General features: G+C 72.0%; 193 protein-coding genes, 3 pseudogenes and 1 riboswitch (1 of these 197 cut by a window edge). Of the genes and pseudogenes, 101 read left to right on the forward strand and 95 right to left on the reverse strand.

The features are described from left to right. Positions 1–324: the 5' portion of an ABC transporter permease gene (locus tag Dsi01nite_RS25650; RefSeq protein WP_203848808.1), read on the reverse strand. It extends 714 nt beyond the left edge of the window; the window shows 324 of its 1038 coding nt (coding positions 1–324); the start codon lies at positions 322–324; its stop codon lies off the left edge, out of view. 209 nt (positions 325–533) lie between these two features. Here Dsi01nite_RS25650 and Dsi01nite_RS25655 point away from each other — a divergent pair, with 209 nt between their 5' ends. Continuing rightward, the gene (locus Dsi01nite_RS25655; RefSeq protein WP_203848809.1) at positions 534–1400 is read left to right on the forward strand and encodes an amidohydrolase family protein; all 867 of its coding nucleotides are present in this window, start codon (positions 534–536) and stop codon (positions 1398–1400) included. 13 nt (positions 1401–1413) lie between these two features. On the opposite strand, the gene Dsi01nite_RS25660 is transcribed toward Dsi01nite_RS25655, so the two are convergent. The 4 genes from Dsi01nite_RS25660 to Dsi01nite_RS25675 form a co-directional block, all read right to left on the reverse strand. Next, positions 1414–2118 (reverse strand): FadR/GntR family transcriptional regulator, encoded by a 705-nt coding sequence (locus Dsi01nite_RS25660; protein ID WP_203848810.1) that lies wholly within the window; start codon positions 2116–2118, stop codon positions 1414–1416. A 40-nt stretch (positions 2119–2158) separates the two neighbouring features. Further along, on the reverse strand, positions 2159–3463 hold the full coding sequence (locus Dsi01nite_RS25665; protein WP_203848811.1) for an MFS transporter: 1305 nt from the start codon (positions 3461–3463) through the stop codon (positions 2159–2161). Between the two features lie 287 nt (positions 3464–3750). After that, positions 3751–4107, reverse strand: a complete 357-nt coding sequence (locus Dsi01nite_RS25670; protein ID WP_203848812.1) for a hypothetical protein — start codon at positions 4105–4107, stop codon at positions 3751–3753. A gap of 5 nt (positions 4108–4112) precedes the next feature. After that, on the reverse strand, positions 4113–4658 hold the full coding sequence (locus tag Dsi01nite_RS25675) for a PadR family transcriptional regulator (protein ID WP_203848813.1): 546 nt from the start codon (positions 4656–4658) through the stop codon (positions 4113–4115). Between the two features lie 92 nt (positions 4659–4750). Between Dsi01nite_RS25675 and Dsi01nite_RS25680 the strand changes: the two genes are divergently transcribed. Then, entirely contained in the window at positions 4751–6160 is a 1410-nt protein-coding gene (locus Dsi01nite_RS25680; protein WP_203848814.1) for an MATE family efflux transporter, read from the forward strand. Here Dsi01nite_RS25680 and Dsi01nite_RS25685 read toward each other — a convergent pair. Continuing rightward, positions 6081–6284 (reverse strand): hypothetical protein, encoded by a 204-nt coding sequence (locus tag Dsi01nite_RS25685; RefSeq protein WP_203848815.1) that lies wholly within the window; start codon positions 6282–6284, stop codon positions 6081–6083. The genes Dsi01nite_RS25680 and Dsi01nite_RS25685 overlap by 80 nt on opposite strands. A 97-nt stretch (positions 6285–6381) precedes the next feature. On the opposite strand from Dsi01nite_RS25685, the gene Dsi01nite_RS25690 reads away from it, so the two are divergent. Further along, the gene (locus Dsi01nite_RS25690; RefSeq protein ID WP_203848816.1) at positions 6382–6828 is read left to right on the forward strand and encodes a hypothetical protein; all 447 of its coding nucleotides are present in this window, start codon (positions 6382–6384) and stop codon (positions 6826–6828) included. Positions 6829–6832: 4 nt separating this feature from the next. On the opposite strand, the gene Dsi01nite_RS25695 is transcribed toward Dsi01nite_RS25690, so the two are convergent. The 3 genes from Dsi01nite_RS25695 to Dsi01nite_RS25705 form a co-directional block, all read right to left on the reverse strand. Next, on the reverse strand, positions 6833–7810 hold the full coding sequence (locus tag Dsi01nite_RS25695; protein ID WP_203848984.1) for a ribonucleotide-diphosphate reductase subunit beta: 978 nt from the start codon (positions 7808–7810) through the stop codon (positions 6833–6835). Positions 7811–7827: 17 nt separating this feature from the next. Further along, positions 7828–10143 carry a ribonucleoside-diphosphate reductase subunit alpha gene (locus Dsi01nite_RS25700; protein WP_203848817.1) on the reverse strand — a complete coding sequence of 772 codons (2316 nt, stop codon included), beginning with the start codon at positions 10141–10143 and terminating at the stop codon, positions 7828–7830. 114 nt (positions 10144–10257) lie between these two features. Then, positions 10258–10468, reverse strand: a riboswitch (cobalamin riboswitch). 58 nt (positions 10469–10526) lie between these two features. After that, positions 10527–11420, reverse strand: coding sequence for a DUF4437 domain-containing protein (locus Dsi01nite_RS25705; protein ID WP_203848818.1), 894 nt, complete (start codon positions 11418–11420; stop codon positions 10527–10529). A gap of 85 nt (positions 11421–11505) precedes the next feature. Between Dsi01nite_RS25705 and Dsi01nite_RS25710 the strand changes: the two genes are divergently transcribed. The 3 genes and pseudogenes from Dsi01nite_RS25710 to Dsi01nite_RS25720 all read left to right on the forward strand — a co-directional run. Beyond that, positions 11506–12063 carry a TetR/AcrR family transcriptional regulator gene (locus Dsi01nite_RS25710; protein ID WP_239136167.1) on the forward strand — a complete coding sequence of 186 codons (558 nt, stop codon included), beginning with the start codon at positions 11506–11508 and terminating at the stop codon, positions 12061–12063. Next, positions 12060–12803 carry a maleate cis-trans isomerase family protein gene (locus Dsi01nite_RS25715; protein WP_203848820.1) on the forward strand — a complete coding sequence of 248 codons (744 nt, stop codon included), beginning with the start codon at positions 12060–12062 and terminating at the stop codon, positions 12801–12803. The genes Dsi01nite_RS25710 and Dsi01nite_RS25715 overlap by 4 nt, the downstream gene beginning before the upstream one ends. A 174-nt stretch (positions 12804–12977) precedes the next feature. Further along, positions 12978–13073, forward strand: a pseudogene (locus tag Dsi01nite_RS25720) (oxidoreductase); the annotation flags it as partial. Positions 13074–13083: 10 nt separating this feature from the next. Here the strand turns inward: Dsi01nite_RS25720 and Dsi01nite_RS25725 are convergent. After that, on the reverse strand, positions 13084–14664 hold the full coding sequence (locus Dsi01nite_RS25725) for a Na+/H+ antiporter (RefSeq protein WP_239136168.1): 1581 nt from the start codon (positions 14662–14664) through the stop codon (positions 13084–13086). Between the two features lie 261 nt (positions 14665–14925). Between Dsi01nite_RS25725 and Dsi01nite_RS25730 the strand changes: the two genes are divergently transcribed. Both Dsi01nite_RS25730 and Dsi01nite_RS25735 read left to right on the forward strand, forming a co-directional pair. Continuing rightward, positions 14926–15132, forward strand: coding sequence for a sortase domain-containing protein (locus tag Dsi01nite_RS25730; protein WP_203848821.1), 207 nt, complete (start codon positions 14926–14928; stop codon positions 15130–15132). A 16-nt stretch (positions 15133–15148) separates the two neighbouring features. Further along, positions 15149–15658, forward strand: coding sequence for a hypothetical protein (locus Dsi01nite_RS25735; protein WP_203848822.1), 510 nt, complete (start codon positions 15149–15151; stop codon positions 15656–15658). Between the two features lie 12 nt (positions 15659–15670). On the opposite strand, the gene Dsi01nite_RS25740 is transcribed toward Dsi01nite_RS25735, so the two are convergent. Together Dsi01nite_RS25740 and Dsi01nite_RS25745 are read right to left on the reverse strand one after the other, a co-directional pair. Beyond that, positions 15671–17095: an MFS transporter gene (locus tag Dsi01nite_RS25740; RefSeq protein WP_203848823.1), complete on the reverse strand. Its 1425-nt coding sequence runs from the start codon at positions 17093–17095 to the stop codon at positions 15671–15673. After that, a complete protein-coding gene (locus Dsi01nite_RS25745) occupies positions 17096–17947 on the reverse strand; it encodes an alpha/beta fold hydrolase (protein ID WP_203848824.1) in 852 nt (283 codons plus the stop codon). It lies immediately after the preceding gene. 189 nt (positions 17948–18136) lie between these two features. Here Dsi01nite_RS25745 and Dsi01nite_RS25750 point away from each other — a divergent pair, with 189 nt between their 5' ends. Genes Dsi01nite_RS25750 through Dsi01nite_RS25775 form a run of 6 tightly spaced genes read left to right on the forward strand, consistent with a single transcriptional unit; the run spans position 18137 to position 23400 of the window. Continuing rightward, positions 18137–19060, forward strand: a complete 924-nt coding sequence (locus tag Dsi01nite_RS25750; protein ID WP_203848825.1) for a VOC family protein — start codon at positions 18137–18139, stop codon at positions 19058–19060. Beyond that, entirely contained in the window at positions 19060–20415 is a 1356-nt protein-coding gene (locus tag Dsi01nite_RS25755) for an aromatic ring-hydroxylating dioxygenase subunit alpha (protein ID WP_203848826.1), read from the forward strand. The genes Dsi01nite_RS25750 and Dsi01nite_RS25755 overlap by 1 nt, the downstream gene beginning before the upstream one ends. Then, complete coding sequence (locus Dsi01nite_RS25760; protein WP_203848827.1) at positions 20412–20975, forward strand: aromatic-ring-hydroxylating dioxygenase subunit beta; 564 nt, start codon at positions 20412–20414, stop codon at positions 20973–20975. Before Dsi01nite_RS25755 ends, Dsi01nite_RS25760 begins: the two co-directional genes overlap by 4 nt. Beyond that, positions 20972–21373 carry a non-heme iron oxygenase ferredoxin subunit gene (locus Dsi01nite_RS58415; protein WP_275423416.1) on the forward strand — a complete coding sequence of 134 codons (402 nt, stop codon included), beginning with the start codon at positions 20972–20974 and terminating at the stop codon, positions 21371–21373. Before Dsi01nite_RS25760 ends, Dsi01nite_RS58415 begins: the two co-directional genes overlap by 4 nt. Beyond that, entirely contained in the window at positions 21360–22163 is an 804-nt protein-coding gene (gene hcaB / locus Dsi01nite_RS25770; RefSeq protein ID WP_203848828.1) for a 3-(cis-5,6-dihydroxycyclohexa-1,3-dien-1-yl)propanoate dehydrogenase, read from the forward strand. The genes Dsi01nite_RS58415 and hcaB overlap by 14 nt, the downstream gene beginning before the upstream one ends. 1 nt (position 22164) lies before the next feature. Then, positions 22165–23400, forward strand: coding sequence for an NAD(P)/FAD-dependent oxidoreductase (locus tag Dsi01nite_RS25775; RefSeq protein WP_203848829.1), 1236 nt, complete (start codon positions 22165–22167; stop codon positions 23398–23400). A gap of 7 nt (positions 23401–23407) precedes the next feature. On the opposite strand, the gene Dsi01nite_RS25780 is transcribed toward Dsi01nite_RS25775, so the two are convergent. From Dsi01nite_RS25780 to Dsi01nite_RS25805, 6 genes are all read right to left on the reverse strand, one after another. Next, complete coding sequence (locus Dsi01nite_RS25780; RefSeq protein WP_203848830.1) at positions 23408–24052, reverse strand: TetR/AcrR family transcriptional regulator; 645 nt, start codon at positions 24050–24052, stop codon at positions 23408–23410. Next, complete coding sequence (locus tag Dsi01nite_RS25785; RefSeq protein ID WP_203848831.1) at positions 24049–24765, reverse strand: IclR family transcriptional regulator; 717 nt, start codon at positions 24763–24765, stop codon at positions 24049–24051. Before Dsi01nite_RS25785 ends, Dsi01nite_RS25780 begins: the two co-directional genes overlap by 4 nt. 40 nt (positions 24766–24805) lie before the next feature. Then, positions 24806–25837, reverse strand: a complete 1032-nt coding sequence (dmpG, locus tag Dsi01nite_RS25790; RefSeq protein ID WP_203848832.1) for a 4-hydroxy-2-oxovalerate aldolase — start codon at positions 25835–25837, stop codon at positions 24806–24808. Continuing rightward, on the reverse strand, positions 25834–26769 hold the full coding sequence (locus tag Dsi01nite_RS25795; protein ID WP_203848833.1) for an acetaldehyde dehydrogenase (acetylating): 936 nt from the start codon (positions 26767–26769) through the stop codon (positions 25834–25836). Before Dsi01nite_RS25795 ends, dmpG begins: the two co-directional genes overlap by 4 nt. Further along, a complete protein-coding gene (locus tag Dsi01nite_RS25800; protein ID WP_203848834.1) occupies positions 26766–27566 on the reverse strand; it encodes a 2-keto-4-pentenoate hydratase in 801 nt (266 codons plus the stop codon). The genes Dsi01nite_RS25795 and Dsi01nite_RS25800 overlap by 4 nt, the downstream gene beginning before the upstream one ends. 112 nt (positions 27567–27678) lie before the next feature. Next, positions 27679–27843, reverse strand: a complete 165-nt coding sequence (locus tag Dsi01nite_RS25805; protein WP_203848835.1) for a hypothetical protein — start codon at positions 27841–27843, stop codon at positions 27679–27681. 185 nt (positions 27844–28028) lie between these two features. On the opposite strand from Dsi01nite_RS25805, the gene Dsi01nite_RS25810 reads away from it, so the two are divergent. Further along, entirely contained in the window at positions 28029–28967 is a 939-nt protein-coding gene (locus Dsi01nite_RS25810; RefSeq protein WP_203848836.1) for an NADP-dependent oxidoreductase, read from the forward strand. Positions 28968–28989: 22 nt separating this feature from the next. Here Dsi01nite_RS25810 and Dsi01nite_RS25815 read toward each other — a convergent pair whose 3' ends face one another. The 8 genes and pseudogenes from Dsi01nite_RS25815 to Dsi01nite_RS25850 all read right to left on the reverse strand — a co-directional run bounded on the left by Dsi01nite_RS25815 (position 28990) and on the right by Dsi01nite_RS25850 (position 35795). Beyond that, entirely contained in the window at positions 28990–29418 is a 429-nt protein-coding gene (locus Dsi01nite_RS25815) for a PPOX class F420-dependent oxidoreductase (protein ID WP_203848837.1), read from the reverse strand. Positions 29419–29491: 73 nt separating this feature from the next. Continuing rightward, positions 29492–29641 (reverse strand): hypothetical protein, encoded by a 150-nt coding sequence (locus Dsi01nite_RS25820; RefSeq protein WP_203848838.1) that lies wholly within the window; start codon positions 29639–29641, stop codon positions 29492–29494. 31 nt (positions 29642–29672) lie between these two features. After that, positions 29673–30341, reverse strand: coding sequence for a Type 1 glutamine amidotransferase-like domain-containing protein (locus Dsi01nite_RS25825; protein WP_203848839.1), 669 nt, complete (start codon positions 30339–30341; stop codon positions 29673–29675). Between the two features lie 36 nt (positions 30342–30377). Next, positions 30378–31175, reverse strand: coding sequence for a class I SAM-dependent methyltransferase (locus tag Dsi01nite_RS25830; protein WP_203848840.1), 798 nt, complete (start codon positions 31173–31175; stop codon positions 30378–30380). 42 nt (positions 31176–31217) lie between these two features. Then, the gene (locus Dsi01nite_RS25835; RefSeq protein ID WP_203848841.1) at positions 31218–32516 is read right to left on the reverse strand and encodes an aminotransferase class I/II-fold pyridoxal phosphate-dependent enzyme; all 1299 of its coding nucleotides are present in this window, start codon (positions 32514–32516) and stop codon (positions 31218–31220) included. 97 nt (positions 32517–32613) lie between these two features. Further along, a pseudogene (locus Dsi01nite_RS25840) lies at positions 32614–33240 on the reverse strand (class I SAM-dependent methyltransferase); the annotation flags it as partial. Positions 33241–33501: 261 nt separating this feature from the next. Further along, positions 33502–34821: a hypothetical protein gene (locus tag Dsi01nite_RS25845; protein WP_203848843.1), complete on the reverse strand. Its 1320-nt coding sequence runs from the start codon at positions 34819–34821 to the stop codon at positions 33502–33504. A gap of 317 nt (positions 34822–35138) precedes the next feature. Beyond that, entirely contained in the window at positions 35139–35795 is a 657-nt protein-coding gene (locus Dsi01nite_RS25850) for a TetR/AcrR family transcriptional regulator (protein WP_203848844.1), read from the reverse strand. A gap of 50 nt (positions 35796–35845) precedes the next feature. Here Dsi01nite_RS25850 and Dsi01nite_RS25855 point away from each other — a divergent pair, with 50 nt between their 5' ends. From Dsi01nite_RS25855 to Dsi01nite_RS25865, 3 genes are all read left to right on the forward strand, one after another. Further along, positions 35846–36670 carry an ABC transporter ATP-binding protein gene (locus Dsi01nite_RS25855; protein WP_203848845.1) on the forward strand — a complete coding sequence of 275 codons (825 nt, stop codon included), beginning with the start codon at positions 35846–35848 and terminating at the stop codon, positions 36668–36670. A gap of 14 nt (positions 36671–36684) precedes the next feature. Next, positions 36685–37431: an ABC transporter permease gene (locus Dsi01nite_RS25860; RefSeq protein WP_203848846.1), complete on the forward strand. Its 747-nt coding sequence runs from the start codon at positions 36685–36687 to the stop codon at positions 37429–37431. A gap of 136 nt (positions 37432–37567) precedes the next feature. Further along, a complete protein-coding gene (locus Dsi01nite_RS25865) occupies positions 37568–38395 on the forward strand; it encodes a class I SAM-dependent methyltransferase (protein ID WP_203848847.1) in 828 nt (275 codons plus the stop codon). A gap of 825 nt (positions 38396–39220) precedes the next feature. On the opposite strand, the gene Dsi01nite_RS25870 is transcribed toward Dsi01nite_RS25865, so the two are convergent. Continuing rightward, positions 39221–39727: a hypothetical protein gene (locus tag Dsi01nite_RS25870; RefSeq protein WP_203848848.1), complete on the reverse strand. Its 507-nt coding sequence runs from the start codon at positions 39725–39727 to the stop codon at positions 39221–39223. Between the two features lie 130 nt (positions 39728–39857). Here Dsi01nite_RS25870 and Dsi01nite_RS25875 point away from each other — a divergent pair, with 130 nt between their 5' ends. Continuing rightward, the gene (locus tag Dsi01nite_RS25875) at positions 39858–40610 is read left to right on the forward strand and encodes a class I SAM-dependent methyltransferase (protein WP_203848849.1); all 753 of its coding nucleotides are present in this window, start codon (positions 39858–39860) and stop codon (positions 40608–40610) included. 266 nt (positions 40611–40876) lie between these two features. On the opposite strand, the gene Dsi01nite_RS25880 is transcribed toward Dsi01nite_RS25875, so the two are convergent. The 4 genes from Dsi01nite_RS25880 to Dsi01nite_RS25895 are packed head-to-tail and all read right to left on the reverse strand — an operon-like array spanning position 40877 to position 43491. Beyond that, positions 40877–41470: a transglutaminase-like domain-containing protein gene (locus Dsi01nite_RS25880; protein WP_203848850.1), complete on the reverse strand. Its 594-nt coding sequence runs from the start codon at positions 41468–41470 to the stop codon at positions 40877–40879. Between the two features lie 16 nt (positions 41471–41486). Beyond that, on the reverse strand, positions 41487–42011 hold the full coding sequence (locus Dsi01nite_RS25885) for a GNAT family N-acetyltransferase (protein ID WP_203848851.1): 525 nt from the start codon (positions 42009–42011) through the stop codon (positions 41487–41489). Between the two features lie 24 nt (positions 42012–42035). Then, positions 42036–42449: an NUDIX domain-containing protein gene (locus tag Dsi01nite_RS25890; RefSeq protein WP_203848852.1), complete on the reverse strand. Its 414-nt coding sequence runs from the start codon at positions 42447–42449 to the stop codon at positions 42036–42038. A gap of 13 nt (positions 42450–42462) precedes the next feature. Then, on the reverse strand, positions 42463–43491 hold the full coding sequence (locus Dsi01nite_RS25895) for an aminoglycoside phosphotransferase family protein (RefSeq protein WP_203848853.1): 1029 nt from the start codon (positions 43489–43491) through the stop codon (positions 42463–42465). 68 nt (positions 43492–43559) lie between these two features. On the opposite strand from Dsi01nite_RS25895, the gene Dsi01nite_RS25900 reads away from it, so the two are divergent. Together Dsi01nite_RS25900 and Dsi01nite_RS25905 are read left to right on the forward strand one after the other, a co-directional pair. After that, positions 43560–44141, forward strand: a complete 582-nt coding sequence (locus Dsi01nite_RS25900; RefSeq protein WP_203848854.1) for a hypothetical protein — start codon at positions 43560–43562, stop codon at positions 44139–44141. Between the two features lie 30 nt (positions 44142–44171). Next, positions 44172–44780, forward strand: a complete 609-nt coding sequence (locus Dsi01nite_RS25905; RefSeq protein ID WP_203848855.1) for a class I SAM-dependent methyltransferase — start codon at positions 44172–44174, stop codon at positions 44778–44780. Positions 44781–44830: 50 nt separating this feature from the next. Here the strand turns inward: Dsi01nite_RS25905 and Dsi01nite_RS25910 are convergent, their stop codons facing one another. Then, a complete protein-coding gene (locus Dsi01nite_RS25910) occupies positions 44831–45742 on the reverse strand; it encodes an aminoglycoside phosphotransferase family protein (protein ID WP_203848856.1) in 912 nt (303 codons plus the stop codon). A gap of 76 nt (positions 45743–45818) precedes the next feature. Here Dsi01nite_RS25910 and Dsi01nite_RS57505 point away from each other — a divergent pair, with 76 nt between their 5' ends. From Dsi01nite_RS57505 to Dsi01nite_RS25935, 5 genes are all read left to right on the forward strand, one after another. Then, the gene (locus tag Dsi01nite_RS57505) at positions 45819–47312 is read left to right on the forward strand and encodes a sialidase family protein (RefSeq protein ID WP_239136169.1); all 1494 of its coding nucleotides are present in this window, start codon (positions 45819–45821) and stop codon (positions 47310–47312) included. A gap of 209 nt (positions 47313–47521) precedes the next feature. Beyond that, a complete protein-coding gene (locus tag Dsi01nite_RS25920; protein WP_239136170.1) occupies positions 47522–47893 on the forward strand; it encodes a nuclear transport factor 2 family protein in 372 nt (123 codons plus the stop codon). Positions 47894–47917: 24 nt separating this feature from the next. Beyond that, positions 47918–48373 (forward strand): MarR family winged helix-turn-helix transcriptional regulator, encoded by a 456-nt coding sequence (locus tag Dsi01nite_RS25925; protein WP_203848858.1) that lies wholly within the window; start codon positions 47918–47920, stop codon positions 48371–48373. Positions 48374–48460: 87 nt separating this feature from the next. Then, positions 48461–49546 (forward strand): epoxide hydrolase family protein, encoded by a 1086-nt coding sequence (locus Dsi01nite_RS25930; protein WP_203848859.1) that lies wholly within the window; start codon positions 48461–48463, stop codon positions 49544–49546. A gap of 115 nt (positions 49547–49661) precedes the next feature. Further along, the gene (locus Dsi01nite_RS25935) at positions 49662–50828 is read left to right on the forward strand and encodes a DUF1996 domain-containing protein (protein ID WP_203848860.1); all 1167 of its coding nucleotides are present in this window, start codon (positions 49662–49664) and stop codon (positions 50826–50828) included. A 1-nt stretch (position 50829) separates the two neighbouring features. Here the strand turns inward: Dsi01nite_RS25935 and Dsi01nite_RS25940 are convergent, their stop codons facing one another. After that, entirely contained in the window at positions 50830–51162 is a 333-nt protein-coding gene (locus Dsi01nite_RS25940; RefSeq protein ID WP_239136171.1) for a transcriptional regulator, read from the reverse strand. Then, positions 51159–51914: a hypothetical protein gene (locus Dsi01nite_RS25945; protein ID WP_203848861.1), complete on the reverse strand. Its 756-nt coding sequence runs from the start codon at positions 51912–51914 to the stop codon at positions 51159–51161. Before Dsi01nite_RS25945 ends, Dsi01nite_RS25940 begins: the two co-directional genes overlap by 4 nt. A 251-nt stretch (positions 51915–52165) precedes the next feature. On the opposite strand from Dsi01nite_RS25945, the gene Dsi01nite_RS25950 reads away from it, so the two are divergent. The 3 genes from Dsi01nite_RS25950 to Dsi01nite_RS25960 are packed head-to-tail and all read left to right on the forward strand — an operon-like array spanning position 52166 to position 56137. Continuing rightward, positions 52166–54811: an ABC transporter permease gene (locus tag Dsi01nite_RS25950; RefSeq protein WP_203848862.1), complete on the forward strand. Its 2646-nt coding sequence runs from the start codon at positions 52166–52168 to the stop codon at positions 54809–54811. Next, the gene (locus Dsi01nite_RS25955; protein WP_203848863.1) at positions 54798–55481 is read left to right on the forward strand and encodes an ABC transporter ATP-binding protein; all 684 of its coding nucleotides are present in this window, start codon (positions 54798–54800) and stop codon (positions 55479–55481) included. Before Dsi01nite_RS25950 ends, Dsi01nite_RS25955 begins: the two co-directional genes overlap by 14 nt. Next, positions 55478–56137: an ABC transporter ATP-binding protein gene (locus Dsi01nite_RS25960; protein WP_203848864.1), complete on the forward strand. Its 660-nt coding sequence runs from the start codon at positions 55478–55480 to the stop codon at positions 56135–56137. Before Dsi01nite_RS25955 ends, Dsi01nite_RS25960 begins: the two co-directional genes overlap by 4 nt. A gap of 68 nt (positions 56138–56205) precedes the next feature. Here Dsi01nite_RS25960 and Dsi01nite_RS25965 read toward each other — a convergent pair whose 3' ends face one another. After that, the gene (locus tag Dsi01nite_RS25965; protein ID WP_203848865.1) at positions 56206–56922 is read right to left on the reverse strand and encodes a TetR/AcrR family transcriptional regulator; all 717 of its coding nucleotides are present in this window, start codon (positions 56920–56922) and stop codon (positions 56206–56208) included. A gap of 92 nt (positions 56923–57014) precedes the next feature. Between Dsi01nite_RS25965 and Dsi01nite_RS25970 the strand changes: the two genes are divergently transcribed. The 5 genes from Dsi01nite_RS25970 (at position 57015) to Dsi01nite_RS25990 (ending at position 61439) form a co-directional block, all read left to right on the forward strand. Further along, positions 57015–58193, forward strand: coding sequence for an FAD-dependent monooxygenase (locus Dsi01nite_RS25970; protein WP_203848866.1), 1179 nt, complete (start codon positions 57015–57017; stop codon positions 58191–58193). A gap of 238 nt (positions 58194–58431) precedes the next feature. Then, positions 58432–59328 carry a glycosyltransferase gene (locus Dsi01nite_RS25975; protein ID WP_203848867.1) on the forward strand — a complete coding sequence of 299 codons (897 nt, stop codon included), beginning with the start codon at positions 58432–58434 and terminating at the stop codon, positions 59326–59328. Between the two features lie 5 nt (positions 59329–59333). Further along, complete coding sequence (locus Dsi01nite_RS25980) at positions 59334–59537, forward strand: hypothetical protein (protein ID WP_203848868.1); 204 nt, start codon at positions 59334–59336, stop codon at positions 59535–59537. Positions 59538–59688: 151 nt separating this feature from the next. After that, entirely contained in the window at positions 59689–60261 is a 573-nt protein-coding gene (locus Dsi01nite_RS25985; RefSeq protein ID WP_203848869.1) for a hypothetical protein, read from the forward strand. Between the two features lie 110 nt (positions 60262–60371). Beyond that, the gene (locus Dsi01nite_RS25990) at positions 60372–61439 is read left to right on the forward strand and encodes a HupE/UreJ family protein (RefSeq protein ID WP_203848870.1); all 1068 of its coding nucleotides are present in this window, start codon (positions 60372–60374) and stop codon (positions 61437–61439) included. A gap of 147 nt (positions 61440–61586) precedes the next feature. Here Dsi01nite_RS25990 and Dsi01nite_RS58420 read toward each other — a convergent pair whose 3' ends face one another. The 4 genes from Dsi01nite_RS58420 to Dsi01nite_RS26005 all read right to left on the reverse strand — a co-directional run bounded on the left by Dsi01nite_RS58420 (position 61587) and on the right by Dsi01nite_RS26005 (position 64556). Further along, positions 61587–61712, reverse strand: a complete 126-nt coding sequence (locus Dsi01nite_RS58420; RefSeq protein WP_275423417.1) for a hypothetical protein — start codon at positions 61710–61712, stop codon at positions 61587–61589. 146 nt (positions 61713–61858) lie between these two features. Beyond that, positions 61859–62434, reverse strand: a complete 576-nt coding sequence (locus tag Dsi01nite_RS25995) for a hypothetical protein (RefSeq protein WP_203848871.1) — start codon at positions 62432–62434, stop codon at positions 61859–61861. Positions 62435–62502: 68 nt separating this feature from the next. After that, positions 62503–63765: an acyltransferase family protein gene (locus tag Dsi01nite_RS26000; RefSeq protein WP_203848872.1), complete on the reverse strand. Its 1263-nt coding sequence runs from the start codon at positions 63763–63765 to the stop codon at positions 62503–62505. A gap of 182 nt (positions 63766–63947) precedes the next feature. Beyond that, positions 63948–64556, reverse strand: a complete 609-nt coding sequence (locus tag Dsi01nite_RS26005) for a hypothetical protein (protein ID WP_203848873.1) — start codon at positions 64554–64556, stop codon at positions 63948–63950. Positions 64557–64657: 101 nt separating this feature from the next. Between Dsi01nite_RS26005 and Dsi01nite_RS26010 the strand changes: the two genes are divergently transcribed. After that, positions 64658–65887, forward strand: a complete 1230-nt coding sequence (locus Dsi01nite_RS26010; protein WP_203848874.1) for a M48 family metallopeptidase — start codon at positions 64658–64660, stop codon at positions 65885–65887. 125 nt (positions 65888–66012) lie between these two features. Here the strand turns inward: Dsi01nite_RS26010 and Dsi01nite_RS26015 are convergent, their stop codons facing one another. Next, complete coding sequence (locus tag Dsi01nite_RS26015; protein ID WP_239136172.1) at positions 66013–66438, reverse strand: DUF6086 family protein; 426 nt, start codon at positions 66436–66438, stop codon at positions 66013–66015. Positions 66439–66529: 91 nt separating this feature from the next. Here Dsi01nite_RS26015 and Dsi01nite_RS26020 point away from each other — a divergent pair, with 91 nt between their 5' ends. After that, the gene (locus Dsi01nite_RS26020) at positions 66530–67291 is read left to right on the forward strand and encodes a formylglycine-generating enzyme family protein (RefSeq protein WP_203848875.1); all 762 of its coding nucleotides are present in this window, start codon (positions 66530–66532) and stop codon (positions 67289–67291) included. After that, a complete protein-coding gene (locus Dsi01nite_RS26025; RefSeq protein ID WP_203848876.1) occupies positions 67288–67440 on the forward strand; it encodes a hypothetical protein in 153 nt (50 codons plus the stop codon). Before Dsi01nite_RS26020 ends, Dsi01nite_RS26025 begins: the two co-directional genes overlap by 4 nt. Here the strand turns inward: Dsi01nite_RS26025 and Dsi01nite_RS26030 are convergent. Next, a complete protein-coding gene (locus Dsi01nite_RS26030; protein WP_203848877.1) occupies positions 67428–68378 on the reverse strand; it encodes a TIGR01777 family oxidoreductase in 951 nt (316 codons plus the stop codon). The genes Dsi01nite_RS26025 and Dsi01nite_RS26030 overlap by 13 nt on opposite strands. Positions 68379–68472: 94 nt before the next feature. Beyond that, a complete protein-coding gene (locus tag Dsi01nite_RS26035; protein WP_203848878.1) occupies positions 68473–69111 on the reverse strand; it encodes a TetR/AcrR family transcriptional regulator in 639 nt (212 codons plus the stop codon). 101 nt (positions 69112–69212) lie between these two features. Between Dsi01nite_RS26035 and Dsi01nite_RS26040 the strand changes: the two genes are divergently transcribed. Beyond that, positions 69213–70352, forward strand: coding sequence for an erythromycin esterase family protein (locus Dsi01nite_RS26040; RefSeq protein WP_203848879.1), 1140 nt, complete (start codon positions 69213–69215; stop codon positions 70350–70352). Here Dsi01nite_RS26040 and Dsi01nite_RS26045 read toward each other — a convergent pair. The 4 genes from Dsi01nite_RS26045 to Dsi01nite_RS26060 form a co-directional block, all read right to left on the reverse strand. Next, positions 70329–70847: a DUF2199 domain-containing protein gene (locus Dsi01nite_RS26045; RefSeq protein ID WP_203848880.1), complete on the reverse strand. Its 519-nt coding sequence runs from the start codon at positions 70845–70847 to the stop codon at positions 70329–70331. The genes Dsi01nite_RS26040 and Dsi01nite_RS26045 overlap by 24 nt on opposite strands. Before the next feature lie 168 nt (positions 70848–71015). Beyond that, positions 71016–71819 carry a TIGR03084 family metal-binding protein gene (locus Dsi01nite_RS26050; RefSeq protein WP_239136174.1) on the reverse strand — a complete coding sequence of 268 codons (804 nt, stop codon included), beginning with the start codon at positions 71817–71819 and terminating at the stop codon, positions 71016–71018. Between the two features lie 156 nt (positions 71820–71975). Continuing rightward, on the reverse strand, positions 71976–72989 hold the full coding sequence (locus Dsi01nite_RS26055; RefSeq protein WP_203848881.1) for a DUF1702 family protein: 1014 nt from the start codon (positions 72987–72989) through the stop codon (positions 71976–71978). Positions 72990–73051: 62 nt separating this feature from the next. After that, positions 73052–74164, reverse strand: a complete 1113-nt coding sequence (locus Dsi01nite_RS26060; RefSeq protein ID WP_203848882.1) for a carboxymuconolactone decarboxylase family protein — start codon at positions 74162–74164, stop codon at positions 73052–73054. A gap of 176 nt (positions 74165–74340) precedes the next feature. Here Dsi01nite_RS26060 and Dsi01nite_RS26065 point away from each other — a divergent pair, with 176 nt between their 5' ends. After that, positions 74341–75390, forward strand: coding sequence for a carboxymuconolactone decarboxylase family protein (locus tag Dsi01nite_RS26065; protein WP_203848883.1), 1050 nt, complete (start codon positions 74341–74343; stop codon positions 75388–75390). Between the two features lie 51 nt (positions 75391–75441). Here the strand turns inward: Dsi01nite_RS26065 and Dsi01nite_RS26070 are convergent, their stop codons facing one another. The 3 genes from Dsi01nite_RS26070 to Dsi01nite_RS26080 are packed head-to-tail and all read right to left on the reverse strand — an operon-like array spanning position 75442 to position 77635. After that, a complete protein-coding gene (locus Dsi01nite_RS26070) occupies positions 75442–76002 on the reverse strand; it encodes a copper resistance CopC family protein (RefSeq protein WP_203848884.1) in 561 nt (186 codons plus the stop codon). A 46-nt stretch (positions 76003–76048) separates the two neighbouring features. Continuing rightward, entirely contained in the window at positions 76049–76612 is a 564-nt protein-coding gene (locus tag Dsi01nite_RS26075; RefSeq protein ID WP_203848885.1) for a carboxymuconolactone decarboxylase family protein, read from the reverse strand. A gap of 30 nt (positions 76613–76642) precedes the next feature. Next, on the reverse strand, positions 76643–77635 hold the full coding sequence (locus tag Dsi01nite_RS26080) for a hypothetical protein (RefSeq protein WP_239136175.1): 993 nt from the start codon (positions 77633–77635) through the stop codon (positions 76643–76645). A gap of 185 nt (positions 77636–77820) precedes the next feature. On the opposite strand from Dsi01nite_RS26080, the gene Dsi01nite_RS26085 reads away from it, so the two are divergent. Further along, entirely contained in the window at positions 77821–78390 is a 570-nt protein-coding gene (locus Dsi01nite_RS26085) for a hypothetical protein (RefSeq protein WP_203848886.1), read from the forward strand. Positions 78391–78514: 124 nt separating this feature from the next. Then, positions 78515–78904: a VOC family protein gene (locus Dsi01nite_RS26090; protein ID WP_239136176.1), complete on the forward strand. Its 390-nt coding sequence runs from the start codon at positions 78515–78517 to the stop codon at positions 78902–78904. 45 nt (positions 78905–78949) lie between these two features. On the opposite strand, the gene Dsi01nite_RS26095 is transcribed toward Dsi01nite_RS26090, so the two are convergent. Next, positions 78950–79846, reverse strand: a complete 897-nt coding sequence (locus Dsi01nite_RS26095) for an aldo/keto reductase (protein ID WP_203848887.1) — start codon at positions 79844–79846, stop codon at positions 78950–78952. 178 nt (positions 79847–80024) lie between these two features. Here Dsi01nite_RS26095 and Dsi01nite_RS26100 point away from each other — a divergent pair, with 178 nt between their 5' ends. Continuing rightward, a complete protein-coding gene (locus Dsi01nite_RS26100) occupies positions 80025–80480 on the forward strand; it encodes an HIT family protein (RefSeq protein ID WP_203848888.1) in 456 nt (151 codons plus the stop codon). 33 nt (positions 80481–80513) lie between these two features. Here the strand turns inward: Dsi01nite_RS26100 and Dsi01nite_RS26105 are convergent, their stop codons facing one another. From Dsi01nite_RS26105 to Dsi01nite_RS26120, 4 genes are all read right to left on the reverse strand, one after another. After that, positions 80514–81194, reverse strand: coding sequence for a MerR family transcriptional regulator (locus Dsi01nite_RS26105; protein WP_203848889.1), 681 nt, complete (start codon positions 81192–81194; stop codon positions 80514–80516). A gap of 26 nt (positions 81195–81220) precedes the next feature. After that, the gene (locus Dsi01nite_RS26110; RefSeq protein ID WP_373318837.1) at positions 81221–82033 is read right to left on the reverse strand and encodes a helix-turn-helix domain-containing protein; all 813 of its coding nucleotides are present in this window, start codon (positions 82031–82033) and stop codon (positions 81221–81223) included. Between the two features lie 201 nt (positions 82034–82234). Then, entirely contained in the window at positions 82235–83872 is a 1638-nt protein-coding gene (locus Dsi01nite_RS26115; protein WP_203848890.1) for a GMC family oxidoreductase N-terminal domain-containing protein, read from the reverse strand. Then, positions 83869–84438 carry a DUF5987 family protein gene (locus tag Dsi01nite_RS26120; protein WP_203848891.1) on the reverse strand — a complete coding sequence of 190 codons (570 nt, stop codon included), beginning with the start codon at positions 84436–84438 and terminating at the stop codon, positions 83869–83871. Before Dsi01nite_RS26120 ends, Dsi01nite_RS26115 begins: the two co-directional genes overlap by 4 nt. A gap of 280 nt (positions 84439–84718) precedes the next feature. Between Dsi01nite_RS26120 and Dsi01nite_RS26125 the strand changes: the two genes are divergently transcribed. Genes Dsi01nite_RS26125 through Dsi01nite_RS26145 form a run of 5 tightly spaced genes read left to right on the forward strand, consistent with a single transcriptional unit; the run spans position 84719 to position 93906 of the window. Then, entirely contained in the window at positions 84719–85696 is a 978-nt protein-coding gene (locus Dsi01nite_RS26125) for a DUF1702 family protein (protein ID WP_203848892.1), read from the forward strand. Beyond that, a complete protein-coding gene (locus tag Dsi01nite_RS26130; protein ID WP_203848893.1) occupies positions 85693–91551 on the forward strand; it encodes a type I polyketide synthase in 5859 nt (1952 codons plus the stop codon). Before Dsi01nite_RS26125 ends, Dsi01nite_RS26130 begins: the two co-directional genes overlap by 4 nt. 5 nt (positions 91552–91556) lie before the next feature. Next, positions 91557–91982, forward strand: coding sequence for an acyl-CoA thioesterase (locus tag Dsi01nite_RS26135; protein ID WP_203848894.1), 426 nt, complete (start codon positions 91557–91559; stop codon positions 91980–91982). Between the two features lie 29 nt (positions 91983–92011). Then, positions 92012–92527, forward strand: coding sequence for a flavin reductase family protein (locus tag Dsi01nite_RS26140; RefSeq protein ID WP_203848895.1), 516 nt, complete (start codon positions 92012–92014; stop codon positions 92525–92527). A 5-nt stretch (positions 92528–92532) separates the two neighbouring features. Further along, the gene (locus Dsi01nite_RS26145; RefSeq protein ID WP_203848896.1) at positions 92533–93906 is read left to right on the forward strand and encodes a cytochrome P450; all 1374 of its coding nucleotides are present in this window, start codon (positions 92533–92535) and stop codon (positions 93904–93906) included. Between the two features lie 59 nt (positions 93907–93965). Here Dsi01nite_RS26145 and Dsi01nite_RS26150 read toward each other — a convergent pair whose 3' ends face one another. After that, the gene (locus Dsi01nite_RS26150; RefSeq protein ID WP_239136177.1) at positions 93966–94706 is read right to left on the reverse strand and encodes a helix-turn-helix transcriptional regulator; all 741 of its coding nucleotides are present in this window, start codon (positions 94704–94706) and stop codon (positions 93966–93968) included. A 328-nt stretch (positions 94707–95034) separates the two neighbouring features. On the opposite strand from Dsi01nite_RS26150, the gene Dsi01nite_RS26155 reads away from it, so the two are divergent. Together Dsi01nite_RS26155 and Dsi01nite_RS26160 are read left to right on the forward strand one after the other, a co-directional pair. After that, a complete protein-coding gene (locus Dsi01nite_RS26155; protein WP_373318838.1) occupies positions 95035–97122 on the forward strand; it encodes a CRTAC1 family protein in 2088 nt (695 codons plus the stop codon). A 146-nt stretch (positions 97123–97268) separates the two neighbouring features. Beyond that, positions 97269–98165: an enediyne biosynthesis protein gene (locus tag Dsi01nite_RS26160; protein WP_373318839.1), complete on the forward strand. Its 897-nt coding sequence runs from the start codon at positions 97269–97271 to the stop codon at positions 98163–98165. A 164-nt stretch (positions 98166–98329) separates the two neighbouring features. Here the strand turns inward: Dsi01nite_RS26160 and Dsi01nite_RS26165 are convergent, their stop codons facing one another. The 3 genes and pseudogenes from Dsi01nite_RS26165 to Dsi01nite_RS26175 form a co-directional block, all read right to left on the reverse strand. Continuing rightward, a complete protein-coding gene (locus tag Dsi01nite_RS26165; protein ID WP_203848900.1) occupies positions 98330–99469 on the reverse strand; it encodes an alpha/beta hydrolase family protein in 1140 nt (379 codons plus the stop codon). 165 nt (positions 99470–99634) lie between these two features. Then, a pseudogene (locus Dsi01nite_RS57510) lies at positions 99635–99862 on the reverse strand (response regulator transcription factor); the annotation flags it as partial. 182 nt (positions 99863–100044) lie between these two features. Beyond that, a complete protein-coding gene (locus Dsi01nite_RS26175) occupies positions 100045–100494 on the reverse strand; it encodes an SCP2 sterol-binding domain-containing protein (protein WP_203848995.1) in 450 nt (149 codons plus the stop codon). A 159-nt stretch (positions 100495–100653) separates the two neighbouring features. Between Dsi01nite_RS26175 and Dsi01nite_RS26180 the strand changes: the two genes are divergently transcribed. From Dsi01nite_RS26180 to Dsi01nite_RS26200, 5 genes are read left to right on the forward strand one after another with little or no spacing between them, the layout of a single operon-like run. After that, positions 100654–101061, forward strand: coding sequence for an SgcJ/EcaC family oxidoreductase (locus Dsi01nite_RS26180; protein WP_203848901.1), 408 nt, complete (start codon positions 100654–100656; stop codon positions 101059–101061). A gap of 10 nt (positions 101062–101071) precedes the next feature. Beyond that, positions 101072–102454 (forward strand): NDP-hexose 2,3-dehydratase family protein, encoded by a 1383-nt coding sequence (locus Dsi01nite_RS26185; protein WP_203848902.1) that lies wholly within the window; start codon positions 101072–101074, stop codon positions 102452–102454. 23 nt (positions 102455–102477) lie between these two features. Next, positions 102478–103707: an acyl-CoA dehydrogenase family protein gene (locus Dsi01nite_RS26190; protein ID WP_203848903.1), complete on the forward strand. Its 1230-nt coding sequence runs from the start codon at positions 102478–102480 to the stop codon at positions 103705–103707. Positions 103708–103715: 8 nt separating this feature from the next. After that, complete coding sequence (locus Dsi01nite_RS26195; RefSeq protein WP_203848904.1) at positions 103716–104936, forward strand: class I SAM-dependent methyltransferase; 1221 nt, start codon at positions 103716–103718, stop codon at positions 104934–104936. 11 nt (positions 104937–104947) lie between these two features. Further along, positions 104948–105550 (forward strand): dTDP-4-dehydrorhamnose 3,5-epimerase family protein, encoded by a 603-nt coding sequence (locus Dsi01nite_RS26200; protein ID WP_203848905.1) that lies wholly within the window; start codon positions 104948–104950, stop codon positions 105548–105550. Positions 105551–105574: 24 nt separating this feature from the next. On the opposite strand, the gene Dsi01nite_RS26205 is transcribed toward Dsi01nite_RS26200, so the two are convergent. Continuing rightward, complete coding sequence (locus Dsi01nite_RS26205; RefSeq protein WP_203848906.1) at positions 105575–106507, reverse strand: NAD-dependent epimerase/dehydratase family protein; 933 nt, start codon at positions 106505–106507, stop codon at positions 105575–105577. Positions 106508–106654: 147 nt separating this feature from the next. Between Dsi01nite_RS26205 and rfbA the strand changes: the two genes are divergently transcribed. From rfbA to Dsi01nite_RS26230, 5 genes are all read left to right on the forward strand, one after another. Further along, positions 106655–107527, forward strand: coding sequence for a glucose-1-phosphate thymidylyltransferase RfbA (gene rfbA / locus Dsi01nite_RS26210; RefSeq protein ID WP_203848907.1), 873 nt, complete (start codon positions 106655–106657; stop codon positions 107525–107527). 14 nt (positions 107528–107541) lie between these two features. Then, positions 107542–108474, forward strand: coding sequence for a putative sugar O-methyltransferase (locus Dsi01nite_RS26215; protein ID WP_203848908.1), 933 nt, complete (start codon positions 107542–107544; stop codon positions 108472–108474). 37 nt (positions 108475–108511) lie between these two features. After that, the gene (locus Dsi01nite_RS26220) at positions 108512–109633 is read left to right on the forward strand and encodes a DegT/DnrJ/EryC1/StrS family aminotransferase (protein WP_203848909.1); all 1122 of its coding nucleotides are present in this window, start codon (positions 108512–108514) and stop codon (positions 109631–109633) included. A 77-nt stretch (positions 109634–109710) separates the two neighbouring features. Then, positions 109711–110895: an acyl-CoA dehydrogenase family protein gene (locus Dsi01nite_RS26225; protein ID WP_203848910.1), complete on the forward strand. Its 1185-nt coding sequence runs from the start codon at positions 109711–109713 to the stop codon at positions 110893–110895. A gap of 11 nt (positions 110896–110906) precedes the next feature. Continuing rightward, positions 110907–112067, forward strand: a complete 1161-nt coding sequence (locus tag Dsi01nite_RS26230) for an epoxide hydrolase family protein (protein ID WP_203848911.1) — start codon at positions 110907–110909, stop codon at positions 112065–112067. Between the two features lie 59 nt (positions 112068–112126). Here the strand turns inward: Dsi01nite_RS26230 and Dsi01nite_RS26235 are convergent, their stop codons facing one another. From Dsi01nite_RS26235 to Dsi01nite_RS26245, 3 genes are read right to left on the reverse strand one after another with little or no spacing between them, the layout of a single operon-like run. Next, entirely contained in the window at positions 112127–113515 is a 1389-nt protein-coding gene (locus Dsi01nite_RS26235; protein WP_203848912.1) for an FAD-dependent oxidoreductase, read from the reverse strand. Further along, positions 113496–114635: an epoxide hydrolase family protein gene (locus Dsi01nite_RS26240; protein ID WP_203848913.1), complete on the reverse strand. Its 1140-nt coding sequence runs from the start codon at positions 114633–114635 to the stop codon at positions 113496–113498. Before Dsi01nite_RS26240 ends, Dsi01nite_RS26235 begins: the two co-directional genes overlap by 20 nt. After that, complete coding sequence (locus Dsi01nite_RS26245; protein ID WP_203848914.1) at positions 114635–116227, reverse strand: FAD-binding oxidoreductase; 1593 nt, start codon at positions 116225–116227, stop codon at positions 114635–114637. Before Dsi01nite_RS26245 ends, Dsi01nite_RS26240 begins: the two co-directional genes overlap by 1 nt. Positions 116228–116405: 178 nt before the next feature. Here Dsi01nite_RS26245 and Dsi01nite_RS26250 point away from each other — a divergent pair, with 178 nt between their 5' ends. Beyond that, positions 116406–117620: a cytochrome P450 family protein gene (locus Dsi01nite_RS26250; RefSeq protein ID WP_203848915.1), complete on the forward strand. Its 1215-nt coding sequence runs from the start codon at positions 116406–116408 to the stop codon at positions 117618–117620. Positions 117621–117674: 54 nt separating this feature from the next. Here the strand turns inward: Dsi01nite_RS26250 and Dsi01nite_RS26255 are convergent, their stop codons facing one another. Continuing rightward, entirely contained in the window at positions 117675–118949 is a 1275-nt protein-coding gene (locus Dsi01nite_RS26255) for a glycosyltransferase (protein ID WP_203848916.1), read from the reverse strand. A 9-nt stretch (positions 118950–118958) separates the two neighbouring features. Next, a complete protein-coding gene (locus Dsi01nite_RS26260) occupies positions 118959–119729 on the reverse strand; it encodes a DUF2306 domain-containing protein (protein WP_203848917.1) in 771 nt (256 codons plus the stop codon). A 278-nt stretch (positions 119730–120007) separates the two neighbouring features. On the opposite strand from Dsi01nite_RS26260, the gene Dsi01nite_RS26265 reads away from it, so the two are divergent. From Dsi01nite_RS26265 to Dsi01nite_RS26280, 4 genes are all read left to right on the forward strand, one after another. Further along, the gene (locus tag Dsi01nite_RS26265; protein WP_203848918.1) at positions 120008–121237 is read left to right on the forward strand and encodes an acyltransferase family protein; all 1230 of its coding nucleotides are present in this window, start codon (positions 120008–120010) and stop codon (positions 121235–121237) included. Further along, on the forward strand, positions 121230–123329 hold the full coding sequence (locus Dsi01nite_RS26270) for an AMP-binding protein (protein WP_203848919.1): 2100 nt from the start codon (positions 121230–121232) through the stop codon (positions 123327–123329). Before Dsi01nite_RS26265 ends, Dsi01nite_RS26270 begins: the two co-directional genes overlap by 8 nt. A gap of 117 nt (positions 123330–123446) precedes the next feature. Next, on the forward strand, positions 123447–124004 hold the full coding sequence (locus tag Dsi01nite_RS26275) for a cupin domain-containing protein (RefSeq protein WP_203848920.1): 558 nt from the start codon (positions 123447–123449) through the stop codon (positions 124002–124004). Continuing rightward, positions 124001–125347, forward strand: coding sequence for an aldehyde dehydrogenase family protein (locus Dsi01nite_RS26280; RefSeq protein WP_203848921.1), 1347 nt, complete (start codon positions 124001–124003; stop codon positions 125345–125347). Before Dsi01nite_RS26275 ends, Dsi01nite_RS26280 begins: the two co-directional genes overlap by 4 nt. On the opposite strand, the gene Dsi01nite_RS26285 is transcribed toward Dsi01nite_RS26280, so the two are convergent. Beyond that, positions 125337–126152 carry a metalloregulator ArsR/SmtB family transcription factor gene (locus Dsi01nite_RS26285; protein ID WP_203848922.1) on the reverse strand — a complete coding sequence of 272 codons (816 nt, stop codon included), beginning with the start codon at positions 126150–126152 and terminating at the stop codon, positions 125337–125339. The two genes, Dsi01nite_RS26280 and Dsi01nite_RS26285, sit on opposite strands and share 11 nt — an antisense overlap. A gap of 105 nt (positions 126153–126257) precedes the next feature. On the opposite strand from Dsi01nite_RS26285, the gene Dsi01nite_RS26290 reads away from it, so the two are divergent. Both Dsi01nite_RS26290 and Dsi01nite_RS26295 read left to right on the forward strand, forming a co-directional pair. Further along, entirely contained in the window at positions 126258–127805 is a 1548-nt protein-coding gene (locus tag Dsi01nite_RS26290) for an MFS transporter (RefSeq protein ID WP_203848923.1), read from the forward strand. Between the two features lie 64 nt (positions 127806–127869). Continuing rightward, positions 127870–128250 carry a VOC family protein gene (locus tag Dsi01nite_RS26295; protein WP_203848924.1) on the forward strand — a complete coding sequence of 127 codons (381 nt, stop codon included), beginning with the start codon at positions 127870–127872 and terminating at the stop codon, positions 128248–128250. A 296-nt stretch (positions 128251–128546) separates the two neighbouring features. On the opposite strand, the gene Dsi01nite_RS26300 is transcribed toward Dsi01nite_RS26295, so the two are convergent. After that, a complete protein-coding gene (locus Dsi01nite_RS26300) occupies positions 128547–129752 on the reverse strand; it encodes a hypothetical protein (RefSeq protein ID WP_203848925.1) in 1206 nt (401 codons plus the stop codon). A gap of 88 nt (positions 129753–129840) precedes the next feature. Here Dsi01nite_RS26300 and Dsi01nite_RS26305 point away from each other — a divergent pair, with 88 nt between their 5' ends. Beyond that, on the forward strand, positions 129841–130401 hold the full coding sequence (locus Dsi01nite_RS26305) for a GrpB family protein (RefSeq protein ID WP_203848926.1): 561 nt from the start codon (positions 129841–129843) through the stop codon (positions 130399–130401). An 8-nt stretch (positions 130402–130409) separates the two neighbouring features. Here Dsi01nite_RS26305 and Dsi01nite_RS26310 read toward each other — a convergent pair whose 3' ends face one another. After that, on the reverse strand, positions 130410–130700 hold the full coding sequence (locus tag Dsi01nite_RS26310) for a hypothetical protein (RefSeq protein ID WP_203848927.1): 291 nt from the start codon (positions 130698–130700) through the stop codon (positions 130410–130412). Positions 130701–130757: 57 nt separating this feature from the next. On the opposite strand from Dsi01nite_RS26310, the gene Dsi01nite_RS26315 reads away from it, so the two are divergent. Next, positions 130758–131174: a hypothetical protein gene (locus Dsi01nite_RS26315; protein WP_203848928.1), complete on the forward strand. Its 417-nt coding sequence runs from the start codon at positions 130758–130760 to the stop codon at positions 131172–131174. 150 nt (positions 131175–131324) lie between these two features. Continuing rightward, positions 131325–132569, forward strand: a complete 1245-nt coding sequence (locus tag Dsi01nite_RS26320) for an acyltransferase family protein (RefSeq protein WP_203848929.1) — start codon at positions 131325–131327, stop codon at positions 132567–132569. Between the two features lie 58 nt (positions 132570–132627). Here the strand turns inward: Dsi01nite_RS26320 and Dsi01nite_RS26325 are convergent, their stop codons facing one another. The 8 genes from Dsi01nite_RS26325 to Dsi01nite_RS26360 all read right to left on the reverse strand — a co-directional run bounded on the left by Dsi01nite_RS26325 (position 132628) and on the right by Dsi01nite_RS26360 (position 139971). Continuing rightward, positions 132628–132840, reverse strand: a complete 213-nt coding sequence (locus Dsi01nite_RS26325; protein ID WP_239136179.1) for a pyridoxamine 5'-phosphate oxidase family protein — start codon at positions 132838–132840, stop codon at positions 132628–132630. Between the two features lie 9 nt (positions 132841–132849). After that, the gene (locus tag Dsi01nite_RS26330) at positions 132850–134226 is read right to left on the reverse strand and encodes an MFS transporter (RefSeq protein ID WP_203848930.1); all 1377 of its coding nucleotides are present in this window, start codon (positions 134224–134226) and stop codon (positions 132850–132852) included. Between the two features lie 91 nt (positions 134227–134317). Continuing rightward, entirely contained in the window at positions 134318–135592 is a 1275-nt protein-coding gene (locus Dsi01nite_RS26335) for an FtsX-like permease family protein (RefSeq protein ID WP_203848931.1), read from the reverse strand. Then, positions 135592–136305, reverse strand: a complete 714-nt coding sequence (locus tag Dsi01nite_RS26340; RefSeq protein ID WP_203848932.1) for an ABC transporter ATP-binding protein — start codon at positions 136303–136305, stop codon at positions 135592–135594. The genes Dsi01nite_RS26335 and Dsi01nite_RS26340 overlap by 1 nt, the downstream gene beginning before the upstream one ends. Then, positions 136295–137206: an efflux RND transporter periplasmic adaptor subunit gene (locus Dsi01nite_RS26345; RefSeq protein WP_203848933.1), complete on the reverse strand. Its 912-nt coding sequence runs from the start codon at positions 137204–137206 to the stop codon at positions 136295–136297. The genes Dsi01nite_RS26340 and Dsi01nite_RS26345 overlap by 11 nt, the downstream gene beginning before the upstream one ends. Continuing rightward, entirely contained in the window at positions 137203–137763 is a 561-nt protein-coding gene (locus Dsi01nite_RS26350) for a hypothetical protein (protein ID WP_203848934.1), read from the reverse strand. The genes Dsi01nite_RS26345 and Dsi01nite_RS26350 overlap by 4 nt, the downstream gene beginning before the upstream one ends. Before the next feature lie 94 nt (positions 137764–137857). Further along, complete coding sequence (locus Dsi01nite_RS26355; RefSeq protein ID WP_203848935.1) at positions 137858–138265, reverse strand: hypothetical protein; 408 nt, start codon at positions 138263–138265, stop codon at positions 137858–137860. Between the two features lie 125 nt (positions 138266–138390). Next, entirely contained in the window at positions 138391–139971 is a 1581-nt protein-coding gene (locus tag Dsi01nite_RS26360; protein WP_203848936.1) for a sigma-70 family RNA polymerase sigma factor, read from the reverse strand. A gap of 964 nt (positions 139972–140935) precedes the next feature. On the opposite strand from Dsi01nite_RS26360, the gene Dsi01nite_RS26365 reads away from it, so the two are divergent. The 6 genes from Dsi01nite_RS26365 to arfA all read left to right on the forward strand — a co-directional run bounded on the left by Dsi01nite_RS26365 (position 140936) and on the right by arfA (position 151660). Further along, positions 140936–143038: a family 43 glycosylhydrolase gene (locus Dsi01nite_RS26365; protein WP_203848937.1), complete on the forward strand. Its 2103-nt coding sequence runs from the start codon at positions 140936–140938 to the stop codon at positions 143036–143038. Beyond that, entirely contained in the window at positions 143035–145455 is a 2421-nt protein-coding gene (locus tag Dsi01nite_RS26370) for a non-reducing end alpha-L-arabinofuranosidase family hydrolase (protein ID WP_203848938.1), read from the forward strand. The genes Dsi01nite_RS26365 and Dsi01nite_RS26370 overlap by 4 nt, the downstream gene beginning before the upstream one ends. A gap of 84 nt (positions 145456–145539) precedes the next feature. Further along, positions 145540–146655: a ricin-type beta-trefoil lectin domain protein gene (locus Dsi01nite_RS26375; protein WP_203848939.1), complete on the forward strand. Its 1116-nt coding sequence runs from the start codon at positions 145540–145542 to the stop codon at positions 146653–146655. Positions 146656–146657: 2 nt separating this feature from the next. Beyond that, a complete protein-coding gene (locus tag Dsi01nite_RS26380; protein WP_203848940.1) occupies positions 146658–148283 on the forward strand; it encodes a glycoside hydrolase family 27 protein in 1626 nt (541 codons plus the stop codon). A 2-nt stretch (positions 148284–148285) separates the two neighbouring features. Further along, positions 148286–150091, forward strand: a complete 1806-nt coding sequence (locus Dsi01nite_RS26385) for a family 43 glycosylhydrolase (RefSeq protein ID WP_203848997.1) — start codon at positions 148286–148288, stop codon at positions 150089–150091. A gap of 54 nt (positions 150092–150145) precedes the next feature. Next, positions 150146–151660, forward strand: coding sequence for an arabinosylfuranosidase ArfA (gene arfA / locus Dsi01nite_RS26390; protein ID WP_203848941.1), 1515 nt, complete (start codon positions 150146–150148; stop codon positions 151658–151660). 36 nt (positions 151661–151696) lie between these two features. Here arfA and Dsi01nite_RS26395 read toward each other — a convergent pair whose 3' ends face one another. Beyond that, the gene (locus Dsi01nite_RS26395; RefSeq protein ID WP_275423418.1) at positions 151697–153172 is read right to left on the reverse strand and encodes an endo-1,4-beta-xylanase; all 1476 of its coding nucleotides are present in this window, start codon (positions 153170–153172) and stop codon (positions 151697–151699) included. Between the two features lie 460 nt (positions 153173–153632). Next, on the reverse strand, positions 153633–154658 hold the full coding sequence (locus Dsi01nite_RS26400) for a LacI family DNA-binding transcriptional regulator (RefSeq protein WP_203848942.1): 1026 nt from the start codon (positions 154656–154658) through the stop codon (positions 153633–153635). A gap of 267 nt (positions 154659–154925) precedes the next feature. Between Dsi01nite_RS26400 and Dsi01nite_RS26405 the strand changes: the two genes are divergently transcribed. After that, positions 154926–155597, forward strand: coding sequence for a hypothetical protein (locus Dsi01nite_RS26405; RefSeq protein ID WP_203848943.1), 672 nt, complete (start codon positions 154926–154928; stop codon positions 155595–155597). A gap of 2 nt (positions 155598–155599) precedes the next feature. Here Dsi01nite_RS26405 and Dsi01nite_RS26410 read toward each other — a convergent pair whose 3' ends face one another. After that, complete coding sequence (locus Dsi01nite_RS26410; protein ID WP_203848944.1) at positions 155600–157237, reverse strand: sigma-70 family RNA polymerase sigma factor; 1638 nt, start codon at positions 157235–157237, stop codon at positions 155600–155602. A 153-nt stretch (positions 157238–157390) separates the two neighbouring features. Here Dsi01nite_RS26410 and Dsi01nite_RS26415 point away from each other — a divergent pair, with 153 nt between their 5' ends. Both Dsi01nite_RS26415 and Dsi01nite_RS26420 read left to right on the forward strand, forming a co-directional pair. Beyond that, positions 157391–159229, forward strand: coding sequence for a serine hydrolase (locus tag Dsi01nite_RS26415; protein ID WP_203848945.1), 1839 nt, complete (start codon positions 157391–157393; stop codon positions 159227–159229). A 20-nt stretch (positions 159230–159249) separates the two neighbouring features. After that, the gene (locus Dsi01nite_RS26420) at positions 159250–160584 is read left to right on the forward strand and encodes an SMI1/KNR4 family protein (RefSeq protein WP_203848946.1); all 1335 of its coding nucleotides are present in this window, start codon (positions 159250–159252) and stop codon (positions 160582–160584) included. Here Dsi01nite_RS26420 and Dsi01nite_RS26425 read toward each other — a convergent pair. The 3 genes from Dsi01nite_RS26425 to Dsi01nite_RS26435 all read right to left on the reverse strand — a co-directional run bounded on the left by Dsi01nite_RS26425 (position 160571) and on the right by Dsi01nite_RS26435 (position 163063). Further along, entirely contained in the window at positions 160571–161659 is a 1089-nt protein-coding gene (locus tag Dsi01nite_RS26425; protein ID WP_203848947.1) for a hypothetical protein, read from the reverse strand. The genes Dsi01nite_RS26420 and Dsi01nite_RS26425 overlap by 14 nt on opposite strands. An 81-nt stretch (positions 161660–161740) precedes the next feature. Further along, positions 161741–162721: a hypothetical protein gene (locus Dsi01nite_RS26430; protein ID WP_203849004.1), complete on the reverse strand. Its 981-nt coding sequence runs from the start codon at positions 162719–162721 to the stop codon at positions 161741–161743. 90 nt (positions 162722–162811) lie between these two features. Then, entirely contained in the window at positions 162812–163063 is a 252-nt protein-coding gene (locus Dsi01nite_RS26435; protein ID WP_203848948.1) for a PspC domain-containing protein, read from the reverse strand. A 132-nt stretch (positions 163064–163195) separates the two neighbouring features. Between Dsi01nite_RS26435 and Dsi01nite_RS26440 the strand changes: the two genes are divergently transcribed. Further along, on the forward strand, positions 163196–163867 hold the full coding sequence (locus Dsi01nite_RS26440; protein WP_203848949.1) for a hypothetical protein: 672 nt from the start codon (positions 163196–163198) through the stop codon (positions 163865–163867). Here Dsi01nite_RS26440 and Dsi01nite_RS26445 read toward each other — a convergent pair. Further along, complete coding sequence (locus Dsi01nite_RS26445; RefSeq protein WP_203848950.1) at positions 163846–164481, reverse strand: TetR/AcrR family transcriptional regulator; 636 nt, start codon at positions 164479–164481, stop codon at positions 163846–163848. The genes Dsi01nite_RS26440 and Dsi01nite_RS26445 overlap by 22 nt on opposite strands. Positions 164482–164587: 106 nt before the next feature. Here Dsi01nite_RS26445 and Dsi01nite_RS26450 point away from each other — a divergent pair, with 106 nt between their 5' ends. Continuing rightward, positions 164588–165568 carry a zinc-binding dehydrogenase gene (locus Dsi01nite_RS26450; protein ID WP_203848951.1) on the forward strand — a complete coding sequence of 327 codons (981 nt, stop codon included), beginning with the start codon at positions 164588–164590 and terminating at the stop codon, positions 165566–165568. A gap of 39 nt (positions 165569–165607) precedes the next feature. Beyond that, positions 165608–165838, forward strand: a complete 231-nt coding sequence (locus Dsi01nite_RS26455) for a hypothetical protein (protein WP_203848952.1) — start codon at positions 165608–165610, stop codon at positions 165836–165838. Between the two features lie 13 nt (positions 165839–165851). Here the strand turns inward: Dsi01nite_RS26455 and Dsi01nite_RS26460 are convergent, their stop codons facing one another. The 3 genes from Dsi01nite_RS26460 to Dsi01nite_RS26470 all read right to left on the reverse strand — a co-directional run bounded on the left by Dsi01nite_RS26460 (position 165852) and on the right by Dsi01nite_RS26470 (position 167133). Further along, on the reverse strand, positions 165852–166235 hold the full coding sequence (locus Dsi01nite_RS26460) for a RidA family protein (RefSeq protein ID WP_203848953.1): 384 nt from the start codon (positions 166233–166235) through the stop codon (positions 165852–165854). Then, the gene (locus tag Dsi01nite_RS26465; RefSeq protein ID WP_203848954.1) at positions 166232–166825 is read right to left on the reverse strand and encodes a helix-turn-helix domain-containing protein; all 594 of its coding nucleotides are present in this window, start codon (positions 166823–166825) and stop codon (positions 166232–166234) included. The genes Dsi01nite_RS26460 and Dsi01nite_RS26465 overlap by 4 nt, the downstream gene beginning before the upstream one ends. Positions 166826–166899: 74 nt before the next feature. Continuing rightward, complete coding sequence (locus Dsi01nite_RS26470; RefSeq protein WP_203848955.1) at positions 166900–167133, reverse strand: ricin-type beta-trefoil lectin domain protein; 234 nt, start codon at positions 167131–167133, stop codon at positions 166900–166902. Between the two features lie 14 nt (positions 167134–167147). Between Dsi01nite_RS26470 and Dsi01nite_RS26475 the strand changes: the two genes are divergently transcribed. Further along, positions 167148–169226: a sigma-70 family RNA polymerase sigma factor gene (locus Dsi01nite_RS26475; protein WP_203848956.1), complete on the forward strand. Its 2079-nt coding sequence runs from the start codon at positions 167148–167150 to the stop codon at positions 169224–169226. A gap of 4 nt (positions 169227–169230) precedes the next feature. On the opposite strand, the gene Dsi01nite_RS26480 is transcribed toward Dsi01nite_RS26475, so the two are convergent. Continuing rightward, complete coding sequence (locus tag Dsi01nite_RS26480) at positions 169231–170691, reverse strand: RICIN domain-containing protein (protein WP_239136180.1); 1461 nt, start codon at positions 170689–170691, stop codon at positions 169231–169233. A gap of 21 nt (positions 170692–170712) precedes the next feature. Between Dsi01nite_RS26480 and Dsi01nite_RS26485 the strand changes: the two genes are divergently transcribed. Beyond that, entirely contained in the window at positions 170713–170961 is a 249-nt protein-coding gene (locus Dsi01nite_RS26485; RefSeq protein WP_203848957.1) for a hypothetical protein, read from the forward strand. Positions 170962–170973: 12 nt separating this feature from the next. Here Dsi01nite_RS26485 and Dsi01nite_RS26490 read toward each other — a convergent pair whose 3' ends face one another. Continuing rightward, entirely contained in the window at positions 170974–172038 is a 1065-nt protein-coding gene (locus Dsi01nite_RS26490; RefSeq protein WP_203848958.1) for a hypothetical protein, read from the reverse strand. A gap of 324 nt (positions 172039–172362) precedes the next feature. Here Dsi01nite_RS26490 and Dsi01nite_RS26495 point away from each other — a divergent pair, with 324 nt between their 5' ends. Next, entirely contained in the window at positions 172363–173991 is a 1629-nt protein-coding gene (locus Dsi01nite_RS26495; RefSeq protein ID WP_203848959.1) for a cellulose binding domain-containing protein, read from the forward strand. Positions 173992–174006: 15 nt separating this feature from the next. Here Dsi01nite_RS26495 and Dsi01nite_RS26500 read toward each other — a convergent pair whose 3' ends face one another. Next, a complete protein-coding gene (locus Dsi01nite_RS26500) occupies positions 174007–175203 on the reverse strand; it encodes an amidohydrolase (RefSeq protein WP_203848960.1) in 1197 nt (398 codons plus the stop codon). Between the two features lie 171 nt (positions 175204–175374). Here Dsi01nite_RS26500 and Dsi01nite_RS26505 point away from each other — a divergent pair, with 171 nt between their 5' ends. The 11 genes from Dsi01nite_RS26505 to Dsi01nite_RS26555 all read left to right on the forward strand — a co-directional run bounded on the left by Dsi01nite_RS26505 (position 175375) and on the right by Dsi01nite_RS26555 (position 191673). Next, the gene (locus tag Dsi01nite_RS26505) at positions 175375–175569 is read left to right on the forward strand and encodes a thiazolylpeptide-type bacteriocin (RefSeq protein ID WP_203849000.1); all 195 of its coding nucleotides are present in this window, start codon (positions 175375–175377) and stop codon (positions 175567–175569) included. Positions 175570–175770: 201 nt separating this feature from the next. Next, on the forward strand, positions 175771–177504 hold the full coding sequence (locus tag Dsi01nite_RS26510; protein WP_203848961.1) for an AfsR/SARP family transcriptional regulator: 1734 nt from the start codon (positions 175771–175773) through the stop codon (positions 177502–177504). A gap of 13 nt (positions 177505–177517) precedes the next feature. Further along, a complete protein-coding gene (locus tag Dsi01nite_RS26515) occupies positions 177518–179608 on the forward strand; it encodes a TOMM precursor leader peptide-binding protein (RefSeq protein ID WP_203848962.1) in 2091 nt (696 codons plus the stop codon). A 1-nt stretch (position 179609) separates the two neighbouring features. Then, the gene (locus tag Dsi01nite_RS26520) at positions 179610–181469 is read left to right on the forward strand and encodes a TOMM precursor leader peptide-binding protein (protein WP_203848963.1); all 1860 of its coding nucleotides are present in this window, start codon (positions 179610–179612) and stop codon (positions 181467–181469) included. Between the two features lie 24 nt (positions 181470–181493). Beyond that, on the forward strand, positions 181494–183101 hold the full coding sequence (locus Dsi01nite_RS26525) for a nitroreductase family protein (protein WP_203849001.1): 1608 nt from the start codon (positions 181494–181496) through the stop codon (positions 183099–183101). A gap of 7 nt (positions 183102–183108) precedes the next feature. Then, positions 183109–185826 carry a lantibiotic dehydratase gene (locus Dsi01nite_RS26530; RefSeq protein WP_203848964.1) on the forward strand — a complete coding sequence of 906 codons (2718 nt, stop codon included), beginning with the start codon at positions 183109–183111 and terminating at the stop codon, positions 185824–185826. Next, positions 185819–186859 (forward strand): lantibiotic dehydratase C-terminal domain-containing protein, encoded by a 1041-nt coding sequence (locus Dsi01nite_RS26535; RefSeq protein ID WP_203848965.1) that lies wholly within the window; start codon positions 185819–185821, stop codon positions 186857–186859. The genes Dsi01nite_RS26530 and Dsi01nite_RS26535 overlap by 8 nt, the downstream gene beginning before the upstream one ends. Next, complete coding sequence (locus Dsi01nite_RS26540; protein ID WP_203848966.1) at positions 186856–188031, forward strand: zinc metalloprotease; 1176 nt, start codon at positions 186856–186858, stop codon at positions 188029–188031. Before Dsi01nite_RS26535 ends, Dsi01nite_RS26540 begins: the two co-directional genes overlap by 4 nt. A gap of 26 nt (positions 188032–188057) precedes the next feature. Next, on the forward strand, positions 188058–188981 hold the full coding sequence (locus tag Dsi01nite_RS26545) for an ABC transporter ATP-binding protein (RefSeq protein ID WP_203848967.1): 924 nt from the start codon (positions 188058–188060) through the stop codon (positions 188979–188981). Further along, positions 188978–189733 (forward strand): ABC transporter permease, encoded by a 756-nt coding sequence (locus tag Dsi01nite_RS26550; RefSeq protein WP_203848968.1) that lies wholly within the window; start codon positions 188978–188980, stop codon positions 189731–189733. The genes Dsi01nite_RS26545 and Dsi01nite_RS26550 overlap by 4 nt, the downstream gene beginning before the upstream one ends. Further along, the gene (locus Dsi01nite_RS26555) at positions 189730–191673 is read left to right on the forward strand and encodes a TOMM precursor leader peptide-binding protein (protein ID WP_203848969.1); all 1944 of its coding nucleotides are present in this window, start codon (positions 189730–189732) and stop codon (positions 191671–191673) included. Before Dsi01nite_RS26550 ends, Dsi01nite_RS26555 begins: the two co-directional genes overlap by 4 nt. Before the next feature lie 6 nt (positions 191674–191679). Here Dsi01nite_RS26555 and Dsi01nite_RS26560 read toward each other — a convergent pair whose 3' ends face one another. The 4 genes from Dsi01nite_RS26560 to Dsi01nite_RS26575 form a co-directional block, all read right to left on the reverse strand. Continuing rightward, positions 191680–192351, reverse strand: a complete 672-nt coding sequence (locus Dsi01nite_RS26560) for a LuxR C-terminal-related transcriptional regulator (protein ID WP_239136183.1) — start codon at positions 192349–192351, stop codon at positions 191680–191682. Continuing rightward, positions 192339–193508, reverse strand: a complete 1170-nt coding sequence (locus tag Dsi01nite_RS26565; protein ID WP_203848970.1) for a sensor histidine kinase — start codon at positions 193506–193508, stop codon at positions 192339–192341. The genes Dsi01nite_RS26560 and Dsi01nite_RS26565 overlap by 13 nt, the downstream gene beginning before the upstream one ends. 75 nt (positions 193509–193583) lie before the next feature. After that, a complete protein-coding gene (locus Dsi01nite_RS26570) occupies positions 193584–194237 on the reverse strand; it encodes a hypothetical protein (RefSeq protein WP_203848971.1) in 654 nt (217 codons plus the stop codon). Positions 194238–194241: 4 nt separating this feature from the next. Beyond that, complete coding sequence (locus tag Dsi01nite_RS26575; protein WP_203848972.1) at positions 194242–195330, reverse strand: hypothetical protein; 1089 nt, start codon at positions 195328–195330, stop codon at positions 194242–194244. Positions 195331–195457: 127 nt separating this feature from the next. On the opposite strand from Dsi01nite_RS26575, the gene Dsi01nite_RS26580 reads away from it, so the two are divergent. From Dsi01nite_RS26580 to Dsi01nite_RS26590, 3 genes are all read left to right on the forward strand, one after another. After that, positions 195458–196528 carry a sensor histidine kinase gene (locus Dsi01nite_RS26580; RefSeq protein WP_203848973.1) on the forward strand — a complete coding sequence of 357 codons (1071 nt, stop codon included), beginning with the start codon at positions 195458–195460 and terminating at the stop codon, positions 196526–196528. Next, positions 196525–197154 (forward strand): response regulator, encoded by a 630-nt coding sequence (locus Dsi01nite_RS26585; RefSeq protein WP_203848974.1) that lies wholly within the window; start codon positions 196525–196527, stop codon positions 197152–197154. Before Dsi01nite_RS26580 ends, Dsi01nite_RS26585 begins: the two co-directional genes overlap by 4 nt. A 99-nt stretch (positions 197155–197253) precedes the next feature. Next, complete coding sequence (locus tag Dsi01nite_RS26590; RefSeq protein WP_203848975.1) at positions 197254–198318, forward strand: Dyp-type peroxidase; 1065 nt, start codon at positions 197254–197256, stop codon at positions 198316–198318. Position 198319: 1 nt separating this feature from the next. Here Dsi01nite_RS26590 and Dsi01nite_RS26595 read toward each other — a convergent pair whose 3' ends face one another. After that, positions 198320–198769, reverse strand: coding sequence for a hypothetical protein (locus Dsi01nite_RS26595; RefSeq protein WP_203848976.1), 450 nt, complete (start codon positions 198767–198769; stop codon positions 198320–198322). A 411-nt stretch (positions 198770–199180) separates the two neighbouring features. On the opposite strand from Dsi01nite_RS26595, the gene Dsi01nite_RS26600 reads away from it, so the two are divergent. From Dsi01nite_RS26600 to Dsi01nite_RS26610, 3 genes are all read left to right on the forward strand, one after another. Beyond that, positions 199181–199552 carry a BlaI/MecI/CopY family transcriptional regulator gene (locus tag Dsi01nite_RS26600; RefSeq protein ID WP_239136184.1) on the forward strand — a complete coding sequence of 124 codons (372 nt, stop codon included), beginning with the start codon at positions 199181–199183 and terminating at the stop codon, positions 199550–199552. Next, the gene (locus tag Dsi01nite_RS26605) at positions 199549–200490 is read left to right on the forward strand and encodes a M56 family metallopeptidase (RefSeq protein ID WP_203848977.1); all 942 of its coding nucleotides are present in this window, start codon (positions 199549–199551) and stop codon (positions 200488–200490) included. Before Dsi01nite_RS26600 ends, Dsi01nite_RS26605 begins: the two co-directional genes overlap by 4 nt. Positions 200491–200654: 164 nt before the next feature. Then, complete coding sequence (locus tag Dsi01nite_RS26610; RefSeq protein ID WP_203848978.1) at positions 200655–200909, forward strand: DUF4229 domain-containing protein; 255 nt, start codon at positions 200655–200657, stop codon at positions 200907–200909. A gap of 108 nt (positions 200910–201017) precedes the next feature. On the opposite strand, the gene Dsi01nite_RS26615 is transcribed toward Dsi01nite_RS26610, so the two are convergent. Both Dsi01nite_RS26615 and Dsi01nite_RS26620 read right to left on the reverse strand, forming a co-directional pair. Then, entirely contained in the window at positions 201018–201404 is a 387-nt protein-coding gene (locus Dsi01nite_RS26615; RefSeq protein ID WP_203848979.1) for a hypothetical protein, read from the reverse strand. Positions 201405–201657: 253 nt separating this feature from the next. Then, on the reverse strand, positions 201658–201876 hold a 219-nt coding region (locus tag Dsi01nite_RS26620), incomplete at its 5' end, for a hypothetical protein (RefSeq protein WP_203848980.1).

Genomic DNA, 201876 nt, shown 5'->3' on the forward strand with positions numbered 1-201876 from the left:
CGGCACCGCCTCGTAGGTGAGCGCGCCGACCACCGCGGCGAGCGCGACCGTCGAGCCGACCGAGAGGTCGATGCCACGGGTGATGATCACCAGCAGCTGGGCCATGGCGAGGATCGCGATGACCGCGGTCTGCGCGAGGACGTTGCCGAGGTTGCGGGTGGTGAAGAAGACCGGGGAGAGCGCGCTGGCGGTCACGACGACCGCGACGAGCATCAGGAGAGGGCCGGTGCGGATCAGCGCCAGCGCGAGCCGGGGGCCGCGGGCGCGGGTGGTGGGTGGTGGACCGGTCGCGGCGGTGCGCGGCCGAGCGGTGCTGAGCGCCATCGCCTCCTCCTTCGTCCTGGCGGGAAACGGGTGACGGGATTTGCAAAGAAGTGATGAGATGTTTTGATACGCCTGCCGGTGGGGGCCGTCAAGATTGGTCGACAAACTCGCGTTGTAAACACCCATAAAGCAGACATAAAGGCATTCAGATTTCCATATTGATGTGCTAGACATCAGATGAATGGCAACTTTTGACGCAAGGAGCACCGGTGATCGTTGACGCACACCACCACCTGTGGCGGCCCGAGCGCGGGTACACGTGGCTGGACGACCCGGACCTGGCCGCGATCCGCCGGCCCTTCACGCCGCAGGACCTGGGCGTCGAGCTGGCCCGCGCCGGGGTCCGGCACAGCGTCCTGGTGGAGGGCGGGCGGTGCCACGCCGATGAGGCGGCGGAGCACCTCGGCCACGCCGCCGACTCCGCGGCGAACGGCGGCCCGATCGCCGGGGTGGTGGCCTGGGCCGACGTCGCCGACCCGGACCTCGCCGCGACCCTGCGGGCCTACCGCGGGCTGCGCGGCGGGGAGCTCCTGGTCGGCGTCCGGTCGCAGGTGCAGGGCGAGGTGGACCCGGACTACCTGGACCGCGCGGACGTCCGCCATGGCCTGGCGACCGTCGCCGCGGCCGGGCTCGCCTTCGACCTGGTCGTGCGGGTCGACCAGCTGGCCGCCGCGGCCCGGGCCGCGCAGGCGGTGCCGGAGCTGCGGCTCGTGCTCGACCACCTGGGCAAGCCGCGCATCGACGCCGGCGAGCCGGGGCTGCGCGCGTGGCTCGGGCCGTTCACCGAGCTTGCCGCGCGGCCCAACGTGACCTGCAAGCTGTCCGGCATGGTCACCGAGGCGGGTGCACAGTGGACGGTCGAGGGCCTGCGGCCGTTCGTGGCGGCCGCCGTGGCGGCGTTCGGGACGGACCGGCTGATGTTCGGCTCCGACTGGCCGGTGTGCCTGCTCGTCGCCGACTACGCCGGCGTGCTCGACGCGCTGCGGCAGGCGCTGCCGCCGCTGGACCCGGCCGCGGTCGCGGCGGTCTTCGGCGCCACGGCGGTGCGGACCTACGGCCTCGCCGCGCCGTCGTGAGCCGCGCCGGGTTTCACCCGGTGGGTGGGGCGTCCGAGGACGTCGACAGGACGGTGCGCAGCCACGCCTCGGACGTGTTGACGTGCAGCAGCGCGCTCGCGTGGGCCAGCAGCTGATCCCGGGCGCACAGGGCCCGGTAGATCGCCTCGTGCTCGCTGAGCGTGATGTGGGCCGAGTTGCCCTCGATCAGCCCACGCCAGACCCGGGCCCGCACCGTGCGGCTGGACAGGCCGTCGAGCAGCGAGGTGAGGGTCTCGTTGCCCGTCGCGGCGATGACGGTGCGGTGGAAGGCGGTGTCGTACTGGATGAGCAGCTCGGCGTCGTCGGCCGCGTCGTGCATGTCGTCGAGGATCTTCTCCAGCTCGTCCAGGTCGCTGTCGCTCATGCGCAGCGCCGCCAGCCCGGTCGCGACCGGCTCGAGCATCCGCCGGACCTCCATCACCTCCAGCAGCGTGTCGTCGCGGAGCAGCTCGACGGCGAACCCGAGGCCCTCCAGCAGGAGCCGCGGCGCGAGGCTGGTGACGTACGTGCCGTCACCCCGGCGCACGTCCAGGACGCGGGCCGCCTCGAGGACCTTCACCGCCTCCCGCACGCCGCTGCGGGAGATGCCCATCTGCGCGGACAGCTGCTGCTCCGTGGGCAGGCGCGTGCCCGGCGGCAGCTCACCCGACTGGATCATGCTGCGGATCCTTGCGATGGCGTCGTCGGTCAGTGCCACGGACTTCTCCCTCGAACCGGTGCTGAGCCCGTCATGGTAGTCATTCCCGCCGGCTGGGCGGTTCCGGCCGGGCCGGTCGGGTGGACCTCGAGCCGCTGTCCTCGCCGTCGACGCGCCCGTCGTCGGCGACCGGCGGGCGGTCGTTCAGCCGGCGCCAGGACGGGAAGACGAACGGCGCGAGGGTGGTGACGAAATAGGCGCCGCCGAACACCCACAGCGCCGGGTAGAGGCCCCACGCCTCGGTGAGGTAACCGCCGGCCAGCGCGCCGAACGGCAGGCCGAGCCAAGCGGTCGAGCGGGCCACGCCCAACACCCGGGCCCGCAGGTCGGGCGGGATCCGCTCGTACATCACCGCGCTCATGATCGGGTTCAGCGTGCCGCTGAACACCTCGGAGACGAACCAGACGGCGAGGATCAGCGGCAGCGAGTCCGACAGGGCCAGGACGGCGAACCGGGGCACCCCGCTGATCACGTAGGACACGCTGAACACCGACCACCGGGGCAGCCGCGGGCCGAGCCAGGCGCCGAGCAGGCTGCCGAGCACCGCCGCGCCACCGGCGACCCCGCTGATCAGGCCGAGCACGGCGGGGGTGCCGACCTCGTCGCGGATCCACACCGGCAGCATGACCTCGGCGAGGCCCTGGTCGAGCAGGTTGGTGACGGCGACCATGGTCATCATGCCGAGGATCAGCCGGTGCCCGCGGACGAACCGTAGCCCTTCGCCGAGGTCGCGGAGGTATCGGCGGACGCCCAGTCCCGGCACCGGGGTGGGCTCGGGGACCCGGATCCAGATCGTGGCGATGACCGCCGCCGCCGCGAACGTGCCCGCGTCGATGGCCACCACCGCCGGCGATCCGAACATCGCCACCAGGACGCCCGCGAGCGGTGCGCCCAGGAGCAGTGCCGTGCGGTTGGCCCCGGCGTTGACGCCGGCGGCCCGCTCCAGCGGGATCCCGCCGGCCTCGGCGGTCACGGGCACCAGGGGGCCGTTGGCGCAGTCCGCGACGCCGCGGCACACGCCGACGACCACGACCAACCCGATGAGCACCGGCAGCGTCAGGACGTCGAGCGCGTGGCAGAGGGGGATCACCGCGATCGCGGCGGCGGCCGCCGCGTTGCCCCACACGAACGAGCGGCGCAGCCCGAGCCGGTCGACCACCGGTCCGGCCAGCAGCTGCGTGGCGACGTAGGGCAGCAGCTGGGCGAAGACCACGACACCGGTCTGCGCGGCGCTGCCGGTCGTGGTGAGCACCAGCCACGGGATGGCGATCGCCGACATCGAGGTGCCGGTCACCGACACCACGTACGCGCTGATCAGCGCGACGAACGGGCCTCGGCGCGGCACGGCGTCAGGAATGGGACAGCACGGTCGCGGCGGCGCGGGGCTCCCGCGGAGCGGTCGGGGTCACCGGCCGAGCCTAAGGCCTGTTTCATGATCCGGTTGGTGTCCGGGTACGAAGCGGTCCGGGGGTGTGCGTCGCGTCGTTCCGGCACGGTCCCTTGCCCGCGTGGCGGTGAGCGGGGGTCTCGTCCGGGGTTGTCGGGGGCACCTGTCCGGTAGTGCGCCGAGCACGCCGGCATCCACTGGCTCGGGCGCGGGCGCCGGGTCGCGGGTCAGCTGCGCGGCCCGGCTCAGCTGCGCGGCCCGGCCCAGCGGCGGACTTCCGCGTCGACCTCGCGTTGGTCGGCCGTCGCGTCCCGCCGGTCGGCGGCGCGGTCCCGCACGTCGGCGATCCGCTCCCGCTCGTCGGCGAGCGCATGGCGGGTGGCGGCGGCCAGGTCGCGCTCATCGGCGATCTGCTCGCGCTCGTCGGCGTCGGCGTCGCGGCGCTCGGCGGCGCTGAGCCTGGACTCGAAGTCGATGTCCCGTTGGTCCGCGGCGGCGTCGCGCTCGTCGGCCAGCAGGTCGCGCTCGCGGGCGAGCTGCTCCCAGATCGCCACCCGCCGCTCGTGGCCGGCAATGTCAGCGGCGTCCTCACCCCGGCTCATACTCTTCATCTTAGGCCGGGTTCGGGGAGTAATCCCAGCTCGGTGATCGTCCGGGTGAGCCAGGCGCGCTCCGCGTCGCGGGTGGCCCTGGCCACCTCGATCATGCCCTTGCGGAACGGGTCCGGCACATCGGCCGAGGTCAGCCTCCGGCCGCCCCGGGTGAAGAACGTGGCCGGCGCGTCCAGGAAGGCCAGCCGGCGGCGCAGCACCTCGGCCTGCGCGGCCGGCGACGGCAGGTGGCGCAGGAAGGCCAGGACGGTGAAGTAGCGGTTCCGGTCGGTGATGTCGACCTCGGACGGCTCGCGCAGGCGCCGCTGCAGCTCCGCCTCGCCGGCCTCCGTCAGCGACAGCGTCTGCCGCGGTGCGGCGGCGACGCCGGGCTCGACCCGGCGCTCCAGCTGGCCCGCTGCCTCCAGCCGGGCGATCGCCGGGTAGAGCGCGCCGTCGCTGACCGCCCGCACGTGGCCGGTCAGCGCCTTGATCCGCTCCTTGAGCTCGTAGCCGTGCAGCGGCTCCTCATGCAGGAATCCCAGGATCGCCAGCGCGAGCATGCCCGGCCTCCCGTCCGTCATTGCCGTCCGCTGGCCCAGCCTATATCGTTTCGCGATACCTCGATTCGAGGTATTACGAAACGAGGTACGTCGTGGGTCATCTCCGTCCACTGCTGCGGCTCGCACTGCCGAACTACGTCGCCCTGCTCTCCGCGGTCGTGGCCGGCATCGTCGACGTGGCCTGGGTGGCCCGGCTCGGCCCCGCCGCGGTCGCCGCGGTCGCCGTCGCGACGAACGTCGAGAACGCCCTGCTCGGCGTGATCCTGCTGGTCAACGGCGGGGTCGTGGTGGTGCTCGCGGGCCGGATCGCGGCCGGCGACCGCCCCGGCGCGCGGGCCGCGATCCGCGCGGCCTGGCGAATCTTCGCGGCGCTGACGCCGGTCGTCGTGCTCGCCGGCTGGGCGTTGCGCCGTCCCCTCGCGGCCCTCTTCCTGCCCGGACCCGGCGCGGCGAGCCTGGCCGTGGAGTACTTCGCGGTGTCGCTGCCGGCCGTCGCGATCTTCTACGCCCAGCAGGTCGTCGACGGCATCTTCGCCGGGCACGGCGACACCCGCACGCCCATGCGCCTGGCGCTGGTCGCCAATGCCCTGCTGGTGACGCTCGACCCCGTGGTGATCTACGGGTGGGGTCCAGCACCGGCATGTGGCGTCGTGGGTGCCGCCGTCGCGACCGCCTTCGGACGCGCGGTGGCGCTGGCGATCGGCCTGCTGCTCCTGCGCCGCCGTCGAGCGTTCACCGAGCCGGCGGGGCCGACCGGATCCGCGGTGCGGGCACTGGTGGCGACCGGGGCGCCGATCGCCGGGGACTTCCTGGTGCGGATGGCGGGCGCCCTTGCGGTCGTCGCACTGGTCGGCCGGTTCGGCGTGACGGCGGTCGCCGCGTACGGCATCGGCATGAAGGCGCTGTACTTCGCAACGATGGCCTTCTACGCGATCCGCAACGCCGCGACGATCCACACGCCGCGCGTCCTCGGCTCGGTCGGTGGCGAGGCCGGCGGCGCGGTCGGCGGCGAGGCGTCGGAGGCACGGCGGCAGGCGGTCGGGCGGCAGGTCCTGCGACTCGCCCTCGGCGCCGGCGTGCTGGCGGGCGTGGTGTTCGCCGGGTCGGCCGCGCCGCTCATGCGGCTCTTCACCGGCGACGCCCAAGTGATCGCCGCCGGCACGGTGTTCCTGCGCTGCGTCGGCGGCTACCTCGTGCCGATCGCCGGGGTGATCGCGCTCGGCGGCTTCCTCGTGGCGTCCGGGCGGGGCGCACGGCTGTTCGCGGTGACCGTCGTCGGGATCACCGCGCAGACCGTGCTCGGCTGGTCCCTCGCCACCGCGATCGGCCTGCCCGGCGTCTGGCTGGCCATGGGGCTGAGCGCGCTGCTGCAGCTCGGGCTCGTGCTGCGCCTGGCCCGGCTGGGCCCGCGCCGCCCGGCGGTCAGGAGCGCTGCCAGCCGAGCGCCGGTGCCACCGGGTGGACCACGTCGTGCAGGATCTGCTCATACCCGGTCCGGTTGAACTCGTACGGCAGCTCGAGGCGCAGCTCCTGCACGGCCGCGTCGGCGCAGAGCCGGTCCACGATCTCGGCGCCGGTGCCGACGACGGCGCGGTGCTCGCGGAGGTGCGCGAGCCGCGCGGTCACGAAGTCGTCGATGCCCTCGCCGGAGACGAAGTCGCGGCCGGCCGACGCCGCCCAGCGGACCGACCGGAGGCTGGCGCACGGGCCTTAGTGTCGAACGATGCGGAGACGGGCGCTGACGGCAAGTGCGGTCGTGGTGGCGGTCGCGGTGGCGCTGGTCGTGACGCTCAACCGCGGCGCCGACGGGCGCGACGCCACGCCGCTGGCGACGGTCACCAGCTACCTGCGGGCCCTGTCGGGCAACGACCGGGACGCCCTGGCCGCGCTGGCGGAGCCATCCGGCCGCGGCAGGACGGCCGGTGAGCAGGCCATGATCGACGACCAGCTCGCGCGCTACGGCGGGAAACCGCTGGTCGTCGCGTCGGTCGCGTTCGTCAACGCGTTGTGGGCGACGGTCGGCGGCGCCTGCCAGGCCGTGTTCCGCGGCACCATCGGCGGGCAGGCGTCGGCGTTCGTCATCGGCATGCAGGTGAAGCCCGAGGGTGGCTGGCAGGTCACGTTCGTCGACGAGCGTTTCCCCGCGCCGGACACCCCCGGGTGCACCTGAGGACTCAGAAGTCGTCGTCGAAGGTGACCGTGCCGCTGACGCCGACCTGGTACGCCGACACGCGCCGCTCGAAGAAGTTCGACAGCTCCTGCACGTCCTGCAACTCCATGAAGGCGAACGGGTTGCGGCTGCCGTACATCGGCGCAATGCCGAGGGTGGCGAGCCGCCGGTCGGCGACGTGCTGCAGGTACAGCCGCATGTCGGGCAGCGACATCCCGGAGACGCCCTGGTCGAGGAGGTCCGCGGCGAACTGCACCTCGCACTCGACGGCCTCGGCGAGCATCTGCCGGACCTGCTCCCGCAGGCCGGCGTCGAACAGGTCGGGCTCCTCGGCACGGACGGTCTCCACGACGTCGAACGCAAACGCCATGTGCATCGACTCGTCGCGGAAGACCCAGTTGGTCCCGGAGGCGAGCCCGTGCAGCAGGCCGCGGGAGCGCAGGAAGTACACGTAGGCGAAGGCGCCGTAGAAGAACAGGCCCTCGATGCACGCGGCGAAGCAGATCAGGTTGAGCAGGAACGCCCGCCGGTCGTCCTTGTCGCGAAGCTCGCGCAGGTCGGCGAGGGAGTCGATCCAGCGGAAGCAGAACTCGGCCTTGCGGGCGATCGACGGGATGTTCTCCACCGCCGCGAACGCCGCGGAGCGCTCGGCGTCGTCGGTGACGTAGGTGTCGAGGAGGTTCAGGTAGAACTGGACGTGCACGGCCTCCTCGAACAGCTGCCGGGACAGGTAGAGCCGGCCTTCTGGGCTGTTGATGTGGTGGTACAGGTTGAGCACGAGGTTGTTGGCCACGATCGTGTCGCCGGTGGCGAAGAACGCGACCAGCCGCGACACCAGATGCCGTTCCGCGGCGGACAGGCGGGCCAGGTCGGCGAGGTCGGTGTGCAGGTCGACCTCCTCGACGGTCCAGGTGTTCTTGATGGCGTCCCGGAACCGGTCGAAGAAGTGCGGGTAGCGCATCGGCCGCAGGGTCAGGTCCATGCCGGGGTCGAGGAGGGTCACTGGCACGCCTCGCACGACTCGGGGTTCTCCAGCGAGCAGGCGACCGCGTCGGGGACCGTGAGCACGGGCACGGTGGCCTGCTGGATCCTTGTCGCGGGCCGGGAGCGCAGGTAGTACGTCGTCTTCAGGCCCGCCTGCCAGGCGTACAGATACATCGAGGACAGCTTGCCGATGGTCGGCGTGCTCAGGAACAGGTTCAGCGACTGCGACTGGTCGATGTACGGCGCCCGGGCCGCGGCCAGGTCGATCAGCGCCCGTTGTGGCAGCTCCCAGGCGGTGCGGTACAGCTCCCGCAGGTCCGCGGGCAGCTCGGCGACGGCCTGCACCGAACCCTCGGCCCGCTTGATCTGCTCCCGGATCGCCGCCGTCCACAGCCCGCGCCCCTTGAGCTCGCCGACCAGGTGCGTGTTGACCTGGAGGAACTCACCCGACATGGTCTCGCGCTTGAACAGGTTGGACACCTGCGGCTCGATGCACTCGTAGCAGCCGGCGATCGACGCGATCGTGGCCGTCGGCGCGATGGCGATGAGCAGCGAGTTGCGCAGCCCGGTCGCCGCGACCCGGGCCCGCAGCGCGTCCCAGCGCGGGCCCTCGGTCGGCGCGCCCCACAGGTCGGGGTGCAGCTCGCCGCGGGCGGCGCGGGTCTCGGCGAACGCCGGGTGCGGCCCGAACCGCTCCGCGAGCCCCGCCGACGTTTCGAGAGCGGTCAGGAAGATCTCCTCCTGGACGCGGGTCGACAGCTCCCGCGCGCCGGGCGAGTCGAACGGCAGCCGCAGCGTGAAGCACGCGTCCTGCAGGCCCATCAGCCCGAGGCCGACCGGACGCCACCGCGGGTTCGACGCCGCGGCCTGCGGCGACGGGTAGTAGTTGACGTCGATGACCCGGTCGAGGAACAGCACCGCGGTGCGGACGGTCCCGCGCAGCTTCTCCCAGTCGACGCCGCCGGCGGTGACGTGCGCACCGAGGTTGATCGAGCCGAGGTTGCACACCGCGGTCTCGTCGTCGCTGTTGACCTCGAGGATCTCGGTGCACAGGTTCGACAGGTGGATGGTGTTGCCGGGCTCGCCGGTCTGGTTCGACAGCGCGTTGGCGCGGTCCTTGAACGTCATCCACCCGTTGCCGGTCTGTGCCAGGGTGCGCATCATCCGCCCGTACAGGTCGCGCGCCTTGACCGTCTTCACCGCGTGCTTCTCGGCCGCCCGGTAGGCCTCGTCGAACTCGGCCCCGAACAGGTCGGGCAACGACGGCGCGTCGGACGGGTCGACCAGCGACCAGTCGGCGTCGGCCTCCACCCGGCGCATGAACTCGTCCGGGATCCAGTTGGCGAGGTTGAGGTTGTGGGTGCGGCGGGCGTCCTCACCGGTGTTGTCCCGCAGCTCCAGGAACTCCTCGACGTCCGGGTGCCACGGCTCCAGGTAGACGCACGCGGCGCCCTTGCGCCGGCCGCCCTGGTTGACGGCGGCGACCCCCGCGTCGAGCGTCTTCAGGAACGGCACGATGCCGTTGGATTTTCCGTTGGTACCGCGGATCAACGCCCCCCGCCCACGCACCCGCGACCACGAGATGCCGATCCCGCCCGAGAACTTCGACAGCTTCGCGACCTGGTGGTACCGCTCGTAGATCGAGTCCAGCTCGTCGCGGGGCGAGTCGACCAGGAAGCACGAGGACATCTGGGTGTGCACGGTGCCGGAGTTGAACAGCGTCGGCGAGCTCGGCAGATACGCCAGGCTCGACATGAGCCGGTAGAACCCGATCGCCTCTCCGGGTGTCGTGCTCAGTCCGCACGCCACCCGCAGCAGCCAGTACTGCGGCGTCTCCACCACCAACCTCGACGAAGGGTGGCGCAGCAGGTACCGGTCGGCGACGGTGCGCAGCCCGAAGTACTCGAACCGCAGGTCGCCGTCCGGGTCGACGGCGTCGTCGAGCTTCCTCGCGTGGCGGGCCACGAACCCGGCCGTGTCGTCGCCGATCAGCCCCTGCTGGTGCGCATGCCGGATCGCCTGGCTGAAGCTCGCCACGCCCTGGCCGCGGACCTCCTTGTCGACGTACGCGGCCAGGAGCCGCGCCGCGAGCCGCGAGTACTGCGGCTCCTCGCCGATCAGCTCGGCCGCGGTCTGGATCGACAGCTTGTCCAGCTCGGCCGTCGTGGCCCCGTCGTAGAGGCCGCTGATCGTCTTCGTGGCGACCCGCAGCGGGTCGACGTCGGCCAGGTCACCGCCCCACCGCTCGACCGCCTTGACGATCTTGTTGACGTCGACCGGCTCCAGGTCGCCGTCGCGCTTGCGCACCCGCATCATGTTTCCCCTCGTCATCCGGGCACCAGAGGCCGGACGGACGCACGGGGGAGCCGCCACTGAAAGACGCGCGAACGCGCGCCCGGCGATGGCGTCAGCCGACCCGCGCGGCGTCCGACCGCCGCACACCGGTCGGCGTGCGGCGCGCTGGCAGGTCTTCGGACTCGCGGGCGTGACCTTCCGGTCGCCTACTGGCCGTCGCTTCCCAGACCTCGCGGTCCAGTGCTCGATGACGGCGGTCGTTCCCACTCACCGCTGCGGGGCAGTCCCGGATTCACACCGGGTTCCCTGTTGCCACGACCGACCCCGGAGGCCCGGCCGAACCAGCTGCGTGCACCACCATATATGGGAGGGGTACAGAATGTGCAACACCAGATCCTGTGCCGGCGTGTCGTCTGCGGCTATTGGTACGTCGGGTCGCTCCAGCGGCCGACGCTGCGGGAGCGGACCGGTTCGATGAAGCGGGGCGCGGCGCTGTGCGGGTGGCCGGGGCCCCAGTTGGTGGCGTCGCCGTGCATCTGCACCCGGGCGTTGTCGGTGTACCAGTCGACGAGGTCCGCGTCGGAGCGCACGATCCAGGTGCAGCCGGTCTCCGCGTCGGCGGTGAAGTCGCCGTGGCGGATCAGCGGCGGCCGCCAGAAGTACGTGCCGGGCCACATCTGGCCGAAGTTGTAGTCGAAGCCGCCGTCGAGGCAGTACGCCTCCTCGGAGCACGGGTGGTGGGCGAGGGGCACTTCGCGCCAGCCGGGTTTGGCCTTGATCAGGCGGGTGTAGAAGCCGGTCTTCTCGTCGCGGTGCAGCAGCTTGATGTACAGCCCGGGCACGGGGGTGCCGCCGAGGTCGAAGCGCATCGGGCTGCCGTCCTTCACGTCGATCCACGGCATGTCCGCGGTGTTCAGGACGACGAGGTGCTGGTCGGGCCGCACGGTGTCGCGGCCGGTGTCGGCGAGGTCGAAGTGCCAGTCGCCGTACTCGCGGAACAGCAGGATCTCCGTGCCGGCCGTGGCGGTGACCGGCGGTGTCCAGACGCCGGCGGGTGCGGTCCAGTAGCCCTGCGGGCCGAGTGTGGTGCCGCCGATGACGACCTGCCCCGACAGGACGTACCACTCGGTGTCGGCGTGGTGCACCCCGGCGGGCCGGGACCAGTCGCCGGTGAACCGGACCTTCAGCGAGGCGGAGCCGTCCTCCTCGTCGTAGCTGAGGTTGCGCTGCTCGGCGGGGCCGGTCGCGTGCTGGAACTCGGCGACGTGCCAGATGAGGTCGCGCTCATCGATGATCTCCACGTGCGGGCGCATGCGGCCTCCAGACTCGACTTCTCGGGTTTCCGGTGCGGAATGTATCGCTTACGAGTTTCGAGTACAAGGTGTACCGTCAACCCTCGTGACCCGACCAGGCCGCCCCGCCGGCCCCACCACCGACACCGAGGCCGTGGTGCTCACCGCGGCCCTGGAGCTGCTGCTGGCCGAGGGGGCCGCGGCGCTGACCGCGCAGCGCCTGCACCAGGTCACCGGTGTGTCCCGCTCGACCGTCTACCGGCACTGGCCCACCCCGGCCGCCGTCCTCGCGGCCCTGATCGACGTCGCGCCGCTGCCGCCCGGCGAGGCGTCCGGCGACCTCGCCCGCGACCTGCACGCCGCCGTCGACCAGCTCTGCGACCGGCTCCGCGACCGGCCCGTCGGCGCGTTCCTGCAGGCGCTGATCGTGGCCGCGGCGACGGACCCGGCCGCCGCGCAGCTGCGCCACCGCTATGTCGGCGACCTGCTCGCGCCGTTCCACGCGGTGCTGCGCGCCGCCGGCGTGGCCGCCACCGACCGGGACGACGCGGTCGCCGCGATCGTCTCCCCGCTGCTGCTGGACGCGCTGCTGCTGGACCGGCCCGCGGCACGCACCAGGGCGCACCGCATCGTCGACAGCACCGCCCGGAGGCTGACCCCGTGACCAACACCGTCGGACCACGCGCCGTCTTCGGCGTCGTCGTGCCCAGCACCAACACCGTCGTCGAGCACGACTACTGGACCGCCCGGGTGCCCGGTGTGGCCTACCGCGCCGGCTCCATGTACATCCCGGACCCGGCGATGCGCGACGACGCCGGCTTCGAGGCCCTGCTCGGCCAGATCCGCGCCTCGATCGACACGGCGGTCCGGGACGTGCTCACCGCCGAGCCCGACCGCATGGTCATGGGCATGTCCGCGGAGACGTTCTGGGGCGGAGTCGAGGGCAACGCCGCGTTCGAACGCCGCCTGCGCGAGCGCACCGGCCTGCCGGTGACCACCGGGGCGAGCGCCTGCCGGGCCGCGCTGCGCGAGCTGGGGTGCCGGCGCATCGCGGTGTTCTCGCCGTACCAGCCGATCGCCGACCGCGAAGTCGGCCGCTTCTTCGCCGAGGCCGGCTTCGACGTCGCCGCGATCACGGGCCTGCGCTGCCCGACGGCCATGGACATCGCCCGCGTCCCCGACGACCGGCTGCGCGACGTGGTCGGGCAGCTCGACGGCCCGGACGTCGACGCGGTCGTGCAGGTCGGCACCAACCTGTCGTTCGTCGCCCTCGCCGACCGCCTGGAGCAGGAGTTGGGCAAGCCGGTCGTGGCCATCAACGCCGCCACGCTCTGGCACGCGCTGCGCGAGCACGGCATCGCCGACCGGGTCCCCGGCGCCGGCCGCCTGCTCCGCGAGCACTGAGTGCGGTCGCCGGTGCTACGACGCGGATCGCGTGTCGACCACGCTGTCCCAGGCTGATCGGGCGCGGGAGATGACCGCCTGCAACTGGGCCCGGGTCGCACCGTCGCGTGACTGGATGGCCATGCCGTGCAGGACGGTCGTGTAGAAGGCGGCCACCGCCTCGAGGTCCGTCCCGCCGACGTCGCTGCCACGGTGGCGCACCTGGCCGGTGACAGCGGCCGGTACATCACCGGCACCGCCATCGCCGTCGACGGTGGTTTCGCCGTCTGAACCATCTCGCTCAATCGGGTGTCGCCGGTCCGAGCAGGCGCAGCTCCTCGATGTCCATCGCGGCCTGCAGGTCCCGCAGGACGATGTCGTCGATGGTGTTCGCGTCCCGCATCGCGGTGACCGCGTGGCGCTTGTGGTGCAGCACCTGCAGGCGCAGGCGGCGTTCGAGCTGCTCCATGCGGCGGGCCTCGCGGTCGTCGCCGGACCTGGCGCGGATCTCCTGCAGGTGGTCCTCGTAGTCGGCGCGGAGCCGGTCGACGATCTCCTGCGGCGCGCCGAGCTCCCGGCCGACTGCGTCCAGGGCTTCCAGGCCGGCCTCGGTGGCGGCGATCTGGGCCCGCAGCGTCTCCTCGTCGCGTCCGTCGTCCGCGGTCAGGCCCGCCCAGCGGATCACCCGCGGCAGCGTCAGACCCTGGACCAGCGTCGTCACGACGATCACCACGATGGTCGTGAAGACGATGAGGTCCCGGTCGGCGAAGGGGGTCTTGTCGGGCAGCACGGTCGGCACGGCCAGCGCGGCCGCGAGCGAGACGGCACCCCGGAACCCGGCCCAGCCGTTGACGGTGCGCACCTTCCAGCCGAGCCGGCGGGTCCGCTGGACCGCGCGCCGGTCCACGGCCCGGATCAGGCCCGTCATGGCGTGCACCCAGACCAGCCGGGTGAGGATCACGGTGCCCGCCGCCAGCAGCGCGATGCCGAGCGTCCGCGGGATCGCGGGCCCCTCGATCGCCCGCACCGCCTGCGGGATCTGCATGCCCACCAGGACGAACAGGCTGCCGTTGAGCATGAAGGTGGCGAGGTCCCAGAACGCGAAGGCCTGCACCCGGGACCGGGCCCGGACCACCCGCGGGCTCGCCTGGGTCAGGACCAGCCCGGCCACGACGACGGACACGACGCCGCTGGCGTGCACGACCTCGGCGAGCACGAACGCGCCGAACGGCGTCAGGATGCTCAGACCGCCCTCGCGCAGCGGATCGTCGAGCCGGCGCCGGATGAGGATGACCACCCCGGCGGTGACCACCCCGGCCAGCACACCGCCAACGGACGACCAGGCCAGCCGCCCGGCGACGCCGAGCGGGCCGGGCGTCGCCGCGCCGCCGAGCACGCCGACCGCGACGGCGAACAGCACGAGGGCCGTGCCGTCGTTGATGAGACTCTCCGCGCGCAGGGTCGTCAGGATGCGTCGCGGCATCCGCTTGGCCAGCCCGGCCACGGCCGTCGCGTCCGTCGGGGCGAGCACGGCACCGAGAATCCAGGCCGCCGCCGCGGCCACCCCGACCGCCTGCAGCGTGTAGGAGACGGCGGCCATCGTCGCCAGCACCAGGACCACCGCCGCCAGGACGATCACCCGCAGATTCGCCCGGATCTCCCGCCAGCTGGTGTTGAGGCTCTCCCAGTACAACACCGCGGGCAGGAACAGCCCGAGCACGGCTTCGGGTGGCAGCTCCACCTCGGCCAGCGGCGGGGCCAGCGCCAACAGCCCGCCGAACAAGATGAGCAGCACCGGCGGCGCCACGCTGTAACGCCGGCCCACGGTCGTGCCGACCAACACCGTCACCCCGAGCACGATGACGAGCAGCAACGCCTCCACCCGGCCATCCTCCACGATCGACGGCCGCCGGGTTCGTCACTCCGCATCGTGCCGGTCGCGACTCGACGCGTTGTGCGCGGGTGACCCATCCGGACGGCCGCCGGCTCCGAACCGCGGTCATGGCGGTGGACAGTGGCGTCGAGGGCGTGGTTACCGGCTGCTGCGGGTGGTCGGCCACGGCGGCATGGGCAGGGTGTGGCTGGCTCGGGATGAGGTGCTCGCCCGGGACGTCGCGGTGAAGTCGCTGGCGATGAGGTCACCGTGGACCGTGAGGACGGCAGCCGCGCGGTCTTCACGGTGCGCCGCGTCGAGCGGCACCCGAAGGACGCGTTCCCGACCGACGCCGTGTACGGCCCCGTCAACCACGCGGGCCTGCGCCTCATCACCTGCGGCGGCGAGTTCGACCGCGCCACCGGCCACTACCGCGACAACGTCGTGGTGTTCGCCGACCTCAGCCGGGCGGCGTGACACCTACGATGTGCGCGTGACGGATCTCCTCGCGCGGATCAGAGCGACGCCGCGCCTCGCCGAGCAGCTGGCGCTCCACTTCGACTTCGACCTCACCCGCTTGGACCCGGTCGAGGACGTCCACCTCGCCGGTGGGGTGCGGCTGACCCCGATCGCGGGTGACGCCGCCGGTGGCTCGTTCCTGCTGACGCCGGCCGGTGCGGTGGTCTACGCCGGGTCGGAGGGCGAGGGCGGCCTGATCGCCCACGACCTGCGCGACGCGCTCGCCCTCGTGGTCGGCCTGCCGAGCCTGCACGACGCGCTGTCCCGGCCGTTCGACGCCGACCTGGCGGCGTGGCTCGCCGAGTGCGACGCCGAGATCCGCGCCGACTTCCCGGAGCTGGACGAGACCCGCGCCGAGGTCCGCGGGGAGCTGGACCTGCCACCCGCGGACGGGCTGCTCGCCGCCCTGCACGCGGCGGCCGCCGACGACACCCACCGCCCGATCAGCGAACACGGCCCGTACGACTCGATGCTCGGCGACTGAGGCGCCCGCCGGTCATCGGATCGGGGCGAGCGTCCGTGGTGCGCGCGCCGGGCGGACGGCGGACGGGCCGGGAATGGCCAGCGCCACCGCCGCGGCGCCCAGCATCGCCACGGTGAGCGCGAGGAAGCCGATAACGTAGCCCGACTCGGCCGGCGTGCCGGCCCGCCCCGGGTTCGCGGCGAGGACACCGGCGAGCACCGCCGAGCCGATGGCGCCGCCGATCGTGCGGATGTTGGCGTTCATGCCGGTGGCGACCCCGGTCTGGGGCTGCGGCACGGCCGCGATCACCAGGTTGGCGAGCAGGGCCAGGGTGAGCCCGATACCGAGCCCGGAGAGCCCGGATCCGAGGTAGATCTGCCACCGCTCCTCGTGCGCCAGCGCGATCAGCGCCATGCCACCCGCTCCGGCGAGGCAGCCGAGCACCACGAGGACCCTGCCGCCGATCCGCGCGGCCGCGGGCGCCGCGGCCAGACCGGCGAGGAAGCTCGCCAGGCAGGACGGCAGCATCATCAATCCGGACTCGGTCACGCTGACGCCGAGCCCGTAGCCGGCGGCGGGCGGTGTGGTCTGGGCGAGCTGGGGGATGAGGGTGCTCGAGGCGTACAGGCCGAATCCGACGAGGAACGCCACCGCGTTGGCGGTCCACACGCCGCGCCGGCGCATCAACGCCAGGTCGACCAGGGGAGCCCGGGCGGTGGCCTCGGCCCGGATCCATAGCGCCAGCACGACGCAGGCGCCGGTGAGCAGCCCGATCGTCGGCCACGACAGCCAGCCCCACCGCGGTGCCTGGCTGATACCGAGGATCAGCGGCACGAGCCAGCCGGTGAGCGCCAGCACCGGGCCGACGCTGATGCGCCGCGGACGCCGCGGCCGGGACTTCGGCACGAACCAGTGGGCCGCGGCCGCGGCCAGGGCGCCGGCGGCGCAGGGCAGCCAGGACAGCGCCGGGTAGCCGAGGTGGTCGGCCACCGGCCCGGCGGCGACGATGCCGCCGCCGACCCCCACCGCCAGCAGCGACGAGACGAGGCTGATGGCGGCCGGCACCCGGTGCGGCGGGAGCCGCTCGCGGATGATGCCGAACGTCACGGGCAGGATGCCACCGCCGGCGCCCTGGATCACCCGCCCGGCGATCATCCAGCCGAGGCTCGGCGCGACGGCCGAGACGGCGCAGCCCACCGCGAGGGCGGCGAGGCATCCCACCAGCACCTGCTGCATGCCCCACGCGTCGCCTAGGCGGCCCAGGACGGGCGTGCAGACCGACGCCGACAGCAGGTAGGCGGTGAGCAGCCAGGCGATCGTCGGCCGGTCCGTGTCGAACCGGCCGGCCAGGCCGTCCAGCACCGGCAGGAGCAGCGACTGGATGAGGGAGAACGCGGCGACGGCGGCGATCAGGACCGCGAACGTCGCACGGTAGGACGCGCGCGCGGGCGGGGCCACCTAGTGGGCGCCGACGAAGGACGTCACCAGGCGGTTGAACTCCTCCGCGTGCTCGATCTGCGCCCAGTGCCCGCACCGGTTGAGCAGGACCAGCCGGCTGTCCGCGATCCGGCTGGACAGGACCAGACCGTTCTCGTAGTGCACGACCCGGTCGTCGCGGCCGTGGATCACCAGCGTGGGAGCGGTGATCTCGCGGAGCCGGTCGCCGAGCGAGAAGTACGGCGGTGGCGTCGGCGGGCCGGTGAACTGCGCGTTCCAGCTGTCGAGGTGGTCGGGCCGGCGCAGCGCCGCGGCGGACCGGGCGGCGGCGAGCTCGTCGGTGGCCATCGCCGGGTTGAAGCACATGACCTCCACCAGACGGCGCATGTTCGGCGGGGTCGGCTCGCGGTACGCGTGCAGCAGCACCCGCATGCCCTCGGAGGGGCCGTTGGCCGCGGAGAACAGCAGCGGCACCGGTGCCGGGGCGCCCATCGTGACCAGGTGCGACACCCGCTGCGGGTGGTGGATGGCGGTCGCGACGGACGTCATCCCGCCCATCGAGTTGCCCACCAGTGCCGCCCGCTCGATCCCGAGCGCGTCAAGGACTCCGACGAGGGCGGCGACGTGGTCGCGGCCGGTCTCGTCGGTCTGTGTGTCGCTCTCACCCCACCCCGGCATGTCGATGCCGATCACCCGGAAGTGCGCGGCCAGCGGTGCGATGTTGGCCGTGAAGTTGGTGCGGCTGGTGGCGCCGGGACCGCTGCCGTGCAGCAGCACGAGGGGATGTCCCTGACCGGCCTCGACGTAGTGGATCCGGAATCCGGGGACGTTGACGAAGCGGTCCTGCGCGTCGAGGGTCTCTGTGATGGTCATGGGTCCGGTGTACGCCGGTCGCGGGCGGGCCGGACCGGGGTGTTCCAGCCGCCGGAACGGGTGCCGCCGGCCCTGCCGAGGCGGCGAGAAAAGCGTTCCGACGGCCGGAACGAGGCCCGGCCGGCGGCGTGACCTGCGGCACAGACTCGGTCAGCCGGGGGAGCACCCCGACCGAGTGCAGGAGAACCGATGAGCAAAATCGCAGCCTTGGGTTATCTGGTGGTACGCGGGCCGTTGGAGGAGTGGAAGCGCTTCGGCACGCAGGTGCTGGGCGCTCAGCTGATCGACGGGCCCGACGCGGCCACGGCGATGTTCCGCACCGACGACCGGGCGTTCAGGATCGTCGTCCAGGACGGGCCGCCCGGGCCGGACGCCCTGGTGGCGCTGGGGTTCGAGGTGGCCGACGACGCGGCCCTGAACGCGCTCGTCGCCGAGCTGACGGCGGCCGCGGTCCCGGTCGAGGAGGATCCGCGGCTCGCGCAGTTGCGCCGGGTCCGCCGCCTGGTCCGCTTCGCCGACCTGGACGGCAACGTGATCGAGGCGCACGTCGGCCAGGAGTCCAGCAACGCTCCGTTCGTGTCCCCGCGGGGCATCCGCTTCGTCTGCGGCGACCTCGGCCTCGGCCACGTCTTCCTGTTCACCGGCGACGGGCAGAAGGCCGCCGGCTTCTACACCTCGGTGCTCGGCTTCCGGATCTCCGACACCATCGCGTTCGGCCCGGAGAACGGCATCTTCCTGCGCTGCAACCCGCGCCACCACACGGTCGCGTTCGCGGCGATCCCCGGCCCGCCGCCCGGCATCGGGCACCTGATGGTGGAGGTCGACTCCCTCGAGGCGGTCGGCCGGGCCCTCGACCTCGTCGAGCGCGACCATCAGGTGCAGATGTCGCTCGGCGAGCACACCAACGACCGGATGACGTCGTTTTACGTGCTCACGCCGTCGGGTTTCGCGGTGGAGTACGGCTGGAACGGCAAGCTGGTCGAGGACGACGCGACCTGGAAGGTCGGGCACTACGACTCGCCGAGCGTCTGGGGCCACCACTTCACGGCACCTCCGCCGCCCCCGCCGGGCGCGGGCGTGGCGGCGGCGGCCGGTGCCGGAGGTGAGGGCTGATGTCGGGCGGCGCGCACGGCACCGGAGACGAGCTCTTCGACGCCACCACCGGTTACCTCAACCCCGCGATCTACACAGATCCCGCCGTCTACGAGCGGGAGCTCGAGCAGGTGTTCGGTCGGAGCTGGCTCTTCCTGGCGCACGAGTCGCAGCTGCCGAAGCCGGGCAGCTTCCTGCAGACCTACATGGGTGAGGACCCGGTCCTCGTGGTGCGCCAGCGGGACGGCTCGGTCAAGGCGTTCCTCAACCAGTGCCGCCACCGCGGCATGCGGATCTGCCGCAGCGACCAGGGCACCAGCAAGACGTTCACGTGCAGCTACCACGGCTGGGCGTACGACCTCGAGGGCAACCTGATCAACGTGCCGAAGGAGGAGCGCGGCTACCGCAACGAGCTCGACAAGGGCCGGTGGGGCGCCCTGAGGGTGCCGCGGATCGCAGACCACAAGGGCTTCTACTTCGGGACCTGGTCGGAAGAGGTGCCGGAGTTCGAGGAGTACCTCGGCGACATGGCGTACTACTTCGACGCGGTCGTCGGCCGCTGGGACAACGGGCTCGAGCTCGTTCCCGGCACGTCGAAGTGGGTGATCGACTGCAACTGGAAGTTCGCTTCCGAACAGTTCGCCAGCGACATGTACCACGCGCCGGTGTCGCACGCCTCCGCCATGATGGCGCTCACCGACAACCCCGAGCTCTGGTCGATGAGCCCGCCCGACGAGGCCCCGGGCCGTCAGTTCGCCGGCAACGGGCACGGGTCCGGCAGCTTCTGGCTGCCGTCGCTCGCGATGCCCGACGCGGGCGCCGGGCAGGACTACGTGGACTGGCTGGTCGCCAACCAGGACGAGGTGTTCCGCAACATCGGCGCCGAGCGGGCGCACAAGGTGTTCGCCCACAACACGATCTTCCCGAACTTCTCGTGGCTGGGGCAGAACTCGACGATGCGCGTCTGGCACCCGCGCGGGCCCGGTCAGATCGAGGTCTGGGCGTGGACCTACCTGCCGAAGGACGCGCCCGCGCACATCAAGGCGGACCTGCGGCGGGGGGTCCAGCGCACGTTCAGCCCGGCCGGTGCGTTCGAGACCGACGACGGTGAGAACTGGACGGAGATCCAGCAGGTGCTCAAGGGCTGGAAGGCCCGGCAGCAGCCGTTCAACGCGCAGATGGGTCTCGGGCATGAGCAGCGCGACGCCCACGGCCTGCCCGGCCTGTCCAACGACGTCTTCAGCGAGACCGCGGCCCGCGGCTTCTACCAGCGGTGGAGCGACCTGATGTCCGGGCTGTCCTGGGCCGGCATCACGGTGCTCGACGCCGCTCGGCGCGCGAACGAGCCGGCCCCGAGAGAGGTGCAGGGAGCATGACCGCCACCGTCAACGCCGCCACCGGGACGGTCTTCCGCCAGGTCGACGTGCAGACGCAGCACACCGTCGAGCAGTTCCTGTACGCCGAGGCGCAACTGCTCGACGAGCACCGCTACCTCGAGTGGGTCGAGCTGTTCGCCGAGGACGTGCACTACTGGGCGCCGACCCGGACCACCCGGACGCACCGGGAGCGGGCCAGGGAGGTCGCCGCCGAGGACGAGAGCGCCTTCATCGACGACACCCTGTACTACCTCAAGGGGCGGGTCCGCCGGCTCACCTCGGGGATCTCCTGGTCGGAGGAGCCGCCGTCCCGGACCCGCCGCCTGATCACCAACGTGCGGGTGAGCCCGCGCGACGACGGGGCGCTGGACGTCACCTCGAACTTCTACGTGTACCGGAGCCGGCTGGAACGACACCAGGACTGGTTCGTCGGTGAGCGGTTCGACGTCCTGCGACCGGCCGGCCCCGCCGCCACCGGCTACCCCTTCGAGATCGCCGCCCGCAAGATCGTTCTGGAGCAGACGACCCTGCTCGCGCCCAGTATCAGCATCCTGTTGTGAGCGCGCTGCCCGGGCCCGGGATCGAGCCGGTGAAGGGCCGCACCTGGCACCGTGCCGGCCCGCTCGACCGGATTCCGCAGGACGAGGGGCTGGTGCTCGGCACCGTCCCCAGGACCTCGGTGTTCAACTGCGACGGCGAGGTCCTCTGCATCGACGACACCTGCACCCACGAGGACTACTCCCTCGCCGAGGGCTGGGTCGAGGGATGCGTCGTGGAGTGCACCCTGCACCTGGCCAAGTTCAATCTGAAGACCGGAGCGCCGGTCTCGCCGCCGGCCACCCGTGCGGTCGCCACCCACCCGGTGGCGACCGTCGGCGGCGACGTGTACGTGGCGCTTCCGGTGTCGTACCTGGTGAAGTCGGATCTGATGAAGGAGAACAGCGATGGGCTGGCTTGAGGGGCAGGCGGTGCTCGTCACGGGAGCGGGTTCCGGGCTCGGCCGGGCCATCGTGGACCGGTTCGTCGCCGAGGGCGCCCGGGTGCTGGCCTTCGACCGGTCGGCGGAGAAGCTCACGGCGGTCAAGGCCGAGCACGCCGCCGCGGTCGAGGTGGTCGCCGGTGACGTGCGCAGCCCGCACGACAACCAGCACGCGGTGGAGACGGCCGTCGAGGCGTTCGGCCGGCTGGACACCTTCATCGGCAACGCCGGCCTCTGGGACTTCAACGGATCGTTGCTGGACACCCCGGCCGATCGGCTGGACCAGGGGTTCGACGAACTGTTCGGGGTCAACGTGAAGGGCTATCTGCTGGGTGCGAAGGCGGCGGCGCCGGCACTGCGCGAGTCCGGCGGCTCGGTGGTCCTGACGCTGTCCAACGCCGCGTTCTTCCCGGCCGGCGGTGGCCCGCTCTACGTCGCCTCCAAGCACGCCGGCGTCGGCCTGGTCCGCCAGCTGGCCTACGAGCTGGCACCCGAGGTGCGGGTCAACGCGGTCGCGCCCGGGGGCATGGACACCGACCTGCGCGGGCCGGAGTCGCTGGGCCTGGCGACGACCCGCATCGGGCAGGCGTTCCCGATCAACGACGTGATGCGGCAGGCGTCGGCGCTGCACATCGCGCCCGGCGCCGAGGACTACGTGGGCGCGTACGTGCTGCTCGCCGCGAAGGCGCAGTCCTCGACCATCACCGGTGCCGTCATCGACGCCAGCGGCTTCGGGACCCCGGCCCGTCCCGCGACCCCGGGAGCCTGACGTGGCACCGGCACCGCCGCACCACGTCGTCGTCGGCGGCAGCGCGGCGGGCGTCGCCGCCGCCTTCGGCCTGCGCGAGCACGGCTTCACCGGCCGCGTCACGCTCGTGGACGCGGGCACCGACCTGCCCTACGAGCGGCCGCCGCTGTCGAAACCGTCCGGCGGGCACCCCGCGCCGCGGCCGATCATGCCGTCGTCGGCCTACCGGGAGCAGGGGATCGAGCTGCGGCTGGGCGTCGCCGTGCGCGACCTGGACACCGGCACGCGCACCGTGACCCTCGACGACGGTGACCGCATCGCCGCCGACGCGGTCCTGCTGGCGACCGGGGTGTCGCCGCGGCGGCTGGACATCCCCGGCCGCGGCCTGGACAACGTCCTGGTCCTGCGCGACATCGACGACGCCCGGGCGTGGGCGGCCCGGCTGGCTGCCGCCGGGCCGGTCGTCCTGCTCGGCGGGGGTTTCATCGGCCTGGAGGCCGCGGCGGTCGCCCGCCGGCGCGGCCTGCCGGTCACCGTGGTCGAAGCGACGGCGCTGCCGCTCGGCGCCGCGCTCGGCCCCGAACTCGCCCGGCTCGTCGTCCAGCAGCACGTTGCGCACGGCGTGCGGTTCCACACCGGTCGGCACGCGACCGCCCTGCACGGTGCTGGCGCGGTCGAGCAGGTGGAGCTGGACGACGGCACCCGGCTGCCGGCGGCCACGGTCCTCGTCGGCTGCGGGGTCGTGCCCAACGACGCACTGGCCCGCCGGGCCGGCGCCGACACCGGCGACGGGATCCGGGTGGACGGGCACGGCCGCACGAGCGTGCCCTGGGTCTGGGCGGCCGGGGACGTCGCCGCCTACTTCAGCCCGTATACGGGCCGGGTCCAGCGCATCGAGCACTGGGACGTGGCGTCGCGGCACGGCAGGGCCGTGGGTGCCAGCATGGCCGGCGTCCACACCGTCAGCGCGGAGGCACCCTACTTCTGGTCGGATCAGTACGACCGGCGGCTGCAGATGTTCGGCCGGGCCCGGCCGGGCGACCGGATGGTGCTGCGGCCGGACGCGGGCCCGGAACACTTCCTGGGCTTCTGGGTCCGCGACGGGTGCCTGGTCGCCGCCGCCGGTCTGGACGCGGCCAGGCAGCTGCGGGCGGCGAAACCGCTGATCGAACGCCGCATCCCGGTCGACCCCGCCGCACTCGCGGATCCGTCCGTGGACCTCAGATCGCTGGTCCGGGCCGGCACCGCGGCCGCCTGACCGCGGTTCAGTCCCGCGCGGCCGCGATCACGGAGGCCCGGACGGCCTGGAAGAGGTCGTCCATCGACCGGCGCAGCGCGTCGAGGTCCGGACCGCAGGTCAGGATCAGCCCCCGGGTCGCGGCCTCGGTCAGGACGGCGAGCCGCCGGGCCAGCCCGGCGGCGTCGGCGGCGCCGTGATCCCGGGCGAACGCCAGGAACGTCGGCTCCAGCTCCCGCTGCGTGGTCGTGCGCAGCTGCGCCATCACCTTGCGCAGCTCGGGGTCGCTGTGGCTGAGCCGCATGAGATCGGCGTCGAGCAGGAACGCCGCGTGCTCCTTGATGATCGCCGCGATCGCACCGGACCAGTAGGCCCGGAACCGGGCGTCCGGGTCGCCGGTGCCGGCGGTGTAGCCGGGGATGTCCGCGAAGAATCGGGCCGACCAGCGCTCCATGACCGCGGCGAGGATGCCGGCCTTGCCGGTGAAATGGTGGTAGATCGATCCCACCGGCAGCCCGGACTCCCGGCGGATGGCGGCGATCGAGGTTTTGTCGTAGCCCTGGCCGGTCATGAGCCGTTCGGCGACGTCCAGGATGACGTCGCGGGAGTGCCGGACCTGCTCGTCCGGGGCCGCCGCCGGGGCCGCCTGGGCGGGTCGCGCCGTCGGGCTCATGCGGCGAGGTCGGGCGAGGTCGCCATCACGCGGCTCAGCCCGGTGACGGTCTCGCGGAGCGGGTTGACGAACAGGTCGCCGCTGCCGTTGGCGGCGGCGAACGCCACGGAGACGGCGGCGACCGCCCTGCCGTTGTTGAGGACCGGGACCGCGACGCAGGCCAGGCCGGGCGCCGCCTCCTCCCGATCGGTTGCGACGCCCCGTCGGCGGACCTCCTGCAGGTGCTCCGTGGCCAACTCGGTGCTGAGGCGGTCGCCGAAGGCGAGCATCGCCTTGCCGACGCCGGTGCGGCCGGCGGGCAGCCGGCCGCCGATGAGCGCCGGGGTGTTGGGCGACTGCGGGCTGGTCAGCTTCTCCAGGTAGATGACGTCGGCGCCGTGCAGCATCGCGAGGTGCACGGTCTGGCCGGTCACGCGGCGCAGCCGCTCGAGGTAGGGCAGCGCGGTCTCGCGCAGCCTGACGTCCAGTGACAGGGCGCCCATGGTGAACATCCTGAGCCCGATCTTGTACCCGGTGCCGACCCGCTCGACGGCCCCGACGTCCAGGAGCATGCCGAGCAGGCGGTGGACCGTCGACTTCGGCAGGCCGCTGCGCCGCGCGATGTCACTGAGCGTCAGGATCCGATGGCCCTGGTTGAAGGCGGCGAGGACGTCGAACGCCTTCCACAGCACGGACGGCGCGGCGCCGTCCGTCGAGGATGCGTGGGTCGCCATATCTGTCCTCCCTCACTAGAACGTCGTTCTAGTGAGGATGTTACGTCCGTGTTTCGCCTCCTGCCAAGAGGGCCGCCCGGAGGTCCAGGGCGATGTCGACGATCATGTCCTCCTGCCCGCCGACCAGCTGACGCGCGCCGACCTGGGTGAGGATGTCGCGGGTGTCGAGACCGTAGGTCGCCGCGGCGGCCTCGGCGTGGCGCAGGAAGCTGGAGTACACCCCGGCACTGCCGAGCGTGAGCGTCTCCCGGTCGACCCGGATCGGACGGTCCATCAACGGCCGGACGATGTCGTCGGCCGCGTCCTGCAGCGCGAACAGGTCACAGCCGTGCCGCCAGCCCTGCCGGTCGGCCACCGCGATGAGCGGCTCGATCGGGCAGTTGCCGGCGCCGGCGCCGAGCCCGGCGAGCGAGGCGTCGACACGGGTGACGCCCTCCTCGACCGCCACGACGCTGTTGGCCACGGACAGCGAGAGGTTCTCATGGGCGTGGATGCCGATCTGGGTCGTGTCGTCCAGCACGTCGCGGTACGCCCGGACCCGCGCGGCGACGTCCGCCATGGTCAGGTGACCGCCGGAGTCGGTCACGTAGACGCAGTGGGCGCCGTAGGACTCCATCAGCCGGGCCTGTTCGGCGAGGGCCGCCGGGGCGGCCAGGTGGCTCATCATGAGGAACCCCGAGACGTCCATGCCGAGTTCGCGCGCGGTGGCGATGTGCTGCGCGGCGACGTCGGCCTCGGTGCAGTGGGTGGCGATCCGCACCGAGGTGACGCCGAGGGCGTGCGCCCGCCGCAGGTCCGCGATGGTGCCGATCCCGGGCAGCAGCAGCGTGGTCAGCCGGGCCCTGGTAACGGTGCCGGCGGCGACCTCCAGCCACTGCCAGTCGGTGTGGCTGCCCGGCCCGTAGGTGAGGCTGCCCCCGGCGAGGCCGTCGCCGTGCGCCACCTCGATCGCGTCGACGCCCGCCCGGTCCAGCGCCGTGACGACGCGCTGGATGTCCGCCAGGGAGATGCGGTGCCGCAGGGCGTGCATGCCGTCGCGCAGGGTGACGTCCTGGACGTAGATCGCGGTCATCGGACGGCCTTCCGGTCGGCGAGGCGCTCGGCGACCCGCAGGGCGGCCGAGGTCATGATGTCGAGGTTCCCGGCGTAGGCCGGCAGGTAGTGCGCCGCACCCTCGACCTCGAGGAACGCGGTGACCTGCGTGGTCACCGGCCCGGCTCCGTCGGGCAGCAGGGTGTGCACCGGGGCGTCGGCGGGCAGGTCCGTGAACTGCACCTGCTGCTTGAGCCGGTAGCCGGGGACATACGCGCCGACCGCGGCGACCATGTCCGCCACCGAGGCGCGCACGGCGTCCCGGTCGGCGTCGCCGATCAGGCAGTGCACCGTGTCACGCATGATGAGCGGCGGCTCGGCCGGGTTCAGGACGATGATCGCCTTGCCGCGGCCGGCCCCGCCGACGGCCTCGATGGCGGCGGCCGTGGTCTCGGTGAACTCGTCGATGTTGGCCCTCGTTCCGGGACCGGCCGACCGCGACGCGATCGAGGCCACGATCTCCGCGTACGGCACCGCGGTGACCCGCGAGACCGCCGCGACGACCGGGATCGTCGCCTGGCCTCCGCAGGTGACCATGTTGACGTTCGTGGCGTCGAGGTGCTGCTCGAGATTGACCGACGGCACGACGTACGGGCCGATCGCGGCCGGTGTCAGGTCGATCATGCGCTTGCCGTAGGGCGCCAGCGCGGCGGCGTTGGCGACGTGTGCCTTCGCCGACGTCGCGTCGAAGACGACCTGGATGTCGGCGAAGTCCGCCATCGCGATCAGCCCCCGCACCCCGTCGGAGGTCGTGGCGACGCCGAGCCGCGCGGCCCGGGCCAGCCCGTCCGAGGCTGGGTCGACGCCGACCATCGCGGCCAGCTGGAGCGCCGGCGACAACCGCAGAATCTTGATCATCAGATCGGTGCCGATGTTGCCGGAGCCGATCACCGCCACCTTGGTGCGGCTCATGCTTCCCCCTCGACGAATCGCACGGAGACCGTGCCGAGCGGGCCGATCTCGGCCCGGACGTCGTCCCCCGGCGCGACGGTGTGCATCGGCCCCAGCGCCCCGGAGAGCACCACCTGGCCGGCGCGCAGCGGGTCGCCCAGATCCCGGGCGGTGCGCGCCAGCCAGGCCAGCGCCTCCAGCGGGTCGCCCAGGCAGGCGGCCCCACTGCCGGTGGACACCACGCGCCCGCCGACGGTCATGGTCATGCCGACCTCCTTCGGCGCGAAGCCGGTCAGGGCGAGCCGGTGGCCGCCGAGCACGTAGAGGCCGCTGGAGGCGTTGTCGGCGACGGTGTCGACGATCCCGATGTCCCAACCGGCGATCCTGCTGTCCACGATCTCCAGCGCGGCCACCGCGTACGCGACGGCGCCGGCGCACCGGGTGGTGGTGAGTCCGTCGCCGTCCAGGTCCTCGGCCAGCACGAAGGCGACCTCGGCCTCGACCCGCGGTTGCAGCAGCCGGCCCATCGCGACCGTGCCGCCGTCGGCCACCGCCATGTCCTCGAACAACACCCCGAAGTCGGGCTGGTCCACCCCGAGTTGCCGCTGCACCGCCGCCGACGTCAGACCGACCTTGCGGCCGGTGACCCGGCCCCCGTCCACGATCCGCCACCCGGTGAGCACCTGCTGCACCGCGTAGGCGCCCGCGACGTCGGCCGCGGCGAAGAGATGGCGGACCGGCGGCACGGTACGCCGCCGGATCCAGGCGTCGGTGAGGCGCACGGCCGCCTCGGCCACCGCATGTGCTGACTCGGTCATGGAGGTCCCGTCGTGATCGCTGGGCTCGGACCCTTCCGAGTGTCGGCGCGGGCACCGCCGCAGCAGGCGGGGCGTTCCGGTGGACGGCACGGTTTCCGGCGATCGGACGCCGCTACCCGGCGGCGGGCACGGACCGCTCCAGCGGGCGGCTGGTCAGCTCGCGGCGGATGACCGGGGCGATCTCGGCGAAGAACAGCTCCAGTGACCCGGTGGAGGCCGCCCGGCCGAGCACGACCCGGTCGACCTGGACGTGGATGTGGACGTGGGAAGATCTCATGGCCGACGTGCCGGTGCGGCGGGAGCATGAACTTCACCGGGGCCACCTCCGCACGAGGCAAGCCTTCGACGTCGCCGGGTTTAACGTCGCGTTCCCGTGGCAGCCCGAAACGTCGGTCGGCTGCACCGACCTCGGCCTCGACCGCCCACCGTCACGCATGACCGACCCAACGAGAGGAACCGACCATGGCAGTGCGGTGGATCGCACCGACGTTCGGCGGACCCGAAGTGCTCACCCTGGTGGAGACGGAGGTCCCGCCACCCGCTGAGGGTGAGGTCACGATCGACGTGCGGGCCGCCGGCGTGAACCCGGCCGACTACAAGCATCTCGCCGCCGGGCGCGGCCCCGACCGGCCGCTGCCGCTGCTGATCGGCTACGAGGTCGCCGGCGTGCTCAGCGCCGTCGGGCCGGGCACCGAGATCGCCTCCGGCGGCGGCGCGTCCGGCGACCCGGTCGTGGCGTTCCGGATCAGCGGCGGCTACGCCTCGCAGGTCACCGTGCCGGCGAAGGACGTCTTCGCCAAGCCGGCCGCGCTGGACTATCCGGCCGCCGCCAACCTGTTGCTCGCCGGGGCGACCGCCGCGGAGGCGCTGCACGTCACGCGGGTCGCGGCGGGCGAGACGATCCTCGTGCACGGCGCGTCCGGCGCGGTCGGCGTCAGCGTGCTGCAACAGGCGCGGCTCATCTGCGCCAGGGTCGTCGGCACCGCGAGCGAACGCAACTTCGACCTGGTGCGCGGCTTCGGCGCGGAGCCGATCGCCTACGGGCCGGGGCTCATGGACCGGGTGCGGGCGGCCGCGCCGGAGGGCGTCGCCGCGGTCATCGACACCGTCGGGACCGACGAGGCCATCGACTCCGCCGGCGAACTGCTCGCCGACGCCGGCCGCGCCGTGACGATCGTCGTGTCGGACCGCTCGCGGGCGGCCGGCGTCACCGCGATCGGCGGCGCGCAACCGGCGAGCGCCGCGTTCCGGGACGCCGTCCGCGCCCGGCTGCTCGACCTGGCCGCCGACGGCCGGCTCGTCGTCCCGGTCGCCCGGACCTTCCCGCTCGACGAGGCCCTCGCGGCGATCGAGCTGGTCCGTGGCACCCACCCGGGCGGCAAGGTCGCCCTCATCCCCTGACGGCGACACCGCCGCTGAGGCCTCATCGCGCGGGCGGCACCCACGGGCCGACGCCACCGATGCGCTCGACGGTGTACCGCACGATGAACCCCGGCCCCTTCGGCGCGGGAAACTCGGTGTCCGGCGACATGTACACCTTCGTCAGCCGGTTGAGCAGATCCCAGGCGTCGTCGCTCGGCTCGACGACGGCGCGCGCCCGCAGCGCGGCGTACTCGTTGAGGAACACGCCGGGCACCCGGGGGGCGGCGAAGGACAGCACCACGCGCGGGTCCCGCTCGATGTTGCGCAGCTTCACGTACCGCGACATGTGCCCGCTGACGAGCTCGTCACCGTCCAGTCCGACCCACACGACGGTCACCTGCGGGCTCCCGTCGGCGTTGATGGTGCTCAGATGCACCAACGGCCCGGACTCGATCAGGTCCCGCAACTGCTGTGGCAGACGCTGTGTCATACGCCCACCGTAACCACGGCCGGTGCGGGCGCTCGGGCCGAAGTTCGCAAGCGCCGGGCCAATTCACCTGCGCTCAGGTCGCGGCCAGCTGGACCGCGAGCGCGATGAAGACCGTCCCGGCGATCCGGTTGAGGATCGTCTGGGCGCTGGCCCGCCGCCGCAGCCAGCGGCCGAGCCGGCCGGCCGTCACCCCGATGACCGCGTCGACCAGCAGCCCGACCACGACGAAGGTCAGGGTTACCGGCGCCGTCGGTTTACGGGTGTTGGCGCCAGCGGCCTTCGGTGACCACGTCCACGGTGTCGTCGACGACCCGGATGGCCGTGTCGTCGTCGATGAAGTAGATCGGGAAGTCGGCGCGCGCGGCGATGCGGTCGGCCCAGGCGTCGTCGCGTTCCGGGAAGTCGGGCGAGTCCAGGTGCGGCTTCAGGTACCAGTCGAAGAGGCCGAACGGCGGCGTGAGCGTGGTCGCGCCGAGGGCGTGCAGGTCCGCGAGGTCGCCGATGACCTCGCCGGAGTGCTCGTCGAGGTGCCGGCTGAAGATCATCGAGCCGGCGCTCACGCCCACGTAGACCCGGCTGCGCAGCGCCTCCAGGACGTCGTCGGTCAGGCCTGCGCCGGTGATGCTGCGGGCCAGGTGGTAGTGGTTGCCGCCCTCGACGTAGATGACGTCGGCGCGCAGCAGCCGGTCCAGCACCGTCTGCCGCGGCAGGCCGTTGAGCTCCAGGACGTTGAACGTGCGCCAGCCCAGCCCGTACATCCGATGCAGCCGCTGAATGAGCCAGCCGTGGTCGCCGGACTCGGCCACCGACGCGGTCGGCACGCACACGACGTCCGCCTCGCTGAACGGCTTGCCCAGCAGGCCCCGGAGCGCGTCCAGCAACGTGTCGTTGGTCAAACCGCTCGACGTCAGCAGCATCCGCATGCTTCGCACACCCCCCGGTCCACCGTAGCCGGTGGCTCAGCGCCAGATCTGCAGGACGATCGGTCGCGTGCGTTCGGTGAAGCCGGCGCCGCCCAGCAGCGCGCGGAGGTCCCGGTCGAACGCGGGTAGCCGGTCGCCGAACAGGTGCGGAGTGGAGCTCGACAGGGAGTAGACGGCGGCGACGATGTCGGCCGCCGACCGGCGCACCGTGTGGCCCGGAAGCTCGATGGTGTGGGGGCCGTCGAATCCTGCCTCCCGGTAGATCTCCTCCTCGTGACCGGGGGAGTCGCCGGGGACCGGCCGCTTGGCGCCCAGGTGCGTCTCGACCAGCGCCGTGATCGCGTCCCAGGGCGGGTTCTGCCCGCCGGTGCCGTCGCCCCGGTGGGTCGTCGCGCCGACGTGCACCAGAGCGCCGCCGGGGTGCAGGACGCGGCGCGCCGCGGCGGCGACCCGTGGCCGGTTCATCCAGTGGAACGACTGCGCGAGCGTGATGACGTCGACGGGCGGCAGGTCGGCCGGTAGGTCTTCGGCCCGCAGGCACCGCCAGGAGACGTTGCCCACGTGCCGCGCGGCCGCCTGCCTGGCGCCCTCGTCGAGCATCCCCTGGTCGGCGTCGACACCGATCGCGTGGGCGAACCGCGCCGCGAGGAGCAGCGTCAGCGAGCCCGGCCCGCAGCCGACGTCGAGCAGCGTGCCCGTGCCGTCCAGGCCGAGCTCGGTGACCAGGGCTTCGGCGAGCTCGGGTGGGTAGGCCATCCGGCCGGCGGTGTAGTACGCGGCGGCTCCGGCGTACAGCGACGGATCCCAGCGCCAGGCGCGTTGGTGGGCGGGCATCGGGACAGCATCACCAACCCCGGGCCCGCCCCGCAACCCGGGTCAGGCGGCGTTCAGTGCCGGGACGGCGTACATGGGGGACAGCTGGCGGTGGAACGCCCGGCGCAGGTTCGTGACGTTCTCGCCCTCCTCGGCGAGCGCCCGCGGCAGTGCGTCGGCGAGGGTGTCGACGAGCCCGGCGATGTCGTCCTCGGTGTGGTGGGCGGTGATCGTGATCCGCACGCCGGAACGCTTCGCGGGCACCGCGGGAGCGCTGGCAACGTCGGTGAAGTAACCGGCCGCGCGTAGCCGGGCGGTGAGGTTGTACGCGACCCCGGGCTGGCCGGCGCCGATGCAGCGGATGGGTGCCTCGCTGCGGCTCACCAGTGGCAGTCCGTGCTCCGCGGCGAGGTGGTTGAAGTGGCGGATGAGGTGCAGGAGCCGCTCCTGCCGCTGGGCCACCTCGGCGGTGCGGTGCAGCTCGACGGAGGCGAGGACGGCGCCGACCATCGGCGGCTGCACCGGGCCGGAGAAGATGAGCGGACCGCCGAGGGTGAACACGCGCCGGCGGGACTCCGCGTCGGGGAAGCTCAACGCACCGCCGGCGGCGGCGAAGGACTTGTTCAGCGACCCGGCCACGACACTGCGCGACAGGGCGAGCGGGCTGAGCGCCTCCAGGGCCCGCCCGCGCCCGTGCCAGCCGGTCCACGAGAACGAGTGCGCGTCGTCGACGTAGAGCCAGAGTTGCTCCTGCTCGGCCATCAGTTCGTTGAGCGCCTCGAACGGCGCGAAGTCGGCGTACATGCTGTAGAGGCCGTCCACGGCGTACCAGATGCGCCGGTGCGTGTGCCGCAGCTCACCGATGCGCCGCCGCAGGGTGCGCAGGTCGCTGTGCGGGATGAGCTCGACCCGGGTGCCCTGCGCCTGCGCGAGCTTGGCGGCGGTCTGGACGCTGTTGTGCACCTGGTAGTCCAGCAGCAGCACGTCGTCGCCGCTGATCAGCGTCGGCATCGTGGCCAGGTGTCCCATGGTGGTGCTCGGGGTGAGCAGCGTGGGCCGGCCGAGCAGGTCGCTGAGCGCCTCCTCGGCCACCGGATAGGTCGGTGCTGACAGGTACGCCCGGGACGAGGAGAACTGGGTGCCGAAGCGCTCCACCGCGTCGACCACCGCGGCCTTCAGCGCCGGGTGGGTCTCCAGGCCGAGATAGCTGCACGAGCCGAAGTTCACCGTGGGCGCGCCGCCCAGCGTGATCATCCGGCCGTCGAGGCGGTCGTCCTCGGCGGTGTTGTGCACCAGCCCGCGCCGCACCCCGTCGGAGATGAGCTCGTCAAACGTCTGCAGCATGTCGTCGGCCTTCGCCACGTGCGACCCCTTCCAGTGGTGTGTACAGCGGGGTCCATCGGTAGCCCCGGGGCCGCTCTGAGTCCCCGGCGGCGTGATCCGAGCCACTGCCCACGAGGTCCGGGCGCCGCAGCGTCAGGGACTGGAACCGGTGACCCCGGCCCTCACCGACGACGTGGAAGTCCACCACGTCGAACCAGGCGGTGGCGAAGCCGAGCAACTGTTCGTCGGTGCGCCACGAGAAGAACCGTGGCGGCATGTACTCGTCGGTGTCGATGGCCCCCTCCGCGCTGTCGGTGCCGCCGTAGACCCCGAGGAAGAACAACCCGCCGGGGCACAGGACGGTCCGGATGGCGGCGAGGACCGTGGGCAGGTCATGGTTCGGTACGTGCAGCAGACAGTTCATCGTGTACACCGCGTCGAACGAGCCGGCCGGCACGTCCAGCCGCAGGAAGTCCATGACGTGCGCCTCGAGACCCTTGGCCCGGCAGCGCTCGACCATCGCCGGGGAGAGGTCGGCCGCCACGACGGCGAAACCCTCGTCCCGGAAGTAGACGCTGTCCTGACCGGTGCCGGCGCCGATCTCCAACAGTCGCGTGCCCGGCGCCAGCCGGTCCCGGAACGCCTGCCGCTCCTCGAGCTTCCACGGCTCCTTGCCGAGCCCGTCGCGCCAGGCCGCCCGCGCGTCGTACGCCGCCTGCAGCGGACCGAGGACATCGTCGTACCGAACCGTCATGCCGACCATTATCGGCCGGGAATGCGGCCGCGCGTCGATGTGTCAGCGCCCCCGGAGGCCCGGGCCGCTGAGCGTGTGCCGGCCTCCGGGGGCGCTGACAGCTTCCAGGCACGCAGATGCGAAATACTTCGTTACTCACCCTGTGCCGACGATGGTCGGCGCCGGCGCGCCAAGACCAGCCGGAGCCACCACGCCGAGCGTGCGCGGAGCCATGTGTTCGACCACTACGCCGCGGGACCGTCGAACGGACCGCAACGTGCCGCACCGCGGTCAGATCTCGGTGATCGGTTCGTGTGACGGCATGGTGTGTCCCAGCACGAGGGTGGGATTCTCAGGCGGGTTGCCGGTGTCGATCGGCGCCTCGAGGATCGCCTCCATGACCTCAACGGGCAGGTTCGGGTTGGCGGCGGCGGCCTCGGTGGTCTCCGGGTCTTCGAACAGCTCCAGCAGCCGTTCCTGGGACAGCCGTGCGTCGTGAGCGACCCAACTCCGCACGCCGGGGTGTTCGTCCCGGCTGAGGCGGTCGATCAGCTCGGCCGGCGCATGGCGGTCGAGGACGACGAGGGCGCGCGCACCCCAGTGCGGCGAGTCGGCATAACGGGTCAGGTCCCCGCCGACGATCGAAGGATGTGCCAGCAGTTGGCTGCGGGTGATGACCCGGGCCTCCAGGTACGTGCGTACGACGAGGTCTGTCGGCACGGCCTCCTGGTTCTCGCAGAGCAGCAACCGAACCGGGAAGTCGTCGTCGGCGGCGAGCTTCGCGATCTGGTCCGCGGTCAGCCTCTTGTTGCGGGCGGCGCTGCGGCGTAGTCCCGGGTGCGCCGAGGACACGCAGCGTTGCAGCTGTTCCCCGCCGGCTTCGAGGACCCAGGCGAGCCGGGGCAGGCGGTCGTTCGTGGACACCTGGTAGCCGATCGCGGTGCGTTGCTGCTCGCTCAGTTCGGGGCGCATCGAGACGTACGTGCGGACCTTCGGATCGGGATCCGCGCACAAGGCCGCGACCACGTCGGCGGGCAGCACCGGCTCGAGTGCGATGTTCGCCTTCTCCCAGACCGAATCGGCCGCGGCGATCGCCCTTGCCCGCTCGGCGGTCATCGGCTCCGGCTCATCGCTGGTTCGGGCCCAGGCGGCGATCTCCTCGTCCTGCGCGTCGGTGAAGGCCGCCACGGCGGCGGATGACAACTCCGGCGGATGCAGGAAACGCAGCATCCGCTTCAGTCCGGGATGTTCGGCGAGCTTGTGATACGCCCACACCGGCAGCGGTTGCGGTCGCCTGGTGTACGGACCTTCGAGCAGAGCGAACACGACCTGGAGGTCCGGATCGTCGACCATCCTGACCCGCTGCTCCGCGGTGACCTGAGCGGCTTGGGCGAGCATCGCGCGGAGGCGGCCGTCCGGGTGGGCGGCGATGATGTCGAACAGCTCGTCGGACCACTCACGCCGATGGATGACGTCGGTGGCGGATGCGGCGGGGTGGGCCAGGATTCGCGGCACGAGCCTGTCGGGCAGCGCGGGGTTGCGTCCGAGGCCGCGCACCCGGGCGCGGGTCTGGTGAGCATTGTCGATCGGCAGGGCATCCTCCTTCGTCACTGTGATGACGGTCGCCGACCTTACGGACGGTTCCGGGCCAGGGGAAACGGTCTTTCGCCCGAGTGACCCGGAACGGCGAGCGCTGTTAGGCTGGACACGGCACGCAGCTCGCCGGGTTCACCGCGACGACCACCCTGTTCTGGATGCTGGACGAGCGGTTCGAGGGTGTCCGCGGGCCGTCCGGCGCTCGTGCTCGGCGGTGCGCTCCCCACCTGGTGGCTATTGCGCTCGGCGTCGAGTGGCGGTGTGGCTCGGCCGGCTCGCTACCGGCCTGATGCTGAGCGGCGATGCTGTGTACATGGCCTCGGGAGCGGATGTCAATGTGTTGCCTGCGGGTTGGTGTCGGCGGCGGCAAGGGCGGCCGCAAGGTCGCACATGTCGCGCAGATTGGCCGTGAACTCGTCGTCCCAGTCAACGGGCTGGTCGAGGTGGGCGCCGAGGGTATGGTGGCCGGGAAGCGACTCGGGTGACAGCTGGGCGCGGCGGGCGGGCGGATCGAGCGTCCCCGCGCCGAACCGGCCACTCATTTCCGACAAGATGTGACCGATCGCTAATGTGCTGAACATGCGTTCCAGCCGCGCCACCTGACCGTGTGGCACTCCGGCATCAAGCAATGCCCGGTAGACCACGTCGACGACGCGGATGGCGCCGGGGCTGACCGCGGGCCGCGTCAGCAGCACCGGCAGCACGGCCGGGTATCGGCCTGCGACCGAACGCAGCCCGTACGCCAGATGCTGGAGCATTTCACGCCAGCCCAAGCCCGGTGGCGCCGGCGGAATCTCCTCGAGCAGGCGGCCGACCACGGCCTCGAGCAGCTCGTCTTTCGTGCGGAAATAGCCGTAGAGCGCCATCGGGGTGACACCGACCCGCTGAGCCACCGCGCGCATCGACAAGGCGTCAAGCCCTCGATCGGCCGCGACCGCCAGCGCCGCGTCGATGATTTCGGGACGGCGTGACTCCTTGAGCTTTCGCATCACCCCAGTATACGGTGTAGACCAGTCTACGACGTATACCGGAGGTGGTCGTGCTCCACGCGGACGGCCTGACCAAGCGCTACGGCGCGGTGCTGGCACTCAACGGTTTCAACCTCGACGTGGCACCCGGCGAGATCACCGGCCTGGTCGGCCACAACGGCGCGGGCAAGTCCACCTTCGTTGACGTGCTGTGCGGCCTGGTGAGACCCGACAGCGGCACGGTGACCTTCAACGGCCGCCCCCTCGCCGCGGCGCGCGGCGACATCGGCGTGGCACCGCAGCACATCGCCCTCTACCCCGGCGCTACAGCCGGCGAACATCTGCGGCTCTACGGCCGCCTGGCCGGCCTGCGCGGGCGTGCGCTCACCACCGCCACCGACGAGGTCATCGACGCGCTGCTGCTCACCGACTTCCTCGACCGACGGGTCGGGCTGCTCTCCGGCGGCCAGCAACGCCGCGTCCAGGCCGCCACCGCGCTACTGCCCCACCCTCCACTGCTCCTCATGGACGAACCAACCGCCGGCGCCGACCCGCAGACCCGCGAGTCGCTGCTGGCCGCCCTCCGCCACCGCGCCGCGGGCGGCACCGCGATCGTCTACGCCACCCACTACCTTCCCGAACTCGCCGACCTGCAAGCGACCGTCGCCGTCGCGCGGCACGGCCGCATCATCGCCCGCGGCACCACCACCCAACTGCTCGACGGCCTGCCCAGCGAGGTGCTGCTACGCACCGCCGGCACCGACGACCTCCGCGTGCACACCACCGACCCGGCGCGCACACTGACCACCCTGCTGCAGAACACCTCTGGGCCGATCGTCGAGATCGACATCCGCAAACCGTCCCTCGACGACCTCTACCGATCACTGGCAGGCTGACAATGATCGATTCCATGTCGCGGATCGCCGCCCTGGCCCGGCACAACACCGTCCTACGGCTACGCGACCCCGGCCAGTTCCTCAGCTACCTCGTCATGCCGATGGTGCTCATGCTGGCACTGAAGCCGCTCTTCGAGCGCGCCGTCACCGGCGGCACCACCCACATCGCCACCGGCACGCTGGTCATCTTCTCCGCGCTCGCCCTCTCCATCGTGGGCAACTCCACCCTCGCCGAACGCTCGTGGCACACCTGGGACAGGTTGCGTTGCACCCGCGCCAGCATCCCCGAACTGCTCGTCGGCAAGACGCTTCCCGCATACGGGCTGCTCCTGCTGCAACAGAGCATCCTGCTGGCATACGGCGTGACCATCATCGGCGCTCACCCACACGACGGCCGCGCCTACGGCCTACTGCTGCTCGGCATCCTCGTGTGGGGCGCCGCACTCCTGGCCATCGGCACCGCCCTGGCCGCCGTGGTACGCAGTCACGGCGAGCTGAGCGCGGCCTGCGACGTAGGCGCGCTGACCCTCACCACGCTCGGGGGCGCCTTCATCCCGGTCACCATGTTCCCGTCCTGGCTACAGACGCTTGCGCCCGCCTCGCCCGGATACTGGTCGCTGTCCATGCTGCAACACGCCATGCGCGGCGACACAAGCGGCACACTGTGGCGGGCCGCCGTGCTGCTCGGCGTCGGCGCGATAGCCGCCGCGTTCGCCTACCGCCGTCTCGCCACCGGTTGGGGCCGCTCGACAACGCTCTGATGTCTCCGTCGAGCCAGAGGCGAGGCGGGCCGGTAGCCCTCAGCGCGCCGTGCCCGCTCGGCCATGGTCGATGCTGAACCGGCTGCCTCTGGTACACGTGGAATTCGGGTGTGGCCGGCCACCCACCGTGCCAGCCTTGACCGACGTCATCGCTGCGAAGGAGAGACTGTTGACAGCCCAAGACCGCGTCCAGGACCTCAACCAGCAGGCGTGGGACCATGCCGTCGACCGTGGCGACAACCCGTACACCCACATCGTCTCCTCCGCGCGCGTGGCCGCGGCTCGACGAGGCGACTGGTCACTGACCGTCAGCGAGCAGCGGCCAGTGCCGAGACACTGGCTTGAACCACTCGCCGGGGCTCGGGTGCTCTGCCTGGCTTCGGGTGGCGGGCAACAGGCGCCGATCCTGGCCGCTGCCGGCGCCGCCGTCACCGTTGTCGACCTGTCCTCCCGCCAACTCGACCAGGACCGGTTCGTCGCCGACCGTGACGGTCTTGAGATCACCACCATGCAGGCCGACATGGCAGATCTGAGCGCCCTTCCCGATCAGGGCTTCGATCTGCTGATCAACCCCGTCTCAACGCTGTTCGTGCCCGACCTCACCCCGGTCTGGGCGGAGTGCCATCGCGTCCTGGTCGACGGCGGCGCCCTGATCAGCGGCTTTCTCAACCCGGACGAGTTCGTGTTCGACAGCGAGGCGCTGGATGACCACGGTGTCTTCGTCGTCAAGAACCCGCTGCCGCACAGCGAGATCGACAGCCTCAGCCCCGAGGCACGCCAACGGCGGCGGCAGGAAAACGGAACGTTCCACTTCAGCCATACGATGGAAACCCAGATAGGCGGCGTCATTGCCGCCGGCTTCACCATCGATGGGTTCTATGAAGATCGGCGGACCGAGGCGGACGGCAACCCTATTCGCCACTTCATGCCCAGCGTCTTCGTGATGCGCGCCCGCAAAGTCTGAACCGCGACCGCCGCCCAGGGCACCCTTGCGCCGCACACCCTGCCGCACTGCTCTTGGCATCCGGACATGCCGCTGCGGGCGCTCTGCACCGGGCAGGTGCTCGGCACCGGGGGTGAGGGATGCTCCCGGGGAGGTCGTGCTTCCGATCGTGCCGATGTGAGGATGGGATCGACGGCCGGAGACCGGAGTCAAAGTTCTGTCCGGCGGCGCCACCATGGCAGGTAGGCGGGCGTGAAGGGATCGTGGACCGTCACTGCGCGGTAGCGCGCGTCCAGCGTCGCCACGATCGGCCAGAGTTGTCGGCGTGCTGGTCGACGGAGTTCGGCGAGTAGAGCCTCCAGCAACGCGCGATCGTCGGCAAAGGGTGGGCTGAACTGCCATCCGTAACGCCATCGTTCTGGCCGCGGGCATCGGGCCCAGCCGGTCCACCGAAGCAACGCTCGTGCGACCTGGTCGGAGCCGAGGCCGTGACGATGCTCGAAGTCGCGTATCTGGTGCTCGGTCGATGTTGACAGGTTGGCGGGCAACGGCACGCGTGATCTGGGGACCGGATACCAGCGGCGGCCGCAGGACGACAGCATCCTGATCTGACTCGCTGAACGGCGAGGCATGAACACTTCCAGCGTCAACTATGTCGGTACATCATGCCACTGCCGCGCGCCCCCGACTCCCCGGCGGCGAAGCCGGCGCCTCGCCCGGGGCTGACGAGCCGCTCAAGCGTCTGAAGGCCGACACCCCTCCATCGCTGCGAGTTCCGCAATCGTCCAGCCCGCATCTGGCCGTACACCGAGTCCCGCGTCCGGAGAGCCGATGAGCGGACATCGCTCATGGTGTCGCTTTGGGTGCGTCCGGCAGGCCGGCGTGTATCCGCCAGGTGCTCGGGTCGAATGGCCCTGCGTTGAGAACTTCCGTGAGTATCGCGGTCCCGGCAGCGAACCCTTCGATCAGGTCGTGAGCGCTCGCCACCGGCCAGCACGCCTCAAGGACGTAGTGCGCGTTGTGGTTTTCGGTGCACCAGCACGCAACGTGGACCGACGCCGTCACGGTGAGCTCCGGCTCCCCGGCGATGTCGAGATCCAGTTCGAGCCAGTCCACGCCAGAGTTGTACAGCATGATGCTTCCGCTGACGATCGGCAGAGCCTCGCGCTCGGACAGCGTCCGCGGAGCTTCGGTAGGTTCCAGGAACCAGTGCCATGTGACGCGGCCGGCAGCCGCCTGGCGGGCTTGCAGATCGCGAGCCAGTCGCCGCAGATCGTCTTCGACTGCGGCAAAGGCGACCGGAAGCACGTCACTCAACGGAACCTGATCGATGGACGAAACTGATCCTTCCATCCGCAAACAGTGTCACAGGCGCCGGCAGACTCATCTAGCATCATCCGGGCGGCAGGTCCGTCGGGAGCACCCCGACCGCCGACGGCGGCGAAGCGCCAAATCCGATTGACGGTGAAGGGAGGATGTTGAGGTGCGAACGTTCAATGACCTCGTCGAGGAAGCCACCGCGGTGGACGTGTCCGGGTGGAGCTTCGACTGGCTCGACGGCCGGGCCACCGAGGAGCGGCCGCCGTGGGGATACGCGCGGCAGCTCGCGGCGAGGCTGGCGCGGGTCGGTTCGGCCCTGGACATCGACACCGGGGGCGGCGAGATCATCGGGGAGGCGGCGCGGCTGCCGGCGAGGATGGTCGTCACCGAGGGCTGGCCGCCGAACGTCGAACTCGCCCGCCGCCGGTTGGCGTCCCGCGGCGTCGAGGTCGTCCACGTCGAGCAGGGCAAGCCGTTGCCGTTTCCCGACGCCGGCTTCGAACTGGTGAGCAGCCGCCATCCGGTGGCTCCCGACTGGCTGGAGATCGCCCGGGTGCTGGCCGGCGGTGGCACGTACTTCGCCCAGCACGTCGGGCCGGGGTCGGCGTTCGAGCTCATCGAATGGTTCCTCGGCCCGCTGGAGCGGACCGCACGCGACCCCGGACACGAGGCGACGGCGGCGCGGGCGGCCGGGCTGGAGGTCGTCGACCTGCGCACCGTGCGCTGCCGGATGGAGTTCTTCGACATCGGCGCGGTCGTCTACATCCTGCGCAAGTGCGTCTGGTGGGTGCCCGGCTTCACCGTCGAGGCGTATCGCGAACCCCTGGAACGGCTCGACGCCCACATCCGCGAGCACGGCGCCTTCGTCGCCCACTCCAGCCGGACCCTGGTCGAAGCGGGACGACCCGCCTACTGATCGCGGGCGTCGTGTTCGGTGCAGGGCCATCGGCCCGTCCACGAAACCCAGCCGTTGCGGGTCCAGCCGTGCCTGGACGACGTCGTCGGACGCGTGATGAGCCCGGCGACCACGGGCGCCGGTGGGCTGCTCCTGGGGCGCAGGACCGACAAGATCTTCGCCGCGACGTGGGCGGTGGCCGACCAGCGCGATCCGCCCCCCGACGGACGTCAGCGCCGCCTCAGGTGCGACGTCGAAGACCTCGTCGTCGGGCGTGGCGGACGCGATCAGCTTCCAACGGTCTCGCCTGAGAGCTCGCCGGGCAGGCCGGCGGCGCGCAGCGTCAGCACGTCGGTCGTGGCGCGCAGCGCTGCCAGTACACCGGCATCCGGCGTCACGAACACGGCGTCGTAGTCGCACTCGCCGGCGGCGGGGTCGATCTGGAACGCGAGCCGCGGCCCGTCGAGCGAGAACCGGGCGTCGACGCCGGGCTTGTTGCCGCGCGGGTCCTGCCGGTGCCATCGGCCGTCGAGGTGCACCGCGACGAGGCCGTGCAGCACGAACCCGCCGTCGGTCGTGGCGAGGCGCTGGTAGCAGAGCCCGGCCGGCACACCTTCCGCCCTCAGCAACGCCGCGAGCAGGTGCGACTTGGCGTAGCACAGCCCCACCCGATGTTCGAGCACCTCGGCGGCGGTGACCGTGACCCGCGGGTCGTCGACGTCGAACGAGTGCCGCACCTCGTCACGGACGAACTCGTACGCCGCCTGCGAGAACCCGGCGTCGCCGGCGTGCCGCTCGCGGAGCCGGGCCGCGGCCGCGCGCACCGCGGGGTGATCGGCCTGCACCACGTCACCGGCGGAGAGGAATGCCTCGACTGCCACAGCCCGAGGATACGGGTCAGTCGTCGGCTGCCAGGTCGGTGAAGCCGAGCCGGCGGTTCATCGCGATCGCTGACGCGTTGCGTGGGTGGTGGAACGCGACCAGCCGCCGGTACCCGGATGCCCGGACGAAGCGGATCGCGAGCAGTTTCAACGCCAGGGACAGACCTTGCCCACGGTGCGGTGCGAGCACGCCGGTCATCTCGGAGAACGCGTATCCCTGCTCCGGATGGAGCGAGGTCGCGGACATCCCGATCCAGGTGCCGTCGCGGATCGCGAGGACGACGCCGCCAGGGTTGAACGAGGGCACGTCGACGCGCTGGGCGACGTATTCGTCGTAGCTGTAGAAGGAACCGCGGTCCGGGATGTCCGCCGAGCACGTCTTGTTGAGTTCATAGAGCGCGCGCAGGTGCGGTGGCGTGTCACCGAGCTCCGCCAGGGTCGCGAACCTGGTGCCCGACGCTTCGGCCCGCCGCAGGTAGGGCGAGAACTCCGCGTCGTCGAACCGCTCCACGTCCAGTTCGAGCCGCACCCAGTCCACCATGGACGACAGTCTATGCGCCGGACCTCACCAGGGCGGGCCGGTGAGCACCGAGGTGAACGTCGTGAGGTAGCTGTCGTGCGCGAGGCGGAGCCCGGACAGCTCGGTGGCGTCGAACCAGGCGATGTCGTCGTGCTCGTCCGGTGCGGCGTTGACCGGGGTGCCGGCCCAACTGTCGACCAGCCAGACCCGCATGTCGTACGTGGCGCCGCTGACGTGGTGCGACGGCGGGCCGGACGGTTCGGCGACGGCGATGCCCAGCTCCTCCCGCACCTCGCGGACCAGCGCCGCGCCGGCCCGTTCGCCGGGGTCGATGTGCCCGCCCGGCAGGTCCCACACGTCGGGGCACCAGCGCCGGGTGGCGGACCTGTGGCACAGCAGGACCCGGTTGCCGTCGCGCAGGAAGGCCGCGACGACCTGGGCCCGGGCATCACTGTCCACGGGATCTGTCCCTTCAATCGCCCAACGTCAGGGGGTTGTTCCGCGCCATCGGCAGGGTCGAGAGCCGGGGCCAGCGCTGCCGCACCAAGGATCGCATGGCGTCCGTCAGCGCGGCGACCCCGGACAGCTGCGCGTGGCCGGCGGTCATGGTCGCGACGACGTCGAGGCGGTGCAGCAGCCGCTCCCGGGCGGTGGCGGTGCCCCATTTCCAATCGCCGCGGGTCAGCGCCGCCCAGTGGTCGATGCCGCGCCGGGCGGCCCGCTGGACGAGGGCGTCGCCCTGGATGAGCCAGCTGACGCAGGCGTCGGTCAGGTCGCCGCCCGTCGCGGGGTGACCCAGTGACCGCCGGGTGTCGTGATACGCCGCCTCGGCCGCCGTCACCTGCGCGGGCGGCAGCGCGGTGACGCACCAGCAGGTGGGGAAGCCGATCCGCAGGTATGCCAGCTCCACCATGGCCGGCCCGCGCTGCGCCCCCTCCAGGTCCACGAACCGGATCCCGTCGTCGGTGAGCACGGCGTTGTCCGGGCACGGGTCGCCGTGCAGCAGCGAGCCGGCGGCATCACCGTCGAGGCGGGCCAGGACGGCGCGGAGCTCGGCGGCGGCGGACGCCGGGACGGGGACATCGAGCCGCTGGGCCAGGCTCAGGAACGCGTCGATGTCGTCCGGCGCCGCACCGCGATAGGGCGGCAACCCGGCGATGGGAGCGCTGTGCAGCCGGGCCAGTGCGACGGCGTACTCGACCGACCAGCGCACCTCGGCCGGGCTTCCGCGCTGGAGATGTTCCAGCACCAGCACCCGGGCGGCGGGGTCGGCCGCCAGGAGGGCGGCGACGGGGCTGGGCCGCACCTGTCCGGCGAGCCGCAGGGCGGTCACCTCGTTGTGGAACCGGTCGGCCGCGTCCGGTCCGCCGGTGATGTGTTTGACGATCGCGGGCGCACCGTCGAACTCCACCAGACTCACGTCGGAACGCGGGCTGCTGTCCAGCCGGCGCACCAGGACAGGGGCGCCCAATTCGGCGCGGATCGCCTCGGAGATCAACAAATCATGACCATGCGGCATGGTGCGAGTATCCATTGCCCGCGTGACCTGCGGCAGGCATGATGCGGCGCATGATCAACGAGTATCAGGCCAGGTACCGCGTCAGCCGGACGGTGTGGGGGCTGGTGACGGCGGGCCTGATCGCGGGCACCGTCGCGCTGCTCGTGGGCGGCCCGGACGTGGGGCCGCTCGTCGCAGCCGGCTGCTACGCGGCGCCCGGCACCATCCTCGCGCTGTACGGCCACGCCGCGCTCACCCGCAAGGTCGGGCTGCGGGTCGACGAGCGGGGCATCGAGTTCGGCGGGCGACCGCCGCTGTACCGCGTGACGTCCGACTTCGTGGCGTGGCCGGACATCTCGGCGGTGTACCTGTTCCGCGTGCGCCTGCTGCTGTGGACCGAGACCTACGTCGGCTTCGAGGGCCACGACGGTCCGGCCCCGCTGGCGCAGCGCATCCCGGCCAACGTCGTGAGCATGATCTGGCACGTGCCGGCCGACGTGGTGGCGGCCAGCCGCTCCACCAACGGGTTCCCGGTGGACCGCGCGGCGTTCATCGCCGCCGTGCACCTCGTCGCGCCGGACGTCCCGGTCGTGGACCTCACCGCCGTGGCGCCGATGCTGACCCCGACCCCACGGCGCTCGCCCTTCGGCTGAGGCTGAGGTAAGCGGCGTAGAGTCCGCGCGGTGACTGTGGAGCAGGTTCGGGACGCGTACACCGCCATCGCCGACATCTACATCGGGCTGTTCGGCACGAGCGAGCAGGTGGACGCCGAGGACCTCGCGTTCATCGGCCGCCATCTGACGATCCGGCCCGGCACCGTGCTCGACGCGGGCTGCGGCCCCGGCCAGATCACCGGCTACCTGCGGTCGCTGGGCGTCGATGCGCGGGGGATCGACATGGTCCCCGAGTTCGTCGCCTACGCGAAGGCGGCCCACCCGGACGGCGACTACCAGCTCGGGTCGATGCGCAACCTCGACATCGAGGACGGCTCCCTCGCCGGTGTCCTGGCCTGGTTCTCGCTGATCCACCTGCCGCCGGAGGAGATCGACGGTGCGCTCGCGGAGCTCCGGCGGGTGCTGGCGCCGGGGGGCACGCTGGTGGTCGGCTTCTTCGACTACGACGAGCTCGGCGCCTTCGACCACAAGGTGACGACGGCCTACCGCTGGCCCGCCGACGAGCTCGCCGCGCGGTTGGCGGCCGCCGGTTTCACGGAGGTCGAGCGCCAGCACCGACCCGCCGACGACACGCACCGCCAGGTCGCGGCGATCGCGGCGGTCCTGAACGGGTCCTGAGCTGGTGGTGAGCTGGTGGTGGGCTGGTCGTGGGCTGGTCGTGGGCCGGCTCAGCGGGTGGCGATGAGGCGGTGCAGGGAGGCGCGGGCGGGCGGGCCCCAGGTGGGCTGGCCGCCGGGCTCGCCGCGGACGCCGTTGTCGCCGATGATCAGGCCGGCGAGAGCCCGGCCCAACGCCCAGCCGCGAGCACGCCGCAGGGTCGCGGCATCCGGGGCCGGCCGGTAGGCCGCGTGGAAACGGTCGCGGTCGCCGTCCGGCAGCAGGATCCACGCGGCGGCGAGGTCGCAGGCCGGGTCGCCGGCGCAGAGGTCGCCGAAGTCGATCACGCCGCTGAGGACGCCGCCGGTGGTGAGGACGTTGGCCGGGTGCAGGTCCGCGTGGATCCACACCGGCGGCCCGGACCACGCGGGCGCGGCGACCGCGTCGTCCCAGGCGGCGGCGACGGCGTCCAGGTCGTCGATCAGCCCGCGCTCGGCGGCGAAGGTGAGACTCCTGGCGAACCCGTCGGCCACGTCGGCGAGCCGGCCGCCGCGGCCCCGGCCGACCGGCGCGCCGTCGGGGGCGGGCTGGTGCAGCGCCGCCAGGAACGCGGCCAGAGACTCCGCGGCGTCCGCTCCGCTCGTGATCGGGGCGCGGTCGGCCGGGGTGCCCGGCACCCAGTTGGTGATCAGCCAGGGCCGAGGGAACCGTGCGGTGGGTTCGCCGATTCGCTGGGGCACGGGCACCGCCAGCGGAAGCCGCGGGGCCAGCACGGGCACCCAGGCATGTTCCTTGCGCAGCAGCGTGTCGGCGTCCCCGGTGGCCCACGGCAGCCGGACGGCGAGGTCGTCGCCGAGCCGCCACAACTGGTTGTCCCAGCCGCGCGCGCCCAGGCGCACCGGGCGGTCGGCGAGGTCGGGGTGCTGCTCCAGCACCAGATCCCGGACCAGTTCAGCGGTGATCTCAAGCTCGTCATGGGACATCGGACGAACTGTAGTCGAGGGCCCAAATATTTCGAAAACGATGGATGTGTCGATGGGCGTGGCGCAGCCTGGCGGTGTGAGACGAGTCTTCGGCGTTGTCGTGCTGCTGGTGGCGTTCCTGGTGCCGGGGGCGGTGGCGGTCGCGGCGACCGGCACGCCCGTTGACGGCGGCACGGCGATGTACCCGCGCGCGGTCCGGCTCGCCGACGGGCGGGTGCTGCTCACCGTCACCCAGTTCCCGCCGGGTGGTCCGGCCGGTGCGATCTACGAGCACGCCGGCGGCGGGTTCCGTCGGGTCGGCACGGTCGCGGATCCCGAGGCGCGGCAGGGTCTGTGCTGCACGACGCTGTTCGAGCTGCCCCGGCAGGTCGGCGCGCTCGGCGCGGGCACGCTGCTGTGGGCCGGGGCGGTCGGGCAGGACGGCGGTGGCGAGCGGCGCATGACGATCCGGTTGTGGGCCAGCACCGACGCCGGCCGCAGCTGGCGCTTCCTGTCGACGGTGGCCCGGTCCGGCAACAGCGGCGGCCTGTGGGAGCCGGAGCTGGCCGTCGACCCGAGCGGGCGGCTCGTCGCGTACTTCGCCGACGAGAGCCAGCCCGGCCGCAGCCAGGTCCTGGTCCAGGCGGTCTCCGCCGACGGGGTGACCTGGTCGGCGCGGACGCCGATCGTGACCGGCCCGCAGCCCGGGCACCGTCCCGGCATGCCCGCGGTGCGGCGGCTGCCCGACGGTCGGTGGCTCCTCGCGTACGAGGTGTGCGGCTTCGGCGGGCAGTACGACTGCGCGGTGCGGTCGCGCACCTCGGCCGACGCGACGAACTGGGGCGACCCGGCGCGGCTGGACCCGGTGGTGACCACCGCCGACGGGCGCTACCTGACCGCGACCCCGACCCTCGCCACGACCGCCACCGGCCGGGTGCTGCTGATCGCGCAGCGGGTCCGCGCCGCGAACGGCACCGACCTGCCGGCCCCCGCGATGTTCACCAGCCTCGACAGCGGCGGGAGCTGGGCCGCCACGGCGGCGCCGGTCGCGGTCACCGGCCCCCGCCCGGGCGTCTGCGCGAACTACAGCCCGGTCGTCGTGCCCACCGTCGACGGCACCGGCGTGCTGCAGGTGACCACCGACGACACCGGGGCCGGCTGCCGGGCGGTCTACCGCGAGGCGCTGCTGCCGCCGTCCTCGAACGCCGCCGGTCGGTTCGCGCACTCCAGTGGCGCGTGCGTCGACGTGGCCGCCGGCGGCACCGCCAACGCCGCCGTGGTGCAGACGTGGCAGTGCAACGACGCGCCGGTCCAGCGGTGGACGCTGCGCCCCGACGGCTCGGTCGAGGCGCGCGGGCGCTGCCTGGACGTGCCGGGCGCGGCGACCGCCGCCGGCACCCCTCTGCAGATCTGGGACTGCAACGGCACCGCGGCCCAGCAGTGGCTGCGCCGCGCCGACGGGTCGCTGCTCAACCCGAACTCGGGCCGCTGCCTGGACGCGCCCGGCGGGGTCACCACCAATGGCACGCGATTGCAGCTGTGGGACTGCAACGGCGCGGCGCCGCAACGGTTCCCGTTCACCCCGTGGTGACCCGGCGCTGCGCGACGGCCTGGTCGCCCGGTCGACTACGCCCTCACCCGGCTGGGTGCCGGCCTCCTGCCGATCATGGTCGCGATCAAGGCCTGGGCCGAGGCCCGGGTGGCCTACGACGCGGGCCGGTTTTGACGGCGGCCGGCGTGGTATCTGGGAGGGTGCACTACGCCACACGGGAACTCGATACGAGAACCAGGGCCGCGATCGTGGAGCACTGGCGGGCGTCGGAAGCCGGCGAAACCGACCCGGAGCACGCGATCTACGCCGACGACGCCATCCTGGACTACCCACAGTCGGGTGAGCGGTTCCAGGGCCGGGCGACGATCGCGGCACAACGCGACGAGCACCCCGCCGACCGGCACTTCACCGTCCTGCGCATCGCGGGCTGCGGCGACCGGTGGGTGAGCGAATGCGTCATCACCTACGACGGCACGCCGACGTACTCGGTGAGCATCATGGAGTTCGCCGGCGAGCAGGTGGTCCACGAGACCCAGTACTTCGCCGACCCCTTCTGCCCTCCGCAGTGGCGGGCGGCGTTGGCGGAGCCGATGCCGGGAAGAACCATCGCCTGGAGCTGACCGGTGGCCAGTAGGCTGGCGGTCATGAACGCGGGCGCGCAGCCGCCATCCGGGCGTCTCCAGCGCGCGCCGAGCTGGCTGATCAACCAGGCCTCGGCGCACAGTCATCGCCTGGTGGCCGAGGGGTTCGCGGCCGTCGACGCGCGCGGCTATCACTACCGGCTGCTGGCCGCGCTGGCCGACGGCGGGCCCGCCAGCCAGGCCGAGCTGGGCCGCCGCACGGGCATCGACCGCAGTGACGTCGTCGCGGCCCTGAACGAGCTGGCCGGCCAGCAGCTGATCGAGCGGTCCCCGGACCCCGGGGACCGCCGGCGCAACGTCATCACCGCGACCCCGGCGGCGGCCCGGCACCTGGCCCGCCTGGACGGCGTCCTGGCGCAGATCCAGGACGACCTGTGCGCCCCGCTGTCGCCCGCTGAGCGGGAGCAGCTCGTGCGGCTCCTGACCCGGATCGTGGAGCACCACGCCAAGCCGGTGTGACGTGGCCAACGAATCGTTGGCCGTACCAACGAATGCGATATCGTTGGTCCGGCCAACGTTATTCGGTCCGACCCCTGGAGTCCGGTCATGATCACGCCCTTCCGCATCGACGTCCCGCAGGCCGACCTCGACGACCTCGCCGACCGCCTCGGCCGCACCCGCTGGCCCAACGAGGTCGCCGGCGCCGGCTGGGACTACGGCTTCCCCCTCGCCCGGCTCCAGGAGCTGGCCGGATACTGGCGCACCGGTTACGACTGGCGCGCCCACGAGGCCCGGCTCAACGAGCTGCCGCACTACACCACCGAGATCGAGGGCCAGAACATCCACTTCGTGCACGTCCGCTCCCCGAAGCCCGACGCGCTCGCGCTGGTCCTCACCCACGGCTGGCCCGGCTCGTTCCTGGAGTTCGAGGACGTGATCGAGCCGCTGTCGCGCGACTTCCACCTCGTGATCCCGTCCATCCCGGGGTACGGCTTCTCCGGCCCGACGCGCGAGCGCGGCTGGGACGCCGCCCGGATCGCACGGGCCTGGGCCGAGCTGATGCGCCGGCTCGGTTACGAGCGGTACGGCGCGCACGGCGGCGACTTCGGCGCGGGCATCTCCCTCGCCCTCGGCGCGGTGGCCCCCGAGCGGGTCGTCGGCGTGCACGTCAACTACCTGCCGACCCGGCCGGACCCGGACGCCGGCATCACCTTCTCCGAGTCGGACGAGGCCCGGCTGGACAAGATCCGGCACCTGATGGCGAACCGCCCGCCCTACCAGTCGCTGCTGGCCGCCACGCCGCAGACCATCGGCTACGCGCTGACGGACTCACCGGTCGGCCAGCTCGCCTGGATCGCCGAACGCTTCGCGCACTGGACGGACCCCGGCACGCCGGTCAGTGACGACAGGATGCTCACCGACATCTCGTTGTACTGGCTGACCGCCACCGCCGCCTCCTCGGGGCGGCTGCACCACGACGTCCCGCGGGGAGGGCCGCTGCAGTGCCCGGCACCGGTCGGCGTGGCGGTGTTCGCGCACGACATCACGCAGTCGGTGCGACCCCTCGCCGAGCGGCTCTACGACATCAGGCACTGGTCGGAGTTCGACCGCGGTGGCCACTTCGCCGCGATGGAGGTCCCGGACCTGCTCGCCGGCGACGTCCGCGACTTCTTCCTGACCGCGATCGACTGACCCCCTCCGGCATTCGTCCGGATCTTTTTTAAAGTCGCATTAGAACGCTAGGGGGCGCGACGGGGCGCGCTTAGGATACCGGCGGCCGTGGTGTCCTGCTCGTTGGAGTGTGTCTGTGTCCTACGTTGTGCGCCCCGGCGGTTGGTTCACCCGCGGGAGGCTCGGGCTGGTGGCGGGTGTGGCCGTGGCCGGGATCGTCGTCGCGGCCGCGGCGGTGTACCTGACCGGCGGCACTGGACCCGAGCCGGCGGACGCGGGCACCGTCGCCGCCGGATACGCCCCGGCCCCGTCCGGGCAGAGCGACCAGCCCAGCGCGGTGCCGTCCGGGTCCGCGTCCACGCGGCCGTCGGCGTCCGCGAAGGCCCCGGCGGCCGCTGGGGCCATCGAGCAGGCGGCGGTCAACGGCTGGATCCCGGTCGGGTCGGCCTGGAAGGCGCAGGCCGACGCCTATCAGGCGCTGGCGACCGACCCGGTCCCCGCCGGCGTGGGCAACCTGCCGGAGTTTCGGGCCGACTGCCAGTACAGCCACTCCCTGGCCGACGACCCGATCGTCTTCCCGGGCCTCGCCGGCGCCTCGCACATGCACTCCTTCGTCGGCAACAAGGCCGTCAACGCCGGCACCGGGTCCGGGGACCTGACGAAGTTCACGGCCACCACCTGCAAACCGGTCCAGGACCTCTCCGCGTACTGGGTGCCGACGCTGTATGAGAACGGCACCAACAAGCCGGTGGAGACCACCGGCTTCCGGGTCTACTACCGCTCGCTGCGCAGCAACTCGACCGGCCAGATGCCGATGCCCAACGGCCTGCGCATGATCGCCGGCGACGCGAAGAAGCAGCAGCCGACGCCGCGCGGCGCGCAAGGCCAGTTCTACTGCGCCTTCTACGGGCCGGGCGACCTGGACGGCGTCGCCCGCAGCACCAACGGCAACTGGCCCATCTGCGGGGCTCCCGCCACCCTGCACTTCATGCTGCAGTTCCCGGACTGCTGGGACGGCAAGCACCTGGACAGCCCCAACCACAAGGACCACGTGGCCTTCGGCTCCGGCAACGGCTGCCCGTCCAGCCATCCGGTGCGGATCCCGGCGATCACCTTCGACATCCAGTACGGGGCGAAGGGCACCCAGGAGGGCTACTACCTGTCCTCGGACAAGGAGGGCAAGAGCGCCTCGTCGATGCACGGCGACGCGTTCGTGATGTGGGACGTCACCACCATGAACAAGCGCACCAAGAACTGCGTGCTGCAGCGCCGGACCTGCGACAACAACGGATACCAGAAATAGGCTACGGGCCGTCCAGGTCCGCTGCCTTCAGGCGGGCGGTGAGCTGCTCGAGGGCCAGCAGCTCGGCACGCAGCGCCCGGCGGCCCTCGGTGGTGAGTTTGAGCCAGGTCCGGGGCCGGTTGCCCTCGTAGCCCTTGGTGACGACGACCAGGCCGGCGTCGGCGAGGACCTGCACGTGGCGGTTGAGGTTGCCGTCGGTGAGCTGCAGCTCGGTGCGCAGGGTGGCGAAGGCGCACTCGCGGATCTCGGCGAGCATGACGAGGATGCCGAGCCTGACCCGCTGGTGGATGACGTCGTCGAGACCGACCGCGGGATGCGGCTGCCCCTCGCTCACCGCAGTTGCCCGCGGGACCGGGCGGCGCGCACCAGGCCGACGAGGAGCAGCGGCAGCGTCATGAGGATCAGGGTAGGTCCCGGACGGTCCAGGCCGAACAGCGTCAGCTGGCCGCCCGGGCCGGACCCCTCGCCGCCGTTGAGGATCCAGGTCTGCCAGCCGAACAGGCCGCCGATGAAACCGATGGCGCAGAACTGCCAGGCGAGCACGGCCATCCAGACCCCGGACAGGGTGATGGCGGTGCTGCGCTCGACCACGCCGAGCGCGATCACGGCGACCGCGATGCTGAGCAGCGGGGTGAGCAGCCCCCGCCACCACGGGCCGCTGTCGGCGCTCAGCGTGGGGTCGGGCTCGCCGGTCGGGGCCGCGAACAGGGCGAGCAGGCAGAGCAGCGCGGCCAGTCCGGCGGTCACCGGCACCCGCCACGGCACGCGGATGCCCTGGCGGTGCTCGCGGCGCCGGTACCACTGGGCGACGAGCACGAACGCGAGCGGCGCGACGATCAGCCAGAAGACGTAGGAGGCCAGGGCGGCCCGCTGCTCCTCCGGCAGGCCACCCCAGAACGGGTAGCCGACGGACGACGCGTTCACGGTCGCGAACGGGTGCCGGTAGAGCCCGATGCTGAGCAGTGGCAGCGCGGCCAGGATGAGCGCCGGCAGCCAGGCGCCGGCGTGGGCGAGCCGCCGGCTGCGGGCTCTGAGCTCGCCCATCTCGGCCAGGACGGCCGCCGGGTCAGGAGTGGAACTGTCCATCGGTCACCTCTGCAATCCAGGGAACTCTGTAATCCAGAGTGTACCCCGGCGGCCATGAAGTCAACTACCGTCCGATCGTGGACGTCGCCGCCTGGCTGCACGGCGACGTCACTTCTACCTGCGCAACGGCTTCGAGCACCACCGGCAGATGCTGATCTGGGAGCCGTAGCCGCCGCGGGCGCAACCAGGGTTGCCCGGCACGCGTCTATCAGTCTGTTGGTCAACGGCGGGCCGGAGGACGGATGCGCGGGATGGCTCATGGCGGTTGGCTGTCGCTGGCGCCGTGGCGGCGCGGGCCGTTGCTGCTGCTCCGTCGGCCCAGCGTGGCCGTGGCGATCGCGGTCGCGGTCGCGGTAGCGGTCCTGCCGGCGGCGGCCGGTCCGGTGTTCCTGTCGTCGGCCGGCAGCGCAACGCTGCGGGCGAGGACCTCCTCGGTCTGCCCGGCGGCGCTCGGATCGCAGGTGGTCGCCCCGGAGCGGCCCGTCGATCCCGCCGTGCTGGCGACGGCGGTGACGCAGGAGGCGCAGGCCGCGGCGGAAGGGCTCGGCGATCCGGCCGTGACCCTGGTCAGCGCGGCGGTGGCGGTCGGCGACAACAGGGTCAACATCGCCGGGCGCAACGGCTTCGAAGCACATGTCCAGCGCATCGCCGGCGGTCCCGGTCACGGGTTGTGGCTGCCCGACCGGTTCGCGGCCGAGCACGGGCTGCGGCCCGGGGACACCGTCACGATCTCGCCGAACGTCGAGGAGTGGAGCGCCGACAACGTGCGGCGGGTCTGGGCGCCGACGGCGGTGCCGGTCGTGGCGATCTACCGGGACCTGCGTGACCGGTCCGGCGACGACCCGTTCTGGTGCGGCATCTCGACGCTGTACCGTGGCGACCCGGCCCAGCAGGCGGGCGGCCTCGGCAGCGACGTGCCGGTGCTCGACCTCCTCCTGGCCGATCGGGCGAGCATGCTGGCCATCGCGAGCGGCGCGCACGTCCAGACCGCCCAGCGCATCGAGCGGGCGCCGGCGACGATCGACCTGACCGCGCCCGAGGCGACCCGGCTCGCCGCCGGCATCACCACCATGCACGAGCGGTTGCGGACCACCGGGTACGACGGCCGGATCCTGTACCGCACCGCCCTGCCACCGCTGGCGGGGCGGGCGGCACTGGTCGAGCGGGAGCTGCGCGGGACGGTGCTGCCGATCAGCGCCGGCGGTCTGCTGGTGGGCCTGGCGGTGGTGATGGCGGCGGGCGCGTTCTGGGTCCGTCGCCGCGAGCGGGAGCTCGTCGTCCTCGCCACATTCGGCGCGACCGCACCCTGGCTGGGGGTCAAGGCCGCCCTGGAGGCGTTGCCCGCCCTCACCGCCGGCGCCGTGGGCGGCTGGTCACTGGCCTGGCTCCTGGTCGCGCGGGTGGGGCCGAGCAGCGACGTGTCGGGCGCGGCGCTGGTGCAGTCGCTGATCGCCGCGGGGTCCGCATTCCTCCTCGCGGCAGCGGTGCTGGGGGTGACCGCCGCACTCGCGTGCCGGCCCCTGACCGGCGCGCCCGCTCCCAAGGCACGGGTCCGGCGCCGCCTGGCCGTGGCGCCGTGGGAGCTGCTGCTGCTCGCGGCCGCGGCCGGCTACTGGTCCACCGGCGGCGACCGGTCCATGGTGCGGCTCGGCAGTCAGTACGGGACCATGGTGCAGCTCCCGGGGAAGCTGCTCGTCGTGCCGATGCTGGCGATGCTGTGCCTCTGCGTCCTCGGCGCGCGCCTGGCGACGGCGGCCGTGCGGCGGTGGACCCGATCGACGACGGTGGCGCGGTCGGCGGTGCGGCTGCTGTACCGGCGGCGGCTGCGCCACTCGGCCGCGGCGGCGGTGACCCTCGCCCTGATCACGGCATTGCCCGTCGCGGTGGCCGGTTACGGCGCGACGGCGACCAGGACCGTCAGTGCCACGCTCGCCGCGCAGGCCAGGCTCGGCGCCGGCAGCGACGTGGTGATCACGCTGGCCGAGCCGGGTGCGATCCCCGCGACTCTCGCCGGCCGGGCCACGCCGGTGCTGCGCGTGGACTACGTGCAGCTCGACGACCGGCAGGTCTCGCTGCTGGCGGTCGACCCGGTGACGTTCGCCGACGTCGCGTTCTGGGACGACCGCCTGGACGACACCACGCTCGCCGAGGCGACCCGTGCCCTGCGCGCACCCGCCAAGGGGGCGATCGCATCGGCGCCGGTGCCGGACGGCACGGCCACGATGACGTTCGGCGCCGACCCTCCGGTCGACCTCGAGGTCACGTCCCTGTCGACGCTGCCCGCCCCGCGCGGCGGTTATCCGGTCCTGCTCGTCGACCGGGCGGCCGTCGGCCAGGAGGTGCTCGTCCGCGCCGTGCCGCAACTGTGGGTGCGCGGTGACCCGGACCCGATCCGCGCGGCCGTCGACGCGGCGGGCCTGCGGGTCGCGTCGTTCTCCGTTGCCGACGACCGCCTCGCGGGCACGTTCTACCAGCCGGTGACGTACACGTTCGCCTACCTGTCCGCGCTGTCCCTGCTGACCGCGACGGTGGCGATGGTGGGCTTCCTGCTGTACCTGGAGTCGCGCCTGCGTGTGCTGCGCCGTGGGTACGCGATGCTCCGGCTGATGGGGCTGCGCTCCGCCGTGCAGGGGTGGCTGCTGCTGGCGGAGCTCGCCGGTTCCCTCGTCGCCGGGTGCGCGGCGGGGCTCGGCCTGGCTGTCACCGCCGCTGTCGCGGTCCGTGACCAGCTCAACGTCGACCCTGCCGCGCCGCCGGGCACCGTGCTGTCCTTCCCGTGGCCGGTGATGGCAGGCCTGCTCACCGCGGTGGGCTGCTTCGCCGTCCTGGTGGCGGTGGTGACCCACTGGCGGCTCACCCGCAGCCGGACCTCGGAGGTGCTGCGTGACATCGACTGAACAGGGCGCCGGCTGCGTGCGGGTCTCCCGCTCGTACCGGGTCGACGGGCATCTGGTGCCCGCCCTGGTGCACGTGGACGTCAGCGCCCCGGCGGGCATGATCACCGCGGTGATCGGCCCGTCAGGCTCCGGCAAGTCGACCCTGCTGCGCCTGCTGACCGGCATGGACAGCCCGGACGAGGGCACGGTCACGATCGCCGGGCAGGACATCGGCGCACTGTCGGCGGCCGGCCGGGCCCGGCTGCGCCGGTCGCGGCTGGGCCTGGTGCGCCAGGACCCTGGCGACAACCTCCTCGCCTATCTGACGGTCCGACAGCATCTGCGGCTCGCCGCACAGATCCGCGGTGTACCCGAGGAGACCGGCGAAGCGTTACTGGCGCCGCTCGGCATCGACGGCAGGGTGAACCACCTGCCCCACCAGCTGTCCGGCGGCGAGCGGCAACGGGTCGCGATCGCGTTCGCCGCGGTCGGTCCTCCGTCGGTCCTGGTGGCGGACGAGCCGACCGGCCAGCTCGACCACGGCAACGTCGACGCCGTGGTCGCCGCCCTACGGGTCATCGCCGACGCCGGCGTGGCGGTCGTCGCGGCCACCCATGATCCCGCCGTGTGGCAGCGCGCCGACCGGGTGGTCCGGCTGCAGGCCGGCCGGGTCGTCCAGGAGGCGACGTGACGACACCAGTGGTGACAACCCACTCGGTCACGCGCCGCTACCCGGGCGCGGGACGGGTCACCGCGCTCGACGGGGTCTCGGTGGAGATCCACGCCGGCGAGCTGACCGTCGTGGCGGGCCCGTCCGGCTCGGGCAAGACCACGCTCATCAGCGTCCTCGCCGGCCACGAACCCCCGGACACCGGCACCGTGACGACGCGGCTCGGCAGCCGGTGGCACGAGACCGGCTTCGTGCCGCAGTCCCTCGCCCTCCTGCCGGAGCTGAGCATCCGGGAGAACGTCGAGCTGCCCGCGCTGCTGTCGACCCACACCGGCCACCCGACTGATGAGCTCCTGCGGACCCTCGACCTCGCCCACCTCGCGGACCGGCTGCCAGCGCAGGTGTCCGGCGGGGAGCAGCAGCGCGCGTCCCTCGCCCGGGCCCTGCGCCTGTCGCCCGCGCTCCTGCTCGCCGACGAGCCGACCGGCCATCAGGACCCCGCCCGCGTCCAGCTCCTCCTGGACGTGCTGCGCTCGCACGCCCACACGGGCCACGCCGTCGTCGTCGCCAGCCACGACGAACAGGTCATCGCCGGTGCCGACCGGATCCTGACCCTGCGCGACGGCCGCCTCGCCGGCGACACCCGCCCCACCGCCGGCATGCCGCGACCCTGGTGAGACGACGCCGTGCGGCAGCCGGCATGGGCCTTAGGTCCAGCTCGACGCGCCGGGCGGCCCCGATGCCGTTACGGCAGCCCGCCCGCCCCCGGGGTGTCGCCCCGACGAGCGGCGATGAGCAGGCCGACACCGTCGAGGATGCGGTCGATGCCGAACGTGAACGCCTGGTTGCGGCCCTCGGCCGGTTCGGCGAGCGTCGCGGCGAGCGCCGGGAACCGGTCGGCGTGCCGGCCGATGACGGCGCCGATCGCGTCGAGCAGCTCACCCTCCGGGGCCGCCGCGCCGTGCCGGGCGACGGCCGCCTGCTGGGCGATCATCCGCGCGTGACCGGCGAGGACCGCGACGGTGTCGAGGCGCTCGGCCGCGGTCAGCCCGCTGTCGGCGAGCACCGACAGCGCCGCCTCCATCCAGGCGAGCTCGTTCGGGCCGATCGGGCGGGGGCCGAGCGTGGCCTCCAGGGCCCACGGGTGCGTCACGAAGCGCTCCAGCATGGCTGATGCCCAGGCGCTGAGCCCGGCCCGCCAGTCGGTCCCCGGGACCGCCGGGGGCGCACCGATCGCCCGCTCCACCATGAGCGCGACGAGCTCGGCCTTGCCCGGCACGTAGCGGTACAGCGACATCTTCGTGAAGCCGAGCTCGGCCGCGATCCGTTGCATGGACAGGGCGGCGAGCCCCTCGGCGCGGGCGAGCGCGACGCCGGTGTCGGCGACCTGCTGCGCGGTCAGCGCCGGCTTCGGCCCGCGGGTCGGCTGCGGCCGCTCCGCCCACAGGAACTCGATCGTCATCTCGGCCACCCCTTGCCCGGTCCGGAAACTGCGTCTACCGTACACAGAAGTAACCGTGTCCGCCGGACACAATTTCCGAGGGGGACCTTGCGATGCCTTCCGTTCTGATCTCCGGTGCCGGTGTCGCCGGCTTCGTGCTCGCCCACTGGCTCGGCCGCGCGGGCTACGACACCACCGTGGTGGAAATCGCCCCGACGCTGCGGACCGGCGGCAACGCGGTCGACTTCCGCGGCCCGCTGCACCGCTCGATCCTGGAGCGGATGGGCATCCTGGCCGACCTGCAGCGGGTGCGGACCGGCGGCACCGCGATGCGCTTCGTCGACGAGCACGGCCGGCGCCTCATGGAGCTGCCCGCGGACTTCGCCGGCGGCGACCTCGAGGTGCTGCGCGGCGACCTTGCCCGGGTCCTGCACGAGCATGCCCGGGCGACCGCCGAGTTCCGCTTCGGCGACAGCGTCACCGCGCTGGTCGAGACGCCCGACGGGGTGGACGTGACCTTCGCCGGCGGCACCCACCGCAGGTTCGACCTCGTGGTTGGCGCCGACGGGGTGCACTCGGGGGTGCGCCGGCTCGTCTTCGGCCCCGAGTCGCGCTACGTGCGCCACCTCGGCTACTACGTCGCCACCTGGAGCGTGCCCAACGATCTCGGCCTGCGGGACCGCACCTCGCTGCTGTACAACGTGCCGGGCCGCATGGCGAGCGTCGGCGGCGACCACCGCGACCCCGCCCGGGCCGGCGCGTTCCTGGCGTTCGCCTCGCCGCCGCTGGAGTTCGACCGGCGCGACGCCGAGGCGCAGAAGGCGATCCTGCGGGACCGGTTCGCCGGTGTCGGCTGGCAGGTGCCGCGGCTCCTCGCCGCACTGGACGACACTCCCGACCTGTACTTCGACGCGATCTGCCGGGTCGACATCACGCCGTGGTCGCGCGGGCGGGTCGTGCTGGTCGGGGACGCGGCCTGCGGCGCCACCATCGGCGGGATGGGCACCGGGACCGGGCTCGTCGCCGCCTACACCCTGGCCGGCGAACTCGTCGCGGCCGGTGGTGACCACACGGTGGCCTTCCCGCGCTACGAGCGGCTCCTGCACGACTATGCCCGGCGCACCCAGAAGGGCGGCGACACCACCGGCCGGTTCCTCGCGCCCCGGCGGGCGTGGGCGGCCCGGACGCGCAACTGGATGCTGAACCGGCCCGCTGTCATGGCCCTGCAGCTGAAGCTCGCCGACGACCGGGCCACCGATCTGGCGCTGCCCGACTACGCGCTGGCCGGCTGACGCGCCGGTTGCTCGTCGCATCGTGGCTTCCCGATGCGTGCATCTTCCGATACGGTTCGACCGTCATCCGTTGCGGCCGATGTATCGACCTATGGGAGAGCGGTTTCTCGCACGACAGCATTGCCCTGCCGCAGATCAGGACGTCCGATGATTGCCATGACAGTAGTTTGTGAAATCGCTCTCACGATTTGATGAAAAGAGGACGGTCGATGCGCGGCGACGGGGGCCGGGATCTGCCATGGACATCATGACCGCGCCGCCGCGCTGCACGGTCATCGTGCCGACGTACAACCGGGCCGCGCTGCTGCGGCACACCCTCGACTCGTTCGTGCGGCAGGACCTGCCGGTCGACGACTTCGAGGTGATCGTGGCCGACGACGGATCCAGCGACGGCACCGACGAGCTGGTCGCCGGCTACGCGGACCGGCTGCACATCCGGTACCGCTACCAGCAGGACGAAGGCTTCCGGGCGGCGCAGGCCCGCAACATGGGCCTGCGGGACGCCCGCGGCCCGGTGAGCGTCTTCGTCGACTCCGGCGTGGTGCTCAGCTCGCGGGCGCTGACCGCGCACTGCGCCGCACACGAGCGCACGACCGGCCCGGCCGCGGTCATCGGCTACGTCTGGGCCGCGCCGTCGACCAACACACCACCGCCGGGCAGCGTCGACCCGGCGGACCCGGACGGCACCATCGAGCGGCTCGCGCGGGACCGTTCGCTGCCCGACATCCGCGACCACTACTACGACCGCTACGGCGAGCGGCTGTGGACCCTCGCGGCGCCCTGGCTGGTCTTCTGGACCTGCAACGTGTCGGTGAACACGGCACAGGCCCGTGCGGTCGGGATGTTCGACGAGGCGTACCGGTCCTGGGGCGGTGAGGACGTCGATCTGGCGTACCGGCTGCATCGTGCGGGAGCCCGGTTCCTGCTGAGCCGGGACGCGGCCGCGGTGCACTGCCCGCACCCCAAGGAGGACACCCGCAGCGCCACGGCGAACCACCGGTACTTCGCCGCCAAGTACGACACCCCGATCACGCGCCTGCGCCCGGACCACGACAACTTCCTCATCGAGCAGGTCATCCGCGACCGGAACCTGCCGTCCTGCGCGGAGTACCTCGCGGCGCGCGGGACCGGGTGACGGCGATGGACGGCACGAACCCGGGCTTCGCGCACCTGATCAGGGACGGCGCCCTGCGGCGCATCATGGCGAACCCGGGGCTTCACTGCGCCGCCCTGACCGCGGCGGCCACGATCCTCCTGGCCGCCGCCGCCCGGCTGACCCGGACCCGCGCCGAGGAGCCGGACAGCGCGCCCGCCACCGCTGTCTCCCCGGAGCCGGCCACGTAGGTTGTGCCGTCACCCGGCTCGAAGCGCTTCCGTGGCGGGGATCCGAGCCGCCCAACGCCTTGCCGGTGATCCTCGGCGGCCACGTACGATGACGGCACCCGACGGCCGGGCGGAGGTGGGGACGACGAACCGCGACGAATGGTCGCAGCCGGTGCGGCGATCGGTGGTCCCGGTGTCCGCGCTGGCGTTCGGTGTCTCCGGCTGGCTCATGGCGCACCTGGTCACGTCGTGGCTGCTCGCCCACCAGCATGAGGCGGCGCACGGTGTCGCCGCCGGCGTCGGGCACGTCCACGCCCGGGACGCCGCGCTGGCGGTGCTGGTGGCGGCGCTGACCGGGGTCGCGCTGCTCGCGGTCGCCTGCGCGGTGTCGCTGCGGCCGGGCGCCGCCCCCGCCGGGGTGCGGCAGGCCGGGCGGTGGTCCGTCGGGGTGTTCCTCGCCGCGGAGTCGGCCGGCTTCGCGTTCTCCGAGCAGCATGTCGTGCCGCCGCCGCTGGTGCTGCTGGCCGGTCTCGCGGTGCACGCACTGTGCGCTGCGACCGCTGCGGTGCTGTGCCGGCGTGGGGTCGAGGGAATCCTCATCGCGGCCGCGGCGCTCGCAGGCGTGCCCATCAGCGTGGAGCAGCCCGCGCCCGGCGGGTTCGGACCGCCGCCGCAGCGCCGATCCAGGCGGCTGTCGTTGCGGCGGGCCGGCCGTGGTCCTCCCCGGTGGTCGGTGTTCGCTTAGCCGCTGACCTGGTGCTCGTCCGGTCGGCGGTGTTGGTGTCCCGTCCGGCTCAGACGTCACCGGGTCCGGCTTGCCGTGCCCCCACTCCCATCGAGAGGGCTTCCATCGCCATGCCATACCGTCGTGCCTTACGTGCCGTCATCGGCCTCGGGCTCGCGCTCACCTTCGTCCTCACCGTCCCGTCGACCGCGTCCGCGCACGGCGTCGACGGTGCCGGCAAGACCATCCCCGAGTTCGTGTGGCTCGGGATCACCCACATGCTGCTCGGCTGGGACCACCTGCTGTTCGTCGCCGGGGTCGCGTTGATCGCCGGGCAGGCCCGCCGCGCGGCCGGGCTGATCTCGCTGTTCGCGCTCGGTCACAGCGTCACGCTGATCGCCGCGTCCCTCGCCGAGTGGCGGATCAGCCCGGTCAAGGTCGACCTCGTCATCGGGCTCAGCGTCGTGTTCGTCGGCGCCGTCGCGCTGTTCGCCCGGCCGAAGACCCCGATGCACTGGCGGTGGTTCGCCGGTGCGGTCGCCGGGTTCGGGCTCATCCACGGGCTCGGGTTGTCGACCCGGTTGCAGGACATCGACGTCCATGGTCTCGGCAGCCTCGGCCGGATCGTCGCGTTCAACGTCGGCATCGAGGTCGGTCAGGTCCTCGCGCTGCTCGCGGTCGCGATCATCGCCAGCTACCTGCCGGCGAAGCTGACCTCGGACCAGGCACAGCGGGTCGCGTCGGTCGGGCTCATCGTGCTGGGCTTCCTCGCCGCCGGCCTCGTGCTGCTGGACCGCGCGAACCGCCCGGATCCGCTGCCGGCAGCGGCGTCGGGGCCGTGCGCGGCGGGGGAGCGGCAGGACACGTTGCCGTACGGGGCAGGTGGCCACCCGGCGCGGGACTTCTACGAGCCGGCCGAGACGGCACCGCTGAAGGACTTCGGGCATGTGCTCGGCGACGGGCACGTCATCGTGCAGTACCAGCCGGCGCTGCCCGCCGAACAGCTCGCCGAACTGCGGACCTACATCACCGGCCCGGCGGGTGGGAAGGTCTCCGCGGGCCCGCGCCCGGACCAGGCGGCGCTGCTGACCGCGACGCACGTGCGCGGCACGCTGACCTGTTCGGCGTACGACCTGCCGGCGTTGCAGCAGTTCGTGAAGGCGTGGTTCGCCGACCCCCGGTCCAAGACCGCGGAGTGACCGGACCGCCCGCGCGTGTCTGCTGCGCGCGGGCGTCCGTCGGGTTCGGCGGCGCGCCGAGACCGACGTGGTCTTCTGCGTGCACGCTGAGCGTCGAGGCGGGGCACCGTCTGCCGCACGCGGTGCCCCGCCTCGCGACCGCCACCGTCAACCGGTCATGACGGTGTACAGGAAGCCCACAATGATCAGGATTCCCACCACACCGATCAGCACGAGCGCTCCGGCGCCAGGGACGCTGGTCGACTCCTCGTCGTCGTGTTTGTCAGGTTCCAAAAGATGCTCCGTCCGTCGTGTCGCAGCGCGGCACCGTGTCGCGGGAGCCCCGGCCGGGCGACGGTGCGCAACTGCGCCGGTCCGCTCCCGGGCGAGGCCCGGTGCGCAGGGAGGTCGAGCCCGGGACGCTCGGCGTCCCGGCAAGGTCACACCTGGCGCAGCGGCGGGGCGCGCCCCAAGACCGATGCGGTCCACCACAGCGGGCGCAACGGCGCCGGATGACGGGCGGTGCTGTGCGGCGGCCGCGCGGCGGGCGCTGCGACCGGACGCTGGACAGGCAGGCGCACGCCGTCGAGCCAGCGCCGCCACAACAACCCCGCGCACGCACCGACTCCGGCGTGGATCGCGGCCCCGGCGAGCAGCAGCGGCCAGGTCCGGGCGAGGCTGCCGGCCCCGTACACGACGGTATGACCGACGAGGAAGGACACGATCGACAGGCCGCTGGCCGACAGGACAACGGGCCGGGTGGCGTGCCGCCGTCTCGCGGCCACCGCGGCCGCGCCGGTCGAGGCGAGCAGCAGGCAGCCGATCAGCAACGCCGACGCCAGCGCCTGATTGTGGACGTGCGGCAGCCCGGCGGGCGTGCCGTGGGCGGCCTCGTGTGCGTGGGTGAGCAGCCGGGCGATCAGCACTTCCGCGACCAGCAGCGCGCACACACCGGCGATCAGCGCCGACGCGGACCACACCAGTCCGCGCAGCCGTCCGGTGATGTCCGCTGCCACATCCGCCCGCTTCGTCGTCTGCGATCGTCGTCCGACACCAGCATCGTCCCAGATGCCGCGGTTGCCGCTCAACCGGGCGAACGGTACACGGGACGCCGCGCGGAGGGGGAGTCGCTCTCGCGTTGGAGTTCCTCCGGATGCCCTGATCGGCGTCCGGGCCGCCATCGTTTGAGTGCCAGGGCCCGCCGCTCGACCAGGTGCCACGAGGCAACCGCCAGGCCGGCCGTGAGCAGCAGCGACACCGCCGTGTACCCCGCGTAGCCGAGCCGCGCCACGCCGAACGTGGCGAGGGCCTGCTGGACGACGAACCCGTAGATGTACACGCCGTACGAATAGTCGTTGTCCTGCCCGACCCGGCGCAGCCGGCGGGGTGCCCGGACGGCCGCCCACACCAGGACGTACGCCAGGGCCGGCAGCCCGACGACGAAGAACCCACCGAGCAGCAGCGACCCGATGAGCACGACCACGCCGGCGACACCGAGGCCGTCATGGATCGGTATCCGCGTGCGGTACACCTCGAGCACCGAGCCGAGCAGGAACGCGAATCCCAGGTACATCAACCACTGGTGGGAGACCGCACCGAACAACGGCAGCGTGGTCGAGCCGTAGTGCCCGGCCGGCGGCCCGACCGGCAGCCGCGACTGCACCTGGTCGGCGACGATCCGGAGGTACAGGACGGCGGCGGCGACCGGCAGCAGCCACGGCGCCCGCCGCAGCACACCGGTCACCGCGACCAGCCCGGCCACGGCATAACAGGCCGACTCGTAGATCAGCGACCACAACGCACCGTTGAAGACGCTGCTGCTCGTCTCCCGCCCCCACGGTGTCGAGGTCGCGAGGAGGTCCTGGATGCCGTACTGGCGGACCCCGACGAACCAGTTGTTCCACACGTACTGCACCGGCCCGCGCGGCCCGTCGAGGAACCCGTCGAGGGTGCCGCGTTCGTGCAGCGCCACGACCGGCGCGACGACGAACGCGGTGACGAGCAGGCACACCCACAGCCCTGGCAGGATGCGCAGCGCGCGATGCCAGGCGAACCGGCCGATCGGAGTCCGTGCGGCGCTGCGGGTGATGAGCAGCCCGGACAGCACGAAGAACCCGAAGACGGCGAGGGTGCCGACGTTGGTCTGGCTCCGGAACCGCGAGTGGCCGAGATCCTCCCACCCGAAGCCGAGGGAGGTGGCGTGGGCGACGACGACGGCCACGGCCAAGGTGAGCCGGATGGATCCCATGCCGTTGTCGCGGCCGGCGGAGCAGGTTTCGAGGGTGCCGTGGCCGCCGAACCGGTGTCTGCCGCGATGTCGGGTCGGGTTCGAGGTTGGTGCGGGCATGCGCGCTCCTGATGACGATGACGCCCCGCGTGTGCGTTGCGGGCCGCGGAGAGGACCGCCGTGCTGCCTGGAGCGCGGCGGTGGGGGACGCAGTGGGCCTGACCGCCCACGGCACCGGCCCGTTCGGGCGCGCAGCGCCGCGCCTGACGCGCGACGGCGTCAGGCGTGCAAGCGGGGTTCGGTCAGGCCGGCGCGGCCGGAGGAGCGCGACCGGCGGCGCAGCCGGTCAGCCAGCGGGTCGCCAACGGGAGCGTGTCGTCAGCGGACGGGACCGCAGTGATCTCGGGCTCGGGGGTGCCGGCCCGCAGCAGGTGCACCGCCAGGCGCAGCACCCGGTCGGTGTTCCGCCGCCACACCAGGCCCGCGGCGGCGCCGACCAGCGCGTGGATCGCGGCCCCGTACAGCAGCAGCATCGGTGCCGGGACGGCGTGCGTCCCGGCGACGGCGACATCGACGCACTCGACCAGCAGGAACGTCGCGGTCGACGCCGCGCTGGCCCGGCGGACGGTCCCGGCCGGGTCGCCACTGCGTCGCCGCAGTGGCACTGTCACCACCGCGGCTGCGGCGAGACAGGATGCGAGCAGGAACAACCCGACCACCGCCGCGGCGTGGCCGCGGTGCAGGTGCTCGACCGTCGCCGTCCCGTCCGGCCCGGGATGCGAGTGGGTCAGCAGCCGCCCGGTCAACAGGTGTGCGGTGAGCCAGCTCAGCCCGCCGACCACCGCGGCGGCCAGGGCCCCGGCCAGCCAGTCGGCGCGACGCGTCGGCGTGCGCGCGCTGGGCCGGGCCATCACCCTCCTACGGTCTGCGGTGGAGCCTTCCAGACCGCCATCCTACGCAACGACACTCCAGGGGTTTGCGCCGCAGAGCGGCCAAAGGGGACGATGCGCGCATGACAGACGGCGTGGACGACATCATCGGCTGGCGATGGCTCGACGCCCGGTTGGCGCGACGCGCTCGACGGCAGGCCGGCGCCGAGCTCGCGCCGAGCCGGCTGCGTCGGGCCGCCACCGCCGTCGTCGCCGTCGTCGTGCAGGTCGGGGCGTTCGCGGTCCTGCTGTGCGGCGCGTGGTTGTGCACCGTGCGGTTCCCCAGCGCCGCGCTGCTGCCCGGCGCGGTGCTGCTGCTCTTCGGCGTGCTGACCCTGCCCCGACCGCAGGCCCTGCCCCGCCACGCCGTCACCGTCCGGCGTGCGGACGCGGTCGCGCTGCACGCGCTGGTCGACCGGACCGCCGCCGCGCTCAACGTGCCCGCCCCGCACATCATCGCGATGGACGACCGGTTCGCCGCCGACTCGGGCTTCGCCGGCCTGCTGCGCCGCCGCTACCTGCGTATCGGCGTCCCGCTCTGGGCGGTGCTCGACCCCGCGCAGCGCACCGCGCTGGTGGCCCTGGAACTCGCCAGGTTCAGCGGTGACCCGAGCCGCACCGCGCTCACCGGCACCGTCGAACGAACCCTCGCCACCATGGTGACGATCTTCGAACCGGCCGCAGACAAACGACTGCACGCGAGCCGCGAAGACGACGTCACCAGCATGATGGCGGCAAACCCGCAGCGCATCGGCCAGCAGCACGCACAGTCGTACACCAATCTCGTCGGCGACCTCGTCCGCCCGCTCATGGCGCTCCTGCAGGGCGCCTTCGGCCTCGTGCGCCTCGGCTACCTGACGCTGCTGCAGCCCGACGCGTTCCGAGCGGTCGTCGCCGCGGACGCCCGTGCGGCCGCCGTGGCCGGAACGCCGCAGGTCCGGTCGGTCCTCGCCACGCGGCTGCTCGCCGAATCGATGGTGACCGTCCTGCGCCGCGACGCCCGCGCGGGCGACCGCTCCGGCGCGGTCCCGCGCGACGAACCCCAGGCGGTCGTCGCCGGCTGGCCGGTCCTCGCCGCCGAAGTCCTGGCAACGGCCGCACCGTCGATGCCAGCACGCTGCGAAGCCGACGTGACCCGTCACGCGTCACCGTTCGCCGTCACGCCGCCGCTCGGCCGGCGCCTCGAGATGCTCACCGATGCGCCGCCGCCCCTTCCCGCCGACGGGTGGGCTGACCCGCAGGAATCGGCGGAGACCGACGTCGAGCTGCGGCCGATGTACCGCCGGCTGGTGCGGGACCTCAGGAACGGGTAACTCCATCCCGCGGCATGCGAGCCGTTGGCACAATGCCATCGTCATCGTTCGCGCCTCGTCAGCCGTTGCGGATGTTGTCGAGAGGGCGGCTCGGCGCTTCACCGGCGCTGCTGCCGGCGTCGTCCCTAGCCCGTGGGCATCGAGCGGGCGGCCTCAGCGGTCCGCTGTGCGAGGTCCCGACGATCGTCGGGCGGGTTGAACGCGTCGTTGAGCGAGACAGCCCGGTTCGAGCGTCCAACCGGCACGGTCAACGCCGTCACCGCCCGGCCGCTCCGCTCGACCATCACCATTGCCTGTGGCAGGTATCCGCCCAGCATGGACTTGAAGATCGGATGGTTGGACGCGAGATACTCCGCCACCAGCGCGTCGACGAACGCGGCGAACACCTCGGGGTCAACGGCATACTCGTCGATCTCCAGGTCCACGATGCCGCACGGCCGGGCCGCGACCGGCTCCAACGCCCCGGTCATCCGGAAGAAGAGCTGCGCCACCCTTGTCGCCGGGTTCCACAACGTCTGCCCGGTCGTCACATCGTCGAAGTACTGACTCACCGCACCATGATCACCGCCGCGCTCGCAGCGCCACAATCGAAATACGCAGGCGGCCCGGAGCGGTCGCCCCCGGACTGTTAGCGTTCGGCGCATGTGGATCGAGGAGGTTGTGGCCGGTCGACCGGCTTGGCGGCACGTCGCGTCGGGGGTGGTGTTCCGCGCGATGCCGGGCGGGACGTTCCGCATGGGCCTGTCCGAGGCGGAACTGGAAGCGGTGCGCGCCATCGAGCGCAGCGGCGGAGTGGAGGACACGCTTGAGCCGTTCCTCGCCGGCGCCGGGGACGCCCAGCCGACGCGTGAGGTGCGGATCGAGCCGTTCCTGATCGCCCGGCACCCGTTGACGGTCGCCCAGGTGCGGCACTGGCTGCCCGAGTACGAGGACGACTACGCCGGCGCGGACTCCGGCGCGGCTCGGCTCGAGGGGGACCTGGACGACCTGCTGGAGGCGCTGCCGTTCCGGCTGCCCAGCGAGGCCGAATGGGAGTACGCGGCCCGGGCCGGCACCATGACCCTGACGTTCCGCGGGGACGGCAAGCCCGGCGAGGATCAACTGCTCGACGACTTCGGCGACGAGGAGCGGACAGCCGCCGCTGAGAACGCGTTCGGGCTGGCCGGGATGGGCTCGGTGAGCGAGATCTGCGCCGACGTGTGGATTCCCGGTTTTGCGGGCGCTCCGGCCGATGCGCGCCCACGCGACGGCGACGGGTCCCGAGTGGTGCGCGGTGGCGCCGCCGACCTGTACCCGTGGCAGGGCTGCGACGAATGGCTCCTGCTGCTGGCCGCCGCCCGGTATGAGCACATCCAGTTCACCGGGGTGCGCCCGGTGGCACCGCTGCCGTCGACCGAGTCTTGATCACGTTTCCGCTCAGCGCCGGGATCTTCGTGTACGCCAACAGCTACGACGAACTGAGCCTGCCGCAGGTGCAGTTCCACCGCAGCACGCTGCGACGACTGTCGGCGCTGGACCTGTGGTTCTGGTGCATGCAGGACTACCTCGGGTGAGTGCTGCGCTGCCGCGACGCCAGGTCGTCGGCTGCGCCCTGCCACCGCGGGTGGTCGAAGGTGAACCCGGCGTCGGTGAGCCGTGCCGGAACGACCCGCCGGCTCTTCAGCAGCAGCTCGGTGTCGGATCGGATCGCGAATGCGCCCAGCTCGGCCATCCACTTCGTGGCCGGCAGACCGACCGGCATCCGTGCCGCCGAACGCAGCGCTCGCATGAAGTCCCGATGCGGCAACGGGCCGGGGGCGGCCACGTTCACGGGTCCGGCGAGGTCGTCGCGCTCGATCAGGAACTGGATCGCGTTGACGAAGTCGCGGTCGTGGATCCATGAGACGTACTGCCTGCCGCCGGCGACCGGTCCGCCGAGCCCGAGCCGGGCGAGCCGGCTCAGCACGTCGAACACGCCACCGCGGTCGGGGCTCATCACCATGGCCGATCGCAGCGCCACCTTGCGCGTGCCGGGAGTCGTGGCCTGTTCCTGGGCGGCTTCCCAGTTTCGGGCGATCTTGACGCTGTACGCCCAGTAGGCCGGCACACCGGGCTCGTCGCCGCCGATCAGGCCGCTGTCCTCGTCGTTGGCCGCGTCGAACCGGTGCGCGTAGATCGTCGCGGTGCTCATCTGCAACCACACCTTGGGCGGTCGCGCCGCGGCGGCGATGGCACCGCCGACCACCAGCGCTGAGTCCACCCGCGAGCGCATCATGGCTTCGAGGTTCTTCGCGGTGTACCGGCAGCTCACGCTGCGCCCGGCCAGGTTGATGACGACGTCGCTGCCGTCGATCTCCTTGACCCAGTCTCCCGGCGCCGAGCCGTCCCAGTGGACCTGGCGGTCGCCTTTCGGGGATCGCGTCAACAGCACCACGTCGTGACCCGCCGCGGTCAACGCCCGATCCAGAATCGTGCCGACCTGCCCGGTGCCGCCCGGAATGACGACCTTCACCCGCGCCTCCCCTCCACACGTTCTTGAACGTGTTCAAGAACGTGCCGTGAGCGTATGGCAGCGACGGTGAGCCGTCAAAATCCGTGCCGGCCGGCTACCGCCGGATCTGCCTCGCGTAGCCGTGCAGGAAGGCCTGCACTCCGGCGGTGATCATCGCTCTGGTCTCGCGCTGGTCGTGCAGGTCGCGCGGGTCGGCGAGGTTGTCGGCGGAGATGAGCAGCATCAGGTGCCCGGCCGCGCGGGCCGGATCGTCCATCGCGAGGTCACCGCGCTCGGCGATGCGACGCAGGCGCTGGGCCAGCTCGTGGCGGGTGTGCTGCGGGCCGGTCCGCCGCCAGAGCTGCAGTGCGGCGGGCGGGACGTGCTCCTGCTCGGCATTGATCTGGCGGATGAGCGCGAAGTGCGGGGCCAGGTCGGAGGTCAGCACGCCCAGCCAGGCCACCCCGAAGTCGATCAGGTCCGATTCGAGGTCGGCGACCTTGGTGAGGTGACGGTCGATGATGTCGACCATCGTGCTCGCGACCCGCTCCGTGCTGTCCTGGATCACGGCCTGGAACAGGTCGGCCTTGTCGGTGAAGTGGTTGTAGATGGTGCGGTTGGAGACGCCGGCCTCGGCGGCGATCGCGTCCAGGGCGGCGCGGGTGTAGCCGTCGCGGGCGAAGAGCTTCAGCGCCCCGGCCACGATGGCCCGACGCTTGTCGGGCTGGCCGGCCGCTTTCCTTGCCCCAGTCACGGTGACCGACTCTAGTCGGTTGCACCGGGGGTTGCATCCACTACACCGATCGCAGTAGCTTCTACACCGATCGGTGTAGTTTAGCGCTTCGAGGAGTGGTCATGGTCCGGATCGGCATTCCCGTCAACGACGCCGTGCTCGACCAGGTGGCGGAGCGGATCGGCGCGGGCGCGACGATCGCCGGGCTCGGCGAGTCCACCAGGTTCGCCCATGAGACCTTCGCGGTGCGCGAGCAGCTCTTCCGCCGTCTGGTCCGGAATCACGGCTTCCGGGCCCTCGCGGTGCAGGACGACACCCGCGTCGCCGAGGCGCTCGACACGTTCGTGACCGGCGGAGCGGGAACCGCCGCGGCGGCGCTCGACGGCGCCTGGCGCCCCTGGCGTACCGAAGAGATGGCTGCGGCGCTTGACTGGATCCGCGCCTTCAACCACGACCACCCGGACCGCCCGGTTCGCATCCTCGGCGTGAAGCCCGCCCAGGCGCGACCCGCGGACTACGACACGGTGCTCGAGCACGTCCGCGCCACCGCCCCGGGCCAGTTGGCCGCGCTCGCCGCGCGGCTGGAGCCCATCCGTACCGCACACCAGATCGACGAACACGTGCAACGCGCGCGCGGCATCCACCCGGGCGGGTCGTTCGCCGAACACGCCAGGGCCGCGCTCGCCATCGTCGAGCACCTGCCCGACCAGGGCGTCCTACCGCTGATGCGCCGCATCGCCGACTTCCACGAACGCAGCGTCGCGGGGCGCAACGACTACGCGGGAGACGCCCGCACCTGGGCCGCCACCATCGTCGGTCACCAGCGACGGACCGGCGCACGCATCGCCTACTGGGACGGCATCGCGCACACCGCCGCGACGCCGGTGACCCTCGGCCTGGCACCCGAGCGCGGCGCGCAGCCCACCGTCGGTGCCGTGCTGCGCGAAGAGTACGGCGCCGGCTACGTCGCCGTGGCGATCGGCTTCCACCACGGCGACCTCGGCATCGCCGACGTCCCCGCACCGGCCCCGGACTGGCTCGACGCCCGGCTCGGCACGGCGGACCAACCGGCGCTGTGGCTCGACCTGCGCACCCCCGGGGACCGCCGCCGCTGGAACGCACCCGCGACGGTCCGCGTCATCAGCGGCATCTACGACCCGACCCGCGACGCTGCCGAACACCTCACCGTCGACAACCTGCCCGCAGCCGTGGACGTCCTTGTTCACCTGCGGGAGGTGTCACCCGTGCGCCGACTGCCCTGACACCGGCCGGTCGTCCGCCGCAAGCACGAGGTCGTGCGGCCACTCCTCGTGCAGCACCCGGTCGAGCTGCGGGTCGGCGGAGCTGTCACAGTACGGGGTTTGGTCCGGGTCGCGGACCACGGTCTGGACGGGGGCAAAGAGCAGGCCCCACGGCGGGACGGCGTTCGCGAGCCATCCCGCCATCCGAAGGTCCTGATACTCGGGCTCCATCCAGATGGCATGGATGCCCTGGAGGTGGGCGGGGTCGATCGCGATCCAGACACCGAACGTGATGGTGTACCCGCCGGTCAGCCGGACCGGAAGCAGCGCGCGGACGAAGGCGCCGAGGCCGGGAACCTGCATCATGACCGACTCGCGCGCGCTGGCATGGCTCATCCAGGTGTCCGGCGTCCGCTCCTGCTCGGGCAGGTCGAGCACCGGGTCCGGCAATGTGAAGCGCACATGGCGGTTGTGCGCATCGACGGGTCGACCACAGGAAGGGCACGCAGCGCTCACCGCGTGAGTGTCTCAAAGGCCCGACTCCGGGTCAGGGCGGGGAGCGCGTGGGCCTGTGCGAGCACCGCTGGCAGCACCGGGTCCTCATCGGTCGCCGAACGATCGCACGCGGCCGCGCCGGCTCCGGTTGGGGGAGCGGCGCGGCCACGGGTCAAACTCAGGACGGTGTCACCGGCGGGCCGCGGCGAACTGGCCGGGTCGCCGGCCCTCGCCCGCCGGGCCGCGGTAGGCCTGGGCCACGTCGAGCCAGCCGTCGGCCACTTCGCCGGACGCTTCCAGGTCCAGGTCGTCGCGGTGCCGGCGGCGGGTGACGAGGAGGCACAGGTCGACCGCGGAGCCGGTGACGCGCTGCGTCGAGTCCGCCGGGCCGTGCTGCCACAGGGCGCCGGACGGCGCGGTCAGCTCGAAGCGCAGCCGGACGTCGGGCACCTCGAGGCCGCGGCCCAGATAGCCGAAGTCCCAGGTGCGTTCGGCGAAGGCGACGACGACGGCGATCCGGTCGGTGTACTCGCGGCGCACGCCCAGCCCGTCCGCGATGTCCTGGCCGTGCGCGAAGAGTTCCATCATCCCGGCCGCGGCGAGCACCGAGGCCGGCATGGGCCGCACCAGCCACGGCACGATCTGGTCACCGGGGATTGCCGCGAGCGCCTTCTCGGTCGTGGCCCGCTCGGTCCGCCACTGCTGCAGGAGTGACTCCGGCGGGGCGGCGAGGAACTGCGCCATCGCGGCGGCGACGTTGGCGTTGAAGTCGGGGCCCAGCGTCGCGGACAGGGCCTGGAACTGTTCCGGGCGGGCGGCCGCGAGTCCGGCCAGCCGGAAGGTGGCGGTCAGGTGGGCGATCTGGTGGGCGACGGTCCATCCCGGCGCCGGGGTCGGCGTCGCCCAGCCGGCGGCGTCGAGGTCGGCCACCAGGCGGTCGACGTCGGCGCCGTCGGCGGCGAGCATGGGGATCGGGTTCGGCTGGTCGGTCACGTCTTCGCCTCTTCCTGTCGTCGGTTGCGTGGTCCGCCGTCCGGACCGGCTGCGGCGGACCGGGCGTTTTCCTCCGTCGTGCCAAGCCGAGCGACGGCTCGGGTCGCGGGACCGGCTCGGGTCGCGGGACCGCTCGGGTCGCGGGATCGGCTCGGGTTACGGGACCGGCGAAGCGGTCAGCCTGGTGGGCTCCGAGCGGGCCGCGAACCGGGACCGGATCCGGTCCCGCCACGCCTCGTAGTCGGGCTCCGGACCGGCACCGAAGCCACCGACGGCGACCTGGTCGGCCAGGTGCGCGGCGTCCGTCACCGACAGCTCGGCGAACCCGCGCACGGCCGTCTCCGTGTGTGCCGGCACGAACCCGGCGAACGTCCGCGCCTTCGCGGCGAACACCGCGCCCAGCGCCAGCTCCGGCCGGTGCTGTGCGGCGTGGCGGCGCAGCGCCGCGTGACCGGCGGCGTCGCAGCCGCCGGCGAAGCTCGCGGCGAGCCCGACCCCGCTCCACAGGTCGCCCTGCCGGGACGTGGCGAACGCGGCGACGGCGGTGGCCACGTCGTCGGTCTGTCCACCGTGGATGAACCACAGTGCCCGCCCGATGCCCTGGTCGACCGCGCGGTTGAAGTAGTCGGGGCGGCCCTGCCACGGGTACGGCTTCGGGCGCTGCTGCCCGGTGACCCAGCGGCCGGTGTCGAAGTAGGCCTTGTCGAAGCCGTACCCGTCGACGGCGAGCCAGCTCATCGTCGGGAAGTACGGCGTTCCGGTGAGATCGGGCAGCACCTTCGGCCACAGCACCCGCGGCAGCCGGGCCATAGCGAAGCCGATGCCGATGTAGGTCAGGAAGGTGTACGGGACCGCGGGGCCGGACAGCAGTTGGCGGGCGAGGTGCCGGCGCGGGCCGGGCAGCGCGTCGCGGACGGTGTACGCCATCGTGGCGCCCTCGTAGGCGAAGCCTCGCTGCTCCGGCTCGACCAGGTCCAGCCGGCTCTGCACGTCATGCAGGCCGGGTGAGTCGATGGCCCACTCGAAGCCGCAGACAACGGCCTGCGGCACCGCTTCCAGCCGCCGGGTGGCGTCGGTGGGGCGGACCGGGAAGCCCCGTTTCGCGAACGACACGTCGTCCAGGGACGGGGTGAGCGCCAACCGGCGCAGGGAACCGATGGTCGAGGGCATGGGCGGAACTCCTTGCGTCGGAAGCGATCCGAGCCGGGATCTGGTGACGGGGTTCGATGTCGTTATCGTGACCCGACGCGCGGACCGGGCGCGTCTCCTGCCGTGCGATGTTGGCCGGCGGCCGGGTCCAGGCGCGCGCCGATCGTCCGTGCGGCGGCGAACGACGCCCAGGCGGTGGTGTCCAGCAGGGCCAGGTCGCCGGGGTGGTGCCGGCGGAACTCGGCGATCATGCCGGCGTCGACCCGGTAGGAGGCGAACGCCGTCAGCAGCGCGAGCCGGGCCGCGGCCCGGTCAGGTGGGGGCAGGTGACCGATCAGCGGCTCGCACCAGTCGGTGCCGAGGCCGGGATCCGCGCCGTCCCAGTCCTCCAGCCGGTCCGACACGATCTGGCGCACGGCCGCCGGCACCGACCGCGCGCCGGCGGCGTCGAAGGCCGCGTACGTGCGGGCGGCGGTCTCGGCCATCACCGCGCTGCCGGCGCTCCAGCCCGCGTCGGGCGGCGGCGGCGCGGGCGGCAGCAGCGAGAGCGTGCGTCCCTGGGTGCGCGGCGCGCGCAGCGTCGCCCGCATGAGCCGGCTCACGCCGCGCTTGAACCGCACCCGGGCGCGCGGACCGAGCCCCGGCGGCAGCAGGTGGTTGGACAGGTACACGTTGACCATGCGGCTGAGGTAGTGCAGTCCCACCACCACACCGGCCAGTTCGGCCCACCCGGCCGTGCCCGGCCGGTGCCCGGCGAGGCCGGGATGGGTGTCCAGGTGCGCGCCGCGGGCCCAGGTGGTGGCCGCGCGTACCGGCGTATCGTCCACATCGGACAGATGGTCCGTGGCGACCGCCTCGGCGGAGACCTCGGTGGACAGTTCGTAGAGGGTGACGCTGTGCATCTCGACGCAGTAGGGGCAGGTGTTCGCCAGGGCGACGGTGGCCGCCACCGCCTCCTTGACGTCGCGGCCGACGGCGCCCTCGACCAGCAGTGGTTCGCGGACGATCGCCCAGTACGCGGCCAGCAGGTCCGGCGCCGGCGAGTGCAGCAACGCGGGCGGCACCACCAGGAGCAGTTCGTCCTCGACCTGTTTGTAGATCTCGGACACCAGTCCGGTCGCCGCCGTCGGCTGGACCGGCGTGACGTACCTGACCTGACGTTGCGCTACCGATGAAGCGACCCGGCCGGCGATCATCCCGTTGCACCTCCTGGGTTCCACGCGGTGGTCGGATGGCCCCGCACCGCCCTTCCAGTATTCGGCCGGCCGGCCGCCGTGGCCCGGCCCGCGGCGCGATAGCGCATGCTCGGAGAAGTCGGGGCTGCGCAACGCCGAAGATGCGTCCGTGGCCACCATCCGGCGACGATCGCCACATGACCTCGCTGTTCGCGCACGCCACCAGGCGGATGTCACGGGACCATTTCCGCTACGTCGAGCCGGTCCGGCCGCGCTCCGCGACCGGGCTCGTGGACACGGTGTACGGCCAGATCGAGGCCGAGTTCGGGATGTTGGCGCCACCACTCGTGCTGCACGCACCGGTGCCGGCGACGCTCGCCGGAACCTGGCTGATCCTGCGTGAGGTCCTGCTCGCCCCGGGAGTGGTGGGCCGGGACCGCAAGGAGGCCGTCGCGGCCGCGGTGTCGCTGGCGAACCGGTGCCCGTACTGCGTGGACGTGCACGGCACGACGCTGCTGGGGCTGTTGCGGGACACCGACGCCCGCGCGCTCGCCGATGGCCGGACGGCCGACGTGGCGGATCCCGATCTGCGGGCACTGCTGCGGTGGTCGCAGGGCGGTGCCGGACCGGACCCCGCGTTTCCGGCCGAGAGCGTGCCGGAGCTCGTCGGCACGGCGCTGACGTTTCACTACATCAACCGGATGGTGAACATCTTCCTGCGCGACTCGCCGCTGCCGCCGGTGTCCGGCAGCGCCCGGGCGGCGGTGCGGGGCGGCGCCGCGCGGGTCCTGGCCCGCATCGCCCGCCGCGAGGTTCCGCCCGGCGCCCATGCCGACCTGCTCCCGGCCCGTCCGCTGCCGCCGGACCTGTCCTGGGCGGCCGGCCGGCCGCTGCTCGCGGACGCGCTCGCCTGTGCCGTCGCGGTCATCGACGAGGGCGGCGCCCGCGTCGTCCCGCCGGCGGTCCGTGGACTGCTGACCGGTGCCCTCGCCGACGGGGTCACCGAGCTGCCGCTCGCGGGCGGCGAGGCGTGGCTGGCCGCGCGGACCGCCGGGCTGGACGAGGCGGACCGGGCCGCGGCGCGGCTGGTGTTGCTGACGGCGTTCGCGGCGTACCGGGTCACCGACGCCGTCGTCGAGGAGTACCGCCGGCCCGGCCGCGACGACGCCGCGCTGGTCGACCTCACCTCGTGGGCGAGCATGACGACGGCCCGCCATCTCGCCGCCGGGCTGGCCGGGACGGCCTGAGACAGCGCGAGGCGTGCCCGGGCTCAACCGGGCACGCCTTTGCGCTGAGTCTCACTCTGCGGCGGGCTCGCGGCGGGCCTGGGAGCGCGGTCCGGGCCGGCTGATCAGCAGCAGCAGTACACCGAACACGACGGCGCCGTCGACGAGTAGCAGGACCGCGTTCAACGGATCGATGCCGTGCTGATGGGTCTCCGGCGCCGCGTTGGCGGGCCGGGCCACCGGCGGCGCGCCGGTGCCGACGCTGAAGCTGAGCTGTCCCACCGCTTCCTCGCCGTTGCTGAGCACGACGTGATAGGTGACCGTGAAGTCGCCGGCGCCCCGCACGGTCACCGGCCGTCGCAACACGTGCCCGGCCGCCGTGAGGTCGCCGCCGGCCACCTCGGCGCCGCCGCCGTCGCGCACGCTCACGTGCGACAGCGCGGGATCCGGCGTACCGGACATCGACAGTTCGATCCGGTCCGGCGGCGTGGACAGGGCGGCCCCGTCCGCCGGTGCGGTGCTCAGCACGGCCGGCCGGCGCGCCCACGCGGCGGTCGGGGACAGCAGGGCCGCTCCGGCCACCACGGTCAGCACGATGCATCCGGCGAGCCGGAGTGCGGTGCGTGTCGTCATCGTCATCCGCCTTTCACGGTGTACCGGCTGCGCCGGCGGGGACAGCTCAACCGGTCGCGGTGCTCACGGCCGCCCCGTATCCGTGCCGGACGATCAGCTCGGCGGAGGCCGTGTAGGCGTCGGGATCCTGCGGCGCGAACGTGCCGAGCCCGTCGACGTACCGGTTGAACATGCAGAACGCCGCGGCGATGAGGACCGTGTCGTGGATCTCCACATCGGAGGCTCCGAGCGCACGGGCGTCGCCGACCATCGCGGGCGTCACCTCGCGACCGGAGATCTGGACGGCGCCGGCGATCCGCAGCAACGCGCGCAGCTTCGCCGAGATCGGTGCCCGGTCGGGGTCCGCACGCACCTGGTCGACCAGCGGCATGCCCTGGTCGAGCTGGGCCGCGGCGAACGCGGAGTGCGACGAGCAGCAGAACGCGCAGTGGTTGAGGCCGGACACGTACGCCGCGATGAGCTCCCGCTCGCCGGGCGGCAACGTGTTCGGCGCCCGGAGCAGGACCTCCGCGAGTTCGTTGAGCGGTTTCGCGGTCTCCGGGCGGTAGCGCATCGGGCCGGTGATGCCGGGCGCCGTCTTCTCGTCGACGCCGAGGTCGATGTAAGCCATGTCGTGCTCACCTCCGGTGGTTCGGTCGGGTCAGGCATTCCACGGTGCGGTGGGGAACCACAGATAGCCGAAACGGCCCAGCAGCCGCAGTTCCCAGTACCCGAGCATGAACAGCGCCGCGATCAGGAACGCGCCGGCGGTCAACGCGGTGATGCGCGCCGGACGCGCCGCCAGCCAGCGGCGCAGCCGCCCGCCGATCAGGTACGACAGGGCCAGGAACAGCACCGCCATCACCACGATGTTGCCGACGGACTGCAGCGTGAACGCGAACGCGCCGTACCACGGGTCGTGGGTCTCCGCCGCGTGCCGGAACATCGCCCGGAACAGCGGATACGGGCGCCCGATCAGCAACCCGCCGATGAGCACGCCCATCAGCACCAGCGGCGCGTTCGGGAAGCGGCGCGACACCGGGCCGAGCGGGTCCGGGATGTACTTCAGCGCCGACAGGCCCATGATGAGCATGACCAGCCCGATGATCCCGAACACGATCATCGCCTGCAGGATGCGCGGGCTGACGCTGCTGAACGACGCGGTGGAGAACTGCGGCATGCGCGTGCCGACGAGGCCGACGATCGCGCCGTACACGGCGGACACCGGGATCATGCCGACCGCCAGCCAGCCCAGCGGCCGCAGCGTCTGCAGCAGCCGCTGCGAGCGGCTCGCGGTGTGGCCGACCATGGGCGTGACCGCACCGAAGACGGCGATGTTGCAGGCCGTGAACGAGCCGGCCAGCCCGGTCACGAACGCGAACAGGATGCCGGCGCCGATGCCGTCGATCGGGGTGGTGTTGGCGTCGTGGCCGAGGATGCCGTTGGCGACGTTGAACCCGATCTCCCGGTCGACGAGCTCGGAGGACCAGGCGTAGGCGATGAACAGGCCGACCACCACGCTGACCAGCAGCACCAGCCAGCGCCGCCGGGGCAGGATGCCGTTGACGAACAACGAGGTCTGGCCCGGCGGGAACGGGTCGGGGGATCGGTCGCGGATTTCCGCCGGGGTCGAGACTTGGCGTGTCTGGGTCACAGTGGGCTCCTTCTGGCAGTGCAGAGCGTCGATTCCATTGCACCCCTCCCGGTGGCGATCCCGGTTCTCCTGCCTTGCTCTGCGGCGCATCGCGACCGCAGACCGCACGCTCGAAGAGGCCCCGCGCGGGCACGCTGCCTTAGCTTCGGTGGTAGTCACCCATCCCTGTGGAAGGAGGTTGACCTGTGCGTCTCACAGCGGCGCTCAACGGCAGGCATCACCAGGCCGCGCTCAACACGTTCATGGTGGTCGTGCTCGCACACTGGGCCGAGCACCTCGTGCAGGCCTGGCAGATCTGGGTGCTGCACTGGCCCCGGCCCAAGGCACGCGGCCTGCTCGGTGAGCCGTTCCCGTGGCTCGTGACGTCAGAATGGATGCACTACGGATATGCCCTGGTCATGCTGATCGGGCTGTTCCTGCTGCGACCCGGCTTCGTCGGCCGCGCCCGCACCTGGTGGACGGTGGCGCTGGCGATCCAGTTCTGGCACCACATCGAGCACCTGCTGCTGCTCATCCAGGTGCAAACGCACCACAACTTCTGGGGCCAGCCGGTGCCGACCAGCATCCTGCAGTTGGCCTTCCAGCGGGTCGAGCTGCACCTGTTCTACAACTCGATCGTCTTCGTCCCGATGGTGATCGCGATGTACCTGCACCTGCGCCCCAACCCGCGCGAACTACGAGCGATGGACTGCTCGTGCATCGGCCTCCCGGTGGGATCACGAGGGTTCCGCGAACCGGTCCCGACCGGCGCATAGGAGCTCCGCGGACCCCGGTGTAGCTGCCGTCCGCACGATCCGACTGCGGAACAGACCGACGACGCAGGTCGCCGGTCTGTTCCGCGTCGGACGTACACAGTCTGCTTCGGCGGAATCTGGATGTGTGCCGACCGCCGCCGTCGATATCGTGGCCGGCATGGCCATCGCTCGCTTGCCGCTCATCGTCATCGACTGTCCCGATCCTGGTGCGCTCGCCAGGTTCTACGGCGCGATGCTGGATTGGAAGGTCGAGGTTTCCGCCGACCGGGCTTCGGCCTGCTCTGAGCGTGGCCAGTGCATCTCCTTCCATCGGGTGGCCGAGTACACGCCGCCGACGTGGCCGACCCAGGAGCGGCCCCAGCAGATGCACCTCGATGTGATCGTTGACGACCTCGACGCCGCCGAGTCGGCAGTGATCGAGCTCGGTGCCACCAGACATCCGGACCAGCCGGGCACGTCCTACCGGGTCTTCCTGGACCCGGCAGGTCACCCGTTCTGTCTTTGTCTGCACTGAGCAGCGTGGGCGACGGGTCACGGCCGGACGTTGCGCACGTGACTGCTATCCGAGCCTGGCCAACTCGTCGGCGGACAGCCTCAGCGCGCCGGCGGCGATGTTCTCCGCGAGGTGGTCGGGGTTGCCGGTGCCGGGGATGGCCAGCACGTGCGGTCCCTGGTGCAGGGACCAGGCCAGGCGGATCTGGTGCGGGGTCGCCGAATGGGCGGCGGCGACGGCGAGGATGGCTTCGTCGTGGTCGTGGGTCGCGCCGGCCTCGCGCTGCGCGCCGGCGATCGCGAAGAACGGCACGAACGCGACTCCTCGCTGTGCGCAGATCCTGACGAGTTCGTCGTCGGTCCGGTTGATGTCGATCGCGTAGCTGTTCTGGACACCCACGACGGGCGCGATGGCCTGCGCCTCGTCCAGATGCTCCAAGTGGACGTTGGACAGCCCGAGGTGGCGGATCAGCCCGGCCTCACGCAGCTGTGCGAGGGCGCCGAAACGCTCCGCGAGCGAATCCCGGCCCGATCGTTTCATGACCCGCAGATTCACCACGTCGAGGTGGTCGCGGTCGAGGCGGCGGAGGTTCTCTTCGACCTGGTGCCGCAACTGGGCCGCGGTGGTTGCCTCGTAGAAGCCGGTCGAGGGGTCGTCGCCGGGCCCGACCTTGGTCGCGATGACGAGGTCGTCCGGGTACGGCGCGAGCGCTTGGCGGATCAGATCGGTCGCGTAGCGGACCGGGCCGGTTCCGACATCGAGGGTGCCGCCAGGGGAGCGGTAGAAGGCGGCGGTGTCGATGTGGTTCACGCCGAGCTCGACGGCCCGGCGCAGCACCCTGATCGCGAGTTCCCGGTCGGGGTTCGCGGTGATGCGCATCGAGCCGAAGCCCATCCGGTTGACAGTGCGGTCGCCGAGCGTCCAGGTGCCCGCGGCCGATGCGGTGATGTCGTCGGTAGGCATCTGCCGAAGCTAGCCGATAGGCGTTGACCTGCGCGGTCGGCTTCGCACCCGATACCGGAACGCGCTCGGCCCCGGTACGTTTGTTGGACTGGGTGAGCTGCGGGCGCGGTCAGGATCGCGGCGCCGGGTGGCCGGACAGGGCAGCGCGCGGCGGGTGTCACCCCGCATACTCGTGATCGTGAGCTGGCCCGAGGACTGGCAGGCGCGAGTGGATGGGACGGCGTGCGGGTTCTGCGCGGAGGGACGTCCACAGGAGTCGGCGGTGGGGTTGCGCATCTATGCTGGCGATGTCAGCGATGCGTATCTGTCCCGGCGGGCGATGGTGCGGGGATACGCGGTGGTCATCTGGCGGGGCCGGCATGTGATCGACCCGCACCACCTGTCCGCGCAAGAGGCTGCCAGCTTCCACCTGGAGACGTTGCGGGTCGGTGCGGCGCTTGAGCGGTACTACGAACCGCTGAAGATCAACTATTCGACGCTGGGCAACCGTGTGCCGCATCTCCACACGCACGTGACCACGCGCTACTGGGACGATCCGGCACCGGGCGGCCCGCTGCCCGACGGGCCGAACTATGAAGTGCCACCGGACCAGCTCGCCGCCGACGCTGCCGCCCTCCGTCAGGTCCTGCACTGAGCGCGCTCGAAGCCCGGCACGGCCGGGAGCGCTTCAGCCGTGGCGGTAGCGCAGGGCCGCGTGGTGCGTGTAGGCCAGGTGGCGCATCGCGGTGAAGGCCACGCCGAGCATGACGCTGCGCACCACCGCGGCGGCGCGGTCGGTCCGTTCGGCGTCGGCTCCCGCGTCGCGGTGCGGCAGCAGGTCGAGGTCCTGGACCGCCAGGCGGTCGGCCGCCTCCGCGTAGGCCAGGAGGAAGTCGCTGTCGCAGGCGCCGCCGAGCTGGCGCAGGACGCCCAGCGCCTGCCCGAGCCGTTCGCGGCTCGGCGCGTCGGGTCCAACCTGCCAGCCGAGCTGGTCGACGAGGTCGTCCACTGTGGACCCGCTGGCCGGCTGGGCGGCCATGTCGTCCACTGTGGACCCCGTGGCCGGCTGGGCGGCCGCGTCGGGCTCGGGCTCCCGGCCCAGCAGGACGCGGGCCACCTGCTCGTACAGCTCCGGCACCGGCAGCGTGTCGTCCTCCAGGACGCCCAGGATCTCCCGCACCGTGGACAGGTCCAGCCGGCTGATGGTGGTGAACGCCCTGATGAGCCGGAGCCGCCGCAGGTGCGCCGGACCGTACTGCGCCTGGTTGCGCCCGGTCGCCCGGCCCGGCGGGAGGAGCCCCTCGCGCAGATAGAACTTGATCGTCGGGACCGGCACGGCCGAGCTGCGGCTGAGCTCCGAGATCCGCATCGCGCTCCTCGATTCCCCTCGGGCCGTCAGGCCGCGCGCCGCTCCCCGGGCACCAGCGCCGCCGCGCGGTCACTGGACTGCGCGGCCGCGCCGGCCCGGGCCACCGCCGCCTCGCGCGAGTTGAGCAGGGCGAGCAGGACCGGCGGGTCGATGACCTGGATCGGCTTCAGCGCCAGGTCGATCTGGATCGAGGTGTCCCGGCGGACGGTCAGCGGGCCCTCGGTGCCGACGCACACGGTCGGCACCTGCGCGCGGGCCTCCGGGCAGACGCTCGTGGACTGGGCCAGCAGGTACCAGGCACCGACCGGCACCGTCTCGAAGCAGAACGCACCCGGACGGTTGAGCACCGCACAGCGCGCCGGCAGGCCCTCCGGGATCCGGTCCGGGAACAGCCCGACGAAGATCTGGTCGTCGGCCTCGGCGCACGGCGCGTCGACCTCGCCGTACACCCGGGCGTTGGACACCGCGGCGAGCTGGGTGGGCGTGTTGGTGGGGATCCGGCCACCGAAGCCGATCTGCCGGCGGTAGGTCGTCGGGGACATGCCGACGCTGCGGCTGAACCGCGAGCTGAACGTGCCGATGCTGTTGTACCCGACCCGCAGGCTGATGTCCGCGACGTTCAGCGACGTGGACACCAGCAGCTGCTTGGCCCGCTGCAGGCGCAGCGCGGACAGGAAGCGCCCCGGTGAGACACCGGTGGAGCGCTGGAAGATCCGGGTGAAGTGGAATTTGCTGAACATGGCGGCACGCGCGATGTCGTCGATGGTCAGCTGTTCGCCGAGGTTCTCCTGCATGGTGTCGATCGCCCGCCGTACCGCCTGCTCTGCCGGATCCACAATGCCTCCGCTCGCTACCGCTGTGCCCGCTTGTATACATCGAGTGATGTCATCACTCCGTTTGGACGCTATCGACAGCGGCGCACCCGGAGCAACTCCGCGGACCGGGTCTGGCAGAAATTCGCAATCGTGAAGATGTCCGGGTTCAGTAGATGAACGGCTGGGTAGCACCTGGACGAACGGGGGATGTCTTCGCGGCCGCGCTCAGGCCCCCACGGCCACCGCCCGCAACGACGAGCTGGTGCCTTCGGGCAGGTCGCCGATGTAGGTGACGGCGACGCCCCGCTCCTGCGCCGTCCGGACGATGCCGGCGACCGCCCGCTCGGCGAGCGCGGCGATGGTGAGCGCGGGGTTGACGGTGAGCGCGCCCGGCACCGCCGAACCGTCGGTGACGAAGATGCCGGGGTGCCCGCGCAGCTCGTGCCGGTCATCCAGGGCCGAGGTCTCCGGGTCGTCGCCGATGCGGCAGGACGCCAGCGGATGCACGGTGTAGGCACCGACCAGGTCGTTGGTCCACGGCGCCACCTTGGCCAGCCCGTCGCGCTCCAGGATGTCCTTCACCGCCGCGTCGGCGAGGTTCCAGCCGCGCCAGGTGTTGGCCGTCGGCCGGTACCGCAGCGGCCCGTGGCCGAGCATCTGCTGCGAGAACCGGTGGGCGTTGCCGGTCTCCGGCGGCGGTCCGAACACGCCTTCGTTGTCGTCCTCGGACATCGTGAAGATGGTCAGCCACGACTGCCAGCGCCGCAGCATCTCCTTCTTCTCCACGCCGAACCATCGCGGGTCGCCGTCGTCCGGCGTCTGGGCCAGGATCGTGCCGAGCCCGGGCGGGAAGTACAGCTGCTCGAGGGAGAACCGTTCGAACTCCGGCAGCGTGCCGTCCAGGCGGTCCCAGCTGGCGACGGTGGGGCCCCGGCCGATCTGGTTGGCCGCGTAGGCCTGCCCGTCGCCGCGCGTGAGGCCGAGCACCTCGCGCACCCGGTCCTCGTCGAACACGGCGGTGTTGAGCCGCTCACCGTTGCCGGAGAAGTACCGCCCGGTCGCGTGCGGCATCGCGCCCAGCGTGTCAGCCGAGCGTTGCAGGATCACCGGGGTGGCGCCGGCACCCGCCGCGACGATGACCACCTTGGCGTCGATGGTGCCCGCGTCGTGCAGGATCCGGTAGTCCGAGTCGTCCACGACGCGGAAGTGGACCCGGTAGCCGCCGTCGTCGTTGCGGGTCAGGTGCTGCACCTCGTGCAGCGGCCGGACCTCGGCGCCGTGCGCCACCGCGGCCGGCAGGTAGTTCAGCAGCAGCGAGCGCTTGGCGTCGAACCGGCAGCCCGCCATCATCCAGTTGCAGTTGGTGCACCGCTCCACGTCGACGGCCGCCGGCGAGGGGTTCGCGGTGTGTCCGGCGTGCGCGCAGGCGGCGGCGAACAACCCGCCGGCGTAGGGCACCTTGTCCCACGTCTGCATCGAGACCGGCAGCGCCTCGGACACCCGGTCGTACCACGGATCCAGCACGTCACGGGTGATGGACGCGGGCCACATCCGGCGGCCGATGCTGCCGTGGCGCTCGAACACGAACCCGGGCGCCCGCGGCATCGTGGCGAAGTAGACGACGCTGCCGCCGCCGACGCAGTTGCCACCCAGCACGCTCATCCCGTCGCCGACGACGAAGTCGAACACGCGCGTGTAGGACGAGCCGAGCTTGAAGTCGTGCTCGAACTCCTCGCCGGACAGGTGCGGGCCGCGCTCCAGCACGACGACGCGGGCCCCGCCGGCGGCGAGGTGGTAGGCGGGGATCGCGCCGCCGAAGCCGCTGCCGATCACCACGACGTCGGTTGATTCGATGCTGCTCATGCGGGGCTCCCGGTGGCGGTCGTGTCGGGGTGCAGGTCGGCGAGCGGGCGGCCGTAGGAGTAGTCGGGGAAGCGGTTCAGCCCGTCCTCTCCCGGCGGCTGGAAGCCGATGGTCAGCAGCCCGGGGTGCCCGGCGGCGAAGGCCTCGGCGGTGCCGAGGTGACTGGCGCTGTCGAAGGCCATGTTGCTGAACAGCGCGAGCCCCACCCAGACCTGCTTCTCCGGGTGCCCGGGCGTGGTGAGCTGCTGCACCAGCGCGGCCCGATGCTCGTACGGCAACGACACGAACGCCGGCACGCCGTCGTCCAGTGCCACACCGTGCGCCTCGGCGTACTCGGTCGCGTGGTCGTTGAGCCCGAGGACCAGCGCGTCGAGCGCCTCGGAGATCCCGCCGGCCGGCTCCTCGAGCAGCTGCAGGGCGCCCGAGGCGACGGCGCCGCCGCCGGCCGCGACACCCGCGACCGCACGGTCGTCGGGCGAGCGCTTCTCGCCCGGGACGATCGTGTCGGCGAACGCCTCCAAGGTGGCGACCCTCGCCGGATCCTGGTTCTGCGCTTCGGTTTCCACAGCATCGCCTCCTGTACAGGGTCCTCCCATCGTCACGGCGTCCGGACGGCGGCGGCATCTTCTGCCTTGCGGTCGCGGGGCTTCTGTGGCGGTATTCACCCTTGCGGTTCTTGCATTGTGCGCACCCGCTCGCGACGCGTTGCAAGACTTCGATGTCGATGAATACTTGAAATCGTCGCGCCGGCACATCTGCCGGCAACCCCGCACTGGCGAAGAAGACTGCGCACCGACACCGGGGAAAGACTTTGGTTGCAGCCAACCTACGCATCGAGGAGTTCGCATGAGTATGTGGCGGTCACTGCGGCGGCGGGTGCTCACCCCGGACGTCAGCGAAACCAGCCTCGCGGTACGCGGCTTCCACGTGAAGAACGCCGAGGCACGCGACCGGCTGGAAACCGTCGGCCGATCCTTCCTCACCGGATACGCATACGCGGCCGAGGCCGCCCAGGACCTCGACGCGGAGGTGGGCCTGGAAGGCGTGCCGGCACCGTTCCGCGGGTTCGCCTACGAGGGCGCGGCCATGGGCTTCGCCGTGCGTGACGGCCTGCCCGTCGGCGGGACCCGGCACGTCGAGACGTTCCTGACCGGCCGCGCCGCCCGGCACGTCTACATGGCCTACGTCGGTGTCGGCTGGGCGATGGCGCGGCTGCCACGGTTCCGCTGGTCCACCCTGCACGCACCGGACCCGCTGCTGCGCTGGCTCGTGCTGGACGGCTACGGCTTCCACCAGGCGTACTTCAAGACGGACCGGTACGTGCACCAGCACCACCGCGAGGTGAACTTCCCGTGGCCCGTCGACGGCCCCGCCGGATACGCCGCCCGGGTGATCGACCAGGGTGTCGGCCGGGCGATGTGGTTCGTCGGCGGCACCGACGCCGAACGCGTCCACGGGATGATCCAGCGCTTCCCGGCGGACCGGCACGCCGACCTCTACAGCGGCGCCGGGCTCGCGGCCACCTATGCCGGCGGCGCCGACGGCGCCGAGCTGGAATGGTTCCGCGACGCCGCCGGTCCGCACCGCGCCGATGTCGCGCAGGGCGCCGCCTTCGCCGCCGGCGCCCGGGTGCTCGCCGACCTCGTGGTGCCGCACAACGAGGTCGCCACGAAGGTGTTCTGCGGCATGTCCCCGGCCGAGGCCTCGCAGATCAACGACGAGGCGCGGATCGCGACGACCGGACTGCGCGGCGACTGGCCGGAGTACGAGCTGTGGCGGCAGCGGATCCGTGGCGAGTTCGAACGGGAGGGCGACACAGTATGACCAGAATCGCAGTGGTGGGTATGGCATGCCAGTACCCGGATGCGCGGTCCCCGCGTGACCTGTGGGAGAACGCGCTCGCCGGGCGGCGGGCGTTCCGGCGCCTGCCCGACGAACGGATGCGCCTGGAGGACTACTGGGACGCGGATCCGGCCACCCCGGACCGGTTCTACGCACGCAACGCCGCGGTCATCGACGGCTACGAGTTCGACCGGATCGCCTACAAGATCGCCGGGAGCACGTACCGCTCCACGGACCTGACGCACTGGCTCGCGCTGGACACCGCGGCGAAGGCCCTCGCCGACGCGGGATTCCCGATGGCCGAGGGGCTGTCCCGGGAGCGCACCAGCGTCGTGGTCGGCAACAGCCTCACCGGCGAGTTCACCCGCGCCAACCAGATGCGGCTGCGCTGGCCGTACGTGCGGCGGATGGTCGCGGGCGCGCTGCAGCAGGAGGGCTGGGACGACGACAGGCTCGCCACGTTCCTGGAGGGCTTCGAGGCGACGTACAAGAGCCCGTTCCCCGAGATCGGCGAGGACTCCCTGGCCGGTGCCCTGTCCAACACCATCGCCGGGCGCATCTGCAACTACTTCGACCTCAAGGGCGGCGGCTACACCGTCGACGGCGCCTGCTCCTCGTCGCTGCTGTCGGTGGCCACGGCCTGCAAGGCGCTCCTGGACGGCGAGGTCGACACCGCCGTCGCCGGCGGCGTGGACCTGTCCATCGACCCCTTCGAAATCATCGGGTTCGCCAAGACGGGCGCCCTGGCGACCAGCGAGATGCGCGTGTACGACCGCGCGTCCAACGGCTTCTGGCCCGGCGAGGGGTGCGGCATGGTCGTGCTCATGCGCGAGCCGGAGGCGGTCGCCGCCGGGCACCGCATCTACGCCTCGGTCGCCGGCTGGGGCATCTCGTCCGACGGCAAGGGCGGCATCACCCGCCCGGAGGTGAGCGGCTACCAGCTCGCGCTGCGCCGGGCATACGGCCGCAGCGGCTTCGGCATCGAGACCGTGAGCCTGTTCGAGGGCCACGGCACCGGCACCCGCGTCGGCGACACCACCGAGCTCACCGCGCTGTCGCAGGCCAGGTCGGCCGCGGACCCCGCCGCCGCACCGGCCGCGATCGGCTCGATCAAGGGCATGATCGGCCACACCAAGGCGGCCGCGGGGGTCGCCGGGCTGATCAAGGCGGCGATGGCGGTGCACCACGAGGTGCTGCCGCCGAGCGTCGGCTGCTTCGAGCCGCACGAGCTGCTCGGCGGGGAGTCGTCGCTGCGGATGCTGCGCAAGGCCGAGCCCTGGCCGTCCGGCGGGCCCGTCCGGGCCGGGATCACCGCCATGGGTTTCGGCGGCATCAACGCCCACGTCGTGCTGGAGAGCGCCAAGCCGCGCCGCCGGGTGCCGTTCGACAGCCGCACCAGGGCGCTGGCCTCCTCGGTCCAGGACGTGGAGCTGCTGCTCGTCGACGCGGACTCCGACGGTGAGCTGATCGAGCGGCTGCACCGGCTCATCGACTTCGTGTCCGGCCTGTCCTACGCGCAGCTGGGCGACCTCGCCTTCACGCTGCACCGGGAGCTGCGCGACCGGCCCGTGCGGGCCGCGGTCGTGGTCTCCTCCCCCGAGGACGCCGCGGAACGGCTGCGCAAGGTCTGCGACGCCGTCGAGGCCGGCGAGACGCGCATGTTCTCCCCCGACGGGCGCTGCCTGCTCGGCCACGTCAGCGGCCCGCGCCGGCTCGGCTTCCTGTTCCCGGGCCAGGGCTCCGGTCGCGGCACCAGCGGCGGTGCGCTGCGCCGCCGGTTCGCCGAGGCCGAGGAGATCTACCTGCGCGCCGACCTGCCGACCGGCGGGGACGTCGTGGCCACGGAGGTGGCACAGCCGCGCATCGTCACCGGTTCGATGGCCGGTCTGCGGGTGCTGAACACCCTCGGCATCGAGGCGTCCGTCGCGGTCGGCCACAGCCTCGGCGAGATCGCCGCGCTGCACTGGGCCGGCAGCCTGGACGAGGACGAGCTGCTGCGGATCGCCGCCGTGCGCGGCCGCACCATGGCCGAGCACAGCTCGTCCGGCACGATGGCGAGCATCGCCGCCTCCCCGGAGGTCGTCGAGCCGCTCATCGCCGCCGTGCCGGTCGTCGTCGCCAGCTACAACGGCCCCACCCAGACGGTCGTCGCGGGCACCGCCGACGCGGTCGCGGCCGCCTGCGACAAGGCCCGCGCCGCCGGTCTCGGCACCACGCCGCTGCCGGTCTCGCACGCCTTCCACTCCCCGCTCGTGGCGCCCGCCGCCGACGCGTTCGGCGCGATCCTGCGCGAGGAGCACTTCGCGCCGATCGACCGGCAGATCGTGTCCACGATCACCGGCGACGTGCTCGCCCCGGACACCGACGTGGCGGCGCTGCTGCACCAGCAGATCACCGACCCCGTGCTGTTCAACCAGGCGGTCACCCTGGCCGCCAAGGACGTCGACCTGTTCGTCGAGGTCGGCCCGGGCCGGGTGCTCAGCACCCTCGCCGAACAGTCGACCAACGTGCCTGCCGTCGCGCTGGACACCGACGACGAGTCGGCCGCCGGCCTGCTCGGCGTCGTCGGGGCCGCCTACGCCATCGGCGCCTCGAGCGTCGACGCCGCGCTGTTCCACGGCCGGCTGGTCCGGCCCCTGGAGGTCGGCACCGAGTTCCGGTTCTTCGAGAGCCCGTGCGAGCAGGCGCCGTCGGTGACGCTGCCGCAGCACACCGGCCCGGCCGGCGCGAAGCCTCCGGCGGAACCCGGCTCGGCAACCAGTGCGGAGCAGGCCGGGTCCGATGAGCCGGTCGTCGAGCAGCTGCGCCGGTTGGCCGCCGAACGCGCCGAGCTGCCGCTGGACCTGGTCCAGCCGGACAGCCGGCTCCTGGACGACCTGCACCTGAGCTCGATCACCGTCGGCCAGGTGGTCAACCAGCTCACCCAGCAGCTCAACGTGCCGGCCACGCAGCTGCCGACGAACTTCGCCATGGCGACGATCAGCGAGCTGGCCGAGGCGCTGGACGGGCTGGCCACGACCGACGGCACGGAGACGGCCACCGGGACGGCCGGCGGAAACGGCGGTGCGGCCGCGGCCGAGGTGGCCGGCGCCGCGCCGTGGGTGCGCGCGTGGCGGATCGACCTCGACGTGACCGACCGGCCCGCGCCGGGCGCAGCCGAGGAGCGGGGACCGTGGCAGGTGTACGCCGAGTGCGATCACCCATTCGCGGAACGGCTCGCGGCGGCGCTGGACCACGCCCGGCTCGGCGGCGGGGTGCTGGTCTGCCTGCCACCGCGGTGCGGCGAGGAGGTGCTGCCCACCGTGCTGTCCGCCGCCAAGGCGGCCCTGCGCGGCGGGACCGGCACCCGGTTCGTCCTCGTCCAGCATGACCGGGGCGCGGCCGGCCTGGCCAAGACGCTGTCGCTGGAGGCACCGCAGGTGCGCACCACGGTCATCCACACCGGCGCCGACGTGGACGTGGACGTGCTGGTCGCCGAGGTGGCCGCCACCGAACACTTCGCCGAGGTGCACCTCGACGCCGACGGCCGGCGCCGCGTGCCCACGCTGCGGGCGCTGCCGGTGCGGGCCGAACGCAGCCAGGCATACCTCGACGCCGGCGACGTGCTGCTGGTGACCGGCGGCGGCAAGGGCATCTCCGCGGAGTGCGCGCTGGCGATGGCCGGGGACAGCGGCGCCGGCCTGGCGCTGCTCGGCCGCTCCGACCCGGCCGAGGACCGGGAGCTGGCCGCCAACCTCGAGCGCATCGCCGCCGCCGGCGTGACCGTGCACTACGCCCGCGCCGACGTCACCGACCCCGGGCAGGTCCGCCAGGCGGTCGCCGAGCTCACCGAGAAGCTGGGCGGGATCACCGCGATCCTGCACGGCGCCGGGCGTAACGAGCCGGCCGGCATCACCGACCTCGACACCGACGCCTTCCGGGCCACGTTCGCGCCCAAGGTCGACGGCCTACGCACCGTCGTCGACGCCGTCGGCGGGGACCAGCTGAAGCTCCTGGTCACGCTCGGCAGCATCATCGGCCGTTCCGGCCTGCGCGGCGAGGCGCACTACGCGACCGCCAATGAGTGGCTGGCCGACCTGACCACCGAGATCGGGCAACGCCACCCCGGCTGCCGCAGCCTGTGCCTGGAGTGGTCGGTCTGGTCGGGGGTCGGGATGGGCGAGCGGCTGTCGGTGGTCGAGGGGCTCACCCGCGACGGCATCACGCCGGTCACCCCCGACCAGGGCGTCGCCGTCCTGCGCCGGCTGCTGGCCGACCCGGACACCCCGCCGGTCGTGGTCATCAGCGGGCGCACCGAGGGCATCGACACGATCCGGCGCGACCTGCCCGACCTGCCGCTGCTGCGGTTCCTGGGGCGGCCGCTCGTGCGCTACCACGGCGTGGAGCTGGTCACCGAGGTCGAGCTGAGCGTCGGCACCGACGTCTACCTCGCCGATCACTTCCTCGACGACAACCTGCTCTTCCCCGCGGTGTTCGGGATGGAGGCGATGGCGCAGGTCGCCGCCGCCGTCACCGGCACCGACCCGGACGAGCCCGGCGCCGCGGTGCCGGTCATCGAGGACATCCGCTTCGATCGGCCGATCGTCGTGCCGCCGCACGGCCGGACCACCATGCGCGTCGCCGCGGTGGTGACCGACGACGACACGGTCACGGTCGCCATCCGCAGCTCGGAGACGGCCTTCGCGGTCGACCACTTCACCGCCCGCCTGGGCCTGCACCGCGGCGCGGCCCCGGACGGGCCCCCCGCGCAGGCCGCCGACGGGCTGCCCCCGGTCCCGCTCGACCCCACCACCGACCTCTACGGCGGTGTGATGTTCCAGGGCAAGCGGTTCCAGCGGGTGCGGCAGTACCACCGCGCCGCGGCCCGCGACGTCGACGCCGCCGTCGCGCCGGTGCCGGGGACCGACTGGTTCGCCGGGTTCGTGCCCGACGGGCTGCTGCTCGGCGACCCGGGTGTGCGTGACGCGCTCATGCACGGCAACCAGGTCTGCGTGCCGGACGCCACGCTGCTGCCCGCCGGCGTCGACCGCATCTACCCGGCCGGCGACCGGATCGCCGGGGACGAGCCGCTGCGCTACTGCGCCACCGAGCGCAGCCGCGACGGCGACACCTACGTCTACGACATCGCGCTGCGCGACGACGAGGGCACGGTCGTGGAGCGCTGGGAGGGGCTGCGGCTGCGGGCGGTGCGCAAGACCGACGCGGGCGGCCCGTGGGTGCCGGCGCTGCTCGGCCCCTACCTGGAGCGGGCCTTCGAGGACGTGGCCGGCGCCCGGGTGTCGGTCGTCGTGGAACCCGACTGCGCTTCCCCCGACGCCGACACCAACACCGGCGAACGCGGTGAGCACGTCGCGCGGCGGCGCGAACACACCCGCCAGGCGGCGAGCCGCGTCTTCGGCCCCGACGTCGAGCTGGCCTACCGGCCGGACGGGCGCCCCGAGGTGCCCGGAGGTCGCACGGTGTCGGCGTCGCACGCCGCCGGGCTCACGTACTTCGTGGCCGGCGACGGTGCGATCGGCTGCGACGCGCAGGCCGTGGTCCACCAGCCGGCCGAGGCGTGGAGCCGCATGCTGCACACGCACGCCGAGGTCGTTCCGGCGGTCGAGGCGGCCACCGGCGAGGGCACCGACACCGCCGCGACACGGGTGTGGACGGCGATGGAGTGCCTGCACAAGGCCGGCCTGACGGCCCAGGGCCCGCTGATGCTGCGCGATACCGGCCGGCCCGGCTGGGTCGTGTTCAACGCCGGTGACGCGCTCGTGGCGACGTTCGTGACGACCGTGCGCGACGGGACCGAACCGGTCGTCTTCTCGGTGCTCACGCAGGGGCGGCGGTGACGGCCATGGGTACCCACTACGAACTGCGCCACATCGTCGGCTTCGAGGAGACGAACCTCGTCGGCAACGTGTACTACGTCAACTATCTGCGCTGGCAGGGCCGGTGCCGGGAGATGTTCCTCAAGGAGCACGCGCCGCAGGTGCTGGCCGAGCTCCGGGACGACCTGAAGCTCTTCACGCTGCGGGTGGACTGCGAGTTCTTCGCCGAGATCACCGCCTTCGACGAGGTCGCGATCCGGATGCGGCTGGTGGAGCTCGCCCAGACCCAGTTGGAGTTCGGCTTCGACTACGTGCGGCTGGACCCGGGCGGCGGCGAGACGCTCGTCGCCCGGGGCGCCCAGCGGGTGGCGTGCATGCGCGGGCCGAACACCCGCACGGCACCGACCCGGGTGCCCGATTCCCTGACCGACGCGCTCAAGCCCTACCAGTGACACCGTTGCGGTCCAGCAGGAGGTCAAACGTGAAAGTCCACCCCGACCCGGCCGACGCCTCGACGCTTCGTGAGGTCTTCGGCACGTTCGCCACCGGCGTCACGGTCCTGACCGTCGGCGGCCAGACCCCGCACGGGATGACGGCGAACTCGTTCACCACCGTGTCGATGGACCCACCACTCGTCCTGGTGTGCGTCAAACGCGACGCCGTCATGCACGACTCGCTCGCCGAGGCCGGCGGGTTCGCGGTCAACGTGCTGGCGTCGCAGCAGGAGACGGTGGCGCGGTACTTCGCCGACCACAGCCGCCCGCTCGGCCGTGCGCAGTTCGACGCCGTGGAGTGGGCGGCCGGGGAGCGCACCGGCGCCCCGCTCATCGCCGACGCGTTCGCGCACATCGAGTGCGACCTGTGGCGCACCTACGACGGCGGCGACCATTCCATCTTCCTGGGTGTTCCGGTGCAGGTGCGGCGCCGCTCCGAGGAGGACGCCCTGCTGTTCCTGTGCGGGCGGTTCTGCCAGCTGAACCTGACATCGACGGGATGAACGCCATGACCTCGACGACCACAGTGGACACCGCCCGGCGCACGCCGCCCGGCCCGCCGCGCACCGCCGCGCTGCGGATGCTCATGGTGATGTCCCGCGACCGGATCGGCATGATGACGTCGGCCGTGGACCGCTACGGCGACGCGTCCCGGCTGCCGGTCGGCCCGAAGGAGCTGTACTTCTTCAACCATCCCGACGCTGCCAAGCACGTGCTGGCCGACAACGCCGCCAACTACCACAAGGGCATCGGCCTGGTGCACGCCAAGAAGGCGCTCGGCGACGGCCTGCTCACCAGTGAGGGCGAGCTGTGGCGCAAGCAGCGCAAGGTGATCCAGCCGGCGTTCCAGAGCCGCCGCATCGCCGAGCAGGCGGACGTCATCGCCGCGGAGGCGGGCGCGCTGTCAGAGCGGCTGCGGGCGCACGCCGGCGACGGGCCGTTGGACGTCCCGCAGGAGATGACCGGGCTGACGCTCGGCGTGCTCGGCCGGACCCTGCTGGACGCGGACCTCGGCACGTTCCGCGGCATCGGCTCGGACTTCGCCGCGGTCCAGGACCAGGCGATGTTCGAGCTGGAGTCGCTCAGCGCGGTGCCGACGTGGGTGCCGCTGCCGCGCCAGCTGCGCTTCCGGCGGGCCCGCCGGCACCTGCAGGGCATCGTCGATCGGCTGGTCGCCGACCGGACCTCGGACCCGGCCGCCGCCGACCGCGTGGACGTGCTGTCCCGGCTCATCGAGTCCGCCGGCCGGGAGAGCGACCCGCGGGTCGGCCGGGAGCGGCTGCGCGACGAGCTGGTCACGCTGCTGCTCGCCGGCCACGAGACCACCGCGAGCACGCTGAGCTGGACGCTGTACCTCATCGACCGCCACCCGGAGGTGCGGGAGCGGTTGCGCGCCGAGGCGCGGGAGGTGCTCGGTGACCGCCTGCCGGTGTACGAGGACCTGACCCGGCTGCGGTACACCTCGATGGTCCTCGAGGAGGTCATGCGGCTGTACCCACCGGTGTGGCTGCTGCCCCGCAAGGCCCTCGCCGATGACGTCGTCGGCGGCTACCACGTGCCGGCGGGCGCAGATCTGCTCGTCTGCCCGTTCACGCTGCACCGCCACCCGCGCTTCTGGGAGGACCCGGAGCGGTTCGACCCGGAGCGGTTCAACCCGGATGTCTCGTCGGGCCGCCCGCGGTACGCCTACATCCCGTTCGGCGCCGGACCGCGGTTCTGCGTCGGCAACCATCTCGGGATGATGGAGGCCGCGTTCGTGATCGCGGTGCTGGCGCGCGACCTGGAGCTGACGAAGCTGCCCTCGCACGAGGTCGTGCCGGAGCCGATGCTGTCGCTGCGGATCCGGGGCGGCCTGCCGATGACGGTGCGCGCCCTGCGATGAAGCCTCTGGATGCCCGACTTGTGGATGGCCGGTCCGTCGTCTCTTGGCGGCGGGCCGGTTCACGCCGAGGCGGCCTGCAGGCCCAGCCGGCGGATCGCCCAGCGCGCGTCGAGCATCGGCAGCAGGACCGGCGGGTCGGTCAGCCGCGCCGGGTTGAGCCGGACGTCGGCGCCGGTGACGCAGCAACCGCGGCGGACCGTGACCGGGCCGCAGGCGCCGACCCGCAGCCCTTCCGCGGCCGGATGGTCCTCGTCCGGGCCGGCGGCCACGGCGTGGGTCAGCACGTGCCAGCGGCCCTCCGGCACCCCGTCGATGCGGTACTGCCCGGGCTCGGCGAGCACGACGCAGCGCGCCGGCCGGCCCGCCGGGATCCGGTCGCTGAACAGCCCGAGGAAGGTCAGCTCCGAGCGCCGGGTCCGCCGGTACGGCTCGGCCGGGCCGCGCAGGACGCATCCGGTCACGGTGCCTCCGGGTTCGCGCGGATCGCCGCCCGGCTCCTCGACGACCCCGGCGTAGCCGCGCATCCGGCGGTACTTCGAGGGGCACACCCCGACGCTCCGGCTGAACCTGGTGCTGAACGTCCCGACGCTCGTGTACCCGACCCGGTGGCTGATCTCGGCCACGTTCAGCGACGTGGTGATCAGCAGGCGTTTGGCCTCCTGGATCCGCACCGCCGACAGGAACCGACCCGGGGAGACCCCGGTGACCTGTTCGAAGATTCGAGTGAAGTGAAATTTGCTGAACAGCGCGGTGCGCGCTATGTCCTCGACCGTGAGTGGCTCACCGAGACTTGACCGCATGGTAATGATCGCCCGCCGGACCGCGAGCTCGTTCTGATTCACTCCGGATGCCCCTAATCCGTTTGACGCGCACGATTCAGCGCAACCTGTGCGGAGAATCACCCGACACCACAACATTGTCAGCCCAGACCCGCCCTGGACCCACCGCAGACCAGGCCAGGCGATCACACCGACGGCACCGTCGGGCGATCTCCACTGATGCTTCTCGATGCTAACGGAGCCCTCACGGAGGGGCAAACGCTCAAACAAATTGCATCGTCAAGCTTCACTATCTGAAATGCCACTGAGCAATATTCGAGATGACGCGGCGACCCGCCCGCAACGACGATTGCTAAGGCCAAGAAATGCGTGTCACGGTGCGCCGTGCGCCGTGCGCCACCATTCACAAATTGCCCGAGGGGGACTGTTGTCATCACAACCCGTCGGCGTGCTGCGCCGCCTCCTACCCGCGCTCTTCGTCCTCGTCCTCGTCGGTGGGCTGTATGCCTTCGCGCGACTGCCGTCCGCGTCGGCCGAGGACCGCGCCGCGATGGCGTCGCGGTTCAGCTTCACCGAGCTGCCCATCGCGCTGCCGCCGGGGCTGCCACAGCAGAGCGTCCGTAAGGTCAACCCGAAGTACGAACACATCCAGTCGTGGATCTCCTCCGTCGGCGCCGCCATCGCGGTCAACGACATCGACGACGACGGCACCGCCAACGATCTGTGCCTGGTGGACACCCGCAGCGACGAGGCCATCGTCACGCCGGCCCCGGACAGCGGCGCCACCTACCAGCCCTTCGTCCTCAACCCCGCGCCGCTGCCGATGGGCCCGGCCATCGCGCCGATGGGCTGCACGCCCGGCGACTTCAACAGCGACGGTCGGATGGACCTGCTGGTCAACTACTGGGGCCGCACCCCGGTGCTGTACCTGCACCGCCAGGACGCGACCGCACTCGATCTGGCGGCCTTCCACCCGGTCGAACTGGTGCCGCAGGCCGAGACGGCCGACGGGATCTACCACGGTCCACTGTGGAACACCAACGCCACGGCGGTCGCCGACTTCGACGGTGACGGGCACCCGGACATCGGCGTGTTCAACTACTTCCCGGACACCCAGATCCTCGACCCGCAGGGCCTGCCGAACGTGCAGATGAACCACTCGATGTCCCGCGCCCAGAACGCCGGCGGCGCGCACGTGCTGCGCTTCAAGTCCGCCACCAGCGGCGCCACCCCGTCGGTGACCTACGAGGAGCAGGTGGCCCTCGACCCGCGCTACGCCAGCGGCTGGACCCTCGCCGCGGCCTCCGCGGACCTCGACGGCGACCTGCTGCCCGAGCTGTACCTGGCCAACGACTTCGGCAACGACCGCTTCTTCCACAACACCTCCAAGCCCGGCCGCATCAGCTTCGAGCTCGCCGAGGGCCGGCGCGGGCCGCTGACCCCGAAGTCGCTCGTGGTGGGCCACGACTCGTTCAAGGGCATGGCGATCGACTTCGCCGACCTCGAGGGCACCGGCCGTTTCGACATGTTCGTCTCCAACATCACCCAGGAATGGGGCCTGGAGGAGAGCAACATGGTCTGGCACAACAACGCGGCCACCCCCGCCGACGCTCGCAAGAAGCTGGAGGACGGCGTCGCGCCGTTCGACAACAAGGCCGCGTCGATGAACCTGGCCTGGGTCGGCTGGGGCTGGGACGCGAAGATGGCCGACTTCGACAACAGCGGCCGGCTGTCCATCGTGCAGACGTGCGGCTTCGTCAAGGGCGACATCAACCGGTTCAACTGGCTGCAGGAGCTCGCGATGAGCAACGACCTGATGCTGCAGGAGCCGGACATGTGGCCGAAGGCGGTGCCCGGCGACGACATCTCCGGCTCCAACCCGATGGCGTTCTGGGTCCGCGAGGACAACGGCCGCTACGTCGACCTCAGCCCGGAGCTCGGGTTCGGCGTCAACACGCCCACCCGCGGCGTGGCCGTCGCCGACACCAACGCCGACGGCGGGCAGGACTTCGCCGTCGCGCGGCAGTGGGCCGCACCGGTGTACTACCGCAACGGCAAGGCCGGCAACGACAACTTCCTCGGCCTGCGCCTGTACCGGCCGGCCTCGAACACGCCCGCCGGTGCCACCGGCACGGCTGAGGGCACGGCCACCGACGGCGCGGGCAGTCCAGGCACCCCCGCCTACGGCGCGCAGGTCCGGATCGTCACCGCCGACGGCCGCACGCAGGTCGCGCAGGTCGACGGCGGCGGCGGCCACGCCGGTCGGCGCAGCCTCGACGTCTTCTTCGGCCTCGGCACCGCCGGCTCGAAGCCCGTCTCGGCCGAGCTGAGCTGGCGCGACACCAGCGGCGCCACCCACCGGCAGACGTTGGACCTGGACGCGGGCTGGCACGACCTCATGCTGACCGATCAAGCCCGGAAGGTGCAGTCGTCATGACCGACGTGCAAGAGATCCGGACGACCCTCGACAAGCCGGTCGAACGGCCGACGGAACAGGCCGTCGAGAAGACCGAGCGGCCCGCGCCGCCGCGCATCGACAAGCGCGATCCGCGGTACCTGGCGCTGCGCAACTTCGCCATCTCGATGAGCATCTTCAACATCCTCGGATACACCGTGTTCGGCTTCGAGCAGCCGTGGACCTGGCCGCTGTTCGCGTTGGCGGTCGGCTACACCACGGAGATCACCGTCGAGCTGATCGCCGCCTGGGCCAACAAGCGGCGGCCCGGCTTCTCGGGCCACGGCGCCTGGGGCATGTACACGTTCCTGCTGCCCACGCACATCACCGCGCTGGCCGCGAACATGCTGCTCTACGCCAACGACCTCTTCTGGCCGATCGCGTTCGCGGTCGTCGTCTCGGTGGGCCAGAAGGCCGTCCTGCAGGCGCCCATCAAGGGCCGCATGCGCCACTTCATGAACCCGTCCAACTTCGGCATCACGGTGACGCTGCTCGCCTTCGCCTGGGTGAACATCGCCCCGCCGTATCACTTCACGGAGAACGTGCCGGACGTGATCCGCATCGTCATCCCCGTGGTCATCCTCACCGCCGGCACGATCCTCAACGCGATGCTGACGAAGAAGGTGGCACTCATCGTCGGGTGGGTGGGATCGTTCGTCATCCAGGCCCTGATCCGGCACTACGTGTGGGACGTCGCGCTCTGGGCGGCGCTGGTGCCGATGACGGGGGTGGCGTTCATCCTCTTCACCAACTACATGATCACCGACCCGGGCACCACCCCGACCAACGCACGCGACCAGTTCATGTTCGGTTCCAGCGTCGGAATGGTGTACGGCGTCCTGATGGTCTTCAACGTGGTGTACACGCTGTTCTTCGCGGTGACACTCGTCTGCCTCGCCCGGGGCCTGTTCTGGTGGGGCCGGTGGCTGCTCGAACGGCGCCGTGCTCGCCGGACGGCCGACGACGACCGCACCCTGGAACCGGCGTCCCCGCCGGCCGCGGTCGCACTGCCCGCCACTCCCTGACCCTGCACCAACAAGCCCGGCACGACCCGCACCGTGGGCCGTGCCGGGCTTGTGTGTCCCGCCGGCCGTGTTCCGAACGCTCAGCCGCGGCGTGGTCGCCGGCGGTGTGGTGCCCGGTCGCCGGCGTTGACCAGGATGTCGGCCGATTCCGGTCAGGCCGCGACTCACGGGATGAACATCACCTCCGGGAAGGCCGGGCTGGGGCGGTCCAGCAGGTGGCCGCGGTGGCGCAGGTGCAGATCGAAGAACGCCAGTGGGTACGCCTGCTGGATGCGCACGGCACGGGTTGGGTCGAGGGTGCCGATCCAGCCGGCGAGGTCCTCGTCGCTCATGCCGACGATCGGGGCCAGCTGGGGCATCAGGGCCTGGTAGTCGCTGTAGGCGGTGTGGACGGCGCCGACGGCCTGGATGTTGCGCCGCCAGCCGTGCAGGTGGGACCAGAACTCCGCGACGCTGGGCTGGGTGGCCCGGGTGAAGTCGGCGGTCATCATCAGGTACGGGCGGTCCAGGTCGGTGGTGATCGTCGGCTGCATCGGGCCGTCGATGCCGAGGCCCGCCCTGACCCGCCGATCGGCGTTCATGACCAGGGCGGTCGCGGTAGCGCCCTTCGACCAGCCGAACATGCCGATGCGATGCAGGTCGAGCGCACCGCAGAGACCGGCCGGCAGCGGCCGGTGCTGCACGTCCGGGTTGATCCCGGCGGCGAGGTCCACGATGCGGTCCAGGACGAACCGGATGTCGTCAGCGAAGTCCGCCGGGCCCATCGGGAGGTCCGGGACGATGATGCGACCGTCGGGGAACTCGCTGAACGCGTCGCCCGCGTGGTCCACCGTGACCACCACGTAGCCGTGGCTGGCGAGCTGCTGCACGACGACGGTGTTCTCGGCGCGATGGCCGTGGGCGCCGTGCGAGAAGACGACCACCGGCAGCCGCCCGGTCCGTCGCCGGACCGGGGCGCCCTCGTGCCCGGCCGTCAACGGTGCCACCGCGGCGGCCGGGTCGAAGCCGGACGCGGCCATCAGCGTCTGCATGAGCGCGGGCGGCAGCCAGGGCGCCCGCGGGTAGCGGCCGACGCTCTCGGCGGGATACCAGACGCTGATCATCAGGTCGCGGCGCTCCCCGGAGCGCGACCCGTCGACGAGGTGCAGCGGCACCGTGCCGACCGGGAACGGGCCGGTGGGCCCGGGCAGCGTGAGCCGCGCCGGCGTGCCGGTGGCCGGGGTCGCCCACGCGGTGTCCGCGAAGCCGATCGGCACGGCTGCGGCCACTGTCAGCGTGGCCGTGATCGCTTGGCGGCGCGTCATCCGCGCCCCGCCGTTGTCTCCCGCGGCTGGTCCTGGCATGTGCCCTCCCGTGGTGTAGGAAACTGTGCCATCACCATGTCGGCTGGAGGCCGCCGCGTCGTCGGCCTGGGGGCGGCATCCGCGGGCGACGGCGTCATCCCGTAGGCGTACTCCAGATGCCACGGATCAGGGCGCGAGCCCGATCTCGTAGGCGCGGATGACGAGCTGCACCCGGTCGCGGGCGTCGAGCTTGGTCAGCAGCCGGGCCACGTGTGCCTTCGCGGTGGCGGCGCTGATCGTGAGGTGCGCGGCGATCTCGTGGTTGGACATGCCCCGGCCGACCAGCGTGAGCACCTCGGTCTCGCGGGGCGTGACGCTGTCCGGCAGCCGGTACCCCGCCGGCGGCGACCGTGAAGGTGCGTCCTGCGCGCGTACATGCACCGGTCGGCCGTAGTTGCCGAACTCCCCGGGGTCATCGACCGTCGGGCGTACGCCCGCGGGCTTCAGCGGAGCCGTGACCCGAACGCGAGTGCGTGGAGAGCAGGAAAGCGTGTAGCGCCAGAGAGCGCTGCACGCTTTCTCGGCTCCGGCTACGGCTACGGCTTGGGGATGTCGAACAGGCTGGGGATCTTCGTGGCCAGGGGGATGTCACCCGACGCCTTCATCTTGCCCATCATGAACATCGCGATCGGGTGGGCGTTGCCGCTGATGAGCCTGAGGAAGTCCATCGACCCGACGGCGAGGGTCAGCCGCGGCTTGCCACGCGGTTCCTCGGACAGCGCGCAGGCGCCGTCGGCGATCACGATCTCGTAGGTGTCGGCACCACCGCCCGGGCGGTCGCCGATGTTCCAGTGGATGACGGCGTCGAGCGAACCGGCGCGGTCCGGCCGGAACAGCGTCACCATCCGGGTGAAGATGCCGTCGAGATACAGGGTGCGGTGATCGCCCCGCATGATCTGCTGCAGCTCGGCGTTGGGTGTTTCCTTCACCAGTCGCGCGAACTGACGGGGTTCCATCGTGGCTGGATCAACGTCATAGGCAGACATCGGCTGCTCCTTCCCCAATCGATTCTCCCGGCGATGCCGCACGGGTGCCCACTTCGACGTTGCGGTGCGCTCGCGCACGACGGAAGAAGCCCGAGCGGAGCGCGGCTGTGCAGACTGAAGGCACTGCTGTGTCCTTGCTCCACAAAGGAGAGTCCACGCATGACCACCGAAGTCACGACCAGCCAGACCGATCAGGCCGCCGTCGCCGCCGTCCCGCAGCGCGTCGTCACGGCGTGGGCCGCGCAGGACGCGGACGCCTTCGCCGACGTGTTCACCGCCGACGGGACAATGATCCTGCCCGGCCAGTACCTCAAGGGCCGCGACGACATCAACGCCTTCATGAGCAAGGCTTTCGCCGGTCCCTACCTCGGCACCCGGGTGACGGGGGAGCCGCTGGACCTGAGAGTGCGCGACAACCTGGCGGTCATCGTCACCTACGGCGGTGTGCTCGCCTCGGGCGACACCGAGGTGAGCGACGCGCAGGCCATCCGCGCGACCTGGGTCGTCGTCAAGGAGGACGACGGGCAATGGCGCCTGGCCGCGTACCAGAACAGCCCGGCCAACTGAGGGCGGTCCGATGGCCACCGAGATCCTGCTTGAGGCGCGCGAGGACGGCGAGCTGCCCGGCCGGTTCGCCCGCTCGGCCGCCGCCACGTCAGGCGTGTCCCTGCGGACCGCCGACGTGCCGGAGTGGTTCGCGCAACGCCGCCGGGCCCACGAGTTCCGGGTCCGGCGGATCCCGTTCGCCCAACTCGACCGCTGGGACTTCGACCAGGAGACCGGAAACCTCCGGCACCGCACCGGCCGCTTCTTCACCATCGAAGGACTGGCGGTCAGCGCCGCCGACGACCCGACGCCCATCTGGCAGCAGCCCATCATCGTGCAGCCGGAGATCGGGATCCTCGGCATCCTGGCCAAGGAGTTCAACGGCATCCTGCACTTCCTGATGCAGGCGAAGATGGAGCCCGGCAACACCAACCTGCTCCAGCTCTCGCCGACCGTGCAGGCCACGCACAGCAACTACACCGGTGTGCACGACGGCGCCCCGGTCCGCTACCTCGACTACTTCACCCAGCTCGACCGGCACCGGGTGCTGGCCGACGTCCTGCAGTCCGAGCACGGCTCGTGGTTCTTCCAGAAGTCCAACCGCAACATGATCGTCGAGACCGACGACGACGTGCCGCTGGACGACGACTTCCGCTGGTTGACACTGGGCCAGATCGGGGAGCTGTTCCGGCGGGACAACGTCGTCAACATGGACGCCCGCACGGTGCTCGCCTGCGCGCCCACCGTCCACGACGAGGCCGGCGCGCTGGACTCCGACACCGGCCTGCTGTCGTGGCTGACCACCGAGCGGTCCCGGCAGCGCATCCGCGCGGCGCTCGTGCCGCTGGACGGGCTGGACGGGTGGACCCGCAGCGACACCGAGCTGGACCACCACCGTGAACACTACTTCCGGGTGGTGGCGGTGGCGGTCGAGGCCGGCAACCGCGAGGTGACGGCCTGGACGCAGCCGCTGATCGAGCCGGACGGTCCGGGGGTGCACGCGTTCCTGTGCCGCTCCTTCGGCGGGGTGCCGCACCTGCTGGTCAACGCTCGGGCCGAGGGCGGGCTGCTGGACGCGGTCGAGCTCGGCCCCACGGTGCAGTGCCAGCCGGCGTATCACGTCGATCCGCTCACCGGGCAGCGCTCGCCCTTCCTGGACGCCGTCCTGCGGGCCGAACCGGAGCGGATCCTCTACGCCGCCCGGCACTGCGAGGAGGGCGGCCGGTTCCTGCGGGCCGAGAGCCGGTACATGGTCGTGGAGGCCGACGAGCACGAGGCACCGACGGAGCCGCCGGCCGGCTACCGCTGGGTGACCCCCGGGCAGCTGGCCTCCCTCGCCCGATACAGCCGATACGTCAACGTGCAGGCCCGGACCCTGCTCGCCGTCATCAACACCGGTGCCGTGCGGTTCTGACCGCCATCACGGAGGGACACGCGATGTCGACTGAGCATGCGGTGGGGGTGCCGCACACCGCGGAGGGGCGCGCGCTGCTCGACCTGATCGGGCCGCACCTGGCCAGAATCCGGGCCGAGGCGGGGGAGCACGACGAACGGTCGGCGTTTCCCGTCGAGACGTTCGCCGCGTTCGCCAAGGACGGACTGATGGGTGCGACCGTGCCGGCCGAGCTCGGCGGGCTGGGCGTCACCCGGCTGCACGACGTGGCGACCGGGCTGGCCGCCGTCGCCGCAGCCGACGCGGCGACCGCGTTGGCCTGGCACGTCCAGCTCAGCCGGGGCCTCACGCTCACCTGGGAGTGGCGCCACGGCGAGCCGCCGGTCCGGCGGCTGGCCGAGTCGTTGCTGCGGTCCATGGCGGGCGGCGAGGCCGCGATCTGCGGCGCCGTGAAGGACCACCCCGGCACCGTCACCACGCTCAGCCGGGACGCCGCCGGCCGGTGGTCGCTGTCGGGGCGCAAGATGCTGGTCAGCATGGCGCCGGTCGCGACCCATTTCGTCGTGCACGCGCAGACCCGGGTCGACGGCGAGGCGATGCTGACCGTGGTCGTCCTGCCCCGGGACACGCCGGGCCTCGCCGTGCTGGAGGACTGGAACGGCCTGGGCATGCGCGCCTCCGGCACGTGCGACGTCGCGTTCGACGACTGCCCGGTGGCCGAGGACGCGATCCTGTCCCGCCGGCCGGTCGGGGCCCACAACGACGCGGTCCTGGCCGGCCAGACGGTCAGCTCGGTCACGATGCTGGGCATCTACTGCGGGATCGCGCAGGAGGCCCGGGACATCGCGGTGCGCCGGCTCGCCGGCGGGTCCGGCGAACCGCCGGCCGCGACGGTCACGCTCCTGGCCGAGATCGAGTCGCGGTTGTACGCGATGCGTGCCACGTCGGGAGCGGCGCTCGCCGCCGCCCAGGACGACGGCACGGGCGGCGACCCGGCCGAACGGGGACGGCGGATGATGACCCCGTTCCAGTGCGCCAAGATGACCGTCAACCAGCTGTCGCTCGGCATCGTCAACGACAGCGTCACGATCGTCGGCGGCGCGGCCTACACGGCCACGCATCCGCTCGCCCGCCTCGTCCGGGACGTGCGCGCGGGCTGGTTCATGCAGCCCTACTCGTACCCCGACGGCGTCAGCTACCTCACCGCCCAGGCGTTGCAACGCCGGCGCGACAACGACTACGTCAGCGCCCGGGCAGTCACCGATCAGCGTTAGGAGTGCCCATGCCCCCCATCTGCCAGATCTGCGACGGCGCGGTCGAGGAGTTCCTGGACCTCGGCCGCCAGCCGCTGTCCGACGCGTTCCTGACCGAGCAGGACCTCGCCGGCGAGTTCTTCTACCGGCTCGCGGTCGGTGTCTGCCGGTCGTGCACGATGGTGCAGCTGGTCGAGCAGGTGCCGCGCGATCTGATGTTCCACGAGGACTACCCGTACTACTCGTCCGGCTCCTCGGTGATGCGGGAGCACTTCGAGACGACCGCGCGCGCCCTGCTGGCCCGCTGCGCGGATGAGCCCGACCCGTTCGTGGTCGAGATCGGTAGCAACGACGGCGTGCTGTTGAAGACGGTCAAGGCCGCGGGTGTACGGCATCTGGGGTTCGAGCCGTCGGGCAAGGTGGCCGCGGCCGCGGCGGAGCACGGGGTCCGCGTGCTGACTGACTTCTTCGACGCCGAGAGCGCGGCGGCGGTACAGCACAACGACGGCCCGGCCGACGTCATCTTCGCCGCCAACACCATCTGCCACATCCCGTACATGCGCTCGATCCTCGAGGGCGTGGACCGGCTGCTCGCCGCCGACGGGATCTTCGTCTTCGAGGACCCGTACTTCGGCGACATCGTGGCCAAGACGTCGTTCGACCAGATCTACGACGAGCATTTCTTCTTCTTCACCGCCCGGTCCGTCCAGGCGATGGTGGCCGGCTTCGGCCTGGAGCTCGTTGACGTCGAGCGGCTGCCGGTGCACGGCGGCGAGGTCCGCTACACGATCGCCCGGGCCGGCGCGCGGCCGCCGTCGGACGCGGTCGGCGCCCTGATCGAGGCGGAGCGGGCCCAGGGCCTGGCGGACCTGGTGACGCTGCGGCGGTTCGCGGCCGACACCGCCCGGGTCCGGGCCGATCTGCAGGCGCTGCTGCGGCGGCTGCGGGAGGAGGGCCAGCAGGTCGTCGGGTACGGCGCCACGGCCAAGAGCGCGACGGTGACCAACTTCTGCGGCATCGACAGCGACCTGGTCTCGTTCGTGTGCGACACGACGCCGGCCAAACAGGGTCGCCTGACGCCCGGCACCCACATCCCGGTCCGGCCGGCGGAGGCGTTCGCCGACCCGTACCCGCCGTACGCGCTGCTGTTCGCCTGGAACCACGCGGACGAGATCATGGCCAAGGAGCAGGGGTTCCGCGAGTCGGGCGGTCGCTGGATCCAGTACGTGCCCGAAGTCCACGTCAGCTGAATGGATCGATCATGTCGGAGCAGGTGCGGGAGCTCGGGGTCGGCGGCGCGTTCGCGTTCACCATGGTGGCCTTCCCGGACGATCGCGGCGTCTTCCTGTCGCCTTACCAGGAGGCGGTGTTCGTCGAGGTGCTCGGCCGCCCGCTCTTCCCGGTGGCCCAGTGCAGCTACAGCGTGTCCCGTCGCGGCGTGGTCCGGGGTGTGCACTTCACGGCCACCCCGCCGGGCACGGCCAAGTACGTCTACTGCGCGCGGGGCAAGGTGCTCGACATCGTCGTGGACCTGCGCGTGGGCAGTCCCACGTTCGGCGCCCACGACGCGGTGGTGCTGGGCGACGTGGACACCTGCGCGCTGTACCTGCCGGTCGGTGTCGGGCACACGTTCGTCGCGCTCGAGGACGACTCGGTGATGACCTACCTGCTCTCGACCGAGTACCGGCGGGAGAACGAGCTCGCCGTGTCCGCCCTGGATCCGGCGCTGGGACTGCCGTTGCCGCCGGACATCACGCCGGTGCTGTCCGAACGGGACCGCGAGGCACCGGCGCTGGCCGAGGCCCTGGCGGCCGGGATCCTGCCGGACTACGAGCGCAGCCGCGGCATCACCCAGGCGCTCTGACGCGGGCGGGGACGGCACAGGGCCTCACGCGAGGACCTTGACGGTGCGGCGCAGCGCCTCGGCCAGCGGCACCAGCGGCCGCCACCCGGTGGCCGAGCGGAACGCGGACGCGTCGACCACCATGCTGTGCGCGTCCGTCGCCGCCGTGCCCGGCGGGGGCGGCACGGACAGGACCGGCACCGCGGGCCGGCCGGTGTGCCCGGCGACGACCCCGGCGATCGCGCCGAAGAGCTCCCGCAGGCTCACGCCGACCCCGGTGCCGAGCGGGTAGCTCCGGCCGGCCAGCATGTCGGCGTGGTCGAGGGCGGCCACGAAGGCCTCGGCGGTGTCGTCGACGTAGAGCAGGTCGCGCTGGACGGCGCCGTCGGCCCACACCGTGAGCGGCTCGCCGGCCAGTGCCTTGCGCATCATCGCCGCCACGACGCCGCGATCCTGCGCGGATCCGCCGAAGATCGTCGGCAGGCGCAGGGTGACACCGCGGACGAGACCGTCGGCGGTGGCCGCGCGGAGCAGCTCCTCGGCGGCGAGCTTCTGCCGGTCGTAGGCGGTCGCCGGCCGGTCGGGCTCGGTGCCGTCGATCGGCACCCGCGGGGGCGGACCGACCTGCGAGGTGGAGCCGGCGAACACCACCACCGGCCGTGATCCGTCACGCCGGGCCCGGACGACGTCGTGCAGGACGCCCACGTTGGTGCGCCCGCTGTCCGGGTCGTCGTCCGCGCCGCGCCAACCCGACTCGTGCAGGACCAGGTGGACGACCGCGTCCGCGCCGGCGACGGCCGCCTCGACGGCGTCCGGCTCGGTGAGGTCGGCCGTGACGGTCTCGATCTCGGCGACCGCGCCGGGCGGGAGCGCGGCCGGTCGGCGGGCGACCGCGCGCAGCCGGATCGGACGGCGGGCCAGCGCCGCCGTCACCGCCGAGCCGACAAATCCCGACGCGCCGAGCACAGTGACGTTCATCGGCCAACTGTGCCGGTCCGCGCGGCCACCGGCATCTCCCGGATTGCGCAGCCGCTGACGCAACACCGCAATACCGGAGATCGCCGGCGGGCCGGGACCGATGAGACTGGGATGAGCGGCGACCCAACGCCGAGGAACGGAGCTGGCATGAAAGGGATCGTTCTGGCCGGCGGCACGGGCAGCCGGCTGTTCCCGTTGACCCGGGCCATGTCCAAGCAGCTGCTGTCGGTCTACAACAAGCCGTTGGTCTACTACCCGCTGTCCGTGCTGATGCTGTCCGGGATCCGCGACATCCTCGTCATCTCGACGCCGTCCACGGTGCCGCTGCTGCGCGCCCTGCTCGGCGACGGCTCCCAGCTCGGCATCCGGCTGTCCTACGCCGTGCAGGACGAGCCGCGCGGCATCGCCGACGCCTTCCGCATCGGCGCCGACCACGTCGGCGACGACGACGTGGCGCTGATCCTGGGCGACAACCTGTTCCACGGCGCCGGATTCGCCCGGCGGCTGCAGGAGTGCGCGGCGGCGCCGGACGGGTGCACGCTGTTCGGCTACCCGGTGTCCGACCCTGAGCGCTACGGCATCGGCGAGGTCGACGGCGACGGCATGCTCGTGTCCATCGAGGAGAAGCCGTTGCGGCCGCGGGCCAACAACGCCATCACCGGGCTCTACTTCTACGACAACGAGGTCGTCGACATCAGCCGCCGGATCACCCCGTCGGCCCGCGGTGAACTGGAGATCACCGACGTCAACCGCGAATACCTCAAGCAGGGCCGGGCCCGGCTGATCCGGTTGAGCCGCGGCAACACCTGGTTCGACTGCGGCACCCACGACTCGCTGCTCGCGGCCGGCCAGTACGTCCAGGTCATCGAGCAGCGGCAGGGCGTGCGGGTGGCGTGTCTGGAGGAGATCGCGCTGCGGATGGGTTTCATCGACGCCGACGCGTGCTACCGGCTGGGGGAGCAGATGCGCCAGTCGGACTACGGCCGCTACCTGACCGAGATCGCGTACGCCCTGGACTGACCGAGGAGTCGAGCATGCACACGGAACGGTACGGCGGCAGTCCGCTGTGGGAGGCGTATCACCGGACCCGCGTCACCAAGGAGGCGAGCGTCGCCCTCGACGGGTTCAAGTCCAGCGGCGTCAACTTCAAGCTCGCGCTCTGGAACCCGCAGACCAACGGGGTCCGCTACCTCAAGGCACTCATCCACAACGTCGCCGGGCAGCTCGACGACGCCGGCTGGGAGCGGCTGCGGCGCATCCGGGGGCGCGAGACGGGCGCGCCGATCGCGGTCCGCACGCACGGCGAGCTCGTCGACATGGACTATCTGCAGGCGGTGCTGGAGCTGGACTTCCTGGGCCGGCACGCCACCCTGGACGGGGCCTCGGTGCTGGAGATCGGCGCCGGATACGGCCGGACCTGCCACGCGGTGCTGGCCAACCACGACGTCGCCGCCTACGCCGTCGTGGACCTGGAGAACTCCCTCGACCTGGCCCGCGCCTACCTGCGGGCGGTGCTCGACGACGACCAGTTGGCGAAGGTGGCGTTCATCCGGGCCGAGGACGTCGAACGTGAACTGGCCGGTGACCGTTTCGACCTGTGCCTCAACATCGACTCGTTCGCCGAGATGGACCCCGAGGTGGTCGGCAACTACCTGGCCCTCATCGCCGGGCGGTGCGACGGCTTCTACGTCAAGAACCCGGTCGGCAAGTACCTCGACCCGAGCCTCGACGGGCACGCCGAGGGCCAGGACCTGGTGGCGATGGCGTTGCGGACCGGCCCGGTGCGCGACGTGATCGACATCCACGACAGCGAGGCGGTCCGCCGGCAGTCGGCCCGGTTCCTCGAGGCCTACCGCCCGGCGGAGGGCTGGCGCGCGGTCGCCGACGAGTGGGCGCCGCCGTGGAGCTACTACTGGCAGGCCCTGTACCGCACGGCAGAAGGTGCCCCGATTGATCCGCGGATGTGAATCTGAGGAGGTGCTCCGATCGTTGGGAGAAACATCGATGACCACTCGTGTATGGAGTTATCTGCCGGAGTTCGAGGCCGAGCGGGCCGACATCCTCGACGCGGTCGAGACCGTGTTCCGGTCCGGTCAGCTCGTGCTCGGCGCGAGCGTGCGGCAGTTCGAGGAGGAGTTCGCCCGATATCACGGCGGCGGCCTCTGCACCGGCGTCGACAACGGCACCAACGCGGTCAAGCTCGGCCTGCAGGCGCTCGGCGTCGGCCCGGGCGACGAGGTGATCACCGTGTCCAACACGGCGGCGCCGACCGTGGTGGCGATCGACGGGGCCGGCGCGACCCCGGTCTTCGTGGACATCCGCGAGGACGACTACCTCATGGACACCGATCAGGTCGCGGCGGTGGTCACCGACCGGACCAGGGCGATCGTGCCCGTGCACCTGTACGGCCAGTGCGTCGACATGGCGCCGCTGCGGCGGCTGGCCGACGAGCGCGGGCTGAAGATCCTGGAGGACTGCGCCCAGGCGCACGGCGCCCGCCACCACGGCCGCCCGGCCGGCACGATGGGCGACGCCGCCGCGTACTCCTTCTACCCGACCAAGGTGCTCGGCGCGTACGGCGACGGCGGCGCGGTCCTCACCCACGACGCGGAAGCCGACCGCAACCTGCGCCGGCTGCGGTACTACGGGATGGAGGACGTCTACTACGTCGTCCGCACGCCCGGGCACAACAGCCGCCTCGACGAGGTGCAGGCGGAGATCCTGCGGCGCAAGCTGGAGCGCCTCGACGACTACATCGCGGCCCGCAACGCCGTCGCCGAGCGCTACGCGAAGGGCCTGTCCGACCTCGCCACCTCCGGCGGGCTCGTCCTGCCGGCCACCACCGCGGGCAACGAGCACGTCTACTACCTCTACGTCGTGCGCCACCCGCGCCGCGACGACATCATCGAGCGGCTCAAGACGCACGACATCGAACTGAACATCAGCTACCCCTGGCCGGTGCACACGATGAGTGGCTTCCAGCACCTCGGGTACGGCCCCGGCTCCCTGCCGGTGACCGAGCGCCTCGCCGCGGAGATCTTCTCGCTGCCGATGTATCCGGCGCTGTCCACCGACGAGCAGGACCGCACGATCGCCGCCCTGCACGAGGTCATCGCGAGTCTCTAGCACACCGCGCCTGAAATCCGTCACTGAACGGACTTCGGGCGCGGGCACGTGTCCACAAACCAACCGATGGAGGACTGATGGGGACCACCACGACCATCCCGGCCCGTGCGGAGCTGCTGCAGCGGGCGCGAGACCTGGCCCCGGTGTTGCGCCGCAACGCCGAGTGGCAGGAGGAGAACCGCCGACTGCACGACGAGACCGTCGAGGCGCTCACCGCCGCCGGCATCCTGCGGATGCGCCGGCCGCACCGCTACGGCGGCTTCGAGTCCGACCTGCGCACCGTCGTCGACGTGCTGTCCGAGCTCGGCCGGGCGGACGGCTCGACCGCATGGACCGCCGGGGTCTGGATGATCAGCAGCTGGATGGCCGGGCTGTTCCCCGACGAGGTGCAGGACGAGATCTTCGACGCCCCGGACGTGCGCGTCAGCGGCATCCTCAGCCCCGGTGCGATCGCGGTGCCGACCGACGGCGGGGTGATCCTCAACGGCAAGTGGTCCTTCAACACCGGCGCGTTGCAGAGCACCTGGAACACCAACGCCGCGGTGCTGGACGGCCCGGACGGTCCCCAGCCGGTCATGGTCGCCCTGCCGATGGCCGACCTGAAGATCGTCGACGACTGGCACACCGCCGGCCTGCGCGGCTCGGGCAGCGTGACCACGATCGCCGAGAACCTGTTCGTCCCGCAGGCCCGCGTCCTGCCGATGGTCCCGATCCTGCAGGAGGGGCGGCACGCCTCGCTGGCCAACGCCGACGCGCCGATCTACCGGGTGCCGTTCATGTCGGCCGCCTGCGTGACGGTGAGCGCCCCCGCGCTGGGGCTGGCCCAGGGCGCCAAGGAGGCGTTCCTGGAACGGCTCCCCGGCCGGAAGATCACCTACACCGACTACGCCAACCAGAGCGAGGCGCCGATCACCCACCTGCAGGTGGCCGACGCGACCGTGAAGATCGACGAGGCCGGCTTCCACGCCTACCGGGCGGCCGACCTGGTCGACGCGCACGGCGAGGCCGGCGAGCCGATGACGCTCGAGGAGCGGGCCCGCGTCCGGCTCGACCTGGGTGCGGTCTGCCAGCGGGCCAAGGAGGCGGTCGACCTGTTGAACACGGCCAGCGGCGGCTCGTCCATCTACACCAACGTGCCGATCCAGCGCATCGAACGCGACGTCCAGACGGTCAACCTGCACGCCATCATGCACCCCAACACCAACCTGGAGCTCTACGGCCGGCTCGTGTGCGGCCTCGGACCCAACACCCTCTACCTCTGAGAGGCAGCCGTATGCGTCCCTTCCGCATCGATGTCCCGCAAGCCGAGCTCGACGAGCTGCACCGGCGGCTCGACGCGGTCCGCTGGCCGTCGGAGATCGCCGGCGTCGGCTGGGACCGCGGCGTCCCGCTGAGCTACCTGCGTGAGCTGACCGGATACTGGCGGACCGGCTACGACTGGCGGGCGGCCGAGGCCGAACTGAACCAGCACCCCCAGTACCTGACCGAAATCGACGGCATGACCGTGCACTTCCTGCACGTGCGCTCCCCGGAGCCGGACGCGACGCCCATCATCCTGACGCACGGGTGGCCGGGCTCGTTCGTGGAGTTCCTGGACCTCATCGGACCGCTGAGCGACCCGGCGGCCCACGGCGGCGACCCGGCCGACGCGTTCCACGTGGTCGTCCCGAGCATCCCCGGGTTCGGCTTCTCCGAGTCGCCGACCACACCCGGCTACGACGTGCGCCGGGTGGCCCGCACCTGGACCGAACTGATGCGGCAGCTGGGCTACGACCGCTACATCGCCCAGGGCGGCGACTGGGGGATGCCCATCTCGCTGCAGGTCGGCCTGGCCGACCCGGAGCACGTCGCCGGCGTGCACGTCAACATGCTGGCCACCTTCCCGCCCGAGGACCCGGCCCTGTTCGAGGGCCTGGACGAGGCCGATCAGGGCCGGCTCGCGCACGCGATGCAGTTCGAGGAGGACGGCACCGGGTGGCGCAAGCTGCAGTCGACCAGGCCGCAGACCGTCGCCTACGCGTTGACCGATTCCCCGGTCGGGCAGCTCGCCTGGATCGTGGAGAAGTTCCAGGAGTGGACGGCGGCGTCGAAGACACCGGAGGACACCGCCGACCGGGACCGCCTGCTGACCAACGTGATGATCTACTGGCTGACCGCCACGGCCGGGTCGTCGGCGCAGATCTACTACGAGAACAACCACCGTGACGCCGACTTCGTCCGCACGTGGGGCGGCCCGTGGCCGCTGCGCATGCCGGTCGGCGTCGGGGTCTTCCCCGGCGACGCCGTGCGCCCGATCCGCCGCTTCGCCGAGGGGATCCTGCCGACGCTGCACCGGTGGACCGAGTTCGAGCGGGGCGGCCACTTCGGCGCGCTCGAACACCCCGAGGAGCTGGCGGAGGATCTGCGGGCGTTCGCGCGCTCGCTCGACAACTGACGCCGCGGACAACGATCGCCGGGCCCGAAATTCGGGCCCGGCGATCGTGTGTCCGCAGGTCAGTTGCTCGCGGACCGGGCGGGCACCGGCGGCACGGCGGGGGACGGGCTGCCGGCGGTGCCGCTGAAGAACGAGCGCAGCACGCGCAGAAGGTTGCGGGGGTGCAGCAGCGCCTGGGGCGGGTCGATGAGGCCGGCCGCCCGGATGAAGGCGTTGGTGAGCACCGCGTCGTGCACCGCGGCGAGCTGGAGGCGGGCCACGTAGGCGTTGATGACCTTCGTCTTGAGGGTCCGCCGTCCCTCGACGCCGGCGTAGGCGAGGTCGGCCCCGGCCGACAACGCCCACGGCTGGCCGATGTCCCCGGCGATGTCGCGCAGGAAGGCCAGCGGCTGCGGCAGGCCGCGTCGCAGGTGCTTGGCGAGGGTGAGCGACTCGATCGCCGCCACCGTCATGCCCTGCGCGTACAACGGGTTGAAGCTGCAGACGGCGTCGCCCATGACCAGCAGGCCGGCCGGGAAGCGCGGCATCCGCTCGTAGTGCCGCCACACGCTGGCCGGGAACCGGAACATCACCGGCTCGTCGAGCGGCTCGGCGTCCCGGACGGCCTCGTAGATCTGCGGCACCGGCAGCGAGCGGGCGAACTCCAGGAACCCCTCGGGGTCCGTCGGCGGGTGGTCACCGAGCATCCCGGTCAGCGAGAGCTCGACCTTGCCCTCGCCCGGGACCCGGTAGAAGAACGCGCCCCGGGGATGCTGCGGCGTCGGCGCGGGGATGATGGCCAGGTCGTCGCCGAAGGGGTCGTGGTCGAGCCGGAAGTGCCGGGTGGTGTACGCCAGGTCGATCCTGACCCGCTCCTCCGGCGGCCGGCCGTATCCGAGTTCGTCGAGCCACGCCGGTGTGCGTGAGCCCCGCCCGGTCGTGTCGATCACCAGGTCGGCCCGCAGTATGCGCGGCTCCTGAGCGTCGTCGCGGGGCTGCACGCGCACCCCGGTCACGCGGGCGCTGTCCGCGGTGGTGGCCAGGCCGAGGATGTCGTGCCGTTGCAGGAAGGTCAGGTTGGGGATCTGCTGGACCCGCAGGCGGAGCTGCTCCTCGAGCACGGGACGCGTCGCCGGGACCGACAGCAGCCCCGACGTCGACGGCTGCAGCCGGGCGCCGTTGATGTACCAGCGGATGTCGCCGTTGAAGTCGCCCGGTTTCACGCCCGCGGCGACCATCTGGTCGGTGAGCCCCGGGAACTGTGCCTCCAGGATCTGGTGGCCCCGCGCCACGAGCCCGTGCGCGTGCCGGCCGTGCGGGACGCCGCGGCGTGCGGCGCTCGCACCGATCAGGTCGTCGCGGTCCACTAGCACGACGCTGGTGAACGCCGGTGCGAGCACCTTGGCCGCCAGGAGCCCGGCGATGCCACCGCCGAGCACGACGGCCTGCTCACCCACGTGTGTGTTCAACGGTCTGCCCTCCTAGGGTGCGGGCGAAGTCGACGACTGACCGCACGTACAGTTCCGGGACCTCGAGCGCGGGGAAGTGGCCGCCGCGGTCGTGTTCGTCCCAGCGGGTGATGCTCGGATACGCCCGCTCGGCCAGTTTCCGCACGGGCAGGAAGCAGTCGCACGGGAACACCGCGACGCCGATCGGGACGGTGACCGCCGGCGGCGGGCCGTCCGCCGCCCGCTGCAGCCGCTCCACCTCGTAGTACATCTGCGCCGAGGAGCCGATCGCGCCGGGCAGCCAGTAGAGCATGACGGTGGTCAGCAGCCGGTCCCGGTCGATCGTCCCGGCGCCCGGCCCGGACCATTCGACGTACTTCTCGGCGATCCAGGCCAGCAGCCCGACCGGCGAGTCGTTCAGCCCGTACGCCGGGGTCCGCGGCCGCGTCGACAGCAGCTTGAGGTAGCCCATGCCGTCGGCGTCGAACCGCCCGAGGCCGGCCAGCCGCTGCCGGTCCTCGTCGTCGAGCCCGGCCAACTCCTCCAGGTCTCCGGACGGGAACACGGCCAGGAAGTTGACGTGCGCGCCGAGGACCCGTTCCGGTGCGATGCGCGCGATGTCCAGGGAGATGAACGAACCCCAGTCACCGCCTTGGACCACGAACCGCTCGTAGCCGAGCCGGTCCATCAGCTCGAGCCAGGCCCGCGCGACCCGTGGGATGTCCCAACCCGGTTCGGTCAGGGGCGTCGAGAACCCGTACCCCGGGATCGACGCGATGACCACGTGGAAGCCTTCGGCGTTCAGCGGCCCGACGACGTCGAGGAACTCCGCGAGCGAGCCGGGCCAGCCGGAGGTGATGAGGATCGGGACCGCGTCCGGCGCCGACGAGGGGGAGTGTACGAAGTGGACGGTCGCGCCGTCGATCCCGGTCAGGTACTGGGGGAGCCGGTTGAGCTCGTCCTGGGCGGCGGACCAGTCGTACCTGTGGAGCCAGTGCTCGGCAAGCTCCCGCAGGTAGGCCTCGGGCACGCCGCGATCCCAGTCGTCCCCGCCGGCCTGCCGCACCCACCGGGTGCCGGCGATGCGCCGGTGCAGGTCGGCGAGCTCCGCCGGGTCGACATCGATCTTGAACGGTTCCATCACGCACCTGCTTCGATCGACAGCGCGTGGTGGAACAGGTTTCGCGGGTCGTACTGCCGCTTCACCCGTTGCAGGCGCGCGTAGTTGTCGCGGTAGTAGAGCGTCGACCACGGCACACCCGAGGTGTTCCAGGCCGGGTCGGCCAGGTCGACGTCCGGGTAGTTGATGTACGTCCCGGCGGTCTGCCCGTTCGGCACCGGCACACCGCCGGTCGCGGCGAAGACGTCGCGGTACATGGTCCGGATCCACTTCAGGTTGCCGTCGTCGGGGGTGGTGTAGTTGCCGGTGGTGAAGTAGGCCCGCAGCAGCACGTCCCGGCCGGCCGTCGCGGTCGACCCCGGCGCCGGGCGGTTGATCTCGCCGCCGCAGCCGGTGAGGCTCAGCAACGCCTGAGGGTTGTCGTAGTCCGTCGAGCCGAGGTGCTTCCACAGCGCCGCGATCTGCGCGTCGGTGAAACCCTTGGCCAGGTCGGCGTTCTTCACCTTCTGCCGGCCCGCGGGCTCCACGACCCAGTTGGCGGGGTCGAGCCACGGCAGTTGCTCGGTCGTCTCGAGCACCGGCGTGAGGCCGACCCCGGCCGAGACCGCCGAGAGGTGCGCGTCGAGCAGCTGCGTGGCGCCCGGCACGTCGTCGTCGACGCCGGCCACGATGCCGAGCGTCCCCGACGACCGGTGGCCGACGAAGAGCGCACCCCAGACCGTGGCGGCGGGGCTGCCGGGAGCGCTGTTCCTGGTGAACCAGTCGGCGTGGTTGTGTAGCAGCCGGGTGAAGGCGGCCGGTGTCATGGTGTCCCAGGACCACATCCGGATTCTCCGCCGCATCGCCCGTGGCGCCTTGGGCAGCAGCGCGCGGGGGTCCTTGGCGGCCGGGCCGGCCGAGCGCAGCCAGTACCGGGTCACCACGCCGAAGTTGCCGCCTCCGCCGCCGGTGTGCGCCCACCACAGGTCACGGTTCGGGTCGTCGGGTTCGCGGGTGGCCACCACGGTCCGCGGCCGCCCGTTCGCGTCGAGGACGGTGACCTCGACCGCGTACAGGTGGTCGCAGGCCAGTCCGTAGCGGCGGGACAGGAAGCCCCAGCCGCCGCCGGCCAGGTGCCCGCCGACGCCGACCTCCGGGCAGGACCCGCCGGGCAGGGTCACGCCCCACCCCTTGAACAGGGTCGCGTACACCTCGCCGAGGGTGGCGCCGGCCTCGACCGCGAAGGCTCCCATCGCCGCGTCGTAGGAGATGTCGTTCATCTCCGACAGGTCGAGCAGCAGGTCGATGCCCGGCGCCGCGGTGAAGTTCTCCAGGCAGTGCCCGCCGCCGCGGACGGCGAAGGTGCGGCCCGCCGCGCCGGCGAGGACCGTGGCCACCTGAGCCGGATCGTCGATGACGACGACCTTGCCGGGGCTGCCGACGAAACGGGTGTTGAAGGCCGTGCGGAAGCTGTCGTACCGGGGGTCGCCGGGGGCGATGGTGGCCGGGCCGAAGGGCGGGTCGGACGGTGCCGGCACTGCGGCACTCGCCGCGCTGGTCCCCGTCGCGAGGCCGGACGAACCGAGAGCGACGCCGCTGAGCGCCGCTCCGGCCAGAAGTTTACGCCGGTCCATATCGGAGGCTCTCCCTCACTGATGATCGGAGTCACTCGACGCAATCATTTCCGCGAATGCGATCAGGCTCCACTTCAAACGTGCCCAGTTGTCGCGGGCAACGCCGCACGTTCGAGGAACCGCCGTAGCGGTTCCCGTCGATACGCTCGGGCAATTACGCCTGTGCATGGAGGTACTCATGGAACCGAGATGTCCTGTCGTGATCGACCCCAACGGGCACGACATCCACGCCGAGGGGAGCCGAATCCACGCCAACGGGCCGATCAGCCGGATCGAGCTGCCGGGCGGGGTCCTCGCCTGGTCGGTCACCGGTCACGACGCGGCCTCGGCCGTGCTCACCGATCGGCGCTTCTCCAAGGACCCGCGCAAGCACTGGGACGACTTCCTGGCCGGGAAGGTCGGCGAGGACTTCCCGCTGATCGGCTGGGTGCTGATGGAGAACCTGACCACCGCCTACGGCACCGACCACAGCCGGCTGCGCAAGCCGTGCGCCAACGCCTTCACCCCGCGCCGGGTCGAGGCCATGCGGCCCCGGGTCGAGCAGCACACCGCCGCCCTGCTGGACGAGCTGGCCGCGGGCGCCCCGGGTGAGGTCGTCGACATCAAGTCCCGCTTCGCGCACACGCTGCCGTCGCGGGTCATCTGCGAGCTGTTCGGTGTGCCCGAGGAGGACCGGCTGGAGATGCTGCGCGGCGGTGAGGTCAACTCCGACACCACGATCAGCCCCGAGGAGTCGGCGGCCAACTTCGCGCGCTGGCACCAGCAGATGCTCGACTTCGTCGAGGCCAAGCGCCGTGCTCCCGGCACCGACCTGACCTCGGACCTGATCGCCACCATGGACCAGCCGGACGGGTTGAGCCCGGACGAGATCGTCGGGACGTTGCACATCATGCTGGCCACCGGCACCGAGCCGGTGAAGAACCTCATCGGCAACGCGGTCGCGGCGCTGCTGACCCGGCCCGATCAGCGCAAGCTGGTCGAGGACGGTTCGGCGTCCTGGGACGACCTCATCGACGAGACCCTGCGCGCGGAGGCGCCCGTGGCGCACCTGCCGTTCCGCTTCGCGGTGGAGGACGTCACGGTGGGCGGGGTGACGATCGCCAAGGGGGATCCCGTGCTCATCAACTTCGCGGCGGTGGGCCGTGACCCGGGCGCGCACGAGGGCCCGGCCGAGTTCGACGTCACCCGACCGGACAAGGACAACCTGTCCTTCGGGGCGGGCATCTACCGGTGCATCGGCCAGTCGCTGGCCCGGCTGGAGGCGCAGGTGGCGCTGCCGGCCCTGTTCGAGCGGTTCCCGGGGATCACCCTGGCGGTCGACGCCGAGGACCTGCGCCCCCAGGGCACGTTCATCATGAACGGCCTCGACACCGTGCCGGTGCGCCTGCAGTGACCCGGTCCGCGCGACGGCCCCGCCGCCCCGAAGGGGGCGACGGGGCCGGTTCAGTCAGCGTTCCCGGTGCCGCAGCACCAGGTCCTGCAGCAGCGGCACGACCTCGTTCGGGGTGGGCAGGCTGCGGGTGCCGGCGCTCAGCCGGCGGGCGTTGGCCGCGAACGACCCGTCGTCGAGCACCCGGAGCAGATCGGCCCGTAGCCCGTCGGCGGTGAGCTGGTCGGCGTCGCCGGCGTAGATGCCGGCGCCCTGTTCCTCGACGCCGTTGGCCATCGCCAGGGGCCCCCACCACTTCTCGCTGAAGTAGGTGTTGGGCACGATGAGCTGCGGCACGGCGTGCTTGACGGCGGCCGCGAACGTGCCCGCGCCTCCACTGTGGACGATCGCCGAGCAGGTGGGCAGCAGGACGTTCAGCGGTGCGAACTCGACGACCCGCACGTTGTCGGGCAGGCGTGGCAGCCCGGCCACCTGCTTCGCGCTGAGCGTGGCCACGACCTCGACGTCCAGGTCGGCCACGGCGTCGAACATGACACCGGCCTGCAGCTCGAACCCGAACGCGGTGTCGCGGTGGGACAGGCCGAGCGACACGCAGATCCGCCGCCGGTCGAGGTCCTCGGAGAGCCACGGCTCGACGATCGACGGGCCGTGGTAGGGCACGTGCCGCATCGTGAGGTGGTTGACGCCCTCCGGGCGCCAGACCCACGACGGCATCGGGAAGATCGTGCAGTCGCCGACCGCGGTGCGCTCGTCGTAGTCGCGGCCGTAGCCGCGCAGGATCGGCGCCAGCCAGTCGCGCACCGGGTCGTCCCGCAGCGGGCCCGGGGTCGAGCCCCGGATCGCCGTGCGCAGCTGGCCGTAGCCGTCGGAGCCGAAGAGCAGCCGGGCGCTGGCGGCGCCGCTGGTCGCGGCGGCCACCGATCCCGAGTAGACGAACGGGTCCCAGACCACCAGGTCGGGCCGCCAGCGGTCGGCGAAGGCGACCAGGTCGTGGATCGCGCCGTCGGGGTTGAACAGCCGCCGGATCCCCGCGATGCTGGCGGCCAGCTCGGCGGCCGGGTCTTCCTCGGCGTAGTCGCGCTGGTGGGCCTTCTTGCGGTCCGGCGTCAGGTGCAGCACCGCGAGGTCCTGCGCGGCGGCGTTCATCTCGGTGTCCAGCGGCACCGTCGGCCCGATCGGCACCCCGGTCAGGCCGGTGGCGGCGATGTTCGCGGCCATCTCCGGTGACGCGGCCACCCTGACGTCGTGGCCCGCCGTGTACAGGGCCGAGGCGAGGGGCACCTGGACGTACAGGTGCGACCGGAACGGCGCGGTGACGAAGAGGATGCGCACGGCGCCACCTCACCGGTCCCCGACGGGCACGGCCCGCTCGTCGATGGCGTCCTGGTCCTCGGCGGGCAGCGTGTGCTGCACACCGTTGCGCTTGTCGGTGCGCTCCAGCCACCACTGCACGACGAGCAGGTTGATGAACCAGCCGCCCCAACGGGCCATCTCGAAGACGTAGCCGACGTCGAACTTGACCGGCAGCAACAGGTACAGGTTCACCGTGGCGCGGCCCCAGAGGATGCCCAGCGCCAGCGCGACGCTGTAGAGCATGAACCGGCGGTGCAGGGCGTAGCGGTGGTGCTTGGCGTGCCAGAAGCCGATCGCGGTGACCGCGAACCAGAGCACGGCGTGGAACGTGATGCCCATGTTGGCGCTCCAGCCGTGGGTCAGCGGCATGATGGCCAGCGCCAGCAGCGCCGACGGCAGCGCGCCGCCGAACACGTAGATGCGCCCGACGGTGCGGTGCACCTTCGGATGGGTCCGGCGCAGCCAGGGCCACAGCTGCAGGCACAGCGTCGACAGCGCGATCGTGCCGGCGGCGATGTGCAGGATCAGCAGCGTGTAGTGCCCGGCGAAGTCGGGGCGCAGCACGATCCGCGACTTGGCCGGGTCGAGACCGAGATACGGCGGCAGCGTGTCGATGAGGAACGCCGCGACGAACAGCGCGACCAGGACCACGCCCGGGCGCACCCGCGGCCGGCGGTCGTGGTTGGTGGGCGGTGCCGGCTCGGCGTCGACTCCGGGCCGTCTGCCGGCCACTCGGGTGATCTGTGCGTGCTGTGTCACGAGTCGACTCCCATCGATTCCCGGTTGGCGGGTCGGACTTCGCCGTTCAGCGTTTCACGCACGGCACGACGGGAGCGTCTTCCGGATTGCTGCGTCGTGATCGGCCCACGGCAATACCGAAGATGCGGGTGCGGGGTGGGCGTCGTGAGGATGAAGTCGCCAGTACCCCGGTCCCCGGCAGGAGGCCCCTTCTGGAAAGGCCGACGATGTCGATAGCTAGTGATGATCGATCCGGGAGCTTCAGGCTGTCGCGGGAACGGCTCCCATCACTGACGGGCATGCGCTTCATCGGCGCGTTCGGGGTGTTCCTCTACCACGCCACCGGGCCCTTCATGTTCCCGCCGGGCACCTTCGACCAGCGCGTGCCGTTCGCGACGCGCAACGTCGGTGCCCTGGCCCTGTCGTTCTTCTTCATCCTCACCGGTTTCGTGCTGACCTGGTCGGCCCGGCCGGCCGACGGCCCAGGACGGTTCTGGTTCCGCCGCATCGTGAAGCTGTACCCGAACCACTTCGTCACGTTCCTCATCATGTTGGTGCTGCTGGACTTCACGAACCTCTGGTCGTTCCGTGACGGCGCGACCGGTGTGCTGCCCTCGTTGTTCCTGGTGCAGTCGTGGTCGCCGAACCCGTACATCAACATCGGCATCAACGCGGTCAGCTGGTCGCTGTCGGTCGACGCGTTCTTCCTGCTGCTGTTCCCGGCCTGGCTGTGGCTGCTGAACCGGATCCGGGTCGACCGGCTGTGGTACTGGCTGGCCGGCGTGGTCGGGCTCATCATCGCGGTGCCGTTCATCGCGCAGCTGCTGCCGTTCGAGCCTATGCTGCCGCCGCAGCTCATCGGCGCGCCGACCTCGGCCTGGCAGTGGTGGTTCGTCTACAACTCGCCGGCCACCCGGGCGCTGGAGTGCCTCGCCGGCAGCCTGGCCGCGCGGATCATCCTGCATGGACTGTGGCCGAAGATGAGCCTGAAGGCCGTCCTGCCGTTCCTCTTCGTCACCTACACGATCAGCATCTTCCTGCCGATCAACTGGTACGGGATCGTCGCGATCTCGGCCGTGCCGATGATCCTGGTGACGGTGGCGCTGACCCAGCGCGACGTCGAAGGGCAGCGGTCGTTCCTGGGCCATCCCTGGATGCTCTGGCTGGGCGCCATCGCGTACGCCTTCTATCTGCTGCATCGCATCATCCTCGAGGTGTTCATCCCGGGGTTCGCCAAGAACATCCAGTGGAACTGGCTGAGCGCCACCGGGATGATCCTGCTGATGCTGGCCCTGACCGTCGGGCTGTCGTGGGCGCTGTTCGCGCTCGTCGAGCGGCCCCTGGTCCGGAAGTTCTCGCCGTCGGACCCCACCGGGCGCACACCCGCACCGGAGGCGGACCTGTCCGGGCGCGAGTCCGCCGAGCGCGAGTCCGTCAAGGAGGTCGACCAGTACGGGCGGCCCGTGCCCGCAACCCGCGCCGAGCCGGTCGGCGTGGCGGCGGGGAAGGACGGTGGTCGACGTGCCTGAGACCGACGCCCTCGCGGGCCTGGACAAGGGCGCCCGCGTCGTCATCCGCCAGGCCGGCAGCGAGCCGCTCGCCGCGCTGCTCCTCGCCTGCCTGGACGCCGAGCTGGTCGCCGTGCCGGTGCATCCGGGCGCGGGCGACGAGGAGGTGGCCGAGCTGGCCCGGCGCGTCTCGGCCTCGCGAATCGTCTCCGGCCGGTCCGGCCGGCCGGTCGAGGTGACCGAGCTGCCGGGCCGCCCGGACCATCCCGAGGCCGCGGGCCTCGCCCTGATCATGTTCACGTCCGGGTCGACCGGCCGGCCGAAGGGCGTGAAGCTCAGCCGGCGCGCCGTGCTGGGCAACGCCCGCAAGACCGCGGAGCTGCACGGCATCACCCCGCAGCGGCCGCACGGCACCTGCCTGCCGCTGTTTCACTGCAACGCGCTGGTGATGTCGCTGTACGGCACCCATCTCACCGGCAGTCCGCTGGTCCTGCACGAGTGGTCGGACCCGGCCGCGTACTTCGACGCCCTGCGCGAGGGCGGCGCGCGGACCGCCTCGATCGTGCCGGCGCTGCTGTCCGACCTGGTGGAGACCGGTCCCGAGTGGCCGGAGTCCCTCGACTACCTCATCACCGCCGCCGCGCCGCTGTCGCGCGACGTGGCCGCCCGGTTCCACCGCCGGTACGGGCCCCGGATCCGGCAGGGCTTCGGCCTCACCGAGTCGATCAACTTCAGCACCCTGATGCCGTTGCTGGACGACGCCGACTTCGTCCGCGAGTGCGTCGAGCGGGTGCCCCCGGTGGGCGTGCCGGTCCCGGACACCGAGGTCCGCATCGAGCGCGGCGAGGTCTGGCTGCGCTCGCCGGAGCTCATGGACGGCTACTGGGAGGACCCGAAGACCACGTCGCGGACACTCACCCGCGACGGCTGGCTGCGCACCGGCGACCTCGGCGACCTGCGCGACGGATATCTCGTTCTGCGCGGCCGCCGGGCCGAGACGATCAACCGGGGCGGCGAGAAGTACCAGCCGGCCGACCTCGAGGAACGCTGGCGGCGGGTGGGCACCGCGGTGCCGGTGGCCGAGCCGTCGCTGGGGCAGGAGATCGGGCTCGTCCTGGCCGGTCAGGACATCGAGTCGGTCCGGCCGTTGCTGTCCGGGGGCGGCATCCGCCCGGCGGTCGTGCAGTCCGGCGGCCTGGTGACCACGTCGGTCGGCAAGCCGCGGCGCACCCTGATGGGCAGGCAGCTCGCGGTGCGCCGGGACAGCGGCCGCCGCTACGAGGAACTGCTCGACTACGCGGCCACCTCCGCGCGGGCGGTGCTGTCCGGCCCGCATCACCCCACCTGCCCGCAGGCCAAGCACATCTACGAGCAGATCGAGGCGCTGGTCGCCGCCCACACCACGCCGGTGACCACCCGGTCGTTCCTGCGCACCGCCGCCCACGACGCGCTGGACGCGCTGGTCGAGGCGTGGCCGTCGATCGCCGACGGCACGACCGGGGGAGAGGCGCTCATGCGGGCGCACCACGGGCTGTGGCGACGGCTGATGACCGAGTGGCCGATGGGCGACCATGCCCAGCTGATGGCCGAGGTCCTGCAGGCCGGCGGTGCCCTGAACGGGCGGGTGCTGGAGCTGGGCACCGGCGTCGGCAACACCACGTCGCTGGTCGCCGACCGGATCGACGGCGAGCTCGTCTGGTCGGACCGGCTGCCCGAGATGGTGGAGCGTGGGCGGTGGCCGGGCCGGGGCGTCGTCTACGACCTCGACGCGGCACCGCCGGCCGGTCTGGGCCGCTTCGACACCATCTTCGCGACCAACGTGCTGCACTGCGTCGACGATCCCGCGCGGACGCTCGCCACGCTGCGGTCGCTGCTGGTCGACGGCGGGCGGATCTTCCTCGCCGAGGGCGCCAGCCCGACGCTGCCCGACGAGACCCCGTGGGCCCTGGACCACCTCTTCTCGCTCTGGGACGGCTGGTGGGACCGTGGCGGCTTCCGCAGCCGCTGGCAGTGGTTGTCGCTGCTGGCCGGGGCGGGCCTGCGCGACCGCGGACTGTCCGTCCTGCGGGCCGGGCGCCACGATCTCGGCGGCGTCGTCTGGGCCCGCCGCTGAGCCGACCCACTCCGCTCGTAGGCACCCTCTCGCAGACACCCCCTCTCGCAGACACCCCCTTTCGCAGACACCGCCTCTCGTAGGCACCCCCTTTCGCAGTCAAACCCGGAGGCCGACATGGACAATCACACGACGCCGGATCTGGAGATCGTCACCTGGGCCAAGGCCGAGGTGCACGAGGACCACACCGACCTGCGGCTCGAACACTCGGAACGGCCCGTCTCGCTGCACGGCGCCCGGGACGCCACCGGAGAGGGTCTGGTCACCAACGGCGCTGTCGGCGCCGACGTGATCCGGCTCCCGGCCGGGGCCGGCTTCCAGCCGCACACCCACCCCGGCCACCACGTCCTGACCGTGGTCGCTGGCAGCGGCACCATCACCTACGCCGGGCGCGTCCACGAGACCCACGCCGGCCAGACCTACCTGGTCGAGGGCGAGGTCCCACACGCCGTCGGCGCGATCACCGACCACGTGATCATCGCGGTCGGCTCCCCGCACAAGCCGATCGACGCCGAGGACCGGATGGCGCCGGTGCCCTACGAGGAGGTCGTCACCCCGTTCGGCGACCTCACCTGCATGATCTGCGACCGGCAGGCCCTCGCGCCGGCGCGGCTGCACGACGTGGACTGCGAGCACTGCCCGTGCCAGGGCTGCGTCGGCGGTGACGAGGGATGACCTCGCCGCTGACCGACCCCCGCACGGGGGTCCGCCGGGGCGAGGCGACGCTGTCCCGCGCGCCAGAGGTCGACAAGGCCGTCGCCGCCGCGGCGACGGCCGCGCCGGCCTGGCGGGCGCTGTCCGGCCGGGACCGGGCCCGCCGCCTGGACCGGCTGGCCGACCTCATCGTCGCCCACCACGACGACTACGTGGCCCGGGAGCGGGCCGGCACCGGCAAGCCCCTGGCCGAGGCGGCCGGCGAGGTCGACGAGGTCGTGGACCTCTTCCGGTATTTCGCCCAGGCCGCCCGGGCCGCGCTGGCACCGGCCGGTGGGCAGCTGATCGACGGGCACGAGAGCTGGGTCCGGTGGGAGCCCCTCGGCGTGGTCGGGGTGGTTGTGCCGTGGAACTATCCGCTGATGATGGCCGCCTGGCGGTGCGCCCCGGCGCTGGCCACCGGAAACGTCGTGGTGCTGAAGCCGGCCGAGACCACGCCGGACTCCGCGCTGCGGCTGGCCGAGGACGCGGCCGAGGCGCTGGGCGACGCGGTGGTGCAGGTCGTGCCCGGCGACCGGTCGACCGGGCAGCTGCTGGTCGGGTCCGATGTGGACGCGGTCGCCTTCACCGGTAGTCTCCGCGGTGGCCTGGACGTGTCGGCCCGCGCCGGCGTCCGTCGCCTGAGCCTCGAACTGGGCGGCAACTGCCCGGTGGTGCTGCTGCCGGACGCGCCCGGGGACACCTGGTCGGCGCTGGCCGCGGCGGCCGTCTACAACGCCGGTCAGAGCTGCGCGGCCCCGGCCCGGGTGATCACCCTGCGGGACAACTATGCCGAGGCCGTGGACCGGCTCGGTGCGGCGATGGCCGAGCGGGTCTCCGGCGTGGACTTCGGGCCGATGAACAGCGCCGAGCAGGCCGGGCGGCTCGACCGGATCCGGGCGGAGAGCCGGGCCGGTCACGTCACGGAGGGCACGGTCCGGGTCGGCCCCGACGAGCGGGACGGATACTGGCGGGCGGCGGCCGTGCTGTCCGATCTGCCCGAGGACGACCCGGCCGTGCTGGAGGAGCTGTTCGGCCCGGTCCTGACCGTGCAGTGCGCCGAGGACATCGGGCAGGCCGTCGCCATGGCCAACAGCGTGCCGCAGGCCCTCGCCGCCAGCGTGTGGAGCCGCGACGTGCGCCGGGCCCTGCGGGTCGCCGCCGGGATCGACGCGGGTGAGGTCTGGGTGAACTGCCACCTCGCCCAGACCGCCGAGCTTCCGCACGGCGGCCGGGGCGACTCCGGGACCGGGACCGACCTCAGCGTGCTGGCGCTGCACGAATATCAGCGCCCGAAGACGGTCACCGTCAAGGTCACGGAGTAACGGTGGCGGCCAGCTCGTGCATGAGCGCGGTGAGCCAGCCGTTCGTGCCGCTCTCGCGCCACTCGGGCTGCTCATGGCCGTCGAGGAAGGTGTCCTGCTCGGTGAGCAGCAGCGTCGTGCCGCCGTCGGTGGGCTGGAACTGCACGGTGGTGACCGAGATGGTCACCGGGTTCCGCTCGACCAGCAGCGCCGAGGAGTAGACGATGCGCTCCGCGGGCACTATGTCGTGATAGCGCGATTCGAAGGTCAGCGGTTTGCCCTCGGGATTCTTCCCGCGGGTCACCTCCACGCCGCCGGGACGGAAGTCGAGCTCGTGATGCTCGGCGTTCGTCCCGGCGAACCAGCGCGCCTTGGAGCGCGGGTCGGCCCAGGCGGCGAACACCCGGTCCGGGCCGGCGGGATACGTCCGCTCGATGGCGAACGACGAGACGAGCACAGATCGATCGGTCATGTCGGGCCTCCCAGTGCGATCGGATGGTGTGGGTGTGGAGAGCAGCAGATCGAGACGGTCCAGCCGGTGCTCCCAGACCGTGCGCTGACCGGAGAGCCAGGCCTCGGCGCGCCGCAACGCGGTGACGTCGATCCGGCAGGTGCGGACCCGGCCGACCTTCTCGGTCGTCACCAGTCCGCTGTCGATGAGGACCTGCAGGTGCTGCATCACCGCGGACAAGGTCATGTCGAACGGCCGGGCGAGGCTGCTGACGCTGGCCGGACCACGGATCAGGATCTCCACCAGTCCCCGGCGGGTCGGATCCGAGATCGCCTGGAACACCTGGTCCAGCGACGGCTCGGGAGCACTGGTCACACGTTCGAGGGTAGGTCCGGTTGCGCCGATAGTCAAGTAAGTGCTTAAGTGTTGGGTACGGGTGCGCTGAGCAGGTTGATTCGACCAAAGATTGCGAGGCACCTCATGAACGATCACGACACCGGCGCCGCCGACCGGCGCAAATGGCTCGGGCTGGCGGTGCTGGCCCTGCCCGCCCTCCTGCTGGCCATCGATCTGAGCGTGCTGAGCCTGGCCCTGCCGCGGCTCAGTGAGGACCTCTCCGCGACCAGCACGGAGCAGCTGTGGATCAGCGACATCTACGGCTTCCTGGTCTCCGGGTTCCTCATCACCGCCGGCCGGCTGGGCGACCGGATCGGCCGCCGCAAGCTGCTGTTCATCGGCGCGTTCGGCTTCGCCGTCGCCTCGGCGCTGGCCGCGTTCTCCACGACGGTCTGGATGCTGATCGCGGCGCGGGCGCTCATGGGCGTCGCCGGGGCAACCCTGGCGCCGTCGACGCTGGCCCTGATCAGCAACATCTTCACCGACACGAAACAGCGCGCGGTCGGCGTGGCCGTGTATGTCAGCTGCTTCATGGGCGGCGCCGCGTTCGGGCCGGTGGTCGGCGGACTCATGCTGCAGTCGTTCTGGTGGGGCTCGGTGTTCCTGCTCGGCGTGCCGGTCATGGTGCTGCTCCTGGCGGCGGGACCGTTCCTGCTGCCGGAGTTCCGCGACGAGAACGCCAGCACCCTGGATCCGCTCAGCGTGGTGCTGTCGCTCGGCGCGGTGCTGCCGATCATCTACGGCATCAAGGAATCCGTGCGCACAGGGCTCTCCGTCGTGCCCATCCTGTCCATTGTGGTCGGTGTGGTCCTGGGTGCGCTGTTCATCCGCCGGCAGAGCCGGCTGACCGACCCGCTGCTGGACCTCACGCTGTTCCGCAAGCCCGCGTTCAGCGCGGCCCTGGTGGTCCTGCTGTTCGCGGTCGGCACCCAGGGCGGCGTCATGCTGTTGACCAACCTCGACCTGCAGGTGGTGCAGGGGCTCAGCCCCCTATCGGCCGGGCTGTGGGGCATCGCGCCCGCGATGGGCATGGTCGTGGGGTCGATGGCCGCGCCGGCACTGGCCCAGAAGGTGCAGCCGGGCACCGTGATCACCGCGGGCCTGATCATCGCCGCGGTCGGCTACGCCACCATGACCCAGACCCCCGTCAACGGCCTGGGACTGCTGATCGGCGGCGCCACAGTCGTGTTCTTCGGCATCGGCCTGGTCGGCGCGCTGGCCAACAACGTCGTGCTCGGCGCGGTGCCGCCCGAGCGGGCCGGCTCCGCCGCCGCGATCGTGCAGACCAGCGGCGACCTGGGCATCGCCCTGGGGATCGCGGTGCTCGGCAGTGTCGGGACCGGCTGGTATGCCCGGCAGCTGACCGCCGGCGGCGACGTGCCGGCCGAGGCGCTGGACAAGGCGCGCGCCAGCATCACCGACGCCGCCGTGGTGGCCGGGAGCCTGCCGGATCCGGCCGGGCGGACGCTGATGGAGGCGGCGCGGGTCGCCTTCACCGACGGCCTGCACCTGACCGCGCTCGTGAGTGCCGTGCTGGTGCTCGGCCTGGCGGTGCTGGCCGTGCTGGCCCTGCGCGAGCGCGCCACCGCCCCCGACGCACCCGCCGAGAAGCGTTCAACGTTGAGCCATTAGGGAAACGTTGAGTCATCAGGGAAACGTTGAGTCATCAGGGCACCACCGAGGAATGGAGCACACCATGTTGGGCAAGAGTCCCGCGAAGGCCACCTACTCGGTCTTCGACATCGCGCAGGCGAAGAAGTTCTACGGCGAGACCCTCGGCCTCGACGTCACCGAGGAGTACAACGGCGGGCTGCTCCGGATGAACCTCGCCGGCGGCGTGGAGGCCATGCTCTACGGCAAGGAGGACCATACGCCCGCGTCCTTCACGCTGCTCACCTTCACCGTCGAGGACATCCGCGCCACGGTGAAGGAGCTGGGCGCCCGTGGCGTCCGGTTCGAACGTCCCGACGGGCTGGAGCTGGACGACCAGTCGATCCACCACGCGCCGGGGCACTACGCGGCCTGGTTCAACGACCCGTCCGGCAACACCCTGTCCATCACCCAGGAAACCGACTGAGCGTCCACACCGGCCGGTGATCGCGCCGTCGTTGCCTGGAGGCTGGGAAGCGTCCGGGCCGGCGGCGGGATCACCGCCGGGTGATCGACGGGTTCTGCCATGATGGCCGGATCACCAGCCGGCTCATCGATGGGTCCGACCGGCCCGCAGCACGCGTGCGACTGGCGGACGCCGCTGCTGCGACAGCCATGCCGGTGTACGCCGAGCAACGCCGCCCCCTGATGACCGCCGTGCTTCCCGACTCCGACGGAGTCCTGCGCGCCCGCTGGACCGCATAGCCGGTAAGGACGCCGGTCTCAGCCCTGGCGGGCCGCGGACGGGGACGCCGGGGCGACCCGGCAGAGATGCGGCGGGACGCCCGTCACGGCCAGGGACTCGTCGAGCAGCGCGGTCCAGAGCGGGCGCCAGCGTTCGGTGCGGGCGGCCGTCTCCTCGCGCAGCAACGCCAGGCTGACGGTGGGGTAGGGCGGCTGCCACCAGCTGGGAGCGTGGTCGTAGGCCCGCTGCACCACCGCGTCGGGTCCGGTGGCGTCGATGCGCAGGTAGAGCCAGCGCCCCGAGTCGGGGGCGGCGTCGGCCTCGCGGAGCGCCGTCACGAGGTCGGCGAGCGGGCCGGTGACCTGCTGGCCGGACTCGGTGCGAAACGCGGTGCGGTAGTGCGGGCCCCACTGCACGGTCAGGACGTCGACGCCGTCGGTGCGCAGCTGTGCCGCGAGGTCCCGCAGCGCGTCGCCGCCGGTCGCCGGCCGGGGCTGTTCCGGCGCGTCGCGCATGACCCGCTCGACGAGGCCGGCCTGCTGGTCGGGGCCGCTGAACGGCACCGTGCGCCCGGCCGGTTCGCCGTCGCCGGCGGGGTGTTCGGGCCAGGTGCTGCCCGGTGCCAGCCCGGCCCGGCCCGCCGCCGCGAGGGCGGTGTCCGGGTCGATCGCCGGTTCGCGCGTGGCCGTGCGGGCCTGTTCCACGGCGGTGAACAGGGCCAGGTCGGCGGCGCGGTCCCGGGCCGCGTCGCGCAGGCGGGCCAGCAGCTGCCGGCCGCCGGCCGGGTCGGTGGTGAGCTGCTCGGCCGCCTCGGCGAGGGCTCTCTCCGAGTCCGCGAGCAGGAACTGGCATCCGTCTTCGCGCAGTTCCGCCGGGTACGGGGCGCGGCTCCACCCGGCGCCGTCCCACCAGTACACGAAGCCGACCGGTTCGGCACCGGCGAGCAGCGCCTGGAGCCAGGACCACGGCAGCCACGCCGGGCCGCCCGCGAGCAGATCGACCGGCTCCCGGCACATCTCGATCTCGCTGTTGTCCAGGTCCAGCCCGTAGAGCACCGCTCGGCCGCCGGTCACGGGCAGCAGCCCCCACCAGCCGTTGCCGATGTCGCGCATCCGCAGCCCGTCGGCGGTGACGTCGTAACCCGGCAGGCTGCTGGATGGTCGGCCGGCGGTCAGTGCGGCCAGCAGGGCCGGCTCGGCCCACAGGTCGCGCGGGTCCGGCAGGTCGGTTACGGGCACGGTCATCGTTGGTTCCCCCGTCTGGTCGCGTGCGTGACCGCCGCGAGTGTACGGCGACGCTGCCGCCCGTCGGTGATGTGGCAGCCTGGGATGTATGCCGATCACCGTGGTGGCGTACGACCCGGACTGGCCGTCGCGCTTCGGGCGGGAACGTGCCGTGTTGGAGGAGGCGCTGGCTCCTTGGCTGATAGGTGGGGTACACCACGTCGGTTCGACGGCCGTGCCGGGTCTGGCGGCCAAGCCCATCATCGACATCGTGGCCGGCGTCCGGGACCTGGCCGGCGCGGCGCCGGCCATCGGGGTGCTGGCTGAGCACGGATACGTGCACGCGCCGCACCGCCCACGGGCCTACTGGTTCTACCGGACGGCGACGCGCTCGGCCGAGCACACCCACCACCTGCACCTGACCGAACCTGGCAGCGACCTGTGGCGCGAGCGGCTCGCCTTCCGTGACGCATTGCGCGGTGACCCCGCACTTCGCCAGGAGTACCAGGCGTTGAAGCTCAGCTTGGCGGAATCACACGACGTCGTTGACGGGTACACCGCAGACAAACGGGACTTCGTTGCACGGGTGCTCGCCTCCGCCGGCGTCACGCTGGCCCCACGTCCCGCCACCGCCGTGATCAACACGCTGGATCCTGGCGATCCCCGCTGAGCATTCGGCTACGGCGCCTCGTCCACGCCGTTGTCTGTGAGTGGAACCGAGAACATGCCCGGGATCCGCCGGTCATAGCGTTCGATCTCCAGCTCGGCCTTTCGCACCTCCAGCGCGCTCTGCCGGTTCTGCTCCTCAGCCAGCTTCGCCTTTGCCTGCTCCAACTTGGCCTTCTCCTTGGCCATCGCCAATTTGAACTCGTGCCGGCGGGACTGGAGATGCTTGACGAACCCGGCGGTGCTGCCGCCGAAGACGAACAAGAATATGACGATGTACCAGAACACGTCGTCGAACGTCACAACGCCTCCATAGGCCGGGCGACTTTCCTGAACGAGTCGACGGAACCACGATGCGGCATGGCCACCATACGGGGATGCGTCAAGTTCGATGGGGCGTCCTCATCGCCCGGGGAAACCCTGACCGAACCGATCTCGTGCGACCGGTTGCCGCCGCCGCAGCAACGCTGCGGCTGGTTCGGCGACTTCGTCAGCGACGACGGCACGGTGGTGCGGCACCGGATGCAGCTGGACGGGAGACTTCCGCAGGGCGCGACCGCCGGCGAGTCCATCCCGGCCCGCGACACCGGAGGCCTCGCGCAGATCTACCCGGCGACCGGCAGCCCGGAGTGGAAACCGTACGCCAAGATCCTCGCCGGGTCCGCTGTCGCGTTCCTCGTCGGCCTCGCCCTGCTGAGGCCGTGGTCATGGCGGCGCCGATGGCGGCAACGGCGCGCGGCTGCGGGTCGGGATACCGTCGGTGTAGCACCGCGGTGATGCAGCGGCTTATGACGGCTGGTGATGCTCGGGAGGTCACTGTCGAGCTCGACGTCGATGTGAAGAGTCCGCACGCTGGAATACGTCGGCCGTCTGCGGTCCAGGTCAGGATCAGGTGAGCATTCACCTCACCCTGGGCTGGAGGCGGCCATGGTTACCGCACGAGTCGACGACCTGGATGTGCCGACCAATCGCAAGGACGCCAAGGTCCTCGCGAGGATACCCGCGCTCACCGGACTGCGATGGTGGGCCGCGCTGGGCGTCTTCCTCTATCATGCCGTGACGCTGCCCGGCATCTTCGCGCCGTCGGCCACCATGAAACCGATCCAGTTCATCCTCGCCCCGGCCGGCAGCCTCGGCGTGTCCTTCTTCTTCGTCCTCAGTGGATTCGTGCTGACCTGGTCGGCCCGCCCGAAGGACACGCCGGTGTCGTTCTGGCGGCGCCGCGCGGTCCGCATCTACCCGAACCACTGGGCCGGTCTCCTGCTGGCCGTCGGCGTGATGGTGCTGGTCAGCGACTACACCCAGTTGCACGACGTCGTCCGGGTCGCGCTGCTCGTCCAGACCTGGACACCGAGCTTCATCGTCGCCACCGGCGTCAACGGGGTCAGCTGGACGCTCGCCTGCGAGATGTTCTTCTACCTCTGCTTCCCGCTGCTCATCCTGCTGATCCGCAAGATCGCACCGGCGCGCCTGTACTACTGGGCGGCCGGCATCGTCGCCGCCGTCTTCCTCTTCCCGGTGCTCACGTCGCTGCTGCCGGCCCAGCCGGTGATGCCCTACGGGCCGCCGGTCTCCGAGGCCGCCTCCTGGTTCGTCGAGCGGTTCCCGGTGACCAGGATGGCCGAATTCGCGCTGGGCATCGTGCTGGCCCGCATCGTGCTGGCCGGCCGCTGGTTCCGGCTCCCGTCGTGGATCGCCTGGGCCGTCCTGGCCGCCGGCTACGTCGTCGCCATGTACAACCAGGGCAACCTGTACGGTCGGATCGCGATCACGCTGATCCCGGTCGCGGTGCTCGTGGCCAACGCCGCCACCTCCGACGTCGCCGGTCGGCCGTCGCTGGCCAGCCGGCCGACCATGGTGTTCCTGGGCAACGTCTCGTTCGCGTTCTACATCGTGCACCTGACCGTGCTCAGCAACATCGGCAGGCTGTTCCCGGCCGCCCGGACCACCGCGATCGGGTTCGGCATCATGGTGCTCGCCCTGGTCGTCACCTTCGCACTCGCGTGGCTGCTGCACGTGGCGGTCGAGAAGCCCGTGTACCGCCGGTTCGCCACGAGCCGGGCCGAACGCAACGCGGTCCCGGACGGTCCCACGGAAGGCCGCGACGCCCGCCAGGCGGAACACCACGAGGCCGGCCGCGACGCCCGTCAGACGCAAACACCGGTCAACTGATCCGACCGACCGCCGCCGTTCGGGATGCCTGTCCAGGGATCCCGGACGGCGGCGGAGGCTATTGCGCCGAGTGTCCGAGCACCCGGTCGGGCGTCAGCAGGTTCTTCTCCTTGCGCCGGCCGGCCTGCGTCGAGACCAGCAGGTCGTCGCCGTCCCGCAGGACCCAGACGACGGAGGTCTGCGGCCCGCCGTCCGGGTTGAGGGTGCCCAGCACCGCGATGTTCGGGCCGTCGACGAGCGCTCGGGCGTTGGCACTCAGCGTCACGATCATCGCGCGAGCCTACCGGGGCAGGTCCGGACCGTTGGCTGGCCGCTCGGCTGAGGCGGCCGCGGCCGCGGCGTCGGCGGCGACGGCACGCGGCGCGAACGCCAGCCCCAGCCCGGTGACCGCGGCGGCAGCGACGACGTAGAGGGCCACCGACAGCGTGGTGCCGGTGGCGTCGATGAGCTTGATGGCGACGATCGGGGCGAGGGCGCCACCGAAGATGCCGGAGATCTGGTACCCCATCGAGGCGCCGGAGTAGCGCAACCGGGTGGAGAACAGCTCGGCGATGAAGGCGGCCTGCGGGCCGTACATGGCGGCGTGGCCGACGAGCGCGACGACCACCGCGAGGACGATCGCGGGCCGGCTGCCGGTGTCCAGCAGCGGGAAGAACGCGAACGCCCAGACGGCCGTGAGGAGGGTCCCGCCCGCGAACACGAGGCGCCGGCCGAACCGGTCCGACAGCACCCCGGACAGGGGGATGAGCGCCAGTTGCAGGGCCGAGCCGATGAGCACGGCGCTCAGCGCCGCACTGCGGGGCAGGTGGACGGTGTCGGTGACGTACGTCAGCACATACAGCGTGAACGTGTAGAACGAGACATCGACGCCGATCCGGGTGGCCATCGCGGCGAGGAGGCTCCTCGGGTGCCGTGCCAGCACCGCCCGCAACGGCGCGCGGACCTTCGCCGCGGCCGCGGTGACCTCGGCGAACATCGGTGACTCGGTGACCGCGACCCGGATCCACAGGCCGACGACGACCAGCACGCCGGACAGCAGGAACGGGATCCGCCAGCCCCACGACACGAAGGCCGCTTCGGACTGCACCGTGTTGAGCAGCCACAGCACGCCGGCGGCGAGGAGGTTGCCGGCCGGGACGCCGACCTGCGGCCAGGACGCGTTGAGCCCGCGCCGGGCGGTGCCGCCGTGCTCCATCGCCATCACCACCGCGCCGCCCCACTCCCCGCCGAGGCCGAACCCCTGCAGGAACCGAAGCACGACGAGCAGGACGGGCGCCGCGGCGCCCCACTGCGCGTAGGTGGGCAGCAGCCCGATCAACAGGGTCGCGGTGCCCATCAGGATCAGCGTCGTCATGAGGACGCTCTTGCGGCCGACCCGGTCGCCGAAGTGGCCGAACACGATGCCGCCGAGCGGCCGGGCGACGAACCCGACGGCGTACGTGGTGAACGCGAGCAGGGTGCCGGTGAGCGGGGAGAACGACGGGAAGAACAGCCGGCCGAAGACGAGGGCGGCGGCCGAGCCGTAGAGGAAGAAGTCGTACCACTCCAGCGAGGTGCCGATGAGCGTGGCGACGATGACCCGGCGGGGCGCGGGCCGGTGGTCCGTCCGGGTCTCGATCGGCGGCCGGGTCGGTGCTTCGTGCGTCCGTGATGCCATGGTGGGCTCCTTGCGGATCGTGAGAGGAAGCTCACCACCAAGCTATGGATTGTCGTGCGTCCCTGGCCCCTCCCAGGATGCGGCGCAGCCGTCAGGTGGTGCGGACCGACCGGTAGGCGCGCAGCGCGGGCGCCAGTCCGGTGAGCAGGCCGATGAGCAGCGTCAGCGCGACCGTCTGGGCGTACAGCGCCACCGGCACCTCCATCCGGTCCAGCCGCACCTGCGGTATCTGGTTGAACAGGTCCGGGTTCAGGGAGCCGGCGGCGAGGCCGAGCCCGGCCGCCAGTACGGCGACGGTCGCGGCGGTGAAGAGGTTCTCCAGCAGCGCGATGGCGCCGATCGCCGACCGGGAGGCGCCCAGCGCGCGCAGCGTCGCGAACTGCGGCGCCCGGACCTCGATGAAGGCGGTCGCCACGAACGCCACCGCGAGCATGCCCAGGAGCACCACGATCGCCGCGAAGCGCTGCCCGTCGCGCCGTTGGGCGGTGAGGATGGGCAGGATCTGGTCGACGTTGTCGACCCGCTGGGGGTCCTGGGGGCGGCCGCCGACCACCTGGGCGGCGGTCCGGATCAGGCCGTAGGTGTCCGAGCAGCGGGTGGGCTCGCACCGCCAGGCGATCTGGACCGGTCGCGGCGTCGCCTGCGCCAGGCCGAGCACGTTCTGGTTGACCAGGCCGCCGGTGGTGAAGGCCTTGTTGAGCTCGCTGTACGTGCCGAACACCGGCACGTTCAGCAGCGCGATGCCGGCGCCGGTCCCACCGCCGCCGGTCCGGGACGCCGGGGGCGCGGCGGTGGCCGCGGAACGGGCCGTGCGGCCGGGGTCCGTCCGGGCGGCCGGCTCGGCGGCGAGCAGCACGGTCACGGCGGCCGGGGTGGTCAGCCGGAGGCGCTCGGCGGTGGCCGACTCCAGCAGGATCGCCGGGCCGAGCCGCTGGTCGCTCATCACGGTCCGCCACGCGTCGTCGTCCGCGATGGCCGGCGTCATGAGGCGCCAGGCCGGGGTGACCGCGCGCAGCTCCAGGGTGGGCGCGTCGGCGGGGTTCGTGCTCGGCGAGGTCCGCAGGCGCGCGCTCAGGCTGACCGACGTGGCCGGGCGGAACCACGGGTAGCTGCGGCCGATCTCGTCGAGCCGCGCGTTGAACGTCCGCAGCTGCTCGACGCTCAGCGGCTCCTCCAGCCCGCTCGTGTACGTCTCGGCGTAGCCGAAGACCGCCGCGCCGTACCGCTCCACGGCGGTCTTCGAGGCCTCGGCGGACAGCGCGGTGAACAGCTGCACGCCGATGGAGAGCAGCAGGATGAGGCCGAAGATCGAGTTGCGGCGCCAGTTGTGCCGGAACTCGCGCAGGCCGAGCCGGACGACGCGCATCAGCCACCGCCCGCGGCGGCGGGCTCGTCGTCGTGGAGGGTGCCGCCGCCGAGCCGGACCCGGCGCCCGCAGCGGCCGGCGACGGCGTCGTCGTGGGTCACCAGCACCAGGGCCGCACCGAGGTCGGCGACCGAGGCCAGCAGCAGTTCGATGACGACGTCGGCCGTCTCGCCGTCGAGCGAGCCCGTCGGCTCGTCGGCGAGCACCAGGTCGGGCCGCTTGACCAGCGCCCGCGCGATGGAGACCCGCTGCTGCTCGCCGCCGGACAGCTGCGCGGGCCGCGACCGGGCCCGGTCCGTGAGGCCGACCCGTTCGAGGGCCTCCCGGGCCGCCCTGGCCCCCTCGCGCGGGCCGAGGCCGGCCAGGAGGCAGCCGTATTCGACGTTCTGCTGCGCGGTGAGGTTCGGCAGCAGCCGGAAGTCCTGGAACACGAAGCCGATGGAGCGGGCCCGCAGTTTCGAGCAGCGCCGGTCGCCGGCGGCGCGGATGTCGACGCCGAGCATGTGGTGGCGACCCTCGTCGAACGGGATGAACAGGCCGAGCGCGCGCAGCAGCGTCGACTTGCCGGAGCCCGACCGGCCCTGGATCGCCACCGAGTCGCCGGCCGTGACGGTCAGGTCGACGCCGTTGAGCAGCCGCAGGTGCTCGCCGGACGGGAGGCGGAAACTCTTGCTGGCGCCCTCGACCTCGACCACGACGTCGTCAGCCGGCAAAGTCGGACTCCAGCGGGTAGAGCACCACGTCGAGTGCCGGGTCGAGGCCGGTGACCTCGACGTACGCGTCGTCGGCGGCGCCGATCGTGACGCCCGCGGTGCGTTTCCGGCCGTCCGGCTCGAGGACCACGACCTGGCCGGACCCGGCCCGGCCGCGGACGGCGGACAGCGGCAGCGTCGGCACCTTGTCCTTGACGTTGGTGACGAAGACGACGACGGCGCGCAGGCCGGCGAAGGCGGGGACGTCGGCCGGGATCGACGCGTACACGTTCACGGCGCCGGAGTCCTTGACGTACACCAGGCTCTCGTAGGTCACCACGAACCCGGCCGGCCCGCCGATCAGCTCGGCCTTGCCCGTCTTCGGCGGGTTCTGGAAGCTGAACAGCGCCGCCGGCTCGACGACCGGCAGTTTGGCGTGGAAGCCCGGCGGCTGGACGGCGGCGACCGTTTGGCCGGCCGCGACGGTCTGCGGGTACAACCCGGACAGCAGGCCGCTCACCGGCGCGATGACGTTGGTGCGGGTGATCGTGCACGGCGGCGGCCCCTCGGTCGCCGGAGACGGCGTGGCGGCCGGGGTGGCGGCGGGCGCGCAGACCTCGATCTTGCCGATGGTGTCGCCGACACTCACTGGCCGCCCGTTGGCGAGGCCGGGGGTCGGGATGAAGTTCCCCGCCTTCGCGGCCGGCACCGGGACGGCGTCGTACGCCTCGACGATGCCCTCGAGGCGGATCGTGGAGTAGATGTCGCGCCGCTCGACCCTGATCGTCGCGGGCCGGCCCGAGCCGGAGGCGGTGATCGCGTCGGCCGGGCCGCCCGTGGGCGCCTGCGGGCCGGAGCAACCGGCGCTGAGCCCCGCGCCGAGCAGGACGGCCAACGCCACCCGCAGTGTTGCCGGATTCAACCCGTGAAGCCCTTACCGCAGTCGTTCGCGGAGGCGAACTGGGTGGCGGACGTGATGCCGCCGAGCCGCGCCTCGCTGATCATCGGATCCAGCATCTGCTTGTAGTCACCGTCGGCCAGCTTACCGAGGGCGGCGAGGTCCTGGTCCACCGGTTTGCGGCCCTTGGTGTCGTCGATGAGCTGCAACGTCCAGGCGCACACGTTCCAGATGGTCACCATGTCGACGGCGTCCTGTTCGACGAACTTGACGTCCTTGGCCGGCTCCATGAACCGTGTGTAGATCGCGTCGGGAGTCAGCTTGTATCGATCCGGCCAGGTGACTTTGGTGTGCGCCTTCTCGACCCACGGAAGGACTTCGGCACGGTTGTTGGCGGGCGGCCGCGACGGATTGGCCTGCTCTTCCTTCTTCTTCGCCACGGCGGCGGGATCGTCCTGACCGCTGCTGCTGCCGTTGCTGCCGCCGTTGCCGCTGCCCTTGGCCGGGGGGCTCGAGGAGCATCCGGCGAGCAGCACGAACATCGCCGCGGCGATGGACAGGCCGGGTCGGCGCTTGAGCATGGCAATTCCCCCCGAGAGATGTCCGGACGGCACCGCGCCAGCGTCCCGTCCGGGCTGGCGCAGTGCCGGTTTACGATGGCGACGCGTTGGGACGCTACTCCATGTTGTAGTTCCACAGGGTCTCTCGGGTGAACGAGCCGGTCGCCTTGAATCCGCGGTACTGCAGTTTGAGGCAGGTGCCGGGGGCGAAGTTGGTGCCGATCATGCGGTGGTAGAGATCTTCCTTCATGATGTTGTACTGGATCTGGCCGACCACGTTCGCGTCGCTGCATTTCTGCCAGCGCGAGTCGACGGGCACACCGGCGGAGAGTCCCATGGCGATGTCGTCGCCGCTGTGGTTCTGGTAATACGAGGTCGCACCGGTGAAGAAGTTCCAGATGCTGTTCGTCGTTCCCGTGCCGACCGAGGAGTTGGCGAAGGCGGTGCCACCCCCGAACACGAGCGACGCGGCAACCGCGGTGACAGTGGCCGTTGTCAGTGTGATGGCGCGTTTGTACATCATTCCCCCCGATTTCACCCCACCGGAATCTCCGGTACTGACATCAAGTTAGATGGATGTCGCGATCCTGGGAAGGCTTCCGGGACGCCCGATCTGCGACTGTGTCAGGTGCGCAGGTTCCGCTGCATTCAGCCCGTCAGCGCGGACCGGACCCGGAACGAGCTCTCGGTCCAGAACGTAGGGGTGCCGTTGGCCTGGTCGACCCAGAGCTGGTCGCCGCGGTGGTGCAGGTACCAGCCCGGGTAGATCTGCGCCTCCAGCAGGATGGTGCCCGCCGCCGCACCTGCCCGCGGGCAGAACGTGGCGTCGCCACGGAACAGTGCCGTTCCCTCGTCCCGGGACAGCTGGAACCGCCAGGACGAGTGCCGCAGGTACCGGCCGTCCTCGGCCCGGAAGGAGAAGCACGCGGCGTCCGCCAGCCCGGCGACCACCGAGAAGGTCGCCTGCTGCCGTGCCGCGGCGCTGCTGTCCGAGCGGACCGGAGCGAGCACGCCGAGGCTGTCGGCGGTGGTGACGAACAGCCCGGGCTGGTCCGCGGACTCGATCGACACCGGGCGGCCAGGGGTAAGGGTCTCGGTGCGCGGCACCGGTGAACTGGCCACGGAGCTGGGCGGCGGCTTCGGTGTCGAGGCGGCGACCGGAGGCGGTGCCGTGGACGGCGTCACCCGGGCCGCGGCGGGCGTCGACGGTGCCGCCTGCAGACCTTGTGCCGGTGGAGTGGCGGTGGGCAGGGCCGTCACGGTGACCGCCGCGCCGGCGGCGACCACGGCCGCCACGGCCACGGTGACGGGGTGCGCCGCCACCGCTTGGACGAGCTGGCTGAACACGCCGGCCTTGACCGTCGCCCCGACCCCGCCGGAGGTGGTGGCCGCCGCCAGCGACCCGCTCGCCGTGACCGTGGCTCCGACGGCGATCTTGCCGGTCAGGGCCGCGCCGAGCGCGACCGGGACGGGCAGCAGGGCGAGCCCGACCAGCAGCCGTTCCGCCGTGATCAGGCCCTGCGCGGCGTGGCCGCAGACCGGGCAGGACCGGGTGTGCCGGGCGATGCGCTTGCGCCACAACGGACTGGGCGTGCCGTCCCAGTCGGCCACCAGGCCCTCGAGTTTCGCGCACCCGGGTGTGGCGGTCAGCGCGGCGACGAGCTCGCGGCACACGTCCAGCTGCTGGCGCATGCGCTGGATGCGCACGGCGGCGTGGGCGATGCTGACGTCCAGCGCCGTCGCCAGTTCGGTGCGGGTGAGCGCGCCGGCGGTCTCCAGCCACCACAGCGACAGCAGCGCCCGGTCGTCGGGGTCGAGCCAGCGGCTGGCCCGGGTCACCTGACGGCGCTGTGCGGACAGCTCCAGCTGCAGCACCGTGAGGTCTTCGAGCTCGGCGTCGGCGTCCGCCAGCCCGGCCGCCTCGTCCAGCGGGGCGGCCCGGTGCGCCGCGACGGAGCGGCGGTGCAGATGGGTGCTCACCTGGTGCACGGCGATCGCCGCCAGCCAGGGGCGGAAGCTCTCCGGGTGTTGCAGGCCCGGAAGCTGCCGGATGGCGCGGAGCATGGTGTCCTGCACGACGTCGTCGGCGTCGGCGTGACCGTCCAGCGCACGGCGCACGATGGTGTACGCGAGCGGCAGGCCGGTCGCGACGATCTCGTCCAGGGCTCGGCGGTCCCCGGACTGTGCCGCGAGCACGAGGCCCGTCTCGTCCCTGCCGGTAGTTCGCATCGTCACATCGCAGTCCGCAGTACCAACCCCGCAGCCGCCTTTCCCGCCGCTGCCGGAGCACCCGCGGGCATCTCCGGCACGGTCGTTGACCTTCACCGATGACCGGCCGCCGTGTCAAGCAGCTGGGCGAGTTTGATCAGCGCGACCATCTGGGCCTGCCGCGGATAACAGAAACGGCCCAGTCACAGCTGCGTGATCGTCCATTGATTTCCACGCGAGGGACCAGCCGTCTCGTCGTCGCGGCTCCGTTCCAGGGTCCGCCGCGGGGCGTCGTAGCGGTCCGGGAGAAGCGCCGTCGGCGGGCCGCACGATCGCTTTCGACGATGCGGCGGCAACAGGCGGATGGTCTGTCCACATTGGCGTGTTGCGGGTCTCCAAAGTGCGCGAAAGGAAGGACCGCGTCAAGGTCTGCACAACGTATTCCCGCCGGTGCGCGGCAACGACTCCGCCGCCGCCCGACGGATAACGGAAAGTGCGCGAAGTGCTGCGGCGAAAATCGCGCGGATCGCCTTGAGCTGCCAGGACATGCCCGGTTGATTCACGGGAAAGCATTCGAGGAAAATGTTATACGACGGCCTCGGTGAAAGTCGCGTCATTTCGTTCGTGAAAATTTCGGGCGGCCGTCGCAGTGTTGTCGCTGCCGCGTCGTCTCCGAATATGCGGGTTGAAGTGCACAAAGGTGAGGCCGGCGTGCGGTGAAACGGGCGCGGCTCGATGGTTCAGGTCACATCGAATGTCGTGACGCACTTGAATGTTCGCGGCAGGTCTGGCAATCTCCCCGCCTAGATGTGAGCGCTCCCGCCCCCGCTCGCACGCTGCCGACCCGCCATTGAATCACCGGACAGCCCTCCGCCGGGCACATCATGTGAGCGTTAACAAGCAGTTCGGTCCGCCCCCCGCCGGCACGGACCGACGCCGTGTTCGGTCGATGGCCCGCGGCGCCCGCACGACTGAAGGAGAACCCATGCAGATCCACAGCCCGGCTCCGCCGGTCGGCAACCGGCCACGCGGATGGCGATCCGGCATCATCGCCGCCCTGGCGACGGCGCTGGTCGGTGGCGCCGTCGTGGTGGCGAACATGACCTCGGCGTCAGCCGCGACGGTCGACACCAGCGCCTCCTACGTGCTGGTCAACCGCAACAGCGGCAAGGCCGTCGACGTGTACAACTTCTCGACCGCCGACGGCGGACGGATCACGCAGTGGACGCGTGGCGACGGCGCGAACCAGCAGTGGCAGTTCGTCGACTCCGGCGGTGGCTACTACCGGATCAAGTCGAAGCACTCCGGCAAGGTCCTCGATGTCTACAACTTCTCCACCGCCGACGGCGGCTCGGTCGTGCAGTGGGCCGACGGTAACGGCACCAACCAGCAGTGGCGCCTGGCCGACTCCTCGGACGGCTACGTACGGTTCATCAACCGCAACTCCGGCAAGGCCCTGGAGGTGCAGGGCGCGTCGACCGCCGACGGCGGCAACATCGTGCAGTACGCCGACTGGGGCGGCGCGAACCAGCAGTGGCAGCTCGTCCGCGTCGGCGGCACCACCCCGACGTCGAACCCGCCGGGCGGCTCGGGACAGTTCAACAACCCGGTGGTGTGGCAGGACTTCGCCGACGGCGACATCATCCGCGTCGGCGACGCCTACTACTACTCCGCCTCGACCATGCACTACTCGCCCGGCGCGCCGATCCTGCGCTCCTATGACCTGGTCAACTGGGAATACGCCGGGCACTCGGTGCCCAGGCTGGACTTCGGCTCCAGCACCTACGACCTCAGCGGCGGGCGGGCCTACGTCAAGGGCATCTGGGCCTCGACACTGAACTACCGCAAGTCCAACAGCACCTACTACTGGCTCGGCTGCGTCGAGTTCAACCGCACCTATGTGTACACGTCCTCCGCCGTGGACGGCACGTGGCAGAAACGCTCGCAGATCAACAACTGCTACTACGACGCCGGGCTGCTCGTCGACGACGACGACACGATGTACGTCGCCTACGGCAACAGCACCCTCAGCGTCGCCCAGCTGTCCGCCGACGGGCTCAGCCAGGTCCGCACCCAGCAGGTGTTCACCACCCCGTCGAGCGTCGGCACCCTCGAAGGCTCGCGGTTCTACAAGCGCAACGGCAGCTACTACATCTTCGTCACCAGGCCGGCGAACGGTCAGTACATCCTCAAGTCGAGCAGCCCTTGGGGCCCGTACGAGATGAAGCAGGTCCTGCTCAACATGCCCAGCCCGATCTCCGGCGGCGGCACCCCGCACCAGGGCGGCCTGGTCCAGACGCAGAACGGCGACTGGTACTACATGTCCTTCGTCGACGCCTACCCCGGCGGTCGCGTCCCCGCCCTCGCCCCGATCAGCTGGAGCGGCGACGGCTGGCCGAGCGTGCAGACCGTCAACGGCGGCTGGGGCGCCACCTACCCGAAACCGAACATCACCACCTCGAAGACGGTCAAACCGATGACCGGCGCCGACACCTTCACCACCGCGGCGCTCGGACCGCAGTGGGAGTGGAACCACAACCCCGACACGTCGAGGTTCTCGACCGGCAACGGGCTGCGGCTGCAGACCGCCACCGTGACCGGCGACCTGTACTCGGCCCGCAACACCCTGACCCACCGCGTCCAGGGACCGACGTCCACCGCGACGATCGAGCTGGACTACTCCGCGCTGGCCGACGGCGACCGCGCCGGCCTGGCCATGCTGCGCGACTCGTCCGCCTGGATCGGGGTCAGACGCGACGGCACCACCACCCGGGTGTCGATGGTCAACGGCCCGACCATGAACAGCAGCTGGGCCACGACGAGCACCGGCACTGAGGCGGCGAGCGCCGCGGTGTCCGGCGGCCGGATCTGGCTGCGGGCCACCGCCGACATCAGACCGGGCAGCGGCCGGCAGGCGCGGTTCTCCTACAGCACCGACGGTGTCAACTTCACCGCCCTGGGCTCCGCGCTGACGCTCAACAACGCCTGGCAGTTCTTCATGGGCTACCGCTACGCGATGTTCAACTACGCCACCCGGGCTCTGGGCGGCTCCGTCACCGTCAAGCGATTCGAAATGAGCACACCATGAACGCTCGAAGACTCCGCGTGATCCTGCCGCTGGTGGCGGCGACCGTGCTCGCCGCGGGCGCGGCGGTGTTCCTCAACGGCTCCGCCGACGCGGGCACGACCCTCGGCGCGTCCGCCGCGGAGAAGGGCCGCTACTTCGGTGCCGCCGTCGCCGCGGGGAAGCTCGGCGACGGCACGTACACCGGCATCCTCAACCGCGAGTTCAACTCCATCACCCCCGAGAACGAGATGAAGTGGGACGCGACCGAGCCGTCGCAGGGCCGGTTCTCCTACCCGAACGCGGACCGGATCGTCGCTCACGCGCAGGCCAACGGGCACAGGCTGCGTGGGCACACGCTCGCCTGGCACTCCCAGCAACCGGGCTGGGCACAGGGCATGTCCGGCAGTGCGCTGCGCAACGCGATGACGAACCACATCACGCAGGTCGCCACGCACTTCAAGGGCAAGATCTACGCCTGGGACGTGGTGAACGAGGCGTTCGCCGACGGCGGCAGCGGCGGGCGCCGCGACTCGAACCTGCAGCGCACCGGCAACGACTGGATCGAGGTCGCGTTCCGCACCGCCCGCGCCGCGGACCCCGGCGCGAAGCTCTGCTACAACGACTACAACACCGACGGGATCAACGCCAAGAGCACCGGCATCTACAACATGGTCCGGGACTTCAAGTCCCGCGGCGTGCCGATCGACTGCGTGGGCTTCCAGTCGCACCTCGGCGGCCTGCCGTCCGGGGACTATCAGGCCAACCTGCAGCGCTTCGCCGACCTCGGCGTCGACGTGCAGATCACCGAGCTCGACATCTCCGGCAGCAACCAGGCGCAGGCCTACGCCAACGTCGTCAAGGCGTGCCTGGCAGTGTCCCGGTGCACGGGCATCACCGTGTGGGGCATCCGCGACAGCGACTCGTGGCGTACCGGCGAGAACCCGTTGCTCTTCAACTCCTCCGGCGCGAAGAAGGCCGCCTACACCTCGACGCTCAACGCGCTCAACGCCGGCACGAACCCGAATCCGACCGGCTCGACCGGCTCTTCCGGCATCGACACCAGCGCCTGGTACGTGCTGGTCAACCGCAACAGCGGCAAGGCCGTCGACGTGTACAACTTCGCCACCAACGACGGCGCGCGGATCACGCAGTGGACGCGCACCAACGCGAACAACCAGCAGTGGCAGTTCGTCGACTCCGGCGGCGGCTACTACCGGATCAAGTCGAAGCACTCCGGCAAGGTCCTGGACGTCTACAACTTCTCCACCGCCGACGGCGGCTCGGTCGTGCAGTGGGCCGACGGTAACGGCACCAACCAGCAGTGGCGCCTGGCCGACTCCTCGGACGGCTACGTACGGTTCATCAACCGCAACTCCGGCAAGGCCCTGGAGGTGCAGGGCGCGTCGACCGCCGACGGCGGCAACATCGTGCAGTACGCCGACTGGGGCGGCGCGAACCAGCAGTGGCAGCTCGTCCGCGTCGGCGGCACCACCCCCACCACGCCGGGCAGCAGCACCAGCACCGGCGGCGGGTGCACCCTGCCGTCGACGTACCGCTGGTCGTCGACCGGCTCCCTCGCGAACCCGAAGTCGGGCTGGGTGTCGTTGAAGGACTTCACCAACGTCGTCTACAACGGCCGGCACCTGGTGTATGCCACCACCCACGACACCGGATCGACGTGGGGGTCGATGAACTTCGGCCTGTTCACCAACTGGTCCGACATGGGCTCCGCCAGCCAGAACGGCATGAACTTCGGCGCCGTCGCACCGACGCTGTTCTACTTCGCGCCGAAGAACATCTGGGTCCTCACCTACCAGTGGGGCGGGGCCGCGTTCAACTACCGCACCTCCAGCGACCCGACCAACGCGAACGGCTGGTCGTCGCCGCAGACGCTGTTCTCCGGCAGCATCTCCGGCTCCGGTACCGGCCCGATCGACCAGACGATCATCGGTGACGGCTCCAACATGTACCTGTTCTTCGCCGGCGACAACGGCAAGATCTACCGGGCCAGCATGCCGATCGGGAACTTCCCGGGCAGCTTCGGCTCCTCCTACACCCAGATCATGAGCGACTCCACGAACAACCTGTTCGAGGGCGTCGAGGTGTACAAGGTGCAGGGCCAGAACCAGTACCTGATGCTCGTCGAGGCGATCGGCGCGAACGGCCGCTACTTCCGCTCGTTCACGTCGAGCAGCCTGAGCGGCTCGTGGAGCCCGCAGGCCGCGTCGGAGAGCAACCCGTTCGCCGGCAAGGCCAACAGCGGCGCCACCTGGACCAACGACATCAGCCACGGCGACCTGGTCCGCAGCAACCCGGACCAGACGAAGACCGTCGACCCGTGCAACCTGCAGCTGCTGTACCAGGGCCGCTCGCCGAGCTCCGGCGGCGACTACGGCCTGCTGCCCTACCGGCCGGGCGTGCTGACCCTGCAGCGCTGACCCCCGCCCGTCCGTCCGAACCGGCCGGCCACCCCACGGTGGCCGGCCGGTGCGTCCCGGCAACCCGCCTCAGGAGGCACCGCCATGCGCTCAGCACGACGATGGTTCAGCGCGGCCGCAGTGGCCGTCGCGCTGACCACCGCAGGCATCATCACCCTCACGACCGGCACCGCCGCGGCCGAGTCCAACGGCGGCGTGCGGATCATGCCCCTCGGCGACTCCATCACCGAGGGCACCCAGGTCCCCGGCGGCTACCGCATCGGCCTCTGGCAGCGCCTGGCCGCCGGCGGCTACCGCAACGACTTCGTCGGCTCCCAGTTCAACGGGCCCGGCTCCCTCGGCGACCACGACCACGAGGGCCACCCCGGCTGGCGGATCGACCAGATCGACGCCAACATCACCGGCTGGCTGGGCAACACCGGCCCGCGCACCGTCCTGCTGCACATCGGGACCAACGACGTCCTGCAGAACTTCAACGTCTCCGGCGCCCCCGGCCGGCTGTCCACGCTGATCGACCACATCACCGCCGCCGCACCGTCCGCGGACGTGTTCGTCGCCAGCATCATCCCGATCAGCAACGCCGGCCAGGAGTCCGCTGCCCGCACCTTCAACGCCACGATCCCCGGCATCGTGCAGGGCAAGGTCAACGCCGGCAAGCGCGTCCACTTCGTCGACATGCACGCCGCGCTGACCACCGGCGACCTCATCGACGGCGTCCACCCGACGTCCGGCGGCTACGACAAGATGGCCGCCGCCTGGTACACGGCGCTGCGCGCGGTCCCCGGCAGCATCGGCGACCCGGGCACCCCCAGCACCCCGGGCACCGGCTCGGCACTGGCCAGCGCCGCGTCCGGGCGCTGCCTGGACGTGCCCAACAGCAGCACCACCAACGGCGTCCAGCCGATCATCTACGACTGCAACGGCAACGCCAACCAGCGCTGGACCGCCAACGGCCAGGCCCTGCAGTCGCTCGGCAAGTGCCTCGACTCGCCGACCGGCGCCACCGCCGGCACCAAGGTCCAGCTGTGGGACTGCCACGGCGGCACCAACCAACGCTGGAACGTCAACTCGAACGGCACGATCAGCAACGCCCAGTCGGGCCTGTGCCTCGACGTACGCGGCAACGCCTCCGCCAACGGCACCCTCGTGCAGCTGTACACCTGCACCGCCGCGGCGAACCAGCGCTGGACGAGGAGGTGACCATGCGACGGCTCGTCACCGTGCTCACCGTCGGCGTGCTCCTGCTGGCCGGCGCCGTCGGCGTCCTGCGCGCTCCCTCCGCCGAGGCCCTGGACAACGGCGTGGCCCGCACCCCGCCGATGGGCTGGAACAGCTGGAACACGTTCGGCTGCAACATCAACGAGACCCTGATCCGGCAGATGGCCGACGCGATCGTCAGCAGCGGGATGCGGGACCTCGGGTATCAGTACGTCGTCGTCGACGACTGCTGGTTCAACCCCAACCGGGACAGCGCCGGCAACCTGCAGGGTGACCCGAGCCGCTTCCCCAGCGGCATGAAGTCGCTCGGCGACTACCTGCACGCGCGCGGGTTGAAGTTCGGCATCTACCAGGGCCCGCTCGACAAGACCTGCGCGCAGTACTTCAACAGCTACCCAGGTGCGACGGGGAGTCTCGGGCACGAGGCGCAGGACGCCCGCCAGTTCGCCGCGTGGGGCGTGGACTACCTCAAGTACGACTGGTGCTCGCCCAGCGGCTCTATCTCCGAGCAGGTCACCACGTTCGCGAAGATGCGTGACGCGCTCGCCGCGACCGGCCGGCCGATCGTCTACAGCATCAACCCCAACAGCATCCACGCCAAGACCGGCCCGCAACGCAACTGGGGCGACGTCGCGAACCTGTGGCGGACCACCGAGGACATCACCAACGCCTGGGACACCGGCCAGAGCAACGGCTACCCGATGGGCATCCAGAACATCGTCAACGTCACCGTGCCGCTCGCCTCATACGCCGCGCCGGGCCGGTTCAACGACCCCGACATGCTGGAGGTCGGCCGCGGTGGCATGAACGACACCGAGATGCGCAGCCACTTCGCGCTGTGGGCGATGCTCGCCTCGCCGCTCATCGCCGGCAACGACATCCGCTCACAGAACGCGGCCACCGCGACGATCCTGAAAAACCAGCAGCTGATCGCGATCAACCAGGACACCCTCGGCCTGCAGGCGACGCAGGTGTCGAACGACGGCACCCGCCGGGTCCTGGCCAAGCGGCTCGCCAACGGTGACGTCGCGGTCGCCCTGTTCAACCAGGGCGGATCGACCACGACGATCAGCACCACCGCGGCGGCGGCCGGCAAGTCCGGCAGTTCGTTCACGCTGCGCGACGCCTGGACGAACACCACCAGCACGACGACGGGTGCCATCAGCGCCACCGTGCCCGCGCACGGCACCGTGGTGTACCGGGTCAGCGGCGGCGGCACCACGACCCCGCCGACGGGCTCGACGTTCGTCAGCGCGGCCTCCGGGCGCTGCCTCGACGTGCCGAACGGCACCACCGCCAACGGCACCCAGCCGGTCATCTGGGACTGCAACGGCGGCACCAACCAGCGCTGGACGGTCAACGGCGCCTCGCTGCAGATCCTCGGCAAGTGCCTGGACGCGCCGCTCGGCGCCACCGCCGGCGCCAAGGTCCAGCTGTGGGACTGCAACGGCGGCGCCAACCAGCAGTGGACCCTCAACGCCGACGGCACCGTCCGCGGCGCCGCGTCCGGGCTGTGCCTGGACGTCGACCACAACCTCACCGCCAACGGCACCGTCGTCCTGCTGTGGACCTGCACCGCCGCGGCGAACCAGCGCTGGACGAGAGGATGACCATGCGACGACTCGCCGGCCTGCTGCTCCTGATCGGGACCGCCGTGTTCGTGGCCGGCCCGATGCCGCCGGCGCGGGCGGACAACCCGATCGTGCAGACCGTCTACACCGCCGACCCGGCACCACTCGTGTACAACGGCCGGGTCTACCTGTACACCGGCCACGACGAGGACAACTCGACCTACTTCACGATGAAGGAGTGGCGGGTCTACTCGACGACCGACATGGTGAACTGGACCGACCACGGCTCGCCGATGAGCCTCACCACGTTCAGCTGGGCGAGCGCCAACGCGTGGGCCGGGCAGGTCGTCAACCGCAACGGCAGGTTCTACTGGTACGTCCCAGTGACGAACCGCGCGACCGGCCGGATGGCCATCGGCGTCGGCGTGTCCAACAGCCCTACCGGACCGTTCACCGACGCCATCGGCCGGCCGCTCGTGGAGAACAACGAGATCGACCCGACCGTGTTCGTCGACGACACCGGCCAGGCCTACCTGTACTGGGGCAACCCCAACCTCTGGTACGTGCGGCTGAACACCGACATGACCTCCTACTCCGGCGGCGTGACCCAGATCCCGCTCACCACCGCCGGGTTCGGCACCCGCAGCGGCAACGCCAGCCGCCCGACGCTGTATGAGGAAGGGCCGTGGGTCTACAAGCGCAACGGCCTCTACTACAACGTGTTCGCCGCGAAGTGCTGCTCGGAGTTCATCGGCTACTCCACCGCCACCGGCCCGACCGGACCGTGGACCTACCGTGGCACCGTCATGCCCACCCAGGGCGGCAGCTTCACCAACCACGCCGGCGTCATCGACTACAACGGCGGCTCGTACTTCTTCTACCACAACGGGGCGCTGCCGGGCGGCGGCGGCTACACCCGGTCCGTCGCGGTGGAGAGGTTCAGCTACAACGCCGACGGCACCATCCCGACGCTCACGATGAGCAGCACCGGCGCGCCGCAGGTCGGCACCCTCAACCCGTACGTGCGCCAGGAGGCCGAGACGATCGCCTGGGAGACCGGCGTCGAGACCGAACCGTCCAGCGAGGGCGGCATGAACGTCGGCTGGATCGAGAACAACGACTCGATCAAGGTCAAGGGCGTCGCGTTCGGCGGCGGTGCCACGTCGTTCACGGCCAGAGTCGCCTCCGCCACCAGCGGCGGCCGCATCGAGCTGCACCTGGACAACGCCAACGGGACGCTCGTGGGGACCTGCACCGTCGCCGGCACCGGCGGCTGGCAGACCTGGACGAGCGTCACCTGCCCGGTGAGCGGCGCGACCGGCACCCACGACCTGCACCTGAAGTTCACCGGCGGCAGCGGCAACCTGTTCAACGTCAACTGGTGGCAGTTCGGCCCGACCGGCGGCGGCGGTGACCTGATCACCAACGGCTCCATGGAGAACGGCACCACGGGGTGGACGGTGTTCGGCAGCGGCACCCTGGCGTCGAGCCCGACCGCCCACGCCGGCAGCGGTTCCCTGCAGCTGACCGGCCGCACCGCGGCGTGGAACGGCCCCGCGCAGGACATGACGTCGAAGCTGACGAACGGCAGGAGCTACGCGGTGAGCGCCTGGGTCCGCAGCCAGAGCGGGACACCCAGCGCGAAGGCCATGCTGGCGGTGACCGCCAACGGCACGACCAGCTACGTCCAGCTGGCCCCGGCGACCGCGGTCAACGCCAACGGCTGGACCCAGCTGACCGGCACGGCCACCGTGTCGTGGACCGGCGCCCTGACCGGCGCCACCTTCTACGTCGAGACGACGAGCGGCACCGACGGCCTCCTCGTCGACGACGTCTCCCTGCGGTAGGCGACGACCACCGCACGTCTCGGTACGCTGAGCCGGCGATCAGGAGGAGGACGCATGCTGTTCGCCGGCATCACCGTCGACCCGGCCTTCGTCGTCGGGCCGGTCCGCAGACGGACCTTCGGCTCGTTCGTCGAGCACCTCGGCCGGTGCGTCTACTCGGGGCTGCACGACCCCGGGCATCCGACCGCCGACGCGGACGGCTTCCGGGGTGACGTCGTCGACCTGGTCCGCGAGCTCGGCGTCAGCGCGGTGCGGTATCCGGGCGGGAACTTCGTGTCCGGATACCGGTGGGAGGACGGCGTCGGCGCGCGGGCGCAGCGACCGACGCGGCTCGACCTCGCCTGGCACTCCACCGAACCGAACACGGTCGGCGTCGACGAGTTCGTCCGCTGGGCGCGCCGCGCCGGCGTCGAGCCCATGATGGCGGTCAACCTCGGCACCCGCGGCATCCAGGAGGCGCTGGACCTCCTGGAGTACTGCAACGTGCGCGGCGGCACCGCCTGGTCGGACCTGCGGCGGGCCAACGGCGCCGAGGAGCCGCACGCCATCCGGATGTGGTGCCTCGGCAACGAGATGGACGGGCCGTGGCAGATCGGGCACAAGACGGCACAGGAATACGGGCGGCTCGCCGCGGAGACCGCCAGGGCGATGCGGCAGCTCCAGCCCGACCTCGAACTGGTCGCCTGCGGGTCGTCCGGCTCCGGCATGCCCACGTTCGGGGAATGGGAACGCGTCGTCCTCGGCGAGGCCTACGACGTCGTCGACCTGATCTCGGCGCACGCCTACTACTGCGAGGAGGACGGGGACCTCGCGTCGTTCCTCGCCTCGGCGCTCGACATGGACCAGTTCATCGAGTCGGTGGTCGCCACCGCCGACGCCGTGCGCGCCGCCCGGAAGGCGACCCGACGCATCAACCTCTCGTTCGACGAGTGGAACGTCTGGTACGTCAAGCGCGCCGAGTCCCGACCGCCGACCGGTGACGACTGGCCGATCGCTCCGGTGCTGCTCGAGGACCGGTACAACGTCGCCGACGCCGTCGTCGTCGGCAGCCTGCTGATCTCGCTGCTGCGGCACACCGACCGGGTCCACGCGGCGTCGCTCGCCCAGCTGGTCAACGTCATCGCACCGATCATGACCGAGCCCGGCGGCCGGTCCTGGCGGCAGACGACCTTCCATCCGTTCGCGTTGACCGCCCGGCACGCCGCCGGTGAGGTGCTGCGGATCGTGGTCGACGCACCGGTGCACGACACGGCCCGGTTCGGTGAGGTACCGGCCGTCGACGCCGTCGCCACGTACGAGCCGGACACGGGCGGGCTGGTGCTGTTCGCCGTCAACCGTTCGACGACCGAGCCGGTCGGGTTGACGGTCGACCTGCGGGGCTTCCCGCGGCTGCGGATCGTCGAGGCGGTGACCCTGGCCAATCCCGACCACACGTGGTCCGCGACGGCGGACGACGCGACGACGGTCCTGCCCCGCCCGAACACCTCGGCGGCGCAGGACGAGGATGGGGTACGGGTCGAACTGCCGCCCGTGTCGTGGACGATGCTCCGCCTCGACGCCACGGTGTGACGGCGTCAGGTACCGCCGCCACACCGCGATCGCCGGTCAGCTCAGGCTGAAGCGCTGGTTGGCCTGGCCGTTGCAGTCGTAGAGCTGGATCTGCTGGCCGTTGCCGGTGCCCCAGACGTCCAGGCACCGGCCGGACTGCACGCCGGTGATGGTGCCGTTGCTGTTGACGTTCCACTGCTGGTTGGACTGCCCGTTGCAGCTGTAGATCTGCACCGCGGCGCCGTTGCCGGACCCGGCGGCGTCCAGGCACATGTTGCCGTACACGGTCAGCTGCCGGCTCGAGGTGGCGGTCCACTGCTGGTTGCTCTGGCCGTGGCAGTCGTACAGCTGCACCCGCGTGCCGTTGTTGTGCGACGCGTTCGGCACGTCGACGCACCGACCCGACTGCGCACCGACGATCCGTTTCGCACCGCCCGACGGGTTCGAGGGAGTGGGTGAGGCGGACGTCGTGCCGCCGGTCGGTGACGAGGTCGGCCCGACGGAGTTGAGCACGTTGAGCACGGAGTTGTAGGCGGCCTTCTTGTTGCCGCCGCCGTCGAACAGCAGCGGGCTCTCGTTGGAGCGCCACGAGTCGCTGTCCCGCACGCCCCACACGGTGATGCCGATGCAGCGGGGCACGTTGATGCATGCCTGGGTCAGCCCGGCGTACTGGCTGGTCGAGGAGTTCGTGACGTCGACCTCGGTCAGCGCGACGTCCACCCCGAGGGCCGCGAAGCTCGACAGGGTGGTCTGGAAGTTGCCCGGCAACGAGCTGCCGCCGGTGAAGTGCGTCTGCAGGCCCACGCAGTCGATCGGCACGCCGCGGGACTTGAAGTCCTGGATCATGCGGTAGACGCCCTGCGTCTTGCCGTACGACCAGTTCTCGATGTTGTAGTCGTTGTAGCAGAGCTTCACCGACGGGTCGGCGTTGCGCGCCGTGCGGAACGCGACCTCGATCCAGTCGTTGCCGGTGGCCTGCAGGTTGGAGTTGCGGCGGCTGCCGTCCTCGTTGAAGGCCTCGTTGACCACGTCCCAGGCGGCGAGCTTGCCCTTGTAGTGGCCCATCACGCCGTTGATGTGGTCGATCATCGCCTGGCGCAGGGTGCCGCCGCTGATCCCGCCCCACCAGCTCGGCTGCTGGGAGTGCCAGGCCAGGGTGTGGCCGCGGACCTTCAGGCCGCGCTGGGTGGCCCAGTTGTAGATCTGGTCACCCGAGCTGAAGTTGAAGTTCCCCCGCGAGGGCTCGGTCGTGTCGGGCTTCATCTCGTTCTCGGCGGTGATCATGTTGAACTCGCGGCCGGCGATCGTGCTGTACGTCGAGTCACCGAGCCGGCTGGCGGCGACGGCGGTGCCGAAGTACCGGCCCGACTGTGCCGCCGCCGCACCCAGGGTGCTCGCGGCGGCGTTGGCGGTGGGGATCATCATCACCGCGCCGGTCGCCGCTGCCGTGGCGACGACGGCGGCGATCGCCAGCCTGACCCGGAGCGTTCGTCTCCGTGGGGTGTGGGCGGCGTGAAGAGGTCTTGCTGCCACTGCGGACTCCTTGTCGGTTCTGTCCGGGACGCCGGCCATCGCGCGCACGGCGGCCCAGCCGCCGTGCGCACAGAGGGGTGTCGGTGATGTCGCACGACCCGGACCAGTGAACGGTGGGCTTCAATGCCTCGCCATGCTCACACGGCAATTTCAAGGGGACAATACTTTCCGAAACTCTTTCGAGAGCGTACGGGTGAAATGCGAGTCTCGGCGGGAGATCGGGGTTACCGTTCACAATGCGATCGGCGACACATCTTCGCAGCTAGAAGGCGGTCTGTCCACGTGCGCGGCCATCGCTCGGACGGGTCCGGCTCTGAAACTTTCGGAGTTACGACACCGATTGTTGCGACCTGGATCGGAGTGAACGCGGCGCATTCCTCGACGCGAAGATCGACAATGCGTCGCGCGACTTCAGTAGGCGTCGCCGCATAACACTTTTTCTGATCCGTCGGGGTGGGGATCAGCGCGCCGGCGCGGCGGTGCTGTGCCGGACGACCAGGGACGGGGCGACGACCGGATCCGCAGCTGAACGCGCCGGGCCCTCCAGCCGGTCCGCCTCGATGAGCCGCAGCAGCGCCGCCATGCAGCGCCGGCCGACCTCGTCGAAGTCCTGGCGGACCGTCGTCAGCGGTGGGGAGAGATACGCCGCCTCGGGGATGTCGTCGAACCCGACGATGCTCACGTCGTCCGGGACCCGGATCCCGCGTTCGTGGAAGGCGCTCATCATGCCGAGGGCCATCTGGTCGTTGCCGGCGAACACGGCTGTCACGTCGCCCCGCGCCGCCAGCCGCATCCCCGCCTCATGACCTGACCGGGCGCTCCAGTCTCCGGTCATCAACGGCGGGACGGGCGAGCCCGCCGCCACGAGTGCCGCCCGCCAGCCGTCGATCCGGCCCCGGGTCTCCAGCCAGTCACGTGGCCCCGACAGGTGCCACACCGTCCGGTGCCCGAGCCGCAGCAGGTGCTCCACCGCCATCCGCGCGCCGGCGATCTGATTGACCGAGATCGTCGGGATGGCACCGCCGGTGTCGGCCTCCACCGCAACGGCCGGCATGCCCGCGGGCATGTTGCGCAAGGCCGCCGTGGCAGCTGTCTGCGGCGCGATGACCACGACCCCGGCGACCGACTGCTCCGCGAGCGCCCCGGTCGCCGACATCACCGCGGGGCGATCGATCCGTTCGACGGTGGCGATACTGACGCCATACCCGGCGGTGCGGGCCGCGCGCTCGACGCCGAGCAGGGTCGCCGCGGGCCCGTACAGGAGCGTGTCGAAGCTGACCACCCCGACGATCCGCGACCGGCGCCCCGCCAGCCCCCGTGCCATCGCGTTGGGTCGATAGCCAAGCTGGCGGACCGCGTCCAGCACGCGCTGCCGGGTGGTCTGGCTGACGCTCGGGTGGTCGTTGAGCACCCGCGACACCGTCTGATGCGACACCCCGGCGAGGCGCGCGACGTCGTACACGACCGCCGGACGACGCTGCACCATCACGCCGGACCGGTCTTCATGGATGCCGATGCTAACGGTGCCGCAACACGCTTGCGGCGCGCCGTTCGGCCCCTCTTCACCAACCGGGACATGGCCCGAAATCCGCCGAAAAACGTGTTATAGCGCGGGCCTGTCGGGAGTCGCCGGCCGCTGTCCCCGACTCCCGGGACCGCGGGAACTCCTCCCGGCGCGCGGGAATCGATGCCCTGGCCTGGCTCCGCTGCCCGGTCGCAGGCTTGGCCCATGCACACACTGACACAGACAGATATGCACGCACCGGCCGACCGGCACGACATCCGGCTGCGGCGATACGGACTCGCCGCGGCCGCGCTCGTCGCTCCGTGGCTCATCGTCGCCTGCAACACCGGGTGGGCGATGGCGCAGGCGGCCGGCGCGAGCGACGAGACCGGCGCCGACGCCCTCGCGGCCGCGGCGGCGCACCCGGCCCTGCTGCGCAACGTGGTCCTGTTCGGCATGCTCGGCGCGCTGCTCATGGTTCCCGCCACGCTGGGTGCCGCCCGCGTGGCCGGGCGCGGCGCGGCCAGGCTGGCGTTCGTCGCCGGCACGCTGACGGCCGCCGGCTACGCCTGCTACCAGGCCGTGCTGCTCACCGATCTCACCACGTTGGCGATGGTGCGGGTCGGTGGGCCGATGGCCGGCTTCGCCGCCGTGCTGGACACGCGGCAGCAGGACGCGGCCGGGACCTGGGTGTTCCTGCTGTTCGTGCTCGGCAACATCGTCGGCACGTTCCTGCTCGGCCTGGCGCTGTGGCGGTCGCGGTCGGTCGCCCGCTGGGCCGCCGCCGCGGTCATGCTCTGGCCTCCGATGCACGTCGCCGGTCTCGTCGCCGGCGTCGAGTGGTTCGAGGTCGCCGGGGCAGCGGTCCAGGGAATCGGCTTCGCCGCGGTGGGCGTACACCTCCTGCGCCGCACCGGCTGAGGTCAGCGGCGGGCGCACGGGTTCGGAGCAGTCCTGTTGCCGCTGCTCAGCGACCGGCCGTCGGCCAGGGTCGCGGTGACCGACCAGGTGACCTGGGACGCGGTCAGACCGGTGACGGTCGAGGTGGCCCGGGTCGGCCCCACCGACATGGACCGGGTCGCACCGGCGCCGGCCTGCCAGTGCAGCGTGGCACCGCGGAACTGTCCACTGTCGATGGTCGCGGTCACGGACAGCGCGTAGGTCCGCCCGTCCGGGCACGCCGCCCTCCCGTCGACGTTCAGGCGGGGGAGCGGCACGGTGCGGGCGGGCGGCGGTGTGGATGCCCGGGTTGCCGCAGGCGTCGTCGTCCGGGGCGCGGGGCCGGTCGCGCTCGGCGGTGCGCCGGCCCGGTCGTTCATGCCCGGATCACCAAGCCCGGACGGTGTCGCCGCCGGCGTCGTGCCGGTGGCGGAGACCTCTGTGGCGGCAACGCCGTTGGGAGTGATGCTGCTGGACGCCGGCGTCACCGCGGGGCCGGCTGCGACGGGTGCGGCAGTCGCGTCGCGGGGCGCGGCGACGGCGTCGCCGGGCGCCTCGGACCGGGCCAGGGCCGCGCCGAGGCAGGCCAGCACCAGGGTCGCCGTCAGGACCATCGTCCGGCCCCGCCGGCGCGCGCTCGGCCGATGCTCCCGTGCGGCCGCCGACTGCGCGGCCCCGGGCGTCGGTTGGGCCGGGCCGGGCGTCGGTTGGGCGGGGCCGGGCGTCGGCTGGGTCGCGTCGGACGTTGGTCTGGCGGGGCCGGGCGTTGGCTGGGTGGCGCCGGGCGTTGGTTGGGCGGGGCCGGGTGTCGGTTGGGTGGCGTCGGGCGTTGGCTGGGCTGCGGTCAGTTGCAGGTCCGGTCCGGCGGACGGGATCGTCGCGGTGGCCGCGCCCAGGGCGGCCAGCGCCGCCAGCACCGAAACGGCCCGCAGCTGCCGGTCGCGGCGCCCGGTGCACGCCGCGCACCCGCGCAGATGCCGGTTGATCCGCTTGCGCAGCAACGGGTCCAGCCGCCCGTCCCACCCCGGCAGCAGCGCCGACAGCGCCGGGCACGCGGCCGCGGTCCGCGCCGTCAGCAGCGCGCCGAGCGACGACCGGAACTGCTCCCGCGCCCGCGACAACCGGGCGTGCGCATGGTCGGTGCTCACGCGCAGCACCGCCGCGAGCTCCGCCGCCGACGCGTCGCCGGCCACGGACAGCGCGAGCACCGCCCGATCCGCCTCGCCGAGCCCGTCGAGGACGGCCCGCACCAACGCCTTCGCGTCGACGGACCGCACCGCCGCGTCGATCTCGTCCCGGGTCGACGGAGGCTCCACCCCAAGGGGAACGGTCGCCGTGCGCCGGCGGAGACCGGCGAGGCACTCGCGCCGGGCGATCGTGAAGAGCCACGGCCGGAGCCGGTCCGGATCGCGCAACTGCCCGGCGTGCTCGGCGGCGATGACGAACGTGTCGTGCACGACGTCGTCGGCGGCGTCCGCGTCGCGGAGCAGGGCCGCGGCGAAGGCACGCAGCGCCGGGGCGTAGCGGCGGTACGCGCCCTCGAGTCCCCGCAGGTCACCCGCCACCATCGCGGCGACCAGCGCACGGTCGCCGGGCGTGGTGACAGGCTCCGTCGCGTCCATGGCGGCGAACGTAGCCGAGTCGCGCTGTCAGATCATGGTCTGTCGATCGGTGCCACCACCGGCCTGGTGTCGGGTTCCGGTCACCGGCGAAGCGTTGGTCCCCGCCCCCGCGCCGCCTCGTAGGGGACAGCACCCTACGAGAGGAGCGTGGCAATGCACCGCAGCACAGCAGCCGCACTGGTCGGCGTCGTGATCGCCGGGACCGTGCTGGGCACCGCGGCGCCGGCCGCCGCGGCGGCCGTCCCCGACCCCGAGCGGTACTCCGTCGAGCCGGCCGGTTGGGGGTGGAAGTTCAGCGCGGACAAGGCCACCATCAACGCCTGGGCGGACCGCAACGACATGCGCATCACCGACGTCGAGGTCCTCACCCCGTCGACGTTCACCGTGGTGATGGTCCGCAACGCCGGGGTGTTCAAGCGGGGGCTCAGCGGCACCCAGTCGTGGACGACCGACCTGACCGAGGGGCAGCTCGTGGAGCTGCCCGGCAATCGGCCGCTGGACATCGAGCGGTACACGTCCGACGGGCAGACGCGGTTCGCCGCCGCGCTCGTGGACAACAGCGGCGCGAACCACCACGACTACAAGATCTACCTGAACAGCACGAAGTCCTACATCGACGGCAAGGTCGCGTCCTGGAACGGACGGGTCACCGACATCGACCCGACGACGCCCGAACGGTTCGACACCATCCTGCTGAAGAACGCCGGTGTCGACGCGATGCCGACCTGGTGGTACCCGGCGCAGACCGCCGAACAGATCGGCAAGCTCCTGGAGACCAACAAGGCCCGGCTGGTCGACATCGAACCGGACGGCAAGGACACGTTCACCGTCGTGATGGTCGCCGCCAAGGGCGAATACTGGTGGTGGCACCCGGCGGCCACCCAGCAGCAGGTCCTCGACCTGCAGGCACAGAACGGGATGCGCATCATCCACCTGAAGCGGTACACGGCCGGCACCGGCGACACCCGCTACGCCGTCATCTACCTCGACACGCTCGACCCGGCGTCGGTACAGGCGCGCCAGGCGATGTGGCCGGCGGCCGGTGACGCGGCGTTCGGCTTCTACCTCAAGCGGGTCGACGGTGCCGTGTACAACTCGCTGCAGGCGGACAAGACGTTCGAGCCGGCGAGCATGCTGAAGGCCCTGCACCACATCACCGCCATGCTCGCCGTACACGACGGCAACATGGCACTGGCGGCCGGCGTCAGCTGGTACCGCAACCCGAACGACCCCGACAACAAGGACGTGTGCGCCTACGACGACAACGGCGCGGCCCTGACGTCCCTGCCCGTCGCGGACACGCTGTCGATGGTGCTGCAGGGCATGATGCAGGTGTCCGACAACCGCAAGACCGACGCGATCTACGACTTCTTCGGCCCGGCCGCGATCAACCAGACCGCGGCGACCCTCGGGATGACGGGCACCACCCTCAACCATCGCATCGGCTGCACCTGGAAGGCGCCCGGTCAGGTCGCCGCGGCCAACGAACTCACGCTCACCGACGAGGGCCGGCTGTTCGAGTCGGTGTACCGCGCGAACAACCCGGTCCTCGGCACCGGCGCCGACCGCGACGCCTTCGCCGCGCTGATGTCCAGCGGCCTGGGCTCCTTCCTGCCGGTCGTGGACGAGGAGGCGGCGAAGCTGGGCAAGTCCGCGGCCGTGGCGCAGGCGTTCAAGGACGCGATGCGTGGGGCGTACAAGAACGGCGGCTACGTCAACGGCGCACCCAACGCCGCCTGCGACGACACCGGCTGCACCGCGCTGCTGATGCGCAGCACCGGAGGCGGCGCCGTCTCCCTGCCCGTCAAGCAGAACAACACCACCGCATACCGCACCTTCGTCTACGGCGCGTTCTTCGACGGCGTCTGGGACTGCGGCCCCGGCGACGACAAGAACTGCGGGCCGGAATGGGACGCGCTCGGCCCGGCGCGCGGGGCGGCCTACCAGGCGATGCTCAGAGCCCACATCAATGCCGCCCTGTCGACCTGGTGACCCGCGTTTAAGATCGGCCGATGGTCATCGAGCCGCTGCACGACCCGGACGCCTGGCGTCCCTTCGTGGCGGCGCTGCTGCGCAGCGCCCCGCCCGGCGTCCGGGAGACCGAGTTCGTCGGCACCCTGTCGCCGGGCGGGTTCGGCGGTTCGACGGTGCACGACGGCGACCGGCAGCTGAGTGGGCTGGACCTCGACCGGGGCGACCGGCCGATGGACGCGCTCCGCCCGCTCGCCAAGCTGACCGACGGGCGGGAGGTGGCGATCCGGGTCGTGGCAAGGAGTGCCGGCGACGGGCTGGTCAGCGTCGTGGCCGCGGCGCCGCAGGTCACGTTCGGGATGGGCAACCCGGTCCTGGAAGCGCTTCTGCTCGTGCCCGGCGCGGACCCCGAGCCGTTCCGGCGCACCCCGGTGCACCACGACGGCGTGGCCGTGTCGCCGGACGCCGACGCGGCCGCGGTCACGGCGCTGGTGCGTGAGCTGCTGCCGGACGCACAGCCGGCGAGCCCAGCGGCGCTGGCGGAGGCCGAGTCGCGGCTGGGCGCCGCGCTGCCCGACGACGTGCGGGCGCTGTACCTCGCTGCGGACTCCGGTGAGCTGATCCTGCCGCCACGCGACAAGAACCGCTTCTACGGCCTGCAGATCGTCGGCCTGGAGGATGCGGCGGCCCGGGCCTACCTCGAGCCGAAGGCGCGGTATCTGTCGTGGACCCACGGTGCGACCGAGGTCGTCGGGCCCGATCCGCACGGGCGGGTGCAGGCCCTTGCGTCGTCGCCGGCCTGGTTCGTCGTCGGCGACGACTGGGGCGGCAATCTGTACGTCGTCGACCTCGCACCGGGACCGCGCGGCACCGTCGGTCAGGTGCTGTTCGTCGACCACGAGCTGAGTTCGGGAGCGCAGTGGGTCGCGCCGTCGCTGACCGAGCTGCTCCTCCGACGTCCCGCCGACATCGCAGGGCAGGGCCCTGAAGGCGGGCTGCTGGTCCGGGTTGGACGGCGCACCGGCGTGACCCTCGCCGCGGTCCGCCCGGAGACCGAGGTCCTGTACGTCCGCGGCGGACCGGTCGATCTGGCGCCACTGGCCGGCCACTCGCGGATCCGTACCCTGGCAACCTCGTCGGATGCGGTCACCGACCTGTCCGCGGTCACCGGGTTGCCCGCCCTGGAATTCCTCGAGCTCGACGTCGCCGGATGGCAGCAGTTGCTGCGCGCGGGACGCGTCCCGCCGACGCTGTTGGCGGCCGGGCTGCGCGGCCATGCCGACTGGCAGGCCACCGTGGAGGTGGTCAACGGCCTGCTCACACTGCGTGGCCAGCCGGTGTTGGACGTGACCGAGATCCCGGTCAGCTCACCGTGACCGTGAGGACGCAGTGCTGATCGCCGCGCTGGGTGAAGTGCGGCAGGACCAGCTTCCACGTGATGCTGAGCTTCCGGCCGGACGCCATCGCCGCGGGCACGTCGGTCACCATCTCGAACACCGCGCTGCCGCCGGCCGGGATGCCGGTGAGCGGTCGGCAGTTCAGCCGGTACAGCTGGGACGTGTTCACGGCATCGTGCTTCGCGTCGCCCTGGGAGAACCGTTCCAGCAGGTAGCCCGGGCACGGGTCCAGGGCCAGCGGGCTCTTGGTGGGGTTGGCGAGCGTGACCCGGAAGGCGATCCGCTCACCCGCCGCGGCGCTCGACGGGCCCTTGACGGAAACGGTCAACTGGTCCAGCGGCGAGGCGGCCGGCGTCGACACGGCGACGGGCTCGGTGAACCCGCTCGCCGACAGCGTCGGCCGGGCGTTCGGGTTGACCCACTCGCCCTGCGGGCACTTCGGGGTGTCGGCGACGGCGACCGAGGCGCGCAGCGTGCCACCGCCGTGCGGGACCTGGATCGCGAGCTCCAGCGCGCCGTCGGTCGGCTGGCAGAACGGACCCGACCAGTCCAGGCGCTGGCTCGCGTGCCCACCGGCGGGCACGGCGACCACCCGGCTGCGGCCTTCTTCGTTGATGTCGTGGGTGTACAGCATGGGAATCTCACGCCCGCCGGCGAGCATCGTCGTCGGGACCTCGCCCTGCAGGGTGCACTCGACCGCTGAGGTGTTCAGGACGTCGACCTCGCCGATGAGCTTGCCGATGGCGGCGTCCCAGCCCCTCGGCGTCTCACCGCCGGTGCCGGGGCGCACCCAGGAGGCGAGCCGGCCGGACAGCTGCTCCGCCCGGCACGGCTTGCTGCCCGGCGCCGGGGTCCGCGGGCCGGGCGGCTTGCCGTTGAGGTCCTCGTCCTTGATCCGCAGGTCGGCCCAGGGGACGGTGCCGTCGGCGAGCAGGGAGGCGGGTGCCGTCTGCTCGCTCGTCGTCTCCGGCCGGCCGGGGCCGGCGTCGGGGTCGGCGCAGGCCGAGGCGGCGGCGAGCACGGTCAGCAGCATGAGCAGCGGCATTCGGCGCATGCCGCCACCCTGACACGGTGTTGCGGACGGGGGCCTGAGTAGGCCGACTCAGATGCCACTAGGTCGACAACGCGGGTCCGGTTACTGGATGTCCTCGATGAACGGGGTGCCGGGGCAGCGGACGCAGACGAAGATCCGCATCGCGCCGTAGTGGCCGATCAGGACGCCGGTCGGCTCGTCCGGCTCCCGGTCGCCGCTCGACCAGCCGCCGCCGCACTCGGAGGTGGCGATGACCAGGGCAAGCCTGGTGCGGCCGGCGCACGTCGAGCACGGCGTCGGCCGGAACCCGGTCGTCGGCCACGTCGTGTAGCCGCCGGCCTTCCAGCCCGGGGCGACAGCCAGCGCGTCGTAGTTGGCGTTCCACGACTCGACCTCTTGGCGTAGCCGGGGCGGCAGCTCGGCGAGCGGCGCATGCTCCACGACCCGCTCCGGCGACAGCCGGCACGTTCGCAGCGCGTACCGCGGGTGGTCCACCTCCGACACCGGCTGGACGGTGAGCGGGTCGATGACGTCGGCCTGGCGGCGCCAGCGCAGGCGAACCACCGGACCCCAGGGCGGGCCCTTGTGCTGCGCCGGGCACCACAGCACCTGCAGTAGATCGACGCCCTTCGGTCGGGGCAGGTCCGGCACGTCGGCGGCGCGTAGCTGCGCCACCGGCAGCAGCGGGTTGCGCGGCTGGTGGCGGCGCCACAGCGTCCGCTGCCCGACGGTCCGGCCGTCTGCCGTCTCGATCCAGCCGGTGTACCCGCCGCCGACCGCGCGTCGCAGATCCCGGTCCAGGGCGGGACCGTCGTCAACCGGCTGCCCGGCGCGCCGGCTCGCGGCGGCGGCACGCATCCGCTCGACGAGGTCGTCCGGCAGCGGCACCTGGTCCTCGACCTCGCGCTTGTCGCCGCATGTCGGCCACGGCTCGTCCGCCGGCCACAGCAGGGGTCCGCCCACGTGACTGTCGTGCATCGTCACGTCGGCGGGCCGCGGATGCAGCCGGGTCGCGGTGCGGGAATGCCGGGCCAGCGCCGGGAACCGCTGCAGGGCCTCGGCGGACGGCGGCGACGTGATCACCACGGCATCGTAATCCGGATGATCGGCGTCGCCGCGCTGCAGTGTCGACCATGATGGCCTGACGGCGACCACCTCGTGGAGCGGAGCGGATCAGGCGCTCGTCATCGTCGGCGCCGGTTCGACCTTCGGCGCGACCTCCGCCGGCATGATGATCCACAAGATCGGGTAGATGAAGAACTGCGTGCCGGGGATGGCCAGCAGCAGCAGGACGAACAGCAGCCGGGCCGGCCACGGGTCGATGCCGAAGCGGCGCCCCAGCCCGGCGCAGACGCCGCCGAGCACCCGTCCGTGCACCGGCCGCACCAGGTCGTGCTGGCGCATCGTGCCGTGAACGGTGTCCATGATGTCTTCTCCTTCGCTCGTGTTCGATGGTTCAACTGTCGCGGCTGCGGGGTGCCCGGGCATCGGGGAACGCCCCGGGCCGTCCCCGGATCCGGACCACCTACGGGTCGACCGCGCTCTATGATCGATGCCGTGACGGCGCCGGAACCGCAGTCTGACCATCGGGACGTCGAGGCGGCGCTGCGGCGGGAGGGGTGGACCCCGTGCGGGGCAGGTGACTGGGCGATCGCGCTCCGCTCGCCCGACGGCGCGACGGCCGCGCGGATCAGCCCGTTCGACCCGACCGGTCCATACGCGGCGGCCCTGTACACGCAGGCCGCGCCGACCCGCCAGGTCCCGGCACTGTTCGCGCACCGCCGGCTGCTCGGCGGCGGCGACCTGCAACTCCTGGAATGGCTCGAACCCGTCGCCGGGGCGGAGGCCGCCGCGTTCCACCGGGCGATCGCCGAGCGCGCCCCGGAGGTCGCCGACCTGGCCGACATCGTGCACCGGGTCCACGAGCAGGCCCGGCGCGAGCTGCCGTGGTGCGGGCCGCTGGACGACAACCCGGCCAACGTCATGCGCGCCGCGGACGGTCGGCTCGTCGTCATCGACCTGTTCTACGCCGACGGCCCGAACCTGTACGCGACCGCGGAAACCGACCCCGATCTGGTCGTCGCCCGGATTCCCGAGGCCGAGCGCCGGTTCATGACCGAGATCCCCCTAACCGGCTCCGGCCCGTGGGATCCCGCGGCGCGAGCGGCGCTGCGCGCGAGGCTCGCGGCCGCCGACGCCCGCAATCCTCAGGGCGTCTCGTCCGCCTGAGGTGGTGCGGGAGGCGCGAGAGTGTCCCAGGCGGCCATTGCGCAGCTGACGACCGTTTCCAGCTCGGCGCGGGTGGCGCCGTCCCGGGCCTGGACGGACAGGCCCTGCACCATCGTCGTGTAGTAGCGCGCGATGCCGTCGAGGGTGTCGGGCGGCGCGGTGAGGTCGCCGTCGGTGATGCCGCGGGCGAGCCGGTGCTTGATGGTGTCGTGCATGTCGCGCCGGCGGTCGGCCAGAAACTCGCGGACCGTGTGGTTTTCCACGGTGCCGGTGGCCGCGGCGAGGATGAGCATGCAGTAGTGCGGCGTGTCGGGTCCGGTGATCTGGTCGGCGGTGGCGCGGAGCATGGCGTGGACCGCTTCGCGGGCGGTCGGCTGTTCGCGCAGCGCCCGCCGGGGCGGCTCGCCGGCGGTTGCGCCGTACAGCGCCATGACCCGGCGGAACAGTTCCTCCTTGCTGCCGAAGCAGGCATAGATGCTGGGGGAGGCGATGCCCATGGCCTGGGCCAGGTCGTTGATCGAGGTGCCCTCGTAGCCGCGCTCCCAGAACAGGTCGAGCGCCTGGCGCAGGGCGGTGTCCGGATCGAAGGTGCGTGGGCGGCCGCGGGTGGCCATTCGGTCTGCCTCCAGCTTTTGTTTGGCGTTCGATCAACTTTAGCTTGACCGGTGCGGCGGAGCGATGGCATCGTTTGTTTATTGTTCGATAAACAAAGGAGCCGGCATGCGTGCCTTGCAGCAGACGTCAGTGGACGGCCCACAGGATCTGCGCCTGATCCCTGACGCGCCGGTGCCGACCCCGGGTGCCGGCGAACTGCTGCTCCGGGTCACCGCCGCCGGCGTCAACTATGTCGACGTCTCGCAGGCCCGCGGCACGTTCGCCGGTGGGCCGCAGCCGCCGTATCTGGCCGGCATCGAGGGTGTCGGCGAGGTCGTCGCCGTCGGCGAGGCGGTGACCAGCGCGGCGCTCGGTGACCACGTCGTCGGCGTGGCCATCGGCGGCGGCGCGTTCGCCGAGTACCTGCTGCTGCCTGCGCCGGCCGCGGTGCCCGTACCCACCGGATGGACCGACGAGCAGGCGCTGGGTCTGCTGGTGAACTGGCCGACCGCACTGGCCGCCCTCCGGCCGCTGGGCGGGATCACCGCGGGCCAGACCGTGCTGATCCACGCCGCGGCCGGCGGGACCGGCCAGGCCGCGATGCGCGTGGCGAAGCACTACGGCGCGACGGTGATCGCCGCGGCGTCGCCGGCCAAGCACGAGACGGTCCGCGCGCTGGGCGCCGACCACGTCATCGACTCCCGCGCGACCGGCATCGCCGCCGAGGTGCTGCGGTTGACCGGCGGTGCGGGTGCCGATCTGGTGCTCGAGTCGGGCGGCGGTGCCACCCTGGAGGCCAGCCTGGCCGCGGCCAAGCGGGTCACCGGCCGGGTCGTCGTCTACGGCCTGGCCGGCGGGGAGGCCGCGATCACCAACTGGGACCTGGTCTACAGGCACCAGGTCCACGTCATCGGCCTGAACATCGGCGTGCTGATGCAGACGGCACCACAGATCTTCGGAGCGCTCATGGGCGAGCTGTTCGAGCTCATCGGTGCCGGCGTCCTCGTCCCCGCCCGGCCCACCGTCTATGACCTGGCCGACGGACCGAAGGCGCTCGCGGAACTGGAGGCGCGGGCCACGATTGGCAAGCTGGCGCTGCGGCCCTGACGCCCTCCTGGGCTTGCGGCCATGGTCGATGATCGACCCATGAAGTACAGCGGTGTGTGCACCAAGTGCCGTGCGTCGGACATCGTTCGTATCCCAGGACAGACAGGTGCCTATGGATCTGGCAACAACATCCAGATCGGAGTCTGGAGCACCCCCATCCCGGTCTCCCGCTATGTCTGCCTGAACTGTGGCTTCGCCGAGGAGTGGGTGGACGCGCCACAGCACCTCGCCAAGCTCCGCGAGAAGTTCGGGCCAACCAGCAGGCAGTAATGGTCGCGGCCGGTCAGGCGACGGCGATGGCTTCGATCTCCAGGAGCCATTCCTCGGCGTAGATGTCAGCGATGATGATGGTGATGGCCGGGGTGTGGTCGCCGAGGACTTCGGCGCGGATGCGGGAGTTCTCCGCGCGGTAGCGGCGGTCGGCGAGGTAGGTCGTGACCTTCGCGAGGTGCCGGGTGGTCAGGCCGGCCTCGTGCAGCACCGCCGCGATGTGCTCCCACACCAGGCGGCACTGCGTGGTGAAGTCCTCGGGGACCTTGCCGTCGCGGTCGGCCCACGGGACCTGGCCACTGACGAAGACGAGCCGCTGGGCGGCGGTGACCAGGGTGCCGTGGGTGTAGTTGCCGGTCGGTGCGGGCAGGCCCGGCGGGTTGAGCGGCGCGATCACGTGGCCTCCTCGGGCCTCAGGTGGTGCGGGGGTCCGGCGACCTGCATCGCGGTGTAGTACACACATTCGGTCGGGCCGTGGTTGGCGAAGGCGTGGACGCAGTCGCCCGCGTAGTACAGCGCGTCGCCCCGGGCGAGCCGGTGCTCGACGCCGTCCAGGGTCACGGTCAGCTCGCCGGTCTCGACCGCGATGTACTCGCGCGATCCGGTGGCGTGCGCGGCGAAGCTGCCGATGACGGCGCCCGCGGCCGCGGTCGTGCGGATGAGCTCGAACTCGACGCCGGGCAGGACGGGGGAGAGGATCCTGCGCTGCCAGCCGTCGGGGTGGTCGATGGCGTGCTGCTCGGCGTGCCGCAGCAGGATCGTGCGGGCCGGCTGGTCCTCGCCGAGGAGCCGGGACACGGTCGTGCCGAGCGCGGTCGCGAGGCGGGCCAGCACGAGCACGGTCGGCGAGCGGGCGCCGCGTTCGACGTCGGAGATCATGCTCCGGCTGACGCCGCTGGCCGTGGCGAGCGCCTCGAGGCTGAGTCCCCGCACCCGCCGCAGCTCGCGCAGCCGCTCCCCGAGCCGCTCGGTGAAGTCATCACGCACCCGTCCAGCATAGCGGAGAGATTCCGCTATGCTGGATGCAGTGCGCTTGCCATCTCTAAACCGGTTTAGCGGGTTCACGGCTGGCCGTTGCAGTCCCAGATCTGCGCCTTGGTGCCCGGGGCGGTGCTCTGGTTGTCGACGTCGAGGCACTGGCCGCGCATGGCGAAGTCGTTGCCGTTGGCGTCGTACAGCCGGCCGTCGCTGACGGAGAAGCCGGCGTCTGTGCGTCGTCGTCGGGTCAGGGGCGGATTTCTGTAATGGGCGGGGGTCGGCGAGCATCTCTTCAGGCAGACCAGACTGCACGTCACCTGGAGGGACCCGGATGTCGGAGGTTCATGCCCGCGCTCAGCGGCCGGTTGCCGACCTGGTGCACGCTGCCCGCGCCGGTGACCGGGAGGCGCTCGGCGAGCTCGTGGCGGGTGAGCTGCCCCGCGTGTACAACGTCATCGGGCGGGCGCTGGCCGGGCATGCCGATGTCGACGACGTGGTGCAGGAGACGCTGATTCAGATCGTGCGCGGGCTTCCCGGACTGCGCGAGCCGGACCGGTTCAGGGTCTGGGTGCTCGCCATCGCGAACCGGCAGGTCCAGCTGTACCTGCGGACCCGCCGGCGCAACGACCGGCGCCGGCAGGAGCTGACGCCCGAGCTGCCCGACCCCGAGGACGACTTCGCCGACCGGGCCGTGGACGGGATCGTCCTCGCGGGGCAGCGCGGAGAGCTGGCCGAGGCGGCGCGGTGGCTGCAGGACGACGACCGGGTGCTGCTGTCGCTGTGGTGGCAGGAGATGCTCGGCGAGCTGACCCGCGCGGAGGTGGCGGCCGCGCTCGGCGTCACCGTCGGGCATGCCGGGGTGCGGGTGAAGCGGATGCGCGACCAGCTCGACGCGGCCCGGCTCGTCGTGCGGGCGCTGCACCTGCGGGACTGCGAGGAGCTGACGCACCTGGTGCGCGGCTGGGACGGTGTCGCCGACTCGGTGTGGCGCAAGCGGCTGGTCCGGCACACGCGGGACTGCCCGCGCTGCGCCCCGCGGCGTGAGGACCTCGTCCCGGCCGGGCGGCTCATGCTCGGGCTGCAACCGCTGCCGCTGCCGCTGGCGGTCGCCGCGGCCGGTCAGGCCATCGCGGCCGGCTACCAGCCCGCCGCCGCGACGCTCGGAGGGAAGGCCGTCGCGCTCGTGGCCGCCGCCCTCCTCGCCGGTGGCGGGGCCGTGATCGTGGCCCTGGAGGATCCGCCGTCCACCGGTCCGGCGGTGGGCGCCGCCAGCCAGCCGCCGCCCGAGGCGCCGACCGCACCGAGGACCGCGCCGGCCACCGGCGCCGCGGGTGCCACCCCGGGCGCGTCGCCGGCCGGGCGGCCGGTGACCGGGGTGACACGAGCTGACATCTTCGTCGCGCCGGACGGTTCCGACGCGGCCGACGGCAGCCTGGAGCGGCCGTACGCCACGATCGCCAAGGCCGTCGCCGTGGTGCGTCCCGGCCAGACGATCGCGCTGCGGGGCGGGGTTCACCGGCCGGCAACCGCGCTGGAGATCGGGACCAGCGGCGACGCGGCACACCGGATCACGCTGAGCAGCTACCGCGATGAGCGTCCCGTCCTGGACGGCTCGGCGGTGCCGGCCGACGAGTGGCTGGTCACGCAGAAGGCGAGTTACTGGACGGTGCAGGGCCTCGAGATCCGCAACGCGGCCAGAGCGGGTTACGTGTGCCTGTCGTGCAAGCAGAGCGTGTTCCGGTGGCTCACCGTGCACGGCAACGGCCGGGTAGGGCTGATGCTGCGCGGCGACGGCACCGCCGACAACCAGGTCCTCGACAGTGACTTCTTCGCCAACCGGGGCGGCGACGGTGTCGGCCTGGGGCTTGGCGTCAAGTTCGGCGGCGGCGCCGGCAACGTGGTGCGCGGTGTCCGGGCCTACGGCAACGGCGAGAGCGGCATCGACGTCGGCGAGTTCGCGGGAGCGGTCGCGGTGGAGCACTCCTGGTCCTGGGGCAATGCCGGCAACGGCTTCACGCTCGGCGGTGGCGCGCCGGCCACGGCGGCGGCGCATGTCCTGCACGACAACGCGGCGTGGGACAACGCCGGCGACGGGTTCTCCGACGACGGCAATGCCGGCGGTATCCGGCTGACCGGCAACACGGCGTGGCGCAACGGCGACGCCGGATTCACCTGTACCGCCGGCGCCGCCGTGTTGCAGCGCAACGTCGCCGTGGCGAACCGCCGGACCCAGGCGGTGCGCCGTGCGGACGGCACGTCGTGGGATGCGGAGGCGGTGACGACGTCGGCGACCTTCCGGTCCACCGACGCCGCCACCGCCCAGGGTGCCCGGCAGCCGGACGGGCGGCTTCCCGTCACGGACTTCCTCGGCGGTGCCGCCGGCTCCGGGGCCGCCATGCGGGCGCCGTGACGGGCTACATGACGATGGCTGCCTGCGGCCCGGCGTACGTCCTGACCAGGTTCGGCACGGCCGATGCCGGGTCGAGGGTGTAGGCGTAGAAGCTGCCGGGGTTGAACGCGGAACCCCTCGTCTCCTGCCGGCCGCTGCTGTTGACCACGATGCTGCCGGACTGCTTCAGCTGCGCGCCGCTGTCCGGGTAGTACGGGTTGGTGACGTGGTCGAAGTAGCTGTTCTCGAGGACCATCTTCGTGGCTCCCCGGGCGTAGTTGCCGTAGCTGGTGACGTTCTGCAGGTAGTTGTTGTACAGGTGGGCGTAGGCGAGGTTGTCCGCGCTCGGGTTGCGCTGGGCGGTGTCGTGCAGCCAGTTGTGGTGGATCGTCATGCGGGCGACCACGTTGTCGGTCCAGCCGATGCCGAACGTCTTGTTGTGGTTGCCCAGGACGTTCCAGGACACGGTGACGTTGCTGGTGTCCTTGCGGGAGTCGATGTAGCCGTCGTTGATGTTCGTGAACGTGTTGTGGTCGATCCACACGTGGTCGGCGGTGTCCATCTGGATGCCGTCGTAGTCGAAGTCCTTGTCGTCAGGGTCGTCGGAGGCCACCGCCGTGTCCCCGATCGTCAGGTTCCGGATGATGACGTTGCGCACGCCGGCGCCGAGGAAGAACCCGCCGTTCTTGATCCGGCCGGTCGTCCCGAGACCGACCAGGGTCTTGTTCGACGCGACCGGGATCTCGTAGCCGTAGGTCGGCACGGTGATCGTCCCACCGATGCGGATGACGTACGCCGCCGACGCCGTCGCGTACCTGAGCAGGTCGGCGTACGAGGTGACGGTGACCGTCGTGCCGCCGGCGCCGCCGGTCGTGCCCTGCGCGAACCCGTCGGCCGTGTTCGACCAGGTGCGCCCGCCCTGGGTGGGCGTCGCCGTCGGGCCGGACACGGCGTTGAAGGCCCATTGCATTCGGGCGATGTCGGCGCAGGGTTCCTGGATGATGGGGTTGTTGCCGGCGGTGGAGCCGTCCTTGTTGGCGGCGCAGAGGCCGTTGGCGGTGCTCTTGATGAGGTATTTGCCGGTGGCGGCGGTGCTGGTGGTGAACTGCCAGGTCTGGTTGGCCGACGCGCCGCAGGTCCACTGCCACAGCTGGGTGCCGGTGGTGGTGGTCGAGTAGGGCACGTCGGCGCATTTGCCGCTGCCGGTGTTGACGAGGCCGTACGCGCCGTTCTGCGCGACGACGGTGAACCGCTGCCCGGCCGCCGCGGCGTTGCAGGCGACCTGGGTGAGCAGCCCGCCGTTGCCGGTGCCGGACACGACAACGCACTTGCCGCTGGAGCCGGACGCGAGCGTGTACACACCCCCACCGACGGGAACGACGGCCGCCTCCGACGGCCACACCGTCAGCGCGACCACCCCGATCGGCACCGCGGCGGCGAACGCGACGAGCCCGGCACGCAGCCGGATTCCTGGGCGTCTTCCCACGGGACACTCCCTTCAACGATCATGAACCCGCATGTCGTTGAGGAGGTGCGCCCCGCGGCGGGGCGATTACACAATCCCGGGCAAGTTCCTGGGATGCCGCCGGCGCCCGTGAAACTTCCACCGGCCGCGTCGACGGCCACGCAGGCGCAGGCTCAGGTCGACATCGATGCGTTGACCGCTGGCCAGATCCTGACTGTGAGCGCAAACGACCTCACCAACATGGTGTTGTCCAGTGCCGACTTCGAGGCGACCGCGAAGCGGCGCTGCTGACCGTTCGCCAGGTCACGGGGCGGTGAGCTCCCACCGGTACAGCAGGCTGCCGTCGGTGGTCAGCCATGTGCCGTCCCCGAGCGACGCCACGTGCTCAGTCACCGGCACCGGATACGCCACCGCGCCGAGCGGGTGCAGCGCCGGCCAGGCGCAGAGGTGGTGCGTCCACGTGGCGTCGCCGCGGAACCGCCGGAGCGACACGACGACGTACGCGTCGCCGACCCGCCGTGCGGTGCCCAGCTCGTCGTCCGGCTCGCCACCCAACGCGGCGAGCTCGACCAGCGCCACCTGCCGGTCCGCGGCGCCGTCCTGCACCGCGATGTCGTGCACCGCCACGTCGTCGTGCTCGTCGTCGTGCGTCATTCCTTCGGCCCGGCGGACCGACAGGACCCGTCCCGGCTTCGAGCCGAGATCGGTGACCTCCCGGTAGGCCGGGCCGCCGGTGACCTTGCATCCCTCCGGGCGGACCGTGACCCGGTACATCGCCCAGCTGTACCACGCCGTCCAGCAGGAGATGACCAGTTCGGTGCCGTCGGGACTCCAGCGCTGCGCAACGGTCGAGGAGACCGCGGTGACCGGTCGTTCACCATGGATCCTGCCGGTCGTGGCATCCACGAGCACCAGGCGGTCGTTGGTGTACCGGCGGCGCGGCTCGCTGTCGTACACCAGCAGCGCCGGCTCGCCGTCACGGGCGAGGCATGGCAGCACGACGCTCACGAACCGGCCGTCCGGGCTCACCGCGGGAGCGCACGGCGGGCGGGGCTCACGGTGCCCGCCGTGCCACGGATCGTGCGGCAGCTCCCAGCGGAGCGCACCGCTCGGGTCGACCGCGCGCACGGCACTGCCCTCGGCGATGACGACGAGGCCATCGCTGGGCGAGAGCGTGGCCCTCGCGTGCGCCGGCAGCACCATTCGCCGCGCCGGCTCGGGCACCCCGGCGAGCACGGCGGCCCGCTCGTACGCCAGCAGACGGTCGGCGTCCTGGACGGTGACGACGGCGCCTTCCCAGGAGGCGGTGAGCACCGGGCCGAGCGGCGCGGGCGCGGTGCCGACCAGCCGTACGTCGACGGGCGTCATGGGGCGCGATGGCACAACGGCGTCCTCTCGAAGCGGCCGGGCGGGGTTCCATGGTGGCACGGACCGCGCCGGAGCGGTGTCTCGAAGTCGCCCCAGTTGGTGCTGGTCCGCACCATCACGTCCGCCGGATCGGTCACGGCTCCCAAGCCTACGGTGTGCGGCACCTGAAACGGATAAGCGCATCGAGGCATGCCGCTTGACGGTGCGCCCATGCCGCCGTAGCGTGAGGCCTGCTTAAGCGGTTACGCGATCCGCTGTACACCGCCGCGCGCCGGCGCCGGCCGCGTGGCGCACACCCCGCCCGATCGGCATCAAAGGAACCCGATGAGCCAATCGCCCAGAACACCCCGCAACCGGCTGCTGGCGGCCCTCGCCGCCGTGCTCATGGCGGCAGTCGGTGCCGTCGTCGTGCTGACCGGTGTCAACCAGGCCGCCGCTGCCACCGCCTTCGTGCAGCGTTGCGGCATCCGCTTCTGTCTCGGCGGCAAGAGCTTCTACTTCGCCGGGACCAACACCTACGACCTGTTCACCTACGGTGCCGGCTCCGGTGACACGGAGACGCAGTACATGGACAAGGCGAAGATCGACACGCACCTGGCGAACCTCGCCGCCGACAAGGTGACCGTGCTGCGCCTGTGGATGTTCAGCATGGAGAGCTGGCACGGCTTCGAGACCGCCAAGGGCGTCTACAACGAGCAGCAGTTCGCCCTGTTCGACTACGTCATCGAGTCGGCGCGCCGGAACAACATCCGGCTGATCCCGGTCTTCGACAACTACTGGGAGGCGTACGGCGGCATCGACCGGCGCCTGCAGTGGGAAGGCCTGTCCGGCGGGCAGCCGGGCCGCGGCCAGTTCTTCAACAAGTCCAAGTGCCCCGGCTGTTTCACCAGCTACAAGAACTACGTGTCGCACGCGCTGCACCGCACCAACCACTACAGCGGCGTGCAGTACAAGGACGACCCGACCATCATGGCGTGGGAGCTGATGAACGAGCCCCGCTACGAGAACCAGACCCCGAACGAGAACACCAGCGGCACCACCCTGCGCGCGTGGGTGGACGAGATGGGCGCGTTCATCAAGGGCATCGACCCCAACCACCTGCTCGGCACCGGCCTGGAGGGGCACGAGACGCGGTACGGCTTCGGCGGCGACGAGGGCAACCCGTTCGTCTACATCCACCAGTCGCCGTACATCGACTTCACCTCCGCGCACCCGTATCCGACCGAGTCGTGGGCGAACCTCGGCATCGAGCAGACCAAGACGCTGGTCCGGGCCTGGATCAACGACTCGCACAACGCCGTCGGCAAGCCGTTCTTCATGGGCGAGTTCAACGTCCACAACGTCGACCGGACCGCCTGGTTCACCGCGCTGTTCAGCGACTTCGAGGCCGCCGGCGGCGACGGCAGCGCCTTCTGGTGGTACTCGGCCACCAACGTCGACGGCAAGTTCGGCGTCATGCGGGGCGCGCCGGAGCTCGCGCCGTTCCGCACCCACTCCGCCAACATGATCACAAAGAGCGGGGGAGTCGCGCCGAGCGTCACCGTGTCGGCGAGCCCGTCAACGAGCCCGAGTGCCAGCCCGAGTGCCAGTCCGAGTGCCAGTCCGAGTGCCAGCAGCCCGCCGCCGGCCGGGACTTGCACCGTCCACTATGGCCTGTCCGACTGGGGCAGCACCTTCAACGGCGACGTGACGATCCGCAACACCGGCGCCACGGCGATCAACGGTTGGGCGCTGCGCTGGACGTTCCCCGGCAACCAGGTCATCACCAACATGTGGAACGCCGTGCCCACCCAGAGCGGGAGGCAGGTCACCGCCACCAACCCGGCGAGTTACAACACCACCATCCCAGCCGGCGGGAGCCTCAACTTCGGCTTCAGTGCCACCTCCGTCGCCGGCACCAACGGGGTCCCGGCAACGTTCACCCTCAACGGCGCCACCTGTTCCAACGTCTGATCGCTTCGCAGCTGTCTACGCCCCCGGCATCCAGGCGCGCGCCGCCGCGGTCAGCGCCTGGATGCCGGCGGGCACGGCGAGGGTGGCCTGCGGCGCGAACCTCGGCGAGTGGTTGCCGGGGATCTCGGTGAACCTGCCGGCCGCCGCCCGCCACTGCGCCGGTCCGGTCACCCCGAGCATCCAGTACGCGGTCGGCACCCCGTCGGCGGCGAACGCGGCGAAGTCGTCGGCGGCCAGCGACGGCGGCCAGCCGCTGACCCGGGCGGCACCGAACGCGTCGACGTGCGCCGCGTGCACCGCCGCGGCGACGTGTGGGTCGGGACGGTTGGCCGGGGTCTGGGCGAGGACGCTGATGCGGGGCTCGCCCGGGGTGCCGGCCGCGGCGCAGGTGGCCCGCGCGATCCGTTCGACGGCCTCGCGCATGCGGGTCAGGGTCGCGGCCGAGTGGGCCCGCATGGTGACACCGATGGTCGCGCTGTCGGCGATGACGTTGGCGCGGGCGCCGGCGGACAACCGGCCGACGGTGAGCACCGCCGGCTCCGACGGGTCGACCTGCTGGGCGCGGACGGTCTGCAGCTGCACCACGGTGAGGGCCGCGGCGAGCAGCGGGTCGACCCCGAGGTGTGGCATCGCGGTGTGCCCGCCGACGCCGTCGATCGTGATCTCCAGGGTCACGCAGGCGGCCGTCATCAGCGCGCCGTGTGCGACCATCCCGGCCGGCAGCGGCGCGCAGTGCTGGGCGAGGGCCAGGTCGGGGCGGCCCCACCGGCGGAGCAGGCCGTCGGCGATCATCGCCGCCGCGCCGGTCAGGGTCTCCTCGGCGGGCTGGCCGACCACGAGCAGCGTGCCCCGCCATCCGGCGCGGTCGGCCGAGAAGGTCTCGGCCGCGCCGGCGAGCGCGGCCAGGTGCAGGTCGTGGCCGCAGGCGTGCATCACCGGAGCCGTGCCGGCCGCGTCGCTGGCGTAGGGCAGGCCGGTGCGTTCGGCAATGGGCAGCGCGTCCAGCTCGGCGCGCAGGAGGACCGTGGGTCCGGCACCGTTGACGAGCCGGCCGACGACCCCGTGGCCGCCGATGCCGGTGGCGACGTCGAACCCCGCCCGGAGCAGCGTGTCGGCGAACACCGCCGCGGTGCGCTCCTCGGCGCCGGACAGCTCCGGGTCGGCGTGCAGCCGCCGGTACAGCGCCAGCGCGTCCCGCGCGATCTGGTCCATCAGTGGGAGGCTGCCGGGTGGCGCTCACAGATCGCTCACATCCCGCTGTCGCCCGGCGTCGCCGGAGTGGAGTCGATGTGTGACGCCGGCGCGGTGGACTGGGCCGGCACGGGTGATCCGTGCACCGGTAGGACAGCCCGGCCGGGGAAGACACAAGGGAGTACACCCATGATGCAGGACCGCACCGAGCTCGACCTCATCGCCGCGGAGATCCTCGCGCTGGAGACCGAGACCTTCGCGATCGCCGACTACACCGACGTCACCGAGGCGATCCTCGCCTCGACGTCCAGCTCGGCCACCACGTCGACCACCAGCAGCACCACCTCGAGCACGAGCAGCGCCTCGACGACGTCCTGCTGCGGCTGACCCTGCACCTGGGCGCACCCGCGGGCTGACGACCGCCGCCGGGCTCCGGCGGCGGTCGTCGCGTACCGCCGGGTAGCCCGCGGGTAGACGGTTCTGCGTACTTGCCACTGATTGATGGCGGTCGAAAGATACAGCCATGGATCACTTGGTCGCCACCGCGCGAGTGTCCACATCGGACTGTGCTGCCCCCGGCGGCGACACATGATTTTCCGGGTGCTCGGGCCGCTGTCGCTCGCCCGCGGCGAGGAGGCGGTGGTGCTGCCGCCGTCGAAGGTCGCCAGTCTCCTCGCGGCGCTGCTGGTCCGCCCCAACGAGGTCGTCTCGATCGGGACGCTGCAGGAGGCCGTCTGGGGCGACGACCAGCCGGCCGCCGCCAGGGCGGCCCTGCAGACCTGCGCGATGCGGCTGCGTCAGCTGTTCGTCCGCCACGCGATCGGCGCTTCCTCCATCGAGACGGTGCCCGGCGGATACCGGTTCAACGCGTCGGGGGAGACAGCCGATCTGCTCCGCTTCCGCGAGCTGGCCCGGGCGGCCGAAGCGCAGAGCGACCCCGACCGGCAACTGGTGCTGCTGGAGGACGCCCTGGCGCTCTGGCGCGGCCCGCTGCTGGCCAACGTGCCGTCCGGCAGCCTGCACCGCGACGTCGTGCCCCGGCTCGCCGAGGAGCGCCTGCGGGTCCTGGAACGGCTCTGCGACCTGAAGATCCGCCAAGGTCTGGCCGCGTCGGCGCTGGCGCAGCTCTGGGACGCCACCCGCGCGCACCTGGGCAACGAACGGCTGGCGGAGCTGCTCATCGAGGCGCTGTACCGGACCGGGCGACAGGCCGACGCACTGGCCGAATACCGCCGGGTGAAACAGTTTCTCGCCGGCGAGCTCGGCGTGGATCCCGGCCCCCGGCTGCGCCAACTCGAGCTGAGCATCCTCGTGGGTGAGTCCCGGGCCGAACCGGTGAAGGCCGTCGCGGTCGCGGGCCCGGCCGAGTCCGCGCACCCCGGCGTCGAGCCGCCGCAGGGATTCCTCGGGCGCTCGGCGATCGCCGCATCCGTCGCCTCCCGGTTGCGCGCCGGGGCGGGGGTCGTGGTCCTGACCGGCCCGCTGGGCGCCGGCAAGACAGCCCTTGCCTGCCACCTGGCGGCCGCGGTGCGCGACGACTTCCCCGGTGGTCAGCTCCGGCTCGACATGCACCGGGCCGACGGCACGCCGGTGAGCGTCGAGGAGCTGACCGACCGGCTGGCCCGCCGGCCGCGCCCCGACCCGTCGCGGCGCGGCCTGCTGATCCTCGACGACGTCGCCGACGTGCGGCAGGCCCTCGCCGGCGCGCCGTTCTGGCCGCCCGGCGATGCGGTGCTGCTCACCAGCCGGTTCGGCCTCGCCGGGGTGATCGCGCGGTTCGGCGGGTCCATCGAGCGCGTCGGCGGGTTCACCCCGGCCGAGTCCGTCTCCCTGCTGTCAGCCATCCTCGGCCGCGAGAGGGTCGAGGCGGAGCCGGCGGCGACACAGGCCCTCGCCGAACTCTGCGACCACCTGCCGCTCGCGCTGCGCATCGCCGCCGCCAGGCTGCTGACCAGGACGGCGAGCCTGGCCGCGTCGGTCGCGTGGCTGCACGGCAACCCGATCGGCCGGCTGGCGCTGCCCGGCGACCCGGACATGACGCTGCTGGGCCGGTTGGACCGGGCGGTGCACCGGCTGGCGCCGCCGCTCGTCACCGCACTGCTCAGCCTCGGCACCCTCGACCGGGACCCGCTCGACCTGGCCGGCGTGGCACATCGTCTGCAGGTCACGCCCGACGCCGCCGAGGCAGTCCTGGACCAGCTCGCCGACGCCAGCCTGATCGAGGACCAGGCCGGGCAGTTCCGGATCCCGGGACTGCTGCGGCTCTACGCCCAGGCCTGCGCCGAGAACCTGCGATCCGACCCCACCCTCACTGCCGTCTGAAACGGAGCCTCCATTGAGCACTGCGTTCGAATCGGTTGCCGGCACCAGACCACGGATCCGGCGCGACACCCTGTTCACCGCGGCCTACGACGGCGTGCTGTTCCACAACTCCTCCGGCGGCTTCAAGATCACATCGTCGAGCGCCTATCGGCTGGCCGCGCTGCTGGTGCCGTTCCTCGACGGGTCCCGCACCGTGGCCGAGCTGTGCGCGAAGCTGCCCGACCCGCAACGCACCATGGTCGGCGAGCTGGTCGGCGCGCTGCTGTCGCGTGGCTTCGCCCGCGACATCCCCGCCGGCGAGGCCGATCCCGCCGCTGTCCTCGGCGCGGACGTGGCCAAGCGGTTCGCCGCGCAGATCGGTTACATCGACCACTACACCGACGGCGCACCGCACCGGTTCGCCGCGTTCCGCAACACCACCGCCGTGGTCGTCGGCGACGGCCCGATCGCGGAAGCGTGCGTCCTGGGCCTGGTCCGCAACGGGATGGCGCGGGTCGCCGTCACCGGTCACCACGACGGCAGGGCCGCCGCGGAGGCGGCAGAGCTGGACGCCGTGGTGCTGGACCGGCGGTGTCCCGAGCCCACCTGGGCAGACCTGGCCGACGCCGACATCGTGCTCGTGGCCGGGGGAGCGGACGCCGCACGGCGGACGCACCGCCTCCTCGCGGCCGGGATTCCCGCGGGCAAGACGCTGCTACCGGCGTGGACGTTCGGCCGCCGGGCCGTCGTCGGCCCGGCGGGAGGCGCCGGTCGCCGCGGCTGCTGGTACTGCGCCATGCTGCGGCTCACCGCCAACGACGACAGTGACGCCGCGGCTGAGATCTGGCGTGGCGTCGCGGTCGGCGGCCCGGCACCGGACACCGCGGCGGGTCCCCTCGCGGCGATGATCGGCAACCTGCTCGCCTTCGAGGTGTTCCGGCTCTCGACCGGCGCCCTGCCGGCCGAGACCGATGGGCGGCTCATCGTGCAGGACCTCGAGTCCCTCGACGTCGTCAGCGAGGAGCTGCTGCCGCACCCGCGGTGCGTGTACTGCCCGACGGAGCCCGCGCCGGAGCTGCCGCGGCAGATCACCCTGGACGGGCCGCGGCCCGCCGCCGATGACGGCACCGACGCCGGGACCGATGCCGCCGCCGAGCAGCTGTCCGCCCGGGACCGCCTGGTCCAGCCGAGGATCGGGGTGTTCCAGCGGTACCAGGACGAGGACTGGGACCAGCTGCCGGTGAAGATCGCGACCCTGGTGTTCACCGACCCGGACGGGACAGCACGACAGGTCAACGCCTTCGACGTGCACCACCTCGTCGGCGCGCGGACCCGGGCCCTGGCGCACGCCGCCGTCACCTACGCCGACCGGCTCGGCGCGCCGCGATCCGGCATCGGTGCGACGGTCACCGGTGCGACGGTCACCGGCCGGTCGCTGATCCACCACGGGCCGGTGGACGTGCCGCGCGCCCAGGTGGAGCCGTTCGGCGCGGCCAACGCGGGGCGGGTCGCCGAGCCGACCCGGGCCGGCGCCGGTGCCGGCTTCGACGCCGCCGCGGCGATCGCCGACGGGCTCTCCTCCGCGCTCGCCTACGCCGCGCTGCAGGGCGCCATCTGCGGTGCGGCGCCGTCGCGGGTGCCGCTGGCCGGCCTCGGCGAGGACCCGGAGCTGCGCTTCCTGACCAGGGCAGCGGTCAACCTCGGGGTCACCGCCGACCTGCTCGACCTCGCCGCGAGCGCCCCCGGCGGCGTCCACGTCCTGCTGGCCCGGTGCACCGAGCCGCGGGCCGGCGCGAAACTGTGGGCGCTCGCCGCCGGCCCGTCGTGGCGGGAAGCGGCCGTGCGGGCCCTCTGCGACCTGGTCGGGCAGGTCCAGCTGCGGCAGCAGTCGCCCGACCCGCAGGCCACCGATGGTCGCGACGAGTTCCTGACGGACTTCGACCCCGACACCCTCGCGACGGCCGGCGTGGCCGCGGCGAGGATCGACGCCGTCGGCGCCTGGCAGGACGTCCTGGCCGCCCTTGCCGCGGCCGGGACGGACGTCGTCGTCGTCCCGACCGGCGGCGCCGACCTGCCGGCATACGGCCTGCACACGGTGCGCGTCGTGCTCACGGACCGGGCCTGAGATGAGCCTGCGCATCACCGGGGCGCTCAGCGCGCTGCTGACCGACGACGCGCGGACCGGCGCCGTGCACGCGCTCGGGGTCAGCGACGAACGGACCACACCGGCGTCCGCGCTCGGGGTCGGGGTGAGCGACGAACGGGCCACGCCGGGGACCGCGCCCGCGCAGCTGCTGGTGTACGGCCGGCACGCGCTGCTGCTCGCACCGGCGGGCCCGCGCGGATGCACCCGGTGCCTGGCCCGCCGGTGGCAGGCGGTCCGGCCGCCGGACCTGCGCGACGCGCTGGAACTGGGCGGCGACACGGTGGCGGCCGGGGACTGGCCGTACGCCGTCGCGTTCGTGGCCGACGCCGTGCGGGCACTGAACGCCGCGACCGTCGCCCAGACCGGCCCGCCCACCGTCTACGACCTGAACGTGGAGACGCTGCAGGTCGGCCGGGTCCCGCTTGTGCCGGACCCCGACTGCCCGCACTGCGGCCGGCGGACGCCGGACACGCCGACGGCACCGCGGCTCACCCCGACGCCCAAGCGGGCGCCGGACGCGTTCCGGACCCGCGACGCCGCCGACTACCCGCTGTCGCCGGCCGCGTTCGTCAACCCCGTCTGCGGCCCGCTGGGCGCGTCAGCGTGGCCCGACCACACGTCGACGTCGACGGCACCGGTGCACGGGGCCTTCCACCCCAGGGCCGGAAACCACCTGCGCGAGATGCTCTGGGGCGGGCACGCGAACAGCTACAGTCGCAGCGTCCGGCTCGGCGTGCTGGAAGGGCTCGAACGCACCGCGGGGCTGCGCCCGGCGCACACCGCTGTGACCGCGACCCTGGACGAGCTCGGCCCCGACGCGCTCGACCCGCGCACCTGCGGGTCCTACTCCGAGGAGTTCCACCGGCAGCACCCGCACATCAGGCGGTTCGCGCCGGACCGGCCGATCCCGTGGGTGCGGGGCTGGTCGCTGCGCGACGACCGGCCGATCCTGGTCCCCGAGGTCCTCGCCTACTACTTCTCCGCGCCGGTCGAGGAGCGCTTCGTCCAGGAGAACTCCAGCGGCTGCGCGTCCGGTGGCAGCCTGGTCGAGGCGGTCTACCACGGGCTGATGGAGGCGATCGAACGCGACGCCTTCGTGCTGGCCTGGTACGGCCGGCGGACCCTGCCCGAGATCGACCCCGCCACCAGCGGCCGCGTACAGACCCGGGTCATGGTGGACCGGCTGGAGATGTACGGCTACCGCGCCCGGTTCTTCGACGCCCGGTGCACGTTCGACATCCCGGTCGTCACGGCCGTCGCCGAACGCATCGACGGCGGCTTCGGCACCCTGGCCTTCGGCGGCGGGGCGAGCCTCGACCCGGAGACCGCCATCGCGGCGGCCCTGTGCGAGATCGCCTCCGACGCGGTCATGGTCGGCGTCCGGGCCGCCGCCGACGAGGCGCGGCTCCGCGCGATGGTCGACGACTACGACCTGGTGTGGGGCCTGCACGACCATCCGCTGCTGTACGGCCTGCCGCAGATGCGCCGGCACGCGTCGTTCCTGCTGGACGCCCCGGCGCCGGCGCGCCCGGTCGGCGAGACCTACGCCGGGACCCGCCCGGCGCTCGACCTGCTCGACGACCTCGACCGTTGCGTGCGGATGGTGACCGCGCAGGGGTTCGACGTGATCGTCGTGGACCAGACCACGCCGGAGCAACGCGACCTCGGCCTGCACACGGCCGGGGTGACGGTGCCCGGACTGCTGCCGATCGACTTCGGCTGGCAGCGCCAGCGGGCCCTGAACATGCCGCGCCTGCGCACCGCCGCCCGCGACGCCGGCCTGGCCGGCAGTGCCCTGCGCGACGGCGACATCCACCGAGTTCCGCACCCCTATCCGTGAGGTGAGGCGTTGACGACCACCGCGATGACCGATACCGACTACACGTACGCGTACGCGTCGATGATCCTGCACCGCAACCGGATCCCCATGCCGTCGGCCGACTTCGTGCCGAACTGGCCGGACAAGCCCCGGGCGACGAAGCACTACCCGGGCGCCCTGACCTTCCCACTGCCGGACGACCCGGAGCCGGCCGCGACCACCGGCGACGACCAGCCGTTCACGCTGCCGGCACTGGGCGCGATGCTGCGCGACTCATACGGGCTGACCGGCCGGCGGCTCGCCATCCAGGCCAACACCGACGTGCACGGCTACCCGTTCTACACCCGGGCGAACTGGAGCCGGGGCACCGCGTCCGGCGGCGGGCTCTACCCGTGCAGCGTCTACTGGATCGCCGGTCCGGGCGCCGGCGTCTGCCCTGGCGTCTACCACTACGCCTGCCGGACCCACGCGATGCAGCGGCTGCTCGCCGGTGACGTCACGCACCGGGTCCGCGCCGCGCTCGGCGTGGACACCGGCGCGTCGCAGTTCCTGGTCGTCGGCGTCAAGTACTGGGCGAACGCGTTCAAGTACAACACCTTCGCCTACCACGCCGTCTCGATGGACGTGGGCACGCTCGTGCAGACGTGGCGGCTGCTGGCCGGTGGGCGGCGGATCGACCCGCACTTCTGGTTCGACCAGGCGGCCCTGGCCCGGCTCCTGGGCCTGCCGGGCGACGAGGAGGGCCTGTTCGCCGTCGTCCCGCTGACCTGGACAACCCCGCCACCGACCGCCGACCCCGGCCCGGTCCCACCGGCGACCGCACATCCGGGCCGGCCCGGCACGGTGGCCGCACCTCCGGGCCGGCCCGGCACGGTGGCGGTGCGCCGGCGCGACCAGGAACGGTCGCGGGTCGTGCGGACCTTCGACGCGGTGCGCCGCGTCCACCACGCGACCGCGCAGGCGGCCGGCGACCGCCCGGCCGCGGGGTCACTCGCCGCGGCGGCGGCCACACCGTCGACCGGTGGCGGGGACCGGATCACCCTGCCCCCGGCCACACCGCCGGACGTGCCGGTCCGCACCGCGCTGACCCGCCGCCGCAGCAGCTTCGGCCGGTTCGACGCGAGCATGCCGATGACGACCGCGGACCTCGCGAGCCTCCTGGTCGCGGCCCAGGCCGCACAGCTGCCCACCGAGGTCGCCGCGCCCGGCGACGGTCACCTCGTCAAGCTCTACGCCTTCGTCAACCACGTGCGCGGGATCCCGGCCGGCAGCTACGAGTACGACCCGGCGCACCACCAGCTGCGCACCGTCAGGACCGGCTCGCCCGCCATCTTCCTGCAGCGCAACTACTTCCTGCCCAACTACAACCTCGAGCAGGCCGCCGCGGTCGTGGTCCCCACCGTCCGGGTCAACGCCGTGCTGGACGCGACCGGACCGCGTGGCTACAACGTGGTCAACGCCACGATCGGCGCGGTGGCGCAGACGTTCTACACCACCGCCGCGGCGCTCGGCCTCGGCTGCGGCGTGGCGCTCGGCTTCGACGGCGTCTCCTACATCGAGGAGCTCGGCCTGACCGGCGAGACACCCATGCTCATCATGCTGGCCGGCCACGAGCGGGCACTGGCCAGCGACTACCGATACGAACTGCGGTGAACCGGCGATGACTACGATGCTCCCCGCGACCCGAACGCCCGCACAGACATCCACCCGGCTGCTGGGCCGGTACTTCGCCGTGCGGGTCGGCGGCCTGCCCTACGACACCGTCGCGGCGCTGCGATGCGAGCAGGCCACCGGCTGCGCCGCGGAGATCCTGGACCTGGAGGCGCAACTCGCCGCCGCCGCCGAGCCGATCGGCGACCTGCTGCACGACCTGATCGGCGCGAACGACGACAGCGGATCCCGCCGTGACCTGCTCGCGCTGCGCCGGAAGATCTTCCAGGGCAGGCTCCCGGCCGACCCCGACGCCGCGCTCGCCGCGGTCCTCGCGGTCGACCCGGCGGCGGCCGCGCAGGTCCGGGACTGGCTGACCCGCCGCCGGCACCTCACCGACCGGCAGCGGGACCTCGGCGCGCTGCTCGACACCGACGTCGCCGCGACCCGCGCCGAGCTGTGGCGGCTGTGCGACGACCCGCGGCTGCGCGCCGGGATGCAGGTCGCCTCGCCGGCGCTGGACGAGCAGCTGGTGGCGTTGACCGGCCGCACCACCGCGTCGCCGGCGAAGAAGCTGCGCCGGGTGGAGCGTTCGGTGCTGTCCTATCTGTACCGGACCGCCTGCAAGACGAGCCCGTTCAGCTGGTTCACGGGCATCGGCGTGGGTGAGTTCAGCACCACCGCGGGCGGCGACGTCGAGTTGGCCGTGCCGACGACCTGGCGCAGCCACGTCCGGCTCAACGTGGTCGCGCTGACCCGGATCGTGGACGCCATCTGCGCCGACCCCACCCGCCGCGGTGACCTGCCGATGGTCCTGAGCCCGGGCCTGCGACAGGACCCGGAGCGGATCCGCTACGTGCGCCGCTGGGTCACGCAAGGCGACGACCGGGCCCCCGTCAGCTTCGACTCGATCCAGGACGGCCTGTTCTACCTGCGCCGCAGCGGCCTGCTCGACGGGCTCACCGGCCTGCTGCAGCGCGGCGGGACCTGGCGGTGCGCGGACCTGACCGCCTGGCTGCGCGGGCAGACCCAGGCGGACCCGCAGCGCTGCGACGAGTACGTGTCGATCCTGCTGCGGCTCGGCGTCCTGCAGATCGACGGGTTCGCCGTCGACGTGCACACCCCCGACCCGCTGCGGCAGCTGCGCCACTTCCTCACCACCCTCGACCGGCCGTGGGCCGGCAATCTGGCGCTGCGGCTGGCCGAGCCGATCGCCCTCGTCGAGGCGTTCCGCGACGGTGGACTCACCGACCGCCGCGCGGCGACGCACCGGCTGCAGGAGGCGCTCCGCGACGTCCTGGACCACCTGGGCGCCGGGGCGGTCAAGCTGCCGCCGGCGCTGCTGTACGAGGACTGCCGCGTCGGCGGTGACCTGTCCCTGCCGGCCGGTCCGTGGCGCCGGTTCGCCGAACACGAGCTGGCCGCCGCCGAGGCGGTGCTGCCGGCGTTCGACCTGACGCTGCCGCACCGGATCATGTTCCACGGCTTCTTCGCCGCGCGGTACGGCGCCGGCGGGCGCTGCGACGACCTGCTGCGCCTGGTCGAGGACTTCCACGAGGACCTGTACGACCAGTACCTGATCAGCACCGCCGACATCAGGCCGTTCGCCGAGGACGGCACCTACCGGCCGGAGGAGAACTGGCTGGGCCGCACCGAGCTGTCCCGGCTCGACCGGGTCCGGCAGGACCTCGCCGATCACCTGCGCTCGGCCGTGCAGGCGGCGCCCGGCGCGGCGGAGCTCCGGCTGGATCCCATGGCGCTGCACGGGATCGGCGCCGGTCTGCAGGACCTGTTCGGCGGTTTCCGGCCGCAGAGCCACCTCGTCCAGGTGGTGCCACGGGCCGAAGGGCCGCTGCTGGTGCTCAACCAGTCGCTGGGTGGGGTGTCGTTCCCGTTCAGCCGGTTCACGCACTGCTTCGACGACACCGCTCCGTCAGTGGGGCAGCTGCGGGCCCAGGCCGCCGACGTGGCCCCGGCCGGCGCCGTGTTCGCCGAGGTGACCGGCGGCCCGGTGACCACCAACCTCAACCTGCACGGGCAGCTCACCGACTACGTCATTGTCTGCCCGGGTGAGACCAGCCTCGCGCCGCCGGAGTGCCAGATCCCGCTGTCGGACCTGTACCTGCTGCACGACGCGGCCAGCGACCGGGTGGTGCTGCGCTCCGCGCGGCTGGGCCGGGAGGTGGTCCCGGTCTACCTGGGTTACCTGGTGCCGATGGCGCTGCCGCAGCTGCACCGCACCCTGCTGTTGCTGTCGCCGACGTCGCTGGCCACGTTCGACGTGTGGCGCGGCGTGCCCGCGCCCCCGCCGGTCGACGGCGTGGTCGCGCGCCCCCGGGTCCTGATCGGCGACCTGGTGGTGAGCCGGCGCAGCTGGTCCACGACGGTCGCGGTGCTGCCCCGCCGCGGTGAGGGCGACACCGACGCCGCCTGGTTCCTGCGGTGGCAGCGGTGGCAGCGGGCGCACCGGCTCCCGGCGCAGCTGTTCGCGACGGTCCACAGTGGATTCGGCGGCCGGCCGAAGCCGCAGTACGTCGACTGCGGCAGCTACCTGTCGCTGGTCGCGCTCGAGTCGTCGCTGGACGCGAACGCCGACCGCGTCGTGTTCCGCGAGATGCTGCCGGCCGGCGACCAGCTGACCGCCGGATCGGCCCAGGGGCGGCACGTCACCGAGTTCGTCATCGAGACCTTCCCTTCCCCCCACCGTGCTGGAGCCGACGATGAGTAGCCCGACGGCCGAGCCCGGATCGTGGCTCGGCATGCACATCTTCTACGGCGCCAACGCCCGGCCGATGGTGCTCGAGTGCGTCCGGCCGCTGGTGGACGAGCTGACCACCCTGGGCCTGCTGGACTCGTACTTCTACCTGAACTACTGGCAGGAGGGCCCGCACGTCCGGCTGCGCCTCAAGCCCCGCACCGCCGCCGACGAGCCCGCGGTGCGGGCGGCCGCCGAAGCCGCCGTCCAGCGGTTCCTGGCCGACCGCCCGGCCCTGTACGAGATGAACGCCGGCTTCCGCGGTGAGCTGCACGAGATGCTGTTCCGCCTGGAATACCCCAACGGTGGTCCGCCGGAGCTGCTCGCCGCCGACGGCACCGCGGCGATGCAGCCCAACAACTCCTTCGCCTACCGGCCCTACGAGCCGGAGTTCGGCAAGTACGGCGGCGCGCCGGGGGTCGCACTGGCGGAGTGGCACTTCCGCCACTCCAGCGATCTGGTCATCGACCTGGTCGCGACGATGAACCTGCACCTGCGCCCGGTGGTCCTCGGCATCGCCAGCCAGCTGATGCTGGTGATGGCGGGCACGTTCCTGCCCGGCCGCGACGACCTGGCCACCTTCTTCGACGCCTACCACCAGTTCTGGCGGCACGCGTTCGGCGGCGCCGGCTTCGTGGACAACATCGACTACGACAGCATGTACGAACGCTCCGCCGCCGACCTGGACCGGCGCTTCCGGCCCATCCTGACCGCACTGGAGCAGGGCGAGCCGCAGCGGCTGCCGGTGTTCCTGCGCGGCTGGGCCGAGCACGCCGCGCAGCTTCGCGACCGCGCGTCGGCGCTGGCCGGATCGGGTGCGCTGACCTTCGCCTACCCCGAGGGCGCCGAGCCGGTCACCGTCACCGACCCGCACCAGGCGCTGATCCGGCTGCTGTCGCCGTACCTGCACATGACCAACAACCGGCTGTACGTCACGCTGCGCGACGAGGCGTACCTGGCGTACCTGATCGGCCGGGCGCTGCGCGAGACGGTGCCGGCGCGGTGACCGCCACGACCGGTGTCACCGGCGACCCCCAGGACCTGCTGGACGCGCGCCCGCGAGTGCGGCCCGACCTGCTGATCTCCGCGGCGATGCGGCGCGGCCCCGCGGAGATCCACCTGGTGAAGATCCGCGGCGGCCAGGTGTTCGAGGTCGCGGCGAAGGAGTGCTTCCTGATCCGCCACCTCGACGGGCACCGCTCCGTGGCCGACGTCGGCGACCTGTACGCGGCCCGGTTCGGGCGGCGGCTCGGCCCGGCGCAGTGGTCGCAGCTGCTGTGGCTGCTGCACCAGCGGGACCTGCTGGCCGCGGACGGCCAGAGCCGGCCCCGGCCGGTGCCCCGGCCGGGACTGCGCCGGCTCGCCGGAGCGTTCCGGTGGGCGTTCTCGGTGCCGGCCGGCCTCGCCGCCACGGCCGCGCTGCTGGCCCTGTACACCGCCGTCGGGGTGCGGTCACCGCACCTGTGGCAGGCCGCGCGGCCGGCGCTGCACGACTGGCGTTCGATCGCCGGGGTCGTCGCGGTCTGCTACCTCAGCGCGATGCTGCACGAACTGGCGCACGGCGTCGCCGCCACCCACTACGGCTGCGCCGTGGTGCGGATCAACCTGTTCCGGTTGACCTGCCAGGTCGAGGACTACCAGTACCTGCCGGCCCGGGCCCACCGCGTCGCCGTCGCGGCGGTGGGCGGCGTGCTGAACGCGCTCGTCACGGCGCCCTTCGTCCTGGCCTGGGCGCTGAGCGCACCCGGGTCGGCCGGGCACCGGTTCGCGGCCGCGGTCGCCCTGGCCGGCACGGCGCAGAGCCTCGTCAACTACGTGCCGATCGCACCGCTGGACGGCTACAAGATGCTCAGCCACCAGCTCGGCATGCTCGCCCTCGGCCCGGAGAGCCGCCGCTACCTGTGGTCGCGCCCGCACCGGTGGGTGACGCGCCGGGGACCGGTGTACCCCGGCCCGGCCCGGATCGCGCTCGGCCTGTACGGCACCGCGTGGCACGCGGCCGCGGCGGCCGCCGGCACCACCGCCGCCGTCGCGGGCGGCCGGCTGCTCGAGCCGGCACTCGGCCGGGCCGCCTACGCCGCGTCGGCGGCGGCGGTCGTCCTGACGTTCACCCTGTGGCTCGCCAGTCAACCCGGACTACGCCCGGCACGCAGCCGGACCCACCAACCCGTCACATGAGAGGCGCGGCGTTGAAGACAAAGGCAATGCAGGCAGCGACTTCGCGGACAGCCGCGGAGACAGCCATCGAGGTCGAGCGGCTGCACAAGTCCTACGGCGCGGTCCAGGCCGTGACCGACGTGTCCCTGACCGTGCCGCGCGGCGAGTTCATCGGGCTGCTCGGGCCCAACGGCGCCGGCAAGACCACCCTCATCGAGATGATCGAAGGTCTCCGGGTGCCCGACAGCGGGACGGTGACCGTGCTCGGTCGCCGCCCGTACCCGCGCGATCCGGCGCTCCTGCCGCTGATCGGTGTGCAGACGCAGAAGTCGGCGTTCTTCCCGCACCTGACCGCCGTCGAGCATCTGGAGACGGTGGCCGCGTTCTACGGCCTCGACCGCGGCGCCGCGCAACGGGCCCTCGCGCAGGTCGGCCTCACCGACTCGGCCGGCGTCCGGGTGTCGAAGGTGTCCGGCGGGCAGCGGCAGCGCCTCGCGATCGCCACCGCGCTGGTGCACCAGCCCGAGGTCATCTTCCTCGACGAGCCGACCGGGGCGCTCGACCCGCAGGCCCGCCGCGATCTGTGGACGATGCTGCGGCAGCTCAAGGCGGCCGGCCGGACCATCGTGTACACCACCCACCACCTCGACGAGGCCGAGGAGCTCTGCGACCGGGTCGCCATCCTGCACCAGGGCCGGATCCTGACGCTCGGCACCCCGCACGAGCTCATCGGCCGGTCCGGGGTCGGCAGCCGGGTGCTGCTGCCGGCCACGGCGATGTCCGCCGAACAGGCCCGCACCCTGGACGGCGTCGACGACGCGACCGTCGGCACGGACCTGCTCACCCTGCACACCCGGCACCTGGCCCGGGTCCTGGCGGCCCTGGGCGACCACGGCGGCCTGGACGGCGTCCAGACCAGGTCGGCCACCCTCGAAGACGCGTACCTGGAACTGATCGGAGCACAGTCGTGACCGCGTTCGCGGCCCTCACCCGGGCCTCCTTCAAAGCCAACACCCGCGACACCGCGACGATCTTCTTCACCTTCGCCTTCCCGCTGATCTTCCTGACCATCTTCGGCCTGATCTTCAAGGGCCAGCGGGTCGAGGAGACCGGCAACGGCTACATCGACTTCATCGCCCCCGGCGTCCTGGCGTGGGGGCAGGCCAACGCGGCCTCGTTCGGGGTCGCCTTCTCCCTGATGCAGTGGCGCAAGGACGACCTGCTGCGCCTGATCCGGCACACTCCCGCCCCGCTGAGCGATGTGGTGCTGGCGCGGCTGGCGATCGCGGTCGGCGTCGGCGTCGCCCAGTGCGTGCTGTTCATCGGGGTGGCGACCATCCCCCTGTTCGGCATGCACGTGTCCGCGCGCTGGCCGCTCGTGCTGCCCGTGATGCTGCTGGGCATCGCGGCGTTCCTCGGGCTCGGGCTCATCATCGGTGCCGTGTCGAAGACCCCCGAGGCGGTCAGCGCCATCGGCAACTGCGTCGTGATCCCGATGGCGTTCCTGTCCGGCGCGTTCATCCCCGTGGAGCTCATGCCCGCCTGGCTGCAGGACGTGTCGTACACGATGCCGCTGCGCTACCTCCTCGACGGCCTCGTCTACGCCCTGGCCGGCGCGGGTGAGGCCCGCGACTACTGGATCGCCTGCGGGGTGCTCACCGGTTTCGCCGTGGTGTTCACGGCGATCGGGCTGCGCCTGTTCAAGTGGAGCAACGAGGAGTGACGACGTCAGCGACCCGGCCGGCCGCGCAGGCAGCGAACCGGCCGGCAACGACCACGGCCGCGGCGGCCCCGCTCAGCGCCGCCGCGGCCCGGCTCCGGCGGGCACTCGACGCCCGCTGGCTCGCGGATCCTCGTGACGGTGGGCGGCGACCGGCCGTGGTGACCCTCGGCGCCACCGACCTCACGAACGATCCCGACCCGGCCCGCCGGGACGCCAACGTGCACCTGTCCGCGGGCAGCGTCGTCATCGGCCCCTGGGGAGGGCCCGCCGGGCCGGACGGCGCGTGTGGGCACTGCTTCGGGGTGCGGTGGCAGCGGATGCGCGGGCGCACCGAGCGTGACGCGCTGGAGACCGGCCGGCACCTCACCGCCGTGGGCGACTGGCCGGAGCTGCCGCCGTACCTCGTCGACGCCGTGTGGCAACTGTTCCGCGCGATCGCCGGCACGCCACCGACGGCCGGCCGCTACCTCGATCCGGACAGCGACGCGCTGGCCCGGGTCACCTCGCTGGACCTCGCCAGCCTGCGCACGGTGACCGTGCCGCTGCTGCCGGAGCCGCTGTGCCCGAGCTGCGGCCGCGTCGAGACCGACCGCCCGGCCCGCTGGAGCGCCCTGCAGCCGCGCCCGAAACCGGCACCGGACACCTACCGCCTGCACGACGCGCACGAGTACCGGCTCCCGGTCGGTGCGCTGGTCAACCCGGTCAGCGGTGCCATCGGCGCCGGGGCGCTGATGAACCCGGCCATGCCCACGACGTCGCCGGTCACCGGGGGCGTGTTCATCCGCGGCTACGCCGGCCTGCTCGACGTCGCCTGGAGCGGGCACGCCGCCGGCTTCGGCGACAGCCTGCGGCTGGCCTACCTGGAAGGGCTGGAACGGTACGCGGGCACGCACCGCCGCCGCGCCGGGCCACCGCTGGTCGCTGCCTACGCCGACGTCGCCGACCGGGCGCTGGACCCGGCCAGCTGCGGCGTCTACCCGGACGAGACCTACGACGTCGACCCGCTCGTGCAACGCTTCGACCCGACCCGACCGATCCCGTGGGTGTGGGGGCACGTCGTCGGCACCGGCGAACCGATCATGGTGCCGCGGCGGCTGTGCTTCTACAGCTCCGGGGCACCCCACGACAACTTCGTGCTCAGCTCCTCCAACGGCTGCGCCACCGGCGGCTGCCTGGAGGAGGCCATCCTGTACGGCCTGCTGGAGCTGATCGAACGCGACGCGTTCCTGCTCGGCTGGTACACCCGGCAGCCGTTGCGCCGCATCGACCTCGACACGTGCGCGAGCACCCACGTCCGGTCCATGATCGACCGCAGTTCGCTGGCCGGCTACGAGGTGCTCGCGTTCGACAACCGCACCGACCTGACCGTGCCCGTGGTCACGACCCTGGCCGTCCGGCACGACGGTGGCCCGGGACTGCTCGCCTTCGCGGCGGGCGCGCACCTCGACCCCGCCCGGGCGGTCGCCGCCGCACTGTCCGAGACCCTGTCCTACATCCCGGTCAAGGCCCGCACGACCCGCCGGCGGCGGGCCCAACTCGACGCGATGGCCGACGACTACACCCTCGTGCAGACCGTGCACGACCACGCCGACCTGTTCGGCCTGCCGAGGATGCGCGAGCACGCCGCGGACTACCTCGCCGACCGGCCGCTCGAGGCGATGAGCGACGTCTACGGCGCGCCCCGCACCCCGACCCATGACCTGCTGCACGACCTGCAGCAGGTGCTGGACGAGCTGCACGCCAAGGGCCTCGACGTCATCGTCGTCGACCAGAGCACCCCCGAGCAGCACGCGATGGGCCTGCGCACGGTGTGCACGATCGTGCCCGGCCTGCTGCCGATCGACTTCGGGTGGCTGCGGCAGCGGGCGCTGAGCCTGCCCCGGCTGCGGGAGCGGCTGGCCGGTGCCGAGCCCCGGCTCGTCCCGCACCCGTTTCCGTGACCGGCTTCAGTTGGTCGGCGGGGTGGCGTTCGGCCCGGGCAGCCGCTCGCGGCCGAGCGCGTCCTCGCGGATGCGCTCGCCGTACTGGCCACGGTGCCGGATCGGCCGGCCGACCTCGGCATACTTCTGCTTCGCCCGCTCCAGATGGGTCCGCACCGTGCCCGGGGCGATGCCCAGCTGGCGGCCGACCGCGTCCACGGTCATCCCGCGGCCGTACGCCACCAGCACCTCGTGCTCGCGGGGAGTGAGCTCCGGCCGGTCCGGCCGGTCGTCGCGGCCCAACCAGAACGCGTGTTCCGTCGTCATCGGCGAGTCGCCCCGCGCGACCGCCCGGATGACGTCGGCGAGCGACGTGAGGTTGGCGGTCTTCGCCACGTAGGCCACCGCGCCGGCCTCGGTCGTCGTCAGGATGTAGGACAGGTCGGGCACCACCGTGATGACGATGACGGTGAAGCCCGCATTGACCAGCCGCACCACGTTGTCCACCGGGTCGGAGAAGTCCTCCAGGTTGAGGTCCAGCAGCACGATCCGGGCCGAGACGGTCTGGCTGAGGAAGTCGTCGACCGACGACGCGGTCGCCGCCAGCCGGATGTCGGGCATCCCCGAGATCCAGGTCGCCATGCCCTCCAGGAGCATCCGGTCGTTGTCGATCGCCGCGATGTCGATCACGGTTTCCACAGCACCTCCACCACCGTGCCATGTCCTGGGGTGGACGTGACGTCGACCGTGCCACCCGATTCGATCACCCGATGGCGCAGCTCGCGGATCAGGCCGCGGCCGACCGGCGCGGCGGACGGCTCGAACCCGACGCCGCGGTCGACGACGGTCAGGCGTACCCCACCGTCCTCACCGACCGCGGTGAGCCACGCCTCGTCGGCGCCGGCGTGCTTGGCGACGTTGGTCAGCGCCTCGCGGGCCGCCCCGAGCAACATGGCCGCCCCGATCTCCGGCAGCCTCGAGGGTAGCGCGTGATACTGCGCGTGGACCCGCAGGCCGAGCGCCTGCTTGTCACGCACCACACCGGCGAGGGCGCTCACGAAGTCGCCGGGGCCGGTGTCGTCGGCGCCGGTGATCAGGCCGCGCAGGAAGTCGGCGTCCCGGGCGCACAAGGCCCGGACCTCCTCCGCGCGGTGGTCCAGCCCACCTCGGGCGATCTTGCTCAGGGTGCTGAGCACCGTGTGGTGCAGCACGTCGTACTGCCTGGTCCGTTCGTCGAAGCGGGCCCGGGCGGTGGCTTCCCGGCCGCGGGCCTCGATCGCGTCGGCGGTCGCCAGATCGACCTTGTGGGCGGCGCTGCGCAGCAGCCGGGCACACATCCAGCCGAGAAACCCGAAGCCGATCATGAAGAAGGCGTTCACCGCGAGGGTCCCGGTCAGCCCGGGTGTCATCCCGCCGCTGTGCAGCATCTGGTTCCAGATGCCGGTGATGTACGACCCGACCATCGCCAGCGTGCCGACCGCCGCGAACCCCAGCTGGACGAAGATCGTCGCGAGCATGATCGCGCCCATCGCCTGCGGCACCACCCAGAGCTGCCAGCCGGCCGCGCAGGTCGACGCCACGCACATCTGCGGGACCGTGATCAGCCACATCCCCGCGAGCGCCAGGTCGACCACGACCCACGGCAGCGAAACCTCACGCCGGCGCAGCAGCACGGAGAACAACACCGCCGCCCAGACCACGGCCAGCAGGTGGCTACCGATGATCACCGTCTTCCAGCGGAAGTCGTTGAGCCCGCCGGCCAGCAGCACCGGCAGCCCCACCGACAGCTGGATGGCCCGCAGGCAGGCACACACCTGCAGCAGCACCAGCTCTGAGCGGGCCTGCGCGCCATTCACAGTTGCTGATGGATGCACTGAGCCAAGGTCGCATATCCGGCACCCACTGCGATAGTACGCAGAAGCGTGTACCCGTCAGCCGCGGGCTTCCAGCAGTTCGTTCCTGACCGGGGGGCGTGCCGCGAGGGCGGCGGCGAGGGCGAGGAACACCGCGCCGGGCGGGATGAACATGAAGTAGTGCGGCTGGCCGAACCACTCCCATGTCTGCGGCCAGTCGGGCCCGCCGTACTGGACCGTGCGGATCGTCGTCAGTGGCAGCGCGACGGTGGTCGGCAGCAGCCAGGGCAGCAGCCCGATGCCGTACAGCGCCTCGGCCGGCCGTCCGAACGGGTGGCCGGACCCGGTGCGGCGGCTGCCCCATCCGAACGCGAGGAACGCCAGCAACGCGCTCAGCAGCCCGCCGCCGATCCCGGCGGGCCAGGCGGCCACCGGGGTCGAGCGGGCGATGGAGACGAAGACCGACGGGTCCGCGGTCACGGCGTAGCCGTAGACGGTCACGGCGATGTCCAGGCCGTCGCGGCGGGCGAGGACGGTGACGTGGTTGTCCGGATCGTCGTCGGTCACCATGCGGATGCGCCAGCCGTGGGCCCGGAGCCCGGCGGTCGCCCGTTCTGCGATGCTGGCCACGCTGGAGCGCAGGTTGCCGGGGATGCCGGCGGCGACTTGCGTGCGCCCGTAGTCCCCGCCCTCGAACGACGTGACCCACCGCGCGTAGCCGGCCCACCCCATATGGTCAATGGGTCCGGCACGCCGCTGACGGCTGTCCGCTCGGCGTTTTCACCGGCGCGTTGACGCAGTGGGCGCAGTCTCCCCGGCGACGGATCCGGTAGGCGGCCGCGGCCACGGCCAGGGCGGCACCCCACAGCGGCCACAGCAGGCCCGGGCCCATCATCGCCAGCTTCCCGGGATCCGGGTCCAGGTACAGCACCCGGCCGAACATCAGCCCCGCCGACGTGACCGCCATCGCGACGACGACGGCGGGCACGACCGCGAGCGCGACCGGCACCCGGCGCCCCCGCAGCACCGGGATCCAGCGGGGGAACCGCTCGCCCCACGGGCGGATCAGCCCCAACGTCAGCACCGACCCGCCCAACCCCATGGCACCCAGCGCCGCGCCGCCCCACCAGATGCCGGGCATCTCCGCGGCCATGTCCCGCAGCTGGGCCGAGCTGAACCCGAGCGGTATCCCCAGTGCCCACGCGAACCGGGTCGCGGCGTACACGACCGGTACACCGGCGGCGACCCACACGGCGATCCGGCCCCAGCGCGCCGGGTCCCGGCCGTCGCTCACGCCGGTGCGCCCGCAGCTGCCGCAGGCGTCGCGGCGGGCCCGGCGGTGGGTGAGGGCCGCCAGGGCGAACAGGGCGCCGCCGGCCATCAGGATGCCCTGGTTCAGCACCGGCCACGGCAGCTGCGAGCCGATCGACACGCCGTCGGGCCAACCGAACGGCTTGCCGGCGAGGAGCACCGGCACGTGCCCCATCGCGACCAGCGGCCGGTAGTCGGGCACGACCACGCCGAGCGTCAGTGCCACCGTCCACGCGACCGTCTCCAGCGCGATCCCGGCCCGGCCCCTGCTGGCGCGCCCCGCGAGCAGCGCGGCGATGACCGCGGCGCCCAGCGCGACCGCCGCGATGACCGGCGCCGCCACCGACTGGCGGACCCCACCGAGAATCGACAGGCCCTTCTCGATGCCCGGGTCGGGGTCGCCGGGGCCGAACGGGAAGCCGCCGCCACCGGTGGTCCAGTACAGCGCGAGCAGGCCGTACGCGAGGGCCCACCCGGCGGCGAGGGCGGGCCAGTTGACGCGTTTGAGTGTCATGGGTTCAGCCTCGGCGGGCCGGCGGCGGCGCGGCATCTGCCGAAGGACGGGTTGTGCGCGGCGCGGGCACCGGTGGCTCTGCCGTTCGGCGGACGCACCGCCGCCCATGGGTCTCTACGCTGGGCGGATGAGCGACGCGATCGGAACCCTCGCGGTCGTGCCGGCCGTGACCGCCGCCGGTGCCGTGGCCGCCGCGGCGGCCGTCGCCGCGGCCGGCCGGCCGGACCGGGCGGTGTGGCCGGCGCGCCTGGCCGTCGCCGCCGGTGCGGTGTCCCTGGCCGCGACCGCCGGGTATGTCGTCGCGCCACCCGACTACGGCGAGGCCGCGGGCTGGGCCGGGATCGGCGAGTGCGCGGCGCTGCTGGTGCTGCTCGTCGCCGCGACCCGGTGGGCGCCCCGGCGCTCCGCGGTCGCCGCGGTCGTCGTCGCCGGGCTCGCCGTCGCCGTGTGCGTGCTGCGGTTCCTGCCGTCGGACTCGCTGCTGGACGCCGTCGGCGCCTGCGCCCTGTGGGCCGGCGGCCCGGCGGTCGCGGTGGTGATCGGCGGATACCCGCGCCTCGCGGAGGCCCGCCGCCGCGGCTCCGTCGCCCGGGAACGCCGCTCGCAGCGCCTCGCGCTCGCCCGCGACCTGCACGACTTCGTCGCCCACGACATCAGCGGCATCGTGGCCCTCGCGCAGGCCGCCAAGTTCGTCGCCGGCACCGACCCGGCCCGCGCACTGGACGCGCTCGACCGGGTCGAGGCGGCCGGGCTGCGGGCCCTGGACACGATGGACCGCACCGTCGCGATGCTCGGCGACCTCGCCGGCCCTCCCGGCGCGGCGCCCGGCCTCGCCGACCTGCCCGAACTGCTGCACCGCTTCGGCGGCCACGTCGAGTCCTCGCTCGCCGCACCGGATGGGGTACCGGTGGAGATCGGCGCGACCGCGTACCGCCTGGTGCAGGAGGCGCTGACGAACGTCCACCGGCACGCGCCGGCCGCGACGGCGGTCCGGGTCGTCGTGTCCCGCACGCCGGGCCGGGAACTGGCCGTCACCGTCACCAACGACGCGCCGGCCCCGGGCACCGCGACTCCCGGCAACGGCACCGGCCTCGCCGACCTCCGGCACCGGGCGCACCTGCTCGGCGGCACCCTGCGGGCCGGGCCGCACGACCACGGCTGGCGCGTCGCCGCCGTGCTGCCGCTGGACCGGCCGTGACCACCCGCATCCTGATCGCCGACGACCAGGAGAACGTGCGGATCGGGTTCCGGCTGGTCCTGGACAGCCAACCCGACATGACCGTGGTCGGTGAGGCCGCCAGCGGCACCGCCGCCCTCGACCTGGCCCGTCACCTGCGCCCCGACGTCGTCCTCGCCGACATCCGCATGCCCGGCCTCGACGGCCTGGAACTCACCCGGCGGCTGGCCGGCACCGGACCCCGCGTCATCGTGGTCACCACCTTCGACCAGGACGACTACCTCACCACCGCGCTGCGCGACGGCGCCTGCGGCTTCCTGCTGAAACGGTCCGGGCCGACGTTGCTGATCGAGGCGGTCCGCGCGGCGATGGCCGGCGACACCCTCATCAGTCCGCAGCTGACGGTCCGCCTCCTGCGCCGCCTCCAGCCGCTTGCCGCAACACCCGGCGTCGCCGCCCTGACCGACCGGGAACGCGACGTCGCCCGGGCGGTGGCGGCCGGCGGCACCAACGCGGAGATCGCGGCGGAGCTCAACATCTCGGCCGGGACCGTGAAGACGCACCTGGCCAGCATCCAGACGAAGCTCGGCGTCCGGAACCGGGTCGGCGTCGCGGCCCGCATGTGGGCCTCCGGCGCGGTCCCCTGACGGCGGTCGTGGCGTTCGTCCTCACCGCGACCCCGGACTCGTCGCCATCCCGGCGTCGCACGCTGGTTTGATGGAGGCCGCTCGATGTAGGTTCTCGCCATGGGTCCAGTGGCAGGCGGGCGGGGGATGTCACGCCGCTCGGTGCTGGCCGGCACCGGGATCCTGGGAGGAGCGCTGCTCGGTGCGGCGGGATGCGGCGACGAGCCCTCGCCGGCGTTCTACGGCGGGCGTCAGGCCGGAATCACCACGGCGGTGCTTCCATACCTGCAGATCGCGGGCTTCGACGTGGTGGCGCGGGATCGCGGCGGACTGGCCGACCTCCTGCGCACGTGGACACGTGTCGCGGCGGAGCTGACCGGGCAGCCGGGTGCCGAGCTCACGGTGACGTTCGGTTTCGGTCCGGGACTGTTCACGGAAGGCCGGTTCGGGTTGGCGGACCGCCGACCGCCGGCGCTGTCCGAGCTGCCGGCGTTTCCCGGTGAGCAGCTGGACCCGGCCGCCGGCGGTGGGGATGTCTGCGTGCAGGTCTGTGCCCGGCACCCGACCGCCGCGCACGACGCGGTGCGTGCGCTCGTCAACGCGGGGCGGTCGAGCGCGCACCTGCGCTGGCGCCAGGTCGGCTTCCGGGACGCCGTCGACCGGGCTGATCCCGTCGGCCTGTTCGGCTTCCGCGACGGCACCGCCAACCTCGACGTGGCCAAGGAGCAGGCGGAGCAGCTGTGGGTGAGCGACGGCCCGGCGTGGCTGCACGGCGGCACCTACCTCGTCGTGCGGCGGATCCGGCTGCTGCTGGACACCTGGGACCGCACCGATCTCGCCACGCAGGAAGCGATCATCGGCCGCCGCCGCGACAGCAACGACCGCCTCGACGGCCTCCCCGGCGCGCACGCCCAGCTGGCGTCACCCGGGGCGAACGGCGGCGTCAAGCTGCTGCGGCGCTCCTACTCCTACGACGCCGGCGCGGACCCCAACGGGCTGATGGACGCCGGGCTCATCTTCATCTGCTTCCAGCGGGATCCGCGGCGCCAGTTCGCCGCGATCCAGCAACGTCTGGCCGCGAACGACCCGCTCAACGGCTTCAGCCAGCACCTGTCCAGCGGCGTGTTCGCGTGCCCGCCCGGCATCGAACGCGGCTCATGGATCGGCGAAGGTCTGCTGTCCTGAGCTACTGGGGCTTGGCGCGGGGCAGCGCGATCCGTGCGAGCGCGATGACCTTGGTCTTGGGGTCGGCGGGTGGCTTGGCGCCGCTGAACTTGGCGGTGAGATGGGTCTTGCCGCTCATCACCTGCAGCTCGTACTTGTCCGGGGTCCAGTACGCCTCGTCGCCGATCCCGCTGACAGCCTCGACGGCGGCCGGGTTGCTGCGGCCCCGTTCGAAGTCGTCCCGGCCACTGGCCTCGGAGTCGTCGAGGATGTAGAAGTATTCGGTCACGCTGGGCTTCTCGCTCGGTGCGAGAGGGCCGAACGCGGGGGTGATGCCGAACGCGCACACCGGCGGCCAGCTGTCCACCTTCAGCGCCGGATTGACCGGGATCTTCAGGACCTGGCCGACCTCCTCCTGGGTGAGCGTCCGGCACGGGTCGGCCAGCTGGCTGACGTCCCACGAACCGTGCATCGCCGTCGGGCTTCCCGGAGGACCGGCCAACGGCCCGTGGGACGGAGGCGGGCCGGCCGGCGCGGGGGTGCGGAGCGCTTCCGGCGGAGAGGATGACGGCGATTCGCCGGTGCAGCCGGCGCAGCTGGTTACTAGGGCCGCTAGTACGACCACGCGATAGGAAAACGATTGCTTGGCGGGCGTTCTCCACATGAGCGGGAGTCTACGACGATCGATGGAGTTTTGATAGGTCGCGAAAAAAGCCCGTGACCTGGCAAGGGGCGGGAGCCCGCGGGCGAGGCTCACGCCGCGTCGAGCTACTAGAAGCATTCGTAGGTGGAGCTGCAGGGGTCGTATCCCTGATGGTTCGGCCGACCCCGGTGGGTGCGCCGCCAGGTTAGGCTTGCTGTCAGCCGCGTGGAGGGGTGCATCGTGCAGGGGTTCGGGGAGCTGGAGACGGCACTCATGGAGGTGCTGTGGAAGCGGCAGGCGCCGACGACCGTCCGTGAGGCGATGGACGACCTGCGGTGGCATCGGCAGCTCGCCTACACCACGGTCATGACGGTGATCGACACGCTGTACCGCAAGGGCTGGCTGACCCGGGAGCCGGACGGACGTGCGTACCGGTACCTGCCGGCGCTGACCCGCGACCAGCTCGTGGCGCAGACCATGCACGAGGTCCTCGTCGACAGCGGCGACCGCGGCGAGGCGCTGATGCACTTCGTCGGCCGGATGACGATGGACGACGCGGCCGCCCTCCGCGAGGCACTGAGCAGCTACGAACGCCGGATCACGGGCCGATGAGCCCGCTGCTGCTGATCGCGTTCACGCTGGTCCTCGCGTTCGTGGCGGCGCCGCGGCTGGCGGGGGCGTCGTGGGTGCTGCGGGCGCCGCGGCTGGCCCTGACCACCTGGCTCGTCGGGTCGTGCGCCGTCGTGGCGTCGAGCCTGCTCACCGGCCTCAACCTGCTGTTGTACTGGGACCGCACCCACGACCTGGTGAGCGGGGCCTGGCACTTCTGCCTGGACTCCCTGCTCGGCCGGCACGACGCTCCCGCTCAGGTCGCCGCGGTCGTCGGGCTGCTGACCGTCGCCGGGCTGTGCTATCGGATGGGGCTGGGCATCACCCGGCTTGCCGCCGCCCAGCGTGCCCGGCGCGCCGATCTGCGGATGTTGGTCCGGCTCGCCGGCATCCCGTCGCTGGTGCCCGGCGCGACGGTGGTGCGGCACGACCAGCCCGCCGCCTACCTGATGCCGGGGAAGACCACCGACATCGTCATCACTTCCGGCGCTGTTGACCAGCTCAGGGCGCCGGAGCTGCACGCCGTGCTCGCCCACGAGCGGGCCCACGCCAGTGGGCGCCACTACCACCTCACCCACTGGGTCCGGTTCCTGGTCCAGGCGTTTCCCGGGGTTGCCTGCTTCAGGCTGGCGAAGCGACAGGTGGAGCGGCTGGTCGAGTTGTGCGCCGACGACACCGCTGCCCGAAGTGCGGCGCGGATCGACCTGGCCCGGGCGCTCGTCACCATGGCCCGACCGGTGAGCGCGGACAGCGGGCTGCTGGCCGCCGGCGGCGGCGACAGCCTGGAACGGCTGCACCGCCTCCTCACGCCGCCGCGACCGCTCACCGTGTTCGCCCGGGCGTGTGTCGCGGCGGGAGTTGCCGCGGTCGCGGTCGCCCCCCTGGCCCTGGCGATGTTCGACCGGTACGTGTCCTGGGTGCCCGACGCGTTGTCGTTGTAGCCGCTTCCCGCGCGTGGTCAGCACCGGAACGTGCCGGCGAGCTGGCCGAGGTCCGCGCGACGGTCTCCGCCACGCAGCGGCGTGCGCCCAGGCTACTATCGTCGATAGTCGACCGGGGGGCGCGCGGTGCGGGGTGGCGCAGGCGCACGGTAGAGTCGCCGGTTGTGGGACCCGTCCTCAAACTGCTCGGCGCGCGCCTCGTCCTGTTCGTGGCGGCCGCTGCCGTGTTGTCGGTGCTGCCGATCGAGCTGGATCCGTTCGTCAAGCTGCTGGTCGCGCTCGCGGTGAGCATGGTTGTGTCGGCCTTCGTGCTGCGTGGGCTCCGCAGCGATGTCGGCGCCCGGCTGGAGCGCGGAGCCCAGCAACGCCTGGACCGTGCACGGGACGCGCAACCCGCCAAACGCGCACCGCGGCAGTGAGGCCATCACCTGCGGGGGATTGCTGCGGTAAGGGGTGTACCGCCCACCGGCTGGCACACCCCTCGCAGTTGCGCGTAGCGGCTTGACACCTCGTCGGTGCCTTTGACGTCAGTGCCCGGCGATGGCCGGGCCGTGGCCGCCGTCCGTGATCTGGGTGCCTTCGGCGAACGCCGACTCGAACTGGGCGCGCAGCGCGTCCATGCTCGCGTACTCGGAGGTGTGCGACTGCTCGCTGCCCTCGGCGGCGAAGACGCTGTTGGTCTCGGCCTCGTCGTGGGAGTAGCTGGTGTAGTCGGTGGACTCGTAGCGGGAGCCGTCGGCGCCCTCGTATTCGACGTGCTTGCCGGTCTCGAAGTCGGTGGACTCCGCCGACGCGCTGTCCTGGCTGTAGACGCCGAAGTCGGACTGGTAGTCCTGCTCGCTGCCGGCCTCGGTGTGCAGCTGCTCGATCTCGCCGGACTCGGCGCCGGTCTGGAACTCGCCGTACTCACTCATGGGGTATCCGATCTGTTTTGAGGGTTGATGTGGGTGTGGTGCTGCGGCGGCGCGCCGGTTCTCATCCGGGGGATTGGACGGGAACCGGCGCCGACCTTCCGCCCGTCCCGAAGCCCCGGAGCGAACGGGGTTCGGAGCAATCGACGGTCAGATCGTTCGGCGGCATCCCGCAACGCCACCGACACCGAACTCTACTAGCCAGCGTAGTAGTTAGTGCTCATCCGTCGGGTCCCCGACGGAGCGCGATCAGGCGTCAGTTCGAGGCGATCGACAGGCCGGCCTGGCCGCCGTCGGAGATCTGGGTGCCCTCGGCGAAGGCCGACTCGAACTGGGCGCGCAGCGCGTCGAGGCTGGAGAACTCCGAGGCGGAGTACTGTTCGTTGCCCTCGGCGGCGAAGACGCTGTTGGTCTCGGCCTCGTCGTGGGAGTAGCTGGTGTAGTCGGTGGACTCGTAGCGGGAGCCGTCGGCGCC

It is taken from the genome of Dactylosporangium siamense, from assembly GCF_016862795.1.
Lineage (GTDB): Bacteria > Actinomycetota > Actinomycetes > Mycobacteriales > Micromonosporaceae > Dactylosporangium > Dactylosporangium siamense.

Coding starts and splice junctions, on each gene's coding strand:
- Dsi01nite_RS25670 (WP_203848812.1), bottom strand. CDS start 4,107: ATGAGCCGGGGTGAGGACGCCGCTGACATTGCCGGCCACGAGCGGCGG.
- Dsi01nite_RS25675 (WP_203848813.1), bottom strand. CDS start 4,658: ATGCTCGCGCTGGCGATCCTGGGATTCCTGCATGAGGAGCCGCTGCAC.
- Dsi01nite_RS25690 (WP_203848816.1), top strand. CDS start 6,382: ATGCGGAGACGGGCGCTGACGGCAAGTGCGGTCGTGGTGGCGGTCGCG.
- Dsi01nite_RS25695 (WP_203848984.1), bottom strand. CDS start 7,810: ATGGACCTGACCCTGCGGCCGATGCGCTACCCGCACTTCTTCGACCGG.
- Dsi01nite_RS25700 (WP_203848817.1), bottom strand. CDS start 10,143: ATGACGAGGGGAAACATGATGCGGGTGCGCAAGCGCGACGGCGACCTG.
- Dsi01nite_RS25705 (WP_203848818.1), bottom strand. CDS start 11,420: ATGCGCCCGCACGTGGAGATCATCGATGAGCGCGACCTCATCTGGCAC.
- Dsi01nite_RS25745 (WP_203848824.1), bottom strand. CDS start 17,947: ATGACCATCACAGAGACCCTCGACGCGCAGGACCGCTTCGTCAACGTC.
- Dsi01nite_RS25750 (WP_203848825.1), top strand. CDS start 18,137: ATGAGCAAAATCGCAGCCTTGGGTTATCTGGTGGTACGCGGGCCGTTG.
- Dsi01nite_RS25755 (WP_203848826.1), top strand. CDS start 19,060: ATGTCGGGCGGCGCGCACGGCACCGGAGACGAGCTCTTCGACGCCACC.
- Dsi01nite_RS25760 (WP_203848827.1), top strand. CDS start 20,412: ATGACCGCCACCGTCAACGCCGCCACCGGGACGGTCTTCCGCCAGGTC.
- hcaB (WP_203848828.1), top strand. CDS start 21,360: ATGGGCTGGCTTGAGGGGCAGGCGGTGCTCGTCACGGGAGCGGGTTCC.
- Dsi01nite_RS25780 (WP_203848830.1), bottom strand. CDS start 24,052: ATGAGCCCGACGGCGCGACCCGCCCAGGCGGCCCCGGCGGCGGCCCCG.
- Dsi01nite_RS25785 (WP_203848831.1), bottom strand. CDS start 24,765: ATGGCGACCCACGCATCCTCGACGGACGGCGCCGCGCCGTCCGTGCTG.
- dmpG (WP_203848832.1), bottom strand. CDS start 25,837: ATGACCGCGATCTACGTCCAGGACGTCACCCTGCGCGACGGCATGCAC.
- Dsi01nite_RS25795 (WP_203848833.1), bottom strand. CDS start 26,769: ATGAGCCGCACCAAGGTGGCGGTGATCGGCTCCGGCAACATCGGCACC.
- Dsi01nite_RS25800 (WP_203848834.1), bottom strand. CDS start 27,566: ATGACCGAGTCAGCACATGCGGTGGCCGAGGCGGCCGTGCGCCTCACC.
- Dsi01nite_RS25805 (WP_203848835.1), bottom strand. CDS start 27,843: ATGAGATCTTCCCACGTCCACATCCACGTCCAGGTCGACCGGGTCGTG.
- Dsi01nite_RS25810 (WP_203848836.1), top strand. CDS start 28,029: ATGGCAGTGCGGTGGATCGCACCGACGTTCGGCGGACCCGAAGTGCTC.
- Dsi01nite_RS25815 (WP_203848837.1), bottom strand. CDS start 29,418: ATGACACAGCGTCTGCCACAGCAGTTGCGGGACCTGATCGAGTCCGGG.
- Dsi01nite_RS25825 (WP_203848839.1), bottom strand. CDS start 30,341: ATGCGGATGCTGCTGACGTCGAGCGGTTTGACCAACGACACGTTGCTG.
- Dsi01nite_RS25830 (WP_203848840.1), bottom strand. CDS start 31,175: ATGCCCGCCCACCAACGCGCCTGGCGCTGGGATCCGTCGCTGTACGCC.
- Dsi01nite_RS25850 (WP_203848844.1), bottom strand. CDS start 35,795: ATGCGAAAGCTCAAGGAGTCACGCCGTCCCGAAATCATCGACGCGGCG.
- Dsi01nite_RS25860 (WP_203848846.1), top strand. CDS start 36,685: ATGTCGCGGATCGCCGCCCTGGCCCGGCACAACACCGTCCTACGGCTA.
- Dsi01nite_RS25870 (WP_203848848.1), bottom strand. CDS start 39,727: ATGGAAGGATCAGTTTCGTCCATCGATCAGGTTCCGTTGAGTGACGTG.
- Dsi01nite_RS25885 (WP_203848851.1), bottom strand. CDS start 42,011: ATGGTGGACTGGGTGCGGCTCGAACTGGACGTGGAGCGGTTCGACGAC.
- Dsi01nite_RS25900 (WP_203848854.1), top strand. CDS start 43,560: ATGATCAACGAGTATCAGGCCAGGTACCGCGTCAGCCGGACGGTGTGG.
- Dsi01nite_RS25910 (WP_203848856.1), bottom strand. CDS start 45,742: ATGTCCCATGACGAGCTTGAGATCACCGCTGAACTGGTCCGGGATCTG.
- Dsi01nite_RS25925 (WP_203848858.1), top strand. CDS start 47,918: ATGAACGCGGGCGCGCAGCCGCCATCCGGGCGTCTCCAGCGCGCGCCG.
- Dsi01nite_RS25930 (WP_203848859.1), top strand. CDS start 48,461: ATGATCACGCCCTTCCGCATCGACGTCCCGCAGGCCGACCTCGACGAC.
- Dsi01nite_RS25945 (WP_203848861.1), bottom strand. CDS start 51,914: ATGGACAGTTCCACTCCTGACCCGGCGGCCGTCCTGGCCGAGATGGGC.
- Dsi01nite_RS25950 (WP_203848862.1), top strand. CDS start 52,166: ATGGCTCATGGCGGTTGGCTGTCGCTGGCGCCGTGGCGGCGCGGGCCG.
- Dsi01nite_RS25965 (WP_203848865.1), bottom strand. CDS start 56,922: ATGACGATCGAGTTCCTGTGGGCGGAGCGGCCGCAGCCGACCCGCGGG.
- Dsi01nite_RS25970 (WP_203848866.1), top strand. CDS start 57,015: ATGCCTTCCGTTCTGATCTCCGGTGCCGGTGTCGCCGGCTTCGTGCTC.
- Dsi01nite_RS25975 (WP_203848867.1), top strand. CDS start 58,432: ATGGACATCATGACCGCGCCGCCGCGCTGCACGGTCATCGTGCCGACG.
- Dsi01nite_RS25980 (WP_203848868.1), top strand. CDS start 59,334: ATGGACGGCACGAACCCGGGCTTCGCGCACCTGATCAGGGACGGCGCC.
- Dsi01nite_RS25990 (WP_203848870.1), top strand. CDS start 60,372: ATGCCATACCGTCGTGCCTTACGTGCCGTCATCGGCCTCGGGCTCGCG.
- Dsi01nite_RS26000 (WP_203848872.1), bottom strand. CDS start 63,765: ATGCCCGCACCAACCTCGAACCCGACCCGACATCGCGGCAGACACCGG.
- Dsi01nite_RS26005 (WP_203848873.1), bottom strand. CDS start 64,556: ATGGCCCGGCCCAGCGCGCGCACGCCGACGCGTCGCGCCGACTGGCTG.
- Dsi01nite_RS26010 (WP_203848874.1), top strand. CDS start 64,658: ATGACAGACGGCGTGGACGACATCATCGGCTGGCGATGGCTCGACGCC.
- Dsi01nite_RS26020 (WP_203848875.1), top strand. CDS start 66,530: ATGTGGATCGAGGAGGTTGTGGCCGGTCGACCGGCTTGGCGGCACGTC.
- Dsi01nite_RS26040 (WP_203848879.1), top strand. CDS start 69,213: ATGGTCCGGATCGGCATTCCCGTCAACGACGCCGTGCTCGACCAGGTG.
- Dsi01nite_RS26055 (WP_203848881.1), bottom strand. CDS start 72,989: ATGCCCTCGACCATCGGTTCCCTGCGCCGGTTGGCGCTCACCCCGTCC.
- Dsi01nite_RS26060 (WP_203848882.1), bottom strand. CDS start 74,164: ATGATCGCCGGCCGGGTCGCTTCATCGGTAGCGCAACGTCAGGTCAGG.
- Dsi01nite_RS26065 (WP_203848883.1), top strand. CDS start 74,341: ATGACCTCGCTGTTCGCGCACGCCACCAGGCGGATGTCACGGGACCAT.
- Dsi01nite_RS26070 (WP_203848884.1), bottom strand. CDS start 76,002: ATGACGACACGCACCGCACTCCGGCTCGCCGGATGCATCGTGCTGACC.
- Dsi01nite_RS26075 (WP_203848885.1), bottom strand. CDS start 76,612: ATGGCTTACATCGACCTCGGCGTCGACGAGAAGACGGCGCCCGGCATC.
- Dsi01nite_RS26095 (WP_203848887.1), bottom strand. CDS start 79,846: ATGCCTACCGACGACATCACCGCATCGGCCGCGGGCACCTGGACGCTC.
- Dsi01nite_RS26105 (WP_203848889.1), bottom strand. CDS start 81,194: ATGCGGATCTCGGAGCTCAGCCGCAGCTCGGCCGTGCCGGTCCCGACG.
- Dsi01nite_RS26115 (WP_203848890.1), bottom strand. CDS start 83,872: ATGAGCAGCATCGAATCAACCGACGTCGTGGTGATCGGCAGCGGCTTC.
- Dsi01nite_RS26125 (WP_203848892.1), top strand. CDS start 84,719: ATGAGTATGTGGCGGTCACTGCGGCGGCGGGTGCTCACCCCGGACGTC.
- Dsi01nite_RS26130 (WP_203848893.1), top strand. CDS start 85,693: ATGACCAGAATCGCAGTGGTGGGTATGGCATGCCAGTACCCGGATGCG.
- Dsi01nite_RS26135 (WP_203848894.1), top strand. CDS start 91,557: ATGGGTACCCACTACGAACTGCGCCACATCGTCGGCTTCGAGGAGACG.
- Dsi01nite_RS26145 (WP_203848896.1), top strand. CDS start 92,533: ATGACCTCGACGACCACAGTGGACACCGCCCGGCGCACGCCGCCCGGC.
- Dsi01nite_RS26150 (WP_239136177.1), bottom strand. CDS start 94,706: ATGCGGTCAAGTCTCGGTGAGCCACTCACGGTCGAGGACATAGCGCGC.
- Dsi01nite_RS26160 (WP_373318839.1), top strand. CDS start 97,269: ATGAGCATCTTCAACATCCTCGGATACACCGTGTTCGGCTTCGAGCAG.
- Dsi01nite_RS26165 (WP_203848900.1), bottom strand. CDS start 99,469: ATGACGCGCCGCCAAGCGATCACGGCCACGCTGACAGTGGCCGCAGCC.
- Dsi01nite_RS26175 (WP_203848995.1), bottom strand. CDS start 100,494: ATGTCTGCCTATGACGTTGATCCAGCCACGATGGAACCCCGTCAGTTC.
- Dsi01nite_RS26180 (WP_203848901.1), top strand. CDS start 100,654: ATGACCACCGAAGTCACGACCAGCCAGACCGATCAGGCCGCCGTCGCC.
- Dsi01nite_RS26185 (WP_203848902.1), top strand. CDS start 101,072: ATGGCCACCGAGATCCTGCTTGAGGCGCGCGAGGACGGCGAGCTGCCC.
- Dsi01nite_RS26190 (WP_203848903.1), top strand. CDS start 102,478: ATGTCGACTGAGCATGCGGTGGGGGTGCCGCACACCGCGGAGGGGCGC.
- Dsi01nite_RS26195 (WP_203848904.1), top strand. CDS start 103,716: ATGCCCCCCATCTGCCAGATCTGCGACGGCGCGGTCGAGGAGTTCCTG.
- Dsi01nite_RS26200 (WP_203848905.1), top strand. CDS start 104,948: ATGTCGGAGCAGGTGCGGGAGCTCGGGGTCGGCGGCGCGTTCGCGTTC.
- Dsi01nite_RS26205 (WP_203848906.1), bottom strand. CDS start 106,507: ATGAACGTCACTGTGCTCGGCGCGTCGGGATTTGTCGGCTCGGCGGTG.
- rfbA (WP_203848907.1), top strand. CDS start 106,655: ATGAAAGGGATCGTTCTGGCCGGCGGCACGGGCAGCCGGCTGTTCCCG.
- Dsi01nite_RS26215 (WP_203848908.1), top strand. CDS start 107,542: ATGCACACGGAACGGTACGGCGGCAGTCCGCTGTGGGAGGCGTATCAC.
- Dsi01nite_RS26220 (WP_203848909.1), top strand. CDS start 108,512: ATGACCACTCGTGTATGGAGTTATCTGCCGGAGTTCGAGGCCGAGCGG.
- Dsi01nite_RS26225 (WP_203848910.1), top strand. CDS start 109,711: ATGGGGACCACCACGACCATCCCGGCCCGTGCGGAGCTGCTGCAGCGG.
- Dsi01nite_RS26230 (WP_203848911.1), top strand. CDS start 110,907: ATGCGTCCCTTCCGCATCGATGTCCCGCAAGCCGAGCTCGACGAGCTG.
- Dsi01nite_RS26240 (WP_203848913.1), bottom strand. CDS start 114,635: ATGGAACCGTTCAAGATCGATGTCGACCCGGCGGAGCTCGCCGACCTG.
- Dsi01nite_RS26245 (WP_203848914.1), bottom strand. CDS start 116,227: ATGGACCGGCGTAAACTTCTGGCCGGAGCGGCGCTCAGCGGCGTCGCT.
- Dsi01nite_RS26250 (WP_203848915.1), top strand. CDS start 116,406: ATGGAACCGAGATGTCCTGTCGTGATCGACCCCAACGGGCACGACATC.
- Dsi01nite_RS26265 (WP_203848918.1), top strand. CDS start 120,008: ATGCGCTTCATCGGCGCGTTCGGGGTGTTCCTCTACCACGCCACCGGG.
- Dsi01nite_RS26275 (WP_203848920.1), top strand. CDS start 123,447: ATGGACAATCACACGACGCCGGATCTGGAGATCGTCACCTGGGCCAAG.
- Dsi01nite_RS26280 (WP_203848921.1), top strand. CDS start 124,001: ATGACCTCGCCGCTGACCGACCCCCGCACGGGGGTCCGCCGGGGCGAG.
- Dsi01nite_RS26290 (WP_203848923.1), top strand. CDS start 126,258: ATGAACGATCACGACACCGGCGCCGCCGACCGGCGCAAATGGCTCGGG.
- Dsi01nite_RS26295 (WP_203848924.1), top strand. CDS start 127,870: ATGTTGGGCAAGAGTCCCGCGAAGGCCACCTACTCGGTCTTCGACATC.
- Dsi01nite_RS26300 (WP_203848925.1), bottom strand. CDS start 129,752: ATGACCGTGCCCGTAACCGACCTGCCGGACCCGCGCGACCTGTGGGCC.
- Dsi01nite_RS26305 (WP_203848926.1), top strand. CDS start 129,841: ATGCCGATCACCGTGGTGGCGTACGACCCGGACTGGCCGTCGCGCTTC.
- Dsi01nite_RS26315 (WP_203848928.1), top strand. CDS start 130,758: ATGGCCACCATACGGGGATGCGTCAAGTTCGATGGGGCGTCCTCATCG.
- Dsi01nite_RS26320 (WP_203848929.1), top strand. CDS start 131,325: ATGGTTACCGCACGAGTCGACGACCTGGATGTGCCGACCAATCGCAAG.
- Dsi01nite_RS26325 (WP_239136179.1), bottom strand. CDS start 132,840: ATGATCGTGACGCTGAGTGCCAACGCCCGAGCGCTCGTCGACGGCCCG.
- Dsi01nite_RS26330 (WP_203848930.1), bottom strand. CDS start 134,226: ATGGCATCACGGACGCACGAAGCACCGACCCGGCCGCCGATCGAGACC.
- Dsi01nite_RS26335 (WP_203848931.1), bottom strand. CDS start 135,592: ATGCGCGTCGTCCGGCTCGGCCTGCGCGAGTTCCGGCACAACTGGCGC.
- Dsi01nite_RS26350 (WP_203848934.1), bottom strand. CDS start 137,763: ATGCTCAAGCGCCGACCCGGCCTGTCCATCGCCGCGGCGATGTTCGTG.
- Dsi01nite_RS26355 (WP_203848935.1), bottom strand. CDS start 138,265: ATGATGTACAAACGCGCCATCACACTGACAACGGCCACTGTCACCGCG.
- Dsi01nite_RS26360 (WP_203848936.1), bottom strand. CDS start 139,971: ATGCGAACTACCGGCAGGGACGAGACGGGCCTCGTGCTCGCGGCACAG.
- Dsi01nite_RS26365 (WP_203848937.1), top strand. CDS start 140,936: ATGCAGATCCACAGCCCGGCTCCGCCGGTCGGCAACCGGCCACGCGGA.
- Dsi01nite_RS26370 (WP_203848938.1), top strand. CDS start 143,035: ATGAACGCTCGAAGACTCCGCGTGATCCTGCCGCTGGTGGCGGCGACC.
- Dsi01nite_RS26375 (WP_203848939.1), top strand. CDS start 145,540: ATGCGCTCAGCACGACGATGGTTCAGCGCGGCCGCAGTGGCCGTCGCG.
- Dsi01nite_RS26380 (WP_203848940.1), top strand. CDS start 146,658: ATGCGACGGCTCGTCACCGTGCTCACCGTCGGCGTGCTCCTGCTGGCC.
- Dsi01nite_RS26385 (WP_203848997.1), top strand. CDS start 148,286: ATGCGACGACTCGCCGGCCTGCTGCTCCTGATCGGGACCGCCGTGTTC.
- arfA (WP_203848941.1), top strand. CDS start 150,146: ATGCTGTTCGCCGGCATCACCGTCGACCCGGCCTTCGTCGTCGGGCCG.
- Dsi01nite_RS26400 (WP_203848942.1), bottom strand. CDS start 154,658: ATGGTGCAGCGTCGTCCGGCGGTCGTGTACGACGTCGCGCGCCTCGCC.
- Dsi01nite_RS26405 (WP_203848943.1), top strand. CDS start 154,926: ATGCACGCACCGGCCGACCGGCACGACATCCGGCTGCGGCGATACGGA.
- Dsi01nite_RS26410 (WP_203848944.1), bottom strand. CDS start 157,237: ATGGACGCGACGGAGCCTGTCACCACGCCCGGCGACCGTGCGCTGGTC.
- Dsi01nite_RS26415 (WP_203848945.1), top strand. CDS start 157,391: ATGCACCGCAGCACAGCAGCCGCACTGGTCGGCGTCGTGATCGCCGGG.
- Dsi01nite_RS26420 (WP_203848946.1), top strand. CDS start 159,250: ATGGTCATCGAGCCGCTGCACGACCCGGACGCCTGGCGTCCCTTCGTG.
- Dsi01nite_RS26425 (WP_203848947.1), bottom strand. CDS start 161,659: ATGCGCCGAATGCCGCTGCTCATGCTGCTGACCGTGCTCGCCGCCGCC.
- Dsi01nite_RS26435 (WP_203848948.1), bottom strand. CDS start 163,063: ATGGACACCGTTCACGGCACGATGCGCCAGCACGACCTGGTGCGGCCG.
- Dsi01nite_RS26445 (WP_203848950.1), bottom strand. CDS start 164,481: ATGGCCACCCGCGGCCGCCCACGCACCTTCGATCCGGACACCGCCCTG.
- Dsi01nite_RS26450 (WP_203848951.1), top strand. CDS start 164,588: ATGCGTGCCTTGCAGCAGACGTCAGTGGACGGCCCACAGGATCTGCGC.
- Dsi01nite_RS26455 (WP_203848952.1), top strand. CDS start 165,608: ATGAAGTACAGCGGTGTGTGCACCAAGTGCCGTGCGTCGGACATCGTT.
- Dsi01nite_RS26475 (WP_203848956.1), top strand. CDS start 167,148: ATGTCGGAGGTTCATGCCCGCGCTCAGCGGCCGGTTGCCGACCTGGTG.
- Dsi01nite_RS26485 (WP_203848957.1), top strand. CDS start 170,713: ATGAACCCGCATGTCGTTGAGGAGGTGCGCCCCGCGGCGGGGCGATTA.
- Dsi01nite_RS26490 (WP_203848958.1), bottom strand. CDS start 172,038: ATGACGCCCGTCGACGTACGGCTGGTCGGCACCGCGCCCGCGCCGCTC.
- Dsi01nite_RS26495 (WP_203848959.1), top strand. CDS start 172,363: ATGAGCCAATCGCCCAGAACACCCCGCAACCGGCTGCTGGCGGCCCTC.
- Dsi01nite_RS26500 (WP_203848960.1), bottom strand. CDS start 175,203: ATGGACCAGATCGCGCGGGACGCGCTGGCGCTGTACCGGCGGCTGCAC.
- Dsi01nite_RS26505 (WP_203849000.1), top strand. CDS start 175,375: ATGCAGGACCGCACCGAGCTCGACCTCATCGCCGCGGAGATCCTCGCG.
- Dsi01nite_RS26510 (WP_203848961.1), top strand. CDS start 175,771: ATGATTTTCCGGGTGCTCGGGCCGCTGTCGCTCGCCCGCGGCGAGGAG.
- Dsi01nite_RS26520 (WP_203848963.1), top strand. CDS start 179,610: ATGAGCCTGCGCATCACCGGGGCGCTCAGCGCGCTGCTGACCGACGAC.
- Dsi01nite_RS26525 (WP_203849001.1), top strand. CDS start 181,494: ATGACCGATACCGACTACACGTACGCGTACGCGTCGATGATCCTGCAC.
- Dsi01nite_RS26530 (WP_203848964.1), top strand. CDS start 183,109: ATGACTACGATGCTCCCCGCGACCCGAACGCCCGCACAGACATCCACC.
- Dsi01nite_RS26535 (WP_203848965.1), top strand. CDS start 185,819: ATGAGTAGCCCGACGGCCGAGCCCGGATCGTGGCTCGGCATGCACATC.
- Dsi01nite_RS26545 (WP_203848967.1), top strand. CDS start 188,058: ATGCAGGCAGCGACTTCGCGGACAGCCGCGGAGACAGCCATCGAGGTC.
- Dsi01nite_RS26570 (WP_203848971.1), bottom strand. CDS start 194,237: ATGGGGTGGGCCGGCTACGCGCGGTGGGTCACGTCGTTCGAGGGCGGG.
- Dsi01nite_RS26575 (WP_203848972.1), bottom strand. CDS start 195,330: ATGACACTCAAACGCGTCAACTGGCCCGCCCTCGCCGCCGGGTGGGCC.
- Dsi01nite_RS26580 (WP_203848973.1), top strand. CDS start 195,458: ATGAGCGACGCGATCGGAACCCTCGCGGTCGTGCCGGCCGTGACCGCC.
- Dsi01nite_RS26590 (WP_203848975.1), top strand. CDS start 197,254: ATGGGTCCAGTGGCAGGCGGGCGGGGGATGTCACGCCGCTCGGTGCTG.
- Dsi01nite_RS26595 (WP_203848976.1), bottom strand. CDS start 198,769: ATGCACGGTTCGTGGGACGTCAGCCAGCTGGCCGACCCGTGCCGGACG.
- Dsi01nite_RS26605 (WP_203848977.1), top strand. CDS start 199,549: ATGAGCCCGCTGCTGCTGATCGCGTTCACGCTGGTCCTCGCGTTCGTG.
- Dsi01nite_RS26615 (WP_203848979.1), bottom strand. CDS start 201,404: ATGAGTGAGTACGGCGAGTTCCAGACCGGCGCCGAGTCCGGCGAGATC.